This window comes from Janthinobacterium sp. FW305-129 (assembly GCF_020858115.1).
Classification (GTDB): Bacteria; Pseudomonadota; Gammaproteobacteria; order Burkholderiales; family Burkholderiaceae_D; genus Janthinobacterium.
In genome coordinates this window covers 393,704-580,015 of record NZ_JACYMM010000003.1, presented here as the reverse complement: position 1 = coordinate 580,015, position 186,312 = coordinate 393,704, and the positions used below count along the sequence as shown (strand labels likewise).

The following is a 186,312-nucleotide window of genomic DNA, read 5'->3' as shown; positions in this document are numbered from 1 at the left end:
CAGGACCGTGAAACAACTTTGCGCCGATGATAGTGCTGCAACCAGTGTGAAAGTAGGTTATCGTCAGGCTTGTTATTCGCAGTAGAGAAAAACCCGATCAGCAATGGTCGGGTTTTTTTTCGTCTGGCGGTTTGTGATGGTGACCCCAAACGAAGGCTGGGGTCAGACCCTCAACACCGCCAACGCCAAGGTCATCGCCAGCGTGCGAGGCGGGGGGATGCGCTCCAGTGGGGCACATCCCGATCACGAAGTGACTGACCCCGGCTGTCCATTCGTCGGCTGTGCATGCAACAGACGAAAAAAAGGCAGCGCTATGCGCTGCCTTTATCATTTATCAAACCCATTAAAAGTGATAAGCGACTTTGACGTTCATGTAATTGACGCCGCTATTTGGTTTCTTGTAGCCGCCATTCGAGAAATGCTGGATCTTCGCAGCAACTTCCCATTTGTTATTGAAGATATAGCCGACGCCGATATGGTCGCCGAACTGGAAGTGGGTCGACAGGCGGTTATCGTCGTTATCGTACAGCTTGGACAGCATGTGTACGCCAATGCCGCCTTCTGCATAGAAGCCCAGCTTGTTCGTGTTTTCAAAGCGGAAGACGGGAGTAAAGCCCAGGTCCCACAGTTTTTGATGCTGACCAGGGACATTGCGATAGCTCTTGCCATCCCAGCCGCCGATGCTGGCATCCCAGTAACCGCTCAGCTGCGTGCCATTCGATACAAACCAGGCCTTGTCCCAGTTCGAGGTGACGCCGGCGCGTACCATTTGTACCTTCACGCCCTTGGCATATTCGCCGTAGACGGAGTCGATCAGTTTGTCGTCGGCGGCAAAGCCGGCATTGGCTGCCATCAGCGCGGCAACGGCGGCGATGGATTTGAGGAGATTCTTCTTGAAGAACATAGAGGCTTTCATCGTAAAATTGGCCGATAGGCTATTGTCTTGTCTGCGCAGGCAGCTTTTTTGCATGCCGCTCTCGCCACTTGTTGATTTCAGGGGTTCAATTGACATTCTCTACAAAAATCGCATTTCTCGGTATCGGTCTGATGGGGGATCCGATGGTCCGCTGCCTGCTACGCGCTGGATATTCTGTCACAATTTGGAATCGCACGCACAGCAAGGCCGAAGTCCTGCGTGCGGCAGGGGCGCAGGCGGCCGTTTCCGTGGCTGAGGCGGTCAATGGCGCAGATGTGGTCATCTCGATGCTGGAAGCCGGCCCCGTCGTAGCAACGGTGCTGCAGGAAGCGTTGCCGGCCTTGCGCGCAGGAGCGTTGTGGGTCGATATGAGTTCCACCAAGCAATCGGAAGCCCGGCAATTTCATGCCACTTTGCACGCCGCCGGCCATGGCTTCATCGATGCGCCCGTGTCGGGTGGCGTCGGCGGGGCACAGGCGGGTACGCTGGCGATCATGGCTGGCGCCAGCGCCGGCGATTACGCGCGCGTGGAAACTATCCTGGCGGCCATGGGGCGACCGACCCTGGTGGGGCCACCCGGCAGTGGCCAGGTTGCCAAGCTGTGCAATCAGCTGATCGTCGGCGCGACCCTGAATATCGTGGCGGAAGCCCTGCTGTTGGCCCAGGCGGCCGGCGCCGATGCGGCTGCCGTGCGCACGGCTATCCGTGGCGGTTTTGCCGAGAGTAAGATTCTGGAGGTGCATGGCCAGCGCATGCTGGAACGTAACTTTATTGCCGGTGGACAGGTAAAAAGCCAGATCAAGGATATGCACAATATCCTCGCGGCGGCCGAGGCGGCCCACGTCACCTTGCCGGTGACGCAACTGGTGACGCAGCGCTATGAAACCCTGGCTACCACGCACCCGACGGCAGACCATGCGGCGGCCTTGCTGGCCCTGGAAGCGTTGAATCCGGGCCAGCGCCTGGGCACCGGTCCGGATAAGTTGAGCTGAATCAAGTGACGGGCAGGCTCGCTTCGGCCAGCTTGACCCAGAAACTGGCGCCGATGGGCAGCAGGTTGTCGTTGAAGTCGTAGCTGCCATTGTGCAAGACGCACGGCCCCAGGCCGTGGCCGCCGTCGCGGTGCTCGCCATCGCCATTGCCGATGAAGATGTAGCAGCCGGCTTTTTCCTGCAAGAAAAACGCGAAATCTTCCGCGCCCATGGTCGGCTCGACATTCGCGTTGACCTTGTCGGCCCCCACCACGCTTTTCATCACTTCGACGGCAAACGCCGTTTCCTTCGCATGGTTGACCAGCGGCGGATAGTTGCGCTTGAAGTGGAACTCGACTTCGGCGCCAAAGGCGGCGGCGGTGTGCACGGCGATGTCGCGCATGCGCTCTTCGATCAGGTCCAGCACGGGCGTGGTAAACGTGCGCACGGTGCCGACCAGGCTGGCGTCGTCGGGAATCACATTGGTGGCGCTGCCCGCGTGGATCTGCGTGATCGACAGCACGGCCGTGTCGAGCGGGCTCTTGTTGCGGGTGATGACGGTTTGCCAGCTTTGCGCGATCTGCACGGCCACCATCACGGGATCGATACCCTTGTGGGGCTGGGCCGCATGGGCACCCTTGCCCTTGACGGTGACGTGGAATTCATTGCTCGACGCCATCATCGGGCCTTCCACCACGCTCAGGGTGCCTGTTTCGGCGCCTGGCCAGTTGTGCATGCCGTAGATGGCGTCCATGGGAAACTTGCTAAACAAGCCGTCTGCTATCATTTCGCGCGCGCCGGCGCCGCCCTCTTCGGCCGGCTGGAAGACGAGGTAGACCGTGCCATCGAAGTTGCGATGTTGCGCCAGGTAATGGGCCGCGCCCAGCAGCATCGCCGTGTGGCCGTCGTGGCCGCAGGCGTGCATCTTGCCCGGGTGGCGCGAGGCATGCTCGAAAGTATTCATTTCCTGCATGGGCAAGGCATCCATGTCGGCGCGCAAGCCGATGGCGCGTGTCGAGCTGCCATGCTGGATGATGCCGACCACGCCAGTGCGGCCCAGTCCGCGTACCACGGGAATGCCCCACTCCGTCAGTTTGGCGGCGACCACGTCCGAGGTGCGCTGTTCTTCGTAGCACAGCTCGGGGTGCGCATGCAGGTCGCGGCGGATACCTTGCAGCTCGGATTGAAACGCCAAGATCGGATCAACTAGTTTCATGGGACTCTCCTGTGGATGCTGGCACGCGGCAATGTATGGCGCGCCGGACCGCGGCTGTTTGATCAAAAACAGGCGTGGCCAATAGTGCATTGTAGCCCTTGTTTGCCGGGTAAATCCAGCGCACGGACCAGCTTGCCATGGCGCCAACAGCAAGCGCGCGGAATGGTTTACAGTATCGCCTTCCCCCAACGTTTTTGGATTGCCCCATGACCACCACCCAAGTGCGCGCCGCCTGCCCGCTCGACTGTCCCGATACCTGCGCCCTCCTGGTCACGGTGACCGATGGCGTGGCCACCGCCGTCAAGGGTGATCCCGACCACCCGACCACGGCTGGCGTGCTGTGCACGAAGGTGTCGCGCTTCACGGAGCGCACCTACCATGCGGACCGCTTGCTGACGCCGCTGCGCCGCGTGGGCAAGAAGGGGGAAGGCAAGTTCGAGCCCATCAGCTGGGACGAAGCGCTGACGACCATCGCGGCGCGCTTGAAGCCGATCGCTGCGCGCGATCCGCAGGCGATCTTGCCGTACAGCTACTGTGGCACCATGGGCCTGGTGCAGGGCGAGTCGATGTCCTCGCGTTTCTTCAACCAGCTCGGCGCTTCCCTGCTGGACCGCACCATCTGCGCGTCAGCCGGCGCCACGGGCTACCGCTACACGGTGGGCGCCAGCATCGGCACGGACCTGGAGCAGTTCCAGAACGCGAAATTGATCATCATCTGGGGCGGCAACCCGATCGCCTCGAACCTGCACTTCTGGATGCGCGCGCAGGAAGCCAAGCGCCATGGCGCTACCCTGATCGCCATCGACCCCTATCGTTCGCTGACGGCCGAAAAATGCCACCAGCATATCGCCTTGCTGCCGGGCACCGACGCCGCCCTGGCGCTGGGCTTGATGCATGTCTTGATTGTGGAAGATTTGCTCGATCATGATTACATCGAGCGCTACACTATTGGTTACGAGGCCTTGAAACAGCGGGCCCTGGAATGGCCGCCCGAGCGGGTGGCCGAGGTGTGCGGCATCACGATCACGGAAGTGGTGGAACTGGCGCGCCTGTACGGCCAGGCCTGCCGCTCCGGCGAAGGCGCCGCCATCCGTACCAACTACGGCGTGCAGCGCGTGCATGGCGGCGGCATGGCCGTGCGCAACATCGCCTGCCTGCCGGCGCTGACGGGCGCCTGGCGCCATCCTGCCGGCGGCATGCAGCTGTCGAGCTCGGGTTCCTTCCCCGTCAACCGCAAGGCCCTGCAGCGTCCCGACTTATTGAAAGGCACGCCGCGCACCATCAACATGAGCACCATCGGCGACGACTTGCTGAAAACCAGCTCGCCCGAGTTCGGCCCGCAAGTGGAAGCCGTGATCGTCTACAACTCGAATCCGCTGGCGGTGGCACCCGATTCCGCGAAAGTGGCGCAGGGTTTCGCCCGCGAAGACCTGTTTACGGTCGTGCTCGAACATTTCCAGACCGATACCGTCGATTACGCCGACATCGTGTTGCCCGCCACCACGCAACTGGAACACGTCGATGCGCATTCCACCTACGGCCATCTGTACATGATGGCGAACAATGCGGCCGTGGCGCCGCTGGGCGAAGCGAAGGCGAATACGGAAATCTTCCGCCTGCTGGCCCGATACATGGGCTTTGATGATCCATGCTTCCAGGAAAGCGACGATGCGCTGGCGGCCAAGGCGTTCGACAACACGGATGCGCGCGCCGTGCATTTCGACTGGGAATCGCTGAAACGCACGGGCTGGCAAAAGCTGGCCATGCCCGAGGCGCCATTTGCCGCGGGCGGTTTCCCCACGCCATCGGGCAAATGCGAGTTGTATTCGGAAGCCATGGCGCAGGCGGGACTCGATCCCTTGCCGACCTACATTGCGCCGCACGAATCGCCAGCCAGCAATCCCGCACTGGCGGCGCGTTTCCCGCTGGCCATGATTTCGCCGCCGGCGCGCAACTTCCTCAATTCCACCTTTGTGAACGTGAAAAGCCTGCGCGCGGCCGAAGGCGAGCCGCACCTCGATATCCACCCGGATGACAGCGCCGCGCGCGGCATCGCGGCCGGCGACATGGTGCGCATCTTCAATGACCGCGGCAGTTTTGTGGCCAAGGCCAGGGTCACGGACAAGGCGAGACGGGGCCTGGTGGTGGGCCTGTCCGTGTGGTGGAAAAAGCTCGCCAGCGATGGCAAGAACGCCAATGAAGTGACCAGCCAGCGCCTGACGGACATGGGCCGCGCCCCAACCTTCTACGACACGCTGGTCGAAGTGGAAAAGGTGGCCTGACATGGCGCGCTGGCCGGCCCGGCTGCTTGTCGGCATGCTGTGCCTGCCGCTGGGCGGCTGCACGCAGCTGCGCTACTACACGCAGGCGGCGCAGGGGCAATATGCGCTGTGGTCCGGCGCGCGTCCCATCGGCGACTGGCTCGATGACCCGGCCACGGAGCCGCGCCTGAAAGTGCGCCTGGCCAAGGCGCAGCAAATCCGCCGCTTTGCCGTCAGCGAACTGGACTTGCCCGACAATGGCAGCTACAAGAACTATGCGTCCCTGCGGCGCCCGTTCGTGCTGTGGAACGTGGTGGCCACGCCGGAACTGTCGCTGCAGCCGCTGCAATGGTGTTTCCCCATCGCCGGCTGCGTCAGTTACCGCGGCTATTACAGCAAGGAAGAGGCGCTCGCGTATGCCGACGAGTTGCGCGCCCAGCATTACGACGTGCAGGTGGGCGGCGTGCCCGCGTATTCCACGCTGGGCTGGTTCGACGACCCGCTGCTGTCGACTTTTATCAATTACAACGATGCGGAACTGGCGCGCCTGATCTTCCATGAACTGGCGCACCAGGTGGTGTACGTGCCCGGCGATTCGGCCTTCAACGAATCGTTTGCCGGCGCCGTGGAAGAGGCGGGCGTGCAGCGCTGGCTGGCGCGCGAGGGCAATGACGCCATGCGCGCGTCGTACGCCCAGTATGCGGCGCGGCGCCAGGATTTCCTGGCCTTGCTGCTGACATATCGGGAGAAACTGGACGCCGTGTATGCAAGCGACGCCAGCGATGCGGACAAGCGCGCGCGCAAGGCGCAGGTGTTTGCGGCATTGCAAGAAGGGTATCAGGTGCTGAAGAAAAACTGGGGTGGTTTTGCCGGTTACGACCGCTGGTTCGAGCAGCCCTTGAGCAATGCGCACCTGGCTTCCGTGTCTACCTACAATGAATTTTTGCCTGCCTTCAAAAAATTGCTTGAAGAAAAAAAGAACTTTCGTGCTTTTTATGCTGCAGTGCACACAATGTCCCAGATCAAGAAGCCTGAGCGCAGGCAGGCGCTGGAACAATTGTCCAGCCCGTGACCCGTAAAGTTTGTCCCGCACGGCAGGGCAAGCGATCCTGCAACAGTGTATTTGTCATGCTGCATTGCAGCATAAAATACCCCTAGAGTTGCCGCTCGAATACTGTTGAAAGCGCTTGCATGGAAGCGCGGCGCCCGATAGCATCGCATTAGTAGCATAGAGCAATTGCTCGTCAGAATGCTCAAACCGACTGCCGGACGACAGAATCCGCAGCAATGATCCGCGCCGGCAAGGTGCGCCGGCTCCCCCACGATGATTCGAGACAAGAGGCACAGGATGGAAAAAATTTGGCTGAAGTCGTACCCTCCCGGCGTCCCCGCCGACATCGATCCTGATCAATATCGTTCGCTGGTGCATGTGCTGGAAGAGGCATTTCAAAAATATGCGGACCGCAAGGCCTATGTCTGCATGGACAAATTTCTCACCTACGCCGAACTCGATACCTATTCGCGCCAGTTGGGCGCCTGGCTGCAAAGCCGCGGCTTGAAGAAGGGGGCCAGAGTGGCCCTGATGATGCCGAACGTGCTGCAGTATCCGGTGGCCATTGCCGCCGTGCTGCGCGCCGGCTATACGGTGGTCAACGTCAATCCGCTGTACACGCCGCGCGAACTCGAGCATCAGCTCAACGATTCGGGCAGCGAAGCCATCATCGTGCTGGAAAACTTTGCCCATACGCTCGAGCAAGTGCTGAGCAGGACGGCCGTCAAGCACATCGTCGTCGCCAGCATGGGCGAGATGCTGGGCGGTTTGAAGGGCATGCTCGTCAATTTTGTCGTGCGTAACGTCAAGAAGATGGTGCCCGCGTATTCCCTGCCGAACGCCATGCGTTTCAAGCAGGCGCTGGCGCTGGGCAGCCGCATGAAACTCACGCCAGTCGAGCTGAGCATCAACGACCCCGCTTTCTTGCAATACACGGGCGGCACCACGGGCGTGTCGAAAGGCGCGACCTTGAGCCACCGCAATGTGATTGCCAATGTGCTGCAAAGCGAAGCGTGGTCGGGCGCGGCGCTCGACCAGAACAGCAAGGAACAGATGATCATCGTCTGCGCCTTGCCGCTGTACCATATCTTTGCCCTGACGGCGTGCGCCATGTGGGGCACGCGCGTGGGCGCCCTGAATATCCTGATCCCGAATCCGCGCGATATCCCGGGCCTGATCAAGGAACTGGGCAAATACAAGTTCAATTTGTTGCCGGCGGTCAATACGCTGTATAACGCGCTGGTCAATCATCCCGACTTCGCCAGGCTCGATTTCTCGGGCTTGAAGATCGCCAATGGCGGCGGCATGGCGGTGCAGCAAGCTGTCAACGACAAGTGGCTGCAGGTGACGGGTGTGTCCATCATCGAAGGTTATGGCTTGTCGGAAACGTCGCCCGTCGCCACCTGCAACCGCGCAGACAGCACGGCGTTCTCCGGCACCATCGGCTTGCCGATTCCGTCGACCGAGATCGCCATCCTCGACGATGACGGCAAGGAAGTAGCGCTGGGCCAGACGGGCGAGATCGCCATCCGTGGCCCGCAAGTGATGAGCGGCTACTGGAACCGTCCCGATGAAACGGCCAAGGTCATGACGCCGGACGGCTACTTCAAATCGGGCGACGTGGGCATCATGGACGAGCGCGGCTACGTGAAGATCGTGGACCGCAAGAAAGACATGATCCTCGTCTCCGGCTTCAATGTGTATCCGAACGAAGTCGAAGCCGTCATCGCGGCCCATCCGGGCGTGCTCGAGTGCGCCTGCGTGGGCGTGCCCGATGAACATTCGGGCGAGGCCGTGAAAGTGTTTGTCGTGCGCAAGGATCCGAACCTGACCCAGGAAGTGCTGGCCGCGTATTGCAAGGAGCAGTTCACGGGCTACAAGCGGCCGAAATACATCGAATTCCGCGATGAACTGCCGAAGACCAACGTCGGCAAGATTTTGCGTCGCGCCTTGCGCGACGAGAAAAAGATAGCAGCATAAACAATGTGGATGCGCCAGGGGGCGCATCCCTTTTACAGATAAAGATGAGGCGAGATGGACAAGATTTGGTTGAAGTCGTACCCGGACGGCGTTCCCGCAGAGATTGATTGCACGCAATACCGTTCCGTAACGCATTTGTTGGAAGAGTCGTTCCAGAATTATGCGGACCGCAATGCCTTCGTGTGCATGGATAAATTCCTCACCTACCGCGAACTGGACAAGTTGTCGCAGCAGATGGGCGCCTGGCTGCAAAGCAAGGGCCTGCAACGGGGCGCGCGCGTGGCGATCATGCTGCCCAACGTGCTGCAATATCCGGTGGCCATGGCGGCGATCCTGCGCGCCGGCTACACGGTGGTCAACGTCAATCCCCTGTACACGCCGCGCGAATTGCAGCACCAGCTGATCGATTCGGGCAGCGAAGCCATCATCGTGCTGGAAAACTTTGCCACCACGGTCGAACAGGTGCTGCCGCATACCCAGGTCAAGCACGTGATCGTGGCCACCATGGGCGACTTGCTGGGCGGCTTGAAGGGCACGATCGTCAACTTCGTCGTGCGCAAGATCAAGAAAATGGTGCCGGCGTTTTCCTTGCCGAACGCCATCAGCTTCAACAAGATGCTGGCCGAAGGCGCGCGCCTGACCTTGACGCCGGTAGAGCAGGGCCATGACGATATCGTCTTCCTGCAATACACGGGCGGCACGACGGGCGTATCGAAAGGCGCCATGTTGTTGCACCGCAATGTGATCGCCAACGTGCTGCAGAACGAGGCGTGGATGGCGCCCGTGATGACCAAGGAAATGCGCGCCACGTCGATGGGCTTCATGTGCGCCTTGCCCCTGTATCACATCTATTCGCTGACGGTCAGCGCCCTGATGGGTATGCGTCTGGGCGGCATGTGCGTGCTGATTCCGAATCCGCGCGACATCCCCGGCTTCGTCAAGGAATTGAGCAAGCACAAGATCGTTGTCTTCCCTGCCGTCAATACCTTGTACAACGCGCTGCTGAATAATGCCGATTTCGCCAAGCTCGATTTTTCCAGCTACAAAGTGTGCAATGGCGGCGGCATGGCCCTGCAGCGCAACGTGGCCGAACGCTGGCTGAAACTGACGGGCTGCCCGCTGATCGAAGGTTATGGCATGTCGGAAACATCACCCGTGGTGACGGGCAACCGCGTCGATATCACGGAATTCACGGGCACCATCGGCTTGCCTTTCCCGTCGACGGAAGTGGCTATTTTGAATGATGATGGCGTGGAAGTGGCGCTGGGCGAGCCGGGTGAAATCGCCGTGCGCGGCCCGCAAGTGATGGCGGGATATTGGCAGCGTCCGGACGAGACGGCCAAGTCGATGACGGCCGACGGCTACTTCAAGACGGGCGACGTGGGTGTCATGGACGAGCGCGGCTATGTGAAGATTGTCGACCGCAAGAAAGATATGATCATCGTCTCCGGCTTCAATGTGTATCCGAACGAGGTGGAAGACGTGGTCGCTTCCTGCCCGGGCGTGCTCGAATGTGCCTGCATCGGCGTGCCGGATGCCAATTCGGGCGAAGCCGTGAAAGTGTTTGTCGTGCGCAAGGACCCGAACCTGACGGTGGAACAGATCCGCGAGCATTGCAAGCATGAATTGACGGCGTACAAGAAGCCGAAATACATCGAGTTCCGCGATGAATTGCCAAAAACCAACGTCGGCAAGATCTTGCGCCGTCAATTGCGCGACGAAAAGAAAGCAGCTTAATGCGCCGATAAGGCTGTGTCTGCCGCCACGGCTTGCCGTGGTTGGGCGGGCAAGCCGAAGCAGGGGCGCAGCCAGTTCACTTTGCTGATCAGCAGCGACGTTCCCAGCCAGCAAGTCGCCACCGTGCCTGCCAGTATCAGCAGTGGTTCCAGCACGGGGCCCAGCTTTAACGGCACCAGCCAGTAGGCCAGCAGCACGATGGCGCTCTGGTGCAGTATGTACCAGGGAAAGACGGCCTGGCGCGCCCATGGCAGCCAGGCAAACGGTTTATTCAGCAAGGTGTGCGACCAGCCCAGGATGGCGCAGATGGCCAGCCACATGTACAGGTTGCGCATGGGCCAGGAGCCGGCTGAGGCCCAGGTCAGCAGGTTTTCCGAATACACGAGATCAAAGCCCAGATACACGGCAAACGCGCAGGGCGCCAGCAGCAGCGCATGCCAGCGCAAGCGCGCCAGTTCCTGCCACACTCCCTTGTCATTGCCCAGCCACCAGCCATACAGATACATGGTGAAATAGATGGCGTGCGCGTACCAGTCTTTCACCAGCGCATGGGTTTCCGGATAGCGCAGTTTCAGGAAAGCCGTTGCCGCCAGCGCGGGCAGGGCGGGCAGGATCAACAGGCGCCAGCCGCGCAGCCCCGTCAACAGCGGCCTGGCCTTGGCCAGCAGCGGCTGCAGCGCCACCAGCACGATGGTGTACAGCAGCAGATACACCAGATACCACAGATGGTTCCAGGTAAAACTGGTTTTCCAGCCCGTAAATGCGCCGGCCGGCCAGGCGTAGCCGCCAAAGTAGTGCAGCAGAAATGCTCCATAGCCAGGCTCGACCAGGCCGTTGCTGACGCCCTCGCAATACGGCTGCACGGGAATCACCACCAGCACGCCAAACAGCAGGGGCAGCAACAGGCGCTTGATCCGGCGCCACAGGAAGGCGCCGCGCGAGGCGTGCGCCATCATGGCGCACGACACGCCGGAAATGAGGAACACGATTTCCATGCGCCACCGGTTGATAAAGACCATGGGAAAGTTCAATGTTTCCGTCAAGTAGCTGCTCTTCATGTGGAAGGCGGCACCGTCCAGGTACAGCATGGCCGTGTGGTAGACGATCAGCAGGCTGAAGACAAGAAAGCGCAAGGCATCGATATCGTAACGGCGAGAATCAGTGGTCATGGTCGCGGGTCCGCTGGTGAAGGAAGAGCCCAGCATAGGCAGGCCACACGGGGCGATCCAGCGAAAAGTGATCAATTGCGGGCTGTTTGTGACGAGCGGTGACACTGGGACGGCTTTGGGACCTTACAATCATGCAACTAATTTGCCATCCGACACCATGCGCCTGTCTTCCACCGATTTGTTGCAACGATATCAACGCTGGCGCCAGTTCGCCGAGCCAGCTTTCTGGATCGTCCTGTATCTGCTGCAAACGTCGCTCAACTGCTGGATCAGCTGGACGGATCGCCAACGCGCCGGGCTCGCTACACCGTTCTGGGAAGTGGCCGTGTGGGAGTGGAGCAGCAACCTGGTGTTGCTGGCGCTGGTGCCGGTGGTGATCCTGGCTAACCAGCTTCGGCCCTTGCACCTGATTTTCCAGCGCCAAAACCTGCGCTGGCACCTGATCGCGTCGCTGGTCTACAGCCTCGTGCATGTGCTGGCCATGGTGGCCTTGCGCAAACTGGCGTACTGGAGCGCCGGCAGCGATTACGATTTCGGTAACTGGTGGCGCGAATTGCCTTATGAATATGTTAAGGATGTGCGCACTTACTTCTCCATTTTATTGTTCACGGGCTTTTACCAGTTGCTGCTGATGCGCTGGCAAGGCGAGGCGACCCTGCTGGGCGAACCCGACGAGGGACTGGCCGTGGAGCCGGTGCAGCAGCCGGAACGCTTCCTGGTGCGCAAGCTGGGCAAGGATTTTCTGTTGCCCGCCGCCGATATCGAGTGGATACAGGCCTGGGGCAATTATGTGAATTTGCACGTGCGCGGCCATGATTATCCGTTGCGCTCGACCATGGCGGCCATCGAGCGCCGCCTGGATAGCAAGCGCTTCCTGCGTGTGCACCGCAGCTATATCGTCAATCTTGATTTCGTACAAGCCATCGTGCCGCTGGAATCGGGCGATGCCCGCGCGGTACTTTCCACTGGGGGCGAAGTGCCCGTCAGCCGGCGCTACCGCGAGGCCTTGAAAAGCATAGGCTAGACGCGCTGCACGCCAGCCTTGCCATCCTGGACGGTGAAACTGGCCAGTGTCGCGATGGTCGACGCGCTGTCGCGCACATTTTCCAGACCCTGGAACAGGGTCGTCGTTTTCTCCGGCGTGATTTCCATCAACATATAGCCGCGCTTGTCGCTGCGCCCGTAGCGGATGTGCGGATTCATCGCCACGTACTGCTCCGTGCGCGCCTGCGGGCGGGAACTCGAGGTGATTGAGGTGCCGCAAAACTCCGTGGCCAGCACGGGATTATCCTTGCCGGTGGGGCGCATGGCGTTGCGGCTCAGTTCCGTGGCATAAAAGGTGTGCACGTCGCCCGACAGCACCAGCGGGTTGCTGGCCTTGCTGCTGCGCAAGGCGTCAAGCAGGTGCTGGCGCGCCATCGGGTAACCGTCCCAGCCATCGGTCCAGACGCGCTCGTCGCCGGGGCGCAGGATGGGCACCTGGCTCGATTGCGCCATCAGGGTTTGCTGGGCCAGGATATTCCAGCGCGCGGGAGAATCATCGAGACCGGTTTGCAGCCAGCGCTGCTGTTCCTCGCCCAGCATGGTGCGGCCGGGCTTGAGCAAGTCGGGGCAGCTGCGCGTGGTGACGGAATTCGAGCCGCCGCGGCCGGGCCTGGCGCAGGCGTGGTAGGCGCGGTATTGCCGGTCGTCCAGCACGTGGAAGCGCGCCAGGCGGCCCCAGTCGTAGCGCTGGTAGATGCGCATGTCGACAAAGCCCCGCCGTCCCAAGGGCAGCAGCCGTAGCGGCATGTGCTCATAAAACGCCTGGTAGGCGGCCGCGCGGCGCTGCAAGAAGGTGGGCGTGAGCAACTCGTCGCGGTCGTTGCCGTAATCGTTGGCCACTTCATGGTCATCCCAGGTGACGATCCACGGCGCGGCCAGGTGCGCGCCCTGCAAGTCGCGGTCGCTCTTGTACTGCGCATAGCGGGCGCGGTACTCGTCCAGGGTAAAGCTTTCATGCGTGCGCATGGCCCGGTTCGGGTGCTGCAGCTGGTACGGCCCCCACTCATAGATGTAGTCGCCGAGAAAGGCTACCAGGTCGGGCGCGGCCGCGGCGATGTGCCGGTGCGCCGCATACGCGCCGAATTCCCAGTGCTGGCATGAGGCGACAGCCAGTTTCAGCGAAGAAGGCATGGAGCCGGGCTCGGGCGCCGTGCGCGTACGGCCCACGGGGCTGACGGCGTCGCCCAGCATGAAGCGGTACCAGTACCAGCGTCCGGGCGCCAGGCCGCCCGCGTCGACATGCACGCTGTGCGCGAGGGCGGGCGTGGCCGTCGCTTGCCCTTTGGCGGCGATGCGCCGGAAAGCTTCGTCTTCGGCCACTTCCCAGCGCACGTTCAGGGCGATGGCGGGCGTGGCGGCAGCCTGCAGCGGGTCGTAGCAGATGCGCGTCCACAGCACGACGGCGTCGGGCAGGGGCGAGCCGGAAGCGACGCCGAGCGCAAACGGGTAGCCCGCGCCGTTCAGGCGCGTGGCGGCGCTGGCGCTGGAACCGGACAGCACGCTGCCGGCGGCGGCCAGCGCACCGATGCGGGCGGCGCTGTGCAGGAAGATGCGGCGCTGGCTATCCATGCCGTCTGAAACGTGGGATTAATACGACAATCAGGACGCCAATAAGGTCTCGATCGGCGGCACCTTGCGCGGCTTGCGGTCAGAGTCCGTCGCCACATAGATCAGGGTTGCTTCCGTGACTTTCACGATGCACGCCTGCAGGCGGTTGCGCTCGGCATACACTTCCACGTTGACGGTGATCGAGGTATTGCCCACCTTGACGATGTCGGCGTAGAACGAGAGCAGATCGCCGACGAAGACGGGGTTTTTGAAGACGAAGGAGTTGACGGCGATGGTGGCGACACGGCCGTTGGCGCGCCGCGTGGCCGGCAGGGAACCGGCGATATCGACTTGCGCCATGATCCAGCCGCCGAAGACGTCGCCGTACACATTGGCGTCGGACGGCGCGGGCATCATGCGCAATTCCGGCATTTTTCCGGCGGGCAGGCCGGAGGCGAGGCAGTTGTCGGGGCGGGCGGGGGAGGTGCTCATCTTTTATTCTCATGAAAGGCTACAATTGCTGCGATTGAACCATAAAAAGCCGACCTTCGCCATGCGCCGTTCCCAGACTCCCCCTCCGCCCCGCTCGCCAGCTTCCGCCAGCCACAGCGATTTCGCCACCATCAAGACCTTGCTGCCATACCTGTGGGTCTACAAATGGCGAGTGCTGCTGGCGCTGCTTTGCCTGGTGGGCGCCAAGCTGGCCAACGTGGGCGTGCCGCTGATCCTGAAAAAACTCGTCGACGCCATGACGATCACGGCGGCGCATCCGCAGGCGCTGCTGGTGCTGCCCGTCGGCTTGCTCGTGGCTTACGGCTTGCTGCGCCTGTCGACCACCTTGTTTACGGAATTGCGCGAATTTCTGTTCGCCCGGGTCACGCAGCGCGCCGTGCGCACCATCGCCCTGCAAGTGTTCCGCCACCTGCATGCCTTGTCCCTGCGTTTTCATTTGAACCGCCAGACGGGCGGCATGACGCGCGATATCGAACGGGGCACGCGCAGTGTCGGTTCGCTCATTTCCTACACCCTGTTCAACATCTTGCCGACCCTGGTGGAAATCACCCTCGTGCTCGGCTATCTGGTCTTGCATTACGACATCTGGTTCACCGTGATCACGGCGGTGGCGCTGGTGTCGTACATCGCGTTCACCGTGCTGGTGACGAACTGGCGCACGCATTTCCGCCGCACCATGAACGACCTCGATTCGAAGGCAAATACCAAGGCCATCGATTCGCTGATTAACTATGAAACCGTGAAATATTTCGGCAACGAGGATTACGAGGCGAAGCGCTACGACGAGGGCTTGCAGCGCTACGAATCGGCGGCCGTGAAATCGCAAACTTCCTTGTCCTTGCTCAATACGGGCCAGTCGCTGATCATCGCCACGGCCGTGACATTAATTCTCTGGCGCGCCACCGTGGGCGTGATCGCCGGCACGATGACTCTGGGCGACCTGGTGCTGGTGAACGCCTTCATGATCCAGCTGTATATTCCCCTCAATTTCCTGGGCGTTATTTATCGCGAAATCAAGCAAAGCCTGGCCGACATGGAACGCCTGTTTTCCTTGCTGAACGAAAACCGCGAAATCGCCGATACGCCGGACGCCAAACCGCTCGTCACGCGCGGCGCGGCCGTGCGTTTCGCGCATGTGGATTTCAGCTATGAAGCGAAGCGGCAAATCCTGTTTGACGTGGATTTCCAGATACCGGCCGGCACCACGACGGCCGTGGTGGGCCACAGCGGCTCGGGCAAGTCGACCTTGTCGCGTTTACTGTTCCGCTTCTATGAAGTCGATGGCGGCGGCATCACCATCGATGGCCAGGACTTGCGCGCCGTAACGCAGGATTCGTTGCGCGCGGCCATCGGCATCGTGCCGCAGGATACGGTGCTGTTCAACGACGCCATCGAATACAACATCGCCTATGGCAAGCCAGGCGCCAGCAAGGACGCCATCGTGGCGGCGGCGAAAGCGGCATCGATCCATGATTTTATTGAAAGCTTGCCAGATGGCTACAACTCCATGGTGGGCGAGCGGGGTTTAAAACTGTCGGGCGGCGAAAAGCAGCGCGTGGCCATCGCCCGCACCTTGCTGAAAGACCCGGCCATCCTGATCTTCGATGAAGCCACTTCGGCGCTCGACTCCAAGGCCGAACAGGCGATCCAGGCGCAGCTGAAGGACATCGCCAAAAACCGCACCACCCTGGTGATCGCGCACCGTCTGTCGACGGTGGCCGACGCCCAGCAAATCCTCGTGCTCGACCATGGCCGCATCGTCGAACGGGGCACGCATCCGCAATTGCTGGCGGCGGATGGCCTGTACGCGCAGATGTGGCAACGCCAGCAGGCGAACCAGGATGAAGAGCGCGGCGAACAGGACGAGTTGGCGGGGCTGGCGCCGGCAAAATAAATCGGGAATGGGAAATCAGTAGGAAAAATGCTACAGCCGCGCCCCTTCAGGCGCGCGTATAGCGCCTATTTGACGGCAATCGCAGAAAACGGCTGGTCCGGCGCTGAAAATGAAATAAAATTAATTCCATTGGTGGCGTCTGCACCACAGTTGTTTCGTTCGGAGTCCATCCGGTTTGTCCGCCCAGGAGAATTTATGAAATTGACCAAAATCATCGCCACGCTGCTCAGCGTCGGTGTCATCAGCAGCATGTCGCCAGTCCAGGCCCAGGAATTGACCGGCACCTTGGCCAAGATCAAGAAAGCCGGTTCCGTCACCCTCGGCGTGCGCGACGGCTCCGTGCCCTTCTCCTATCTCGATGACAAGCAGCAATACCAGGGTTATTCGATCGACCTGTGCATGAAAGTCGTCACGGCCCTGCAAAAGCACCTGGGCCTGAGCGAACTGAAAGTGGTGATGAGCCCCGTCACGTCGGCCAACCGCATTCCGCTAATGGCCAACGGCACTATCGACCTCGAATGCGGCTCGACGACGAACAACCTGGAGCGCCAGCAGCAGGTGGCATTCGCCCCGACCATGTTCGTCATCGGCAATCGCATCCTGGCGAAAAAATCCTCGAACATCAAGACCCTGGAAGACTTGCGCGGCAAGACCCTGGTCGCCACGGCGGGCACGTCGACCATCAAGCAGATGACGATTTTGAACAAGGAAAAGAACCTGGGCATGAACATTGCCGTCGGCAAGGATCATCCCGAGTCGTTCCTGATGCTGGAAACGGGCCGCGCGGTGGCCGAAGCCAACGACGACATTTTGCTGGCCTCGCAAGTGGCCAACTCGAAGAACCCGAACGACTACGAAATCACCAAGGAAGCGCTGTCGGTCGAGCCGTACGGCATCATGCTGCGCAAGGGCGACCCGGCCTTCAAGAAAGTGGTCGACGACGCGCTGATCCGCCTGTACAAGAGCGACGACATCAACCGCATTTATGCGAAATGGTTTACCTCGCCGATTCCACCGAAAAACATCAACCTGAAATTCCCCATGCCGCCGCAACTGAAGGCCGTGTTCATGAATCCGACCGACTCGGGCGACCCGGCAGCATATGCGGCCGTGCCCGAAGCGCAGAAGACTTCGGACAAACGGAAAAAGTAAAGATTGCGTAACAAACCGGGAGGCGCAAGCCTCCCGATTTATTTGCGGGATGGTCGGCCGGCTGGCCGCCGTCCTTGGGCTGCACGGGAAGGATGATCATGAATTACAACTGGAATTGGCGCATTTTCTGGGAGATTTCTCCCGATGGCGTGGGCACGTATATGGACACGCTGTGGTCCGGCTTGATCTGGACCCTGGCCACGGCCGGTACGGCCTGGATCATGGCGCTGATATTGGGTCTGGTGATCGGCACCGTGCGCACCTTGCCGAACAAATGGCTGGTGGGCGTGGCCAATGCGTATGTGGAATTGTTTCGCAATGTGCCGCTGCTGGTGCAGATGTTCCTCTGGTATTTCGTCATGCCGGAACTGCTGCCGCCTGATCTGGGCGCCTGGGTCAAGTCGCTGCCGAATGCGCCGTTCGTCACGGCCGTGCTGTGCCTGGGATTCTTTACCTCCTCGCGCGTGGCCGTGCAGGTGACGACGGGCATCGAGGCGCTGCCGCGCGGGCAGAAACTGGCCGGCACGGCGCTGGGCCTGACCCTGCCGCAAACCTACCGCTTCATTCTGCTGCCGATGGCCGCGCGCGTCATCATGCCGCCGCTGACCAGCGAGTTTTTAAACATCATCAAGAACAGTTCCGTGGCGTTGACCATTGGCCTGATCGAACTGACGGCCAGCGCGCGCGCCATCCAGGAGTTTTCCTTCCAGGTGTTCGAGGCGTTTTCGGCCGCCACCATCATCTACGTCGTCGTCAACCTGCTGGTGGTGGTGCTGATGCACCTGATCGAAAAAAAGGTCGCCATCCCGGGCTTCATCGTGGCCGGCGCCAAGACGGGAGGACACTGATATGTTCGGCAATTTCGACTTCGACGTCATCTCCCGCTCGTGGGTCTACCTGTTCCAGACCGGCATGGTGTTTACCCTGAAACTGACGGCGCTGGCCATGGTCGGCGGCATCGTGCTGGGCACCGTGCTGGCGCTGATGCGTTTGTCCGGCAGCCGCCTCATCTCGGGCGTGGCGTCGAGCTACGTCAACCTGATACGCTCGATCCCGCTGGTGCTGGTGATCTTCTGGTTCTACTTCCTGGTGCCGTATATCGCCGCCTGGGTCATCGGCGCGAACGAACCCGTGAAAGTGGGTGCGTTTTCTTCCGCGCTGATCACCTTCATCATGTTCGAGGCGGCCTACTATTGCGAGATCATGCGCAGCGGCATACAGTCGATTCCCCGCGGCCAGGTGTGGGCGGGCCAGGCGCTGGGCATGAATTACTCGCAGACCATGGCCTTCATCGTGCTGCCGCAAGCCTTCCGCAACATGATTCCCGTGCTGCTGACGCAAACCATCGTGCTGTTCCAGGACGTGTCGCTCGTGTACGTGCTGTCGATCCCCGATTTCGTTGGCGCCGCCTCGAAAATCGCCCAGCGCGACGGCCGCCTGGTGGAGATGTACGTGTTTGTCGCCGTCGTGTATTTCGTGCTGTGCTATGCCTTGTCATTCCTGGTAAAACGCCTGCAGAAACGCGTCGCCATCATTCGCTAACCGTAAAAGAAAGAACAAGATGATTGAACTCAATAACGTCAGCAAATGGTATGGCCAGTTCCAGGTACTGACCGACTGCAGCACCAATGTCGACAAGGGCGACGTGATGGTCATTTGCGGCCCGTCCGGCTCCGGCAAGTCGACCTTGATCAAGACCGTCAACGGCCTCGAGCCGATCCAGCAGGGACAGATTTTCGTCGACGGCATCGCCGTCAACCACCCGAAGACGAACCTGTCCAAATTGCGCGCGCGCATCGGCATGGTGTTCCAGAATTTCGAGCTGTTCCCGCATTTGTCCATCCGCGAAAACCTGACCATCGGCCAGGTCAAGGTGCTGGGGCGCAGCGCCGACGAAGCCAATGCCAAGGGCTTGAAATACCTGGACCGCGTGGGCCTGCTGTCGCAGCAGGATAAATTCCCGGGCCAGTTGTCGGGCGGCCAGCAGCAGCGCGTGGCGATTGCCCGCGCGCTGTCGATGGACCCGATCGCCATGCTGTTCGACGAGCCGACGTCGGCGCTCGACCCGGAAATGATCAACGAAGTGCTCGACGTGATGGTGGGCCTGGCGCAGGAAGGCATGACGATGATGGTCGTCACGCACGAAATGGGTTTTGCCCGGCGCGTGGCCAACCGCATCGTTTTCATGGACCAGGGCAAAATCATCGAGGATTGCAGCAAGGATGATTTCTTCAACACGACGCGCTCGGATCGCGCGCGTGATTTCTTGGCGAAAATCATTCACTGATCCCAGGTTTTCTTGATAAAAACGGCCGGTTTCCACCGGCCGTTTTTGCGTTGACAGCACGCTTGCGTCCGGTTTGCGTCCGGTTTGCCTCCGGCAGTCTGGCCGCAAAGGCAGCCCCGCGGCTGGTAAAATGGCGCTATCCGCAATGACCGCCTGAGAGCAGCCGCCATGTCCACACCCGATCACACCCCAGATTCCATCACCATCACCCGTCCAGACGACTGGCATTTGCACCTGCGCGATGGCGCCGTCATGGCCAGCGTGCTGCCGCACAGCGCGCGCCAGTTCGGTCGCGCCATCGTCATGCCGAACCTGAAGCCGCCCGTTACCACCACGGCCGATGCCAGCGCCTACCGCGAGCGCATCCTGGCCGCCGTGCCGGAGGGCGTGAACTTCGATCCGCTGATGGTGCTGTACCTGACGAACAACACCTCGCCCGAGGAAATCCGCCGCGCGCAGGACAGCGGCATCGTGCAGGCCGTCAAATTGTATCCGGCGGGCGCGACGACGAATTCCGACCTGGGCGTGACGGATTTGAAGAATTGCTACAAGGTGCTCGAAGTGATGCAGGAAGTGGGCATGCCCTTCCTCGTGCACGGCGAAGTGACGGATCCGGAAATCGACATTTTCGACCGCGAAGCCGTCTTCATCGAACGCGTGATGCGTCCGCTGCGCAGCGCCTTCCCGGCCCTGTCCGTCGTGTTCGAGCATATCACCACCAAGGATGCGGCGCAGTACGTGGCTGAAGCGGAAGGCCCGATCGCCGCCACCATCACGGCGCACCATCTGCTGTACAACCGCAACGAGATTTTCAAGGGCGGCATCCGCCCCCATTACTACTGCCTGCCCATCCTCAAGCGCGAAGAGCACCGCCTGGCGCTGATGACGGCAGCCGCCAGCGGCGACGAGCGCTTCTTCCTCGGCACCGATTCGGCGCCGCACGCGCAAGGCGCCAAGGAAATGGCCTGCGGTTGCGCCGGCTGCTATACGGCCCTGCACGCGATGGAAATGTATGCCGAAGCGTTCGAACGGGCCGGCGCGCTCGATAAACTGGAGGCGTTCGCCAGCTTCCACGGCCCGGCCTTCTACGGCGTGCCGCGCAACACGGATACCATCACCTTGCGTCGCGAAAGCTGGACCTTGCCGGCTTCGCTGCCGCTGGGCGACAGCCACGTGATTCCGCTCAACGCGGGCGAACAGATCAACTGGAAAATGGTCTAAGCGTTCATGCTGCCATCGATAGACTGGACCCGCCCCTGGTTTGCCACGGTGCTGCCGGCGCGACGGCAGCTGGACCTGCAGCGCGACACGGTGATCGCGGCGCTGAACGGACGTGCGCGGGCGCTGGACTTGCGCAATCCGTCCGGCTTGCCGCTGGCCTTCGTGCCGCAAGCGGACCTGCCCGAAGGCATGGCCTACGAAGAGTTCATCGGCGCCACGGGCGGCGTGCCCACGCGCGACAATCTGCACGATTTTTTCAACGCACTCGTGTGGCTCACTTTCCCGCGCATCAAGCGGCAGTTGAATGCGCTGCAGGCCGCGCAGATCGCCCTGTCCGGCGTCGGTAAATCGCGTGGTCCCGCGCGCGACGGCGCGACCATTTTCGATGAAAACTCCGCCTTGCTGGTGCTGCGCGACAGCGATGCGGGGCGCGCGCTGGAAGCGGCCTTGCGCGGGCACGACTGGCGCAGCGCGTTCATCGCGCAGCGTGATAAATTTGGCGCAGGCGGCGACGCCGAAGTCTGGCTGTTCGGCCACGCACTGATGGAAAAACTGGTAGCGCCGCGCAAGGCCATCACGGCGCATACGCGCGTGATCCTTGCCGGCGACGCTTACTTTGCGCTCGACGACGCGGCACGGCGCGCCTGGCTCGACGAGCGGGTGGCGCAGGATCTGGCGCAGCAAGGCCTCACCACGGCGGACTTCACGCCGTTGCCGGTGCTCGGTTTGCCCGGCTGGTGCGAAGGCCAGGACGACGATTTTTACAATGACGCGGCGGTGTTCCGCCCGAAGCGCAAGGCAGCAGGCACAGAAAGAGAGTAGAGCATGGAGCATACCGTCCGCTGGGGCATCCTCGGCACCGGCAAGATCGCCCGCGCGATGGCCAATGGCTTGCGCGACGCGCCTGGAGCGCAGCTGGCGGCCGTCACCTCGCGCAGCGCCGCCGGCGCGCAAGCGTTCGGCGCCGAATTCGGCATCGAGCGTTGTCACGGCTCCTACCAGGCGCTGGCTGACGATCCTGGCGTGGACGTGATCTACATCGCCACGCCGCACACCCTGCATGCGGAAAATGCCCTGATGTGCCTGGCCGCCGGCAAGCACGTCGTGTGCGAAAAGCCGTTCACCATGAACGCGCGCGAGGCGCTGGCCGTGGTTGACCTGGCGCGCGAGAAAAAGCTGTTTTTGATGGAAGCGATGTGGAGCCGTTTCCTGCCCGCCGTGCAGGAAGCCAAACGCATCATCGCCAGCGGCGAAATCGGCGTGCTGCGGCAAGTGCAGGCCGATATCGGCTTTGTCGCCAATTTCCCGCCCGAGCACCGCATGTTCAATCCGGAACTCGGCGGCGGCGCGCTGCTCGACGTGGGTATCTATCCGCTGTCGATGGCGGCCTTCTTCCTCGGCCCGGTATCGCAGGTGCAGGCGCTTGCCGAGATGGGCGCCACCGGCGTCGATGAACAGGTGGTGTTCTCGCTGCTGCACGCGGGTGGCGGCACCTCGTCCTGCGCCTGCAGTCTGCGCGCGCAGACGCCGACGGAAATGACCATTTCCGGCAGCCTGGGGCGCATCCGCCTGCCCAACCGTTTTTACAAGCCCGACCAGCTGATCGTCGAAACGATGGATGGCGAACGCCGCGTCGTCGCCGCGCCGCACCTGGGCAATGGCTATGCGCACGAGGCCATCGAAGCGATGCGCTGCATCCGCGCCGGCCTGCTGGAAAGCCCCGTCATGCCACACGCCGACAGCGTGGCGCTGATGCGCAACCTCGATACCATGCGCGGCCAGATCGGCCTCGTTTACCAAGCCGACCAGGCGTGAACAGGAATCCCATGACATTGCACGCATCGCGTCCCAGCCTGAAGACTGTCCTCATCGCCAGCGGCGTCGTCCTGACCCTGGCGATGGGCGTGCGCCACGGCCTGGGCTTCTGGATGCAGCCGATCTCGCAAGCGAACGGCTGGACGCGCGAAACGTATTCGCTGGCGCTGGCCATGCAAAACCTGATGTGGGGCGTCTTCGGCCCGTTCGCCGGCATGGCGGCCGACCGTTTCGGCACCATGCGCGTCGTCATCGTCGGCGCCATCAGCTACATGGCGGGCCTCGTGTGGATGGCGCTGATGACGCAGCCCACCCTGTTCATCGTCGGTTCCGGCATCTTCATCGGCCTGGCGCTGGCCTGCACGGCCTTTGGCGCCATCAGCGGCATCATCGGCCGCAGCGCGCCGCCCGAGCAGCGCTCGTGGGCCTTCGGCATCTCGTCTGCGGCGGGCTCGTTCGGCCAGTTTCTGATGATGCCGGTGGAGCAGCAGCTGATTTCCGCCGTGGGCTGGCAAAACGCCTTTTATGTGCTGGCCGCGCTGGTGCTGCTGGCGATGATCCCGATGGCCTTTTATTTGCGCGAGCCACCCGTCTCGCACGCCAGCGGCCCGCAGCAAAGCGTTGGCGCGGCCTTCAGTGAAGCCATCGCCAGCCGCTCGTTCTGGCTGCTGCTGGCAGGGTATTTTGTCTGCGGTTTCCAGCTGGTGTTCATCGGCGTGCACTTGCCCGCCTACCTGAAGGATCAGGGCCTGATGAATCCGAACATCGCCGTCACGGCGCTGGCCCTGATCGGCCTGTTCAACATCGTCGGCTCCTACTATGCGGGTAAACTCGGTGGCAAGATAGCCAAGCGCTACCTGCTGTCGGCCATCTACGTGACGCGCGCCGTGGTCATCACCGTGTTCCTGCTGGCGCCATTGTCGGCGTGGTCGGTGTACCTGTTCGCCGCCGGCATGGGCGTGCTGTGGCTGTCGACCGTGCCGCTGACGAACGGCATCATCGCTGGCATCTTTGGCGTCAAGCATTTGTCGATGCTGGCCGGGATGGTGTTCTTCTCGCACCAGGTGGGCAGTTTCCTTGGCGCGTGGCTGGGCGGCTATCTGTACGAACACCAGGGCAGTTATCACATCGTGTGGATGATCACCATCGGGCTGGGGCTGCTGGCCGCGCTGATCAACCTGCCCATCGACGAGCGCGCCGTCAAGCGCGTGGCGGTAGCCGCGTAATGGCCAGCTGGCGCACATGGTTATGGCGCCTGGCTGGCGCCGCGCTGCTGGCCATCGTCTACCTGGCCTATCTGCGTCCCGACTTCATGCTGGACCTGGCGAACCGCTTCTGGATGTGCATGTAGGGCGCTCCTAGACTTTCAGGAATTCCTCTTTCCCGCCCAGCCAGCGCGCCAGGTGCGCTTCCACGGTGGCTGCGGCAGCCGCCGTGGTGGCGTGCAGTAAATCGTGCGCCACGTCGCGCGCCTGGTCTACCAGCCATTGATCCGTTTCCAGGTCGGCGAAACGCAGCATGGCCTGGCCGGACTGGCGCGCGCCGAGAAATTCGCCGGGGCCGCGGATTTCCAGGTCGCGGCGGGCAATTTCAAAACCGTCCGTCGTCTCGCGCATGGTCATCAAACGCTGGCGCGCCACGCCGCCCAGCGGGCCCTGGTACAGCAGCAGGCAGACGCTGGCCGCCGATCCCCGTCCCACGCGGCCGCGCAACTGGTGCAGTTGCGACAAGCCGAAGCGCTCGGCATGCTCGATCACCATCAGCGAGGCGTTCGGCACGTCGACGCCCACCTCGATGACGGTGGTGGCCACCAGCACGTGGATATGCCCGGCGATGAAGGCGTCCATTACCTCCTGCTTTTCCGCCGGCTTCAGGCGGCCGTGCACGAGGCCCACCTGCAGCGCGGGCAGGGCCTCGGCCAGCATCATGTAGGTGTCGGTGGCTGTCTGCAGCTGCAGCGCTTCCGATTCCTCGATCAGCGGGCAGACCCAGTACACCTGCCGGCCTTCCAGCGCGGCCGCGTACACGCGGGCGATGACTTCGTCGCGGCGGTTCTGGTCGATGGCGCGCGTGACGATGGGGCTGCGTCCGGGCGGCAGCTCGTCGATCACCGACACTTCCAGGTCGGCGTAATACGTCATGGCCAGGGTGCGCGGAATCGGCGTGGCCGACATCATCAGCTGGTGCGGCACGGCCGCGCTGTCGCCCTTGTTGCGCAGGGTCAGGCGCTGGCCCACGCCGAAGCGGTGCTGCTCGTCGACGATCACCAGGCCCAGTTTGGCAAACAGCACATTGTCCTGGATCAGCGCATGCGTGCCGATCACCAGCTGCGCTTCACCCGATTCGATCAGGGCCAGCGCCGCCGTCTTTTCTTTTTTCTTCAGGCTGCCCGTCAGCCAGGCCACCTTCACGCCCAGCGGCTCCATCCAGGCGGCGATCTTGCGGAAGTGCTGCTCGGCCAGTATCTCCGTGGGCGCCATCAGCGCGGCCTGGTAGCCGCTGTCGATGGCCTGCGTGGCCGACAGGGCGGCGACGACCGTCTTGCCGCTGCCAACGTCGCCTTGCAGCAGGCGCTGCATCGGGTAGGGCTGGCGCAGGTCGGCGCGGATTTCCTCGAGCACGCGCGCCTGCGCGCCCGTCAGCTTGAAGGGCAGGGCGGCGCCGAAGGCATCCGACAGCGTGCCGACGACGGGCAGCGAGGCGGCGCCTTTCGAGCGGCGCGCGCGCTGGGCGCGTTTGAGCGACAGCTGCTGCGCCAGCAGTTCATCGAACTTCATGCGTACCCAGGCCGGATGCGAACGGTCCATCAGCGCGCTTTCATCGATGTCCTGCGGCGGATAGTGCAGCAGGTGCACGGCGGCGCGGAAAGGCGACAGCTGCATGTCGTGCAGCAGCTGGCCCGGCAAGGTGTCCTGCCAGTCGATGCGGCGCATGGCGTCGGCGATTTCGCGCCGCAGGACGTGCTGCGACAGGCCTTCGCCGGACGGGTACACGGGCGTCAGGGCCGTGGGCAGCGGCGCGCCCTCGTTGACCACTTTATACGTCGGGTGCACCATCTCGGCGCCGAAAAAACCGTGTTTGAGTTCGGCGCGCGCGCGCACCCGCGTGCCTTCGGCCAGCTGCTTGACCTGGCTGCCGTAGAAATTCATGAAGCGCAGCAGCAAATTGCCCGTTTCATCGGCGATCGTCACCAGCAACTGCTTGCGCGGCTTGAAGTTGACTTCGCACTTGGTGACGACCCCTTCCACCTGCCACGACTCGCCGCCGCGCAGGCAGGCGTCGCGGATGGTGTAGACCTTGGTCTCATCCTCGTAGCGCATCGGCAGGTGCAGCACCAGGTCCATATCCGTGCGCAAGCCCAGCTTGGCCAGCCGGCTTTCCGTGCTGACCACCTTTTTGACGGCTTTCGGCTTCGCGGCAGGCTTGGCTGTGGGAGGAAGATCGGGCTTGGGATCGGACATATGCAAGGTTTTGGTGCCGCTAGCGTAAAATAGAGGGTTGTCCGGCACACCCTGTGCGTACCGCAGTTGTAAATTGTTGCGGCGGATTATTGTAATGCCTGTATAGGCGCACAGTATAGTGCCAGATGTTCCATTGCGCACTCCTAATCATTTTTGACGTACTTTTGAAGCAAAACGCATGTATTCGCTTTCCGATTTCGATTTTAATTTGCCGCAAGAAAACATTGCGCAAACTCCATTGGCCGAGCGCAGCGCCTCGCGCCTGTTGCACCTGGACGGCGACGCCCTGGTTGACCGCAGCTTTGCCGATATCGTCGGGCTGTTGCAGGCGGGCGACCTGCTGGTAATGAACGATACGCGCGTGTTGAAGGCGCGCTTCTTCGGCGTCAAGGAAAGCGGCGGCAAGATCGAGGCGCTCGTCGAGCGCGTGCTCGACGACCGCACCGTGCTGGCCCAGGTGCGCGCGTCGAAGTCGCCGCCGCCCGGCTGCCGCATCCGCCTGGCCGACGCCTTCGACGTGACGGTCGGCCAGCGCGCCGGCGAATTCTTTACCTTGCACTTCGAGGCCGACGTGTTCGAGCTGATCGAGGCGCATGGCCGCCTGCCGCTGCCGCCCTACATCGAGCACGATGCGGACGCATTCGACGAAACGCGCTATCAGACAGTGTTCAACAAGGTGCCCGGCGCTGTCGCCGCGCCGACGGCGGGCCTGCATTTCGACCAGGCCCTGCTCGACCAATTGAAGGCCAAGGGCGTCAACTTTGCCTATGTCACCCTGCACGTGGGCGCCGGCACTTTCCAGCCCGTGCGCACGGAAGTGCTGGCCGAGCACAAGATGCATACCGAGTGGTACACCATGCCGCAGGAAACCGTCGACGCCGTGCGCGCCGCGCAGCAGGCCGGGCGCGACGTGGTGGCCGTCGGCACGACCAGCCTGCGCGCGCTGGAATCGGCTTCGCAAAGCGGCCAGCTGGTGGCGGGCAGCGCCGATACGGCCCTGTTCATCACGCCCGGCTATGCGTTTAAAACGGTGACGCGGCTGATCACCAACTTCCATTTGCCGAAGTCGACCCTGCTGATGCTGGTGTCGGCCTTTGCCGGCTATGAACCGATCCGCCATGCCTACGCGCATGCGATCGCGCAGAACTACCGTTTCTTCAGCTATGGCGATGCGATGCTGCTCACCACGCAATCGCGCGCTCCGCTGAACCTTGATACTCCCGTGAAAGACTGACCATGCTGGAATTTACACTACTCAAGACCGACACGAGCGGCCTGACCAAGGCACGCCGCGGCACCTTGAAACTCAACCATGGCGTCGTGCAGACGCCGATCTTCATGCCAGTGGGCACTTACGGCTCCGTGAAAGCCATGTCGCCGCTGGAACTGAACGAGATCGACGCGCAGATCATCCTGGGCAACACGTTTCACCTGTGGTTGCGTCCAGGCAACACCGTCATGGAGAAATTCGGCGGCTTGCACGGCTTCATGGGCTGGAGCAAGCCTATTTTGACGGATTCGGGCGGTTTCCAGGTGTTTTCGCTGGGCGCCATGCGCAAGATCACGGAAGAGGGCGTGCATTTCAATTCGCCCATCAACGGCGATAAGCTGTTCCTGTCGCCGGAAGTGTCGATGCAGGTGCAGCGCGTCCTGAATTCCGACATCGTCATGCAGTTCGACGAATGCACGCCGTACGAAATTCAGGGCCGTCCGGCCACCATCGAGGAAGCGGCCAAGTCCATGCGCATGTCCTTGCGCTGGGCGCAGCGCTCGAAGGACGAGTTCCACCGCGGCGAAAACCCGAATGCGTTGTTCGGCATCGTGCAGGGCGGCATGTTCGAAATGCTGCGCGACGAGTCGCTGGCCAAGCTCGAAGAGATCGATTTCCCCGGCATCGCCATCGGCGGCCTGTCCGTGGGCGAGCCGAAGGAAGACATGATGCGCATGCTGGCCCACGTGGGTCCGCGCTTGCCGGCCAACAAGCCCCATTACCTGATGGGCGTCGGTACGCCGGAAGACCTGGTGGCGGGCGTGTCGAACGGCATCGACATGTTCGACTGCGTCATGCCGACGCGTAACGCCCGCAATGGCTGGCTGTTCACCCGTTTTGGCGACATCAAGATCAAGAACGCCAAATACAAGGAAGACCAGGCGCCGCTCGACGAGACCTGCAGCTGCTACGCCTGCCGCAATTTTTCGCGCGCCTACCTGCACCATCTGCACCGCTCCAAGGAAATCCTCGGCGCGCGTTTAAATACCATCCACAACCTGCATTACTACCTGGACCTGATGCGCCAGATGCGCGAGGCGCTGGACGAAGACCGTTTCCACGCGTTTACCCTGCAATTCCACGCGGAACGCGCACGCGGAACTTAAGAAAACCTTAGCTTGCGCTCTGGCAACAGCATGGCCGGAAGTTTTGTGTATTGGTGCTTGGACGGGGGCGATAAAGCATTGCATAATGCTTTTTTAGCCCCATTTAAAGTTGCCATGGCTGCAATTCGGGTTATGACGTATAGCCAATGCTAGAATACAGCGCTATTTTTTCAAACTGATTAGAACTGGAGTCACCGTGTTTTTCATTTCCAACGCTTATGCGCAAGCCCCAACCGAAGCCCTGGGCCTCGGCGGCAACCTGACCAGCTTCCTGCCGCTGGTATTGATGTTCGTGGTCATGTATTTCCTGATGATCCGCCCACAGCAAAAACGCGCCAAAGAACAACGGGCGATGATGGACGCGCTGGCCAAGGGTGACGAAGTCGTCACCGCCGGCGGCATGCTGGGCCGTGTTGTCAAGGTAGTGGACGCTTACGTCACCATCGAAGTGGCGGCCGGCACCGAAATCACGGTGCAAAAGAGCTCCATTACCACCTTGCTGCCTAAAGGCACCCTGAAGGCACTGTAATTCCTCGCTGTCATTGCTTCGGCAATGATGACCGGGGCGGCTATCGGCCGCCCCTCGCGACGCCTCCGACGCTCAACACTGAACGCTGAATCACTATGAATCGCTATCCTGCCTGGAAATACATCATCATCGTCGTCGCCTTATTGCTGGGCGCACTCTATACGGCGCCCAATTATTTCGGTGAGTCACCGGCGCTGCAAGTAACCAGCGGCAAGTCGACCGTCAAGGTGACGGGCGAGCTGATGACGCAAGTCGAGCAAATATTGACGAAAGAAAACGTCAAGTCGGAAGGTGTCACCATGGATGGCGCTGGCAACCTCGCCTCCGTGCGCGTGCGTTTCGCCGATCCCGATACCCAGTTCAAGGCGAAACTGGTGCTGGAAAAGGACCTGAATCCCGATGCCAGCGACCCTGCGTATATCGTGACGGTCAATCTGCAAGCCAATACCCCGATGTGGATGCAAAAATTGCATGCCTTGCCCATGTTCCTGGGCCTGGACTTGCGCGGCGGCGTGCACTTCCTGATGCAGGTCGATGCGAAAGCAGTACTGAACAAGAAAGTCCAGGGCGTCCAGTCCGCCGCGCGTAGCGTGTTGCGCGACAAGAATATCCGCCACGCCGGCATCGAGCGCGTGGGCGACAGTGTGCAAATCAACTTCCGCGACGCGGAAACGCGCCTGAAGGCAAAAAATGTGCTGTCCGACCAGATGTCGGAACTGGCGTTCGCCGATGCGGGTGAAGGCAGCGATTTGAAATTGAACATCACCCTGAAGCCGGCGGCCCTGAAGGCTACCATCGACGAAGGCGTGAAACAGAATATCTCCACCCTCTCCAAGCGCGTCAACGAGCTGGGCGTGGCCGAGCCGCTGATCCAGCAGCAAGGTCCCGACCGCATCGTGGTGCAATTGCCTGGCGTACAGGACGTGGCCCGCGCGAAAGCCATCATCGGCCGCACGGCGACCCTGGAAGTGCGTCTGGTCGATGAAAGCATCGTGCCTGGCACCGAACTGTCGAGCGCCATTCCGTTCAACTCGGAATTGTTCACCGTCGGCAAGGGCGTCCCTGTCGTACTGGCGAAAGACGTAATCCTGACGGGCGACTATATCTCCAGCGCCACGGCCAGCTTCGACCAGAACCAGCAAGCGGCCGTGTCGATCGATCTGAACGGCGACGGCGGACGCAAGATGCGCGAAGCGACGCGCGAACGCGTGGGCAAGCGGATGGCCATCGTGCTGTTTGAAAAGGGCAAGCCGGAAGTGCTGTCGGTCGCGACCATCCAGCAGGAACTCGGTTCGCGCTTCCAGATCACCGGCATGGGCGGCGCGGAAAACGCGAATGAACTGGCGCTGCTGCTGCGCTCGGGCGCCCTGTCCGCACCGATGACCGTCATCGAAGAACGCACGATCGGACCGCAACTGGGCGCGGAAAACATCGCCAAGGGCTTCCACTCGACCTTGTACGGTTTCATCGCCATCGCCATCTTCATGATCGCCTACTACATGCTGTTCGGCGCCTTCAGCGTGCTGGCCCTGGCCACCAACCTGTTGTTGCTGGTCGGCTTGTTGTCGATGATCCAGGTGACCTTGACCTTGCCAGGTATCGCCGCTATCGCGCTGGCGCTGGGCATGGCGATTGACGCCAACGTGTTGATCAATGAACGTATCCGTGAAGAGCTGCGCGCCGGCAATACGCCGCAAGCGGCGATCGCCGCCGGCTTCGACCGCGCCTGGGCCACGATTCTGGACTCGAACGTGACCACCCTGATCGTCGGCCTGGCACTGCTGGCCTTCGGCAGCGGTCCCGTGCGCGGCTTCGCTGTCGTGCATTGCCTGGGTATCCTGACCTCGATGTTCTCCTCCGTGTTCGTGTCGCGCGGCGTGGTCAACCTCTGGTATGGCCGCAAGAAAAAGCTGACGACCTTGTCGATCGGCACGGTGTGGGTGCCGGGCACCAGCAAATAAGCGACGGCCCAGCCTTACCCAATAGCGTCAACAGCGATCGCGTCCGGTGGCCCAGCCGCCGGATGCACAGAATAGAACTCAGAGGATTTCATGGAATTTTTCCGGATCAAAAAAGATATTCCCTTCATGCGCCATGCGTTGATTTTCAACGTGATTTCGGCCGTGACCTTCCTTGCCGCCGTCTTCTTCCTGTTCCACAAGGGCTTGCACCTGTCCGTGGAATTCAAGGGCGGCACCGTGATGGAGGTGAAGTACCCGAAAGCGGCCAACCTTGAAGGCATACGCGGCACCTTGATCGGCCTGGGTTATGAAGAGCCGGGCGTGACCAGCTTCGATACGGCGCGCGACGTCATGATCCGCCTGCCGGTGGAAAATGGCGTCAGCGCCGCGAACACCTCGCAGCGCGTGTTTGAAGCCCTGTGCAAGGCCGAGCAAGGCACGACCAAGGGCGTCGACACCGTCACCGAAAAGGGCGAGCACGTCATCAAGAGCGCCTGCATGGACACCGCCGGCAATGAAGCGGTGGTACTGCAGAAGGTTGAATTCGTCGGTCCGCAAGTGGGCGAGGAACTGAAGCAGAACGGCTTGAACGCGCTGGTGGTGGTAATTCTCGGCGTGATGGCTTACCTGGCCGTACGCTTCGAATGGAAATACGCTGTCTCGGCCATTATCGCCAACTTGCACGACGTGGTGATCATCCTGGGCTTCTTCGCCTTCTTCGAGTGGGAATTCTCGCTGACGGTACTGGCGGCGATCCTGGCGGTGCTCGGTTATTCCGTCAACGAATCGGTGGTGATCTTTGACCGTATCCGCGAAAACTTCCGCAAGCAGCGCAAGGCTTCCGTGCATGAAGTGATCGACAACGCGATCACCAGCACCATTTCGCGTACCATCATCACCCACGGCTCGACCCAGATGATGGTGCTGTCGATGCTGGTCTTCGGCGGCCAGACCCTGCACCACTTTGCACTGGCGCTGACCATCGGTATCTGCTTCGGTATTTACTCGTCCGTGTTCGTCGCGGCCTCGATCGCCATGTGGCTGGGCGTCAAGCGCGAAGACTTGATCAAGCCGATCAAGGAAAAAGACGAAACCGACGGCGCCGTGGTGTAAGCGCAGGTTTTTTGCAGGTCGAATGAAGAACGATCACCGTTTGCGGTGGTCGTTTTTTTTATGGTGGATGACGATGAAGCGTTTGATAGTGATGGGCATCATGGCAGGCATCGGCACCTTGGCCAGTGCCGCGCAATTGAGCCGTGTGGACAGCGGCGCCATCGCCCTGCGCGGCCCGATTGCCGGCGGCGACGTGGACACGCTGCGGCAGCTGGCCACGCCGGGTACGACGCTGTTGCGCGTGAATAGCGATGCTGGCGAACCGCAGGCGGCCATGCAGCTGGGACGCCTGGTGCGCCAGCTACGGCTCGATATCGCCATCGACACGGTGTGTGCGGGCAGCTGCGCCCTGTATGTCTTCCCGGCCGCGCGGCACAAAAGCATCCCCGGCGGCGCCGTGCTGGCGCTGCAGGAATCGGCGTTCCTGCGCGCGCAGGCGAGCCCGGCACAGATGCGCCGCATCCTGGCCGAGGCTGGCGTGGCGGCCGAGGACCTGGAACGCGACACGGCGGCGCTGGCGGCTCAGTTGACGGAGACTGCGGCGCAGGAAGCGTCGTTTGCCGCGGAACTGGGCATTGCTTCCGCCTTTTACCGCGCTTTCCCGCAAGTGGCGGCGCAGGCCGAGAGCGTGCGCCAGCGCTTTCCTGACCAGGAGGCCGTCGTCTACTGGTGGCCGGCCGCAACCCGCCTGGCGCACTGCTACGGTATCGCCGGCGTGGAAGAGGGGCCGCGCGCATCGCGCCTGGCGCCCGACGGTTATCTGTACGTGCCGGCCCTGTCGGCCCTCGTCATGGGCGACCAGGCTTTGCGGGCCTGCCCATGAGCCGCAGCGGCCGCTTGTTCCTGCTGATGGACGCCATGCGCGCCAAGCGCGTGCCCGTCACGGCGGCCCAGCTGGCGCAGCAGCTGGGTGTCTCCGAGCGCACGATTTACCGCGATATCCAGACCCTGGCCGAACTGGGCGCGCCCCTGCAGGGCGAGGCGGGCATCGGCTACGTGCTGCGCCGCGGCGCCTTCCTGCCGCCGCTGATGTTCGGGGCCGATGAACTGGAAGCGCTGGTGCTGGGCGCGCGCTGGGTGCGCCGCCAGGGCGATGCGGGCCTGGCGCAGGCGGCCAGCAATGCCCTGGCCAAGATCGCGGCCGCCTCGCCGCGCGATTTGCGCGACAGCATGGCCGAGACCAGCCTGTGGGTGCCGCTGGGCCGTCCCGCCGACGGCACGCAGCCGGCCGACCCGGCCGACCGGTATGTGCAGCCCGTGCGCGAGGCGATCCGCTACGAACAGAAGCTCACGCTCGCCTATCAGGATGAGCATGGCAGCGCCACCTCGCGCACGGTGTGGCCGTTTGCCCTGGCCTTTTTTGAGGGCAAGCGTCTGCTGGCCGCCTGGTGCGAGCTGCGCGGCGATTACCGGCATTTCCGCATCGACCGCATCGCCAGCGTGCAGCAGCATGAGGGGCGCTATCCCACGCGCCGCCATGTGCTGCTCGATGCCTGGCGCAAGGTGCATGATATCGACCCCGAATCCTGATTTCGCTCCTGACAAAAATTGTCAGTGACGGCAACTACGATGGTGGCTTCTTCACTCACCGGAGCCATCCATCATGCGCCTGTACCACCACCCTATGTCCTCGAATGCCCGCCGTGCCCTGATGACGGCGATCCACCTCGGTCTGCCGCTGGAACTGGCCGAAGTCGACCTGATGAATGCGGACGACCGCCGCCGCCTGCTCGAACTGAACCCGAACGGCAAGGTGCCCGTGCTGGCCGATGGCGCTTTCCTGCTGTGGGAATCGTGCGCCATCATGCAATACCTGGCCGAGCAGGTGCCGGGCCAGACGATTTATCCGCAGGCGCCGCAGGCGCGCGCCGACGTCAACCGCTGGCTGTTCTGGGCCGCGCAGCACTTCGCGCCCGCCATCAGCGTGCTGGCCTGGGAACGCGCCTGGAAGGGCATGACAGGCAATGGTCCGGCGGATCCGCTGGAAGAGGCGCGTGGCGAGCGCGACCTGCATGAATGCGCGGTGGTGCTGGACGCGCATCTGGCGCGCCGCGACTGGCTTTGCGGCGATGCCTTGACCCTGGCCGATTTCGCCGTGGCCGCGCCGCTGATGTACAGCGAGGCCGTGCGGCTGCCGCTGGCGCAGTACCAGCATATCCAGGCGTGGTTTGCCCGCGTGCGGCAACTGCGCGCCTGGCAGGAAACGGACGTGGAACTGTTGCCGGGATAATCTGCGCGCTAAGTGTGCCAGCGCACGGAGCCGGCGCGGCGCACCGCATAAGATAGAGCTGTCTCTTTCAGGACATCCCTAGCTTTGGACTTTACCCGCTTTCGAGCGGGTTTTTTTTGTCTGGCGTATAAAAAATGGCTTGATAATCTGACAATCGCCGCACAAATGGGCACATTCCACTTCCAGCAGGTACGCCATGTTCATGCCACGCCATCCGAAACCGCTGTTGAGTACCAGGGCGGTCGCCACGCAGGTCGCCCAGCAAAAGCAGGGAACGCAGGCCATGGACAAGCATGTGCTGATCGTCGAAACGGTCAAGCCGGCGGCACCGCCGCCAGCGGCCAAGAAGCCTGCAGGCTAGTGCACGAGCACCTTCAGCAGCGACTGCACTTCATCATCCGATTCTTCCATGATGCTTGACAAGGTCGCATCGTCGCCGATCAGGCAATCGATGCTGCGCGCGGCGCGGGCGGCCCGCACGGCGATGGCGGCCGGGCTTTCGTTGAGCGGGGACGAGACGGGCGCCAGGTCATTCGCCAGCAGCAGGGTGTCGCCCAGCGATTCGGGCGGAATGGCGCGCAAGCCTTCCCACAGCGCATCGATGGCGCCCATTACCGCTTCCGGCACCTTCAGTTTGGTCAGGACGCCATGGCCGATGGCTTGTTCGCCATGTTCGACCCAGTCCTGCGGTTCGCCGTCGAGGATGCCGGGGAATTCGGCCGCGCGCGACAGCAGATAAAAGCCGCCCACTTCATGCATGATGCCGGCAAACAGGGCCGTATCGGGATCCACCTTGGTGACGCGGCGGGCCAGTACCTGCGACAGGGCCGCCACGTGGGCCGTATGCTCCCACAGCTGGTTGGCCTTCGCCTGCAGCGCGGGATCGGTGATGGTGCTGCCCAGCTGGCGCACGATCAGCGATGCCACCACCGATTGCAGGGTGCGCACGCCGAGCCGCTGCACGGCATTGCGCACGCTGGTGATTTCATTGCCGGAACGGTTGAACGCCGCCGAATTGGCGATGGCCACCGTGCGCGCCGCCAGCAGCGGGTCTGCCTGCACCAGCTTGGCGGCGGCCTCGATATGGCAGTCGGGATCGGACAGCGCCTCTTGCAGCTTGAGCGAAGCGTCCACATTGGCAGGAAAGGTCAGCTCGCCACGAGCGGCTTGTGCGGCGATGCTTTTAAAGGCGTCGAGTCTGTTCATTGAAAAAATTATACTCGCAATATTTCCGTACGGAACTTTTTAACCGTGATCTTTTCGCAAACAAGCGAGTAAAAGGCAAGTAAAGCCCCGTAAACGGAAAAAGGCATGCCTATATTGTTGACATGCCTTTTTTTAACGACAGCGATCGTCACAGCGCTGGACAGGACGACTGCGCAGCAGGTCCTGTTCAGCGCTACTACAGAACTTCGCTGAAGATCGCGTCGCAGCCTTCCACCAGCTCGTCGCTGTCTTCCAGTTCATCCGTCAAGCCCAGGTCGAACAGTTCCTCGACGGCGTTCATGAAGCTGTTGTGCTTGGTGGCGCCGATCAGGCGGTAGATTTCGCCGTCTTCGTTGCGCACGCCGATGATCAGTTTTTCCTGGCGTACCAGTTCCGGCGTGCTGGCGTTGAGCAGCAGGTTGCCGATGATGTGTTTATCGAAATGAGCAGGCTTTTTGCCTTCGAGCAGTGAGGTTTTCAACTTGGTTTCCTTTGTCTTGTTTGAATGTCTGTGCTTGGTGAATGGTCAGCCGTGGCCGTTGGCGATGGCGTGTTTCAAGCCCGCCAGGGTGCTTTCGAGACGCATGAAATCGTCTTCGGTATAGCCGTCGAACAGGCGCTGGCCCTGTTGTGTCAGCTTTGGGAACACGTCATGGAACACCTGTTCCCCTTCGCAGCTCAGGCGCACGTAATAGGAACGCTTGTCGCGTGGACAACGTTCGCGTATCACCAGCCCCTTTTGTTCCAGCCGGTCCACCACGCCCGTCAACGTACCCTTGGTAATCAGGGTTTTCTGGCCCAGTTCCTTGTAGGACATGCCGCAAGTGTTGCCGAGCGTGGCAATGATGTCGAATTGCGCATGCGTCAAGCCGTACTGGCGCACGAAGTCGCTAGAAAACCGCTCGAAGCCTTGCATGCATTCGGCCAGCAGCCGGATACTTTTTAAATATCGTTCACCCATGGGTGTGATTATATCCTTCCGCCCCGCTTTTTTCCGCCGCGTCCCGGCGGGTTGTCGCGGCAGGGGCTGGATGGGGCGGAAGTCCGGTATCATGTGAGCAACTCAGCCCTTGCCCCGATCCCGCCCCCGCCGATGTCCTTCGCTAATCTTTCCCGTATCGGCCTCGACAAACCGCTGCGTTTGCTGCTGGTGCATGCCGGCGATGCCGAGTCGATCACCTGGGCTGGCCTGGTGCAGCCGCTGCGCCTGTGCGCGCGGGCGCTGGGGCCCGATGCCCTGCAATTGGACGTGCGCACGCCGGAACAGGTGGCCGCGCAGGGCGGCAACTGGCATATTGCGCTGCTGGTGGCCGATGAAACGCAGGCGCCGCTGCGCGCCGAGCTGTGCCGGGCCGTGATCGAGCGCTGCCGTTCGGCGCCGTTCTGGGGCGGCGTGGGCGCGGCCGTGCTGTGGCTGGCCGACGCGGGCGTCATGGATGGCGTGCGCATCGCCTTGCCATGGGCCCTGTATGCCGATGCGGAAGCGAAGGCGGAACGGGCCATCCTGACGCCGCACCTGTTCGACATCGACGGCCCCCACATCACCTGCTGCGGCGGCGCGGCCAGCATCGACTTTTCGCTGACCCTGATCGAGACCATCTTTGGCGCCGACGTGCAGGCGCTCGTCAAGGAAGCGCTGTGCGTGGACAAGGTGCGCGGCAAGGAAGAGCGCCAGCGCGTGGCCCTGCAGGCGCGCTTCGGCGTGCTGCAGCCGAAACTGTCCGAAGCGGTGACCTTGATGGAAGCCAATATCGAGGAACCGCTGTCGACCGACGACATCGCCAGCCTGGTGGGCCTGTCGCGGCGCCAGCTGGAGCGGCTGTTCAAGCAATACCTGGGCAGCCTGCCGTCGCGCTACTACCTGGAGCTGCGCCTGCAGCGCTCACGGCAATTGTTGCTTGATACACATTATTCCATCGTGCAAGTGGGCCTGATGTGCGGCTTTTCCTCCGGCTCGCACTTTTCCACGGCGTTTGGCGCCTTGTTTGGCAATACGCCGCGCGAAGAGCGGCAAAGAAAGCTGATGCCGCCGGCCTGACGTCTGGCGCATTGAGCTGTGATGAATTGTGAAAATCCTTGTCGCAGATTCAAAAGAGTTTTAGCATCCCGCTTTTTATAATGCAGTACACACGTAGCTGTCGTAGCTGCGGAGTACCTAACATATTGATGGGGAAATGCTATGAATGCCAAGCTTGATTCGACCGTAACGGCTCGTCCAGTCACCCGGGAAACCTTTGACCAGGTCCTCGTTCCTACCTACGCCCCTGCAGCCATGGTGCCCGTGCGCGGTTCCGGACTGGACCTGTGGGACCAGTCGGGCAAGCATTACCTCGATTTCACCTCCGGCATCGCCGTCAACAGCCTGGGCCACTGCTATCCGGCCCTGGTCGACGTGCTGACCAAGCAAATCAATAATTTGTGGCATTTGGGCAACGGCTACACCAACGAGCCCGTGCTGCGCCTGGCGCTGGCCCTGACGGAAGCGACCTTCGCCGACCGCGCCTTCTTCTGCAACTCGGGCGCGGAAGCCAACGAAGCGGCCCTGAAACTGGCACGCAAGTACGCGCACACCAAGTTCGGCGCGCACAAGTCGCGCATCATCTCGTGCTTCAGCTCCTTCCACGGCCGCACCCTGTTTACCGTCTCCGTCGGCGGCCAGGCCAAGTACACGGAAGGCTTCGAGCCGCTGCCGCCGTCGATCGACCATATCGCCTACAACGACATCGAAGCGGCGCGCGCCGCCATCGGCGATGACGTGTGCGCCGTGATCGTCGAGCCGGTACAGGGCGAAGGCGGCGTGGTGCCGGGTAATCCGGAATTCCTCAAGGAGCTGCGCGCCCTGTGCGACAAGACGGGCGCGCTGCTGATTTTCGACGAAGTCCAGAGCGGCATGGGCCGCACTGGCGCGTTGTTTGCCTACATGGGCTATGGCGTCACGCCGGACATCCTGACGGCCGCCAAGGCGCTGGGCAACGGCTACCCGATCGGCGCCATGCTGACCACCAACGAACTGGCGCAAACCCTGGCCGTCGGCACCCATGGCACCACCTACGGCGGCAACCCGCTGGCCGCCACCGTGGCCCTGACCGTGCTGGAGACGATCAACACGCCGGCATTCCTGGCGCGCGTCAAGGAAGCCAGCGTCAACACCATCGCCATGCTGCAAGGCTTGATCACGGATTACCCGCAAGTGTTCTCCGTGGTGCGCGGCAGCGGTTTGCTGCTGGGCCTGGTCGTCAGCGATGCCTGGAAGGGCCGCGCGAAAGACATCCAGAAAGCGGCCGAAGCGCAAGGCTTGATGGTGCTGATCGCCGGCATGGACGTGGTGCGCCTGGCGCCGGCCCTGATCGTCTCGGACGAACAGATTGCCGAAGCGGGCCGTCTGCTGCGCGCCGCCATCGACGGCATGCTGAAAGCCTGAGGCTAGCCTCGCTCCCTGTTTGATCACCGGCCCGCCGCTTTGCTGCGGGCCGGCTTGGTTCTACCCCCAGCATCGTCAGCATTGAAGGAGTACCCATGTATGTTGTCCGTCCGGTAGAAATTGCGGATATTGCAGCCCTCGAAGCGCTGGCCGCGGTAACCATGCCGGGTGTCCATACCCTGCCGAAGACGCGCGAGAAAATCGCCGCCTCCGTCGAGCGCTCCATCGCCTCGTTTGCCGCCCATGTCGACATCCCCAGCGAAGAGTCGTATCTCTTCGTGCTTGAATCCCTGTTCGACAAGAGCATTGCCGGTACGGCCGCCATCTTCGCCTCGGCTGGCTCGAACGGCACCTATTTTTCCTTTCGCAACGACGTCATTCAGCAAGTCTCGCGCGACCTGAACATCAGCCACAGCGTGCATGCGCTGACCCTGTGCTCGGAGTTGACGGCGTACTCGCAGCTGTCTGGCTTCTTTGTGCGCAACATGGAGCAGGCGGGCCTGGAAGCGGCCCTGCTGTCGCGCGCGCGGCTGCTGTTCGCCGTGCTTGCGCCGCACCGTTTCGGCGATCGCTTCTTCGTGCCGCTGGCCGGCATCACGGACGCCAACGGCCAGTCGCCGTTCTGGGACGCGTTGGGCCGCAAGTTCTTCCAGATGGATTTCCTCGATGCCGAAAAAGTCATCGGCGGCGCCCGCAACCGCACCTTGATCGTCGAACTGATGCCGCACTATCCCGTGTACGTGCCCCTGCTGCCTGGCGACGCGCAGGCGGCCATGGGCCAGATCCACCCGAGCGGCGAACTAGCGTTCAATTTGCTGACGGAAGAAGGCTTTGAAGCGGACGATTACATCGACATCTTCGATGGCGGCCCGATCCTGCAGGCGCACAAGCATGCGCTGCGCTCGTTTACGGGCTCGCTCACGCGCCGCGTGGTCGCAGGCGTCACGCCCAGCCGCACGGGCCTGAAAGTGCATTACGCGATCGCTTCGGGCGCGGAGCGCAACTTCCGCGCCGTCACCTTCACCTGCGATGCGCTCGAAGCGCAGGACACCGTTGGCTTGCCGGCCGAGCTGCTGGAAGCGCTGGCCGTGGCCGAAGGCGACAGCGTCATTTGCGTGCGCATCTAACCGAGAGAACATTATGCTAGTAGTACGCGCCATCAACGCCAATGACCTCGATGCCCTGTACGGCCTGGCCAGCCAGGTCGGCACCGGCATGACCACCCTCAAGCCGGACATGAAAATGCTGGGCGACCGCTTGGCGATTGCCTGCGCCTCGTTCGCCGAAACCATCGCGCCCGACAAGCGCGACTACATGTTCGTCATGGAGGATACCGACACGGGCCGCCTGGCCGGCGTGTGCGCCATCAAGGGCGCCGTGGGCCTGGAAGAGCCGTTCTATAACTACCGCATCGGCACCCTGGTCCATTCCAGCCGCGAACTCGACGTGTTTACGCGCATGGAAACCTTGTACCTGTCGAACGACCTGACGGGCAGCACGGAACTGTGCTCGCTGTTTTTGCACCCCGATTACCGCAGCGGCAACAACGGCAAGCTGCTGTCGAAAAGCCGGTTTCTGTTTATCGCCCAGTTCCCGCACCTGTTTACGGAAAAGCTGATCGCGGAGATGCGCGGCTACCAGGCGCCGGACGGCAGCTCGCCGTTCTACGAAGGCCTGGGCCGCCACTTCTTCAAGATGGATTTCCACCACGTCGACGACCTGACCAGCCTGGGCAAGAAATCGTTCATCGCCGAACTGATGCCGCGCCAGCCCATGTACGTGGCCTACCTGCCCGACGAGGCGCAGGAAGTCATCGGCAAGGTGCATCTGAGCACGGCGCCCGCGCGCCGTTTGCTGGAACAGGAAGGCTTGCACTTCGAAGGCTATGTCGACATTTTCGACGCCGGTCCCGTGCTGCAGGCGCGCGTCTCCGAACTGCGCGCCATGCGCGACAGTATGCCGGCCGTGCTCGACGCCGGGGCTGCGTCGGAAGCGTGCGGCGACGCCGCCCAGGCCGAACCTTACCTGGTGTCGAACACCGACCTGAAAGATTTCCGCATGATCGTCACCAGCGCCAATCCGCATAGCGGCAAGCTCGCGCTGGACGACGATGAACTGCATCTGCTGCGCTGCCATCACGGCGATACCGTGCGCACCTTGTCACTCAACCCGAGGAAGCATCCCCATGTCTAATGTGAATACCACGCAATCGAACTTCATCAACGGCGCCTGGCTGCCGGGCACGGGCCGCGAACTCGTCACCATCGACCCGTCGAACGGCAAGCAGACCTGGGCCAGCCTGGAAGCGACCGAGAAAGAAGTCGGACAAGCCTGCCAGGCCGCCCGCGCGGCCTTTGAAGCGTGGGCCGATACCCCCGTCGACGAGCGCATTGCCATCTGCGTGCGCTTTCGCGAGCTGCTCAAGGAGCATGCCGAGGCGCTGGCGCTCTTGATTTCGGAAGAAGTGGGCAAGCCCTTGTGGGAGTCGCGCACGGAAGTGGCCACCATGGCCAACAAGATCGATATTTCGGTACAGTCGTACCACGCGCGCACGGGCATCACGCAAAGCAAGATCGCCGATGGCGATGCCGTGCTGCGCCACCGTCCGCATGGCGTGTTCGGCGTCTTCGGCCCGTATAACTTCCCGGGCCACCTGCCGAACGGCCATATCGTGCCGGCCCTGATCGCCGGTAACACCATCGTCTTCAAGCCCAGCGAATACGCGCCGCGCACGGCCATCAAAACCGTGCAGCTGTGGCAGCAGGCGGGCTTGCCGAATGGCGTCGTCAACCTCGTCAACGGCGGGCGCGATACGGGCGTGGCGCTGGGCGCCAATGCGCACCTCGACGGCGTGCTGTTTACGGGTTCCTGCCAGACCGGCATCAGCCTGCACCGCCAGTTCGGCGGCCAGCCGGGCAAGATGCTGGCGCTGGAAATGGGCGGCAACAACGCCCTCGTCGTATGGGACGTGAAGGATGTGGACGCCGCCGTGCACCACGCGATCTTCTCGGCCTTTGTCTCGGCCGGGCAGCGCTGCACCTGCGCGCGCCGCCTGGTGGTACAGGACAACGCCTTTGGTGCCGCTTTTGTGGCGCGCCTGGTGGAAGTGGCGGCGAAACTGGGCATCGGCGCCTCTGACGCACAGCCGCAGCCGTTCATGGGGCCAGTGGTGTCCAGTGCCGTAGCCGCGCGCCTGGTGCAGGCGCAGGCGGACATGGTCGCCAAGGGCGGCACCACCCTGCTGCAGATGCGCCAGTTGAATCCCGAGGCGGGCTTTGTCACGGCCGGCATCGTCGACGTCACCGCTGCCGCCGGCATCCCCGACGAAGAATGGTTCGGCCCCCTGCTGCAAGTGATACGCGTGGCCGATTTCGATGCGGCCCTGAAGGTCGCCAACGCCACCGAATTCGGCCTGGCCGCGGCGCTGCTGTCCGACGATCCTGCCCTGTGGCAAACTTTTCAAACGCGCGCGCGCGCCGGCATCATCAACTGGAATCGTCCGACCACGGGCGCGGCCAGCACGGCGCCGTTTGGCGGCATCGGCAAGTCGGGCAACCACCGTCCTAGCGCGTATTACGCAGCCGACTATTGCGCCTACCCGGTCGCGTCGATCGAGAACAGCGTATTGGAACTGCCGGCCAAGCTGTCGCCCGGCCTGAATTTTTAAGGAAACCCCATGCACAGCACGCGCGAATACAATTTTGACGGCCTGGTCGGGCCATCGCATAACTATGCCGGACTGTCGTTCGGCAACGTGGCCTCGTTCAGCAATGTGAAAAGCGCTTCGAATCCGAAGCAGGCCGCCTTGCAGGGCCTGGCCAAGATGCGCGCCCTGGCCGCGCGCGGCTTTGCGCAAGCCTTGCTGCCGCCGCAGGACCGGCCGAATTTCCGCCTGCTGCGCTCCATCGGTTTCACGGGCACGGACGCCGAGGTGCTGGCGCGCGCCTACCAGGAATCGCCCGTCATCCTGGCCTGCGCCTATTCCGCCTCGCCCATGTGGACAGCGAATGCCGCCACGGTCAGCCCGTCGGCGGACACGCAAGATGGCCGCGTGCATTTCACGGCCGCCAACCTGAATAACAAGCTGCACCGCGCCTTCGAGCACGCGCAGTCGGCGCGCAGCCTACGCGCCATTTTCAGCGACGACAAGCACTTCGCCGTGCACGACGCGCTGCCGTCGACGCCCGCCTTTGGCGACGAGGGCGCGGCCAACCACACGCGTTTGGGCGCGAACCACGGCGCGCCGTCCGTTGAATTGTTCGTGTATGGCCGGGTGGAGTTCGATCCTTCCGCTCCGTCGCCGAAGCGCTATCCGGCGCGCCAGACGCTGGAAGCGTCGCAAGCCGTGGCGCGCCTGCATGGCCTGGAAGCGAAGCGCACCGTGTACGTGCAGCAGAATCCGGAAGTGATCGACCAGGGCGTGTTCCATAACGACGTCATCGCCGTCGGCAATGGCAATGTGCTGTTCTATCACGAACAGGCGTTTGCCGATGAAGGGGAAAGTCTGTCGCAGCTGCGCCGCGCCGTCGCCGCCACCGGGACGGAACTGCAAGCCTTGCGCGTGGACACGGGCCAGGTGCCGATCCAGGATGCGGTGACCAGCTATCTGTTCAACAGCCAGTTGCTGACGAAAGAGGGCGGCAAGATGGCGCTGGTGATACCGCAGGAATGCCAGGAAAACCGCGCCGTGTCGCGCTACCTGGAAGGCCTGGTGGCCAGCGGTGGACCCATTGATGAACTGATCCATTTCGACCTGCGCCAGAGCATGCGCAACGGCGGCGGGCCCGCTTGCCTGCGTTTGCGCGTGGCCCTGACGGAAACCGAGGCGCGCGCCATGCACCAGGGCGTGATCATGACGGAAACGCTGTACCATCGGCTGGTGCAGTGGGTGGAAAAACACTACCGCGACCATCTGGAGCCGGGTGACCTGGCCGACCCGCAGCTGGCGCTGGAAGTGCATGCGGCGCTTGAAGAATTGACGATCATCCTCAACTTACCGGGATTGTACGACTTGTAGGCGATAGAAAACACACAGAAAAAATCCGAGACAGACTATCCGTAGCACAGAATTGGACGGGCGACCCCCGTCTCTTGACACCGCTGCCGCCCAGCCACAAGCCCGAACGACAGCGTTGGACATTCACATTACCGTAATGGAGATGCAAGATGAATCACACGCCACAAGATTTGCGTACACAAACGCTGGAGCTGATTAACGCGGCTGGCAATGCAGGCAAGGCGGCGGCGCCTGTCGTGCAGCTGGTGCAGGCATGGCTCGACTCGCTCGACGCCGAAGACCTGGCCGACATCGCGCCCGATAGCCTGGCGCCCGTGCTGGTTGACGGCTTCACGCAAGCGGCCAAGCGCACCGGCAGCGGCTGCCAAATCGCCACCCTGCGTTATGCGGATGGCCGTGGCGGCATGGCGAGCGCCTTGCTGATCCTGAACGAAGACATGCCTTACCTGGTCGATTCCATCGTCATGGCCATGCGCCGCCAGCACCTGGCCGTGCGCGGCGTGATGAATACCGTGCTGCCCGTGCGCCGCGCTCTTGATGGCAGCGTGGAAGCGGTGCGCCAGCCGGGCGACCCGCTCGAATCGTATGTGCTGGTGCTGCTCGACGAAGAGCTGGCGCCGGAAGCCCTGGCCGCGCTGGTCGCCGCCCTGGAGACGGTCGCGCGTGACGCTGCCGTCGTGCGCCGCGATGCCGCCGCCATGAGCGAGCGCCTGGCCACCGTCGCCACGGCTGCAGCGCAGCATGGCGAAGAGGGCGCGGAAGTGGCCGCCTTCCTGGAATGGGCCCGCAGCGGCGGCTTTGAAGTATTCGGCTACGCCTATTACCGCGTCAAGCCGGGCGTGCGTGAACTCGAACGCGACATCCCGAGCCGCGTCGGCGTGCTGCAGGATACGGCGCACCCCGTGTACGGCACCTGCCTGGCGAATATTCCCGGCGACTTCGACACCCTGGCCAAGCGCGACTCGGCGCTGTCCATCGTCAAGGCCGACGTGGCGGGTACTTTGCACCGCGACCAGCAGCTGGACTTCATCGGCGTGCGCGACATGGATGCGCAAGGCGCGATCCTGGGCGAGCATTGCTTCGTCGGCCTGTTCACCCGCGCCGGCAATTCAACCCCGTTGGCGGCGCTGCCGTTTGCGCGCGGCCGCGTGGCCAAGGTATTGAGCCTGGCCGGCGTGCGCCAGCAAGGCTTCCGCGCCGAGAAATTCCGCGAAATCCTCGAATCCCTGCCGCGCACCGAAGCGCTGGAAGCGGACCTGGACTGGCTGGCGCAAGTATGCGGTTCCGTCGTTTCGCTGTACAAGCAGCCGCGCACCAAGGTCTTCGCGCGCCGCGACGTGTACGCGCGCCACCTGAACGTGCTGGTCTACCTGCCGCGCGAGCGCTACAGCGCCAGCGTCGCATCGAGCCTGGCAAAAGCCCTGCAAGCCAGTTCCGGCGCCACGCATGTGAGCACGCAAACCCTGGTGGCCGATGGCCCCCTGGCGCGCGTCTACCTGATCGCCCACGCCGCGCGCTACCCGCTGGATCTGGAAACGGATATCGAACAGCCGCTGCTGGGCGTGCTCGATGGCTGGCATAACGGCTTTGCCGCCGTGGCCGACGCCGTGCCCGACGTGGCCCTGCGCGCCAGCCTGCGCAAACTCTGCGCTACTTTGCCGCTCGACTACGTGGCCGCCACCGCGCCGGCCGTCGCCTTCCGCGACCTCGACACCATCCTGCGCAATACCGATCCGGCGCACGTGGCCGTGCGCATCGAGACGGGCGCCGTTACCACCATTCGCCTGTACTCGGCCAACAAGGTGCCGCCGCTGTCGACCATTTTGCCGGCCCTGCACAATGCGGGCGTGGCCATCGACCGCGAACAGGCATACTCGGTTTCGCTGCTTGATACCACGCGCTATTTCGTCACCAGCCTGACGGTCGATGCCGCCAGCGCGGCGAAACTGGCGCAGCCATCGGTCGTCGCCGTGGCGCAGGAATTGTTTGCCGCCCTGTTCAACGACACGGCCGAAGATGGCCGCCTGAATGGCCTCGTCATCGAAGGCGGCTTGTCGACGCGCGAAGTGCAGCTGGTGCGCGCCTACACCAGCTACTGGCGCCAGACGGGCAGCCGCTTCTCGGTGCGCTACATCGCCGAAAGCCTGCGCAAGCAGCCGGCCCAGGTCAAAGCCCTGGTCGAAGCCTTCCTGCAGCGCTTTGATCCTTCGCTGTCCGACGCGCAGCATGCAGCCGCCCTGGAGGCAATCGCCGCCATCAAGGCCGGCCTGCCATCCGTGAACCACGCCGATACCGAGGAAATCCTCGGCGCGCTGGCCGACCTGATGGCCGCCACCCTGCGCACCAGCTACTTCCAGAACAATCAACAAGGCGACAAGATCATCTTCAAGTTCGACACCAGCAGCCTGGCGCTGGTGCCGGAACCGCGTCCTTACCGCGAGATTTTTGTCTTCTCGCGCCGCTTCGAAGGCGTGCACCTGCGCGGCGGCCCCGTCGCCCGTGGCGGCTTGCGCTGGTCCGACCGCATGGAAGACTACCGCACCGAAGTGCTGGGCCTCGTCAAGGCCCAGATGGTCAAAAATGCCGTCATCGTGCCGGCCGGCGCGAAGGGTGGTTTTGTCTGCAAGATGATGCCGAAGGACGCCGTGCGTGAAACCATCGCGGCCGAAGGCGAAGCCGTCTACCGCCTGTTCATTTCCAGCCTGCTGGAAGTGACGGACAACCGCTCGCTTGGCAATATCGTCCCGCCGGTCGACACCGTCTGCTTCGACGACGCCGACCCGTACCTGGTGGTGGCCGCCGACAAGGGCACGGCCACGTTCTCGGACATCGCCAACGGCATCGCCGTGCAGCGCGGTTTCTGGCTCGGCGACGCCTTCGCCTCGGGCGGCTCGAACGGCTACGACCACAAGAAGCTGGGCATCACGGCCAAGGGCGCATTCGAAGCCGTGAAGCGCCACTTCTATGAGATGGACCACGACCTCAATACCACCCCGGTCACCATGGTCGGCGTGGGCGACATGTCGGGCGACGTGTTCGGCAATGGCGTATTGCTGTCGCGCCAGCTGAAACTGGTGGCCGCATTCGACCACCGCCACATCTTCCTCGACCCGACACCGGACGTCGCCGTCTCGTTCGACGAACGCGCGCGCCTGTTCGCCTTGCCGCGCTCCTCGTGGGACGATTACAACAAGGAGCTGATTTCGGCAGGCGGCGGCGTGTATCCGCGTTCCGCGCGCACGATTGAGCTGTCGCCGCAGATCCGCGCCGCGCTCGATATCGCAGAAACCTCGCTGGCGCCGGAAGAACTGATGCACCGTATCCTGAAGTCGCCCGTGGACCTGTTCTACAACGGCGGCATCGGCACCTACATCAAGGCATCGACCGAGACGCACGCACAGGTGAAGGACCGCGCGAATGACCATATCCGCGTCAGCGGCAATGAGCTGCGCGTGAAGGTCGTGGCCGAAGGGGGGAATTTGGGTGCGACGCAGGCCGGCCGTATCGAGTTCGCGCTGGCGGGCGGACGCATCTTCACCGATGCGATCGACAATTCGGCCGGCGTGGATTGCTCGGACCATGAAGTGAACGTGAAAATCTGGCTGGACGTGGAAGTCAATGCGGGCAAGCTGACGGAAGCCGAACGCAACCGCGAGCTGTATGCGATGACGGACGACGTCGAACGCCTGGTCTTGCGCGACAACACGCAGCAGACGCATTTGCTGGTGCGCGAGTTGCAGGCGCAAGGCGAAAGCACCGTGCAGGATGGCTATGCCGCCCTGATCGCCAGCCTGGAAGAAGAGGGCGCCCTGTCGCGCGAACTGGAGCAACTGCCGTCGGTGGCCGAACTGGCACGTCGCAAGGCAGACGGCCGTGGCCTGACCACGCCGGAACTGGCGGTGGTGATCGCCAACGTGAAGAACCGCTTCAAGCGCATCCTGTCCGCCTTGCCTTTGACGGACGAAACGTGGGCCGAGCCGGTGCTCAAACCCTACTTCCCATCCTTGCTGGTGGCAACCCGTTCGGCGCTCGACCATCCGCTGGCCAATGCCATCCTGGCGACCGTGCTGGCCAATGAAGTGATCAACCGCTGCGGCCCGCTGATGATCCGCAACCTGGCGGCCGAACATGGCGTGGACGAGTCGGCAGTGATTCTGGCCTGGGGCCAGGCCTGGGTGGCGCTGAACCTGGCGCCCGTGTTCGACGCGCTCGACGCGGATGCCCTGACGGTGCCGCGCGACGTGTCGATCAGGGTCGATGCGCAAACGCGCGTGCTGCAGCAGACGATGATCGCCGGCGTGCTGTCCGTGCCGGCCGAGCAACTGCGCGGCGCCGGCCTGGCCGAGCTGACTGGCCTGTTTGGTGCGGAATCGAAGCGCGAGCTGCTCAAAGCCGTCGGCATCAAGTCGGAAGCGGCGCTGGTGCCGGGCTTGACGCCCGCCTTCGTGCAGGCGTGGGATGCGGTCGATGCGCTGGAAGTCGTTGCCGGCTTCCTGTTCCCGGCCCTGTCCGTGCCGCGCCCTGCCTCGATGGACCTGGCCGCCTTCCTGCAAGTGGGCCTGGCCCTGCGCAGCCAGGCGGGCATCGACACGCTGGAGCGTGGCCTGAAGCTGGCCGCGCAAGGCAAGTCGCAGGAACAGTTGCGCAACTATGCGCAGCAAGCCCTGCGCCGCACGCAACAGCGTCTGCTGACGCAGGTGCTGGCGCGCGCCGAGCAAGGCAATGCGGGCCAGGCCGTCGATGCGGTGACGGGCGCGCTGGGCCTGTCGGCCTATGTGGCGGCGACGGAACTGGAGCAAGCCATGCTGGACGTGTGGACGCTCTCCGAGGCGGTGAATAAAGTGGCAGTGGAAGCGGCGGTGTAATGACGCAAGAAGTACGACAAGTTGGACAGGGTGCTGGCGGCTTGCCGCCAGCCGTGCAGGCGCTGGCGCAGGCCGATTTCAGCGGTGTGGCGCAGCTGTTCGCCAACGCCGGTTTCACGGTGGCCTTGCCGGCACCCGGCATGCTGCAAGTCGTCAAGCCGCAAGCCGATAAGGGCCGCCCCAGCGTGGCCGTTTCTGTCGGCGTGCATGGCGACGAGACGGGGCCGATCGAAGTGCTCGCGCATTTGCTCGACGCCTTGTCGCGCGATGCGTCGGCACTGGCCGTCGACTTGCTCGTCTGCGTGGGCAATGTCGATGCGATCCGTGCCGGCAAGCGTTTTATTGACGCCGACCTGAATCGCATGTTCCGCCCCGTGCGGGGCAGCCTGGCGCAAGCGGCGGAAAGCGCGCGCGCCGATGAAATGATCGCCGCGACCAAAGCGTTCTTTGACGCGGCGGGCTCCGTGCGCTGGCACCTGGATTTGCACACGGCCATCCGGCCTTCCGTGTACCCCACGTTTGCCATCGTGCCGGACCTGGTGGCCGATGACGCCAAGGCGCAGCTGATAGCCTGGCTGGGCCAGGCGGCCATCGGCGCCATCATCATGAATCCGCAGTCGGCCGGCACGTATAGTTATTATTCGGCCGAACATTGCGGCGCGGCCGCCAGCACGGTGGAACTGGGCCGCGTGGGCACCCTGGGGCAGAACGATTTATCGCTGTTCGACGACGTGTCGCGGGCGCTGGATGGCTTGCTGCGCGGCCTGCCTGCGCAGCCCGTCAAGGCGCAACCGCACGTGTTCAAGGTGGCGCAGGAAATCATCAAGCACAGCGATGAATTCCGCATGGCTTTTGATCGCAGCACGCAGAATTTTACGTCGCTGCCGCAACATGCCGTGATCGCCAGCGATGGCGAGCACGTCTACACGGTGCGGCACGCGGAAGAGCTGGTGGTGTTCCCGAACCCGGACGTGCGGGTGGGCTTGCGCGCCGGTTTGATGGTGGTGCGCGTGGCTTGATCGTCCAGTCCTCACACAGCATTTGGCGCCAGCCGGGGAAACCCGCCTGGCGTTTTTTTCATGAAAAAATGCCGCACGGAAATAATTATCCATTAAGCAATTGATTGGTTTAAAATATTTACCCTTTGCAATTTTTTGGACCGATCATGTTGAAACGCCTGCTGACAGCCTTGCTGTGCCTGACCCTCTCCGGCTTCACGGCCGCCGCCCCTGCCGAGGAGAAGGCCGTCGCACCGGAAATGACGGCCGAGCAGTTCCTCGCCCAGTTGCACCTGCAGCGCGGCAAGATCACCTTGCCGGGCGGCATCGCCACCCTGGATTTGCCCGCCAACTTCCGTTATCTGTCGCCGACGGACGCCGAGCGCGTGCTGGTCGATGCCTGGGGCAATCCACCGGGCATGGAATCGCTGGGCATGATCGTGCCCGCCAAGACCAGCGTGCTCGAGCGCGATAGCTGGGGCGTCATCGTCACGTATGAAAAGGAAGGGCATATCAAGGATGACGATGCGGACAGCATCAAATACGACGAATTGCTCAAGGATATGCAGGCGTCCGTGCTGGAAAACAATGCGGAGCGCAAGAAGCAGGGTTATCCGGGCATCCATTTGATGGGCTGGGCGGAAAAACCCAGCTATGCCAAGGATACGCACAAGCTGTACTGGGCCAAGGACTTGATGGTCGATGGCGGCGAGCACTCGCTGAACTACAACGTGCGCGTGCTGGGCCGCGAAGGCGTGCTGAACCTGAACGCGATCGCCAGCATGCAGCAGATCGAAGCGATCAAGAAGGAAATGCAGCAAGTGACGGCGTTCACGGAATTTACCGACGGTAACCGCTACACGGACTTCGACAGCAAGACGGACAAGGTGGCTGAATATGGCCTGGCGGCGCTGGTGGCCGGCGGCGTGGCCAGCAAGCTGGGCCTGTTCGGCAAGCTGCTGGCGCTGCTGCTGGCCTTCAAGAAAGTGCTGATCCTGGCCGTGGTCGGCGCTGGCGCGGCCATCGTCAAGTTTTTCGGCGGCAAGCGCAAGGACAAGCCGCAGCCGCAGACAGCACCGCAGCCGGAAACGGCTGAACAGCCCGGCCATGCACCCGATGGCAAGGTAAATCTGGAAAAGTAGGATGAACTGAGCCGCTCGGTGCGCCGGCGCACATGCGCGCCCTGTCCGAAAACAGCGCCTCGGGTACACTGACTCATCGTTCACTATCAGGAGTCAGTCATGTCCGTGTCCATGTATCAGGCAACCATCCCCGTCTTCATCCGCGGCTTGCGGGTCGTCTCGGCCCTGCTGGAAAAAGCGCAAGCGCATGTCGAGGAAGACGGCATCGTGCCCGAGATTTTGCTGGGCGCGCAGCTGGCGCCCGACATGCTGGACCTGACGGCGCAGGTGCAGCGCGCCAGCGATACGTCGAAGATGTCGGTCGAGCGCCTGAGCGGCGTGCCGGCGCCGAAGTTCGAGGATAATGAAGCGTCGTTCGAGCAGTTACAGGAACGCATCGCCAACACCATCGCATATATCGACAGCGTCAATGCGGGCCAGATGGCGGGCAGCGCGCAGAAGGAAGTCGTGCTGAACTGGACGGACGAGGGGACAAAATTCTCGGGCGACGATTACCTGCTCAGCTTTGCCTTGCCGAATTTCTATTTCCACGTCTCCATGGTCCACGCCATCCTGCGCAACAATGGCGTGGCCGTGGGCAAGCTCGATTATCTTGGCCCGTACGACTGAGACTGATTATTGCTGCGGTTGCTGCTGAACCTGGTTTTGCACCGCATTGCCCAGCATGCCGCCGCCGATCACGCCGGCCACCGTCGCCAGCGCCTTGCCGCGGCCGCCACCGACCTGATTGCCGATCAAGCCGCCGATAACGGCGCCCGTTCCGATGCCCACGTAGTTGGGCTGGGCGGGCGCAGGCACCGGTTGCTGCTGGCGGACCGGTTCGCGGTAGGCCGTGTCGCGGTAGCCATCGTTGTTGTCACGGTAGGCAGGACGGGCCTGCGCCACCTGCGTGTGGTGCACGACGCGCTTGTGCACGACGGGTGCCGGGGCTGGTGCCGGAGCAGCTTGCGCCACCACGGGGGCGGCCACGGGCGCTGCCAGCGCAGCGGCGTTGGTCGGCGTCATGGCGGCCACATCGGCAGGTACGGCCGGCACATTTGCCCGCGAATTGGGCAGGATGCCGGCGATGGACGCCGCGCCCACCAAGCACAGGACCGTCACGGAAATGGCGGCGCCGGCCATCAAGGGGTGGATGCGGCTGGCGGTAGTCGTCGTGTTCATGCGTTCTCCTGGGGTGGTATTGCTGGTGTTGTTGATGTGTCCAGATTAGCGGCCCTGCCTGCCCAAGGCTAGCCCTTGCGCTGTATCAAACGTAAGCAGGTGTAAGCCGCACTTTCCAAAGCACAGTAGAATCGGTGCTTCCCCTATTCCGGAGTCCGCCATGAGCCAGTTATTCACGCCGTATGCACTGGGGCCGCTGCCGGTGGCCAACCGCATCGCCATCGCGCCCATGTGCCAGTATTCGGCCGACAACGGCAACGCCACCGACTGGCACATGATCCACTTGGGCCATTTGGCTCTGTCCGGCGCGGGATTGCTGATGACGGAAGCGACGGCCGTCTCGCCCGAGGGGCGCATCTCGGCCGACGACCTGGGCCTGTGGTCGGACGCGAATCAAGCTGCGCTGGCCAAGGTGGTGCAGGCGATCCGCCGCCATGCGCCGATTCCGCTGGTGGTGCAGCTGGGCCATGCGGGACGCAAGGCGTCGAGCCGCGCGCCCTGGCAGGGCGGCGCCTGCGTGCATCTGGCCGAGGGCGGCTGGCAAACGGTGGCTCCGTCCGCCATCGCCCACGCGCCTGGCGAAACCGTGCCGCTCGCCCTCGACGAGATGGGTTTGCTGCAGATCAAGGGGGCGTTTGTCGCCGCCGCCCAGCGCGTGCATGCGCTCGGTATCGAAGGCATCGAATTGCACGCGGCGCATGGCTATCTGCTGCACCAGTTCCTGTCGCCCCTGTCCAACCAGCGCAGCGATGCGTATGGCGGCAGCCTGGACAACCGCATGCGCTTTCCGCTGGAAGTCTATGCAGCCGTGCGCGCCGCGGTGCCCGCCAGCATGGCCGTGGGCGTGCGTATTTCCGCCACCGACTGGGTCGAGGGCGGATGGGACATCGAACAAAGCGTGCGTTTCGCGCAGGAACTCAAGCAGCTGGGCGCCGACTTCATCCACGTCTCCAGCGGCGGCATTTCGCCGCAGCAGCAGATTCCCGTGGGACCCGGTTACCAGGTGGCGTTTGCCGAACGCATCAAGCGCGACAGCGGCTTGCCCACCATCAGCGTGGGCCTGATCACGGAAGCGCAGCAGGCCGAAGACATCATCGCCAACGGCCAGTCCGACATGGTGGCGCTGGCGCGCGCCATCCTGTTCGACCCGCGCTGGCCCTGGCATGCGGCGGCCCAGCTGGGCGCGCACGTGTCGGCGCCGCCGCAGTACTGGCGCTCGCAGCCGCGCGAATACAAGAACCTGTTCGGCGACACGACCCTGGGCCAGCGCTAACAGGTCTGCTCTGCTACACTGACGCTTCTTTCCCATTTCTCCAGGACGCTTCGACATGCGCCATTGATACTGCCGTGCTGTGCACGGCCTCGCCCATCCCGCCACAGCGCCTTGCGCCGCGCGGGTTCGCCAGCCTTGCTCAAGGAGTATCCATGCCCGCATTACTGCAACTCGACCGTCTTTCCTTTGCGCTGCCCGATGGCCGCGCCCTGTTTTCCGATTTGCAATTTTCCTTTGCTTCGCAACGTATCGGCCTCGTCGGCGATAACGGCGTGGGCAAGAGTGTGCTCGCGCGCCTGCTGGCAGGCCGGGCGCAGCCGTCTTCTGGCGCCGTGCGCTGCGACGGCAGCGTGCATTACGTGGCGCAGGAGCTCGATCCGGACCGCTATCCCAGCGTGGCGGCGCTTGCCGGCATGGACGACTTGCTGGCCGCGCTGGCGCGCATCGCTGAAGGCAGCGTCGACGAGGCCGACTACGCCCTGGTGGGCGAACGCTGGGATGCCCACGCCCGTCTGCGCCAGGCGCTCGATGCGCTCGATTTGCGTCATGTCGATGCCGGCACGCCAACGGCCAGCCTGAGCGGCGGCGAACGCCAGCGCATCGCCCTGCAGGGCGCCTGGCTGTCGCAGGCGGACTGGCTGGTGCTCGATGAACCGAGCAACCACCTTGATGCGCATCAACGCGCCCGCCTGGTGGCGCAGATGGCGCGCTGGCCTGGCGGCTTGTTGCTGATCAGCCATGACCGCGGCTTGCTGCAGCACGTCGATGCAATCGTCGAGCTGTCGCCGCAGGGCTTGTGCAGCTATGGCGGCAATTACGCGCTGTATGCGCAGCAGCGCGCGCTGGAGCAGGCCGGTTTTGCTGCCGCCCTGCAGGCGGAAAAGGCTGGTGCCAGACGCGAGCAGCGCGAAGCGCAGCAGCAGGCCGAGCGCCAGCAGCGCCGTGTCGGACGCGGCGAGAGGGAAGGGCGCGAAGGCAATCAAAGCAAGCTGCTGCTCGACGCGAAAAAGGAGAAAAGCCAGGATAGCCAGGGCAAGCTGCGCGTGCGCGCGCAAGAGGCGCAGCAGGCGCGCCAGCAACGGGTGATGGACGCCAGCGCCCGCTGCGCGCCCGAGAACGAACGGCTGCTGCTGGCGCCCGAGAGCCTGGTGCCGAATGGCAAATTGCTGCTGGAATGGCGCGACGTGGTCTTGCCGCACGGCCAGGCGCACGCCATCAGCCTGGTATTGAACGGCCCGCGCCGCCTGGCCGTGACGGGTGACAATGGCAGCGGAAAGTCGACCCTGCTGCGCGTGATCGCCGGACAGCTGGCGCCCGCCAGCGGCGAGTTGCGCTGCCATGCGCAGGTGGCCTGGCTGGACCAGCATGCGGGACTGCAAGACGGCGAGCGCAGCGCCGTGCAACGCTTGCAGGCACGCAACAGCATCATGCCGGAAGGCGAGCTGCGCACGCGGCTGGCGCTGCTGGGCATTGCCGGCGCGCGCGCCACCATGCCCAGCCGTTTGCTCAGCGGCGGCGAGCGCATGAAGGTGGCGCTGGCGGCCGAACTGTATGCGCAGGCGCCGCCGCAACTGCTGCTGCTCGACGAACCCGACAATCATCTGGACCTGGCCAGCCTGCAGGCGCTGGAGCAGATGCTGCTGCAATACCAGGGGGCGTTACTTGTGGTTTCGCACGACCAGGCATTTTTGCAGGCGATAAACCTTGACCCCGAGGGCTTGACATTGCATAAGTGATAATTTAATGAAAAAAGTCACGCTCGATGCCTGTAGAGCATGCTTCATGAACTGATGCTGAATTTTGTTTGATTGTCGGTATAATCCACTGAATAACCGGGCCTATTTGTGAACTAAAACTGCTGGTTCACCAATATGATGACGTTTAATCTGGCACTGTTGTCGGTCACTACCGCGCTGCCAGGGCGTCCTCCTCCGTGCCCTGCCGTGCATGAATTTTGGTTTCGCTTATATTGTTTTCTTGGAGAAATAGCATGTCGTTTTACGAAAAACTCAAAGCCCTCAACATTGAACTGCCAGTCGTTGCCGCACCAGCTGCCGCCTACGTGATGCATGCCCGCACGGGCAACACCGTCTTCCTGTCCGGCCACCTGGCCAAGAAGGATGGCAAGGTCTGGGTCGGCCAACTGGGCAAGGACGTCACCACGGAAGAAGGCAAGATCGCTGCGCGCGGTATCGCCATCGAACTGATCGCCACCCTGCAAGACGCCTGCGGCGGCGACTTGAGCAAAGTCAAGCGCATCGTCAAGGTCATGAGCCTGGTCAATTCCACCTCCGACTTCACGGAACAGCACCTGGTGACCAATGGCGCCTCGGAACTGTTCGTCGAAGTCTTCGGCGACAGCGGCAAGCACGCCCGCTCCGCCTTCGGCGTGGCGCAAATCCCGCTGGGCGCTTGCGTCGAAATCGAGCTGATCGCTGAACTGGCCTGACGCAGTAGCCTGACCACATGAGCATGCCGGCGATAACCGCCGGCTCGCCTTTTCCTCCTTTCCAGCAAGAGCGGAACCGCCATTGGGGTGGAGGGATCGGTGTATTCAAGAAAAAAACGGAGACACGTAATGAAAACGAGTGAACAAGGCTTGCACCGCGGCCTGGGCGAGCGGCAAATCCGCCTGATGGCGCTGGGTGCGGCGATTGGCGTGGGCCTGTTTCTGGGTTCCGGCAACGCCATCAAGATGGCCGGTCCCGGCATCATGCTGTCGTACATCATCGGTGGCGCGGTCATCTTCATGATCATGCGCGCACTGGGCGAAATGGCCGTGCACAACCCGGTTGCCGGCTCCTTCAGCCGCTATGCCCAGGATTACCTGGGCCCCTTGCAAGGCTATCTGACGGGCTGGAACTACTGGTTCCTGTGGCTGGTCACGTGTGTGGCGGAAATTACCGCCGTCGCCATCTACATGGGCATCTGGTTCCCCGACGTGCCGCGCTGGATCTGGGCCCTGGCGGCCTTGGGTTCCATGGGCGCCATCAACCTGCTGGCCGTGAAAGCGTATGGCGAGTTCGAATTCTGGTTTGCTCTGATCAAGGTCGTCACCATCATCCTGATGATCGTCGGCGGCACGGGCATGATCATCTTCGGTTTGGGTAACGGCGGCGTGGCCGTCGGCATCTCGAATCTGTGGACGCATGGCGGTTTCTTCCCGAACGGCGCGCAGGGCGTGCTGATGTCGCTGCAGATGGTGATGTTTGCCTATCTGGGCGTGGAAATGATCGGCCTGACGGCCGGCGAAGCGGCGAACCCGAAGAAATCGATTCCTGACGCCATCAATTCCGTGTTCTGGCGCATCCTGATTTTCTATGTCGGCGCATTGTTCGTCATCCTGTCGATCTACCCATGGAATGAAATCGGCACCACCGGCAGCCCGTTCGTCATGACGTTCGAACGCCTGGGCATCAAGACGGCCGCCGGCATCATCAACTTCGTCGTGCTGACGGCGGCCTTGTCGTCGTGCAATGGCGGCATCTTCAGCACGGGCCGCATGCTGTACAACCTGGCGCTGCAAGGCCAGGCGCCGAAGGCGTTTGCGGAAACGACGGCCAGCGGCGTGCCGCGCCGCGCCATCCTCGTGTCCGTCTTCGCGCTGCTGCTGGGCGTGCTGCTGAATTACCTGGTGCCGGAAAAAGTGTTTATCTGGGTCACCTCGATCTCCACCTTCGGCGCCGTCTGGACCTGGGGCGTGATCCTGGTCACGCAGATCCAGTTCCGCAAGACCTTGAGCCCGCTGGAAATCAAGAACCTGGCCTTCCGCATGCCGTTCGCGCCGTATGGTTCCTGGATTTCGCTGGCGTTCCTGGCGCTGGTGATCGGCCTGATGGCGTATTTCCCCGATACGCGCATCGCCCTGATGGTGGGACCAGCCTGGCTGATCCTGTTGACGGTGCTGTATTACGCGCTGGGCCTGGCGCCGAAAGACCGGCGCGACGACGTGCCGCAAGGCTACGAAGCGGGTTGGCCAGCGGCCGATGCGCCGCACGTCAAGAAGTAAACCAGCGTAGTTGAGCTGAATCAAAAGCGCGCCCCTGCCACTGCAGCGGCGCGCTTTTTCTTTCATAGAAGCAACTTCTTCTGCGCCAGCACTGTTGCGGCTTTGCTGGCGCACGCCTGGCGTTGTTTCCTTGCATCAAAGTTCTGTTTAGCTGAGCCGGTGAAAGCCCTATAATCGCTTAGTTTTGAAAATGGACGCGATCTTTCCGGTTTTTTGCCAGGTAGGGCCGGAGCGCCGTTTTTATGTGTTTTTACCCGTCATGTTCCGAACAACACCTGACAAAACCGTAGCGAGCGGAAGTGAGTTGTGGCTAAGAAGCGCAGCTGTGCGAATGCACAGTGAGCATCGCAGGCCGCGAATCGCGACGCGCAGTAGGTTTTGGCAGGTGTTCAAGTGCATGCCTCATAAAGGAATGCTAGTGAGCCAAACCCTGGTCCAGAAACTTTGCCGCACCAAGCCGATCGATACCACGGTCGAATATGGTGAAGGCCTCAGCAGCAGCGGCTTGAGCCGGTCCATCGGCCTGTTTTCCCTCACCATGATCGGCGTCGGCGCCACCATCGGCACGGGCATTTTCTTTACCATGGTCGAAGCCGTCCCCAAGGCGGGCCCCTCGGTCGTCCTGTCTTTCCTGATCGCCGCCATCACGGCCGGCCTGACGGCCTTGTGTTATGCGGAATTGTCGTTCCGCATCCCCGCCTCCGGCTCCTCGTATTCATTTGCCTACGCCACCGTGGGCGAGTTTCTTGCCTTCATCATGGCTGCCTGTCTGCTGCTCGAATATGGGTTGGCGGGCAGTGCCGTGGCCATCGGCTGGTCGTCCTACCTGAATAATTTCCTGGAAAATGCCTTCGGCTGGCATATCCCCGAGATGCTGCGCACGCCGATGATCGTTTCCGGCCCGCATGGCATGGAGTTCCACGCCGGCCACATCAATCTGCCGCCCATCTTTTTGATCTGCATGTGCGGCTTCCTGCTGCTGCGCGGCGCCAAGGAATCGGCCCTGATGAACGCCATCATGGTCATCATCAAGCTGGCGATCCTCGTGTTTTTCATCGTCATCGCGTTTTCCGGCTTCAATGCCGACAATTTCTTCCCCTTCTTCAATACCGACAATAGCAAGGGCTTTGCCGGCATGACGGGCGTCACGGCGGCGGCCGGCACCGTGTTCTTCTCCTTCATCGGCCTCGATACGGTGGCGACGGCAGGCGATGAAGTGAAAAATCCCACGCGCAATGTGCCGCGCGGCATCCTTGGCGCCTTGCTCATCGTCACCGTGTTTTACCTGCTGGTGGCCGTGGCCGCCCTCGGCGCGCAACAGGCGAAGCTGTTCGAAGGCCAGGAAGCGGGCCTGGCGGTGATCCTGCAAAACGTCACGGGCAAGACCTGGCCCGCATTGGTGCTGTCGGCCGGCGCCGTCATTTCCGTCTTCAGCGTGACCCTGGTGACGATCTACGGCCAGACGCGCATCCTGTTTGCCGTCAGCCGCGACGGCCTGATCCCGAAATCGTTCCAGAAGATCCACCCGCGCACCCTGGTGCCGGTCAGCAATACCATCATCGTCTGCCTGGTGGTGGCCGTGGTGGCCGGTTCCGTCGATGCGACCTATTTGTGGGATATGGTCAGCATCGGCACCCTGACGGCCTTCATGGTGGTCTCGATCGCCGTGCCCGTGCTGCGCCACAAGCAGGGCGCCAACCGCATCGAAGGCTTCAGCGTGCCGTTCGGGCCGTACGTGATTCCTGGCCTGAGCGTACTGGCTTGCCTGTACATCATGCGCGATTTGCCGCATACGACGTTTGTCGTGTTCAGCGTGTGGATGGCGGTCACGGTGGCCATCTATTTCCTGTACAGCATGCGGCATTCGCACCTGGGCAAGAAGACCCGCTAATGCAGCCTGTTCCATCCAAAACCGCCGCGCTTGCCGGCGGTTTTTTTTATTTCTAACCGGAATTTACATGATGAAAATAACTGATCTGGCCGCTTGCGGCTTGCTGGCAAGCAGTCTTCTGGGCATCGCGGCGCAGGCCGCTCCTGCAGCCGAGCCGGCATTGCGCGATTACCGCGCCGTCGCCCTGTCGGCCAATGGGCAGCGCATCGCCGCAATCGAGTCGAGCAGGGCGGAACAGCCACAGCCGCAGCGTCCGCATGCGGCCATCGTCGTGCGCGACGCCGCCAACGGCACCATCGTGCAGCAATTCGACCCGTGCGCCGTGTGTTCCTACGACAAGCCCAGCTGGTCGCCCGATGGCCGGCAACTGGCCTTTGTCGGCTACGACGCCAAGGCGGGCACGGCGCATCTGTACCTGGCCACAATGACACAGGCGCAGGCGCGCGTGTTGACCAGTATCAAAGGCGTGGCCAGCACGGCACGCTGGTCGCCTGACGGCCAGCAGCTGGCGCTGCTGGCCACGGTGGGCGCGCGCAAGCTGGCGGGTGCTGTCGAAGCGGGTGCGCGCCAGGTGGGCGAAGTGGGCAGCGAAGACGATGCCCAGCGCATCGCCGTCGTGCCGGTCAGCGGCGGCGAGCTGCGCTTGCTGTCACCCGCCGACACCTATGTGTATGAATATAATTGGACGCCCGATGGGCGCGGTTTTGTCGCCACCAGCGCGCAAGGCAATGGCGACAGCAACTGGTGGGTTGCCAAGCTCAGCCATATTGACGGCGACACGGGCGCCCTGCGCGTGATCGCGGCGCCGGCCATGCAGCTGAACTTGCCGTCGGTCTCGCCGGACGGCAAGACGGTAGCCTTCATCGGCGGCCTGATGAGCGATTTCGGCTCCATCGGCGGCGATATTTATACCGTCCCGCTGGCCGGCGGCACGCCGCGCAATCTCACGCCCGATTACCGCGGCACCTTCAATGGCGTCGTCTGGCGCGGCGCCGGCTTGCTGGCGACGGCCCTGATCGACTCGCAGCTGGCGCTGGTGCCCGTCGATGCGCAAACGGGTCCGGCCCAGCCCGTGCTGCTCGGAGAACTGAGCAGCAGCGGCAGCGATGGCCGTCTGTCGTTCAGCGCCGATGGCTTGCAAGCGGCGGCGGCACAGGAAGACTTTACGCACGCCAGCTACCTGGTGGCGGGACCGGTAGGCCAGCTGAAAAAGATTACGCGCGACAATGACGGCTTTGCGCCGCAACTGACGGTGCAGAACGTGGGCTGGAACAACGAGCAATACAAGGTGCAAGGCTGGCTGCTGGGGCCGTTGAAGGCGGACGCAGGCAAGCGCTACCCGATGATCGTCAACGTGCATGGCGGGCCCGGCGCCGCCGCCTCGCCCCGTTACGTCGCGGCGAGCACGCTGATCCACGAATTGACGCAAAAGGGCTATTTCGTCTTCCTGCCCAATCCGCGCGGCAGTTTTGGCCAGGGCCAGGCATTTACGCGCGCCAACATGGCGGACTTTGGCGGCGGCGACTGGCGCGACATCCTGGCCGGTATTGATGCCGCGCAAAAAGTGGCGCCCATCGATGGCCAGCGCCTGGGCTTGATCGGCCATTCGTATGGCGGCTTCATGACCATGTGGGGCGTCACGCACAGCGACCGCTTCAAGGCGGCCGTGGCCGGCGCTGGCGTGTCGAACTGGATCAGTTATTATGGCCAGAACGGCATCAACCAGTGGATGATCCCGTTCTTCGGCGCCTCCGCGTATGACACGCCGGACGTCTACCGCCGTGCCTCGCCCATCGAATCGATCAAGGCAGCGAAGACGCCGACCCTGATCTATGTGGGCGAGCGCGACGTGGAAACGCCGGCCGCCCAGTCGCTGGAATTCTGGCATGGCTTGCGCGCCATGGGCGTGCCGTCCAGCCTGTTCATCTACGACGGCGAAGGCCATTCCTTCCGCAAGCCCGAGCACCAGCGCGACTTGCAGAAGCGCACCGTCGGCTGGTTCGAACAATATTTGAAGTAAGTTGCGCAGGCTTAGCGCGGGGCCACAATATGCACGATCGCCGCGCTATGCACCACGATCTTGTCCGCATCCGCCTGCAATAATCGGATGCGGCGCTGCACCAGCGGCCAGCCCGACCAGGCCACGTCGCTGGCGGGCGGTGCTGCAGAGGCCGCCAGCGGGGCGCTGATGGCGGCCTTGTCGTCGAGCTGCTCCAGCGCGCGCGACAGGGTCAGGCACACTTGCGTGTGGCTGTGGCCGAGCAGGGCGTTGACGGGCGCGACGGGCAACTGGCTGGCATGGCGCCCCAGGATCGAGCGCAGCGCCGCCACGTGGGCCACCAGCAAGTAATTTTGCACGATGAACAGGTTGATGTCTTCCACGGCCCGCTGCTTGCTGGCCGGTTCGTCGAGCATGCGCACCAGCGCCGAGCTGAGCGCGGCCAGGCTGTCCATCAGGCGCTTGCGCTCGATGCGGTAGGCAAAGTCGTCGAAACATTTTCCCTGCAGTAACTCGAAGCTGGCTTGCATATACGACAGGTTGACGTTGAGCACCTGGCGCACGAGGCGCGGCAGGCTCTGGTATTCCCAATTGGCCAGCACGAAGCTGAACACGGTGGCCACCGCCGCGCCGATCAGGGTATCGATCAAACGCTCGCTGACGAGGTTCGGGTTGCTGGGCGCCACCAGATGCATTTGCAACAGAATCATCAGGCTGACGGCGATGGCCGTGTAGCGGTAGCGCAAGTAAATAAAGGTGGGCGTGGCGACGATGGAGAGAAATAAAATCCCCATCAGCACGATATTGCTGTGCACGAAGCGGATCACGATGGCCGTGACCACGCAGCCGATGATGGTGCCAATGATGCGGTCGGCGCGGCGCTGGCGCGTCATGCTGAACGTGGGGCGCAGGATGATGACGATGGTCAAGACGATCCAGTAGCTGTGGGCAGCATACGGCAGCCAGTGGCCGATCAGCAACCCCACGGAGATGGCCATCGACACGCGCAGGGCGAAGCGGAACACGGGCGAATCCAGGCGCAGATTCGCCAGCAGAGTCTTCAGCTCGTATTTCTGCTGCGACAAGAACGGCGCCATGTCGGCGCCGCTCCAGAATGGCACATCGGCATAGACTTTTTGCGTGGCCAGGTGCAGCTCGGCGATCATTTTCAGAATGGCGCGGATCTTGTTGCGCTGCGCGCGCAGGGTCGCCAGCGCTTCTTGCGCATTGTTTCCTTGTGCGTGCAGGCGTGCGATCTCCGCCTCGATGGCGGCCCATTCCTTGTCATAGCTGATCTGCGCATACGAGGCGCGCTTGCGCGTGACGGCATACGCCACGGACTCGATATCGCGCGCCGCCTTGTAGGCCAGGTCATGCAGGGATTTGAGCACGTCCGAGTCGGCCAGGTGCTGGCGCAGCAGCGCGTAATCCGTGTGCGTGGACAGGATCAGTTCATATAAATCGAGCATGCACACATGCACTTGCACCACGATAGCATCCTTGCTGTTTTTGTGGCTGCGCAAGATCAAATCACGCGACGCTTGCTGGCGGTCGGCCAGGATGCTTTGATGGCGCACCAGCTTGTTGAACTGCTCCGTCAAATTGAAACGCGTGTCGTAGAAATCGGCCTTGATGTCGATGTAGGCGGCCAGTTCGAACAGGGCTTCTGCCAGCACTTGCTGTTTGATGCGGTGGCGCAAGACCCAGGCGATGGCCATGGCGTAGGCCAGATAGATCAAGCCCCCCAGCATGAACAGGCCTGCATGGTGGAACGATTGCTGCCACGTCATCTGGTGTTCCATCGACATGGTCATGATGAACAGGGCGGCCAGCTGCAAAGGCATGGATTTCTTGCCGTACACCACCATCATGCTGGCAAGAAAACTGACGAGGACCAGCACCGTCATCAACAGCCATTGCACGGGCCCGCACAGGCTGATCAACAAGGTGACGGCGCTGCACAGCAGCACCGAAGCCAGCATTTCGTTGAACTTGTGGCGCAGGGGGCTGGGCATGTCCATCAGGGTCGTGCACAGGGCGCCGATGCATACCGTCATGGCGGTGGCGCTGTCGCTGATTTCCTGGACCAGCAAGGCGAGGCCGACCAGGCCGATGGCCACGCGCAAGCCCAGGTAAAAATAATGGCTGTAAATAAAGGTGCGCAGGTTCAGTGCGTAGTGCATGGGATTACCTTGTGGGTAGGGCACAGAAAGAGGCGCCGCACCGGGGTCTCCGATGCGGCGCCAGGATGTTGCAGTCGCTACAGCCTTGATTTACATCAGGGCAATGACAGGATATCTCCGCCACTCGGGCTCGGCAAAGCGCTGGCAGTGCTCAAAAATGAAGTCGAGCACGGCTTCCTGGTTGCTCAGCAGGGCCGGGTTGGCTGCTTTCCAATCGGCAAATTTGGCCGCCAGCGCCGGCTCGTCGCGCAGCAGTTCCGACGCCATGTCTTCGAAGACGTAATTGGAAAACGCTTCTTTCTTCTCCAGCACGCTGTTGAAGAAGCCCCAGCGGAAGAAGCTGTCGTGCGCCTGCGGTTCCAGCGTTTCCACGGCGTAGCGCGCGTTATCCTGGTCCAGGCTGATCACATAATCGCCCGCCTGCACGGTGAACTGGCCCGTGCGCGCTTCCACTTCCACCGTATCGTGGAACATGTGGCCTTCGTAGGCCGTGGCCCGCGTGCCGACGTTGGCAATGTGGTAGTAACGCGCCGTTAGCGTCTGTTCAGCGGTGATGCGGTGCATTTCGACGCCGTTCCAGCGCAGGCGCTCGATCACTTCGCGCCAGGCTTGCGGCACGACATAGGCTTTCGGTGCGGCCACGGTGACGTCCGCATCGAAGCGGTTGTAGTAAGCGATGTCGCGTTCCCACGGCTGCGAGCGGTCGTAGGACAGGCGCTGGTAGTCGCCCAGCACGCTAGCCGTGTATTTGGCCGCGTAGCCCTTGAAGGGGAAGGTCGACGGTTGTTCCTCGTTCATGCTCCAGTGGATCGGCCACTCGGCTTGCGTGCGTCCCGCTGCCTTGGCTTGCGCGCGCAGTTGCTTGATCTGTTCGCCGTGTTTGACCGTGAACGCCATCGTGATGTCGAGCAGGGCGCGCATGGACGCGTAGCGGTCGGCAAACGGTTTCAGCATGTGCGTTTCCGGCATGAAACCGATGACGTGATGCAAGGCCGCAAAACCGGTCGAGAAACGGGGCACTTCGAGGAATTCGGCGATGCCGTGGTCCGGGCTGTCCTTGACGGGGTTCACGTACGGGCACGTGGGCCAGCCGGCCTGTTCCATGTGTGCAAAGATGTGCGGCAGCATGGTGTCTTGCAGGAAGGGACCGAGGCCATTGCCCAGCTTATCCGTCTGCGTGTGAATCAGGGTCATCGTGTACGGGTAGTCGGCGCCGTTCGACGTGTGCGTGTCGACCATCACGTCCGGATCCCAGCTGGCCAGCAGGCGGTTGAACACTTGCGCGTTCAGGCTGTCGCACTTGATGAAATCGCGGTTCAAGTCCAGGTGGCGGCTGTTGCCGCGGAAACCGAATTGCTCCGGGCCATCCTGGTTCACGCGCGAGGTATTTGCGCGGTTCAGGCTGCCATCGACGTTGTAGATCGGAATGAACAGCAGCACGGTGCTGCCCAGCGCCTCCAGGCGCTCCGGCTGCGTGCAGAGGTCGCGCACGATGGCCATGCAGGCGTCGATGCCTTCCGGTTCGCCCGGGTGGATGCCGTTATTGTTGAAGAACACGGTGCGGCCCGCGCGCTTGATTTGCTCGCGGTCAAACACGCCGTCCGCGCTGACGACGCCAGCGTGGATGGGCACGCCAGAATCGGACAGGCCGATCTGTTCGAAGTGCAGCACCTGCGGATAGCGTGCGGCGAGATCTTGATAGAAGGTGATGCATTCCAGCCAGGTCGTAGTCTGGTTGTGGTTACCGAGTTCGTAGGTCGTGCGCAAGTCTGGTGGCATAGCGGTCTGAGTCTGGGAGGGGGAAGGCGCGCTGGGTAAGTACGCCCGCTAGGGGCCAATTGTAGCACCGGCGCTCTTGCCTTGATGCGCAACAGGAGGCGATCGCCGGACTTGTGTTATGAATACGTTTCAGGCGCAAGGATGGAGGCGGCATGGGCAAGACGGCGATGGCAGCGATGGCGGCGCTGGTGTGGGGGATATGCCTGGCGGCACAGGCGGCGCCGTTGCGCTTGCCGGCGGGCAAGGAGCCCGTGGCGCAGGGCGGCTCCGTGACGGCCGCCGCACAGGGGGTGCTGATACGCTACCGGGGCTGGCTGCTGGCCGTTGATGGAGCGGCGTCCGAGCAGATGCCTGACGTCTTGCTGACGTCGGCGGAGGCGGGCCAGGCGCCGCAGTTGCGGGTCGGCACGCTGCAGCGTGCCTTGCCAGTATGGGCGGCCTTCGAGTTGATCAAGGGCAGCACGCGCCTGCGCATCACGGCACTGCCGGGGCCGGATGAGATGCCCGCGCTGCTGCTGGACTTTGGCGAGGCCGATTACCGCATCGTGATTCCCGCCGCCCACATCGAACGGCAAGCCTATCCGTTGCTGGCGCAGCGCTTTCCCGGCGCCGACCTGGCCTTGCTGCTGCAGGATGGCAGGAGGGTGATGTTGCCGCTGGGAAGTGGCCGCGCGCCAGTGTTTGGCGAGGAGCAAGCCGTGCCTTACCGCTTTGCCAAGGTAAAACGCTAGGCAAAAAAAAGCCACTCCCGCAGGAGTGGCTCAGGCTAAAGCGCCCGTTGCCGGGTTATTGCTTTTTGTTATTCAGCGCCCATTTCTTTCAGCAGGTTATCTGCGTGGTCGATGTGTTTCATGTTCCACAGCATGTAGCGCAGGTCGACCTGGATCGAACGGGTGTTGGCCTTGTTGTAGTCCCAGTCGGAAATGATCGAGTCCAAGGTGCCGTCGAAGGCCAGGCCGATGAATTCACCTTTCGAATTCAGGGCTGCCGAACCGGAGTTGCCGCCGGTGATGTCCAGGGTCGCCAGGTAGTCGACCGGCACGGTTTTCAGCTTCGGATCGACAAATTTGCCGAAGTCCTTGGCTTTGATCGCGGCCAGTTGTTTCGCTGGTGCATTGAACTCACCTTCGCCCGTGGCTTTGGCAACGACGCCATTGACGGTGGTGAAGGCGGTCCAGGTGGTGCCGTCGGCGCCATGGTCACGGCCGGCAACTTTGCCGAACGTTACGCGCAGGGTGCTGTTGGCGTCAGGATAGACGGCTTGGCCCTTGCTCTTCATGAAGGCGATCTTGGCTTTCATGTAGTTGGCGTAGGCTTGCTGGATCTTGCCTGCCAGTTCTTCGTCTTCCGCTTCGTTTTTCAGCGAATCCGGATACATGGCGACGGCTGCCTGGATGAAGCTGTCCTTGCTGGCCTGGAATTCGGCAGGCGTGCGTTTCAGCCAGGCTGCGCGTTCTTCCTTGTCGGCCAGCTTGCTGCCGGCATACAGTTTGTCCAGGGCGGCGGACAAGTCGGCCTGCGACATGCCATCCTTGATGCCGATGGCGGCGTCGAAGCTGGCGCGGCGCTGTGCTGCCGGTTGCGCGGCGTACTTGGTCAGGCTGTTCAGTACCAGCGCCTTGTCGACTTTTTCATCGTAGGTGCGCTCGACCGACGTGACGCTCGAGGTCAGGCGCGGCAAATCGCGCGTCTGGTAGCCGGACTTGCGTTCCGTATCGGCCTTGGTGCCTTCGTTGGACAGGCGGTACAGGCTGCGTGCCGTGTTCAGCAGGCGCGGCTGTGCGTAGCTGAGGAAGAAATCGCGCTTGGTGTCGGCATCGCGCTCGGCGATCAGCTTTTCCACTTGCTCGATGTCGCCGGCAAATTCCGCCTTGCGGGCAGGATTGGCGTTGACCCAGGTTTTCAGGGCTTCGTGTTCCGTCGTCTTGCGCGCCAGGAAGTCGCTGCCGGCGTAGGAATCGAGCATGCCTTGGCGGTTCTTGTAGTAATTGTTCACGCCGGCAACTTGACCTGCGTATTTCAGGGCCACATCCTTGTTGTCCTTGGTTTCGCGCGCGATGATGGCCAGGGTTTCGCCCGACGCTTTCACGAAGGCCGGATAGTTCCAGTCAAACGTAAACGCCACTTCCGATGGCAGGCGGTGACGGTTGGTGCGGCCAGGATAGCCCAGCGCCATGACGAAATCGCCTTCTTTCAAGCCATCCTTGGCCAGTTTCAGCACGTGTTTTGGCTGGTAAGGCACGTTGTCCTTGCTGAAATCGGCAGCTTTGCCGTCTTTGCTGACATAGGCGCGGTAGAAACCGTAGTCGCCCGTGTGGCGCGGCCACATCCAGTTGTCCGTGTCGCCGCCGAATTTGCCCACGCCGGCCGGAGGCGCGTGCACCAGGCGCACGTCGCGGATTTCCAGTTGCTTGATCAGGTAGAACTCCAGGCCGCCGTAGTAGCTCGACACGGTGCAGCGGAAGCCCGCTTCTTTTTCGCATTCGGCGACCAGTTTCTTCTGGTTTTTCTCGATCGCATCGATGCGCGCCTTGCCTTGCAGCTTGGCCACGTCGGCGCTGATGATCTTGTCGCTGACATTGGTCACGGCCGAGGTGACGAAGATGCGGCTGCCTGGGGCGGCCGGCAGTTCTTCAGCGAACGTCTTGGCCAGGAAACCGTTGGCCAGCAAATCGCGCTCTTTGGTCGAATTGACCGCCACGCTGTTGTAGACGCAATGGTGGTTGGTGGCAACCAGGCCTTGCGGCGAAACGAACGAGGCCGAGCAACCGCCCAGGCTGACGATGGCGCCCATGGGGAACTCGGTCAGCTTGGTCAGGGTAGCCGGATCGAGTTTCAGTCCGGCGGCTTTCAGTTCCTTGGCTACTTGTGGCAGCTGTTGGGGCATCCACATGCCTTCATCGGCGTGTGCGAAGTTGCTCAGGATGGCGAGCGCGATTAGAGATTTTTTCATTCGAGTTCTGTTCTTTTACATTGTAGGGAAGTCGGAATCAGCGGAGTACCCGCTGATTGTGCAGCGGGCGACATAGAGTATCCGTATCGAACCGGCACTAGTCAATCACATTTTCCGGGGAGCATGTTTGTAGTCGATTGCTTAAATGGCACTATTCTCGGCGCTGCAGGGGCAGAAACTGGCTGCCAGGACGCATTTTTCCGTGCTGCGGCTGTGGTATTGTCCATACATGTCCTGGCGGCAATAAAAAAAGGCCGGACGCTTGCGCGGCCCGGCCTCCTCGTGATGGACCGTGTGTTGCTGGTCTAGCGTATTTTGCCGCGGCGCAAAAGATTGACGATGCCGAGCAGGATCACGGCGCCCAGGAACGAAACGAGCAGCGAAGACAGGCTGAAATTGTCGCTATTGATGGTGCCCGTGCCGAACAGCGGCGCCAGCAGCCAGCCGCCCAGGAAGGCGCCGACGATGCCGACGACGATATTGAGGAAGATGCCCTGTTGCGCATCGGTTTTCATGACCATGCTGGCCAGCCAGCCGATGACGCCGCCAATAACGATCCAGATTATGAAATTCATGTAGTCCTCCGCACGTTGGGTGAGTGGTTGTGCCAGAGCGGTGCGGCTTGCACGTCATGGCAAATTGATACTGATGCCGCACGATAGAAAAGTCCAGCGGATTCGCATGGCGCATGCAAAAGCCCGCCTGGCTGCGGGCAGCGAGGCGGGCTTGTCATGCGGCAAGGTCGTGTTTAGTCGGCCTTGATCGCTTCCACCTGGATGGCCAGCTTGACTTCCGGCGAGAACGCCGGTATGCCGTAGTTCAGGCCAAAGTCGCTGCGCTTGAATTCCGCGCTGGCATCGGCGCCGCACACTTCACGCTTGTAGCGCGGGTGCATGATGCACTTGAACTTGCTCACGTTCAATTTGACGGGCTTAGTCACGCCCAGCAGGGTCAGTTCGCCATCGACTTCCACCAATTGATCGCCGTTGAACTTGAACGATGTGCTCTTGTAGGTGATTGCCGGGAATTTCTCGACGTTGAACATGTCCGCTTTTTTCGCGTGCGTGTTCATGGCGTCCAGGCCGAAATCGATCGAATCGGCATCGATCACCAGGTCCAGGCTGCCCGTCTTGGCGGCACGGTCCAGGGTGACGGTACCCTTGGTCTTGTTGAACTTGCCGCGCCACACGGACATGCCCATGTGATCGGCTTCGAAGCTGGGGAAGGTGTGCGTCGGGTCGAGGTTGTAGGTGTCGGTAGCGGCCATGGCCGAACCCGCGCCGGCGGCTGCCAGCACGGCGATCATCAAATGCTTGAATGTCATGAATATCCTAAGGTTGAACAAGGGGTGTGGCGATTACTGAGCAGAAACATGAAACTTAATCGTGACCTCGTCGGCAACCATGCTCGTGTCTTTCCACTCGCCTTCGCCGATGTTGTAGGTCAGGCGCTTGATCGGCAGGGCGCCGTCAAACGCGTATTTGCCGCCATCGGCCTTCACCGTCAGGGGGAAAGTCACGTCCGTGGTCTTGCCTTTGATGCTCAGCTTGCCGCTGACCGTCAGCTTGCCCGCGCCGGCGGCCTTGATGCTGCTCGAGACAAAGGTGGCTTTCGGGAATTGGGCCGAGTTGAACCATTCTTTCTTGGCCACTTCCTTGTTGTATTCCGGATCGCCGATATCGATGCTGGCCGTTTCGATTTCCACCGACGCCTTCGAAGCGTCCGGCGTGGCCGGGTTGTAATCGATGGCGATATTGAATTTCTTGAATTTCGCTTCCACGGGCACGTTCATCTGCTTGAACACGGCCGACACGCTGGTCTTGGCGGGATCGACTTTCAGCAGGGTGGCGGCGGTGGCGGCCACGGACAGGCCCAGCAGGGAAGCGAGGACGATGCGTTGGGTGGTTTTCATCTTGTTTTTTCCTGTGTTTCAGTGAGCAAGGGGAGGACGTTATGGCAGCATGCGTTTCAGCACGCCGTCACGGTCGATGAACTGGTGTTTCAGCGCCGCCAGCACATGGGCGGCCACGGCGGCGGCCATCGTCATGTTCAGAACATAATGAATTTCTTTTAAGAGCGGCTTAAGTTCCGGGTTCGGCGCCATGATCACGGGCAACTGGAACAGGCCCAGGTAGACCACCGGCACGCCGGCGGCCAGGGTGTACAGGTAGCCGGAGATGGGCACGGCGAAGATCAGGATGTACAGCAGCACGTGCATGGCGTCGGCCGCCTTCTTTTGCCAGGCAACCATGCTGGCCGGATGCGGCGGCGGTACGTTGGCCTTGCGCCACAGCAAACGGATGGCGGCGATGGCCAGCACGGTCACGCCCAGCCATTTATGCCAGGAGAAATATTTGAGTTTGGTGGGCGTCAGGCCGGGAATGTCCGTCATGACCAGGCCCATGACAAAGGCGCTGATGATCAGCAGGGCGGTCAGCCAGTGCAGGATGATGGCGGTGGTGGTGTAGCGTTGCATCGGCGGCTTTCTTGAATGTAGTACGTGTTAGGACTAATTCGGCCTAATATACCAAAGAAAAGCAAATTGCGCTGCGTGCTGCAGATTCTACAAGAAAGCGTGCGGGAAAAACCGCGGGGCGGGCAGCATTTGTGTGCTGGCCGCCCCGCGGGAGTGGATCTGCTTGATCCAGGTACAGATTGTGGCTTAGATTGCCTTGGCCAATTGCGCCGCGATACCGATGTAGTTGCCCGGCGTCATGGTCAGCAGCACGTCCTTGGCATCCTGCGGAATGGCCAGGCCGTTGACGAAGGTTTGCAGCGCTTCTTTCGAGATGCCCTTGCCGCGCGTCAATTCTTTCAGTTGCTCGTACGGGTTTTCGATGCCATAGCGGCGCATCACGGTTTGTACGGGTTCGGCCAGTACTTCCCAGGTGGCGTCCAGGTCTTGCGCCAGGCGCGCGTGGTTCACTTCCAGCTTGTTCAGGCCGCGCAGGCAGCTGTCATAGGCCAGCAAGGTGTAACCGAGGCCCACGCCGATGTTGCGCAGCACGGTCGAATCCGTCAAATCGCGCTGCATGCGCGAGACGGGCAGTTTTTCCGACAAATGTTTCAGTACGGCATTGGCCAGGCCCAGGTTGCCTTCCGAGTTCTCGAAGTCGATCGGGTTGACCTTGTGCGGCATGGTCGACGAGCCGATTTCGCCCGCTTTCAGTTTTTGCTTGAAGTAGCCCAGCGAGACATACGTCCAGATGTCGCGGTTCAGGTCCAGCAGGATCGTGTTGGCGCGCGCGAAGGCGTCGAACAGCTCGGCCATGTAGTCGTGCGGTTCGATCTGGATGGTGTACGGGTTGAAGACCAGGCCCAGGCGCTGCTCGATGACGGCCTGCGAGAATGCGGGCCAGTCGAAGCCGGGGTAGGCCGACAGGTGGGCGTTGTAGTTGCCGACGGCGCCATTCATCTTGCCGAGGATTTCCACTTGTTCGATGCGTTTCACGGCGCGCTGCAGGCGGGCCACGACGTTGGCGAATTCTTTGCCCAGGGTGGTCGGGCTGGCCGTCTGGCCGTGCGTGCGCGACAGCATCGGCACGTCGGCATTGTCGTGCGCGATCTGCGTCAGCCTGGTCACCAAGCCTTGCAGGGCCGGCAGCATCACGCCGTCGCGGGCCGCTTTCAGCATCATGCCGTGCGAAGTGTTGTTGATGTCTTCCGAGGTGCAGGCGAAATGGATGAATTCCGACGCCGCCACCAGTTCCGGCACGTCCGCCACTTGTTCCTTCAGCCAGTACTCGACCGCCTTGACGTCATGGTTGGTGACCGCTTCGATGGCCTTGATGCGGGCCGCGTCGGCTTCCGAGAAATCGGCCGCCATCTTGTCGAGCAGGGCGCTCGCTTCTGCCGAGAACGGCTTGATTTCGGCGAAACCGGCTTGCGACAGCGCTTGCAGCCAGGAGATTTCCACTTTCACGCGGTGGTGCATGAAACCGGCTTCGGACAGGATCGGGCGCAGCAGATCGGTCTTGCTGGCGTAGCGGCCATCGAGCGGAGACAGGGCCGACAGCGTGGAATACGGAGTAGTAGAAGTCATGAGAGCGGACGCAAGTTAAAGAAACGGTTGGCGTGTGGCGCGCGGGGAGGGCAGGGCTATTGCAATACAGCAACACTGACGGCGCCACAGTAAAGGGCGATTTTACCACCGCTGGCCGCTGGCCAGCCGTCCGTCGGGCTCCGGCGCACCGCAATCCGGCCGAATCCGGCCCCGATGCGGCATGCCTGCCACACTGCGGGGAGCGCCGGGCGCGCGCTGCCAAAAGGCGGCGGCCGCCGATGCTATACTGCTTGCTGCTCCTTTACCTTAAAGTACCTATGAAACTGATCGGTTCCCTCGCCAGCCCGTATGTCCGCAAAGCCCGTATCGTGCTGGCGGAAAAAAAGCTCGACTATGTCTTCGAGCTGGAAAACGTGTGGGTGCCGGAAACCCGCATCGCCCAGGCCAATCCCCTGGGCAAGGTGCCCTGCCTGGTGATGGAGGATGGCAGCACGCTCATCGATTCGAAAGTCATCGTCGAATACCTCGACACGCTCACGCCCGTCTGCAAGCTGCTGCCGGCCGGCGGCAATGGCCGCGAACGGGCCGACATCAAGAACTGGGAAGCGCTGGCCGACGGCATCCTCGACGCGGGCGTGCTGGTGCGCCTGGAGCGCACGCAGCGTCCGCCCGAGCAGCAAAGCGCTGCCTGGATCGCGCGCCAGCTCGACAAAATCACGCTGGGCCTGGCGGCGCTCGAGGCGCGCCTGGGCGAGAGCGCCTATTGCGCCGGCAAGAATTACACGCTGGCCGACGTGGCCGTGGGGTGTACCCTGGGCTGGCTCAGCTTCCGCTTCCCGGAAATCGACTGGCGCGCCGATCACCCGGCGCTGGCGCGCCTGTTCGACAAACTGTCCGAGCGGCAATCGTTCAAGGACACCGTGCCGCAGTAAAGGCCCGGACGAAAAAAAACCGGCTGTTGCCGGTTTTTTTGCGCCTGACGAAGGAAATTACTCCTCAATCGCCATCTGGCTTTGCAGGTAGTTCTGGATGCCGACCTTGGCGATTAGGTCGATCTGCGTTTCCAGCCAGTCGATATGCTCTTCCGTGTCTTCCAGGATCATCAGGAACAGATCGCGCGAGACGTAGTCGCCCGCTTTTTCGCTGATGGCGATGCCTTCCTTGACGGTGGCGTGCGCGGCGCGTTCCAGCTTCAAGTCGCATTCCAGCATTTCCGGCGTGTTCTCGCCGATCAGCAGCTTGTGCAGCGCTTGCAGGTTGGGCAGGCCGTCGAGCATCAGGATGCGGTCGATCAGCTTGTCGGCGTGTTTCATTTCGCCGATCGATTCTTCGTATTCCTTCTTGCCCAGCTTTTCCAGGCCCCAGTGCTTGTACATGCGCGCATGCAGGAAGTACTGGTTGATGGCCGACAGTTCGTTGGTGAGCTGTGCGTTGAGCATGCGGATGACTTCTTTATCGCCCTTCATGGGAATTCCTTTGTTCTGTGTCGCGTTCGATGATGAAACCGCAGGCTGCTGGCGTTCACTGCCGGGTGGCGCAGGGCTGCCTGGTGGCGCGCAGGTTGCCGGTTTCGCTATGCCCGCATGATAGCGCAAAATAGGGGCGGTTTCGGGCGCTAAACGGCATTTTTCCGTCTTTTTAACGTAAATATCGTGCGAATAAAACCCATTCTCAAATGGATTGCCCTATTTTTCCGTTTTTTATTTGTTAAGGAAAATGAAGGCCATTCTCATTCGCGTTCATGCGGTCTTTCATGCAGGTTCAGCGGACTTGGGGTGTCGCGTGGAAACGGCGCAAAATGTTTGCGCCATTCTTGCTTTTACGTATTCTTTGCCGCTGATGGCGATGCGATAATCACCGGGAAATTCACTACAAAGGATAGCAAGATGATGCTGCATATACCCGGCGTGCTGACGCCGGAACAGGTGACGCAGTTTCGCCAGCGCCTGGCGCAGACGGACTGGGTCGACGGGCGCGCCAGCGTCGGCGCGCAAGGGGCGCAAGTCAAGCGCAACCGCCAGCTGGCCGAAGGTTCGCCGCTGGCGCTGGAGCTGGGCGAAATCGTCAGCCGCGCGCTGATGGCCAACCCGCTGTTCTTTGCCGCCGTGCTGCCGCTGCGCATCCTGCCGCCCTTCTTCAACAGCTATGCGGGCGGCGAGCACTATGGCCTGCACATCGACGGCGCCATCCGCACGCCGAAGAACGGCATGCAGTCGATGCGCGCCGACGTCTCCTCGACCGTGTTCCTCAGCGAGCCGGACGAATACGAGGGCGGCGAACTGGTGGTGGTCGACGCGTATGGCACGCATGAAGTGAAACTGCCGGCCGGCGACGTGATCGTGTATCCGTCGAGCAGCGTGCATCAGGTGCTGCCCGTCACCAGCGGCGAGCGCATCTGCTCCTTCCTGTGGACGCAAAGCATGGTGCGCGAGGACTGGAAGCGCAGCATGCTGTTTGAGCTCGATCAAAACATCCAGAGCGTGCGCGGCGAACACGGCGATTCGCCGGCCACCGTGGGCTTGACGGGGCATTATCACAATCTGCTGCGGATGTGGGCGGAGATGTAACGCGAAACGCGCATGGCGGCGTTGCTTAGGCTCGCCGTACATTCGTACTGTCTTCGCCGTCGCGCCTTGCCCTGTGCGCTTCGCGGTGCAGTCGCGCAAATGCGCGGGCAAAAAAAAGTCTGCCTGGCCCGGGGATGTAGGCTGGCAGACTGAAACAAGCAGTTGCTTGACTGGTACAGAAAACAGGGCGTAAAAAAGCAAGCAGGGCACGGTGTGCGGTGCTTGCGGGCTGGCAGCGGCGCCGTGGCCGCCGGAAGGCTAGCTCAGTTGGAAGGTCAGGGGGACGAGCACGTAGACCGGGACGGGCTTGCCGTTTTCGATCATCGGCTTGAACAGCGCGCGCTGCGCGGCCTGGCGGCCCGCTTCATCGAGGTTGCCGTAGCCGGTGGATTTGTGGATCAGGATTTGCTCCGGCAAGCCCTTTTCATTGATCAGGATGCGCAGCACCACGGTGCCGCTTTCGCCCAGGCGGCGCGACAGGTTCGGGTAGATCAGCTGCGGCGCCTTGATGTATTCGACGCTGCTGACGGTGCGCGGCGCGGACGGGGCCGGTGGCGTCGGCGACGGTGCCGCTGGCGCCGTCGGCGCGGCGGTGGCCACGGGGGCCGCTTCGGCGCGCGTCGGCTGCGGCGGCGTGATCGTCGGCTCGCTCGGCGCCACGGCGATCAGCGGCAGCGGCGGGATGACGGCGCGCGGCACGGGGGCGCTCAATTCCACGGTTTTCGGTACGGACGGCGCCGGCGGTTTCGGTGGCGCGGGCGGGGCGATGATGCTGATGGTGGTGATGGTCGGCATGGCCGCCGTGACGACGCGGCTCAGCAGGCCGCTCTGGATGGCGTAAAAGCCGGCGATGTGCAGGACGACGATGGCCATCAGCGGCGCGAATTTGTTGCGCTTCTTGTCGAAGTCGGCAAATTGCGGCACGGCCTGCACCGTTACGGGCGGGGGCATCATCGTCATGGCGTTATCGCTTTCTTTAGTTTGTCAGTACAGCTCGCATCAATACGGTTTCTTGCAGCACTGCCGTGGCGTTCAGGTGATCGTTCAGCACTTCCCGCGCGCAGGTGTGGCATTTGCCGCAGCAGGTGGCCACGCCCAGGTCGCGGCGCAGTTCGGCCATGCTGGACAGGCCAAGATCGACGGCTTGACGGATTTCACGATCAGATATGTTGTTGCAGACACATACAATCATTGATACACCTTCTGGCTGGAGGATGAACAGACACTAGTGCTGGAAAGCATTGTTGCTAGTGTTTTAATGAGAATCATTATCATTACGTTTCATTGTCGCGCAAAGCGGGGGACAATGCAAGCGATTTTGATCAAGTGTGTGGCAGTTGGCGGCCTGGCGCCGCAGCTTGACCGGCCGTGTTCCCGCATGACGCAGCCCTTGATGGGGGCGGCTCTCCGGGCTAAATAAAAACTATTCGCATTCATGTTTATAATGCTGGTATTGTCTCGGACGGCCGCCGTCTGGACACATTGAAAGGCCGCTTGTCGGTAATGCGCAACAGTTGCGTTTTACCTCACAAACCTGGGACCAGTGCAAGGCGCCGCGCGCCGTGGCCTGTATCAGGTGTTCTTAATTTGAACGGAATTTGCTCATGACTCTAGTTCCACCCCTGATGACGCTCGATGCGCTGGCAGTCGGCCAGAGCGGCACGGTGTTGCATATCACGCCCCACGCGGCCGGACAGACGGAGGACGGCGTCGACCTGGCCCGCCGCCTGATGGAGCTGGGCTTCGTTCCTGGTGAACATATCCGCATGCTCAAGCGCGGCATGCCCGGCGGCGATCCGCTGGCCATCAAGGTCGGCAATGCCACGTTCGCACTGCGCCGCTTCGAAGCGGCGCTGATCACGATTCAACCGCTGCTTCAACCGGAATAACCATGGGTGCTGTCGAAACTATTGTCGATGCGGGTGTGCACAAGCCGCCGCATCAGCCACAAATTGCCTTGCTGGGCAATCCGAACTGCGGCAAGACCGCCCTGTTCAACCGGTTGACGGGCGCGCGCCAGAAAGTGGCGAACTACGCCGGCGTGACCATCGAGCGCAAGGAAGGCCATTTCACTTCGCCCGCCGGCAAACCCGTGCGCGTGCTCGACCTGCCGGGCGCTTACAGCCTGTCGGCCACCACGCCCGATGAAGCCATCACGCGCGACGTGGTGGGCGGCCTGCGCCGCGGCGACCCGCGTCCGGACGCCATCATCTGCGTCGTCGACGCCACCAATTTGCGCCTGAATCTGCGCCTGGTGCTGGAAGTCCAGCGCCTGGGCCTGCCCATGCTGCTGGCGCTGAACATGACGGACGTGGCGCGCAAGCGCGGCATGCTGATCGACACGGGCAAGCTGTCGCAGGAACTGGGCATGCCCGTGGTGGAAACCGTGGCGGTGCAGCACGACGGCGAAAAAGCCTTGCTGAACGCCATCGACGCCATGCTGCCGCTGCCGGCCGTGGAAGCGAAACCGCTGGCGGCCATCGATGCCGTCAGCGTCGAAGAAACGCAGCGCGAAGTGCGCCGCATCCTCGCTGCCGTCAGCAACGACACGGGCGACAGCGGCAACCTGACGGAAAAGATCGATGACGTGGTGCTGCACCCCGTCTTCGGCCCCATCATCCTGGCCGTGCTGATGTTCCTGATCTTCCAGGCCGTGTTTGCCTGGGCCGCCACGCCGATGGAAATGATCACCGATGGCGTGGGCCACCTGGGCGCCCTGCTGACGGCGAACATGCCCGACGGCCACCTGAAAAGCCTGCTGGTCGAAGGCATCATCGGCGGCGTCGGCAGCGTGCTGGTATTCCTGCCGCAAATTCTGATCCTGTTCTTCTTCATCCTGAGCCTGGAAGACTGCGGCTACCTGCCGCGCGCGGCCTTTTTGCTGGACCGCCTGATGGGCGGCGTGGGACTGTCCGGCCGCGCCTTCATCCCGCTGCTGTCGAGCTTTGCCTGCGCCATTCCCGGCGTGATGGCGGCGCGCACCATCCAGAACCCGCGCGACCGCCTCGTCACCATCATGATTGCGCCGCTGATGACGTGTTCGGCGCGCCTGCCCGTGTACGCGCTGATCATCGCCGCCTTCATTCCCGAGCGCCAGGTATGGGGCTACCTGAGCCTGCAAGGCCTGGTGCTGTTCGTACTGTACTTCGCCGGCATCATCTCGGCCATGGCCGTGGCCTGGGTCATGAAGCGCAGCATGGGCGTGCGCGGCAACCAGCCGCTGCTGCTGGAATTGCCTGCCTACCACTGGCCGCATTTGCGCAACCTGGCCGTCAGCCTGTGGGAGCGCGCGAAGATCTTCCTGACGCGCGTCGGCACCATCATCCTGAGCCTGATGATCATCCTGTGGTTCCTCAGCACCTTCCCCGGCGCGCCGGACAACGCGATTCACCCGCCCATCTACTACAGCCTGGCCGGCATCCTGGGCCGCGGCCTGGAAGTGATCTTCGCGCCTATCGGTTTCAACTGGCAGATCTGCATCGCGCTGGTGCCGGGCATGGCGGCGCGCGAAGTGGCCGTGGGCGCCCTGGGCACCGTGTATGCGCTGTCGCAAACGGGCGACGCGCTGGCGTCCACGCTGGAACCGCTGATCGCCCATTCGTGGTCGCTGGCCACTGCGTTGTCGCTGCTGGCCTGGTACGTGTTCGCGCCGCAGTGCCTGTCGACCCTCTCGGTGGTGAAACGCGAGACGGGCGGCTGGCGCTATCCGCTGCTGATGGCCGGCTATATGTTCGCGCTGGCGTATGCCGCCTCGTTCATCACGTACCGTCTCGCCCTGATGCTGGGCGCTTAGGAGAAAACCATGTGGCAAACCCTTATCGTCGCCCTGATCGTCGCCGCCGCGCTGCTGCATTTTTCGACCAAGTACCTGCCGGCGGGCGTGCGCCGCGCCATCGTGCGCGGCCTGGTGCGCTGCGGCCTCGACGAGGCGAAGATGTCGGTGCTGTTCAAGGTGGCGCCCGGTTGCGGCAGCGGCTGCGGTTCCTGCGGCTCTTGCGACAGCCCGCCGCCGCCGTCCGCCACGCCGCCGGCCGACGGCAGCAGCAAGCGCGTGATCCTGATGCAGGTACAGCGCCAGGATTGATGTACGTCTGGTCACGGGCGCGCCCGTGGGCTACACTGGGCTTTCCGCATGGCAAGGAGTGGCAATGGCGATACTGTTGATCTTCATGTTTCTGTTTGCCGTCGCCACCTGGCTGCTGGCCAGCCGGCGCGGCCGCCACGGGGGACTCTGGTTCGGCATCGGCCTGTTCCTCGGGCCGTTTGCCTTGCTGGCGGTGGCGGCCCTGCCGCCCGTGCCAGCAGTTCAGCGGCCCTGAACGTAAAAAAACCCGCTGCTGCGGGTTTTTTTTCGCCGGTACTGCGCCTACGCCTTGCCGGCCAGCTTGTCGACGACCGGCACCAGCGCGGCCGGGCGGCAGCCGAAGGCGGCCAGGCGGCCTTGCGCCTTGGGCGCCAGATCCAGGTCGTAGGGCAAACGGCCCGCCACCAGCCACAGTTTATCGTGCGGCAGGGCCTCGACCAGGCGGCGCTGGCCGTCGACGAACATGGCGTTATACGTTTGCAGCACGATCTGTTGCGCGCCTTGCGCAAAATCAATGGCGGCAGCCACTTCCTCGTCCAGCGCCTCGGCCGACAAGGCGTACTCGCGCACGTCCAGGCCCGCTTCGAGCAGCGCCGGCAGCATCGAGCTGCGTGCTTCCTTGTTGCGGCCCAGCGCCACTTCGTCGATTTCGCTGCGCGAGCGCACTTCCACCGTCAGCAGGGTCACGGGCAGGCTGGCGTCGAGCGGGCGGTAGTCGCCCTGCACGCGCAGCGCCGCCTTTTGCAGCAGCTGCGACAGGGCCATGGCGGCCGGCTGCATCAGCGCCGGCGGGGCGACGGGACGTTCGCGCCAGTCGCGCACGGCGCGGTTGCGCTTGAGTTCCGCCACGCGGGCAAGCGCCGCGTCGATGCGGGAGAGCGCGATGTCGCCGCGCTCCACGGCGGCGAGGACGGCGTCGATGGCCGCCGTCTGCTGCGCTTCGCGGTGCGAGATGAGGACGATGTCGGCGCCCGCCTGCAAGGTGGCGATGGCGCCCTGGGCGATGCCGATGCCGTCGGCGATGGCCGCCATTTCCAGGCAATCCGTGATGACCACGCCTTTGTATTGCATTTCACCGCGCAGCAGGTCCGTCAGCACGCCTTTCGATAGCGTCGCCGGCACGCTGGTGTCGGCCTCGAAGGCGGGAAAGACCACGTGCGCCGTCATGATGGCGTCCACGCCGCCGGCAATCGCCGCGCGGAAGGGCGCCAGTTCCACGGCGCGCAGGCGTTCCTTGTCGTGCGGGACCAGGGCCATGGCGTAATGCGTGTCGATGGCCGTGTCGCCGTGGCCGGGGAAGTGCTTGGCGGTGACGGCCATGCCGCTGGCGCGCTGGCCGCGCATGGCCGCCATGCCGTAGTCGATGACGGTGGCGGCATCCTCGCCATACGCGCGCACGCCGATGACGGGGTTGTTGCGGTTGTTGTTCACATCCAGCACGGGCGCGAGCAGCATATTGATGCCGATCTGGCGCATTTCATCGCCGCTGATCTGGTTCATGCGTTCGCAGTCGTCGATGGAGCCGGCCGCCTGGAAGGCCATCGCCGCGGGAATCGGCGTGACGCCCTGCTCGATGCGCATCACCATGCCGCCTTCCTGGTCGATCGAGATCAAGAGCGGGATGTCGGACACTTCCGCGTTGATCTCCTGCAGTTCGCGGCACAGGGCCGACACTTGCGCGGGCGTATGCACGTTGCGGCGGAACAGGATCACGCCGCCCACCTTCTTGTTGCGTATCAAGGTCTTGATATGCTCGTCCGCCTGCAGGGCGTCGAAGCCCACCATGAACAACTGTCCTATTTTCTCGCGCAAACCCTGCTCCATGCTGCAACTCCTCCGGTATTGATTGTGACGACGGCATACGTATTCTGGCACCGTGGTGGCGCGTCGAGGCGGTCACCGGAAAAGCTGCCTTGGTTTTGTACTTGTTTTGGTATTGTATTGGATTTGGGTTTTTGCGCAAGTGGTTATTAAGTGGTATTGCTCCGCTTGCGCAAACACTGTCTCAATCGAGGCGCTGGAACGAGGCCGATTGCGCCTTGGGCCAGTACAGGCCGAATACGGGCGGCAGCTGCGGCAGCTGGCTCGGGTCGAGCAGCTGGCCCGCTTCCAGGAAGGGCAGCAGGGCCGAGGCCAGTTTGACCTGGTTCGGCGAGATGCGCCGCACCAGGTGGTGCGGGCGCAGCTCCTGCGGATGCGCCAGGCCGGCGGCGGCGATCAGTTCGGCCAGCGCCTTCATGGTGTTCTGGTGGAAGTGCGCCACGCGGGCGATCTTGTCGGATACCACCAGCGCGCGCTGGCGCTGCGGGTCTTGCGTGGCCACGCCCGTGGGGCAGCGGTCCGTGTGGCAGCTTTGCGACTGGATGCAGCCCAGCGCAAACATGAAGCCGCGCGCCGAATTGCACCAGTCGGCGCCCAGCGCCAGCAGGCGGGCGATGTCGAAGGCCGTGATGATCTTGCCCGAGCAGCCAATCTTGATCCTGTCTCGCAGGTTGGCGCCCACCAGGGTGTTATGCACGAGCACCAGCGCTTCCTGCAGCGGCGTGCCCACGTGGTCCGTAAATTCCAGGGGCGCCGCGCCCGTGCCGCCTTCGCTGCCGTCGACGACGATGAAGTCGGGCGTGATGCCCGTTTCGAGCATGGCTTTCACGATGGCGAAGAATTCCCACGGGTGGCCGATGGCCAGCTTGAAGCCCGTCGGCTTGCCGCCGGAGAGCGTGCGCAGGCGGTCGATGAAGTGCAGCATTTCCAGTGGCGTGGAAAAGGCGCTGTGCGCCGCCGGCGAGACGCAATCCTCGCCCACCATCACGCCGCGCGTGGTGGCGATCTCGATCGTCACTTTCGGGCCGGGCAGCACGCCGCCGTGGCCCGGCTTGGCGCCCTGCGACATTTTCAGCTCGATCATTTTCACTTGCTCCGAGCTGGCGTTGGCGATGAAGCGCTCTTCCGAAAACGTGCCGTCCTGGTTGCGGCAGCCGAAGTAGCCGGAGCCGATTTCCCATACCAGGTCGCCGCCGTTTTCGCGGTGGTAGGGGCTGATGCTGCCTTCGCCCGTATCGTGCATGAAGCCGCCGCTGCGCGCGCCGCCGTTCAGGGCCAGGATGGCGTTGGCGGACAGGGCGCCAAAGCTCATCGCCGAGATATTGAAGACGCTGGCCGAATACGGTTTATGGCGCGGGCAGTCCGGGTGGTTGCCGATCTCGATGCGGAAGTCGTGTCCCGTGACCTTGGCGGGGGCGATGGAATGGTTGATCCATTCGTAGCCGGCCTGGTACACGTCGAGCTGGGTGCCGAACGGGCGCTTGTCCGTCTGCTCCTTGGCGCGCTGGTAGACGATGCTGCGCTGGCTGCGCGAAAACGGCGTCGCCTCGCTGTCGCTTTCCAGAAAATACTGGCGGATTTCGGGGCGGATGCTCTCAAAAAAGAAGCGGAAATGGGCGAGGATGGGGTAATTGCGGCGCAGGGCGCGCTTCGTTTGCAGCAGGTCGCTGATGCCGACCAGGGTCAGGGCACCGGCCAGCACGGGCAGCCAGTAGTGATCGTAGTAAAACAGGGACAGGACAAAGATGGCTGCCGTCGCAATGAAGGTCAGGTAGCGAAATGGTACTAGGTGCATGGGCACTCCGGGGAAGTCAGACTGATAACTGATGAGTCTACCTTCGATTCACGGAACGTGCTGGTGGGAAAGAACGCGGCGCCCGGAAGCGCCGCGTGAGGCGCTTAGCGCTGTGCGGCGCGGATGCGCTCGACCCGCTCGGCGCTGGCCGGATGGCTCGACAGATACGGCGTGCCTTCGTCCAGCTTGCCCAAGGCGACAAACACCTGCGCCAGGTGTTCCAGCGCGATGCCGTTCTGGCGCAGCATGGCGATCGCGTAGTCGTCCGCATCGCGTTCGACATCGCGCGAATACTTCAAGTCCAGCAGCAACGGCGGCAGGGTTGCCACCACCGTCGACACGTCGCCGAACAGCAGCGCCGCGCCGGCGCCCACGGCCGAGGTCTGGATGATGCGCCGCGTCAGGTGGCGCTGCTGCAAATGTCCCAGCTCATGCGCCAGCACGCCCATGATGGCCTGGTCGTCCGGCAGCAGTTCGATCATTTCGTCGGTCAGCACGATGTCGCCGGACGGCAGGGCAAACGCATTCGGGCCGATCTTGCTCTTGCGAAACACGATGCGGTGCTCGGGCGTGCTGTCGCCGGGCGTGGCCAGGCGCGCGAACTGGGCGCGCAAGGCTTGCTGGCGCGCGCCATCGAGCTGGCTGGGCGCGAATACATGGCGGTCCAGCATGTCGAGCACGCCCTGGCCCAGCTGCCGTTCGACCGACTGCGGCAGGGTGTACGCGATGCCCTTGGCCGCCAGCGGCAGCAGGTATTGATAGCTGAGCCAGAGGGCCAGCACCGTGGCCACCGTCGCCAGCAGGGCGCCGCGCCAGCTTTGCTGCAGCCGCACCACCCAGCCGTCGCGGTGGCCCGTGGCGTGCAGCATGTCGTTGAAGGCCGCCTGGTCGGCGATTTCCAGGTAGGCGCCGTCTGGAAAGCTGACCTTGCGCACGGCGTGGCGGCTGCGTTCGGACACGTGCAGCTCGCCCAGCGGGCAGCTGCGCTCGATGTCGCCCGCCAGCACGGCCACGCCATCGCGCACGCTGAGCATGACGTGGTACAGGCGCGAGCTCTGGCCGTCGAAATAGCGGGCGGCCAGCGCGGCGTGGTCTTCTTGCGTGTCGGCGTTCATTGCTTACAGCGACAGGTCGAAGTCCAGCAGGTCGACCATGCCTTCGCCCGTGGCCGATACTTGCTGGCCCGTGGCGGCGACGAACTCGTCCAGGCTGCCATGCACCAGCATCGAGGTCGCCTCCAGGCGGTATTTCAGCCAGCGCACCTGGGCGAATGGCGTAAACAGGCCCAGGGTGAAGACCACGCCCAGCAGGTTAGTCAGCATGACGAAGGTGGTGCGGCCCCACGTCAGCTGCGACTGGAACTGGTGCTGCTGCAAGCGCGTATTGTTCCAGATCAGGTTCTGGATCATGGTCAGGAACAGCGGCAGCACGGTAAACGCCCACAGGTACAGGGCGCCGATGGCAAACAGCACGCTTTCGAGCTTGGCCCTGTCACTCATATCGGTGGAAAACGAGGCGAACATGCTGCCGAAGACGACGAAAACCAGCACCAGCAGCCCGCCCAGCAGCAGCGCGAAGAACAGCAGATAGGTCTTGTAGAAGCTGCCGACCGTGGCGTCAAAGCTGAAATGGGTGGCGCCGAAACGGCTTTGCGTGTGCTGGAAGCGCTTCAGGCGCTGGTGCAGGAAAGGCGTCATCAGGCCGCCCGTGAAGGTATTCAGGATGGGCAGCCACAGGAAGTACTTGTAGGCATCCTTGGCGCTGCCGCTGAAACCGAAGCGGATACCACGGTAGCTGGTGTTGTACAGCTTGAATTGCAGGCTTTTCCATATCAGCCAGGGCAGAATGGCGGCCAGCAGCACGAACATCAGCAAGCCGACGATGGGCGAGACCTGGAAGGCGATGTTGTAGCCGGCGATCAGCACCACGGCGGCGATGCGGCCTTTCAGGATGGCCACGGCATTGCCATGGTATTCGAAGCTGCTGCCGGCCAGGTGGGTGCTGGAATAGAAATAGCGGTTGCGGCGCACCTTGGCCCAGGCCGAGTAAATGCCCAGGGTGACGATGCTCAGCAGCAGGTTAACGATCCAGATACGGAAGTATTCGCTGCCGGTGGCGCTGAAGGTGATGGCTTCTTGTCTGGGAGTAGTGTTGTTTGCGTCGAAATCCACAGGGGTTTCCTTACTTATTGGAAACAAAACAAGATAAGGGATTATTGAAAAGTTATCAATTGAAAATACTGTTTTTCGCAATTTTTTCGTCGATTCGCTTGCGCTGCCCCGATCCGGCCGTCCCGGCTATACTGGAACTCAACCATCGCTACCGGGAAAACCATGATCGTCGTCCACCATCTGAACAATTCGCGCTCGCAGCGCGTGCTCTGGCTGCTCGAGGAACTGGGCCTGGAATATGAGGTCAAGCGCTACCAGCGCGACCCGAAAACCATGCTGGCGCCCGCTTCCTTGAAAGCCGTCCATCCGCTGGGCAAGTCGCCCGTGATCACGGATGGCGCCAATACCATCGCCGAGTCGGGCGCCATCATCGATTACCTGGTCGAGCGCTACGGCAATGGCCGGTTGATACCGGCGGCCGGCACGCCGGACAAGCTGCGCTGGACCTACTGGCTGCATTTCGCGGAAGGCTCGGCCATGCCGCCGCTGCTGATGAAGCTGGTGTTCGACAAGGTCGAGTCGTCGCCGATGCCGTTTTTCGTCAAACCGGTCGCGCGCGGCATCGCCAGCAAGGTCAAGAGCAGCTTCATCCTGCCCAATATCACCAGCCAGCTGGCCTACATGGAAGCGGAACTGGAGAAAAGCAAATGGTTTGCCGGCAATGAATTCACGGCGGCCGATATCCAGATGAGCTTTCCGCTGGAAGCGGCGGCCATGCGCGGCGGACTCGACGAGAGCCTGCCGAAGCTGACGGCGTTCCTGCAGCGCATCCACGCGCGGCCCGCGTATCAACGTGCCCTGGAGCGTGGCGGCCCCTACGATTTCGCCAAATGAGAACGCCTAACCAAACCTACTGCGCGTCGCGACTTGCGGCCTGCGATGCTCACCGTACTTGAGTACGGTTGCGCTTCTTAGCCACAATTCACTTCCGCTCGCTACGGTTTTGTTAGGCGTTGTTACGCCGCGTAAAACCTGCCAAGCGGAATTCGCGGGGAATAGTGCTCGCTCCATACGGTAAAATGCCCGATTCAACCAGTATTTACTTACCGCATGGCCAGACTCCTCGCTATCGACGGCTTGAATATCGTACGCCGCGTCTACGAAGCCAGTCCTGAACCCGATTCCGACCTGAAGGCGGAGATCGCGCTGCGCCATGCGCTGTCGTCGTTCCGCACCCTCATCAACGACCACGAGCCGACGCACATCCTGCCCGCCTTCGACTTTGGCGGCCCCACCTGGCGCCACGCGCTGTATGCCGGTTACCGCGAGGGGCGCCAGCCCATGCCGCAGGTGCTGCGCGACGCCTTGCCCGGCTTTTACGCCACCCTGGCCAGCTTCGGCATGCACGTGGTCAGCATCCCCGAGGTCGAGGCCGACGACGTGATCGGCACGGCCGTCATGCGCTGGCTGCACGAGGGGCGCGGCGCGGCCGTCATCGCCACCACCGACAAGGATTTGCATGGCCTGATCGCCCACGGCGCGCTCGTGTGGGACCATTTCAAGGGCATCTGGCACGACCGCGCCTGGGTCGAGAAAAAGTTCGGCGTGCCGCCGGAACTGCTGCCCGACCTGCTGGCGCTGATGGGCGACGTCACCGACAGCATCCCCGGCGTGTCGAAGATCGGCCTGAAGACGGGCGCGAAACTGTTGCGCGCTTACGGCAATATCGACGCCGTGATGGCCGGCGCGGGCATTTTGCCCGGCACGCTGGGCGAAAGCCTGCGAAAAGAGCGGGAAATACTGTATCTTTCAAGAAAGTTAGTAGAACTCAAGACCGACGTGACCCTGGGTGTGACCTGGAACAAGCTCGTCTGGGAAAAATAGAGCTCTTCTGGCCAGAACACGGAATAAATCAAGCAAGGGAAGTAATCATGATGTTAAAGACAGTCCTGATCGATAGCAGCGCCGTGGCGCGCGGCCTGCTGAACACGGTCCTGACCGATGGCGGCTACGACGTCTGCGGGCAGACGCATACCAGCGCGCTGGGGCTGGCGCTGCTGGTCAAGCACCACCCGCATTTCGTCTGCATCGCGCGCGAACAGGTGGAAGACGGGACGAATGTGGTGCAAACCATCCGCGCCCAGTACCCGAAGACGCTCATTTTCATGGTCTCGGGCGGCATCGACGCCGCCTCGCTGCAGGCGGCCCATGCCATGGGCGTGTCGGGCTTCATCGTGAAACCCTTCATGGCCGACACGGTCCTGAAAACCGTGCGCAACACGGTGATCGCCATGGTGCGCAAGCAGCAGCAGGCCTTGGCCGCCGCTGCGCAAGGCAATACCTAGACGCCAGCCAGGCCCGTCGCGCTGGCGATGATGCCGCCACCGAGGCACACGTCGCCGTCGTACAGCACGGCCGACTGGCCCGGCGTGACGGCCCATTGCGCCTGGTCAAACGCCAGGCTGAACAGTTCATTTCCATTCGGCAACAACTGGCAAGCCACGTCGGCCTGGCGGTAGCGCGTCTTGGCGCTCAAGGCGCCCGCCTGCGGCGCCGTGCCGGCCACCCAGCTGGCCTGGTCGGCCGTCAACGATGGCGACAGCAGCCACGGGTGGTCGTGGCCCTGCACCACCCACAGGGTGTTGTTGGCGATATCCTTGCGCGCCACATACCAGGCGTCGCTGCTGCCGTCCGCATTCTGGTACGACTTCACGCCGCCGATGCCGATACCCTTGCGCTGGCCCAGCGTGTAAAAACTCAGTCCCACGTGTTCGCCCACGGTCTTGCCGTCCGCCGTTTTCATCGGGCCCGGCTTGTACGACAGGTAGCGGTTCAAGAATTCGCGGAACGGGCGTTCGCCAATGAAGCAGATACCCGTGGAATCCTTCTTCTGCGCGTTCGGCAGGGCCAGTTTTTCGGCGATCTGGCGCACTTGCGTCTTCGGGATTTCACCGAGCGGAAACAAGGTCTTGGACAGCTGCGCCTGGTTCAAACGGTGCAGGAAATAGCTTTGGTCCTTGCTGGCGTCGACGGCCTTGAGCAGTTCATAGCGGCCCGCATCGGTCGGCGCCTGGCGCACGCGCGCATAGTGGCCGGTGGCGATCAGGTCGGCGCCCAGGGTCATGGCGTGGTCAAGGAAGGCCTTGAACTTGATTTCGGCGTTGCACAGCACGTCCGGGTTCGGCGTGCGGCCGGCCTGGTATTCGCGCAAGAAATCGGCGAACACGCGGTCCTTGTATTCGGAAGCGAAATTGACGGCTTCGATATCGACGCCGATGACGTCGGCCACGCTGGCCGCGTCGATCCAGTCCTGGCGCGTGGAGCAGTATTCCGAATCGTCGTCATCTTCCCAGTTTTTCATGAACAGGCCGATGACTTCATAGCCTTGTTCCTTCAGCATCCATGCCGCGACCGAGGAATCGACCCCGCCCGACATGCCGATAACGACTTTCTTCTTGCTCATCTTGCCTTCCAGTTACTTTTTAGATAATGTTGCTATGCGCTATTGAAAACGGACGCATGCGTGTGCAGCAGGGCCAGCGGCGCGCGCCGGCCGGCCAGGTATTCGTCCACGCACTGCAGCACCAGGGGGCTGCGGTGGCGTTCCTGGCATGCCGCCAGCTCGTCGCGCGTCATCCACAGGGTGCGGATGATGCCTTCGTCCAGCGGGCGGTCATGCTCGGCGCCGGCCGTGCCGCAAAAGGTGAAGCGCAGATAGGTCACGTCCTCGCCCGTGCGCAGTGACTGGTAGCGCGACATGTACATGCCGACCAGTGCCGTGGGGATGAAATCGTAGGCCGCTTCTTCCAGCGTTTCGCGGATCACCGCCTGTTCCAGCGACTCGAACGGGTCGAGGTGACCGGCCGGTTGATTGATCTTGATGCCTTCGCTGGTCTCTTCTTCAATCAGTAAAAACAGGCCGTCGCGCTCGACGATGGCGGCAACGGTGACAGAGGGTTTCCAGATTCTCGGCATGATTCCATCCTTGAAAGAGCCGACATTTTATCTTGTTCTGCGCGCGCGGTTTGAACCCGGCCTTCTGTTGCGCGGACATATTGATAAATGACAACGTTTTAGCAAATAGCGGTGGGAGGTACTTACGTCTTTCCCCGGGAGCGCACTAGCATGGGGGCTTAGTCGGCAAGATGGCAGGAAACGCCCGCTAATATAGGCTTTCCCTGTGGTCAAAACAAGCGCGCACGCAGGCTCGACTGTGGTGAGATTGACACACCTTTCCCACAATATGGTCGCTGCGCCGCATGGTGAAACGAATCGTGGGATGTTGATGAAATTAGTGTCGTACGACTAAAAGTTGCTGGTTCACAAACGTTTAACGCGCTGCTTTCCGTGTTAGATTCTAGTCAGTTTATCAATTAGCGGAGGCATCATGAGGATAGGCATACCGGCCGAAACACGGCCTGGTGAAACGCGGGTGGCAGCAACGCCCGAGACAGTCAAGAAGCTGGCAGCCAAGCATCAAGTCGTCGTGCAGTCGGGAGCGGGCCTGCAAGCGTCGATTCCCGATGAAGCCTATGCCGCCGCCGGCGCGCAGATCGGCACCGCCCAGGAAGCATACGGTTGCGCCATCGTGCTCAAGGTGCGCGCACCGGACGCCGCTGAGCGGGCCCTGATGGCCAGCGGCACGGTGCTGATCGGCATGTTGAACCCGTTTGACGCGGACAATATCGCCGCCATGGCCACGGCCGGGCTGTCCGCCTTCGCGCTGGAAGCCGTGCCGCGCATCACGCGCGCGCAATCGATGGACGTGCTGTCATCGCAGGCGAACATCGCCGGCTACAAGGCCGTGCTGGTGGCCGCAAATACCTATCAGCGCTTCATGCCCATGCTGATGACGGCGGCCGGCACCGTCAAGGCGGCCCGCGTGCTGATCATGGGCGTGGGCGTGGCCGGTTTGCAGGCGATCGCCACGGCCAAGCGCCTGGGCGCCGTCATCGAAGCGTCCGACGTGCGCCCGCCCGTCAAGGAACAAGTGGAGTCCCTGGGCGCCAAGTTCCTCGACGTGCCCTTCCTCACCGATGAAGAAAAGGAAATCGCCAAGGGTTCGGGCGGCTATGCGCGCGCCATGCCGGCCGACTGGATGCGGCGCCAGGCCGAACTGGTGCACGAACGGGCGAAACTGGCCGACATCATCATCACCACGGCCCTGATTCCCGGCCGCGCCGCGCCCGTGCTGATTTCAGAAGAAACGGTGAAAGCCATGAAACCGGGCTCCGTCATCGTCGACCTGGCCGTCGAGCAGGGCGGCAACTGCCCCCTGTCCGAGCTGGGCAAGACGGTGCTCAAACACGGCGTGTACATCGTCGGCGAGCCGAATCTGGCGACCCTGGTGGCGGCCGACGCCTCGGCCCTGTATGCGCGCAACGTGCTGGACTTTTTAAAGCTCATCATCGACAAGGACGACCAATTGCTGATCGACCGCGAGGATGAAATCATCAAGGCCAGCCTGGTGTGTGCAAGCAGTGAAATCTTACGTAAATAACGCGGCGCCGGAGAGAACAACATCATGGAAATCAGTCACACCATCATTAACCTGATCATCTTCGTGCTGGCCATTTATGTCGGCTATCACGTCGTCTGGACCGTCACGCCGGCGCTGCATACGCCGCTGATGGCCGTTACCAATGCCATTTCCGCCATCATCATCGTCGGCGCCATGCTGGCGGCCGGCCTGACGCAAGGCCCGCTGGCGCAGGCGGCCGGCACCCTGGCCGTGGCCCTGGCCGCCGTCAACGTGTTTGGCGGCTTCCTCGTCACGCAGCGCATGCTCGAGATGTTCCGTAAAAAAGAACCGAAAGCCAAGCAAGGAGCAAAAGAATGAGTCACGCCATGAGCTTCGTCACCATGAACCTGGTGACGATGATGTACCTGATCGCCTCGGTGTGCTTCATCCAGGCCCTGAAAGGCCTGTCGTCGCCCTCCACGGCGCGCCGCGGCAATGCTTTCGGCATGAGCGGCATGGCGATTGCCGCCGTCACTACCGTGGCGCTGATCCTGAAACTCAAGGAACAGCAGACGGGCGGCATGGGCTTGACCCTGGTCATTATCGGCATCGTCACTGGCGGCGCCATCGGCGCCTACCTGGCAAAAACCGTGGAAATGACGAAGATGCCGGAACTGGTGGCGGCCATGCACTCGCTGATCGGCCTGGCGGCCGTCTGCATCGCCGTGGCGGCCGTGTCGGAACCGTGGGCCTTCAATATCGCCAAACACGGCGAGGCGCTGCCCATCGGCAACCGTTTCGAGCTGTTCATCGGCACCTTTGTCGGCGCCATCACGTTTTCCGGCTCGGTGATCGCCTTCGGCAAGCTGTCGGGCAAATACAAGTTCCGCCTGTTCCAGGGCGCGCCCGTCAGCTTCAAGGGCCAGCACATGCTCAACCTGGTGCTGGCGCTGGTGATGGTCGGCCTGGGCCTGGCGTTCTGCTTCGCCGACGGGGTGGAACCGGCCTGGACGCCGTTCATCATCATGACCGTCATCGCCTTTGCGCTGGGCGTGCTGATCATCATCCCGATCGGCGGCGCCGACATGCCGGTGGTGGTGTCGATGCTCAACAGTTACTCGGGCTGGGCTGCGGCCGGCATCGGTTTTTCGCTGAATAACTCGATGCTGATCATCGCGGGGTCATTGGTCGGTTCTTCCGGCGCGATCCTGTCGTACATCATGTGCAAGGCCATGAACCGCTCGTTCTTCAACGTCATCCTGGGCGGCTTCGGCGGCGATGCGCCGGCGGCAGGCAGCGCCGGCGCGCAGGAGCAGCGCCCCGTCAAGTCGGGCTCGGCCGACGATGCCGCCTTCATCATGGGCAATGCGGAAACCGTCATCATCGTGCCCGGCTACGGCCTGGCCGTGGCGCGCGCGCAGCACTCGCTGAAAGAACTGGTGGAAAAGCTCACGCACAAGGGCGTCACCGTCAAATATGCGATCCACCCCGTGGCGGGGCGCATGCCGGGCCACATGAACGTGCTGCTGGCCGAAGCCGAGGTGCCATACGACCAGGTGTTCGAGATGGAAGACATCAACGGCGAATTCGGCCAGACGGACGTGGTGCTGGTGCTGGGCGCGAACGACGTGGTCAACCCGGCGGCGAAAGACCCGAAATCGCCGATCGCCGGCATGCCGATCCTGGAAGCCTATAAGGCCAAGAGCATCATCGTCAACAAGCGCTCGATGGCGTCCGGCTATGCGGGCCTGGACAACGACCTGTTCTACCAGCCGAACACGATGATGGTGTTTGGCGACGCCAAGAAGGTGATCGAGGATATGCTCAAGGCCGTCGAGTAAGGCAAGGCCTTGCGCAACGGAAGATGGCCCGCCTTGCGCGGGCCGTTTTTATTGGGCGGCCGCTGCCGCGACGACTTTATTGCGTCCCTGGTGCTTGGCCGCGTACAGGGCCTTGTCCGCTTCCGACATGGCCGCGTCCAGGCTGGCGCCGGCCGTCAGGGAGGCCACGCCGATGCTGATGGTCACCTGCAGCGCGCCGCCGTCGGGCAGCACGGTGACCGCCGCCGCCACGGCCGCGCGGATGCGTTCGGCCACCTGGTGTGCCTGCTGCAAGGTCGCGTCGGGGAAGAGCAGGCCGAATTCCTCGCCGCCGAGGCGCGCCGCCACGTCGGTGATGCGTCCCGTGTCGCGCAGCGCCTGCGCCACCGTGCGCAGCACGGCGTCGCCCACGGCATGGCCATAGCGGTCGTTGATCTTCTTGAAGTGGTCGAGGTCGGCCACGCCCACGGTCAGGGCGGCGCCGCTGCGCGCCGCGCGCGCCATCGCCTGCTCGGCTTGCGCTTCATAGGCGCGCCGGTTGGGCAGCGACGTCAGCGCATCGTGCAGCGCCTGCTGTTCCAGCTGCGCCAGCAGGCTGGCGTTCTTGGCCGCCAGTTCGCGCCGTTCGCGCACGTCGAGCAAGAAGGCGCCGAAATAGCGCATGCCGTCGACCACGCCCAGGTCCAGCGCCTTCATTTCGATGGGGATCATCTGTGCGTTGCGGTGGCGGATGGCGAATTCGCGGATTTTCCCCAGGACGCTGGACTGGCGCGAGCTGCGGATGTAGTTGATGACGAGGTTGTCGTGCTGCGAGGCGACGGTGTCGGGCAACAGGCCGTTCAGGGTCTGGCCCAGCAATTCTCCGCCGGCATAGCCCGACAGTGCCTGCATGGCGCCATTGATATAGCGGATGCGGCACTGCTCGTCGATGATGATGACGGCGTCGAGGGCGTCTTCCAGCAGGCGGGAAAAAAGTACTTCGGGAAGAGCGGCAGGCGGTGCTGCGGGCAATGCATCTGTCATGGAACGGTCGCCAAAAGCCAGGTGACAGCCATTGTCGCATCCGCGGGCCGTTTACTCCATGCCGGATCGCCCGCCTGTTTCTTTTTCGCCCGTGCCCTTTCCTTATTAATAATATTTCAGCGGCGGCCGTACATCATCAGTTCCGCCAACCCCTTGCGCGCGGGCGGGAACGCATCCAGCAAGCCCAGCGACAGGCCCAGTAAGCCTTGCGTGGGGGCGCTGCCCGTGAAGATGCGCGCCATGGTGTCGGTGACGCGCACGGTCAGGCCCCGGTCGGCCTGGCGCAGGCTGGCGTAGCGTTCCAGCGCTGCGGGGCTGCAGTCCTGCGCCAGCACGCGGGCCAGCACGGCGGCGTCGCGCAAGCCCAGATTCAGGCCCTGTCCCGCCACCGGGTGCAGGGTTTGCGCCGCATTGCCGATGGCGACCGTGCGCGCCGTGCCGCCCGCCTGCGCGTTCAGGCCCAGCGGATAGGCCAGGCGCGCCGTCGCATGGGTAAAGCGTCCCAGGCGGCTGCCGAAGGCGGCGCCCAGGCGGGCCAGGAAGGCTGCGTCGTCCAGCGCCAGCAATTGTTCGGCGCGCGTGGGCGGCACGCACCACACCAGCGCGTAGCCGTCGTCCTGCGGCAGCAAGGCCAGCGGGCCTTCATCGGTGAAGCGTTCAAACGCGCGGTGGGCGATGGGGCTGCTTACGCGCACATGGGCAATGATGGCGCTTTGGCCATAATCGCGGCTGACGGCGCGCTCCTGCTGCTGGCCGAACAGGCCGCCCTCGGCCTGCACCAGCAGGCTGGCGCGCAAGCTCGACGCGGCGCCAGCCTGGTCGATCTGCACGGACACGCCGTCGGCGTCTTCCTCACTGCCCGTGACCAGGGCGGGGCGCAAGCTGGCCACACCCAGGCGCTCGCATACGTCGGCCAGCGCGCTGACGACGGCGCCGTAGCGGGCCACGTAGCCGAGCGCCTCGACGCCATGCTCGCCGCGGTCCATCAGGCTGCGCCCGAACCGGCCGCGGCGCGAGACGTGAATCTGGTGGATGGGCGTCGCCTCGACGGGCCAGGCGCCCGCTTCCTCGAGTATCTGGCGGCTGCCGTGCGACAGGGCGATGGTGCGCGGGTCGCGCCGGGCTTGCTCGATGGATTTGGCGTCGAGCAGGGCGATGCCGGCGGCGCGGCTGCCGCGCTGCACCAGCAGGGCGGCCAGCGCCATGCCGACGGGACCGGCGCCGCAGATGGCGAGATCGAAAGTGGACGGTGTATGCATGCGGCGGTGTTAATCCTGTGTCATCAGTTGTTCGATTTCAGCGACGCTCCTGGGCGCCGTGCTGAAGACTTCATGGCCTTGCGGCGTGACCAGCACATCGTCTTCGATGCGGATGCCGGTATGCCAGAATTGCTCCGGCACGCCCGCGCCGGGGCGCACGTAGATGCCCGGCTCCACCGTCAGCACCATGCCCGGTGCCAAAGCGTGCCATGGCTTGCCGGGCGCGCCCGTGTCGCGGTAGGCGCCCACGTCGTGCACGTCCATGCCCAGCCAGTGGCTGGTGCCGTGCATGTAGAAGGGCATATAGGCCTTGTCGGCGATCACGTCCTGCACGCTGCCGCTTTTTTGGCGGCCAAGCAAACCCAGGTCCAGCATGCCCTGCGCCAGCACCTGCACGGCCGCCTCGTGGATGGCGCTGTGCGGCAAGCCGGGGCGCACCACGTCCAGCGCCGCCTGCTGCGCCGCCAGCACCAGTTCATACAGCGCCTTTTGCGGGCCGCTGAAGCGGCCGTTGACGGGAAAAGTGCGCGTGATGTCGGAGGCGTAGCCGTCGAGTTCGCAGCCGGCGTCGACCAGGACCAGCTCACCGTCTTTTAATACCGCGTTGTTGGCGCTGTAATGCAGGATGCAGGCGTTGCCGCCGCCGGCCACGATGGAAGAATACGCGGGGAACTGCGCGCCGCTGCGCCGAAATTCGTACAGCAGCTCTGCTTCCAGCGCGTATTCGTGCAGGCCGGGCCGCGTGGCGCGCATGGCGCGCGCGTGCGCGGCGCTGGAAATGGCGGCCGCGCGGCGCATCAGCTGCTGTTCTTCCGGGTCTTTCAGCAGGCGCATGGCGTCGAGCATGCCATGGATGTCATGCGCCATGGCGGGCGCCGTGACGCCGCTGCGGGCCTTCTGCCGCACATTGTGCAGCCAGACCTTCACTTGTGCATCGAGGCTGCCGCCCAGCGCATAGTAGATGGCGGGGGCGTCGGCCAGCAGGCGGCTCATTTCCGCATCGAGTTCCTCGATGGGGAAGGCGCTGTCAAAACCGAAGCTGGCGCGCGCCGCTTCGGGGCCGTGGCGGAAACCGTCCCAGATTTCGCGCTCCGTATTCTTGGCGCGGCAAAACAGGATGGCGCGCGCGGGGGCCGTGGCGCTGGCGGCCACCAGGGCCACGGCGCTGTCGGGTTCCGTGAAACCGCTGAGGTAATAGAAATAGCTGTCGTGCCGGTACGGATAATCGCAATCGCTGTTGCGCGCCACTGCGGGCGCCGTGGCAAGAATGGCCACGCTGCCCGGCAGCATCTGCGCCAGCAGCGCCGCGCGCCGGGCCGCGTAGTTGGCCATCATGTTGCGCTGGCCTTGGCCGTCACGCCATTGAGCGTGTCGAGCTGCTGCGGCGTGCCCACATTCGTCCACTCGCCAGTATAGACTTCGCCGCCCACGCGCCCCTGGTCCGCGTACTGGCGCAGCAGATCGCCCAGTCTGGCATGGCTGCCGGGCGTGATGCCGTCGAACATCTCGGGACGGTACACGCCGATGTTGGCGAAAGTCCACTTGGTCTCGTCCGTATTGTTGATCGCGAACAAGGTCAGGCCGAAGTCGCCCTTGGGATGGAAGTCGGGATTGGGCACCAGGTAGGTCCAGGCGATGTCGCGCTGGTCGGCCGCATATGGCGTGCCCAGCACATCTTTGTCGGCCAGCACGTCGAGTACTTGTTTGAAATCAAAGTAGGGGCAATAGATGTCGCCGGAAATGGCGAGAAATGGTTCATTACCCAGCAAGTGGCGCGCCTGGGCGATGCCGCCCGCCGTTTCCAGCGGTGTGCTTTCTGGCGAGTACGCGATGCGCGCGCCGTACGCGCTGCCGTCGCCCAGGGTTTCTTCGATCAAATGGCCCAGGTGCGCATGGTTGATGACGATGTCCGTGATGCCGGCGCGCACCAGGTTCAGCACATGCCAGACGATCAGCGGGCGGCCGCGCACTTTCAGCAGCGGTTTGGGACAGGTATCGGTAAGCGGACGCATCCGTTCACCGCGGCCTGCGGCAAAGATCATGGCTTTCATGGGTAGTCGTTTTCAGTATCGGTAAGTCGGCTGCGCGGACAGGCCGCGCAGCAGGAAAGTGCCTAGAACGTATAGCCGACTTGCGGCGTTTTATTCTCCAGTGCATCGAGCAAGCGCACCAGCGGCTTGAGTTCCGTGTAGCGGTTGGCCGTCTTGCGCACGTAGTCGAGCACGGTTGGCAGGTCGCCCATGTACAGATCCTTGCCATCGCGGTAATTCAGGCGCGAGAACAGGCCGAGGATTTTCAGGTGGCGCTGCAGGGCCGTGAATTCGAAATCGCGGTAGAAGGCGTCGATGTCGGGGTTCACCGGCAAGCCCAGCTGCTTGGCGCGCTGCCAGTAGCGGATCACCCAGTCGAGCACCAGTTCTTCATCCCACTGGATGTACGCGTCGCGCAGCAGCGAGGCGATGTCGTAGGTGACGGGGCCGAAGACGGCGTCCTGGAAGTCGAGGATGCCGGGATTGGGGATCGAACCATCGTTGATGTGCATCAAATTGCGCGAATGGTAGTCGCGGTGCATGAATACTTGCTGTTGCGACAAGATATTCGCCGTGATGGCTTCGAAGACCTTGTCCAGCTGGGCTTGTTGCACATCCGTCAAGGTGGCGCCCAGGTGCTTGCCGATGAACCATTCCGGGAACAGATTCATTTCGCGCAGGATGAAGGCGCGGTCGAATTCGGGCAGCACGTCGGGGGCGCTGGCCAGCTGGATTTTCATCAACGATTCCAGCGCTTCGGCGTACAGCACGCTGGCATTGTCGTGGTTCAGGGCATCCAGATAGGTGGTCGTGCCCAGGTCGGAGAGCAGCAGGAAGCCATTCTCCAGGTCTTGCGCGATGATCTCGGGCACGGACACGCCGGCGCCTTTCAGCAAGCCGGCCACCTTGACAAAGGCGGGCGCGTTTTCGCGCTCGGGCGGCGCATCCATGGCGATCAGTGTACTTCCTGGCAATGTTGTATTGCCTGGCAGCACATCGAGACGATAGTAGCGGCGGAAGCTGGCATCGCTGGAAGCGGGGCGGGTGGAATCGGGCGAAACGAGGTTCAGCGGGGCCAACCAGGCTTTCAACAGGGTCAGGCGAGCGTCGGCGGAGGCCGGCGCGGCAGGGGAATTGGGGGAGAATGACATTAAGCGGCCTGTGGAATCGGGTTGATGGTGCAGATTCCCATATAATAAGGGATTCAAATCAAAAAATCGCCTGTCAATGGTGCTTGCCCCTTCCAATTCATGAGCTGGTTTTCGGCCTCCCCCCCTTCGCAGCGCTGGGCTTTCGCCATCAGCGCGCTCGTCGCCGCCACGACGGTGCCTGTCCACGCCCAGAAAGCGCCGCGCCCGGTTCATGTGGAAGATCCCGACGCGCCTACCGTCATGACGGCGAACAGCATGAGCGGGCGGCCGGAAAGGGAGCTCAATCTCGATAAAAATGTCGTGATCGAGCGCGGAAAAACCACAAAAATGACGGCCGATACAGCTTGTTACAAACAAGTTGAAGATCAGTTCGATGCCGAAGGCCATATCAAGATGTGGCGTTTCGGCGATTACTACACGGGTGACGTCCTGAAGCTGAACATGGAGACCGGCAAGGGTTTCCTGCTCAATCCCACGTACCGCTTCGAATTGGGCGGCGGCCAGGGCAAGGCCGAGCGCATCGACTTCATCAACCCTGACGAAGCCAACGTCATCGATGGCACGTACAGTACCTGCGAAGGGCCGAATCCGGACTGGTACCTGAAATCGAGCACCTTGAACCTCGATGCGGGCCGCGACGTGGGCACCGGCAGCAAGACCATCATCTATTTCAAGGACGTGCCGATCCTGGGTACGCCGGGCATCTCGTTTTCGCTGTCGGGGGCACGCCGCTCGGGCTGGCTGGCGCCTACGCCGGGCTTTGCCTCGAAGAATGGTTTCGAGCTGCTGATGCCGTATTACCTGAACATCGCGCCGAACCGCGACCTGACCCTGTACCCGCGCTACATTCAGCGGCGCGGCATCCAGCTCGGTGCGACGGGCCGCTACATGGGCGAAACGGATGCCGGTTTGTACGGCGGTGAAACATCGTTTGAGTTCTTGCCTAACGACAAGCAAACCAAGACCAACCGCTACATGATCAAGTCCAAGCACGAGCAGGCACTGGCCAAGGGCTGGACTTACAGCTGGGATCTGCGCGAGGCGTCCGACAATAATTATCCGAACGATTTTTCGAAAACCGTCGCCACCGCCACCGAGCGCCAGTTGCTGCGCGAATTGCGCACCGATTACCGCACCGAGGACTGGAGCCTGACGGCGCGCGTGCAGAATTACCAGGTGCTGCAGGATCCCGACGCGGTCAACAATCCCAGCCTGACTGTCACGCGTCCGTATGACCGCTTGCCAGCGGTGAACTTCCACGCTGGCAAATACGATGTCTGGGGCGGCTTCGACTGGACCTTCGACGCGGAAGCGACGCGCTTCTCGCACCCGACCCTGGTGCAGGGTTCGCGCCTGGTGGCCGTGCCGCAAGTGAGTTTTCCCATCATGCGCCCTGGCTATTTCGTCACGCCCAAGCTGATGCTCAATGCCAGCGCGTATCAGCTCGATAATGACGCCAGGACCAAGGCGCTGTTCCCGTCGACCTCGTTTACGCGCGCCGTGCCGACCTTCTCGGTCGACAGCGGCCTGGTGTTTGAACGCGACACGAATCTGTTTGGTGCCAAGGGCGGTACGCAGACCCTGGAGCCGCGCCTGTTCTATGTCTACACGCCGTACCGCGACCAGTCGCAGTTTCCGAATTTCGATACGGCCGACGGCACGTTCAACCTGACGCAGATCTTCACGGAAAACCGTTTTGTCGGCAGCGACCGCATCGCCGATGCCAACCAGGTCACGGCGGCTGTCGTCTCGCGCTTCCTGCAGTCGGATGGCACCGAACGCATGCGCCTGACCTTCGGCCAGCGTTTCTATTTTGCCGACCAGCGCGTGCAGCTCAATTCGACCACGCCCGTGAACCAGTCGCGCTCGGATATCCTGCTGGCCGCGACGGGCCGCGTGTCCGAGACTTGGACCGTCGACAGCCTGGTGCAGTACAATCCCAGCGATCGCCGTTTGATGAGCTACAACTACAGCTTGCAATATCAGCCCGGTGCCAAGAAAGTATTGAATTTCAGCAATCGTTTCCAGCGTGGCAGTTTGCGCAATGCGGAAGTGTCGACGCAATGGCCGTTGACGGACCGCCTGTATGGCGTGGGCCGCATCAGTTACTCCTTGCTGGACCGACGCATGCTGGAAAGCCTGGTTGGCCTGGAATACAAGGGCGATTGCTGGGTCTTCCGCATGGGAGCACAGCGTTTCGTGACGACGGCCAATACTGTTTCGACGCCGATCTTCTTCCAGCTGGAATTGACGGGCTTGTCGAATGGCCTGGGTCTGGGCGCGAATGGCCTGGAAACTTTTACAAAAACCATCCCTGGTTACCAGACATTGAGCCAGCCACTCCGTTAAGATAGGCACCGTTGCCGCCGCCGGTGTTCCCGGCGCTGGCACAAACCGGTTTTTTTATTCACCTGAACTCATGAGCGCTCTACACATTATGCGTAATGCCAGTATGCACCAACTCAAAATTGCAACGGTTTTGTTGTGCGCCATTTCCGGCGCCACGACCAGTAGTGTCTGGGCGCAACAGGCTGCGCCAGCTCCTGCGGCCCAGCCCGCTGCCGCGGCCGCCGCGCCGGTCAAGGGGTTCACGCCACCGGCCTCGAGCAGTGGCCAGACCATCGACTCCATCGCTGTGGTCGTCAATGACGATGTGATTACGCGCAATGAAGTGGCGGCCCGCATCAAGAGCGTGGAGCAGCGCATGAAGGCGCAGAACGTGCCCTTGCCCGATCCTGCCGACCTGCGTCGTCAATTGCTGGAACGCATGATTGTTGAGCGCGCACAAATGCAGTTGGCCAAGGAAATGGGCGTCCGCGTGGATGACCTGACCCTGGATCGCGCGATCGGCCGTATTGCTGAACAGCAAAAAATGACGGTGCAAGAGTTGCGCAATCAGATGGAAAAAGAAGGCACGCCGTTTGCGACCTTCCGCGAAGAAATCCGCGACGAAATCATCATGCAGCGCCTGCGCGAGCATGAAGTCGACGCCAAGATCCAGATTTCCGATTCCGAAGTGGATAACTTCCTGGAAGCGGAAAAAGCGGCCGCCAGCGAACAGGTGGAACTGAACCTGGCGCAGATTCTCGTGCGCATCCCGGAAAATTCCAGCCCTGAACAGATCGCCGCGCGCCGCGCGCGCGCCGAAGAAGTCAGCCGCCAGCTGCGCACGGGCGCCGATTTCGCCAAGATGGCCGCCACCTATTCCGACGCCAGCGATGCGCTGAGCGGCGGCGATATCGGCTGGCGCCATAGCGACCGCGTGCCGCCCCTGTTCACGGAACAGTTGCTGAAATTGAAGCCGGGCCAGATCACGCCTATCATCAAGAGCAATACGGGTTTCCATATCCTGAAGCTGGTGGACCGCCGCAGCGCGGCCGAGGCGCAAGCCGTCGCTGCCGTGCAGCAGACGCATGCCCGCCACATCCTGCTGAAAATAACGCCGACCCTGTCGGCGGCCGAAGCCAAGCGCAAGTTGCTGGAACTGAAAGAGCGTCTCGATAACAAGGCCGCCAAGTTCGAAGACCTGGCCCGCTTGTTCTCGAACGACGGTTCGGCGGCCAAGGGCGGCGACCTGGGCTGGCTGTATCCAGGCGACACCGTGCCGGAATTCGAAACGGCGATGAATGCGCTGAAACCGGGCGAAGTGAGCCAGCCGATCGAATCGAGCTTTGGCTTCCACCTGATCGAAGTGCTGGAACGCAAGAGCGACGACGTTTCGAAAGAGAAACAGCGCGCCGCCGCACGCAATGCCTTGCGCGAACGCAAGCTGGAAGAAGCGACGGAAAACTGGGCGCGCGAAGTGCGCGACCGTGCCTACGTCGAATTCCGCGCGGACGACCAGTAATGCTGCTGATTCATTGCGCATGAGTAACTTGCCCCTTGCACGCCGCCCGGCCATCGCCATCACGTGCGGCGAACCGGCCGGTGTCGGCCCGGAAATCTCCATACGCGCGGCCTGGGCCATGCGCAATGAAGTCAACTGCATCCTGCTGGGCGACGCCGCCTTCCTGGCGCTGACGGCCAGCCTGATCGACCCGGACATCCGCCTGGCGGCACTGTCGCTGCAAGCCGTGCGCAACAGCGGCCTGCCCCAGTTCGGCCCCGGCCGCCTGGCCGTGATCGATATTCCCACCGTCAATAATGTCATCCCTGGCGTGCTGGACAAGGAAAACGGCCGTTCCGTGCTGGCCACCCTGGACGCGGCCGTGGAAGGCATAGCCGCCGGCTGGTTTGGCGCCATGGTCACGGCGCCCTTGCAAAAGAGCACGATCAACGACGCGGGCGTGGCTTTTTCCGGCCATACGGAATACCTGGCAGAAAAAACCGGCACGCCGCAAGTGGTCATGATGCTGGCCGGCGAACCGGGTCATGGCGAACCGACCCTGCGCGTGGCGCTGGCCACCACGCATCTGCCCTTGAAGGACGTGTCCGCTGCCATCACCATGGACAGCCTGGCCGTCACGCTCGATATCATTCAGCTTGATCTGCAACAGAAATTCGGCATCGCCGCGCCGCGCATCCTCGTTACCGGCCTGAACCCGCACGCGGGCGAAGGGGGGTATCTGGGACGCGAGGAAATCGATGTCATCGCGCCGGCCATTGCCGCGGCGCAAGCGCGCGGCATCGACGCGCGCGGACCGTACCCGGCCGACACCCTGTTCCAGCATAAATATCTGGCCGATGCCGATTGCGTGCTGGCCATGTACCACGACCAGGGCTTGCCCGTGCTGAAATACGCGACCTTCGGGCGCGGCATCAATGTCACCTTGGGCTTGCCGCTGATACGCACCTCGGTCGACCACGGCACGGCGCTGGACCTGGCTGCGCAGGGCCTCGGCCTGGCCGATTGCCACAGCATGGAGCAGGCGCTGCAAACGGCGCTCGGCATGCTGCGCGCCAGTACCCGCGCCTGATATCCACCGGTCTTACCCCGCTACACCGCCTCTAGAATAGAAAAACAGAATATGAAACACGTTGCCCGCAAACGCTTTGGCCAGAACTTCCTGCATGACCGCTTCGTCCTCGACGACATCACGGCCGCCATCGCGCCGCAGGCGGACGATGCAATGGTCGAGATCGGCCCCGGCCTGGGCGCCATGACGGAGCAGCTGCTGCGCCATTTGAAACAGATGCATGTGGTCGAGCTGGACCGCGACCTGATCGTGCGCCTGGAAAAGACCTTCAATCCGGCCAAGCTGACGATCCACTCGGGCGACGCGCTGAAGTTTGATTTCGCGCAAATTCCCGTGCCGGCCGGCCAGAAGCTGCGCATCGTGGGCAACTTGCCGTATAACATTTCCAGCCCGCTGCTGTTCCACCTGGCGGACTTCGCCCCGCTGGTGCAGGATCAGCATTTCATGTTGCAAAAGGAAGTCGTCGAACGCATGGTGGCCGAACCGGGCAGCAAGGCGTATGGCCGTTTGTCCGTGATGCTGCAATGGCGCTATGACATGTCGCTGCTGTTCATCGTGCCGCCGACGGCCTTCGACCCGCCGCCGAAAGTGGAATCGGCCATCGTGCGCATGATTCCCGTGGCCGAGCGCCTCGCTTGCGACCAGGCGACCCTGGAAGCGGTGGTCATGAAGGCTTTCTCGCAGCGCCGCAAGGTAATCCGCAACTGCCTGGCCGGGATGTTTACGGAAGAGCAGATCAAGGCGGCCGGCATCGACCCGACCCTGCGTCCGGAAACCGTGGGGCTGGAGCAGTATGTGGCGCTGGCAAATCTGTTGAAGGCGCCCGCCTAAGCCCCAGGTTTAACTTAAAACCACTGGTCGACCTGCTGCAGATCCTGCCGCAGGGCCGAAAAACAGTCGTCCACATGGTGGTTGCGGCTGATTTCATTGCGCCGCATCAAGGCGATCTTGCGCTTGCACGTGGGCTGGCGCAGCGGTGCCACGTGCAAGTCCTCGTCATTGAGGAAGGTCGTGTACAGGCTGGGCATGATGCCCACGGCGATGCCGGCGCGCACCACGCCATACAGCGACTCGCTGTGTATCATCTGGTACAGGTTTGAGGGGCTCAGGCCATGCTGGCGCAGCGCGCTCGAGGCGAACTCCCAGATGCTGCCCTTGGTAAACACGACGATTTCCTGGCCCGCCAATTGCTCCCAGCGCACTTCCTTGAGCGGCGCCAGCGCATGGCGTCCCGCCGTCACCAGCACCAGCTCGTCTTCGAACAGGCCCACGCTTTCCAGCGAGACGGAACCGGGCACCTCGATGCCCACGCAAAAGTCCAGCTGGCCCGAATGCAGCGCGTGCAGCAAGCCGTCGTTGGGCATGTCCGACAGGACGATTTCCACTTCATCGCCATGTTGCTCGCAGTAGCGCGCCACCACGACGGCCGTCATCGCCATGGCCGAGGGGATGGCGCCGATGCGGATGCGATGCCGGCCGCTGCCGATGGCGCGCTGGATATCGGCAAAGGTATTGCTGGCCGTATTCAATAAATGCGTGGCGTATTCGAGCGCCAGCTTGCCTTCGCGCGTCAATTCCAGCTGGTGGGTTGTGCGGTTAAACAACTTTTTTCCCAGTTGATTTTCCAGCAGCTTGATCGATGCGCTGAGGGCCGGCTGGGTCACGCACAATTCCTGTGCAGCCTTGCTGAAGCTGTTTACCCGGGCTAGGGTAGCAAACGCTTGCAAATGTCGTAAGGAAATTTTCTTGCTCAGTTCATGCATGGGCGTTGCTTATTAGAAAAAGTAATGGATTTATAAAAATAAACAAATTTTCTTATCCCGCAATTTACCATATTCTGGACTGGTCTTTACTTGTCTTGAAAGCAACAATCTTCAGGGGAAGCGCCTGGAATGCGGCGCCGGCCCTGGCGGCGGTGCATCAGGCAAGGGACGCAGCAATAAAATAATTCCAAAAAAACTCAGGGTTTCTTCTTTTTAGGGTGGCGGCGATGAACAAATGGATGACGGGAACGATGGTAGTGGGGGGCTTGCTGGCGGCGCAGGGCGCGGCGCAGGCGCAAAGCAGCGTGCAAGTGTATGGCTTGCTGTCGGCCGGTATCGGCTATGTGTCGGACGAGGGTAACGGCAGCCGCACGCATGCGCTGAGCGGCACGAACCAGAATCCCCGCATCGGTTTCCGCGGCCAGGAAGACCTGGGCGACGGCACCAAGGCCATCTTCGTGCTGGAAAACGGTTTTAATGTGATGACGGGCACGGCATCGCAAAGCGGCCGCCTGTTTGGCCGCCAGTCGTATGTGGGCCTGTCCAGCAACGACAAGGGTACGCTCACCCTGGGCCGCCAGTACGAAGCCGTCAAGGACTTGCTGGGCCCGGTGGTCATCGCCAGTAACGGCGTGCACATCGGCGACAACGACAATGGCTACAACAACCTGCGCGTGCAAAATGCCGTCAAGTACGTCAGCCCGAACATCAGCAACCTGTCGTTCACGGGCTTGTATGGTTTCAGCGAGAACCCGGAAGACTCGAACCGCAACCGCGTCTACAGCATGGGCGCCGGCTACAAGGTCGATGCCTTCAGCTGGGCCGTCGCCTACACCAAGATGGACCGTCCGAACAGCCCCGATGCGCCGAATGGCGCCATCGGCAATGACTATGCCAGTTCCCTGTTGATTTTCAACAAGAGCGCCGTCAAGGGCGCGGGCGTGGACAGCCAGGCCATCGCCGGCACGGGAGGCTTTTATAATGTGGGCAAGACCAAGTTTGGCGCGCTGTACACCAATGTGCGCTACCACTACCTGGATCAAAGCAATCTGACCCTGCAAAACGTGGACTTGAACGTGAATCACAAGCTGACGGAAGCGCTGAACCTGGGCGCGTCGTATTTCTTTACCACCGGAAAATATGACGTGATCAACAAGACGCCGAAATGGCATCAGGTCAACTTCCAGGCCGATTACTTCCTGTCCAAGCGCACCGACGTCGCCGTCACCTGGAGCTACCAGAAAGCGGCCGGCGATGCGACGTTCGCCCGCGTGTTCGGCTTCGGCGCCTCGGGCGGCAAGACGCAAAGCGTCCTGATCGTCGGCATGCGACATTATTTCTGATTCTGATTCATCTTTACAGGCGCTGTCCCGCAGCGCCGCCCCCTGAAAGGAAGCATCTTGAAAAAGCACCTCATGTTGGCGTTGAGCCTAGGCTTGCTGGCTAACGCCGCCCACGCGGAAAAACGCGAGCTGGTCATTTCGGCCTACCCGATTGCCCAGCCCTTGTTCATGAAGTATGTGTACGAGCCGTTCAAGGCCAAATGCGGGTGCGATATCAAGGTGGAAACGGGGAATAACGCGGACCGCATCGCCAAGCTGGTGGTGCACGCCAAGAACCCGGTGATCGACCTGGTGCTGCTGTCCGATTCCGGCATGCTGGAAGCGGCACAGAAGGGCGTGATCCAGCCCATGGATTACTCCAAATTGAGCAATTACAAGGCCCTGTACGACGTGGCGAAAAACCCCGTCGGCGGCAACTTCGCCGTCGGCTACACGCTGTACTCGGTCGGCCTGGTGTACCGCAGCGACAAGATCGCCCCGCTGACGTCCTGGAAGGACCTGTGGCGCCCCGAACTGAAGGGCCGCGTGGCCTTCCCCGACGTGAGCACCACGCAGGGCCCCTTGATGCTGCGCATGGCCGATGCGGCCTGGGGCGGCAAGACGGACGACTACGCCACGGGTTTTGCCAAGATCGTCGGCATGAAGGGCAACGTCGTCACGTTCTCGAAAAACAGCGCGCAGCTGGCCGCATTGTTCGCGCAGGATGAAATCTGGGCCGCGCCCGTGGCGCGTTTTACCTGGTCGCAAATGCTCAAGACGGGCCTGCCCCTGAAATGGAGCATCCCGGCCGAAGGCCAGGCGGCCGGCATGAACGTGATGGGCATCGTTGCCGGTTCGAAGAATGCGGACCTGGCCTATCAGCTGATGGATTTCTGGCTGTCCAAGGAAGTGCAGACGCAGCTGGCGACCAACCTGGTCGACTCGCCCGTCAACAAGGACGTGCGCCTGTCCGTGGCGGCCGCGCAATTCAACACCTATGGCGCCGACCAGATCAGCTCGCTGAAATTCGTCAAACCGGAAACCATCATCAAGCAGCGCAGCAACTGGATGACGCAGTGGAACAAGGCCATGAGCAAATAGTGGTGACGAGGAGAAAACACCATGTTTGCTGATCCAAAAAAGCGCCTGGGACTGCTGCTGGTCCTGCCGGCGCTGATCTTTATCGTCGTCTGCTTCCTGCTGCCCGTGCTGGCCTTGCTGGTCGACGCCTTCCGCGTCGGCGACGGCATGCAGTGGGGTGTCGACCGCTTCATTGAATTCTTTTCGCAGGAATTCAACCGCACCATCTTCTGGCGCACCCTGCGCATCGCCGCGCTGGTGACGCTCGCTTCCGTCATCCTCGGCTACCCGGCCGCGCAAGCCGTGGCGCGCGTGTCGCCGAAGTGGCGCGGGCTGGTGGTCGGCATGATGATCCTGCCGCTGATGGTTTCGCCGATTGCGCGTACCTACGCCTGGATCGTCTTGCTGGGCCGTAACGGCGCCGTCAACGCGGCGCTCGTCAACATGGGTTTCACGGAAGAGCCGCTGCGTTTGCTGTTCAGCGAATTTGCCGTGTTTGTCGGCCTGCTGCAACTGCTGCTGCCCTTGATGCTGATGTCGCTGGCGGGCGCGCTGGAAAACCTGCCGCGCGACGTGGAACCGGCCGCGGCGACTTTGGGCGCGAATCCCTGGCAAGTGTTCTGCAAGGTCACCCTGCCGCTGACGCAGGAAGGCCTGGTGGTCGGCGGCACCCTGGTGTTTACGGGCTGCGTGACGGCCTACGTGACGCCGGCCCTGCTGGGCGGCACCAAGGTGCTGATGCTGGAAACGCTGCTGTACCAGAAGGTCAGCGTGGAAAGCGATTTCGGCGCGGCCAACGTCATCGCCGTCATCCTCGTCTGCATGACTTTGCTGGTGAATGCCGGCCTTAAACGTATTTCCTCGAGCCGGAGTTCCGTATGAAAGAAAGTGTCTTCTCGCGTGCCGTCCTGTGGCTCGTGTTCCTGTTCCTGCTGGGGCCTTTCGCCATCGTCGTGCTGGCCGGTTTTAGCGGCGGCGAAACGCTGGCGTTCCCGCCCGAGTCGTATTCGCTGCGCTGGATCCTCGAAGTGTGGTCTGCGCCCGAGTTCCGCCGCGCCTTCCAGACCAGCCTGGAAATCGGCCTGATTGCCACCGTCATCGCGCTGTTGCTGGGCATTCCCGTCGCGTATGCGTTTTCGCGCATGCCGCCGCCCGGCATCGGCGCCATCCGGCAAATCCTGACGTCGCCGCTGATCATTCCCGCCATCCTCGTGGGCCTGGGCTTGCTGCACCACCTGGTCCTGACGATCAATGCGCCCGTCTACGTGGGCCTGCTGATCGGCCATATCGCGCTGCTGATTCCGTACTCGGTGCGCGTCGTGTACGCCAGCCTGGTGAACCTGCGCGTGGATATCGAGGATGCCGCCATCACGCTGGGCGCGTCGCGCCTGCGCGCCTTCTTCATGATCGTGCTGCCGAATATCCGCAACGCCGTGATCGCCGCCTTCTTCCTCGCCTTCGTCACCTCGTTCAACCAGGTACCCGTCTCGCTGTTCCTGACGGGCCCCGGCATCAGCACCTTGCCGATCGAGATGCTGGGGCATATGGAAAACAGCTTCGATCCGTCGATCGCTGCCCTGTCGACCTTGCTGGTCTTGTTCACCATGGCCTTCGTGATGGTGACCGAGAAGGTGCTGGGCATTTCTAAATACATGTAAGAGGCAATACACGATGAGTTATCTGGAACTGCACAAGCTGAACCTCGGCTACGCCAAGAACACGACGTCCGTGAAAGACCTGGACCTGCACGTCGAGCAGGGTGAACTGATTTCCTTGCTGGGCCCCAGCGGCTGCGGCAAGACCACCACCATGCGCGCCATCGCCGGCCTGATGCCGCTGCAGTCGGGCCGCATCGTGCTCGACGGCCGCGAAATCGGCAAGCTGGCGCCGAACAAGCGCAATATCGGCATGGTGTTCCAGTCGTATGCCTTGTTCCCGCACTTGAATGTATACGACAACATCGCTTTCGGCTTGCGCCTGCGCAAGGTCGCGCCAGCTTTGTTGAAAACCAAGGTCGAAGCCGTGATCGCCGCCGTCGGCCTGACCGGTTTTGAAACGCGCTTGCCGGCACAGATGTCCGGTGGCCAGCAGCAGCGCGTGGCGCTGGCGCGCGCCATCGTCGTCGAGCCGGCCCTGCTGCTGCTCGACGAGCCGCTGTCGAACCTGGACGCCAAGCTGCGCGTGCAGATGCGCGCCGAGCTGCGCCGCATCCAGCGCGAACTGGGCATCACCATGCTGTACGTGACGCATGACCAGGAAGAAGCGCTGGCCCTGTCCGACCGCATCGTCGTCATGAACGGCGGGCGCATCGAGCAGCTGGCCGCGCCGGAAGCCGTCTTCAATACCCCGTCGACGCGCTTCGTTGCCAACTTCATGGGCTTCGAGAACCTGTTCGACTACCGCGACGGCGCGCTGCACCACGCGGGTGCCAGCCTGCCATACACGTCCCCTGTCGCGGCCGGCACCACGGTGCTGGGCTGGCGTCCGGACAAGGTGCGCGTCTGCGGCGCCGACGACGCGGCAGGCCAGTACCCTGGCACCGTGCTGGCGCGCGGCTTCCTGGGCGACACCGTCGAATACCTGCTGCAAACCCCGCTGGGCCAGGTCAAGGGCATTTGCGCGGCCGGCGGCGCCGCCTGGCGCGAAGGCACTGCCGTGTCGTTCGTGCTGCCGTCCGACAGCGCCCTGTGCCTGGCCGCCTAACCTCGACTGGAAACCACCATGACCCAAGCCTTGAAAAAGATCTGGCTCGACACCGATCCCGGTTTCGACGACTGGCTGACGATGTTGCTGCTGGGCAGCAATCCCGACATCGAGTGGCTGGGCGTGAGCGTGGTGGCGGGCAATGCGCCCGTCGACATCACCTACGACAATGCCTTGCGCATCAAGGCCCATGACGGTTTGACGGTGCCCATCTACCGCGGCTGCGAAGAACCGCTGGCCGGCGTCATCGAAACGGCGCAGCGCATCCTCGGCGACAGCGGCATGCCGACGACGGGCGACATCCTGCCGCCTGGCGCCGCCAGTGACGCTGCCGGCCACGCCGTCGACGCGCTGATCGCCGCCGTGCGCGCCAACCCGGGCCAGATCACCATCATGGCGATCGCGCCGATGACGAACCTGGCGACCGCCTTGACGCGCGCCCCCGATATCGCGGAAAAAATCGTCGAAATCATCCTGATGGGCGGCTCCACCGACCAGGGCAACCATACGGCGGCGGCCGAATTCAATATCTACGCGGACCCGGAAGCGGCCGCCCAAGTCTTCCAGGCCGGCATCCCGCTGCGCATGTTCGGCCTGAACCTGTGCCGCCAGCTCCTGGTGACGAATGCGGAAGTGGCACGCCTGCGCGCCATCGCCACGCCGCGCGCCCTGCGTCTGGCCGGCTACCTGGAAGCGTACGTGCGCATCCGCAGCAGCGACGGCTCCGTGCCCATGCCCATGTACGACCCGGTGGTGGCCCTGTACCTGGAAGCGCCGCAGCTGTTCCAGTTCCAGAGCGCCCACGTGGCCATCGAATTGACGGGCGAACTGACGCGCGGCATGACGGTGTGCGAATTCCGCGTGCCGCGCCGCGCCGCCATCAACACGCAGGTGGCGATGCTGGCCGATGGCCCGGCCGCCATCGAGCGCCTGATGCGCCGCCTGGCCGCCATTCTCGTCTGACCTTTTATCCACTAACGAAGCGAGCTTCATGAGTAACCCTGCCGACACCCTGCCTGCCCTGAGCATCGAACAGTTTTTACGCGCCATGCCCAAGGTGGAACTGCATTGCCACCTGTTCGGCACGGTGCGCCAGGCTACTTTCCGCGCGCTGGCCGCCAAGACGGGCAATGTCGTCACTCCCGAGGAAATCGACGCGTTTTACACGCGCGGCGACAAGCCCGTCGGCGTGCTGCGCGTGCTGCGCGCGCTCGACGCGCACCTGATCGTCTCGCCGACGGACCTGTATTGCCTCGCCTATGAATACCTGGAAGACGTGCATGGCCACGGCGTGCGCTATGCGGAGTTCTTCTGGAACCCCACCGGCACCGTGCGCGTCTCGGGCATCCGTTACGAATCGGCGCAGGACGCCATCGTGGCCGCCATCCGCGACGCGCAGCGCGACTTCGGCGTGATCGGCCGCCTGATCCCCAGCATCGACCGCGAAGCCGCTCCTGCCGAAGCCGTGCAGATGGTGGAATGGATGAAGGCCTACCGCGCGCCGGAAGTGATCGGCATCGGCATCGACTACCGCGAAAACGACCGCCCGCCCGAGCTCTTCATCGAGGCCTACCGCGCCGCGCGCGCCGCCGGCTTCAAATGCACGGCCCATGCGGGCGAGTTCGGCATGCCGTGGATGAACGTGGCGACGGCCATCGAACAACTGCAGGTGGACCGGGTCGACCACGGCTACACGATTGTTGATAATCCTCAACTGGCGCAGCGCTGCGTGGAGCGCGGCCTGGTGTTTACCGTGGTGCCGACCAATTCGTACTATCTGCGCACTCTGGCGCCCGAGCGCTGGGCGCTCGACCACCCGATCCGCGCCATGGCCAAGCTGGGCCTGAAGCTGCATCCGAACACGGACGACCCGACCCTGCACCACGTGACGCCGACGGGCGCCTGGATGATGATGCGCGAATTCGGCTTCGGCCTCGATGACATGCGCGGCTTCATGTTGAATGGCCTGGACGCGGCCTGGATCGACGAATCCACGCGGCGCGACTGGCGCGCGGAATTTGCGCGCGAATTCGACGCGCTGCGCGCAAGAGTCGCCGAGTAAATCAGGCCGACGCCGGTGGAGGGGCCAGCAGCGACGGAAACGCCCGCTGCGGGCAGCTTTGGCGCTCGCACACCTTGCAGCCCGTGCCGATGGGCGTGGCGCTGCTGGGATCGTGCAAATCGAGTCCCTTCGAATAGATCAGCCGGTGCGCCTGCGAGATGTCGCAGCCCAGCGCCACGGCGAAGGTCTTGCCCGGTGCGCGGAAGCCCGGCGACGCCGTGCTGACCTGGCGCGCGATCCATAAATATGTGCAGCCGTCGGGCATGCTGGCCACTTGCGTCAGTACCTGGCCCGGATGGCTGAAGGCGTCGTAGACGATCCACAACGGACACGTGCCGCCCACTCTTGAAAAGTGAAAATCCGTGGCCGACTGGCGCTTCGAGACATTGCCTGCGCGGTCGACGCGCACGAAGAAAAACGGCAGTCCCGCCGCCTCGGGGCGCTGCATGGTGCTCAAACGGTGGCACACGGCTTCAAAACCCACGCCGAACTGGTGCGCCAGGCGCTCGATATCGTAGGCACGCGTTTCCGCCGCCTGTAAAAAACGCTGGTAGGGCATCAAGAGGGCGCCGGCGAAATAATTGGAAAAGGCCAGGCGCGCCCCCGTCTGCGCGGCCGCGCCCGAGAGTCCCGCCGCCAGCACCAGGGCGTCGATCAAGTCGCTGTGCTCGAGCAGGCTGATTTGCGCCGCCATCTGGAAGGCGCGCTGGCCACCTGTCAGGGTGTCGGGCAAAAACAGGATATGTTGTTGCGCATCGTAGCGGTGCTTGCGCACCATGCCCGCGTCGCCATCGGACAAGCGCACCTGGATGCCGTGGCGCTCCAGCAAGCGCCCTTGCAGCGCGTCGAGCGTGCGCAGGGACGGATCGAGTTCGCCTGCCACCAGCTCGGCCGCCCGGTCCAGCTCATCGATGTAGTTTTGCCGCCGGTTCAGGTATTCGCGCACTTCCTCGTCCGTGGACGGCGCAGCCGAGCTGGCGCCGCGGCTGCCGTCGTCGAGGCGCGCGGCCAGCGTATCGGCCCGCTCCGCCATCACGCGGTAGCGCCGCTGCAGGAGCAGGATCGAGCGCGCCAGTTCCGGCATGTTTTCCACCAGCATTTTCAATTCCGCCATCGAGGTGGGCGGCGCGTCGGGCAATTCGCCGAACACGTCGCGCACGTCGGCCACCAGGCTGGCGCTGTCGTGTTCGGAAAAGATTTGCGGATCGACCCCGAGAACACTGCCGATGCGCAATAAAATCGGCACCGTCAGCGGGCGCTGGTTGCGCTCCATCTGGTTCAGGTAGCTGGGCGAGATGCCCAGGGCCTTGGCCAGCGCCACCTGCGTCATGCGCCGTTCCTCGCGCAGGCGCTGCAGGCGCACGCCCATGAAAACCTTTGCCATCGCGTTTCCTCTTCCCCGTTTGTGGAATCTGCAAATTTACAATCTTTGCAGATTAACAGATTCAGCTTTGCATTATCTCGCATTTTCACGCCTTGTTCGCAGCGCGGATTGTGCGAATAATGCAAACAGACCTATACCCCAACGAGGAGACACCGAGTGACCACGCAAACCACAATTCCGACCGTTCCACTGTTGATCAATGGCGAATGGGTTGAATCCCAAACCACCGTCTGGCGCGATGTCGTCAACCCCGCCACGCAGGAAGTACTGGCCAAGGTGCCGTTCGCCACGCCGGAGGAAGTGAACGCGGCCATCGCCTCGGCCCAGCGCGCCTTCAAAACCTGGCGCAAGACGCCGATCGGCGCCCGTGCTCGCATCTTCCTGAAATTGCAGCAGTTGATCCGCGAAAACATGGCCGACCTGGCCGCCACTCTGACGATGGAACAGGGCAAGACCCTGCTGGACGCGGAAGGCGACGTGTTCCGCGGCCTGGAAGTGGTGGAACATGCCGCCAATATCGGCACCCTGCAAATGGGCGAATACGCGCAGAACGTGGCCGGCGGCGTCGACACTTACAGCGTGATGCAGCCGCTGGGCGTGTGCGCCGGTATTACCCCGTTCAACTTCCCCGCCATGATTCCGCTGTGGATGTTCCCGATGGCGATTGCCTGTGGCAATACTTTCGTGCTGAAACCATCGGAGCAAGACCCGCTCGTGACGGAAAAACTCGTGCGCCTGGCCTTGCAGGCGGGCATCCCGGCCGGCGTGCTGAACGTCATTCATGGCGGCGAAGACGTCGTCAACGCCCTGTGCGACCACCCGGACATCAAGGCGATCTCGTTTGTCGGCTCCAGCAAGGTGGGCACGCATGTGTACCAGCGCGCCAGCCTGAACGGCAAGCGCGCGCAATGCATGATGGGCGCCAAGAACCACGCCGTCGTCTTGCCTGATGCAAATAAAGAACAGACCCTGAACCAGTTGCTGGGCGCGGGTTTCGGCGCGGCCGGCCAGCGCTGCATGGCTGCCTCCGTCGCCGTGCTGGTGGGCGCAGCGCGCGAGTGGCTGCCGGAATTGTCCGCCAAGGCGCAAACCCTGACGGTGGGCGCGGGCAAGGACAATCCTGACCTGGGCCCCGTGATTTCCTGCGCGGCAAAAGAGCGCGTGCATAGCCTCGTCGCCAAAGGCATCGAGCAGGGGGCCGTGCTGACCCTCGATGGCCGCGACGTGAAGGTCGATGGCTATCCAAACGGCAACTTCGTCGGCCCGACGATCTTGTCCGGCGTCAAACCCGGCATGGTCGTATATGACCAGGAAATCTTTGGCCCCGTCCTGATCGTCGTCGAAGTCGACACGCTCGATGAAGCGATTGCCCTGGTGAATGCGAATCCGAACGGCAACGGCACGGCCCTGTTCACGCAGAGCGGCGCGGCCGCGCGCTATTTCCAGGAAGAAATCGACGTGGGCCAGGTCGGCATCAACGTGCCGATTCCCGTGCCTGTTCCCCTGTTCAGCTTTACGGGTTCGCGCGGCTCCAAGCTGGGCGACCTGGGTCCGTTCGGCAAGCAAGTCGTGCTGTTCTACACGCAGACGCAGACGATCACCCAGCGCTGGTTTACGGATGCGGCGTCGGTGGGCAAGGTCAACACCACCATCAGCCTCAAGTAAGGAGCTGCCATGGACTTTGAATTGAGCGACGAACAGCGCGAGTTCCAGCAGGCGGCGCGCGCGTTTGCCGAAGGCGAACTGGCGCCGCACGCGGCCCATTGGGACGCGGAATCGATCTTTCCCGTGGAAACCATCGCCAAGGCGGGCGAGATGGGCTTTTGCGGCCTGTACACGCCGCAGCGCTGGGGCGGCCTGGGCCTGTCGCGCCAGGACGCGGCCATCGTCTTCGAGGAGCTGGCCGGCGGCTGCACTTCGACCACGGCCTACATCACGATCCACAACATGGCCACCTGGATGCTGTCGCGCTGGGGGCAGGAAGCCCTGTGCGACGAATGGGTGCCAGCGCTGGCCGCCGGCCAGAAACTGGCCAGCTATTGCCTGACGGAACCGCAGTCCGGTTCGGACGCGGCATCGTTGCGCACGAAAGCCGTCAAGGATGGCGACTTTTATGTGCTCGACGGTACGAAAGCGTTTATCTCGGGCGCGGGCCAGACGGACATGCTGATCGTCATGGCGAGAACCGGCGGCGAGGGCGCGGCCGGTATTTCCGCCTTTGCCGTGCCGGCGAACTTGCCAGGCATCGTGTACGGCAAGAAAGAAGAAAAGATGGGCTGGAACAGCCAGCCCACGCGCATTATCAGCTTCGACCAGGTAAAAGTGCCTGTCGGTAACTTGCTGGGAGCGGAAGGCGAAGGCTTTGCCATCGCCATGAAGGGCATCGATGGCGGGCGCATCAATATCGCCGTGTGCTCGGTGGGCACGGCGCAGGCGGCCCTCACGCGCGCGCAAACGTATATGAAGGAGCGCACGCAGTTCGGCCGCGAGCTGGCCCAGTTCCAGGCCCTGCAATTCAAGCTGGCCGACATGCTGACGGAACTGGTGGCGGCACGCCAGATGGTGCGCCTGGCGGCCTGGAAACTCGACCAGGAAAGCCCGGATGCGACGGCGTATTGCGCCATGGCAAAACGTTTCGCCACGGATGTGGGTTTTAATGTCGCCAACGATGCGCTGCAATTGCATGGCGGCTACGGCTACATCCGCGAGTACCCGCTCGAGCGCCACGTGCGCGACACGCGGGTACACCAGATCCTGGAAGGGACGAATGAAATCATGCGCCTGATCGTCGCGCGAGCGATTCTGAAAGATGGCGCCACGGAGACCTTACGATGACTAAAGTGTATACCAATCTGCTGCTGGAGCGCCGTGGCCATACGGCCCTGGTGACCCTCGACAACCCGCCCGCCCATACCTGGACCCTGGCCAGCCTGAACGCGCTGAAAGAGCTGGTGGCCGACCTGAATGCGGACGCCGACGTGTACGCGCTGGTGATCACGGGCGGCGGCGCCAAGTTCTTTTCGGCCGGCGCCGACCTGAACGTGTTTGCCGACGGCAACAAGGACACGGCGTTCGCCATGGCCGCCGCCTTTGGCGAGGCCTTCGAGGCGCTGTCCGCGTTTCGCGGCGTCAGCATCGCCGCCATCAATGGCTACGCCATGGGCGGCGGGCTCGAATGCGCGCTCGCTTGCGACATCCGCATTGCCGAGGAACACGCGCAGATGGCCTTGCCGGAAGCCTCCGTCGGCTTGCTGCCGTGCGCGGGCGGCACGCAGCATTTGCCGTGGCTGGTGGGCGAAGGCTGGGCCAAACGCATGATTTTGTGCGGCGAGCGGGTCGACGCGGCCAAGGCCCTGGCCATCGGCCTCGTCGAGGAGGTCGTGCCAACCGGCAAGGCTGCCGCCACGGCGCTGGCCCTGGCCGCCAAGGTGGCGCGCCAAAGCCCCAGCAGCGTGACGGCGTGCAAGACCCTGATCCAGGGCGCTCGCAGCCATCCGCTCGTCGATTCCCTGCCCGATGAACGCACCCTGTTCCTGGGCTTGTTCGATACGCAAGACCAGAAAGAGGGCGTGCAGGCGTTCCTGGAAAAACGTCCGGCGGAGTGGAAGAATGGCTGAGACCGTTAATATTGTTGAAACTGTGAAAATCGAGGAACGCGACTGTCCCGGCGGCATGAAGCTGGGCGTCATCACCCTCGACGCGCCAAAGTCCTTGCATGCGCTGACCCTGGACATGATACGCGCCATCGATGGCGCCCTCGTGCGCTGGGCCAGTGACTCTGCCATCGCCTGCGTGGTGCTGCAATCGTCGACGGACAAGGCCTTTTGCGCGGGCGGCGACGTGCGCAGCCTGCGCACGGCCATCGTCGAGCAGCCCGGTGTCGTGCCGAACCCGCAAGCGCTGGCCTTCTTTGCCGAGGAATACCGGCTCGACCACCGCATCCATACGTATGCGAAACCGCTGCTGGTATGGGGCGGCGGCATCGTCATGGGCGGCGGTCTGGGCCTGATGGCCGGTGCCAGCCACCGTGTCGTGACGGAAAGTACACGCATCGCCATGCCGGAAATCACCATCGGCCTGTTCCCAGACGTGGGCGGCAGCTGGTTCCTGGGCCGCATGCCGGGCCGCAGCGGCCTGTTCCTGGGCTTGACGGGTGCACCGATGAACGCGGCCGACGCGCTGTTTACGGGCCTGGGCGACTATTTCCTGCGCCAGGAAGAGCGCGCCATGGTGCTCGACGCGCTGGCGCTGGCGCAATGGCAAGCTGGTCCGCAGGCGAACCACCAGCAGCTGAACCGCCTGCTGCGCGGCTTCTCGGCTCCCGCATCCATGTTGCCCGTCTCCGAAGTGCGCGCCAACTTCGACGCCATCGCCGCGCTGACGCAAGCGCCCACTTTGCCCGAAGTGGTGGCCGCCATCGCCGCGTATGACGGCGACTCGGCCTGGCTGCAAAAGGCGGCCCACTCGCTGGACAAGGGCGCGCCCACTTCGGCCGCCCTGGTGTGGGGCATGCGCGAACGCACGCGGCATCTGAGCCTGGCGCAAGTGTTCCAGCTGGAACTCATTGTCGCCGTGCAATGTTGCGCCCATGCAGACTTCAGCGAAGGCGTGCGCGCCTTGCTGATCGACAAGGACAACACGCCGCAATGGCAGCCGGCCAGCCTGGCCGAGGTCAGCGCAGCGTATCTGGATGAATATTTCAATGCGCCGTGGAGCACGCATCCTTTGGCGGATCTGCATTAAAAGAACAACAGGAGATTTTTACCATGCAACATATCGCTTTTATCGGCTTGGGCAACATGGGCGCGCCGATGGCCCGCAACCTGGTGGCCGCCGGCTTCCACGTGTCCGTGTTCGACCTGGCGCCGGCGGCCGTGGCGTCGCTGGTCGAGGCAGGCGCCACGGCGGCCGCATCCGCCAGCGCGGCCGTGCAGACGGCGGACGCGGTCATCACCATGCTGCCAGCCAACAAGCACGTGCAGGAACTGTACCTGGCGGCCGGCGGCGTGCTGGACTCGGCCAAGCCGGGCGCCCTGTTCATCGATTGCAGCACCATCGCCGCCGACGTGGCGCGCCAGGTGGCGCAGGCGGCCAGCGAGCGCGGCTTTGCCATGATCGATGCGCCCGTCTCGGGCGGCACGGCGGGCGCGGCGGCCGGCACCCTGACCTTCATCGTCGGCGGCAGCGAAGCGGCCTTGCAGCAGGCGCGGCCCCTGCTGGAAAAGATGGGCAAGAATATCTTCCATGCGGGCGAGGCGGGCGCGGGCCAGGTGGCGAAGATTTGCAACAACATGCTGCTGGGCATTCTGATGGCGGGCACGGCCGAGGCGCTGAACCTGGGCGTGGCGCATGGCCTCGATCCGAAAGTGTTGTCCGACATCATGGCCAAGAGCTCGGGCCGCAACTGGACCCTGGAAGTGTATAACCCGTGGCCCGGTGTCATGGATGGCACGCCCGCGTCGCGCAATTACACAGGCGGCTTCGGCACGGCGCTGATGCTGAAGGATCTGGGCCTGGCGCAGCAGTCTGCCTTGTCGGCGAATGCGCCCACGCCCCTGGGCGGGCTGGTGCGGCAGCTGTACCAGATGCATGCGCAAGCCGGCTATGCGCAGCAGGATTTCTCCAGCATCGTGCAGATGCTGCAGCCGGGCTTGAATAAACCCGTTTGAGGAATTCTGGGCAAAAAAAAGCCCGCTGGTAAAAGCGGGCTAAATCCAATTCTTGGAAGAGTTGGAGGAGACAGATGCATTATGCTGCATCGCCACATATAACTCCAATTTATCTTTGGAATATCAACTATAGATTTCCATGATATCTCTTCCCGGTAGCCGCGCAGCGGCTACCGTTGCCGCAACTTAGGCCGGATTGCAGACGATCTTCACCGTCGTCACATTCGCTTCGCCCATGGTGCCTTTTTCTGTACCTGGCACCAGGTCGCACTTCAGCCCCTTAGGCTGGGTTTCGGAGACGCTGATGCCATAGGTCTCGCCATAGGCGACGGAGCCGTTCATGGTAAAGGTCGTGGCGTCCTTGGCCACCGTTGTTGTCGTACTGCCGTTAATCAGCACCAGGCCCTCAACGGTCAGGCCGGAAATCGTGCCGCCCACGGTATATCGGTTTTGCGAGCAAGTAACAGCGGCGCTGATATTGATGTAATGACCAGCCGACCCGGAACCACCGCTGATGCCGCAAGTCATGTGGGCCGGTTGTTGCTTGAAGGTGATGTTGTACTCGGTGCCGTAGTCGATGCGCTTTTTAAAGGTAAACGAGGTCTTGCCGGCTTCAATCGAGAGGTCCTCGCCGCCATTGGCCAGGATCAGTCCTTCATTGTTCAAGCCGGAGATCGTGCCGCTGACATCGTACGAGGCCTTGCCGCCGCAAGCGGCCAGTCCCAGGGTCAGCAGCAGTGCGGCCAGTGGGCGCAAGCAGGATAACTTCATGTAATTCTCCAAAAAATAGGTGACGGATCGCAAGGATTACTGCGGCGTGCAGTCAAGTGTGGCCGCGGTCGTGGCGGCAGAACCCATCGTGCCGACCGTATCGCTGGCGTCGGCACTCTTTGAACCCTGGAAGCGGCACGTCAGGCCAGTTGGCTGAGTCAGTATGGAAATACCATATGCGGCGCCGTCATTAACGCTGAATTCGTAGGTGGTGGCGCCAGTCAGTGGGCTGATGCCGTTGGGGCCCATTACCAGGCGCAAGCCGTCGGCGCTCAAGCCCGTGATGGCGCCTTTCAGCGGGTAGGAGTTGGTCTTGCAGCTTACGACTGCCGTGCTCACGGAATAGCTCGATGCCTTGCCGACGCCATTGGCAATGGTGCAAACGGCGCCCTTGGGCTGTTCCGCGATGGTGATGTCGTAGCGGTCATCGGTCTTGAGCAGCTTGGTGAAAACAAACTGGCCCTGACCCGCGGGGATTGCCAAGCGTTCCCCGTCATTCACGAGAATCAGGCCGTTCTTGGCCAGGTCGCTCACTGTGCCTTGCAGATACAGGTTGCCGCCGCTGCCGCCGCAGGCTGCCAGTGTGACGGCGCAAGCCGCCGCCAGCATCGAGCGCAGGTACAAATTTTTCATACATTCTCCAAAACGAATTAGGTTGGGTAGCGCAACGCGGACGCTGGCGCCGCATTGGAATGGCGCCTATTTTAGTCTATCTGGCAAGCTGGATGACCTTGCCTTGTATCACCCTGTAACAATTTTTCGCCCGGAAGCGTTGGCCCGGCCCCATTTCACGGGGGCGCAGCCATGCCGGCGGCGGCGATCGGTGCGACAATAGCTACACCCTGCGCACCGTGACGCAGCATCCCATTGTGAGTCCCATGTCCCTTGCCCCTGTAAAAACCGCCGTGCCGCCCAAGGCCATCCTGTTCGACCTCGACGATACCTTGTGGCCCATCGCGCCCGTGATTGCCGCCGCCGAAATCCTGTTGCACGACTGGCTGGCCGCGCATGCGCCCAAGGTGGCGCAGCAGTTCTCCAGCGAGATGCTGCGCCAGCACCGCCTGGCCATGCTCAACGAGCAACCGCATTTCCATGGCAACCTGATCGAGTTGCGCCGCGCCGGCCTGCTGGCCGCCTTCGAGGCCGCCGGCGAGGATGCCGCCCTGGTCGACGGGGCCATCCTGCAATTCCTGGCCGCGCGCAACCGCGTCCAGCCATATGAGGACGTCTTGCCTGGCCTGGCCTGGATGCGCCAGCGCATGCTGGTCGGCTCGATCTCGAATGGCAACGCGGACCTTGAAATTATCGGTTTGGCGCAGCATTTTAAAGTCTCTATCGCCGCCAGCGATTTCGGCGTGGCCAAGCCCGACGCCAGCATCTTCCTGGCCGGCTGCGCCGCGCTGGGCGTGGCGCCGCATGAAGCCGTGTACGTGGGCGACGACCTGTATTTCGATGTGACGGGAGCGCAAGGGGCGGGCATGCGTGCCGTCTGGATGAACCGCAAGGGCAGCGACGCCCATCTGGCCGCCGGCGTGCAGCCCGACGCCATCTGCGCCAACTTTGATGAATTGCTGCTGTGGCTGCAGGGGCAACTGGAAGATTGATCGCCGCTGGCCGGGCGAACGTGCATAATAGGCGCTGTTGCCGCACGTTCGGCCGCTTTCGTTGCCGCTTGCTTAACAATATGCTTATCTAAAGAATATTTGCTTACCTAAAACACCATGCAACTCGATACACGTGCCCAAACACTGCTGAAAGCCCTGGTCGAGCGATATATCGCCGACGGCCTGCCGGTCGGTTCGCGCGCCTTGTCGAAAATTTCCGGCCTCGACCTGTCGCCGGCCACGATCCGCAACATCATGGCCGACCTGGAAGAGCTTGGTTATGTCTCCAGTCCGCACACCTCGGCCGGACGCATCCCGACGCCGCGCGGCTACCGCATCTTTGTCGATACCTTGCTGACCGTCCGGCACCTGGACGAGCACGTGGTGGAATCGCGCATGCGCCTGCAGACGCCGCAACCGCAAAAGACCATCGCCAACGCGGCGCAGATGCTGTCGTCGCTGTCGCAGTTTGCCGGTGTCGTGCTCAGCCCGCGCCGCGAATCCGTATTCCAGCAAATCGAATTCCTGCGCCTGTCGGAAAAACGCATCCTGCTCGTCATCGTCGCCCCGGGCGGCGACGTGCAGAACCGGTTGTTGCTGACGGAAGCCGACTATACGCCCGCGCAACTGGTGCAATCGGCCAATTACATCAACCAGAATTATGGCGGCCTGTCCTTCGACGCCGTGCGCGTGCGCCTGCAGGGCGAATTGCGCCAGTTGCGCGACGATATGGGCAGCCTGATGCAGGCGGCAGTGGAGGCGGGCAGCGAAGCGATGGCCGACCATAGCGACGACATGGTCATTTCCGGCGAGCGCAACTTGCTCAGCGTGAGCGATCTGTCATCGAATATGCATTCGCTGCGCCAGATGTTCGACATGTTCGAGCAAAAAACGGGCTTGATGCAGTTGCTCGACGTGTCGAGCAAGGCGACGGGCGTGCAGATTTTCATCGGCGGCGAATCGAACCTGGTGCCGATGGATGAAATGAGCGTGGTGACGGCGCCGTATGAAGTCAACGGCAAGATCGTGGGGACGCTGGGAGTGATCGGACCGACCCGCATGGCTTACGAGCGGGTCATTCCGATTGTCGACATCACCGCTAAATTACTGTCGAGCGCACTCAGCCAGCATTGATGCAGCTAAGCCGCCCCGTGGGAGCGGCCGGCGGAGAATGTGTCAGACGTCAGGCGGTTTTGTGCGGGCAAGCCGTCTTGGTGCAGTTGCCGTAGATCGCCAAGGCGTGTTCGGCGATCTTGAAGCCGCGCTCTTCGGCCACTTTTTGCTGGCGGATTTCGATTTCTTCGTCGAAGAATTCTTCGACCCGGCCGCAGTCCAGGCATACCAGGTGGTCGTGGTGGGAGCCTTCGTTGAGTTCGAAAATCGCCTTGCCGGTTTCAAAATGGTTGCGGTTGAGCAAGCCTGCCTGTTCGAATTGCGTGAGGACGCGGTAGACAGTTGCCAAGCCGACATCCATATTGTCGGCCAGCAGAATCTTGTAGACGTCTTCCGCGGTCAGGTGGCGTACCGGGCTACTCTGGAAGATATCGAGTATCTTCAGCCGTGGCAGGGTGGCTTTCAGGCCGCTTGCCTTGAGATCACTAGGATTGTTACTCATGTTTGTTGCTCGTATGTGGGTCAGGTGCTTTATCATATAGCGTTTTGTCGGGGAGTGCCAAAATATGCATTTTTTGGCGGGCCGGTCACTCCTGGCGTTTTGTTCATCCAATTGAGGTCATTTATGCGCGTAACACCGGCTGTATTGCCATCTCTCTGGCACCGTATTTCATTTCGAGCACCAGTCGTGGCAGGCATGGTCTGTGTCGCGCTGATGGCGTCTGGCTGCGCCAGCCGTGGCATCCTGGGCGAAAAGCCAGCCATCACCCAGAAAGAGGGCAAGGAAGTCGTTCCTGAAAAAGGCGCGCAGACGACCACCATTACGCCGCTGCAGAAATTCATGTGGTTTTTCTCGCCGTATCGTCCTGACATTCAGCAAGGCAACTTTGTCTCCGAAGAGATGCTGGCCCAGTTGAAAGTGGGCATGACGCGCGACCAGGTGCGCTTCGTCCTCGGCACCTCGCTGTTGACCGATATCTTCCATGCCGACCGCTGGGATTATCCATTCCGCCTGGCCCGGGGCAGTGGCGAAACCACCAGCAGCCGCGTGGTCGTGTACTTCGGCAAGGATGGCAAGGTTGAACGTTTCGAAGGCGGCAACTTGCCGACCGAGAAAGAATACATCGACCGCATCGCCGGCCCGTCGCCATTCGCCAAGGTTGCCAAGGCCGACGTGCCTGCCGCCGCCGTGCCATCGCCCGTGGCGCCGAGCGCCGTGCCCGTGCCGGCCGATGCCGCCCCTGCCATTCCTGTGAGCAAGCCTGACGTTGCACCGGCGCCCGCCGCCGAGCCAGCACCTGCGCCTGCCGCCGAACCCACCAAATAAGTTGCTGTAAGAGAATAAAATGACTGAACTGAAAATTGCCATCGCTGGCGCCAGCGGCCGCATGGGCCATATCCTGATCGAAGCGGTCAGCAATGCGCCCGACGCCGTGCTGGCTGGCGCCCTCGACCGCGCCGGCTCGCCGTCCGTCGGCCAGGATGCCGCCGCCTTCCTCGGCAAGCCTGCCGGCGTGCTGATTGCATCCGACCTGGCCACCGGCCTGGCCAATGCCGATTACCTGATCGACTTCACGCGCCCCGAAGGCACTTTGCAGCACCTGGCCTACTGCGCCGAGCACGGCATCAAGATGATCATCGGCACCACCGGTTTCGATGACGCGGGCAAGGCCGCCATTGCCGCCGCCGCCGAAAAGACGGCCATTATGTTCGCGCCGAACATGAGCGTGGGCGTGAATGTCACCATGAAACTGCTGGAACTGGCCGCAAAAAGCCTGTCCGAAGGCTACGATATCGAAATCATCGAAGCGCATCACCGCTTCAAGGTCGACGCGCCGTCGGGCACGGCCTTGCAAATGGGGGAAGTGGTGGCCGGCGCCCTGGGCCGCGACCTGAAGGAATGCGCCGTGTACGGCCGCGAAGGCGTGACGGGCGAACGCGACCCGTCGACCATCGGCTTTGCCACCATCCGCGGCGGCGATATCGTCGGCGACCATACGGTGCTGTTTGCCGGCATCGGCGAGCGCATCGAGATCAGCCACAAGTCGAGCAGCCGCGTCACTTACGCCCACGGCGCCCTGCGCGCCGCGCGTTTCCTGGCAGACAAGCCGACGGGCCTGTTCGACATGCAGGACGTGCTGTCGCTGAAGAACTGAGGAAGACCATGGCCACTGCCATCCTGAATGGAAAAGATATCACCGACGCAGCGAGCTTTCACGCGCAATGCGCGCAAGCCTTCGGTTTCCCCGAGTTCTACGGCAACAGCATGGATGCCTGGGTCGATTGCCTCAGCTACTTGCGCGACGATGAAAACATGACGCAGTTCCGCCTGAAGCCGAACGAAGTGCTGGAAATCGTGGTGCAGGATGCTGACGCGATGAAGGCGCAAGTGCCTGATTTACTGGAAGAAATCACGTTCTGTATCGCCGGCATCAATGAGCGCTATGACGATTATGGCGAAAAGCCGGCGTTGAAATTGACGCTGAAGTAATCCTGAAGAAATAAAGAACGCCGGACAGTTTTGCAACTGGCCGGCGTTTTTGTTTAGACGACCTTGCGTTCGCGCAAACCGTCGATCTGGCTGCCATCGAGGCCCAGCCACTGCTGCAGCACCTCGTTCGTATGCTGCCCCAGCAAGGGCGGCGGCAAGCGGTATTGCACCGGCGAGCCGGACAGGCGCACGGGATTGGCCACCAGCGCAACAGTCCCCGCCGTCGGATGCGGCATTTCCACTTTCAAGCCACGCGCCACCACTTGCGGGTCGGCAAAGACCTGGTCGATGCGGTTGACGGGGCCGCACGGCACGGCTTGCGCCTCGAAAGCGCTGATCCATTCGGCCGTCGTGCGCATGACCGTGGTCTGGCGCATCAAGGGAATCAAGATCGCCCGGTGCGCCACGCGCTGCGGATTGGTGGCGAAACGTTCGTCCTGCGCCCATTCCGGGTGGCCGGCGACGGCGCAGAAGCGGGAGAATTGCCCGTCATTGCCGATCGCCAGAATCATGTCGCCATCGGCCGTGGGAAAGTCTTGATACGGAACAATGTTCGGATGCGCATTGCCCATGCGCTGGGGCACTTTGCCGCCGCACAGGAAGTTGGCGGCCTGGTTGCCCAGGGCCGCCACTTGCACGTCGAGCAAGGCCAGGTCGATATGCTGGCCCAGGCCCGAGCGCTCGCGTTCTGCCAGCGCCGCCTGTACGGCGATGGTGGCGTACAAGCCCGTCAGGATGTCCGTTTGCGCCACGCCCACTTTTTGCGGCCCGGCGCCCGGCTGGCCATCGGGCACGCCCGTAATGCTCATCAATCCGCCCATGCCCTGAATCAAAAAGTCATAGCCGGCGCGCGCCGCGTACGGCCCATCCTGGCCGAAACCCGTGATGGAGCAGTACACGAGGCGCGGGTTGAGCGCCAGCAAGCTGGCAGAGTCCAGGCCATATTGCTTCAAGCCATCGAGCTTGAAATTTTCCAGCAGCACGTCCGATTCGGCCGCCAGCTGGCGCACCAGGGCCTGGCCTTCGGGCGCGGCCAGGTCGATGCACAGCGAGCGCTTGTTGCGGTTGGCGCACTGGAAATAGGCGGCTTCGGCCGTGTCGCGGCCATCCTCGTCCTTCAGATACGGCGGACCCCAGGAGCGCGTGTCGTCGCCGCGACCCGGCTGCTCGACCTTGACCACGTCGGCGCCGAGGTCGGCCAGCATTTGTCCGGCCCACGGGCCGGCCAGCACGCGCGACAGGTCCAGCACGCGCAAGCCGCTCAACGGCGCGGGCCGCAGGGTGGAAGCCAAGGCGTCCATTAGTTGAAGGCGGCGATGCCGGTGATGGCGCGGCCGATGATCAGCGCGTGCACATCGTGCGTGCCTTCGTAGGTGTTGACCACTTCCAGGTTGACCAGGTGGCGGATGACGCCGAACTCGTCGGAAATGCCGTTGCCGCCCATCATGTCGCGCGCCACGCGGGCGATGTCCAGCGCCTTGCCGCAGCTGTTGCGTTTCATGATCGAGGTGATCTCCACGGCGGGCGAGCCCTCATCCTTCATGCGGCCCAGGCGCAAACAGCCTTGCAAGCCCATGGTGATTTCCGTCAACATATCCGCCAGTTTCTTTTGCACCAGCTGGTTCGCGGCCAACGGACGGCCAAATTGCTGGCGGTCCATCGTGTACTGGCGCGCCTTCAGGTAGCAGTCCTCGGCCGCGCCCAGCGCGCCCCAGGCGATGCCGTAGCGGGCGCTGTTCAGGCACGTGAACGGGCCTTTCAGGCCGCGCACGTCGGGGAAGGCGTTTTCTTCCGGGCAAAATACTTCATCCATGACGATTTCACCGGTGATGCTGGTGCGCAAGCCGACCTTGCCGTGGATCTCGGGCGCCGACAGGCCTTTCCAGCCTTTTTCCAGCACGAAACCGCGGATCGCGCCTTCATCGTCCTTGGCCCAGACGACGAACACGTCGGCGATGGGGCTGTTGGTGATCCACATCTTGGCGCCGGAGATACTGTAGCCGCCCGGCACCTTGCGTGCGCGCGTGACCATGCTGCCAGGGTCGGAGCCGTGGTTCGGTTCCGTCAGGCCGAAGCAGCCGATGAATTCGCCCGTCGCCAGTTTCGGCAGGTATTTCTGTTTGGTTTCTTCGTTGCCGAAGGCATTGATCGGCACCATCACCAGCGACGATTGCACGCTCATCATCGAGCGGTAGCCCGAATCGACGCGCTCGACTTCGCGCGCGGCCAGTCCGTAGCAAACATAGTTCAGGCCGGCGCCGCCGTATTCTTCGGGAATGGTGGTGCCCAGCAAGCCCAGTTCACCCATTTCGCGGAAGATGGCCGCATCCGTGCGGCCATGGCGGAACGATTCGAGGACCCTGGGCACCAGGCTGCCCTGGCAATAGTCGCGCGCCGCTTCCAGCACGGCGCGTTCGTCGCCCGTCAGTTGTTCTTCCAGCAGCAGGGGGGAATTCCAGTCGAATACGGTTTTGCTCATCACAGGCCTCGCAGGTGAGCGCCGGTGATCGGCGCAAGATTGAATATGGCTCATGGTAGGTTCTTGCCTAGCCTTGCGCAAACGATTTATTCGCACCCAGACATGCGTGTGACGCATATCTTGCGGCATACTGGCGTTTCTTTTCCTTCCTTTGAGATGCCATGTCGCGAAAAATTCCCATGCTGCAAGCGCTAAATTGCTTCGAGGCGGCGGCGCGGCACCAAAGCTACACGCATGCGGCGCGCGAACTGTCGCTGACGCAAAGCGCCGTCTCGCGCCAGATTTCATCGTTGGAGAGCTTTCTTGGCGTGCAACTATTCCAGCGCACGCGCCATGGCGTGCTGCTGACCAGCGCCGGCGCCGCGTATGCACGCCAGATCGCGGCCCGCCTCGATGGACTGGAGCGCGACACGCTCGACACCATGGCGCGCCAGGGCGGCGGCGGGGCGCTGCAGCTGGCCTCGGTGCCCACGTTTGCCACGCGCTGGCTGATGCCGCGCCTATCGACACTGGCAGGCTTGCATCCCGACATCGTCGTGCATATCGATGCCTATACGAAGCCGTTCATGTTTGCCGATACGGAATACGACGGCGCCCTGTACGCGGGCACACCCGAGCAGCTGGCGCGCTGGCCCGGCACGCGCGCCACCTTGCTCATGCATGAAGAAATCGTGCCCGTCGCCAGCCCCCGTGTGCTGGCGGCGCGCAGCGTCTGGCAGCCGCAGGATATGCTGGCATTGACGTTGTTGCAGCAAAGTACGCGCCCGGGCGCCTGGCGCCAGTGGTTTGACGCCATGCAGGTCGAAGGAGAAGGGGCGCGCTACGGCGCCCGCTATGAACTGTTTTCCATGCTGGCCATGGCGGCCGTGCAGGGACAGGGAGTGGTCTTGCTGCCCCGTATGCTGGTCGAGGCGGAACTGGCGCGTGGCGAGCTGCGCATTGTGTGCGAGCGCCCACTGCGCGGCCAGCGCGCATATTACCTGATTACGCCCGAGGCGGCGCATGAAAAGCTGGCCTTGCAGCAGTTCCGGCTGTGGCTGCAGGGCGAAGCCGCCGCTTAATGCAACTTAACGGACCTTGGCCGTATCGAAGTGGGGATTGTCGATCAGGCCGATCTGGTTGCCGAACGGATCGAGCAATTCCACCGTGCGGATGCCGTCGCCCACGTCCGTGATCGGATGGTGCAAGGTAGCGCCCAGCGCGACGATGCGTTCGACTTCCTGCTCGATGCCGTCCACGCCCCAGTACGTCACGCTGCCCTGCGTGCCCGGCTCGCCGCCCGGCAGCAAGCCCAGCTCGAAGCCGCCGATGGCAAAGCCGACATAGAACGGCTGGTCGAAATACGGCGTGGCATTGAATACCTGGCTATACCAGGCCTTGGCCTGGTCCAGGTCGGGGACGGGATAGGTGACGGTGCGCAAGCCCTTGATCATGTTCTGCTCCTGGTGAATGAAGAATAACGCCATCATGCCACCGGTACGCGCCGCGCGATTGGAAAAATGGAAGGTGCTCACGCGCGCCGGCCCGTCAGCCACGCTTCGGGTGAACTGCGGGCGAAATCCTGGAAGTCGTGGATCAGATGCGACTGGTCGAAATAGCCGTATTGCAAGGCCACCTGCGCCCAGTCCGGCTGCTGCGGCAGGTTTTTCAAGCCAGCGCTGGCGGCCCGGAAACGGCAGATGCGGGCAAACAGCTTCGGGCTGATGCCGACTTGTCGCCGGAATTGCAGCGCCAGGTGCTGGCGCGACACGCCCAGCTGCTGCGCCAGGCCATCCACGCGCAGCATGCCGTGCGCGCCTTCGATGGCGGCAATGGCATGTTCGGCGACGCCGGCCGGGCGCAGCGGCGGTCCCTGGCGCAGGCGCAGCAGCAGGTAATCTTGCAAAATGGAAACTCTTTGCGCGTTGGACAAGGGGTCGCTCCACAGCGCGTCACCGAGGCGCGCCGCCAGGTCGCGGCCCCACAGCTGCCGCAGATCAGCACGTCCATCATTGAGTTCGCACAGGGGCAACTGGAAGAAGCGCGCCGCCGCGCCCGGCTTGAAGCGGGCCGCCACCGTCTGCACGAGGCCCCGGCTGACGACGGCAATCGGCGCCGTCATCATGCCGACGGCAAAGTTGGCGTCCTGCTGATCCTGGCACAGGATGTCGATGCAATTGTCCGGCAAGACCTGGTGCGTGAGGGGCGTGGCGCCCGTCTGCACGCGGCACATCCAGACGCAGTCCAGCCACGGCCGCAGGGCGGGGATGGGGGCGACTTCCTGGTAGATGATCATGGCCGGCTTTGATGCAAAGAACAAGATTGTGTATATATCACACAGCATAATTGTGCGCTCGCAAAAATATGCCGGCCCGGGCCGCCTGGGCGCCGCGCTATCGGGCCGCGACAACCAGTATAATGCTCGGTTCATATCCACTATTGGCCGGGCCACGCTGGTCGCACATCCATTATGCAAGATAAATATAGTCCCGCCGACGTCGAACAAGCCGCCCAATCGCACTGGAAGGCGATCGACGCCTATAAAGCCGTCGAACACGACCCGCGTTTCCCAAAAGGCAAGTATTTTGCTTGCTCGATGCTGCCTTACCCTTCGGGCAAGCTGCACATGGGTCACGTGCGCAACTATACGATCAATGACGTGATGTACCGCTACCTGCGCATGAATGGCTACAACGTGCTCATGCCGATGGGCTGGGATGCGTTCGGCATGCCGGCGGAAAATGCGGCCATGGCCAACAACGTGCCGCCCGCGCAATGGACGTATTCGAACATCGCCCATATGAAGCAGCAGATGGAATCGATGGGCCTGGCCATCGACTGGTCGCGCGAAATGACCGCCTGCAAGCCCGAATATTACAAATGGAACCAGTGGATGTTCCTCAAGATGCTGGAAAAAGGCATCATCTACAAAAAGACCGGTACCGTGAACTGGGACCCGATCGACCAGACCGTGCTGGCCAACGAACAAGTCGTCGACGGCAAGGGCTGGCGTTCCGGCGCGCTGATCGAAAAACGCGAAATCCCCATGTACTACGCGCGCATCACGGATTACGCGGAAGAGTTGCTGGCGTATGTGGACGACAAGCTGCCGGGCTGGCCAGAGCGCGTGCGCATCATGCAGACCAACTGGATCGGCAAGTCGACGGGCGTGCGTTTCGCCTTCCCGCATGAGATCAAGGACGCGAACGGCGCCCTGATCGGCGACGGCAAGCTGTATGTATTTACCACCCGTCCGGACACCGTCATGGGCGTGACCTTCTGCGCCGTTGCCGCCGAACACCCGCTGGCCATCCACGCCGCGCAAGGCAATCCTGCGCTGGCCGCCTTCAATGCCGAATGCAAGCTCGGCTCCGTCATCGAGGCGGACATGGCGACGATGGAGAAGAAGGGCATGCCGACCGGCCTGTTCGTCACGCATCCGCTGACGGGCGCGCAAGTGGAAGTCTGGGTCGGCAACTACGTGCTGATCACCTACGGCGACGGCGCCGTGATGGGCGTGCCGGCGCACGATGAACGCGATTTCGGCTTTGCCAAGAAATACAATCTGCCGATCAAGCAAGTGATCGAAGTCAAGGGCCAGGAATTTTCGACGGACGCCTGGCAGGAATCGTATGGCAGCAAGGACGGCGTCTGCGTCGCCTCCGGCAAATACGACGGCCTGCATTTCGCTTCCGCCGTCGATGCGGTAGCCGCCGATCTGGCGGAACTGGGCCTGGGCGAGAAGAAAACCACGTTCCGCCTGCGCGACTGGGGCATCTCGCGCCAGCGCTACTGGGGCACGCCGATCCCGATGATCCACTGCGCCGACTGCGGCGTGGTGCCGGTGCCGGAAAAAGACTTGCCGGTAGTGCTGCCGGAAGACTGCGTGCCGGACGGCACGGGCAATCCGCTGAACAAATACGAAGCCTTCTTGCAGTGCGACTGCCCGCAGTGCGGCAAGCCGGCGCGCCGCGAGACGGACACCATGGATACCTTCGTCGATTCGTCGTGGTACTACATGCGCTATACCTCGCCAGGCTCGAACGACGCCATGGTCGACGCGCGCAACGATTACTGGATGCCGATGGACCAGTACATCGGCGGCATCGAACACGCCGTCATGCACTTGCTGTACGCGCGCTTCTGGACCAAGATCATGCGCGACTTCGGCCTGGTCAAGTTCGACGAGCCTTTTGTGAACCTGCTGACGCAGGGCATGGTGCTGAATGAAACGTACTTCCGCAAGGACGCTGCGGGCAAGACCACCTGGTTCAACCCGGATGACGTGCGCCTGTCGCTCGACGACAAGGGCCGTCCGCAAAGCGCCATCCTGGTGGCCGACGGCCAGCCTGTGGAAATCGGCGGTACGGAAAAAATGTCGAAGTCGAAGAACAACGGTATCGACCCGCAAGCGCAGATCGAGCAGTACGGCGCCGATACGGCCCGCCTGTTCACCATGTTCGCCTCGCCGCCGGAACAGACCCTGGAATGGTCGGGCAGCGGCGTCGAAGGCGCGAACCGCTTCCTGCGCCGCGTGTGGAACTTCGGCTACGCCCAGTCGGCCACGATCCAGGCCGCACTGGCTGGCGCTGCCGCACCGGCCACGGGCGACGCGCAGAAAAACCTGCGCCGCGAATTGCACAAGCTGCTGCAGCAAGCCGATTACGACTTGAAACGCATCCAGTACAACACCGTGGTGTCGGCCTGCATGAAGATGCTCAACACGCTGGAGTCGGCCAAGCTGGACGACAGCGCGCAGTCGAAGGCGTTGATCGCCGAAGGCTTCTCGATCTTCCTGCGCCTGTTGAACCCTGTCGCGCCGCACATCACCCACGTGCTGTGGCAGGAACTGGGTTACGCTGGCGTGCACGGCGACCTGCTCAACGTCGCCTGGCCGCAAGTCGACCCGGCCGCATTGGAGCAGTCCGAGATCGAGATGATGATCCAGGTGAACGGCAAGCTGCGCGGCTCGATCACGGTGTCCAAGGATGCGGACAAGGCCAGCATCGAAGCGGCCGCGCTGGCGTGCGAAAGTGTGCAGAAGTATGTCGAGACCACGCCGAAGAAGATCATCGTCGTGCCAGGCAAGTTAATCAGCATCGTGGTGTAATCATGACGACTTCCTCTTCCGTATCGCTGTTGGGCCGCCGCGCCATGCTGGCGTTGGGTCTGACGGTTCTGCTGTCGGCTTGCGGCTTTCACTTGCGCGGTTCGAACGGCAGTTTCATGCTGCCGTTCGCGACGATGTATATCGGCTTGCCCGAGACGTCGCCGCTGGCGATCGGCTTGAAGCGCTATATCCGCGCCATCGGCAGCACGGAGGTGGTGAACACCAAGGATGGCGCCGACGCCGTGCTTGAAGTGCTCAGCGACCCGGAGAGGAACCGTACCAAGACCATTTTGTCGCTGAACAAAAATGGCCGCGTGCAGGAATACCAGCTCGGCTATTCGATCAACTTCCGCGTCGTCGACAAGGCCGGCAACCAGTTGCTGGCGCCGACCACCATCAATCTGGTGCGTCCGATCACCTTCGACGAGTCGCAGGTGCTGGCCAAGGAGACTGAGGAAGCAGCGCTGTACCGCGACATGCGCAACGACCTGGTGCAGCAGATCATGCGCCGCCTGGCCGCCATCAAGCCGGTGCTGCCGGCCATGTCGGTGGCGCCCGTGGCGCCGGTCGCGCCGGCAGCCCCGCAGCAGTAACGGGGACGCCATGCAATTGCGGATAGACGCGCTCGATGGGCATGTGGCCAAGCCGCTGGCGCAGCTGTATGTGATCACCAGCGATGAACACCTGCTGGCGCTGGAAGCGGCCGACAAGATCCGCCGCGCGGCGCGCGCGCAGGGTTATTCCGAGCGCGACGTGCTGACGGTGGAGCGCAGCTTCAAGTGGGGCGAATTGCTGGCGGCGAACCAGGAGCTGTCGCTGTTCGGTGACAGGAAAATGATCGAGCTGCGCATCCCCACCGGCAAGCCGGGCAAGGATGGCGGCGCGGCGCTGCAAAGCTATGCGAAAAATCTCAGTCCCGACAACCTGACCCTGATCACCTTGCCCAAGCTGGACTGGGCCACGCAGAAGGCGGCATGGGTCGCCAGCCTGCAGCAGGCTGCCGTGTATATCGAGATTCCGAATGTGGAGCGGGCGCAGTTGCCGGCGTGGATATCCCAGCGCCTGGCCGCGCAAGGGCAAAGCGCCGAGCGTGCCAGCATCGACTTCATCGCCGAACGGGTGGAGGGCAATTTGCTGGCGGCGCACCAGGAAATCCAGAAACTGGGCTTGCTGCACGCGGCGGGCAAGCTGACGTACGAACAAGTGCAGGACGCGGTGCTGAACGTGGCCCGCTACGATGTCTTCAAGCTGTCCGAAGCCATGCTGGCCGGCGACCCGGCGCGCCTGGTGCGCATGCTCGAAGGCTTGAAAGGCGAGGGCGAGGCGCTGCCGCTGGTCTTGTGGGCCGTCTCCGAGGAAATCCGCACGCTGTTAAAATTGAAGGCCGGCATGGCGCAAGGGCGTCCATTGGGCGCGTTGCTGAAGGAATACCGCATCTGGGGTCCGCGCGAGCGGATGATGGAACCGGCCCTGCGGCGCATTTCGCTGCCCGTGCTGGAAGCGGCGCTGCAGCAGGCGGCGCAGGTGGACAAGATGATCAAGGGCTTGCGGGCCAAGGGTTACGCGGGCGATGCCTGGGATGCCATGCTGCAGCTGGGCCTGAAGATCGCCCGAGGCTAGTTTTTTACTATATGGATACGAGCATGGACATCACAGAATATATGCAGGACGTGGGCACGCGCGCGCGCGCCGCTTCGCGCGCCATGGCGCGCGCCGACAGCGCCACGCGCAACCGCGCCTTGAGCCTGATCGCCGCCGCCATCGTGCGCGATGCCCATCTGCTGCGCGCGGCCAACCAGCGCGACCTCGATGCGGCGGCCGCCGCCGGCCTGGCGCCGGCCATGCTCGACCGCCTGACCCTGTCCGATGCCGCCATTGCCACCATGGTCGAAGGCTTGACGCAGATCGTGTCGCTGGCCGATCCGATCGGCGAAATCTCGAACATGAAGTTCCGCCCGACGGGCATTCAGGTGGGGCAGATGCGCGTGCCGCTGGGCGTCATCGGCATCATCTATGAAGCCCGTCCGAACGTGACGGTGGACGCGGCCGGCCTGTGCATCAAGAGCGGCAACGCGACGATCTTGCGCGGCGGCTCGGAAGCGATTCATTGCAACCGCGCGCTGGCCAAGCTGGTGGCGGAGGGCTTGCTGGGAGCAGGTCTTCCGGCCGATGCCGTGCAAGTGATCGACACCACCGACCGCGCCGCCGTCGGCGCCCTCATCACCATGCCGCAATACGTGGACGTCATCGTGCCGCGCGGCGGCAAGGGCCTGATCGCACGCCTGATGGCCGAGGCCACCGTGCCGATGATCAAGCACCTCGATGGCATCTGCCACGTCTACATCGATGCCAAGGCCGATATCCGGAAGGCGATCGATATCGGCTTCAACGCGAAGTGCCACCGCTACGGCACCTGCAACACCATGGAAACCTTGCTGGTGTCGCGCGCCATTGCCGCTACCGTGCTGCCGCAGCTGGCCGAACTGTACCTGACCAAACAGGTGGAACTGCGCGCCGATCCGGAAAGCCATGCGATCCTGGCCGCCGCCGCTTATCCGCATCTGGTAGCTGCCACCGAGGAAGACTGGTCCACCGAATACCTGGCGGCGATCCTGTCGGTGAAAGTGGTCGACGGCATTGACGAAGCGATGGATCACATCAACCGGTACTCATCGAAGCACACGGAATCCATCATCACGGAAGACTACAGCGATGCGCTGCGCTTCCTGCGCGAAGTCGATTCCGCCTCGGTGATGGTGAACGCGTCGACGCGTTTCGCCGACGGCTTCGAATACGGCCTGGGGGCCGAGATTGGCATCTCGAACGACAAGCTGCACGCGCGTGGTCCGGTGGGACTGGAAGGCCTGACCTCGCTCAAGTACGTGGTCTTTGGCCACGGCGAAGTACGCAAGTAGGCATCGTAGGTAGTACGTCTTCGCGGGCGGCCCACAAGGCGGCCCGCGCTCTCATTTCTGTAGCTCTCTGACACTGGGAATCCCATGCTCTTTCTCTGGACCAAAGCCTTCCACATCATCTTCGTCATGTCCTGGTTTGCCGGCCTGTTTTATTTGCCGCGCATCTTCGTGAACCTGGCGATGGAGACGGAAACGGTGGCCACCGAACGCCTGCTGCTGATGGCGCGCAAGCTGTACCGCTTCATGTCCCTGCTGGCGCTGCCGGCGATGGTACTGGGATTGGCATTGATGTGGATGCTGTACGGTGGAGGCGAGGGCCGCATGAAGATGCCGGGCTGGATGCACGCCAAGCTGACGTTCGTGGTGCTGCTGCTCGGCTATCACCACGCCTGCGGTTCCATCCTGCGCAAGTTTGAAAAAGGTCTCAACAAGCGCAGCCACACCTGGTTCCGCTGGTTTAATGAAGTGCCGGTGCTGATGCTGCTGGCCGTCGTCGTGCTGGTCGTGGTCAAGCCTTTCTAAGGGAGTCGTGATGAGTGCAAACCAGAACAAAGTCGTGCAATATTTCTTTGCTCCCCACTCGCCATGGACCTACCTGGGGCATGCGCGCCTGATGGCCATCGCCGCTAAGACGGGCGCACAGATCGACGTGCGCCCCTTCGACCTGGGCAAGGTCTTCAGCGTCTCGGGCGGCCTGCCGCTGGCCAAGCGCGCGCCGCAGCGTCAGGCGTATCGCCTGGCCGAGCTGGCGCGCTGGTCGGCCTTTTTGCAAGTGCCCTTGAATCTGCAGCCGAAGTTCTTCCCCGTCTCGCCGGAAGCGGCGGCCAAGCTGATCATCGCCACGCGCCTGGCGCACGGCGTGGAAGCGTCGCTGAATCTGGCGCACGCCATCATGCGCGGCCTGTGGGCCGAAGAGCGCAACATCGGCGACGAGGAAACCCTGGTGCAGATCGCCCTCGACGCGGGTTTCGAAGGCCGCCAGTTGCTGAAAACGTCGGAGACGGCCAGCGTGCAGGCCGAATACGATGCCAACACCGAGGCAGCTACCGCCGCCAGCGTCTTCGGCTCGCCGTGGTACATCGTCGATGGCGAAGGGTTTTGGGGCCAGGACAGGCTCGATTTTGTCGAGCGGGCGCTGGAGAAGTAGTTTTTAGAGAGTAGTTAGTAACCCCAAGAGCAGAACTGGGGGCTTACCCTGAGGGTACGACCCCGGCCTTTTTTTGGGTTTTCATTGAACGTGTTTTTCAACGGATAAAAGGTATCCTAATTATGGCTTCATATTTTTGCCCATGCCCGCGCGGCATGGAAGCGGCGTTGGCCGAGGAACTGGGCGAGATCGCCCAGGATAGTGCGACCATGAAGGTCCACAACCAGGTGCCGGGCGGCGTGCATTGCTCGGGCGACCTGCTGGACTCCTACCGCATCAACCTGCATTCGCGCATCGCTTCGCGCGTGCTGATGCGCATGGCCCATTCCGGCTACAAGACGGAAAACGACATTTATGACCTGACCCTGGCGCAAGCCTGGGAAGACTGGTTCGGCGTGCACCACACCATTCGCGTCGACGTCACGGCCGTGAAATCGCCGCTGCGCAGCCTGGAATTCACGACACTGAAAATCAAGGACGCGATCTGCGACCGCTTCCGCGACCAGTTCAACGAGCGTCCATCGGTCAACACCAAGACGCCGGACATGCGCATCGTCGGCTTCCTCGACGCGCACACGTTCACCGTCTACCTCGATACCTCGGGCGAAGCGCTGTTCAAGCGCGGCTGGCGTGAAGAGACGGGCGACGCGCCGTTGCGCGAAAACCTGGCCGCCGGCTTGCTGCGCGTGTCGGGCTGGAAGCCTGGCATGGTGCTGTTCGATCCCATGTGTGGTTCCGGCACCATCCTGGCCGAAGCGGCGCAGATGCTGCAGGGCATTCCGCCGGGCGCGTCGCGCCAGTTCGCGTTCGAAAACTTCCACGACTTCGATCCCGCGCCGTGGAATGCCATGAAAAACGCCATCAAGGTCAATCCGCTGCCGGCCGAACCGACCATTTTCGGCAGCGACATTTCGGGTGACATGGTCGCCATGACGCGCCATAACCTGCGCTGCGCGGGCGTGCGCTTCGACGTGCCGCTGAAACAGATCGAGGCGCAGGAAGTCAAGCCGCCAAGCGACGTGCCGGGCATCATGCTGACCAACCCGCCGTACGGCGAGCGTATCGGCGTGCGCGGCGACAGCACCATCCCGGAAGATGAATTGTCGACGTCGTTCTATTCGGCCATGGGCACGACCCTGAAGCAGCGCTTCGCTGGCTGGACCGTGTTCCTGTTCACGGCCGACCTGGGCTTGCCCAAGCTGCTGCGTCTGAAGGAAGCGCGCAAGACGCCATTCTTCAACGGCGCGCTGGAATGCCGTCTGTTCCGCTTCGATATGGTGGCGGGATACAACCGCCGTGAAGAAGCGAAACCTAAACCACAGCAGTAAGCGTTCACTGCAAGACCCCCGCAGTAACCCCGCGCGCGGACCAATACAGGTCCGCGCGCCACTTTGGATCCGCCATGTTTCCCACCCCTCCGGCCGATGTGCCGCCCGATCCGGTCACGCCCGTTCCGCCTCCCGCGCCCAGTCACATGGCGCCTTTGAGCCGCGGTGCGCTGGCGATGATGCTGGCCGGCCTGTCGATGCTCGGCCCCCTGTCGATCGACACCTATCTGCCTGCCTTTGGCGCGATCCAGGGTTCGCTGCAGGCGTCGCCGCTGGAAGTGCAGCAGTCGCTGACGTTCTACATGCTGGCCTTTGCCGGCATGGTGCTGTGGCATGGCGCGATCTCGGACACCTTCGGCCGGCGCAACGTCATTCTCGTGTCCCTGCTGATGTTTGCTATCGGCTCGCTCGGCTGCGCCTCGGCGCACACGGTGCACTACCTGTGGTTCTTCCGCATCATGCAGGGCGTTTCGGCCGGCGCCGGCGTGGTGATCAGCCGTGCCATCATCCGCGACCTGTATGCCGATGCGGCGGCGGCGCGGCTGCTGTCGCTGGTGACGATGATCTTTTCCATCGCTCCGGCGGTGGCGCCGATCCTGGGCGGCTGGATCGTCATCTGGTTCGACTGGCGCTCGATCTTCCTGTTCCTCGCCTTTTACACGGTGGTGCTGCTGGCGTTCTGCTACTGGCGCCTGCCCGAAACCCTGCCGATGGAAAAGCGCCAGCCCTTCAATCCCCACTTCCTGGCGTCGAGCTATGGCCAGATCCTGCGCTCGCCCCTGTTCCACATCAAGGCCGGCATCGTCGCCCTCAATTTCGCGGGCCTGTTCCTGTTCATCACGGCCGCGCCGGAAATGCTGCCCAAGCAACTGGGCCTGGGGCCATCGCAATTCGGCTGGCTGTTCATCCCGTGCGTGAGCGGCATCTTCATGGGCGCCGCGGCGGCCAACCGCATCGCCGGCAAGGTCACTTTCGCGCGCCAGATCGGCATCGGTTTTGCCTTCCTGCTGTGCGCCGCCTGCGTCAATGTCGTGTATCACCTGTTCTTGCCGCCGTCGCTGCCCTGGTCGGTACTGCCCCTGTTTTTCTATACCTTCGGCATGTCCCTGGTGGGGCCGGGCGCGACCCTGCTGGCGCTCGATCTGTTCCCGCATATCCGCGGTACCGTCGCTTCCTGCCAGTCGTTTGCCAGTACCTTGCTGGGCGCCGTGGTGGCTGGCGTGATTTCGCCGCTGCTGTCCGGTTCCGTGCTGTGGCTGGCCTCCGGGCAGCTGGCGTTTACGGGGCTGGCACTGGCTCTGTGGCTGCTATCGCGGCGCTTCCGCCACCGTTTGTTGGGTTCCTTCAAGGCATAAGTTTCCATGGCAGAACGCTGGATTTATTTCAACTTAATTTTCTATATTGCAAGTAATATCCGGCGCTTATGATAAGATGACTTTTTTTCCCGGCATCCTCTCAGGCGATATTTTTTTGGTTACAGGAGTGGAGGATTCCTCTGAACGTGGCCGCGCTTCGCTGCTAAGCGCTCATCCTTTTCGAACCGGCAATGCCTGATACGATGCATCAATCTGATCAAGATATTCGCAATCGCCTGCTGATTGCCCGCCTGCCGGCCATGCCGCAGATTCTCATCAAGCTGATCGCCCACCTGCAGGCCGACGATGCCGGCATGCCGGAGCTGGCCGCCCTGATCGCCAAGGATGCCGGCATGGCCAGCAAGATCCTCGGCGTGGCCAACAGCTCGGCCTACCATCGCCAGGGCAAGGTCGCCAGTCTGGAACAGTCGCTCGTGTCGCTGGGCACGGACATGATCAAGACGCTGGTCATCAGCGAATCCGTTTTCCAGACTTTTAACAGCTTCCCCCATTCCGGCAGCACGGATTTGCGCGCCTTCTGGAAAAGCTCGCTGTCGGCCGCCGTCATGGCGCGCGCGCTGGCCAAGGCCATGGCCTATCCGCACGTCGAGGAAGCGTATCTGGCGGGCTTGCTGCACAACGTGGGCCGCCTGGCCTTGCTGGCCACGGCGCCAAAGGAATATGCGTTCAATTTTACGGCGCGCGACGATGCCGCCCTGTGCGCGGTGGAGCTGCGCACCTTGCAGATTACGCATGCCGAAGCGGGCGCCTGGCTGATCGAGCGCTGGCATCTCGATTCCTTCCTGGCCGACAGCGTGCTGTATCACCATGAACCGCTGGCGCGCCTGGAAGCGAGCCATCCCTTGATCCGCATCGTGCGCCTGGCGCACCTGCTGTGCTGCCATGCCGACGATGCGGAGTCGATTACGCAGGCGGCAAGCCTGTGCGCGCTGGACGCCGAGGTACTGGAAGAGCTGGCCGGCAGCGTGGCGCGCCAGGTGGCGCAGGCCGCGCAGCACCTGGGCATCGACCTGGCCGGCGCGGACGATGTCGCCACGCCGCCCGCGTATGCGCCGCCAGCCGTCGATCCGGTGCAGCAGCGTCTGTCCGACGAAGTACGCAACATGGTGCTGGTGTCCGAGGTGGGCCAGACCTTTGCCCGGCAAGAGGGCGAGAGCAGCCTGCTCGAAGCCATCACGCGCTCGGCGCGCATCCTGTTCGATTTCGATACGGCCGTCATCCTGCTGCAAAACCCCACCGGTCATGCACTGGTGGGCGTGGCGGCGGGCGAACATCAGCAGCGCCTGGCCGGCTTTTCGATCCCGCTGGCCAAGGGCGGTCCGCTGGCCGCCTCCGCACTGGAGTGCCAGCTGGCGTTCCTGAAACGCGACATGCCCGCGCTGGGCATCGTCGAGGAGCAGCTGTTCCGCATTCTCGGTACCGACAGCCTGGTCTGCGTGCCTTTGGTGTCGGGCCAGCGCAGCCTGGGCGTCTTGATTGGCGGCGTGGCGGCCTGGCAGATTCCCGCCTGCCAGAAGCGCGAGGGGTTCCTGCGCGCGTATGCCAACCAGGCCGCCATGGCGCTGGAAGCGGCCATCAGCGCGCGCGGCCTGGCACGGCGCCAGCTCGATCACGTGACCGAGGAATACCGCGCCGCGTCGCGCCGCGTCGTGCATGAAGTGAATAACCCGCTGTCCATCATCAAGAACTATCTGAGCGTACTCGATCACAAGCTGGAGAAACAGGAGCCGGTCAGCAGCGAGATGGCTATCCTGAACGAGGAAATCGACCGCGTCGGCCAGCTGATCGGCGGCCTGGCTGATCTGCAGCCGGCGGCCGCCAGCGGCGTCACCGATTGCGCGCGCGTCGTCGACGATGTGCTGCGCCTGTTCCGCGCCACCGACTTCCTGCCGCCGAAGATCGAGGTGGTCACGCGCATGCAGGACGCGCCATGCGAGGTGGAGGCCGATGCCGGCATGCTCAAGCAAATCCTGCTCAATCTGCTGAAAAACGCCGTCGAAGCCTTGCCCGATGGCGGGCGCATCGAAGTGGCGAACCGTGGCCACGTCAACCGCGACCGTCGCCTGTATCTGGAACTGTGCGTCAGCGACAATGGCGCCGGCCTGGCGCCGGAAGTGCTGGCCAATCTGTTTTCCCCTGTGCGCAGCAGCAAGGACGGGGCGCATCACGGCCTGGGCTTGTCCATTGTGCATGAGCTGGTCGCGCGCCTGCATGGCGTGATCGGCTGCCGCAGCAGCAAGTCGGGCACCTCGTTTGAAATCCTGCTGCCCATTCCCTTGCCGACGAGCGCTGCAGCCGCGCTGCCCGCGCCCGGTAATACCGCCTTGTCTTCGTAACGTCCATGAACTCCTCCGCCATTCCATTTGACCTGGAAAACAGCCCGCGCATCCTGCTGGTCGACGACGAACCCCGTCTGCTCGCTTCCCTCCACGAATTGCTGAAGGACCGGGGCTACCAGCTGTACACGGCCACCTGCGGCAGCGAGGCGCTGGCGCAGTTGTCGAAGCTGCGTTTCGACCTGATCCTGCTCGATTTGCGCCTGCCCGACATGAGCGGCCATGAAATCATGGACCACATCAACCGGCGCGGCATCGAGGGCGACGTGATCGTCATGAGCGGCGACGTTGGCATCGAGGCGGCCATCGGTGCCCTGAAACGCGGCGCCTATGACTATTTGCGCAAGCCGTACAGCCGCGAGGAGCTGCTCAAGACGGTGGAGAACGCGCTGCAAAAGCGCAAGCTGGCGCTGGAGAACGAGCGCATCGCGCTGCAGCTGGAAAACTCGGAAAAGATGTACCGCTACCTGGTCGACAGCTCGCCCGACATCATCTATACCCTGAACCACGAAGGCCGCATCACCTTCATCAACGACAGGGTGCACCAGTTGCTGGGCTTTAGCCGCGAAGAGCTGATCGGCAGCCATTATTCCATCCTCGTGCACGATGAAGACCAGGAGCGGGCGCGCTATGCCTTCAATGAACGCCGCCTCGACGAGCGCGCTTCGCGCAATGTGGAATTGCGCCTGAAGTGCCATAGTGGCAGCGGCAGCGACCGTACCTTCAACAACACGCTGATGACGGTTCCGCTCAATTCGATCGGCATGCACAACCTCGATCACGAGGCCCGCAAGCAGGAATACTTCGGTACCTACGGCGTGGCGCGCGACATCACCGACCGCAAGCGCGCCGAAGAAGTCATTTCCTACCAGGCCTACCACGATATCCTGACGGACCTGCCGAACCGCATGCTGTTCAAGGATCGCCTGGGCCTGGCCGTGATCCAGGCGCGCCGCAAGCTGACGGAACTGGCCGTGATGTTCATCGACCTGGACCGCTTCAAGCTGGTCAACGATACCCTGGGCCACGTGAAGGGCGACGAGTTGCTGCAGCAGGTGGCGCTGCGCCTGAAGGATTGCCTGCGCCGCGGCGACACGCTGGCGCGCCAGGGCGGCGATGAATTCACCATCGTGCTGCCGGAACTGCGCGACCGCCAGGATGCGCGCCTGATCGCCGACAAATTCCTCGAATGCCTGCACCAGCCCTTCGACCTCGATGGCAACCAGGTGCATATCTCGGCCTCCATTGGCATCGCCATCTATCCGGGCGACGGCGAGACCATCGACGAGCTGCTGCGCCACGCCGATATCGCCATGTACCAGGTCAAGGCGCTGGGCAAGAACGGCCACAGTTTTTATCACGAGTCCATGCTCGACGTATCGCACCAGAAGATCGCCCTCGAACAGAGCCTGCGCAAGGCGCTGGAGCTGAACCAGCTGGAGATGTATTACCAGCCGCAGGTGGACGTGATGACGGGCCGCATCGTTGGCGCCGAAGGGTTGATGCGCTGGAACCACCCGCAGCGGGGCTTGCTGACGGCCGGCGAATTCTTGCCGTTCGCCGAGGAAAACGGTTTGATGCTGCCGATCTCGGACTGGATGCTGGGCGCCCTGTGCCGCGACCTGGTGCAGTGGAACGCGGCTGGTGGCGAGGCCGTGCGCCTGTCGCTCAATCTGTCGCCGCAATACCTAGACCGGGGCGACTTTTTCGAGAAGATGCGCGGCGCGCTGACGCGCTATGGCATCGCGCCGGAAAAGATCGAAGTGGAGATCACGGAAAACATCTGCATCCGCAACCCGCAATATGCGATCGAGCAGTTGAACAAGCTGTGCCAGCTGGGCGTGTCGGTCGCCATCGACGATTTCGGCACCGGCTATTCGTCGCTGTCGTACCTGCACCGCTTCCCCATCCACACCATCAAGATCGACCAGTCGTTTGTGAAGGAAATTCACGACGAGCAGGGACACTATCCCGTCATCCTGGCCATCATTTCGATTGCGCGTGGACTGGGCTTGCACCTGATTGCCGAAGGCGTGGAAACGGAAGGCCAGGCGCGTTACCTGCAGGACAAGGGCTGCACCACGATGCAGGGCTATCTGTACCACCGGCCCATTTCGCTGGGCAGCTTCATCGGTGTGCTGCAGGAGCAGAATCGCCTGATCGCCGATGCGGCTCCCGCAGCGTCCCGGACGCTGGCCATCGAGGCCTGACCCATGCCGCTCGCCGCTCCCCGTTCTACGGCTGCGCATTCCACGGCCGCTCATTACACGGCTGATTTCCTGCGCCTGAAGGGCCTGGCCGAGAAGGGCAATGCGAATGCCCAGCACAGTCTCGGCTTCATGCATTTCAATGGCCAGGGTATCGAGCAAAGCTATGCGCTGGCGCTGCACTGGTATGGCCTGGCCGCCGCGCAGGGGCTCGAACACGCGCAGTACAACCTAGGCGTGATGTGCCAGAAGGGGCAGGGCGTGGCGCAGGATTTTGCGCAGGCCGCGCACTGGTATCAGAAGGCGGCCGAACAGGGTTACGCGGCGGCGCAGTACAACCTGGGTTGGCTGTATGCCAAGGGCCAGGGTCTTGCGCAAGATAGTGCGCAAGCCATGCTGTGGTTCAGCCGCGCGGCGGAACAGGGCGACGCGGGTGCGCAAAATAATCTGGGCATGATGTATGACAATGGCAAGGGCGTGCCGCAGGATTTCGTGCAAGCCATCAATTGGTACCGCAAGGCGGCGGAACAGGGCTATGCGCGCGCGCAGTTCAACCTGGGCTTGCGCTACGACAATGGCCAAGGCGTGCGGCAGGATCGCCAGCAGGCGACCGCCTGGATGCGCAAGGCGGCCGAGCAGGGCTATGCGCCGGCCCAGTTCAACCTGGCGCTGCGCTATGAAAATGGCGACGTGCTGCCGCAGGACAGCCGGCAGGCGATCGCCTGGTACCGGCGCGCGGCCGAGCAGGGCCACGCCAGTTCGCAGTTCAACCTGGGCCTGATCTACGACAATGGCCAGGGCGTGCCCTGCGATAAACAGGCGGCGCTTGCGTGGTATGTGAAGGCGGCTGGCCAGGGGCACGCGGCGGCCCAGCACAATCTGGGCCTGCACCATGAGCATGGCGCGCAGGACTATACCCGGGCGCAGGTGTTTTACCGCCAGGCGGCAGGGCAGGGCTTCCCCGCCGCGCAGTATCAGCTGGGACTGTTGTACGAGCATGGGCAGGGCATGCCTGCCGATGCGCAGGAAGCCATCTTCTGGTACCGCAAGGCGGCCGACCAGGGGCATGTGCGGGCCCAGTTCGACCTGGGCCTGCGCTACGAACATGGCCAGGGCGTGCCGCAGGATCTGTCGCTGGCGCTGGAGTGGTACCGCCGCGCCGCCGAGCAGGATTACGCACCGGCGCAATACATGCAGGGAGTGTTGCATGACCGCGACGATGGCCCGGCGCCCGATAGCCAGCAGGCTTGCGCCTGCTATTGCCGCGCCGCCGCGCAGGGCCACAGCCTGGCGCAGTTCGCGCTGGGCCTGCGGCATGACAATGGCCAGGATGTGCCGCAGGATTATGCCGCCGCCTGGGACTGGTATGCGCTGGCTGCGCGCCAGGGCCATGCGCGGGCACAAATGAATCTGGGCTTGATGGCGGCCAGCGGCCAGGGTGGCCCGCTCGATTTGCAGCAGGCGTATATCTGGCTGTCGATGGCGCTGGCGGCCGGCGTGGCCGGTGCGGAAAAATCCTTGCGCCAGACGGCGGCGCGCATGCGCGAGACGGATCTGGCGCGGGTGCGCGAACAGTTGGCGGCGATAGCAGACTAAGCTATGCCGCCGGCATTAACGTGCGCGAATACAACAGCAAGTGCTGTATAGTCCCCTTCCTCCGCCATCTGCGGCCCCCCTTGTTTCCCCTCAGACGCCAAAAAATGCTGCAGTATTCGCGGTTTTGATGTGCTAAGGTGCCAGAAGAAGGTGGTCTGACTATTCTTTAGAAAAGGAAAAACCATGCGCCTGAACCCTTTCCCTGGCCGTCCCGCCGCCATCCTGTGCGCGCTGGCGCTGCTGTCGTCCGGCGCAGGCGCCGCCAATCCCCTGGATGCTCTCAGCAACCAGGATGCCAGCAATGGCTTGAAGGCGGCGCTGGAAGCCGGTTCGGCCGCCGCCGTTGCCAAGTTGGGCATCGAAAATGGTTTCCTGAACAACGACAAGGTCAAAATCAAGCTGCCCGGCATCCTGGAGCAAGCCAAACCCTTGCTGAAAATGACGGGCCGTGGCCAGCAGCTGGATGATCTGGTGGTGTCGATGAACCGTGCCGCCGAGTCGGCTGTGCCCATGGCCAAGCCCTTGTTGCTCGACGCGGTCAAATCGATGAGCGTGACCGATGCAAAGAATATCCTGTCCGGTGGCGACACGTCGGTGACGGACTTTTTCCGCCAGAAGACCTCTGCCCCCCTGGCCGTCAAATTCTTGCCCATCGTAAAATCCGTGACCGACCGTTCCGGCCTGGCCAGCAAATACAACAGCACCATGAGCCAGATCGGCAAGACGGGACTCGTGCCGCAGCAGCAGTCGACGGTGGAAGGCTACGTCACGGACCGTGCGCTCGTTGGCCTGTACCTGATGATCGGCGAGGAAGAAAAAGCCATCCGTAGTAATCCGTTGGCCTACGGCAGCAAGATTATCGGCAAAGTGTTTGGCAGTTTGAAGTGATTGTTCCGGCGTGCCACCGTGCCGCAGGCGGTGTTTGCGCCGCGTAGATAGGTGTGGCGCAAGGGAAACAAGTTAAGCATTTGCTACAAGAAAACAATGTTAAAATTCTGCGACATACATTCCTGAGGCATGATTAAGCAACGATTTGATGCACGGGTGTGCCCAGTTTTAGTGGCGAACTGATGCGTGGCATTGCAACATGCCCGTCGGTTGGCCTTTTTTCGTTTCATTCACGTTTCCCCAAGCTCATTGATTTTCTGAATACATTCTCAGGAATTCCAGGTGCAGGATATTTTAGGTAGCCGGATTTGTTAAGCGTACTCAGAAAATCAATCAAATATACCTGGTGTGGCTGTCTGGTGCTTGGCGCGCCGTCGGCGATGGCCGCGACTCCGAATCATGGTGGTCAATCCGGGTATATCAACATGCCCAGTGCCGTGGTGGAAACGGACGGCACCTTCAGCGTCGGCTACAGCTACGACAGCCCGTATGGCCAGTTATGGGCCACGGCGAATATTCTGCCTTTCCTGCAAATGACGGGGCGCTATGTGTCGATCACGGGCATTCCCGGTTTTACCAATGTGCCCGGAGAATATGGCAGTGGCTATGGCCGCTACAAGGATAAGGTCGTCGACGGTAAATTGCGCCTGTGGACGGAAACGGAGTGGATGCCGTCTGTCGCCGTCGGCATGACGGACTTGTTCGGTACCGAGTTGTTCAAGGGCCAATATGTGGTTGCCACCAAGACTTTTGGCGCCAGCAAGAATATCGAAGCGAGCCTGGGCTATGCCCATAAACGCCCGGACGGCGTGTTTGCCGGCGCGCGCTGGACCCCAACGGCATTGCCGCGCTGGTCGGTGGTGGCCGAATACGATACCACCAATTACTTGCGCGACTTCCGCGCCAGCGAAACGGATGCGGGCAAGCGCCGCAAAGGCGCGTCCGTGGGCCTGGAGTACCGCTGGGGCTGGCTTGCCGTGCAAGCGGCACGCAGCCGCGACCAGTTCAGCCTGAATGCCTTTATCAGCATTCCGTTTGGCGAGCGCGAGTTTGTCCCCAAGGTGTATGAGCCAGCGTATTTCGTGGACGACAAGAATCCGCCACCGCTGCCGAGCAAGGAAGAATGGCACCGCGACCCCGTGTATGGCGCCGACCTGGTTAATGCCCTGGTAAAGCAGGACTACAAGAATATCCGTGTCGAGCAAGAGGGCAATGTTCTCAGCCTGAGCCTGACGAACAGCCGTATTTCGAACATGGGCCGCGCCGTTGGCCGTGCCGCGCGCACTGCTGTCGCCTTCACGCCGAAGGGCGTGACGACCCTGCGCATCACGTATACCAAGCTGGACCAGCCAGTCGCCACTTACGAATTCTTTGATTTGCCCAAACTGAATGACTATTTGGCAGGCAAGATCGACCGCAAGGCCTTCCTCGACGTCGTGCTGCTGCGCTATCCGGAGAAAAGCGATGTCATCCGGGACGACCAGCAAGGCTGGCTGCAGGAATTCCTCGACAAGCCGGCGCCTGTCGTGGCCGCTGCACCGGCACCTGCCATGGCACCTGCTGGCGTTGTGCCGACTGCGCCTGCCGTGTCCGCGCCGGTTGCCAGCAAGGCTGCCGATGTCATCAAGGACGACGGCAAGCTGGCCGTCGGCGTTGGCGTCGATGGCGACGTGGTGCAAATCAAATCGCTGGACCGGGAGGCGAACCGCTTCAAGGTCGCTCCCAAGGTAGGCTTCTTCTTCAACGACCCGAGCGGCGCCTTCCGCTATTCGATTTCGGCCGTGGCCAATTACGACCGCCGCCTGGGCGACGGCCTGTACCTGAATAGCGCCGCCAGCCTGCAGTTGCTGGAAACGGTATCGGGCGTCAAGCAGCCATCGAACAGTAACTTGCCGCACGTGCGTACCGATATCGCGGAATACTTGCGCGGCGGACGTTTCTCGCTGAGCCGCGTCTTGCTGAATAAATACAACAATCCCGCCGAGCGCGTATATACCCGCATGTCGGCCGGCCTGTATGAAGACATGTTCCGTGGTGTGGGCGGCCAGGTGCTGTACCTGCCGAAGGATAGCCGCTGGGCGGCCGACGTGGCCGTCGATGCCTTGCAGCAGCGTGGTTACAAAGGCTTGCTCGATTCGCGCGACTACAAGACGGTAACGGCGATCGGCTCGCTGCACTATCGCTTGCCGCACGACATTACCGTCACGGCACGCGCTGGCCGCTTCCTTGCCAAAGATACGGGCGTGCGCATGGAATTCAAGCGCCGCTTCCAGTCCGGTATCGAAGTCGGCGCCTGGTACACGCATACCAACGGCAACGATATCACCAGCCCCGGTACGCCATCGAAGCCATACCAGGACCGTGGCATCTTCATGTCCGTACCGCTGAACAGCATGTTGCCGATGGACACGCAATCGACGGCCGGTTTCGCCATCGCCCCATGGACACGCGACGTGGGACAGATGGTGGCTTCGCCGGGCGACCTGTACGACATGTTCGAGCGTCCGCGCGCCGACATGCACAGTTACGATGGCCTGGGTAACTTTGCCGAGCGCCCGGACGAACAGCACCTGCCTGCCGTCAATCCGCCGGACCGGCCTTTTGTCAGCCCATGGCCCGCCATGCGCGCGCGCCTGGAGCAATCCGCATCTGCTACGCCGAGCGCCCCTGAATGGCTCAAGGCGACGGCGGTGGTCGGCGGCGTGGTGGTGGCCTCCGCGCTGGCCGACAAACCGGTCGACCGTTTCGTGAAGAAACATGAAGATTCCAAGGTCTACCGCAACTGGGACAAGCTGGGCAAGGCCATGCCGTATGCGGCAGTGGGCGCCGCCGCCGCCGCTTTCGCCCTGGGCGATGAGCGCATGCAAAATACGGGACTCATTTCCCTGCAATCGGTTGCTGCGGCAACGGGCGTGGCGGTGGCTGGCAAATATGCGTTTGGCCGCGCCCGTCCGGAGGAAGACCGCGGAGCGTGGAGCCGCGTCGGCAGCGGTACGTCCCGCTCGAACTCCGCGTTCCCTTCCGCGCATGCCGCCATCGGCTTTGCCGCCGTGACGCCGTTTGCCAAGGAATACGATGCGCCATGGCTGTACAGCGTGGCCGCCGTCGGTTCCGCCGGCCGCGTATTTGGCCGCAAGCACTGGGTGTCCGATACGGTCGCCGGTGGCATCGTCGGTTACGCCATGGGTAGCTGGCTGTGGCACGCGCAGCGCGACCAGAGCAAATCGGGGTTGTCGATCAATCCCGGACCGAAAGAAATCAGCGTGACCTGGCAGGGCAAGTATTAAGCGCGCATGGCGCTCCCTTTACTCATACAACATCATTTATCCAGACAAAGACCAGCATGAAAAAGCAACTTCGTACTCCCCCGCCTTTCGTGAAACACGTGATTTTCTCGGCTTGCCTGCTGGGAATGAGTTCCGCTTTTGCACAGGATACTGATGCAATTGATATGCACAAAATGCAATCGATGGAAACCAGCAATGGCCTGCCGGCCATTCGCAGCGCCCGTAGCGAGCAGCGGCAGGTGCAGAATCCGCCCGCCAGCCGTCCGGCCAAACGCGCCGTTGCTGAAGTCGGTGCATTTGAGCTCTATGCGGAAGGCGTTACTGGACAAAAATTGAACATGTTCGGCAAGGACTTGTTCAGCGATGTACCATCTACCTTCGCGCCCTTCGATGGCGCGCAAGTGAACCAGGACTATGTCATCGGCACGGGTGACGAGTTGCAGGTACGCGGCTGGGGCATGGTCGATATCGACGTCAGCGCCACGGTCGACCGCAGCGGTGCAATCTTCATTCCCCGCGTCGGCTCCATCAAGGTCAGCGGCGTGCAGTACAAGGACTTGCAGGGCTATCTGAAGAAAGCCATTGGCAAGATCTACACCAATTTCGACCTGACGGCGAGTATCGCGCAAACGCGTGCCGTGCAAGTGTACGTGGTTGGCCATGCGGTGCGCCCTGGCACCTATACCTTGAATTCCATGAGCACCCTGCTCAACGCCCTGTTTACCTCGGGTGGGCCGGACGCCACCGGCAGCATGCGCAACATCCAATTGAAGCGTGGCGCACAAACCGTCAGCACCTTCGACTTGTACGACATGCTGGCCAAAGGCGACAAGAGCCGCGATGTGAGCCTGCGCGACGGCGATGTCATCTATATTCCGGAAGTCGGTCCCCTCGTGGCCTTGACGGGGAATGTAAAACAGCCCGCTATTTTTGAATTGAAAGGCAATGCCAGCCTGGCCGATGTATTGAGCTGGGCCGGCGGCTTTGATTCGGCAGCGGAAACCAAGCAGGTTATCGTTGAAAAGAACGTCGACAATCAATACAAGACGGTGGTGGAATTGATCGCCGACAAAGCTGTCACCAGCGGCCAGTTGGCGAATATCCAGGTAAAACCAACCGACGTGCTGCGTGTGTTTGCACCGGGCGCGGTGCCGGTGCAAGCGCAAATCCAGAATGAATACGTGCGCGTGGCCGGCGAAGCCAAACAGAGCGGCATCTTTCTCCTGAAGAAAGGCGAGACCTTACGCGAGTTGGTCGCTCGTGTAGGGGGGGCGAATGAAAACGGCTATTTGTATGCGACACAGCTGAACCGGGAATCAGTACGCCGCGCCCAGCAAGCCAAGTTGAATGAAGTGGCTGACCGTTTCGAGCGCGACCTGGAATCGAATGCTACCCAGCGTATGGCCGCCTCTGGCGACAAGGAAAATGCGGCAAAAACCGCTGCCGAGGTGGAGCAGCAGCGCCGCATCGTGCAGAAATTGCGCACCATCAAGGCCGAAGGCCGTATTGTGCTCGATTTGCCTGGCGTCGAAACGCAAATCAAGAACTTGCCCGACTTGCCCTTGCAGGATGGCGATACCATTCTGATCCCGCGCCGCCCGGGTACGGTGGATGTGCTGGGCTCGGTATTCCAGCAAAACGCTTTTGTTTACCGCCCACAGCGCACGGTGAACGATTATGTCCAGCAAGCCGGTGGTCTGACCACCACCGCGGATAAATCCGAGATGTATGTGATACGCGCGGACGGTACGGCCAAGAGTGGGCAAAGTACGGGCTGGTTTAGCGGTATTGGCGGCACGGCTTTGAATCCAGGTGATGCCGTGGTGGTGCCTGAGAAAATTGAACGCAGTACGTTCATGCAGAGTTTGAAGGAATGGACATCGATCTTTTATCAGTTTGGCCTGGGAGCGGCTGGCTTGAAAGTGTTGAAAGATTAAGCTGAAGAGCTGTTGATTATTGCGTTCCCCTTGTAGTGAAGGTAATGGCTAATATGACAGTTGCTTGCCCATTGCCTTCGCTTGACGGGCTATAACTGATCTCAGCGCATATTCATATTGTCAGATAATTGGTGTTAATTCAGTCTTCATTATTTAGTGAAAAAAATGAATCAAAAAAATCGTATTCATAGTCACGCGATTATCGAGCCAGGTGCTTCAATCGGTGATGAAACAAATGTATGGGCGTTTGCTCATATATTGCCAGGTGCAAAAATTGGCAACCAATGCAATATCTGCGATAATGTTTTTATCGAAAATGATGTCTTGGTTGGCGACCGCGTGACGATTAAATGTGGCGTCCAGCTGTGGGACGGTATCACGCTCGGTGATGACGTGTTTGTGGGGCCGAATGCAACATTCGCGAACGATAAATTTCCAAGAAGTAAACAATATCCAGAAGAGTTCAGCCGCACCATCATACGTAACGGCGCCTCCATCGGTGCCGGCGCAGTGATACTGCCTGGTGTTATTATTGCCGAGAACGCCATGGTGGGGGCCGGTGCCGTGGTAACCCGCAACGTTCCACCCCATGCCATCGTGGTGGGCAACCCCGCCCGCGTCATTGGGTATACCAACTCGACAGACATGGCACCGAAAACAGTGGCTGCCAGTCTCCCAACCGTGTCAGCCTTTACGAAAGACGGCGCGCTATGTCGTGTCGCTGGTGTGCGCCTGTATAAATTCCCTCTGATTAAAGATATTCGCGGCTCTCTGTCGGTCGGCGAGTTTCAGAAACAGATTCCATTCGATACCGAGCGCTATTTCCTGGTGTTTGATGTGCCCAGCAAAGAGTTGCGTGGTGAACACGCTCATCATGCCTGCCATCAATTTTTAATCTGCGTACATGGATCGTGTTCCGTTGTCGCCGATGATGGAAAAGTACGTCAGGAGTTCGTGCTCGATTCACCTGATCTAGGTATTTATCTGCCACCGAAAACCTGGGGTGTGCAATACAAGTACTCTGCAGATGCAGTACTGCTGGTATTTGCTTCACATTCTTACGATGCGAATGACTACATTCGTGATTACTCTGAATTTCTCAGTATCGTATCAGAATGATCTGAATAGAATGATGTATGCCTGACCTGGGTAATTGGTACGGAAATGGGAAAATAAATGATTGAGAAAACGTTAGTGAATGAGTCCGGTCAGTTGCCACGTGGCGGGGCTGCTATGAAAGCCGATACGAATGTAAATCTGCTGGATTTGCTGATTATTATTGTAAAAAATAAAAAGAAAATCTTGTTTTTTACCATAATTGTTATGGTGATAACTGCAGGTGTTACGCTATTGATACCGAATAAATTTACGGCGCGTGCCCAGGTATTGCCACCGCAATCCCAGTCGAGCGCCAATGCTTTGCTAGGGCAGCTTGGTAGTCTAGGGAGCCTGACTGGCGGTTCGCTGAAAAACCCGAACGATACCTATCTGGGTATTTTGAATAGCCGCACGATGGCCGACAGCCTGATTGAGCGGTTTAAACTGCAGCAAGTGTATGGAGTCAAGTTTGCTAGTGATGCCCGCCTGTACCTGCAAAGCGCAAGCAAAATCATGAGCAGCAAGGAAAACCTGATCTCCATCGAGTTTACCCATACTGATCCCAAGCTGGCCGCTGCGGTGACGAATGCATATATCGAAGAAATGCAAAAAATGACGTCGACACTGGCCATCACCGAGGCATCCAGGCGTCGTTTGTTCTTTGAGAAACAGCTGGAGAAGACCAAAGCTGACCTGGTTCAAGCAGAGACCGCATTACGCGCGATGCAAGAAAAAACCGGTGTGATCAAACTCAATGAGCAGGCAGAAGGTGCGATCAAGGCTGCAGCCACGATCAAAGCCATGATCGCTGCGAAGGAAATTGAAATCGGTACCTTGCGTACTTTTGTTACCGATAAAAGTGCTGAATTTATTCGCGCGCAGCAGGAACTTGCCGGGTTGCGTACGCAATTGAGCAAGATCGAAAGCGGGGTCAATGCTGGTCAGGGCGACAGCTCGCTGGCAGTGCGAGCGGTGCCGGAACTGGGCCAGGAATATACAAGAATTGTACGCGAGGTAAAGTATCAGGAGGCCCTGTTCGAAATGTTTGCCAAGCAGTTTGAATTTGCAAAAGTGGATGAAGCCAAGGAGGGCTCATTGATTCAAGTCCTGGACGCTGCGATTGTTCCTGAAAAAAAATCCAAGCCATCGCGCGCCGTGCTGGTGTTGATGGCGGGCGTCGCTGCCGCCATATTGGCTACCCTGTGGGCATTTCTGAACGAAGTTCGCTTGTACATGAAAGCTGATCCGGCTAACGCTGCACGCTATCAGTCGCTGAGAGAGTACGCGAAGTGGCGATAGTTCTTGCCGAGCTTGCCTAGCTGCATACCTGCATGATGGTTATTTTAAAAAATATAGAAATTCAATCGCCTTAACCCCGGTGCTGGTTGCGATACAGACAGGACAATTATGATTCCATTTTTAGATCTCAAATCCATTCAATTACAACAGGCCGAAGAGCTTAAGGCCGCTTTTTCCCGTGTTCTGGAATCCGGTTGGTATATCCTGGGTGAAGAAGTAAAGCAGTTTGAAAAGGAATATGCGGCTTATTGCGAGGCCGCGGAGTGCGTCGGCGTGGCGAACGGCCTGGATGCGCTGATCCTTGCATTAAGGGCGCTGGATGTCGGCCCTGGTGATGAAGTGCTGGTGCCATCGAATACCTATATTGCGACCTGGCTCGCTGTTAGTCATGTCGGTGCAACGCCAGTCCCCGTTGAGCCGGTGACCGGAACAGCCAATATGGATCCTCAACTGCTGAAGGCGGCGCTGACAGAGCGTACCAAGGCCATCATGCCAGTGCATCTATATGGACAGCCTGCGGAAATGGGGCCGATCATCAGCTTTGCTCGAGCCCACAATCTGAAAGTGATCGAAGATGGCGCGCAATCGCATGGTGCACGATATGCTGGCAAGCGCCTGGGTTCACATGGTGACGCCGTGACCTGGAGTTTCTATCCAGGAAAAAACCTCGGTGCATTGGGCGATGGAGGTGCGGTCACCACCAATAGCAAAGAACTGGCGGAACGCATCCGCGTGCTGCGCAATTATGGCTCCAAGGTCAAGTACCACAATGAAATGATTGGCTACAACTCGCGCCTTGATGAACTGCAGGCCGCTCTGTTGCGTGTCAAGTTGCCTGTTCTCGATGCCGGCAATGCCCACCGCGCTGCGATCGCCGCCCGCTATATGGCTGGCTTGCGTGAACTGCCGGGCCTGACGCTGCCAGAAGTGGCCAATAACTGTACTTCGGTATGGCATTTGTTCGTCGTGCGCCACGCGCAGCGCGACAAATTGGCCCAGCACCTGTCGGCCCACGGTATCGGTACCGTGATTCACTATCCGATTGCACCGCATCTGCAGCCTGCTTATGCCCACCTCGGCTACACGGCTGGCGCCTTCCCGATTGCGGAAGCGATGCATGCCGAAGTACTGAGTTTGCCGCTGGGCCCGACCATGTCGTTTGACGAGGTCGACCAGGTGGTGGAAGCCATTCGTAACTTCGTATTGCACCAGGCTGCTGAATGAGCTTGGTAAAAACCAGCCTGTTGAATGGTATTGCCGTGTGCGTGCGCATGGGGACTGGTTTGGTCTTGAATAAGATTTTTGCTATTTATTTGGGACCTGGAGGTTTTGCCGCAATTGGGCAACTCCAAAATTTTATCGCCATGGTGACGGCGTTTGCTGCAGGCGCCATTAATACAGGGGTGACCAAGTACGCCGCAGAGTACCATGACGCGCCGGAGAAGAAACTACGCTTGTTTCGTACGGCCGGGACACTGACCCTGATAGGGAGCATCCTGGGCGGCATCTTGTTAGTGATTTTTAACAAGCAGCTCAGTCAATGGCTGTTTGGTGGAAAAGATTACACGGAAGCCATGCTTTGGCTCGCCTTGTGTTTGTTGTTGATCAGCTTGAATGGTCTGTTACTGGCAGTGCTGGCCGGACAAAAAGAGGTGCGCAGGTATGTGGTGGCCAATATCGCCAGCTCGCTGGTTGGCCTGCTGGTGTCCGGTGGACTGGCCTGGTACATGGGCCTGCGTGGTGCCCTGATAGCATTAAGTTTGGGGCAGGCATTATCCCTGGTGACGACTCTGTTGGCCTGCGGAAAGTTGTCCTGGTTGCGTCCGTCAGTGTTTTTCGGGCGCATGGATGGCGAAACGGTCAGGCTGCTGAGCAAGTTTATCGTGATGGCCGTTGTGACAGCAGCTGTAACGCCGCTGGCGCAGATGCTGATCAGATCTCATTTGATCAACAGTTTCGATGTCGCCCATGCCGGATACTGGGATGCTACCAATAAGATCAGCGTGATCTATCTGGCCCTGGTCACCACTACCCTGTCGCTCTATTACCTGCCGCGTATTTCAGAAGTCAAGGACGATAATGTTCTTCGCAAAGAAATCGGCGATGCATTCAAGCTGATTGTGCCGGTCGTCTCCGTGATCGCGCTGACAATTTATTTGTTGCGCGACATCCTGATCAGGATTTTATTCTCGCCGGATTTTCAGGAAGTATCTACATTGATGGGCTGGCAACTGGTTGGCGATGTGATCAAGACTGCCAGCTGGCTGCTGGGCTATGTTCTTGTCGGCAAAGCCATGATGAAAATGGTGGTGGCGACAGAAATCATCTTTGCCGCCACGCTGTATTTCTTGACACTATTTTCGACGCATGAATACGGTTTCAAGGGAGCGGCTATCGCCTATGCCATCAACTATGTTTTTCATTTCATTACCATGTATTGCATCGTTATTGAATGGCGCCTGAAGAGGAAGTCGGCATGAAAGGCAAGAAAACCCTATATTTTCGTTTAAAACGGCGCCTGTACCATGAATTGATCGCCTTGATTCAGTGGCCGCGCATCAAGTTTTACCGCGTGATCAGCACTGCAGTGGTTATCGATCATGGCGCCACGATTTTGCAGCCAGTTCTGTTTTCAGGAAAAGGCACGATTACGCTGGGCAAGTGCACATTGGGTTCGTTTCCCTCGCCGCTGTTCTTCTCCGGTTACATGCATATCGAGGCAAGAGAAGATGGCTCGCACGTAGTGATCGACGACGGTGTGTACATCAATAATTCAGCATGCATCATCGCCGAGCGCAGTTTGATTCATATCGGGCAAGACACCTTGCTGGGCCCTGAGGTCTGTATTTTTGATTCCGATTTTCATGGTTTGAAGCCGGAAACCCGGCACACCGGCCAGCATACCGCCAAACCGGTAGTCATCGGACAGAATGTTTTTCTTGGTGCAAGAGTGACGGTGCTTAAAGGTGTACAGATTGGGCGCAACAGCATCGTCGGCGCTTCGACGTTGATCAACAAGAATATTCCGGAGATGACGATTGCGACCGGCTGTACCTCGTATTCTGAAAGAAGATTGGAAAAGTAATAATATGCATGACGTAGCGGGAAAAGAGATAATCCAAGACATGGAAACGTGTCCCCTGGTGTCCATTATTGTCTTGACTTTCAATAGTGAAGCAACCCTGCTGGAGACATTGAATAGCTTGTTAAAACAAGAGTATTCACCAATAGAGATTATTATCTGCGATGATGGATCGAAAGATCATACCGTCGAGGTGGCGACACAATGGATAGCTGAAAATGAACAGCATTTTCAGCGCGTGGTCATACTGGCCGCGGCAGCGAATCAGGGAATATGCAGCAATGTCCACAAGGGCTATGCTGAAGCAAAAGGAGTATGGATCAAGCCGATCGCTGGCGATGATTTTATTTTCCCCGGTGCAATTGCCCGCTATGTCGAGTTCGCGCAGAAAACTAATTGCGCCGTGGTCGTCTCGGCGGTCCTGCCGTTTGTTGATTCATCGAAGATAGATGTCTCCAAGGATAAGGTCATCCCTGGGCAGCAAGACATCGAGATCATTGCAGGCTCTTCAAGCGGGCTGCAGCAAGCCTTGTATGTGAGAAACCTGATCCCTGCCCCCGGGATATTGCTCAGACGCGCCGATTATAACGAGGTAGGTGGCATTGATCGGCGATTTTTTCACCTCGATGACTGGCCATTGTGGCTCAATTTGCTCGCCAAAAACAAGAACTTTGCTTATCTTGCCGAGCCCCTGGTGGCATACCGGATCAGCGAGAGCACAATCTCTGCTGCAAGAAATGCAACCGGCATGAACCAGCAGTTTTTGGAAGATCACGTTACTTTATATAAAAATTATCAGATCGCCAATCTGAACGGGCTGCAACGCTGGGATAGAATGCTGGAAATTTTTCGTTTCAAATTGGCCAAAGGCGCATTAAGGCCGTACCCCAGAATATACCAGATGACCGGCTTGCTGCGATTGAGCAGTCCATTGTATGTCGCGTTGAAACTCGGCATTTCAAAAAATTCGCGTGAAAAACTGGATTCCCAGTTTGTCGCACGATAATGTAATTCGAGCCAGGCGACTTCCCGGATTGACGATATAAAAATGAAGCCCATATTCCTGTTTTTTGCCCTGATCCTGCACGACCTGTCCACGTATCTGCGTGCTGCCGGCCGTCGCGCTCATTTACGCGCGCAAGGCGTACGGATTTCAAGAAGTACGATACTCGCTGTCGATCCCGGTTGCGTTTTCCGGATGGGGGCAGGTACATCGGTTGGTACAGGAACGTTGTTAATCGTTGCGAAGGACAGCATCACTGGTTCCCCAGCGGCCGTGTTGAAGGTCGGAAAAAACACGGCAATCAATGAGTATTGCAATATTCGTGCATCGGGCTGTCACATCGAGATCGGTGATAACTGCCTGTTCGGCCAGTTTGCTACCGTTATCGGCAGCAACCATGGCATTACGTCCTCATCGCTGATCCGTGAACAGGCATGGGATACCGAAAAATGTGGCGTGAGCATCGGTGATGATGTTTGGATCGGCTCGCATGCTGTGATACTGCCAGGTATCAACATCCACCAGGGGGCTATTATTGCTGCTGGCGCCGTCGTGGTTTCAGATGTGCCGGCCTATGAAATATGGGGCGGCATTCCGGCGAAAAAAATCAGCGTGCGGCCGCTAACCACAAGAAAGTTGCCTTCAGAAAATATGCTAGATAGCAAAAATAAATGAAAATATTATTTATCAACACCCTCTATTCCCCGCATATTGGAGGAGGTGCAGAAGTTATTTTGAAGTCGCTGGTCGAAGGAGTTGCAGAGCGCGGTCATGAGGTCTGTGTCCTGACTACCTGTGCCGATGAGGGCATCCATACCGAGATAGTGGACGGCATCAAGGTAATACGGGTCGGTATCAAGAATATTTACTGGAATTACAAGGCTGATAAAAAGCCGACCCTGCATCGCCTGTTCTGGCATCTGCGCGATATCTATAACGCAGGCATGGCGGCAATGGTCGACAAGATCATGCGCGAATTCCAGCCAGATGTCGTCAATACGCACAATGTAGTCGGTTTTTCAGCGGCAATCTGGCCTGTCATCAGGAAGCACGGCGTACCGATTATTCAGGTATTGCATGATCAATACGCGCTGTGTCCCAATTCAAACATGTTCAAGGCCGGCCAGCCTTGCGAGACACAATGTACTAAGTGCAAGATTTTCAGAATACCTCACAAGACGCTGTCGAACAATGTCGATTGCATCGTCGGCGTCAGCGATTTTGTACTAAAGCATCATTTACGCAATGGCCTGTTTACGCAAGCCAAGATCAAGACCGCCATCATCAATGCAAAGTCGTTCAAGTCCGTCTCCTTGCCTAAGCCCTTTGCTGGTCGGAAGAATGTTCGCTTTGGTTATATCGGCGGGCTGGTGCCGGCGAAAGGCGTGGAACTTTTATTGCGGACGTTTTCGCATCTGGCCGGGTTGACCGACATCAGCCTGGTGATTGCCGGATCGGGGCCATCGGACTATGTTCGCGAACTGGAACAATACAAAACTGACAATCTCCGCTTTTTGGGCTACAGCTCGCCGGAAGTTTTTTTCAGTAATATCGATGTGCTGGTAGTGCCATCGCTGTGGAATGACACGCTGCCGACCGTGGTATTCGAGTCGCTGGTCAATGGCGTACCTGTTATTGGCAGCTCGCGCGGCGGTATCCCTGAAATGATTGAGGATGGCAAGAATGGCTTCCTGTTTGACCCCGACCGGCCGGAGGAACTGGCTGGTTTGATCAGGAAGATTTCGGCCCAGCCGGCGTTACTCGATGCAATGCAACTGGCGGCATTGCAGTCTGCGCCACGATTTATGGATGTAAAAGCATGGATTGATCAATATATCAACCTGTTTTTCGAAATGCAAAGCAAGAATGATTGATTTTCATGAATTCACTGAAATTTGATGAGTCCGTAAAAAAATATTGAATGGCATAATAAAATGGTCAAGCGTTTTTTAGATTTGCAATATCCAGGCGTGTTTATCCTGGTATTGATGTGCCAATTAACCGATGTTGGTTTTTACGGCATCAAGGCCGGCGAAATGATCGTCCTGCTGGCATTTCCTTTTGTTTTGCTGAATCTTGGCGCCATAAAAAACTCGAAAATCATGGTATTCATCTACCTGTTCATTTTCCTGTTTGTCTGCACATTGATAAAAAATCCAATAGTGGATTTTTACCCTCCGGCAGCAGTAGATAATTTCTTCAAAGAATCCTATGTGATTTCCTTGATTCGCTTTATTGAGCTGTTGCTATGCGCCGTTGCTTTTGTCTATGTTTATATTCTGTGCAGCAAGCTGAAGAATGCGCATGATATTTTGAATGTTTTTTTGAGGCAAAATGCCGCATTCGGCTTGTTTTTCATTGCCGCGCTGGCACTGGCTTATGCAGGTGCTGATCTTGGCCTCACTTATGGAAAAAGCCATCGTCTGAAAGGTTTTTTTGTGGAAGGTGGGCCGCTTGGTGTTTTCTATGCCTCGTTGCTATGCCTGGATCTGGTCGCGAATCGCAAAGTCACCATCTCGTCGATTATTTTTCTCATCGTCATCCTGGCTGCGCAATCCAAGGCAGCAATTTTTCTGCTGGTGATATATTTCTTTATCTATGCTTTATTCAGCGAGCAAAGCATGAAGAAAAAGTTGGTTCCGATCCTGTTTTCATTACTGATCGCCGCGGTCGGCTATGTATTTTACGGTGATCTGGTCATGGGATATATCATGGATTCAATGAATATCCAGCAATCTCTGATCGGACGGGAAGACGATCCAAATATCGTGATGGGACGTATCAGCGGTGCTTTTATTGGCTATAATATCATTCTTGATAATCCAATTTTTGGCGTCGGACTGGGAAATTATTCATTAGTGCGAAATAATCCGGATTATCTGGGGTTGTTTCCGGTAGTCGATCAGTGGGATCTTACAGGGTTGGGCATGTATACAATTCAGGTGGAAAATGGCCTGCTCGGAATTTTGGCATTTGCCTTCTCCTTCAGGTATTTTTACAAAAAACTGATTTACTCTATTCCCAAGTCGATTTCTATTATTCCGATAATTTGCATATTTTTTGGAACTCAATTTTATTTCCTTTATATCTGGGTTATTCTTGGTTTTGCCATGGGAATTTCAAGATTTGGTGCCGAAGAAAAAGATACGGCGATTGGCTGATTTGTGTTCTTCAATGGGTTTGATAATAAAGGTAAGATATCTTGAGATTTTTTTATGATGCACGCTGGATTGGCGAACATGGTATCGGGCGTGTGGCGCGGGTATTGGACGAGGCATTGCAACTACCCCACCTCGATATCAAAGGCTCGCCTTCGTCCCCACTGGACACACTGTTTTTATGGTTCGCTTCGCTGAAGAACATCCCCGTCGGTGAAGGTTTGTTCACTCCTGGCTATAACGCGCCATTATTCATATCGCGTCCGTTCGTATTCACGATTCATGATCTGAACCATATCGACCGTCCAGAAAATTCCAGCTTCCTGAAAACGGTATATTATTCGCTGATCATGCGGCGTGCCTGCCGCAAGGCTGCCGCCGTACTGACCGTTTCCGAATTTTCTCGGCAACGCATCATTGATTGGGCCGGCATTGCGCCGTCCAAGGTCATCAATATCGATAATGGCGTCGATCCTGCTTACAATGTTCATGCCCTGGCGTATCAGCCGGGCTTTCGTTATTTGTTGAGTGTCAGTAATCGCAAACCGCACAAGAACGAACCACGTATCGTCAAGGCTTTTGCGGCTGCCGCCATCGATGTGGATGTTCGCCTGTTATTTACAGGCAAGCCGACCGACGAGTTGTTGCAACTGGCCCGCTCGCTGGGTGTCGAGTCACGCTTGGTATTTGTGGGCAGGGTGGCGGAAGAGGATCTGCCAGGGTTGTATCGTGGTGCAATGGGCCTTGTGTTTCCTTCTCTGTACGAAGGATTCGGCTTGCCTGTTATTGAGGCAATGTCGTGTGGCACACCGGTGCTGACTGCCAATACGACATCGCTGCCTGAAGTTGCTGGCGATGCTGCCTTGCTGGTCAATCCGGATTCCATCGAAGAGATTGGGAAAGGTATCGAGGCACTTTGCAACGATCAAACCTTGCGTAAGGAACTGAGCGCAAAGGGACTGCTGCAAGCCGCCAGGTTTTCCTGGCCGGCGACCGTCGAAAAAGTCAGGTGGGCCTTGGCGAGTGTCTCTAGGTAGAAATATCGATGAGTGCCAGCCATGGTGCGTCGGTGTTTCTTGCGTATGCCTCCGAACTGGCTGGAGAAGTACGGTATTCAAATTTTCCCTGATGGGATGTGGTATTGCAGGTAGGATGTTTTTATGTTGGCGTATGATCGCCGGTACCATCCTGCCTGACCTTGTTGAAAGATGAAATAAAATGAAGGTGGCTCTGGTTCATTATTGGTTGTTAACCATGCGTGGTGGCGAGCGCGTCTTGCAGGCGCTGGCCGAAATGTATCCGGACGCCGATATTTATGCGCATGTAATTGATCGGGAAATGGCACAGAAAGAATTCCCTGGTCACAAATTATATGAGACGTTCATTTCTCGTCTGCCGTTTGCCAAGCGTCTGTATCAGAATTATCTGCCATTGATGCCGATGGCTTTGGAACAGATCGATTTCAGTGGCTATGATTTGGTTATATCGAGCGAAAGTGGCCCGGCCAAAGGCATCGTGGTGCCGCCAGGCGTGGTACATATCTGCTATTGCCACTCTCCCATGCGTTATGCATGGGATATGTACCACGAGTATCGAAGAAATGCGGGCTTGTTAAAACGCTTGTTGATGCCGATATTGATGCACCGTATCCGCATGTGGGATGCGCTCAGTTCGATGCGAGTGGATAATTTTATTGCGAATTCAGGTTTTGTTGCAGAGCGTATTCGTAAGTACTATCGTCGTGAAACCGAGGTCATTCATCCACCGGTTTCCAGTGATGATTTTTATATCGCTTCCCAAGTATCGGACTACTATCTGCTTCTGGGGCAACTGGTGCCGTATAAGCGCGCTGATTTGGCGGTTGAGGCATTCAATCAGAGCGGCAGGAAATTGATTATCGTTGGCGAAGGCGAAGAATTGAATCGACTGAAGAAACTGGCGGGTTCAAATGTGACCTTCCTTGGCCGTCAATCATTTGCCAATATCAAAAAGCTGTATGCGGAGTGTCAAGCCTTGATTTTTCCAGGCGTGGAAGACTTTGGTATCGTACCCCTGGAAGCGATGGCATCTGGCCGTCCGGTGATTGCGCTGGGCAAAGGCGGTGCGATGGAAACGGTAGTAGCTGGAAAAACCGGCGTGTTCTTTTTTGAAAGTACCGTTGCGTCCCTGAATGATGCTGTTCAATATTATGAACAACACCGCGCGCAATTTGATTCTCAGACGATACGTGCGCATGCAGAAACATTTTCTGTGAAGATCTTTAAGGAAAATATGCGTGTCTTCATTGAAAAAGCACAAAAAAAGCATCGATTTCAGGAGTAATTGTGTAAGTTGAATCGTATTTCCCGCCTCCTTGACGCATCAGGATGATCTATGCTGGCAGCGATGTGTTCAGGAAAATGCGAGGTGATCTCTCGCGAGACGACCATCCAGCCTGCCGTGAATGTGCTTCAATGGCAAGCATGCTGGCCAGAGACATCAGTTTGCTAATGGGTAAGCGATCCATCAACCTCAACCTTTCCCGCTGATCTGACTGGCGGCATGATGATGGTGTTGCGGTCGACGCATTACGAGCCTGTTCAGGTTGCTTAGGTGGAGCGCTACCATTTATCTACCTATTAATTGCAATGAAAGGACAACCGCATATACGGAACCTGATTTGGTGCGAGTTGACCGCTATTGACGGCTGAAGGAGGTTGGTGATCACCCGAGAGAGTGGAAATGTCAGATGAAAACAGTCTTTTGTAATGGACATTTTCACGACCTGAGAGCTAATGTCTATTCTTAGAATTACATGGCCGGAACAGTCATACAGGCGATAGTCTGCCCCATTTCGCCAATGACTTAAGTACACCCTGAAACATCACTTTGTCGGGCACTTCTCCTTCTTGGCCTTTGATTCTTCATGAGGTCGATTTCTCAAATCGTGGCTATTTGAAATCGCTTTAAATTGTAGCCCGTTTCAGTCCTGGCATAGCTTCAAGGCTTCCTGCCATTGGGGCAAGCCGCAAAAAGTATCCATCAGGCGTTGTGAGGACAGCACAGAATTGGTGGGACGTTTCGCCGGCATCGGATAGTTTTTGGCCTCTATCGCATTTAAACGTGGTTTCCTATGCACGGATGCATGGGCCATGATCGCTTCGGTAAAACCAAACCAGCTGGTCCATCCTTGCGCCGTCAAATGATACAGACCGGAGTGTGCCTGCCACCATGCTTGCTGGTCGCTTGCCGTTAGGCTTTGCGCCACGATATGGGCGGTGGTATCGGCGATGGTACGACTCCACGTCGGTGCGCCGAACTGATCGGAAACGATACTCAGTTCTTCGCGTTCCTGTGCCAGGCGCAGCATGGTCAACAGAAAGTTCTTGCCATGGGTGCTATAGACCCAGCTGGTGCGCAAGATCAGGTGCGGGATGCCGGTGGCCTGGATCGCCTGTTCGCCGGCCAACTTGCTGCTGCCGTAGACATTGATCGGGCAGGTCTGATCGTTTTCGACGTAGGGACCATCTTTCGAGCCATCAAACACGTAGTCGGTGCTGTAATGGATCATCGCGGCGCCCAGCTTTTTTGCTTCTTCCGCCATCACGCCAGGCGCTTCGCCGTTGATGCGTAGTGCCAGTTCAGGTTCGCTCTCGGCCTTGTCCACGGCGGTGTACGCGGCTGGATTGACGATCAGCGTTGGTTTGACTCGGCGGATCACGTCGCGTACCTGGTCCAGGTCGGCCAGGTCCATCTGGCTGCGGTCCAGCGCGATGATTTCTCCCAGACCTTGCAGACTGCGTTCCAGTTCGTAGCCGATCTGGCCGGTTTTTCCTGTAATTAAGATACGGCTCATATTTGTTTCCATGAACGGGGAAGCGGCAGTGTTGCAGTGCTCAGGTGAAAACGTCGGCATTGGCCAGCAATGTGCCGACTTTGTCTTTGTCCGACAGTAGCGGTGCGCCGTCCAGCGGCCAGTCGATGCCGATCGCAGGGTCATTCCACAGGATGCTGCGCTCGAATTCCGGCGCCCAGTAGTCTGTGGTCTTGTACAGGGACTCTGCGCCGTCGCTGGTGACCATGAAGCCGTGGGCGAAACCTTCGGGTATCCATAGCTGGCGTTTGTTGGCGGCCGACAGCACGACGCCGGCCCACTTTCCGAAAGTTGGTGAACTTTTGCGCAGGTCAACGACGACGTCGAACACTGCACCGGCGGTGACGCGTACCAACTTGCCTTGTGGTTGCTGGATCTGATAATGCAGGCCGCGCAAGACGCCCTTGGCTGACTTGGAGTGGTTGTCCTGCACGAAGTCGCGCGTGACGCCAGTCAGTTCGGTAAAGCGCTTCTGGTTAAAACTCTCATAGAAAAAGCCGCGGTCGTCACCGAACACCGTCGGTTCGAGTATCAGCACGTCAGGAATTGCTGTGGTCTGGATGTGCATGGTATTTCGGCATCACTTGAACTAGGTAGATAGTACGGCACACCTCAGAATATCTGGTCGTTGAGCAGCTGCAACAGATACTGACCATAGGCGTTCTTCTTCAACGGCAGGGCCAGTTGCTCCAGCTTGGCGGCATCGATATAACCTTTGCGATAGGCGATTTCCTCCGGACAGGCCACTTTCAAACCCTGGCGGTTTTCGATGGTGGCGATGAACTGGCCCGCTTCCAGCAAGGATTCATGCGTGCCGGTATCGAGCCAGGCCATGCCGCGCCCCATTATTTGAACATTCAACTGTCCGCTCTCCAGGTAAGTGCGGTTGACATCCGTGATTTCCAGCTCGCCCCGTGGTGACGGAGCGATGCCGGCGGCAATATCGCACACCTGGCTGTCGTAGAAATACAGGCCGGTAACGGCGAAGTTCGATTTTGGCTTGAGCGGTTTTTCTTCGATGCTGACCGCGCGCCGTTGGGCGTCGAATTCAACCACGCCATAGCGTTCCGGATCGGTGACATGATAGGCGAATACGGTGGCGCCGCTTGTGCGTGCCGATGCTTGCCGCAATTGCGATTCGAAGTCGTTGCCGTAAAAAATGTTGTCGCCCAAAATCAGCGCCGATGGTGCATCGCCGACAAACTCTTTGCCAATAATGAACGCCTGCGCCAAACCATCCGGGCTGGGCTGTACGGCATAGCTCAGGCTGATGCCCCACTGGCTGCCGTCGCCCAGCAACTCCTGGAAACGCGGTGTATCTTGTGGTGTGGAAATGATCAGGATGTCGCGTATGCCGGCCAGCATCAAGGTGGTCAGCGGATAGTAAATCATCGGCTTGTCATACACGGGCAGCAGCTGCTTCGATACGGCCATGGTGACGGGATACAGGCGCGTGCCCGAACCACCGGCCAGGATGATGCCTTTGCGTTCAATGGCGGTACCCATTATTGCTGCTCCTGGGCTGTATCGCGTGCCGCATAGTTTTTTTCTACCCATTTCAGGTAGTCTCCCGACTGCACGTCGCGTACCCAGGCCTGGTTGTCCAGGTACCACTGCACCGTCTTGCGTATGCCGGTGGCGAAGGTTTCGGCCGGCTTCCAGCCCAGTTCGCGCTCGATCTTGCGTGCATCGATGGCATAGCGGCGGTCATGGCCAGGGCGGTCCTGCACATAGGTGATTTGTTCGCGGTAGCTGCCGGCAGCTTTCGGATCGAGCGTGTCGAGGATATCGCACAGGGTGTGCACGACTTCCAGGTTGGCCATTTCATTCCAGCCGCCCACGTTGTAGACCTCGCCCAGACGTCCCGCCTCGAGCACGCGGCGGATTGCCGAGCAATGGTCACCCACGTACAGCCAGTCGCGCACCTGCATGCCATCGCCATAGATAGGCAAGGCTTTGCCGGCACGGGCATTGCTGATGATGAGCGGAATCAGTTTTTCCGGGAAATGGAACGAGCCATAGTTGTTCGAGCAGTTTGTGGTGAGCACCGGCATGCCGTAAGTATGGAAGTAGGCGCGCACCAAGTGGTCAGACGCCGCTTTCGATGCCGAGTACGGGCTGTTTGGCGCATACGGCGTCGTTTCCGTGAATGGCGGGTCATTCGGTCCCAGGGTGCCATAGACTTCGTCGGTCGAGACGTGCAGGAAGCGGAAGCCGTCCCTGGCTTCGCCCGTCAGGCCGGACCAGTAGGCGCGTGCCGCTTCGAGCAGGCTGAAGGTGCCGTTGACGTTGGTCGAAATGAATTCGCCGGGGCTATGGATCGAGCGATCGACATGGCTTTCCGCGGCAAAATGCACGATGGCGCGTGGCTGGTATTCTGCCAGCAGGCGGGAGATATGGGCGGTATCGCAAATGTCGCCGCGTACAAAGATATGCCGCAGGTCTTGCTCCAGGCTGGCCAGGTTGCTGAGATTGCCAGCGTAGGTCAGTTTGTCAAAATTGATTACGGGCTCATCGCTGAGCGCCAGCCAGTCGCGTACAAAATTGGAACCGATGAAGCCGGCGCCGCCAGTCACTAAAATCATGCTGTTATCCTTGTTTACTTGAACATCTTCACGATGCTTCGCTCTTCCTGTTGTTTTGATAACAATGGGAGAAAAAATTTCCGAAATGAAATTATTGAAATTCTATTTGATCATGTTTTTAATACGCGCCATCTTTCTTGAAAATGACCTTTACCGTTTTCAGCAGGATGACAATGTCATTGAATAAAGACCAGTTCTTGACATACCAGGCATCCAGATAAACGCGCGTATCATAGCTGACGTCGTTCCTGCCGCTGACTTGCCATAGGCCCGTGACCCCGGGTTTGGCTTCAAGATAATAGTCGATCTGGTTGCCATAGCGTTCCAGTTCGGCATCGACAACGGGGCGCGGACCGACCAGGCTCATTTCGCCTTTCAGCACGTTCCATAGCTGCGGCAGTTCATCGAGGCTGGTCCGGCGCAGGAAGTGGCCGATCGATGTGATGCGAGGGTCGTTCTTCAGTTTGAAATCACGGTCCCATTCGGCACGGGCTTCAGGATCACGCTCCAGTAGCTCCTTGAGCAAGACGTCGGCATTCACGGCCATGGTGCGGAACTTGTAGCAGAGAAAATGCTTGCCATTCTGCCCCACGCGTTTGTGGCCGTAAAAGATGGGACGGCCCGATGCCAAGACCTTGGCCGCAATCCACAGCAGGATGGGCGCGCCGACGATCAGCACGCAAATCGAGGCCGCCAGATCAAAGCAGCGCTTAATCAGTTGCAAACCTGGTCGCGCCAGGTTGTTGCGCATGGTCAGCAGCAAGACTTCATGTGTAAAGAAATGGTTGACCTCCATACCGTACAGGGGCAGGCCGCGTACGGCTGGTACTACTTGCATATTGGCAACGCAACGGCTGACCTGCTGGATCATGCTTTGATAGGCATCGATGCCGCCTTGCTCCAGGGCGACAACCGTATGCGGGTCGCCCAGCAGCTTGAGTGTTTGTTCCGGGTTCTCACCCAGTTGAATGCAGGGCACAGCTTGCTTGCTGCGATTGACATAATGATGCTCCAGACGGTCTTGGCCTTCCGGGATCAGGAACGCAATCAGGCGATAGCCCATCAATGCTTCCTCATCGAAGGCGCGTGCTGTTTGCAAGGCATTGTCACCCCATCCGATGATGACCATGGGGCGTATCCAGCCGCCCGCTTTCATCAGCAGGTATTTGACCAGGCCGCGCAGCAGCAACACACAGCATGGCACCAGCAGCCAGGTAGCCAAGAGTGCCTCGCGCGAGGAGTCGCGCTTGTCGAGAAAGACCAGGGCCGCGTCGATCAAGCCCATGACCATGGCGATCTTCAGCAGCTCCTTGATTTCATTCGAGTACGGACGGCGTTTGGCATGATGGCCCTTCAGCTTGAAGATCGCCACAGTGACCAGGCATAGCAGGCTGTAGCTGAGCAGGCGTGAGCTATCCAGGCCGAAGCTGTTCAAGTCGCTGGTATCGAGGTTCCATTTTCCAGCGAGCCAGAATGCCATGAACATGGCAAGTGCATCGGCAAAGGTGAGGAAATATTTTTCTGCCCTGTTGCTGCAATACCATTTCACTTCTTGTACAAAGATGCCTTCGATTGGTTTCATGATGACTTGCTAAACCTTATAAACTTCTGTGTGAACTCTTGCGGTGCCGCATGCATGGCGATTGTGTGCCGACTTGCTCAAGCGCGGCCGTAGCGGTCTTCAAAGCGGACGATATCGTCCTCCCCAAGGTAGCTGCCCGATTGAATTTCAATCAATTCCAGCGGTAGCTTGCCAGGGTTGGCCAGAGAATGGACGACGCCGAGGGGGATATAGGTGGACTGGTTTTCGGTCAGCAAATATTCCTTGTCGCCATTGGTGATCTGGGCTGTGCCGGATACCACGATCCAATGCTCGGCGCGGTGGTGATGCATTTGCAATGACAACTTGGCGCCAGGTTTGACAGTAATCCGCTTGACCTGGAAGCGGTCGCCCTTGCCTATGGAATCATAGGAGCCCCACGGACGGAAGACTTCACGGTGCATGGTGGCCTCGGGACGCTCCCTGGCAATCAGCTGTGCGACCATGGTTTTCGTCTGTTGTGCCTGATCCGCATCCATGACCAGCACGGCGTCGGCGGTTTCCACGATAACGGTATTGCGCATGCCGATGGCGGTGACCAGGCGGCTACTGCTGTGTACCAGGCAATCGTTGCAATCCTGGACCAGCACGTCGCCTTGGGTGCTATTCTGACTGGCATCCTTTTCCGTCACGTCGAGTACGGCTTTCCAGGAACCGATATCATTCCAACCGGCATCAAGGGCGATGGTAGCCGCATGGCTGGTGCGCTCCATGACGGCGTAGTCGACGGCGATATCGGGGCTGGCCGCGTAGGCATCCTGGTCCAGGCGGATGAAGTCGAGGTCGCTTTTCGCAGCGCTGATGGCAGCGCGACACGCGGCCAGGACAGAGGGTTGGAAGCGTTCCAGCTCCGCCAGGTAGCGGCTGGCGCGGAACAGGAACATGCCGCTGTTCCAGAAGTAATCACCGCTGGCGATATATTGTTCTGCAAGCGCCAAGGCCGGCTTTTCCACGAATTCAAGTACGCGCTGAACTTGCCCGGTTGCAGTGCCTTCGGTGCGAATATAGCCGTATCCTGTTTCTGGAGACGTTGGTGTGATACCGAAAGTCAACAAATTACCTGCCTCTGCAGCAGTACGCGCCAGCGCGATTGCTCGATGGAAAGCCGGGGTATCCAGAATGACGTGGTCCGATGGCAACACCAACAATAGCGGATCTTCGCCATGCTCCATCGCCTGCAGGGCGGCTGAGGCGATCGCCGGTGCTGTATTGCGGCGCATGGGCTCAAGTAACATGCGACTATGTTCCAGGCCGATTTCACGCACCTGCTCCGCGACAATGAAGCGTGAAGATTCGTTGCATACCAGTAATGCTGGCGACATATTGTCGATGCCGGCCAGACGCTGCAGCGTTTGTTGCAGCATGCTGCCCTGAGTCGACAAGCGCAGAAACTGCTTTGGGAATGCTTCGCGCGAAAGCGGCCATAAACGTGTGCCGGAGCCACCACAAAGAATTACCGGTAGGAGGGGAATAGTCATTTATGCTTCAATGTAAATAATATTGGATAGAGCTGAATGATTGGTCATTCGGCATCCACTAAAACTTGCCCGGATTGCTGCGCTCTTCAACAGGAGGCGGACATACATGCTGCCAAAAAATCAATGTTGCAAGCAGGGGCAGTATTTTAATGAATTACAGGAATCTTTGTATTTTCTCCCGACTCTATGGAATCTGAGAGGCAGGTATTCTAGCGCGTCCTGTATTGTAGTTTGCTCCCCCAGTATTCCCCCTTAGCACACAACGTTTTCAAGCAAAAAAGCAACAAACACGCAGATGGCACTGAGACTGAGAATGAGCACGGCGCCTGCGGCGCAATCCTTGACGGTCTTGATACAGGGATGGAGGGCCGGGTGGATATGATCAATCAAATTTTCGAGGGCGGTGTTGAAGAGCTCCGCCGCTAGGACCATGCCACAGTTGAGCAACAATAAAGCCCACCAGATCATGGCCGGTCGGTTCCAGGCCAGTACGATCAATACCATGAGGGCAGCAAGGCATTGCAGCCGGAAGCTCGATTCCATGCGGAAGGCGGAACTCAAGCCTTGCAGGGCAAACCCCATGCGTTTATGGAAAGGCTGGTTTTTCATTAACTATGCATGATTGGTCAGGGCGACTCATTTTCCTGACGACCGATGCTCTTTCTGAAAACAGATGCGTATCGCCCGCACATGGAGAGGACCAGGTATCAGGAATAGGAAAGACTGGCGTTAACAGCGCGCGCATCATTGAAGAAAAATAAAAAGCCCGTTTTCAAGAAAATGAAAAAGGGCTTTTATCGAGGAAGTGGCGCTTTGTATGACAAGGCTTGCTTCTCGTGGGACCAGGCCAGCGTTGTGCGGCTTGACGTCAGCCCGCTGGCTTGGCCTTGTATGTCTCAGCCAAAGGCATCAACAGATTACTTGGCGTGGCTTGGGGTCGTGTGCGCGGTGGTCGAGTCCGAGCTTGCTGCACCGGCCACAACGGCAACTGCTGCGCCGATGGCGATCAGGGCGCTCGTGCTCAGGCCGGCAACAGTGCCAGCAGCGGCGGCGCCAGTAGCGCCAGCTGCTGGTGCAGCTGCTGCTGGTGCAGGAGCTGGTGCCGATTGAGCCATGGCTTGTGCGGAAGCGAAGCACAGGATTGCCGAAGCGATCAGAATTTTCTTCATGGGATATCCTTTTAGGTTGAACAGCGGGAATGCTAAACTGTCACTCGATTGTAGCAACATTTCTTCGGCTAGTCTGCGCCACACCGTTCAGGGCGACAATAATTTCTCTTATTTTAGCCGTATTCGAGGTCATTCACTGCACCAAACTTCCCGCGATGTTGTTCAGCATCAACAAAAACGTTGGCGTGCCGATGTGAATTTAATATTTTCTATTCATTTCGGCAAGGATTGCTGATGAATTCAAAAGCGCCGCACAAGTTTGCCAAGTCCTTCCCATCCCGCGTAAAATGCAGGCTTCGCGGGTGTAGCTCAATGGTAGAGCAGAAGCTTCCCAAGCTTACGACGAGGGTTCGATTCCCTTCACCCGCTCCACTTTTCGCTGGCGCCTGGTTTTGTGCGGCGCGGCCACTATTTTCTTCATTCCCATGTCCTCTGATACCCCAGCAAACGGCCCGGCGCGGCCGATGATGTACGATCCGACCGAACACCGCATCCGCAGCTTCGTGACCCGCGCGGGACGGCTGTCTGTCGCGCAGGCGCGCGCGCTTGAGACCTTGGGGCCGCAGTTCCTGCTGCCTTTCGCCAAGGACTCCATGGATTTCGAGCAGGTATTCGGGCGCAAGGCGCCGGTCATCCTGGAAATCGGTTTTGGCATGGGCGCGACGACGGCACATATCGCCAAAGCCATGCCGGAGAAGGATTTTATCGGCGTCGAAGTGCATACGCCCGGTGTGGGCAGCTTGTTGAAGCTGATCGGTGAAGAGTCGCTGACGAATCTGCGCCTGCTGCAGCACGATGCCGTGGAAGTGCTGACGCACATGATCCCAGCCAATTCCCTGGCCGGTATCCACGTTTTCTTCCCCGATCCGTGGCACAAGGCGCGCCACAACAAGCGCCGCCTGATCCAGTCGCCATTCGTCAAGCAATTGACCGATCGGCTCGCGCCGGGTGGCTATCTGCATTGCGCCACAGACTGGGAAGATTATGCGGTGCAAATGCTGGATGTGCTGGGTGCCGAGCCGCAGCTGCGCAATAGCGCCGATGCTTATGCACCGCAGCCGGCGTATCGTCCGCTGACCAAGTTTGAAAACCGCGGCCTGAAGCTGGGCCATGGCGTGTGGGATCTGGTGTTCATCAAGAAGTAAATTTCTTTGGCGGTTTGCCCACCTGTGCCGTTTGCACGAGAACAAGCCTGCCGCGGTGACGCCGCAGGCTTTTTTCATGCGCACGCTAGCGTGCGCTGGCTAGGCAGGGCGCGGGAATTACGGTAGTCTTATCTTTTTTGCATTGAGTAATATTATGTCCAAGAAAATACTCGTGACCGGCGCATCCGGTTTCATCGGTTCGCATACCTGTGTCGAATTGCTGGCTGCAGGCTTTGAGGTCATCGCGGTGGATAATCTGTGTAATAGCGCGCGCGAAGCGATGGCGCGCGTGGAGCGCATCTCCGGTAAAAGCGTGCCCTTCTATGAAGCGGACGTGCGCGACCGCATGGCCATGGCGGCCGTCTTGCGCGAGCACGCCATCGATGCCGTGATCCATTTCGCCGGCTTGAAAGCCGTGGGTGAATCGGTGGCCCAGCCGCTGATGTACATGGACAACAATGTATCGGGCACCGTGGCGCTGCTGGAAGTGCTGGCGGCGGCGAACGTGAAGCGTTTTGTCTTCAGCTCGTCGGCCACCGTGTATGGCGATCCGGAAGCCTTGCCGATCCTGGAAACGTCGCGCCTGTCCGTGACTAATCCGTACGGCCGCTCGAAGCTGATGGTCGAGCAGATCCTGGCCGATCTCGTGCATGCCGACGCGCAATGGCAAGTCGGTGTGTTGCGCTACTTCAACCCGGTGGGCGCGCATGCCAGTGGCCTGATCGGTGAAGATCCTGCCGGTATCCCGAATAACCTGATGCCCTTCATCGCCCAGGTGGCAGTGGGCCGCCGCGAGCGCCTGGCCGTGTTCGGCAACGACTACGCTACGCCCGATGGCACGGGCGTGCGCGACTACATCCACGTGGTCGACCTGGCGCTGGGCCATGTGGCGGCGTTGAACCGCCTGTTTTCCACCGAGGGCGGCTTTACCGTCAACCTGGGCACGGGACACGGCTATAGCGTGCTCGACACCGTGCGCGCCTTCGAGGCCGCCAGCGGCCGCAAGGTTCCCTATGACATCGTGCCGCGCCGCCCGGGCGACATCGCCAGCTGCTATGCCTCGGCCGACAAAGCGAAGGAATTGCTGGGCTGGCAAGCGCAGAAAAATATCGACGACATGTGCCGCGACCACTGGCGCTGGCAGCATCAGAACCCGCAAGGCTACGCAGTGTAGAAAATCCGGTAGATGTAAAAAAATCCCGCTCACACAAAAGTGTGGCGGGATTTTTTTAGAGCGCCAGCAACCCAATGGCGCCTGAAAAATGCCCAGGGCTAGGCGCAAAGCCGAAGACAGTACGCAAGTACGGCGAGGCGAAGCGACAACGCCCCAGGCTTTTTCTCAGGCAGCCATTATGGGTACAGGCCGCGCACTTCGCGCGCTTGCAGGACGCGCGTGCACGCCAGGATGAAGGTGGCGGTACGCATCGACACTTTCTTCTCTTGCGACACTTGCCAGACCGCGTCGAACGCTTCGCGCATGATGCGGGTCAGGCGGCTGTTGATCTCTTCTTCCGTCCAGAAGAAGCTCGAGAAGTTTTGCGCCCATTCGAAGTAGCTGACGGTCACGCCGCCGGCGTTGGCCAGCACGTCTGGCACGATCAGCACGCCGCGGTCGGTCAGGATGTCGTCCGCTGCCGGCAGGGTCGGGCCGTTGGCGCCTTCCAGGATGATCTTGGCGCGGATGACTTGTGCGCGTTCGGCCGTGATCTGCTGTTCCAGCGCGGCCGGGATCAGGATGTCGCAATCGATGCCCCAGAAATCTTCGCGCGGCACGAATGCCTCGGCGCCCGGGAAGCCTTCGACGCTGCCCACTTCGGCCACGTGTGCCAGCAGCTGCGGGATGTTCAAGCCGCCGGCGTGCACGACGGTGGTCTTGTGGTCTTGCACCGCCACGACTTTCGAGCCGGCTTCAGCGAACATGCGTGCAGCGACGCCGCCCACGTTGCCGAAACCTTGCACGATGACTTTCGCGCCTTCGAGCGACATGCCGACCTTGGCGGCTGCATCGCAACCGACGACGAACACGCCGCGGCCCGTCGCATCGCGGCGGCCCAGGCTGCCGCCCAGCGAAATTGGCTTGCCCGTTACCACGCCGGTCGACATATTGCCGCCGATCATGGCATAGCTGTCCATCATCCACGCCATGACTTGCTCATTCGTGTTGACGTCCGGCGCCGGGATATCCTTGTTCGGTCCGATGATCATGCTGATCTCGCTCGTGTAGCGGCGCGTCAGGCGTTGCAGTTCGTTGCGCGACAGGGTCTTCGGATCGACACGGATACCGCCCTTGGCGCCGCCGTATGGCACGTTGACTGCTGCATTCTTGACCGTCATCCAGGCCGACAGCGCCATCACTTCCGACAGGGTCACGTCCTGGTGGAAGCGCACGCCGCCTTTACCGGGGCCGCGCGACAGATTGTGCTGCACGCGGTAGCCTTCGTAGTGGGCAATGGTGCCGTCATCGCGCTCGATCGGCACGTCGACCGTCAGGATGCGCTTTGGACGCTTCAGCGTTTCCACCCAGCGTGACAGGTTGCCCAGGTACGGCGTAACGCGGTCGATCTGCTCGAGGTAGACGCCCCATGGGCCAAGGTCTTCAGGATTGAGGTAGGAAGGAAGTGCGTGCTTGCTGGTCATGCTTGATAAGCTCCTGACAATACGAATACGTTAGAGGCACAGCCGAGATGCAGCTGCGCGCAGCGGAACCGCATCGTAGGCGATAGCCTCATGCCCCGGCCAATGCTTTGTGCGCATCCGGTTATGCATTTATTGCATAGATTGGAGGTCAGGATGGAATTGTGGTGAAGGCTGCACGCCGGCGTTTTTTTCCGCCGCGCGCGGCGCTTTCCTGCGCCTGCACCAGGTATTGCCACAGGCTTTCGACGATCTGCTTGCCGGGGCGCAGGCCCGACGGGCGCTCGCGGTACAGGCGGATTTCCAGCTCGATTTCCCAGCCTGGCGCGCCGCCGTCGGCGCGCGCCAGGTGCTTGTACTTGACGTCGCGCATGACTGCCGATTCGGGCAGGAAGGCGATGCCGCGCCCCTCCAGCGCCATCATTTTGAGGCCTTCGGCCATGTCCGTTTCGTAGCAGGTTTCCAGGAACAGGGGCGCCTTGGCGTCGGCCACCAGCAATTCCACCATGCGCCCCAGGTAGGCGTTGCTGGTGTAGGAGAGGAAGGGCAGCGGCTCCTTGGCGCTGCCGGGCAGGACGAAGTCCGGCACCTTGTCCTGGCCGCAGCGCGCATACGCGCGCACGGTTTCGCGGCCCATCACCAGCATGTCGTAGCGGCCCGGATCGAGCTGCACCGGCTGGCGTGGATGGTGATAGCACAGCAGCAGGTCGCAGCCGCCGTCGACCAGCTGCAGCACCGCGTCGTGCACGTTCAGCGCCATCAGGCGGCTGTTGATCGGTGCAAAACCGTCTTCCAGTGCCGTCAGCCATTTCGGCATGAAGGTCAGCGACAGGGTATGCGGCACGGCGAAATCGACGCTCGTTTGCGTGGCCGCCCGCTTGCCGCGCAACAGGGCGCGCACGCCATTGATTTGTCCCAGCATTTCCAGCGCCTGCTCGTAGAACACGGCGCCGGCCGGCGTCAATCGCGTGGGATACGAGGTGCGGTCGACCAGGTCGATGCCGAGCCAGTTTTCCAGCGACTGGATGCGCCGCGAAAAGGCTGGCTGGGTGACGTGGCGCAGGGCCGCGGAACGGCTGAAATTATGCGTTTCAGCGAGCGAGATGAAGTCTTCCAGCCATTTGGTTTCCATCGCGGCGGCGTTCCTTTATCAAGGGCAGGGGCAAGATGACGTGGTCAGGGCGTATCGGGCGATGCCGCCGGCTGGTACAGGGCGGCCGGCAGGCCGAAGAAGGACGGCGGACCCAGGGTCGTGCCGTCGAGCGAGCCGCCCGCGTTCAGGGCCTTGTTGATGGCCGACAGCAAAGAGCTGCGGTCGGCGAGATTTTTTATCAGGGCGCGCGGGCCGTTGTGGAAAGTATGCTGGGCGATGTCCGCGGCGACGACAAAGATCGGTTCGCGGCGCAGGGGGAACTCCACCCACTCGCCATCCTCGTCCTGAGCGCAGAAGGTGCCGGGCAAGGTCATGTTTTCGGCACCGGGAAGGTGCGAGGCCAGCACCAGGCCGAAGGCTTCCGGCACCACGTCGGCCAGGCGGCGCACCGTCAGGTCGTCGCCGACCAGGGTACGGATTTGCGCTTCCACCGCGTCATCGGCGTCGGGCTGGGCGCCGAGGATTTTCACGGCCTGGTAAATCAGGTCCGGCGAGAGTGCTTCCATTAAATCATCTCCAGGATCATGGCGACGATTTCGTCGCCGTACGAGGCCAGTTTTTTCTCGCCCACGCCGCTCACGCCGCGCATCTGTTCCAGCGAGGTGGGCTTGGCCTTGGCGATTTCACGCAGGGTGGCGTCGACGAAAATCACGTAGGCGGGCACGTTGTGCGTGCGCGCCGTCTCCACGCGCCACCAGCGCAGCTTGTCGAAGATCGCCTGCTCGCTGGTAGACAAGTCCGTCTCGACATAGCCTTTTGCCACGCTGGTGCAGCGCTTGCTGGTTTTCACCGGTTTCTGGTACTGGCGTAGTTGCACTTTCTGGCCGCCCTTGAGCACGGGGCGCGAGGCGTCCGTCAGTTTCAGCGAGCTGTATTGTTCATGGTCGACCGAGACGAGACCGAGCGCGATGGCCTGGCGCAGAATCGATTTCCATTCCGCTTCGCCCAGGTCCGAGCCGATGCCGAACACGGACAGTGCATCGTGGTGCCAGGTCTTGATGCGCTCCGATTCCACGCCGCGCAGCACGTCGATCACGTGGCCGCCGGCGAAGCGCTGGTCGACGCGGTAGATGGCCGACAGCAGTTTTTGCACGGGCACCGTGCCGTCGAACGACACGGGCGGCACCAGGCAGGTGTCGCAGTTGCCGCACGGCGAAGCCGGTTCGCCGAAGTATTCGAGCAGGCGCATGCGGCGGCAGCTGAGCGTTTCGCACAGGCCCAGCATGGCGTCGAGTTTCACGCCCAGCACGCGCTTGAAGGTGTCGTCCGCTTCGGATTCATCGATCATGCGCCGCTGCAGCACCACGTCCTGCAAGCCGTACGCCATCCAGGCGTTGGCGGCCATGCCGTCGCGGCCCGCGCGCCCCGTTTCCTGGTAATAGCCCTCGATGCTTTTCGGCAGATCGAGGTGGGCGACGAAGCGCACGTCGGGCTTGTCGATACCCATGCCGAAGGCGATGGTGGCGACCATGACGATGTTTTCCTCGCGCAGGAAGCGTGCCTGGTTGGCGCTGCGCTTGGCGTACTCCATGCCGGCGTGATAGGGCAGGGCGCGGATGCCGCTCTGGTTCAGAAATTCCGCCGTCTCTTCAACTTTTTTGCGCGACAGGCAGTAGACGATGCCGCAATCGCCCGCGTGTTCCGTGTTGATGAAGTCGAGCAGCTGCTTGCGGCCATTCGCCTTTTCCACGATCTGGTAGCGGATGTTCGGACGGTCGAAGGACGAGACGAACTGACGCGCGTCTTCCAGCTGCAGGCGCAGGGCGATTTCGGCGCGTGTCTGCGGGTCGGCCGTGGCCGTGAGCGCGATGCGCGGCACGTCCGGGAACTGCTCGTGCAGCACCGACAGCTTGATGTACTCGGGACGGAAGTCATGCCCCCACTGGGCCACGCAATGCGCCTCGTCGATGGCGAACAGGGAGATCTTCGAGGCCTGGAACAGGTCCAGGCAGCGCTGCGTCATCAGGCGCTCGGGCGCCACGTAGACGACGTCGATGCCGCCCGTGCGCACCAGGCGCTCGATGCGGCTCGCCTCTTCGTAGGTTTGCGTGGAATTGAGGAAGGCGGCGCGCACGCCGACTTCCTCCAGCGCGTCCACCTGGTCCTGCATCAGGGCGATCAGCGGCGAGACGACGACGCCTACGCCCTCGCGCAGCAGTGCGGGAATCTGGTAGCACAGCGACTTGCCGCCGCCGGTGGGCATCAGCACCAGCGCGTCGCCGCCATGGCTGACGTGGTCGACGATGTCGGCCTGCTGGCCGCGGAAGGCCGGATAGCCGAAAACGGTCTGCAGCAGGTGCAGCGCGCGCTGGTTAAGATCTTGATTCATAGTGCCTTATTCTGCCCAAACAACCCAGCCGTAGTGGGCGCTGGCCAACACCAGCAAGCCGAACACGATGCGGTACCAGGCAAAAAACGTGAAGTCGTGCGAACTGATGTAGCGCAGCAGCCAGCGCACGCACAGGAAGGCGGAGATGAAGGCGGCTACGGTGCCCAGGCCGAACAGGGGCACGTCGGTGGCCGACAGGATGTCGCGCGCTTTATACAGCGAGTAGAAGGTGGCCGCCAGCAGGGTCGGGATGGCCAGGAAGAACGAGAATTCGGTGGCTGTCTTGCGCGACAGGCCCAGCAGCATGCCGCCGATGATGGTCGAGCCGGAGCGGCTGGTGCCGGGAATTAGCGCGAACGCTTGCGCGCAACCCACCTTCAGGGCGTCGAACGGCGTCATTTCATCGACCGAGTTGACGCGCACGGTGACGGGATTGGTGCGCGCGCGGCGCTCCACCAGCAAAATCACGATGCCGCCGATGATGAAGGCCATGGCGACCGGTACTGGCTTGAACAGCGCATGCTTGATCATCTTGCCAATCGCCAGGCCGATGATGGCCAGCGGCAGGAAGGCGATGGCCACGTTCAGCACGAACTTGCGCGATTTGACCTCGGTGCTGAAGGTGGTCAGCACGCTGCCGATGCGCTGGCGGTACTCCCAGCATACGGCCAGGATGGCGCCGGCCTGGATGGCGATCTCGAAGACATCCATGACTTCTTTCGAAACATCCTTGGTAAAGTCGAGCAGGCTGCCGGCCAAGATCAAATGACCCGTGGAGGAAATCGGCAAGAATTCGGTAAAGCCTTCGACCAGCCCCATGATGATGGCTTTTAACGCAAGAATGAGATCCATAGATGTATAAACGGGTATAAGTGACAGGATGGGGTGACCGCGTGGCGCCAGCAATGTGCGCGGGGTCGAAGCTTACCATGCCGGAGGCCCGTCGAGCCGATTTGGGCGCTTGCGGGCAGCGGTTTTTTGCCGCTGCCCGCAAGGCAAGGGGAGAGTTCAGGAAGCCTGTTTTGCCGGCGCGGCCAGGCGCGCGCTGGCCGCCACCAGCAGCAGGGCGGCGCCCAGCATGGCGAAGGCGATATTCAGGCTGGTGGCGTGCGCCACGAAGCCGATCACGGCCGGACCGGCCAGGATGCCCGCATAGCCGATGGTGGTGATGGCCGCCACCGCCAGGCTGGCCGGCATGGCGCTCTGGTTGCCCGCCGCCGTAAACAGGATGGGCACGATGTTTGCAGCGCCCAGGCCGATCAGCACGAAGCCGGCCATGGCCAGGCTGGCATGCGGCGCCAGCACGGCCAGGAAAAAGCCGCTGGCCGCGCACAAGCCGCCGAAAGTAAGCACTCGCTTTCCGCCAAAGCGGCTGACCACCTTGTCACCCGTGAAGCGGCCCAAGGTCATGGCGATGGCGAAGGCGGCGTAGCCGAGGCCGCCCTTGGCTTCTTCCACGCCGCGCGTGGTGGTAAGGAACAGGGCGCTCCAGTCGAGAATCGCGCCTTCGGCCAGGAAGACGATAAAGCACAGCAAGCCGATGAAAATGACGGCGCCGTGCGGCATCACGAACAGCGGCGTCTTTTCGCCCGAAGCGGACGCCGTCGGCAGCAGATGGCCTTGCGCAGCGCCCAGCACGCCGCACAGCAGCAGCATCACCACCGCGCACGACCAGGCCGGCGTCAGGCCCAGCCACAGCAGCAGGGCCATGCAGGCCGCGCCGGCAAAGCCGCCCACGCTGAACAGCGCGTGAAAACCCGACATCATGGCGCCGCCGTTGGCTTTTTCGATGATCACGGCCTGAATATTGATGGCAACGTCAAACGTGCCCATGGCCGCGCCGAACACCAGCAGCACCAGGCCCAGTTGCAGCGGCGTGGCGGCCAGCGCCAGGCCGGGCAGGATGGCGGTCAGCAGCAAGCCGGCGCTGCAGATGACCTTGCGGCAGCCGAAGCGTGCCGTGAGCATGCCCGTAAACGGCATCGCGCACAGCGAGCCGGCGCCCAGGCACAGCAGCAGGATGCCCAGGGTCGCTTCATCGAGGCCCAGGCGCGACTTGGCGTAGGGAACCAGCGGGGCCCAGGCGGCCATGCCGAGGCCTGCGGCGAAGAAGACCAGGCGCGTAGCGCGTTGTTGCAGGGTGCCGGTAAGGTGCATGGGGAAGCTTTTCAAGAATCGGGGTGGATAAAATCAGGCGCGGGCGCGCAGCACTTGCACACCTAGCCGTTCAAAGGCGGCGATGTGGGCAGCGTCGGCATCGGCTTCCAGCACCAGATGCTGCAGCAATCCAGTCGCCAGCACGCCGAACGGTGCGGCAGTGCCCAGCTTGTCGCTGGTGACGGCCACGACGACGGCCTTGCTGGCGCCGGCGATGCTGCGCTTGAACTCGGCCTCGTCGTAATTGAACGCCGTCACGCCCGCGTCCGCATCGGCGCCGCAGGCACCGAGGAAGCACAGGTCGGGATGCATGCGCTCGACCGTGCGCAGCGCCTGCGGACCCAGGCTGGCGCCGGCGCGGCGGTCGACCCTGCCGCCGGCCATGATCAGCTCGATTTCGGGACGTTCCATCAGGGCCATGGCAATGGATGGGGCGTTGGTGATGACGGTGAGCGCCAACTCCGGCAAGGCGCAGGCGATGGCCAGATTGGTCGAGCCCGCATCAAGAAACAGTACCTGACCCGTGCGAACGAGCGACACGGCGGCCTGCGCCAGGCGCGCCTTGCGTTCCGGCGCTTCCTGTTTGCGTTGCGTCAAGGTACCGCCGTCGGGCGCCAGCGGCAGGGCACCGCCATACACGCGCTGGCACAGGCCGGCCGCCGCCATCTCGCGCAAATCGCGCCGTATCGTGTCTTCGGAAACATCGAGCTGGCGCGCCAGGTCCAGCGCCAGGACCCTGCCGTCGGCTTGCAATTGTTGCTGGATCAGTGCGTGGCGTTGTTTGAGAAGCAGGGTGGCGGACATAGGTTTTAATTAAAACGTGCAGGAATGTGCATGAATATACGCAAACGTGCAAACGTGGTCAACAGTTATCTGTCAGCCGCAGCCTTATGCGTGGCCATGGATGGTCATCAGGAATACTGATTCTGGGGCGGTGCGCGCCGCCAAGCCGCTCAGGGGGCCGTCAGCCGTTCCAGCTCCGCCAGCCAGTGCACCGCATGTTCGCGGCTGCTGCCGCACATATCCTCGGATGGCTGCAAGCCGCCGCAAAACGCGGGCCGCTCCGGCTGGCCAAAGATATTGCAGCGGTTGTCGTCGGCCAGCTGGATGCAGCGCACGCCCGCAGGCTTGCCATCAGGCATGCCGGGAATCGGGCTGGTGATGGACGGTGCGGTGCAGCAGGCGCCGCAGGATGGACGGCATGCCAGGGTGGCAGATGATGACATGGGATTTCAGACGAGCGGGTGAGGAGCCGACAGTATAGCAAGCCGGCCCCCGTGTCTCGCCAGGGCGGTGTTTAACGCACGATGCTGACGCGCTTGCCCGACAGGGTGCGGCGGGCCGGGTCGCCATGCACGGTGATGCGGCCGGAACCGCTGGCGCGGGCGTTGACTTCATTCTGGACGGTGACGTCGATGTCGCCGGAACCGTTGCTCGCCAGATAGGCAACATCGCTGCGCAGGGCGGCCAGGTTGATGTCGCCCGAGCCATTCACGTTGGCGTCGAGGCGCTGCACGGCGCCGCTGGCGCTGATGCTGCCCGAGCCGTTGACGGCCACGTTGATGCGTTCGCCCCGCACGCTGCCCAGCTGGATGTTGCCCGAACCGTTCTGCACCGCGTCCGTGTTGCCGCTGCTGAGGGCCGCCGCGTTGATGCTGCCCGAGCCATTGTTGGCCACGTCGAGGCGTCCCACCGTGCCCGACAGTTCGCTCTTCATCGAACCGCGCTGCTCCAGGCTGAAATCCTCGCCATTGAAGCCGCTGGCCACCAGGCGGCCCGAGCCGGAAATGTTGATTTTCCTCAATTGCGGCGTCGTATAGATGACGTGGATACCATTGCTGCTGCGAATGTTCGTATCGCTCCAGATGCGCAGGGTATTGCCGCTCACTTCGCTATGGATGCGCGGCTGCAGGTTGCTGTCCGCCTCGATCACCAGCGATGTTGCCGGCCCCACGCGCACGTCGATTTTCAGATCGATGCGCTTCATGCTGTCGATGTCGAGCGTGTCGATGTTGCTGACCTGGCGCGCGTCGCGACTCACTTGTTCGTTGCCCTGGATGGTATTGCCACCCGAGTCGGCATAGCGCACTTCGCCATCGTTGGGGTTGATGACGATGGCGCAACCGCCGAGGGCAAGGGCGCAGCACAGGGCCAGCAGGGTACGCATGGTGTTTCCTTTATGATTGTTTTAGTTCGGAACAAGAAAAAAGCCGGCTGCCGCCCCGCGGCTGCCGTGCTGTCGATGGCAAGGTAGCAAATCCGACACGCTAGCTGAGGGGAAATGCGATGAACTGCGCAAAACGGGGGCTGAAACGCATTCTGCTTCACCCGGCGCGACAGGTCCGGCGGCAGTGGAGGTGTCGCCAACGCCGGCACGGAGCGTACAATACCCGTGTTCGGCGTGCCGGGCGGTGCCCCGCGCTTGACCTTGCCGATAGACAGGGCTACTATTAATGACTCAAAAGTAAGTTACTTGGAAAGATACATGCAAGCCCCGATTGATACCAAGCCCCGCTGGGAGCGGCGCAAGGATGCCCGCCCGCAGGAATTGCTCGCCGCCGCCCTCGACCTGTTTGTCGAACGGGGTTTCGCATCGACGCGCCTGGAGGATGTGGCCAAACGGGCCGGCGTGTCGAAAGGCACCCTGTACCTGTACTTTGAGAATAAACAAGAGCTGTTCAAGGCCGTGGTGCGCGACAATATCGTGCAATCGATCGGCGAGGCGGAAGACAGCATGGCCGCCTCGGACAGCACCAGCGCCGACTTGCTGCGCAGCATGATGATGCAATGGTGGGAAGAATTCGGCGCCACCAAGCTGGCCGGTTTGACCAAGCTGATGCTGGCCGAAGCGAACAATTTCCCGGAACTGGCGCAGTTTTACAACGAAGAGGTGGTCGCGCGCGGCAATGCGCTGATCGCCACCCTGCTGGAACGGGGCATGCAGCGCGGCGAATTCCGCCAGGTCGATCCCGTGCTGGTCAGCACCATCCTCAGCGCGCCCGTCACCATGCTGATGATGTGGACACACTCTTTCCTGCCATGCGAGGTCAAGAATATCGATCCGCTTGCCTATATGGATGCCTTTATCGACATGAGCTTGCGCAGCCTGCAGGTGGAGGCACCCGGGAAAAGCTGATCCGCTGGACCTGCTTCCACCGTTCAGTTGCCCCTTTTCCAAGGTTCGCCCCCCCAAATCTGCAGATCGTCGCAAATTTCCTCCATTCCCCGCCTTTATGGTTAACATGTGCTTTCAGCCAGTTCAACGATAAAATGGCGGATTATTACTTCACTTACCGAGTCCAAAGATGAATATCGAACAAGCCCGCTTCAATATGATCGAACAGCAGATCCGTCCATGGGACGTACTGGATATCGACGTGCTGGAGCTGTTGAACGTGGTTAAGCGTGAGGATTTCGTACCTGCGGCCTATAAAAATCTGGCCTTCGTCGATACGGAAATTCCACTGGGCGGCGGCGAATGCATGTTCACGCCAAAGCTGGAAGCGCGCATTTTGCAAGATGTAGCCGTCAAGAAGCATGAAAATGTGCTGGAAATCGGTACCGGCAGCGGTTACATGGCCGCCTTGCTGGCGCACAAGGCGCGTCATGTGACGAGCGTGGAAATCGTTCCCCAATTGAAAACCCTGGCCGAGCAGAACCTGGCCGCCAACGGCGTGACCAACGTGACCGTGGAACTGGGTGACGGCGCCCAGGGCTGGAGCAAGGGCGCACCGTACGACGTGATCGTCGTGTCCGGTGCCCTGGCCGTGTTGCCGGAAGCGCTGTTGCAACAAGTCAAAGTCGGCGGCCGCATCCTGGCCATCATCGGCGAAGCGCCGATCATGTCGGCGCACCTGATCACGCGCAGCTCGGACAAGGCCTACGACACGCGCAAGCTGTTTGAAACGAATGTCACGCCGCTGCAAGCCGTGGCACCGTCGCATTTCCAGTTCTGAGGCGACCGATTCGATGGAGCATTTGAGTGCACCGCAGCTGGCCGCCTGGCTGGCTGACCCTTCCCGCCCCCGTCCTGTTTTGCTGGACGTGCGGGAACAGTGGGAGTTCGACCTGTGCCACCTCGACGGTGCCACCTTGATGCAGATGAACTCGATTCCTGCGCGCATCGATGACCTCGATGAAGATGCCGAGATCGTCTGCATCTGCCATCACGGCATGCGCAGCATGCAAGTGGCGGCCTTCCTGGAGCGCAATGGTTTTGGCAAGATCAGTAATTTGACGGGCGGCGTGCATGCCTGGGCGCTGCAAGTCGACAGCGCGATGCCTAAATACTAAGTTATGTTGCAGTAGATGCACCCAGGCATGTTTTTCTGCATGCCTGCGGAGGCCTGTACCCCGCTCACCCGGCGGGCGCAAGGCAAGCGGTAGCAGATTTTTGATTCCATCAACTTTTGACGACTCCAACGGAGAAATGCAATGCGGAAACCCCTAATCGCCGTGCTGATGACCAGCGCCTTTGTCTCGATGACATGCTCGCTGCAAGCGCAGGCGGCCGATCTCATCCAGGTGTACCAGCAGGCGCTGGCCAATGACGCGCAGTACGCCAGCGCGCGCGCGGCCCTGTCGGCCGGGATGGAGCGGGTTCCGCAAGGGCTGGCAGGCTTGCTGCCGCAAATCTCCGCGTCGGGCAGCAATACGCGTGGCAATCAGGAACAGATTATCCAGAACAATGGCGGCAACAAGATCACCTCGCCGTCCGTCAACGTGCGCACGAACAGCTACAACCTGACCCTGGCGCAGCCGCTGTTCCGCTGGGATCGCTGGGAAACCTATCAGCAAAGCAAGCTGGCGCAGGCGATTGCGGAAGCGCAATTTGCGCAAGTTCAGCAAGACCTGATCACGCGCGTGGCGCAGGCGTATTTCGACGTGCTCAGTGCGCAGGACAATCTGGGCGCCACGCAGGCGCAAAAGGTCGCCACGACGGAGCAGCTGGCATCGGCCAAGCGCAATTTTGAAGTCGGCACGCAAACGATTACCGACACGCACGAAGCGCAAGCGGCCTACGACCTGGTGGTGGCGCAGGAATTTGCCGCCATCAATGACCTGGCCAACAAGCGCAGCGCGCTGCAAACCATTATCGGCGAAGCGCCGACCACCCTGGCGCCGATGCGCGCGGGCGTCGTCATCAGCGCGCCGGAACCGGCTGCCGTCGAGCCGTGGGTGTCGTCCGCCGAAGAGCAGAACTACGGCGTCGTCACGGCCCAGTTCAACGTGGAATCGGCCAAGCGCGACATCGGCCGCAACCGCGCCGGCCACTACCCGACCCTGGACCTGATCGCCAACACGGGCCATAGCTACACGTCCGGTGGCGGCAATGGCAACGGGAATAACAATAATGCCATTGGCGTGCAGTGGAGCATCCCGATCTTCAGCGGCTTTGCCGTCACCAGCAAGGTGCGCGAATCGATCGCGCTGGAAAACAAGGCCCGCAACGACCTGGAAACGGCACGCCGCACGGCATCGCAAGGCGCGCGCCAGGCATTCCTGGGCGTTAACAGCGGCCTGGCCCAGGTCAAGGCGCTGGAAGCGGCGGAAGTGTCGAGCAAATCGGCGCTGGAGTCGAACCAGCTCGGTTACCAGGTGGGCGTGCGCATCAATATCGACGTGCTGAATGCACAGAA

Annotated in this window: 165 protein-coding genes and 1 tRNA gene (1 of these 166 running past the window's edge); 108 read left to right on the top strand and 58 right to left on the bottom strand. The window is 61.3% G+C overall.

The window, feature by feature from the left end; translation table 11 throughout:
* Nucleotides 1–343: 343 nt before the first annotated feature.
* Entirely contained in the window at nt 344–916 is a 573-nt protein-coding gene (locus IGS61_RS08960; protein ID WP_230539252.1) for an acyloxyacyl hydrolase, read from the bottom strand.
* A gap of 89 nt (nt 917–1,005) precedes the next feature.
* Here IGS61_RS08960 and IGS61_RS08955 point away from each other — a divergent pair, with 89 nt between their 5' ends.
* Nucleotides 1,006–1,908 (top strand): NAD(P)-dependent oxidoreductase, encoded by a 903-nt coding sequence (locus IGS61_RS08955; protein ID WP_268993797.1) that lies wholly within the window; start codon nt 1,006–1,008, stop codon nt 1,906–1,908.
* Nucleotide 1,909: 1 nt separating this feature from the next.
* On the opposite strand, the gene IGS61_RS08950 is transcribed toward IGS61_RS08955, so the two are convergent.
* Nucleotides 1,910–3,103 carry a M20 aminoacylase family protein gene (locus IGS61_RS08950; protein WP_230539250.1) on the bottom strand — a complete coding sequence of 398 codons (1,194 nt, stop codon included), beginning with the start codon at nt 3,101–3,103 and terminating at the stop codon, nt 1,910–1,912.
* A 206-nt stretch (nt 3,104–3,309) separates the two neighbouring features.
* Between IGS61_RS08950 and IGS61_RS08945 the strand changes: the two genes are divergently transcribed.
* The 4 genes from IGS61_RS08945 (at nt 3,310) to IGS61_RS08930 (ending at nt 10,132) form a co-directional block, all read left to right on the top strand.
* Nucleotides 3,310–5,385, top strand: a complete 2,076-nt coding sequence (locus IGS61_RS08945) for a molybdopterin-containing oxidoreductase family protein (protein ID WP_230539249.1) — start codon at nt 3,310–3,312, stop codon at nt 5,383–5,385.
* Nucleotide 5,386: 1 nt separating this feature from the next.
* Nucleotides 5,387–6,436: an aminopeptidase gene (locus tag IGS61_RS08940; protein ID WP_230539248.1), complete on the top strand. Its 1,050-nt coding sequence runs from the start codon at nt 5,387–5,389 to the stop codon at nt 6,434–6,436.
* Nucleotides 6,437–6,712: 276 nt separating this feature from the next.
* Nucleotides 6,713–8,395 (top strand): long-chain fatty acid--CoA ligase, encoded by a 1,683-nt coding sequence (locus IGS61_RS08935; protein ID WP_230539247.1) that lies wholly within the window; start codon nt 6,713–6,715, stop codon nt 8,393–8,395.
* Nucleotides 8,396–8,449: 54 nt separating this feature from the next.
* Nucleotides 8,450–10,132, top strand: coding sequence for a long-chain-fatty-acid--CoA ligase (locus tag IGS61_RS08930; protein ID WP_230539246.1), 1,683 nt, complete (start codon nt 8,450–8,452; stop codon nt 10,130–10,132).
* Here the strand turns inward: IGS61_RS08930 and IGS61_RS08925 are convergent.
* On the bottom strand, nt 10,129–11,301 hold the full coding sequence (locus IGS61_RS08925; protein ID WP_230539245.1) for an acyltransferase family protein: 1,173 nt from the start codon (nt 11,299–11,301) through the stop codon (nt 10,129–10,131). The genes IGS61_RS08930 and IGS61_RS08925 overlap by 4 nt on opposite strands.
* A 142-nt stretch (nt 11,302–11,443) precedes the next feature.
* Between IGS61_RS08925 and IGS61_RS08920 the strand changes: the two genes are divergently transcribed.
* Nucleotides 11,444–12,325 (top strand): LytR/AlgR family response regulator transcription factor, encoded by an 882-nt coding sequence (locus IGS61_RS08920; protein WP_230539244.1) that lies wholly within the window; start codon nt 11,444–11,446, stop codon nt 12,323–12,325.
* Here IGS61_RS08920 and IGS61_RS08915 read toward each other — a convergent pair.
* Together IGS61_RS08915 and IGS61_RS08910 are read right to left on the bottom strand one after the other, a co-directional pair.
* Nucleotides 12,322–13,914, bottom strand: coding sequence for an alkaline phosphatase D family protein (locus IGS61_RS08915; RefSeq protein WP_230539243.1), 1,593 nt, complete (start codon nt 13,912–13,914; stop codon nt 12,322–12,324). The genes IGS61_RS08920 and IGS61_RS08915 overlap by 4 nt on opposite strands.
* A 30-nt stretch (nt 13,915–13,944) precedes the next feature.
* Nucleotides 13,945–14,385, bottom strand: a complete 441-nt coding sequence (locus IGS61_RS08910; RefSeq protein WP_086138644.1) for an acyl-CoA thioesterase — start codon at nt 14,383–14,385, stop codon at nt 13,945–13,947.
* A 61-nt stretch (nt 14,386–14,446) separates the two neighbouring features.
* Here IGS61_RS08910 and IGS61_RS08905 point away from each other — a divergent pair, with 61 nt between their 5' ends.
* The 10 genes from IGS61_RS08905 (at nt 14,447) to IGS61_RS27840 (ending at nt 24,126) form a co-directional block, all read left to right on the top strand.
* Entirely contained in the window at nt 14,447–16,300 is a 1,854-nt protein-coding gene (locus IGS61_RS08905; protein WP_230539242.1) for an ABCB family ABC transporter ATP-binding protein/permease, read from the top strand.
* A 195-nt stretch (nt 16,301–16,495) separates the two neighbouring features.
* Nucleotides 16,496–17,452 (top strand): amino acid ABC transporter substrate-binding protein, encoded by a 957-nt coding sequence (locus IGS61_RS08900; protein WP_230539241.1) that lies wholly within the window; start codon nt 16,496–16,498, stop codon nt 17,450–17,452.
* A gap of 98 nt (nt 17,453–17,550) precedes the next feature.
* A complete protein-coding gene (locus IGS61_RS08895; RefSeq protein WP_034779060.1) occupies nt 17,551–18,300 on the top strand; it encodes an amino acid ABC transporter permease in 750 nt (249 codons plus the stop codon).
* A 1-nt stretch (nt 18,301) separates the two neighbouring features.
* Nucleotides 18,302–18,994: an amino acid ABC transporter permease gene (locus IGS61_RS08890; protein ID WP_230539240.1), complete on the top strand. Its 693-nt coding sequence runs from the start codon at nt 18,302–18,304 to the stop codon at nt 18,992–18,994.
* Nucleotides 18,995–19,013: 19 nt separating this feature from the next.
* Nucleotides 19,014–19,739 carry an amino acid ABC transporter ATP-binding protein gene (locus IGS61_RS08885; RefSeq protein ID WP_230539239.1) on the top strand — a complete coding sequence of 242 codons (726 nt, stop codon included), beginning with the start codon at nt 19,014–19,016 and terminating at the stop codon, nt 19,737–19,739.
* A 168-nt stretch (nt 19,740–19,907) separates the two neighbouring features.
* Nucleotides 19,908–20,960, top strand: coding sequence for a dihydroorotase (gene pyrC / locus IGS61_RS08880; protein WP_230539238.1), 1,053 nt, complete (start codon nt 19,908–19,910; stop codon nt 20,958–20,960).
* Nucleotides 20,961–20,966: 6 nt separating this feature from the next.
* On the top strand, nt 20,967–21,782 hold the full coding sequence (locus IGS61_RS08875; RefSeq protein WP_230539237.1) for a DUF3025 domain-containing protein: 816 nt from the start codon (nt 20,967–20,969) through the stop codon (nt 21,780–21,782).
* A 3-nt stretch (nt 21,783–21,785) separates the two neighbouring features.
* Nucleotides 21,786–22,775, top strand: coding sequence for a Gfo/Idh/MocA family protein (locus IGS61_RS08870; RefSeq protein WP_230539236.1), 990 nt, complete (start codon nt 21,786–21,788; stop codon nt 22,773–22,775).
* An 11-nt stretch (nt 22,776–22,786) separates the two neighbouring features.
* Nucleotides 22,787–24,001 (top strand): MFS transporter, encoded by a 1,215-nt coding sequence (locus IGS61_RS08865; RefSeq protein WP_230539235.1) that lies wholly within the window; start codon nt 22,787–22,789, stop codon nt 23,999–24,001.
* Nucleotides 24,001–24,126 carry a hypothetical protein gene (locus tag IGS61_RS27840; protein WP_268993796.1) on the top strand — a complete coding sequence of 42 codons (126 nt, stop codon included), beginning with the start codon at nt 24,001–24,003 and terminating at the stop codon, nt 24,124–24,126. Before IGS61_RS08865 ends, IGS61_RS27840 begins: the two co-directional genes overlap by 1 nt.
* Nucleotides 24,127–24,133: 7 nt before the next feature.
* Here IGS61_RS27840 and recG read toward each other — a convergent pair whose 3' ends face one another.
* Nucleotides 24,134–26,236, bottom strand: coding sequence for an ATP-dependent DNA helicase RecG (gene recG / locus IGS61_RS08860; RefSeq protein ID WP_230539234.1), 2,103 nt, complete (start codon nt 26,234–26,236; stop codon nt 24,134–24,136).
* Between the two features lie 178 nt (nt 26,237–26,414).
* Between recG and queA the strand changes: the two genes are divergently transcribed.
* The 9 genes from queA (at nt 26,415) to IGS61_RS08815 (ending at nt 34,806) form a co-directional block, all read left to right on the top strand.
* A complete protein-coding gene (queA, locus tag IGS61_RS08855) occupies nt 26,415–27,470 on the top strand; it encodes a tRNA preQ1(34) S-adenosylmethionine ribosyltransferase-isomerase QueA (RefSeq protein WP_230539233.1) in 1,056 nt (351 codons plus the stop codon).
* A 2-nt stretch (nt 27,471–27,472) separates the two neighbouring features.
* The gene (gene tgt, locus IGS61_RS08850; RefSeq protein WP_176385836.1) at nt 27,473–28,612 is read left to right on the top strand and encodes a tRNA guanosine(34) transglycosylase Tgt; all 1,140 of its coding nucleotides are present in this window, start codon (nt 27,473–27,475) and stop codon (nt 28,610–28,612) included.
* A 196-nt stretch (nt 28,613–28,808) separates the two neighbouring features.
* Nucleotides 28,809–29,141, top strand: coding sequence for a preprotein translocase subunit YajC (gene yajC, locus IGS61_RS08845; protein WP_035822846.1), 333 nt, complete (start codon nt 28,809–28,811; stop codon nt 29,139–29,141).
* A gap of 95 nt (nt 29,142–29,236) precedes the next feature.
* Complete coding sequence (gene secD, locus IGS61_RS08840; protein WP_070290808.1) at nt 29,237–31,102, top strand: protein translocase subunit SecD; 1,866 nt, start codon at nt 29,237–29,239, stop codon at nt 31,100–31,102.
* A 90-nt stretch (nt 31,103–31,192) separates the two neighbouring features.
* The gene (gene secF, locus IGS61_RS08835) at nt 31,193–32,215 is read left to right on the top strand and encodes a protein translocase subunit SecF (protein ID WP_230539232.1); all 1,023 of its coding nucleotides are present in this window, start codon (nt 31,193–31,195) and stop codon (nt 32,213–32,215) included.
* 73 nt (nt 32,216–32,288) lie between these two features.
* On the top strand, nt 32,289–33,038 hold the full coding sequence (locus tag IGS61_RS08830; protein WP_230539231.1) for a hypothetical protein: 750 nt from the start codon (nt 32,289–32,291) through the stop codon (nt 33,036–33,038).
* On the top strand, nt 33,035–33,745 hold the full coding sequence (locus tag IGS61_RS08825; RefSeq protein ID WP_230539230.1) for a helix-turn-helix transcriptional regulator: 711 nt from the start codon (nt 33,035–33,037) through the stop codon (nt 33,743–33,745). Before IGS61_RS08830 ends, IGS61_RS08825 begins: the two co-directional genes overlap by 4 nt.
* 73 nt (nt 33,746–33,818) lie before the next feature.
* Nucleotides 33,819–34,445, top strand: a complete 627-nt coding sequence (locus IGS61_RS08820) for a glutathione S-transferase family protein (RefSeq protein WP_268993795.1) — start codon at nt 33,819–33,821, stop codon at nt 34,443–34,445.
* A gap of 196 nt (nt 34,446–34,641) precedes the next feature.
* Nucleotides 34,642–34,806 (top strand): hypothetical protein, encoded by a 165-nt coding sequence (locus IGS61_RS08815; RefSeq protein WP_230539228.1) that lies wholly within the window; start codon nt 34,642–34,644, stop codon nt 34,804–34,806.
* Here the strand turns inward: IGS61_RS08815 and IGS61_RS08810 are convergent.
* From IGS61_RS08810 to IGS61_RS08800, 3 genes are all read right to left on the bottom strand, one after another.
* The gene (locus IGS61_RS08810) at nt 34,803–35,651 is read right to left on the bottom strand and encodes an HDOD domain-containing protein (protein WP_230539227.1); all 849 of its coding nucleotides are present in this window, start codon (nt 35,649–35,651) and stop codon (nt 34,803–34,805) included. The genes IGS61_RS08815 and IGS61_RS08810 overlap by 4 nt on opposite strands.
* Nucleotides 35,652–35,847: 196 nt before the next feature.
* Entirely contained in the window at nt 35,848–36,132 is a 285-nt protein-coding gene (locus IGS61_RS08805; RefSeq protein WP_230539226.1) for a hypothetical protein, read from the bottom strand.
* 45 nt (nt 36,133–36,177) lie between these two features.
* The gene (locus tag IGS61_RS08800) at nt 36,178–36,612 is read right to left on the bottom strand and encodes a MarR family winged helix-turn-helix transcriptional regulator (RefSeq protein ID WP_230539225.1); all 435 of its coding nucleotides are present in this window, start codon (nt 36,610–36,612) and stop codon (nt 36,178–36,180) included.
* A gap of 132 nt (nt 36,613–36,744) precedes the next feature.
* Here IGS61_RS08800 and IGS61_RS08795 point away from each other — a divergent pair, with 132 nt between their 5' ends.
* From IGS61_RS08795 to IGS61_RS08750, 10 genes are all read left to right on the top strand, one after another.
* Nucleotides 36,745–37,689 (top strand): GlxA family transcriptional regulator, encoded by a 945-nt coding sequence (locus IGS61_RS08795; RefSeq protein ID WP_230539224.1) that lies wholly within the window; start codon nt 36,745–36,747, stop codon nt 37,687–37,689.
* 141 nt (nt 37,690–37,830) lie between these two features.
* Nucleotides 37,831–39,072: an acetylornithine/succinylornithine family transaminase gene (gene astC / locus IGS61_RS08790; RefSeq protein WP_230539223.1), complete on the top strand. Its 1,242-nt coding sequence runs from the start codon at nt 37,831–37,833 to the stop codon at nt 39,070–39,072.
* A gap of 95 nt (nt 39,073–39,167) precedes the next feature.
* On the top strand, nt 39,168–40,199 hold the full coding sequence (locus IGS61_RS08785; RefSeq protein WP_230539222.1) for an arginine N-succinyltransferase: 1,032 nt from the start codon (nt 39,168–39,170) through the stop codon (nt 40,197–40,199).
* A 13-nt stretch (nt 40,200–40,212) separates the two neighbouring features.
* Nucleotides 40,213–41,265, top strand: a complete 1,053-nt coding sequence (astA, locus tag IGS61_RS08780; protein ID WP_230539221.1) for an arginine N-succinyltransferase — start codon at nt 40,213–40,215, stop codon at nt 41,263–41,265.
* Nucleotides 41,258–42,739, top strand: a complete 1,482-nt coding sequence (astD, locus tag IGS61_RS08775; RefSeq protein ID WP_230539220.1) for a succinylglutamate-semialdehyde dehydrogenase — start codon at nt 41,258–41,260, stop codon at nt 42,737–42,739. The genes astA and astD overlap by 8 nt, the downstream gene beginning before the upstream one ends.
* 9 nt (nt 42,740–42,748) lie before the next feature.
* Nucleotides 42,749–44,089, top strand: coding sequence for an N-succinylarginine dihydrolase (astB, locus tag IGS61_RS08770; protein WP_230539219.1), 1,341 nt, complete (start codon nt 42,749–42,751; stop codon nt 44,087–44,089).
* A gap of 149 nt (nt 44,090–44,238) precedes the next feature.
* Complete coding sequence (locus IGS61_RS08765) at nt 44,239–48,954, top strand: NAD-glutamate dehydrogenase domain-containing protein (protein WP_230539218.1); 4,716 nt, start codon at nt 44,239–44,241, stop codon at nt 48,952–48,954.
* Nucleotides 48,954–49,973, top strand: a complete 1,020-nt coding sequence (locus IGS61_RS08760; RefSeq protein WP_230539217.1) for a succinylglutamate desuccinylase — start codon at nt 48,954–48,956, stop codon at nt 49,971–49,973. Before IGS61_RS08765 ends, IGS61_RS08760 begins: the two co-directional genes overlap by 1 nt.
* Before the next feature lie 146 nt (nt 49,974–50,119).
* Nucleotides 50,120–51,094, top strand: coding sequence for a DUF2167 domain-containing protein (locus tag IGS61_RS08755; RefSeq protein WP_230539216.1), 975 nt, complete (start codon nt 50,120–50,122; stop codon nt 51,092–51,094).
* A 99-nt stretch (nt 51,095–51,193) separates the two neighbouring features.
* Entirely contained in the window at nt 51,194–51,703 is a 510-nt protein-coding gene (locus tag IGS61_RS08750; protein WP_046684523.1) for a DUF1993 domain-containing protein, read from the top strand.
* A 6-nt stretch (nt 51,704–51,709) separates the two neighbouring features.
* On the opposite strand, the gene IGS61_RS08745 is transcribed toward IGS61_RS08750, so the two are convergent.
* The gene (locus tag IGS61_RS08745; RefSeq protein WP_230539215.1) at nt 51,710–52,255 is read right to left on the bottom strand and encodes a glycine zipper 2TM domain-containing protein; all 546 of its coding nucleotides are present in this window, start codon (nt 52,253–52,255) and stop codon (nt 51,710–51,712) included.
* A gap of 160 nt (nt 52,256–52,415) precedes the next feature.
* Here IGS61_RS08745 and IGS61_RS08740 point away from each other — a divergent pair, with 160 nt between their 5' ends.
* The 6 genes from IGS61_RS08740 to IGS61_RS08715 all read left to right on the top strand — a co-directional run bounded on the left by IGS61_RS08740 (nt 52,416) and on the right by IGS61_RS08715 (nt 61,448).
* Nucleotides 52,416–53,528, top strand: a complete 1,113-nt coding sequence (locus IGS61_RS08740; protein WP_230539214.1) for an NADH:flavin oxidoreductase/NADH oxidase — start codon at nt 52,416–52,418, stop codon at nt 53,526–53,528.
* A gap of 152 nt (nt 53,529–53,680) precedes the next feature.
* A complete protein-coding gene (locus IGS61_RS08735) occupies nt 53,681–55,264 on the top strand; it encodes an ATP-binding cassette domain-containing protein (RefSeq protein ID WP_230539213.1) in 1,584 nt (527 codons plus the stop codon).
* Nucleotides 55,265–55,518: 254 nt separating this feature from the next.
* Nucleotides 55,519–55,977, top strand: coding sequence for a RidA family protein (locus tag IGS61_RS08730; protein WP_230539212.1), 459 nt, complete (start codon nt 55,519–55,521; stop codon nt 55,975–55,977).
* A gap of 129 nt (nt 55,978–56,106) precedes the next feature.
* Nucleotides 56,107–57,537 carry an amino acid permease gene (locus IGS61_RS08725; RefSeq protein ID WP_230539211.1) on the top strand — a complete coding sequence of 477 codons (1,431 nt, stop codon included), beginning with the start codon at nt 56,107–56,109 and terminating at the stop codon, nt 57,535–57,537.
* Nucleotides 57,538–57,955: 418 nt separating this feature from the next.
* A complete protein-coding gene (locus tag IGS61_RS08720) occupies nt 57,956–59,428 on the top strand; it encodes an amino acid permease (RefSeq protein ID WP_230539210.1) in 1,473 nt (490 codons plus the stop codon).
* Between the two features lie 67 nt (nt 59,429–59,495).
* Nucleotides 59,496–61,448, top strand: a complete 1,953-nt coding sequence (locus IGS61_RS08715) for a S9 family peptidase (RefSeq protein ID WP_230539209.1) — start codon at nt 59,496–59,498, stop codon at nt 61,446–61,448.
* A gap of 11 nt (nt 61,449–61,459) precedes the next feature.
* Here IGS61_RS08715 and IGS61_RS08710 read toward each other — a convergent pair whose 3' ends face one another.
* Both IGS61_RS08710 and IGS61_RS08705 read right to left on the bottom strand, forming a co-directional pair.
* Nucleotides 61,460–63,610, bottom strand: coding sequence for an FUSC family protein (locus IGS61_RS08710; protein ID WP_230539208.1), 2,151 nt, complete (start codon nt 63,608–63,610; stop codon nt 61,460–61,462).
* A 90-nt stretch (nt 63,611–63,700) separates the two neighbouring features.
* Complete coding sequence (locus IGS61_RS08705) at nt 63,701–65,389, bottom strand: M14 family zinc carboxypeptidase (RefSeq protein WP_230539207.1); 1,689 nt, start codon at nt 65,387–65,389, stop codon at nt 63,701–63,703.
* A 152-nt stretch (nt 65,390–65,541) separates the two neighbouring features.
* Between IGS61_RS08705 and IGS61_RS08700 the strand changes: the two genes are divergently transcribed.
* On the top strand, nt 65,542–66,120 hold the full coding sequence (locus tag IGS61_RS08700) for a hypothetical protein (protein WP_230539206.1): 579 nt from the start codon (nt 65,542–65,544) through the stop codon (nt 66,118–66,120).
* 68 nt (nt 66,121–66,188) lie between these two features.
* Here IGS61_RS08700 and IGS61_RS08695 read toward each other — a convergent pair whose 3' ends face one another.
* The 6 genes from IGS61_RS08695 to purB form a co-directional block, all read right to left on the bottom strand.
* Nucleotides 66,189–68,342: a S46 family peptidase gene (locus tag IGS61_RS08695; protein ID WP_230539205.1), complete on the bottom strand. Its 2,154-nt coding sequence runs from the start codon at nt 68,340–68,342 to the stop codon at nt 66,189–66,191.
* Nucleotides 68,343–68,647: 305 nt separating this feature from the next.
* On the bottom strand, nt 68,648–68,917 hold the full coding sequence (locus tag IGS61_RS08690) for a GlsB/YeaQ/YmgE family stress response membrane protein (protein WP_071075198.1): 270 nt from the start codon (nt 68,915–68,917) through the stop codon (nt 68,648–68,650).
* 173 nt (nt 68,918–69,090) lie between these two features.
* The gene (locus IGS61_RS08685) at nt 69,091–69,666 is read right to left on the bottom strand and encodes a YceI family protein (protein WP_230539204.1); all 576 of its coding nucleotides are present in this window, start codon (nt 69,664–69,666) and stop codon (nt 69,091–69,093) included.
* A gap of 33 nt (nt 69,667–69,699) precedes the next feature.
* Nucleotides 69,700–70,254 (bottom strand): YceI family protein, encoded by a 555-nt coding sequence (locus IGS61_RS08680; protein WP_230539203.1) that lies wholly within the window; start codon nt 70,252–70,254, stop codon nt 69,700–69,702.
* A gap of 39 nt (nt 70,255–70,293) precedes the next feature.
* Nucleotides 70,294–70,818 (bottom strand): cytochrome b, encoded by a 525-nt coding sequence (locus IGS61_RS08675; RefSeq protein ID WP_070311507.1) that lies wholly within the window; start codon nt 70,816–70,818, stop codon nt 70,294–70,296.
* Nucleotides 70,819–71,004: 186 nt separating this feature from the next.
* Nucleotides 71,005–72,384 (bottom strand): adenylosuccinate lyase, encoded by a 1,380-nt coding sequence (gene purB / locus IGS61_RS08670; RefSeq protein WP_141170977.1) that lies wholly within the window; start codon nt 72,382–72,384, stop codon nt 71,005–71,007.
* A gap of 278 nt (nt 72,385–72,662) precedes the next feature.
* On the opposite strand from purB, the gene IGS61_RS08665 reads away from it, so the two are divergent.
* The gene (locus tag IGS61_RS08665) at nt 72,663–73,277 is read left to right on the top strand and encodes a glutathione S-transferase N-terminal domain-containing protein (RefSeq protein ID WP_152254807.1); all 615 of its coding nucleotides are present in this window, start codon (nt 72,663–72,665) and stop codon (nt 73,275–73,277) included.
* Between the two features lie 57 nt (nt 73,278–73,334).
* Here IGS61_RS08665 and bfr read toward each other — a convergent pair whose 3' ends face one another.
* Nucleotides 73,335–73,811 carry a bacterioferritin gene (gene bfr / locus IGS61_RS08660; RefSeq protein ID WP_034745609.1) on the bottom strand — a complete coding sequence of 159 codons (477 nt, stop codon included), beginning with the start codon at nt 73,809–73,811 and terminating at the stop codon, nt 73,335–73,337.
* 420 nt (nt 73,812–74,231) lie between these two features.
* Between bfr and IGS61_RS08655 the strand changes: the two genes are divergently transcribed.
* Entirely contained in the window at nt 74,232–74,912 is a 681-nt protein-coding gene (locus IGS61_RS08655; RefSeq protein WP_071321708.1) for a Fe2+-dependent dioxygenase, read from the top strand.
* Between the two features lie 258 nt (nt 74,913–75,170).
* On the opposite strand, the gene IGS61_RS08650 is transcribed toward IGS61_RS08655, so the two are convergent.
* Both IGS61_RS08650 and IGS61_RS08645 read right to left on the bottom strand, forming a co-directional pair.
* Nucleotides 75,171–75,872, bottom strand: a complete 702-nt coding sequence (locus IGS61_RS08650; RefSeq protein WP_230539202.1) for an energy transducer TonB — start codon at nt 75,870–75,872, stop codon at nt 75,171–75,173.
* Nucleotides 75,873–75,888: 16 nt separating this feature from the next.
* Complete coding sequence (locus IGS61_RS08645) at nt 75,889–76,104, bottom strand: (2Fe-2S)-binding protein (protein WP_086144695.1); 216 nt, start codon at nt 76,102–76,104, stop codon at nt 75,889–75,891.
* Nucleotides 76,105–76,516: 412 nt separating this feature from the next.
* On the opposite strand from IGS61_RS08645, the gene IGS61_RS08640 reads away from it, so the two are divergent.
* The 4 genes from IGS61_RS08640 to IGS61_RS08625 all read left to right on the top strand — a co-directional run bounded on the left by IGS61_RS08640 (nt 76,517) and on the right by IGS61_RS08625 (nt 79,231).
* Nucleotides 76,517–76,801 (top strand): FeoA family protein, encoded by a 285-nt coding sequence (locus IGS61_RS08640; RefSeq protein ID WP_230539201.1) that lies wholly within the window; start codon nt 76,517–76,519, stop codon nt 76,799–76,801.
* A gap of 2 nt (nt 76,802–76,803) precedes the next feature.
* Entirely contained in the window at nt 76,804–78,705 is a 1,902-nt protein-coding gene (gene feoB / locus IGS61_RS08635; RefSeq protein WP_230539200.1) for a ferrous iron transporter B, read from the top strand.
* Nucleotides 78,706–78,714: 9 nt separating this feature from the next.
* Nucleotides 78,715–78,996: a hypothetical protein gene (locus IGS61_RS08630; RefSeq protein WP_230539199.1), complete on the top strand. Its 282-nt coding sequence runs from the start codon at nt 78,715–78,717 to the stop codon at nt 78,994–78,996.
* A gap of 64 nt (nt 78,997–79,060) precedes the next feature.
* Nucleotides 79,061–79,231: a hypothetical protein gene (locus IGS61_RS08625; RefSeq protein WP_230539198.1), complete on the top strand. Its 171-nt coding sequence runs from the start codon at nt 79,061–79,063 to the stop codon at nt 79,229–79,231.
* Between the two features lie 47 nt (nt 79,232–79,278).
* On the opposite strand, the gene nagZ is transcribed toward IGS61_RS08625, so the two are convergent.
* The 4 genes from nagZ to IGS61_RS08605 all read right to left on the bottom strand — a co-directional run bounded on the left by nagZ (nt 79,279) and on the right by IGS61_RS08605 (nt 84,783).
* On the bottom strand, nt 79,279–80,820 hold the full coding sequence (gene nagZ, locus IGS61_RS08620) for a beta-N-acetylhexosaminidase (RefSeq protein WP_230539197.1): 1,542 nt from the start codon (nt 80,818–80,820) through the stop codon (nt 79,279–79,281).
* 181 nt (nt 80,821–81,001) lie between these two features.
* Nucleotides 81,002–82,612: an FMN-binding glutamate synthase family protein gene (locus IGS61_RS08615; protein WP_230539196.1), complete on the bottom strand. Its 1,611-nt coding sequence runs from the start codon at nt 82,610–82,612 to the stop codon at nt 81,002–81,004.
* A 104-nt stretch (nt 82,613–82,716) separates the two neighbouring features.
* Nucleotides 82,717–83,727 carry a M48 family metallopeptidase gene (locus tag IGS61_RS08610; RefSeq protein ID WP_230539195.1) on the bottom strand — a complete coding sequence of 337 codons (1,011 nt, stop codon included), beginning with the start codon at nt 83,725–83,727 and terminating at the stop codon, nt 82,717–82,719.
* Between the two features lie 3 nt (nt 83,728–83,730).
* On the bottom strand, nt 83,731–84,783 hold the full coding sequence (locus tag IGS61_RS08605; protein ID WP_230539194.1) for a YjgN family protein: 1,053 nt from the start codon (nt 84,781–84,783) through the stop codon (nt 83,731–83,733).
* A gap of 162 nt (nt 84,784–84,945) precedes the next feature.
* Here IGS61_RS08605 and IGS61_RS08600 point away from each other — a divergent pair, with 162 nt between their 5' ends.
* The 3 genes from IGS61_RS08600 (at nt 84,946) to IGS61_RS08590 (ending at nt 87,068) form a co-directional block, all read left to right on the top strand.
* Nucleotides 84,946–85,617 carry a glutathione S-transferase gene (locus IGS61_RS08600; protein ID WP_230539193.1) on the top strand — a complete coding sequence of 224 codons (672 nt, stop codon included), beginning with the start codon at nt 84,946–84,948 and terminating at the stop codon, nt 85,615–85,617.
* A 216-nt stretch (nt 85,618–85,833) separates the two neighbouring features.
* Nucleotides 85,834–86,607, top strand: coding sequence for a 5'-3' exonuclease (locus tag IGS61_RS08595; protein ID WP_230539192.1), 774 nt, complete (start codon nt 85,834–85,836; stop codon nt 86,605–86,607).
* 50 nt (nt 86,608–86,657) lie between these two features.
* Nucleotides 86,658–87,068, top strand: a complete 411-nt coding sequence (locus tag IGS61_RS08590; protein ID WP_230539274.1) for a response regulator — start codon at nt 86,658–86,660, stop codon at nt 87,066–87,068.
* Here IGS61_RS08590 and mnmA read toward each other — a convergent pair.
* Nucleotides 87,065–88,186 carry a tRNA 2-thiouridine(34) synthase MnmA gene (gene mnmA / locus IGS61_RS08585; RefSeq protein WP_230539191.1) on the bottom strand — a complete coding sequence of 374 codons (1,122 nt, stop codon included), beginning with the start codon at nt 88,184–88,186 and terminating at the stop codon, nt 87,065–87,067. The two genes, IGS61_RS08590 and mnmA, sit on opposite strands and share 4 nt — an antisense overlap.
* 32 nt (nt 88,187–88,218) lie before the next feature.
* The gene (locus IGS61_RS08580; protein ID WP_034745637.1) at nt 88,219–88,698 is read right to left on the bottom strand and encodes an NUDIX hydrolase; all 480 of its coding nucleotides are present in this window, start codon (nt 88,696–88,698) and stop codon (nt 88,219–88,221) included.
* Between the two features lie 412 nt (nt 88,699–89,110).
* Between IGS61_RS08580 and IGS61_RS08575 the strand changes: the two genes are divergently transcribed.
* From IGS61_RS08575 to IGS61_RS08565, 3 genes are read left to right on the top strand one after another with little or no spacing between them, the layout of a single operon-like run.
* The gene (locus IGS61_RS08575; RefSeq protein WP_230539190.1) at nt 89,111–90,223 is read left to right on the top strand and encodes a Re/Si-specific NAD(P)(+) transhydrogenase subunit alpha; all 1,113 of its coding nucleotides are present in this window, start codon (nt 89,111–89,113) and stop codon (nt 90,221–90,223) included.
* A gap of 24 nt (nt 90,224–90,247) precedes the next feature.
* Nucleotides 90,248–90,562, top strand: a complete 315-nt coding sequence (locus IGS61_RS08570) for an NAD(P) transhydrogenase subunit alpha (RefSeq protein ID WP_034778841.1) — start codon at nt 90,248–90,250, stop codon at nt 90,560–90,562.
* An 8-nt stretch (nt 90,563–90,570) separates the two neighbouring features.
* Nucleotides 90,571–92,025 carry an NAD(P)(+) transhydrogenase (Re/Si-specific) subunit beta gene (locus IGS61_RS08565; RefSeq protein WP_230539273.1) on the top strand — a complete coding sequence of 485 codons (1,455 nt, stop codon included), beginning with the start codon at nt 90,571–90,573 and terminating at the stop codon, nt 92,023–92,025.
* A gap of 48 nt (nt 92,026–92,073) precedes the next feature.
* Here IGS61_RS08565 and IGS61_RS08560 read toward each other — a convergent pair whose 3' ends face one another.
* From IGS61_RS08560 to IGS61_RS08540, 5 genes are all read right to left on the bottom strand, one after another.
* Nucleotides 92,074–93,027 (bottom strand): GGDEF domain-containing protein, encoded by a 954-nt coding sequence (locus IGS61_RS08560; RefSeq protein ID WP_230539189.1) that lies wholly within the window; start codon nt 93,025–93,027, stop codon nt 92,074–92,076.
* A gap of 116 nt (nt 93,028–93,143) precedes the next feature.
* A complete protein-coding gene (locus IGS61_RS08555; RefSeq protein ID WP_230539188.1) occupies nt 93,144–94,286 on the bottom strand; it encodes a UbiH/UbiF/VisC/COQ6 family ubiquinone biosynthesis hydroxylase in 1,143 nt (380 codons plus the stop codon).
* A 9-nt stretch (nt 94,287–94,295) separates the two neighbouring features.
* On the bottom strand, nt 94,296–95,618 hold the full coding sequence (locus IGS61_RS08550; protein WP_230539272.1) for an aminopeptidase P N-terminal domain-containing protein: 1,323 nt from the start codon (nt 95,616–95,618) through the stop codon (nt 94,296–94,298).
* Nucleotides 95,618–96,337, bottom strand: coding sequence for an N-acetylmuramate alpha-1-phosphate uridylyltransferase MurU (gene murU, locus IGS61_RS08545; protein WP_230539187.1), 720 nt, complete (start codon nt 96,335–96,337; stop codon nt 95,618–95,620). The genes IGS61_RS08550 and murU overlap by 1 nt, the downstream gene beginning before the upstream one ends.
* Before the next feature lie 62 nt (nt 96,338–96,399).
* Entirely contained in the window at nt 96,400–97,467 is a 1,068-nt protein-coding gene (locus tag IGS61_RS08540) for an aminoglycoside phosphotransferase family protein (RefSeq protein ID WP_230539186.1), read from the bottom strand.
* 99 nt (nt 97,468–97,566) lie between these two features.
* On the opposite strand from IGS61_RS08540, the gene IGS61_RS08535 reads away from it, so the two are divergent.
* The 4 genes from IGS61_RS08535 to rsmA all read left to right on the top strand — a co-directional run bounded on the left by IGS61_RS08535 (nt 97,567) and on the right by rsmA (nt 103,214).
* Nucleotides 97,567–99,816 (top strand): LPS-assembly protein LptD, encoded by a 2,250-nt coding sequence (locus IGS61_RS08535; protein WP_230539185.1) that lies wholly within the window; start codon nt 97,567–97,569, stop codon nt 99,814–99,816.
* Nucleotides 99,817–99,919: 103 nt separating this feature from the next.
* Nucleotides 99,920–101,314 (top strand): peptidylprolyl isomerase, encoded by a 1,395-nt coding sequence (locus tag IGS61_RS08530; protein WP_230539184.1) that lies wholly within the window; start codon nt 99,920–99,922, stop codon nt 101,312–101,314.
* Nucleotides 101,315–101,333: 19 nt separating this feature from the next.
* Entirely contained in the window at nt 101,334–102,383 is a 1,050-nt protein-coding gene (pdxA, locus tag IGS61_RS08525) for a 4-hydroxythreonine-4-phosphate dehydrogenase PdxA (RefSeq protein WP_230539183.1), read from the top strand.
* 51 nt (nt 102,384–102,434) lie between these two features.
* A complete protein-coding gene (gene rsmA, locus IGS61_RS08520; RefSeq protein WP_076573213.1) occupies nt 102,435–103,214 on the top strand; it encodes a 16S rRNA (adenine(1518)-N(6)/adenine(1519)-N(6))-dimethyltransferase RsmA in 780 nt (259 codons plus the stop codon).
* Between the two features lie 14 nt (nt 103,215–103,228).
* On the opposite strand, the gene IGS61_RS08515 is transcribed toward rsmA, so the two are convergent.
* Nucleotides 103,229–104,146, bottom strand: a complete 918-nt coding sequence (locus IGS61_RS08515; RefSeq protein WP_230539182.1) for a LysR family transcriptional regulator — start codon at nt 104,144–104,146, stop codon at nt 103,229–103,231.
* A gap of 227 nt (nt 104,147–104,373) precedes the next feature.
* On the opposite strand from IGS61_RS08515, the gene IGS61_RS08510 reads away from it, so the two are divergent.
* The 7 genes from IGS61_RS08510 to IGS61_RS08480 are packed head-to-tail and all read left to right on the top strand — an operon-like array spanning nt 104,374 to nt 111,313.
* Nucleotides 104,374–105,489 (top strand): porin, encoded by a 1,116-nt coding sequence (locus IGS61_RS08510; RefSeq protein ID WP_230539181.1) that lies wholly within the window; start codon nt 104,374–104,376, stop codon nt 105,487–105,489.
* 57 nt (nt 105,490–105,546) lie between these two features.
* A complete protein-coding gene (locus tag IGS61_RS08505; protein ID WP_230539180.1) occupies nt 105,547–106,569 on the top strand; it encodes an ABC transporter substrate-binding protein in 1,023 nt (340 codons plus the stop codon).
* Nucleotides 106,570–106,590: 21 nt separating this feature from the next.
* Nucleotides 106,591–107,430, top strand: coding sequence for an ABC transporter permease (locus IGS61_RS08500; RefSeq protein ID WP_230539179.1), 840 nt, complete (start codon nt 106,591–106,593; stop codon nt 107,428–107,430).
* Entirely contained in the window at nt 107,427–108,206 is a 780-nt protein-coding gene (locus tag IGS61_RS08495) for an ABC transporter permease (protein ID WP_230539178.1), read from the top strand. Before IGS61_RS08500 ends, IGS61_RS08495 begins: the two co-directional genes overlap by 4 nt.
* A 13-nt stretch (nt 108,207–108,219) precedes the next feature.
* Nucleotides 108,220–109,251 (top strand): ABC transporter ATP-binding protein, encoded by a 1,032-nt coding sequence (locus IGS61_RS08490; RefSeq protein WP_230539177.1) that lies wholly within the window; start codon nt 108,220–108,222, stop codon nt 109,249–109,251.
* An 18-nt stretch (nt 109,252–109,269) separates the two neighbouring features.
* Nucleotides 109,270–110,214 (top strand): nucleoside hydrolase, encoded by a 945-nt coding sequence (locus IGS61_RS08485; protein WP_230539176.1) that lies wholly within the window; start codon nt 109,270–109,272, stop codon nt 110,212–110,214.
* Nucleotides 110,215–110,242: 28 nt separating this feature from the next.
* A complete protein-coding gene (locus IGS61_RS08480; protein WP_230539175.1) occupies nt 110,243–111,313 on the top strand; it encodes an adenosine deaminase family protein in 1,071 nt (356 codons plus the stop codon).
* 1 nt (nt 111,314) lies between these two features.
* Here the strand turns inward: IGS61_RS08480 and IGS61_RS08475 are convergent, their stop codons facing one another.
* The gene (locus IGS61_RS08475; protein ID WP_230539174.1) at nt 111,315–112,697 is read right to left on the bottom strand and encodes a short-chain fatty acyl-CoA regulator family protein; all 1,383 of its coding nucleotides are present in this window, start codon (nt 112,695–112,697) and stop codon (nt 111,315–111,317) included.
* Nucleotides 112,698–112,853: 156 nt separating this feature from the next.
* On the opposite strand from IGS61_RS08475, the gene IGS61_RS08470 reads away from it, so the two are divergent.
* Genes IGS61_RS08470 through mmsB form a run of 5 tightly spaced genes read left to right on the top strand, consistent with a single transcriptional unit; the run spans nt 112,854 to nt 118,366 of the window.
* Nucleotides 112,854–114,362 carry a CoA-acylating methylmalonate-semialdehyde dehydrogenase gene (locus IGS61_RS08470; RefSeq protein ID WP_230539173.1) on the top strand — a complete coding sequence of 503 codons (1,509 nt, stop codon included), beginning with the start codon at nt 112,854–112,856 and terminating at the stop codon, nt 114,360–114,362.
* A gap of 9 nt (nt 114,363–114,371) precedes the next feature.
* Nucleotides 114,372–115,532 (top strand): acyl-CoA dehydrogenase family protein, encoded by a 1,161-nt coding sequence (locus IGS61_RS08465; RefSeq protein ID WP_077408783.1) that lies wholly within the window; start codon nt 114,372–114,374, stop codon nt 115,530–115,532.
* A complete protein-coding gene (locus IGS61_RS08460; protein WP_230539172.1) occupies nt 115,529–116,314 on the top strand; it encodes an enoyl-CoA hydratase in 786 nt (261 codons plus the stop codon). Before IGS61_RS08465 ends, IGS61_RS08460 begins: the two co-directional genes overlap by 4 nt.
* Complete coding sequence (locus tag IGS61_RS08455) at nt 116,307–117,440, top strand: enoyl-CoA hydratase/isomerase family protein (protein ID WP_230539171.1); 1,134 nt, start codon at nt 116,307–116,309, stop codon at nt 117,438–117,440. The genes IGS61_RS08460 and IGS61_RS08455 overlap by 8 nt, the downstream gene beginning before the upstream one ends.
* 23 nt (nt 117,441–117,463) lie before the next feature.
* A complete protein-coding gene (gene mmsB, locus IGS61_RS08450; RefSeq protein ID WP_230539170.1) occupies nt 117,464–118,366 on the top strand; it encodes a 3-hydroxyisobutyrate dehydrogenase in 903 nt (300 codons plus the stop codon).
* 186 nt (nt 118,367–118,552) lie between these two features.
* Here the strand turns inward: mmsB and IGS61_RS08445 are convergent, their stop codons facing one another.
* Together IGS61_RS08445 and IGS61_RS08440 are read right to left on the bottom strand one after the other, a co-directional pair.
* Nucleotides 118,553–119,137 (bottom strand): hypothetical protein, encoded by a 585-nt coding sequence (locus tag IGS61_RS08445; protein WP_230539169.1) that lies wholly within the window; start codon nt 119,135–119,137, stop codon nt 118,553–118,555.
* 36 nt (nt 119,138–119,173) lie between these two features.
* Nucleotides 119,174–119,770 carry a hypothetical protein gene (locus tag IGS61_RS08440; protein ID WP_230539168.1) on the bottom strand — a complete coding sequence of 199 codons (597 nt, stop codon included), beginning with the start codon at nt 119,768–119,770 and terminating at the stop codon, nt 119,174–119,176.
* Nucleotides 119,771–120,015: 245 nt separating this feature from the next.
* Between IGS61_RS08440 and IGS61_RS08435 the strand changes: the two genes are divergently transcribed.
* Together IGS61_RS08435 and hrcA are read left to right on the top strand one after the other, a co-directional pair.
* Complete coding sequence (locus IGS61_RS08435; protein WP_230539167.1) at nt 120,016–120,741, top strand: HAD family hydrolase; 726 nt, start codon at nt 120,016–120,018, stop codon at nt 120,739–120,741.
* A gap of 117 nt (nt 120,742–120,858) precedes the next feature.
* Complete coding sequence (gene hrcA / locus IGS61_RS08430) at nt 120,859–121,875, top strand: heat-inducible transcriptional repressor HrcA (RefSeq protein ID WP_230539166.1); 1,017 nt, start codon at nt 120,859–120,861, stop codon at nt 121,873–121,875.
* 49 nt (nt 121,876–121,924) lie between these two features.
* Here hrcA and fur read toward each other — a convergent pair whose 3' ends face one another.
* The gene (gene fur, locus IGS61_RS08425) at nt 121,925–122,356 is read right to left on the bottom strand and encodes a ferric iron uptake transcriptional regulator (RefSeq protein WP_034745717.1); all 432 of its coding nucleotides are present in this window, start codon (nt 122,354–122,356) and stop codon (nt 121,925–121,927) included.
* A 195-nt stretch (nt 122,357–122,551) separates the two neighbouring features.
* Between fur and IGS61_RS08420 the strand changes: the two genes are divergently transcribed.
* From IGS61_RS08420 to IGS61_RS08410, 3 genes are read left to right on the top strand one after another with little or no spacing between them, the layout of a single operon-like run.
* Entirely contained in the window at nt 122,552–123,181 is a 630-nt protein-coding gene (locus tag IGS61_RS08420; RefSeq protein ID WP_329958046.1) for an outer membrane protein assembly factor BamE, read from the top strand.
* A 19-nt stretch (nt 123,182–123,200) separates the two neighbouring features.
* Nucleotides 123,201–124,010, top strand: coding sequence for a 4-hydroxy-tetrahydrodipicolinate reductase (gene dapB / locus IGS61_RS08415; protein ID WP_099374061.1), 810 nt, complete (start codon nt 123,201–123,203; stop codon nt 124,008–124,010).
* Nucleotides 124,011–124,018: 8 nt separating this feature from the next.
* Nucleotides 124,019–124,345 carry a barstar family protein gene (locus IGS61_RS08410; RefSeq protein WP_086144655.1) on the top strand — a complete coding sequence of 109 codons (327 nt, stop codon included), beginning with the start codon at nt 124,019–124,021 and terminating at the stop codon, nt 124,343–124,345.
* 53 nt (nt 124,346–124,398) lie between these two features.
* Here IGS61_RS08410 and IGS61_RS08405 read toward each other — a convergent pair whose 3' ends face one another.
* Nucleotides 124,399–125,646: a CaiB/BaiF CoA transferase family protein gene (locus IGS61_RS08405; RefSeq protein ID WP_230539164.1), complete on the bottom strand. Its 1,248-nt coding sequence runs from the start codon at nt 125,644–125,646 to the stop codon at nt 124,399–124,401.
* Nucleotides 125,646–126,824, bottom strand: coding sequence for an acyl-CoA dehydrogenase (locus tag IGS61_RS08400; protein ID WP_230539163.1), 1,179 nt, complete (start codon nt 126,822–126,824; stop codon nt 125,646–125,648). Before IGS61_RS08400 ends, IGS61_RS08405 begins: the two co-directional genes overlap by 1 nt.
* A gap of 161 nt (nt 126,825–126,985) precedes the next feature.
* Here IGS61_RS08400 and IGS61_RS08395 point away from each other — a divergent pair, with 161 nt between their 5' ends.
* Entirely contained in the window at nt 126,986–127,885 is a 900-nt protein-coding gene (locus IGS61_RS08395) for a LysR substrate-binding domain-containing protein (RefSeq protein ID WP_230539162.1), read from the top strand.
* Between the two features lie 6 nt (nt 127,886–127,891).
* On the opposite strand, the gene IGS61_RS08390 is transcribed toward IGS61_RS08395, so the two are convergent.
* Both IGS61_RS08390 and IGS61_RS08385 read right to left on the bottom strand, forming a co-directional pair.
* Nucleotides 127,892–128,293, bottom strand: coding sequence for a VOC family protein (locus tag IGS61_RS08390; protein WP_230539161.1), 402 nt, complete (start codon nt 128,291–128,293; stop codon nt 127,892–127,894).
* A gap of 41 nt (nt 128,294–128,334) precedes the next feature.
* Nucleotides 128,335–129,099 carry a DUF6597 domain-containing transcriptional factor gene (locus IGS61_RS08385; protein WP_230539160.1) on the bottom strand — a complete coding sequence of 255 codons (765 nt, stop codon included), beginning with the start codon at nt 129,097–129,099 and terminating at the stop codon, nt 128,335–128,337.
* A 174-nt stretch (nt 129,100–129,273) separates the two neighbouring features.
* Between IGS61_RS08385 and leuS the strand changes: the two genes are divergently transcribed.
* The 25 genes from leuS (at nt 129,274) to IGS61_RS08260 (ending at nt 162,892) form a co-directional block, all read left to right on the top strand.
* Nucleotides 129,274–131,913 carry a leucine--tRNA ligase gene (gene leuS / locus IGS61_RS08380; RefSeq protein WP_230539159.1) on the top strand — a complete coding sequence of 880 codons (2,640 nt, stop codon included), beginning with the start codon at nt 129,274–129,276 and terminating at the stop codon, nt 131,911–131,913.
* A gap of 2 nt (nt 131,914–131,915) precedes the next feature.
* On the top strand, nt 131,916–132,506 hold the full coding sequence (locus IGS61_RS08375) for an LPS-assembly lipoprotein LptE (RefSeq protein ID WP_230539158.1): 591 nt from the start codon (nt 131,916–131,918) through the stop codon (nt 132,504–132,506).
* Nucleotides 132,507–132,516: 10 nt separating this feature from the next.
* Nucleotides 132,517–133,533: a DNA polymerase III subunit delta gene (gene holA, locus IGS61_RS08370; RefSeq protein ID WP_230539157.1), complete on the top strand. Its 1,017-nt coding sequence runs from the start codon at nt 132,517–132,519 to the stop codon at nt 133,531–133,533.
* A gap of 23 nt (nt 133,534–133,556) precedes the next feature.
* Nucleotides 133,557–134,828: a glutamate-5-semialdehyde dehydrogenase gene (locus tag IGS61_RS08365; RefSeq protein ID WP_230539156.1), complete on the top strand. Its 1,272-nt coding sequence runs from the start codon at nt 133,557–133,559 to the stop codon at nt 134,826–134,828.
* A gap of 84 nt (nt 134,829–134,912) precedes the next feature.
* On the top strand, nt 134,913–135,350 hold the full coding sequence (locus tag IGS61_RS08360) for a CopD family protein (protein WP_076565768.1): 438 nt from the start codon (nt 134,913–134,915) through the stop codon (nt 135,348–135,350).
* A gap of 10 nt (nt 135,351–135,360) precedes the next feature.
* Complete coding sequence (locus tag IGS61_RS08355) at nt 135,361–135,975, top strand: 2-hydroxychromene-2-carboxylate isomerase (protein WP_230539155.1); 615 nt, start codon at nt 135,361–135,363, stop codon at nt 135,973–135,975.
* A gap of 122 nt (nt 135,976–136,097) precedes the next feature.
* Nucleotides 136,098–137,303: a THUMP domain-containing class I SAM-dependent RNA methyltransferase gene (locus IGS61_RS08350; protein WP_442908040.1), complete on the top strand. Its 1,206-nt coding sequence runs from the start codon at nt 136,098–136,100 to the stop codon at nt 137,301–137,303.
* A gap of 74 nt (nt 137,304–137,377) precedes the next feature.
* Nucleotides 137,378–138,658 carry a multidrug effflux MFS transporter gene (locus IGS61_RS08345; RefSeq protein WP_230539154.1) on the top strand — a complete coding sequence of 427 codons (1,281 nt, stop codon included), beginning with the start codon at nt 137,378–137,380 and terminating at the stop codon, nt 138,656–138,658.
* Nucleotides 138,659–138,861: 203 nt separating this feature from the next.
* Nucleotides 138,862–141,015 (top strand): HDOD domain-containing protein, encoded by a 2,154-nt coding sequence (locus tag IGS61_RS08340; protein ID WP_230539153.1) that lies wholly within the window; start codon nt 138,862–138,864, stop codon nt 141,013–141,015.
* 5 nt (nt 141,016–141,020) lie between these two features.
* Nucleotides 141,021–143,225 (top strand): EAL domain-containing response regulator, encoded by a 2,205-nt coding sequence (locus IGS61_RS08335; RefSeq protein WP_230539152.1) that lies wholly within the window; start codon nt 141,021–141,023, stop codon nt 143,223–143,225.
* Nucleotides 143,226–143,228: 3 nt separating this feature from the next.
* Nucleotides 143,229–144,818, top strand: a complete 1,590-nt coding sequence (locus IGS61_RS08330) for an SEL1-like repeat protein (RefSeq protein ID WP_230539151.1) — start codon at nt 143,229–143,231, stop codon at nt 144,816–144,818.
* Nucleotides 144,819–145,001: 183 nt separating this feature from the next.
* Nucleotides 145,002–145,706, top strand: a complete 705-nt coding sequence (locus IGS61_RS08325) for a DUF4197 domain-containing protein (RefSeq protein WP_230539150.1) — start codon at nt 145,002–145,004, stop codon at nt 145,704–145,706.
* Nucleotides 145,707–146,131: 425 nt separating this feature from the next.
* Complete coding sequence (locus IGS61_RS08320; protein ID WP_230539149.1) at nt 146,132–148,993, top strand: YjbH domain-containing protein; 2,862 nt, start codon at nt 146,132–146,134, stop codon at nt 148,991–148,993.
* A gap of 56 nt (nt 148,994–149,049) precedes the next feature.
* Nucleotides 149,050–150,930, top strand: coding sequence for an SLBB domain-containing protein (locus IGS61_RS08315; protein WP_230539148.1), 1,881 nt, complete (start codon nt 149,050–149,052; stop codon nt 150,928–150,930).
* Between the two features lie 165 nt (nt 150,931–151,095).
* Complete coding sequence (locus IGS61_RS08310) at nt 151,096–152,049, top strand: WxcM-like domain-containing protein (protein WP_230539147.1); 954 nt, start codon at nt 151,096–151,098, stop codon at nt 152,047–152,049.
* 57 nt (nt 152,050–152,106) lie between these two features.
* Nucleotides 152,107–153,327 (top strand): GumC family protein, encoded by a 1,221-nt coding sequence (locus tag IGS61_RS08305; protein WP_230539146.1) that lies wholly within the window; start codon nt 152,107–152,109, stop codon nt 153,325–153,327.
* Nucleotides 153,328–153,435: 108 nt separating this feature from the next.
* On the top strand, nt 153,436–154,551 hold the full coding sequence (locus IGS61_RS08300) for a DegT/DnrJ/EryC1/StrS family aminotransferase (protein ID WP_230539145.1): 1,116 nt from the start codon (nt 153,436–153,438) through the stop codon (nt 154,549–154,551).
* Nucleotides 154,548–155,807: an O-antigen translocase gene (locus tag IGS61_RS08295; RefSeq protein WP_230539144.1), complete on the top strand. Its 1,260-nt coding sequence runs from the start codon at nt 154,548–154,550 to the stop codon at nt 155,805–155,807. The genes IGS61_RS08300 and IGS61_RS08295 overlap by 4 nt, the downstream gene beginning before the upstream one ends.
* On the top strand, nt 155,804–156,412 hold the full coding sequence (locus tag IGS61_RS08290) for an acyltransferase (protein ID WP_230539143.1): 609 nt from the start codon (nt 155,804–155,806) through the stop codon (nt 156,410–156,412). Before IGS61_RS08295 ends, IGS61_RS08290 begins: the two co-directional genes overlap by 4 nt.
* 4 nt (nt 156,413–156,416) lie before the next feature.
* Nucleotides 156,417–157,415: a glycosyltransferase family 2 protein gene (locus IGS61_RS08285; RefSeq protein WP_230539142.1), complete on the top strand. Its 999-nt coding sequence runs from the start codon at nt 156,417–156,419 to the stop codon at nt 157,413–157,415.
* Between the two features lie 42 nt (nt 157,416–157,457).
* A complete protein-coding gene (locus tag IGS61_RS27935; RefSeq protein ID WP_329958045.1) occupies nt 157,458–158,087 on the top strand; it encodes an acyltransferase in 630 nt (209 codons plus the stop codon).
* Nucleotides 158,084–159,286, top strand: a complete 1,203-nt coding sequence (locus IGS61_RS08275; protein WP_230539141.1) for a glycosyltransferase family 4 protein — start codon at nt 158,084–158,086, stop codon at nt 159,284–159,286. Before IGS61_RS27935 ends, IGS61_RS08275 begins: the two co-directional genes overlap by 4 nt.
* 60 nt (nt 159,287–159,346) lie before the next feature.
* Complete coding sequence (locus IGS61_RS08270) at nt 159,347–160,573, top strand: O-antigen ligase family protein (RefSeq protein WP_230539140.1); 1,227 nt, start codon at nt 159,347–159,349, stop codon at nt 160,571–160,573.
* Between the two features lie 41 nt (nt 160,574–160,614).
* Complete coding sequence (locus IGS61_RS08265; protein ID WP_230539139.1) at nt 160,615–161,607, top strand: glycosyltransferase family 4 protein; 993 nt, start codon at nt 160,615–160,617, stop codon at nt 161,605–161,607.
* Between the two features lie 181 nt (nt 161,608–161,788).
* Complete coding sequence (locus IGS61_RS08260) at nt 161,789–162,892, top strand: glycosyltransferase (protein WP_230539138.1); 1,104 nt, start codon at nt 161,789–161,791, stop codon at nt 162,890–162,892.
* 640 nt (nt 162,893–163,532) lie between these two features.
* Here IGS61_RS08260 and rfbD read toward each other — a convergent pair.
* The 8 genes from rfbD to IGS61_RS08220 form a co-directional block, all read right to left on the bottom strand.
* Complete coding sequence (gene rfbD / locus IGS61_RS08255; RefSeq protein WP_230539137.1) at nt 163,533–164,405, bottom strand: dTDP-4-dehydrorhamnose reductase; 873 nt, start codon at nt 164,403–164,405, stop codon at nt 163,533–163,535.
* A 40-nt stretch (nt 164,406–164,445) separates the two neighbouring features.
* Nucleotides 164,446–164,991 carry a dTDP-4-dehydrorhamnose 3,5-epimerase gene (gene rfbC, locus IGS61_RS08250; protein ID WP_230539136.1) on the bottom strand — a complete coding sequence of 182 codons (546 nt, stop codon included), beginning with the start codon at nt 164,989–164,991 and terminating at the stop codon, nt 164,446–164,448.
* A 44-nt stretch (nt 164,992–165,035) separates the two neighbouring features.
* The gene (gene rfbA, locus IGS61_RS08245; protein ID WP_230539135.1) at nt 165,036–165,929 is read right to left on the bottom strand and encodes a glucose-1-phosphate thymidylyltransferase RfbA; all 894 of its coding nucleotides are present in this window, start codon (nt 165,927–165,929) and stop codon (nt 165,036–165,038) included.
* Nucleotides 165,929–167,008 (bottom strand): dTDP-glucose 4,6-dehydratase, encoded by a 1,080-nt coding sequence (gene rfbB, locus IGS61_RS08240; RefSeq protein ID WP_230539134.1) that lies wholly within the window; start codon nt 167,006–167,008, stop codon nt 165,929–165,931. Before rfbB ends, rfbA begins: the two co-directional genes overlap by 1 nt.
* 118 nt (nt 167,009–167,126) lie before the next feature.
* Nucleotides 167,127–168,590, bottom strand: coding sequence for an undecaprenyl-phosphate galactose phosphotransferase WbaP (gene wbaP / locus IGS61_RS08235; protein WP_230539133.1), 1,464 nt, complete (start codon nt 168,588–168,590; stop codon nt 167,127–167,129).
* Between the two features lie 77 nt (nt 168,591–168,667).
* On the bottom strand, nt 168,668–170,086 hold the full coding sequence (locus IGS61_RS08230) for a mannose-1-phosphate guanylyltransferase/mannose-6-phosphate isomerase (protein WP_230539132.1): 1,419 nt from the start codon (nt 170,084–170,086) through the stop codon (nt 168,668–168,670).
* Nucleotides 170,087–170,338: 252 nt separating this feature from the next.
* Nucleotides 170,339–170,695, bottom strand: a complete 357-nt coding sequence (locus IGS61_RS08225) for a diacylglycerol kinase (protein WP_230539131.1) — start codon at nt 170,693–170,695, stop codon at nt 170,339–170,341.
* 308 nt (nt 170,696–171,003) lie between these two features.
* Nucleotides 171,004–171,255 (bottom strand): hypothetical protein, encoded by a 252-nt coding sequence (locus IGS61_RS08220; RefSeq protein WP_230539130.1) that lies wholly within the window; start codon nt 171,253–171,255, stop codon nt 171,004–171,006.
* A gap of 298 nt (nt 171,256–171,553) precedes the next feature.
* On the opposite strand from IGS61_RS08220, the gene IGS61_RS08215 reads away from it, so the two are divergent.
* The 3 genes from IGS61_RS08215 (at nt 171,554) to galE (ending at nt 173,574) form a co-directional block, all read left to right on the top strand.
* Nucleotides 171,554–171,627 (top strand) — tRNA-Gly (locus tag IGS61_RS08215).
* 92 nt (nt 171,628–171,719) lie between these two features.
* Complete coding sequence (gene trmB, locus IGS61_RS08210) at nt 171,720–172,400, top strand: tRNA (guanosine(46)-N7)-methyltransferase TrmB (RefSeq protein ID WP_230539270.1); 681 nt, start codon at nt 171,720–171,722, stop codon at nt 172,398–172,400.
* A gap of 154 nt (nt 172,401–172,554) precedes the next feature.
* On the top strand, nt 172,555–173,574 hold the full coding sequence (gene galE / locus IGS61_RS08205; protein ID WP_230539129.1) for a UDP-glucose 4-epimerase GalE: 1,020 nt from the start codon (nt 172,555–172,557) through the stop codon (nt 173,572–173,574).
* A gap of 176 nt (nt 173,575–173,750) precedes the next feature.
* Here the strand turns inward: galE and IGS61_RS08200 are convergent, their stop codons facing one another.
* From IGS61_RS08200 to IGS61_RS08160, 9 genes are all read right to left on the bottom strand, one after another.
* Nucleotides 173,751–175,037 carry a Glu/Leu/Phe/Val family dehydrogenase gene (locus IGS61_RS08200; RefSeq protein WP_034785857.1) on the bottom strand — a complete coding sequence of 429 codons (1,287 nt, stop codon included), beginning with the start codon at nt 175,035–175,037 and terminating at the stop codon, nt 173,751–173,753.
* 148 nt (nt 175,038–175,185) lie between these two features.
* Nucleotides 175,186–176,166 carry a LysR family transcriptional regulator gene (locus IGS61_RS08195; RefSeq protein ID WP_230539128.1) on the bottom strand — a complete coding sequence of 327 codons (981 nt, stop codon included), beginning with the start codon at nt 176,164–176,166 and terminating at the stop codon, nt 175,186–175,188.
* Between the two features lie 44 nt (nt 176,167–176,210).
* Nucleotides 176,211–176,693, bottom strand: a complete 483-nt coding sequence (locus IGS61_RS08190; protein ID WP_230539127.1) for a hypothetical protein — start codon at nt 176,691–176,693, stop codon at nt 176,211–176,213.
* The gene (gene recQ / locus IGS61_RS08185) at nt 176,693–178,516 is read right to left on the bottom strand and encodes a DNA helicase RecQ (protein WP_230539126.1); all 1,824 of its coding nucleotides are present in this window, start codon (nt 178,514–178,516) and stop codon (nt 176,693–176,695) included. The genes IGS61_RS08190 and recQ overlap by 1 nt, the downstream gene beginning before the upstream one ends.
* A 6-nt stretch (nt 178,517–178,522) precedes the next feature.
* The gene (locus IGS61_RS08180) at nt 178,523–179,368 is read right to left on the bottom strand and encodes an undecaprenyl-diphosphate phosphatase (RefSeq protein ID WP_230539125.1); all 846 of its coding nucleotides are present in this window, start codon (nt 179,366–179,368) and stop codon (nt 178,523–178,525) included.
* Nucleotides 179,369–179,524: 156 nt separating this feature from the next.
* The gene (locus IGS61_RS08175; RefSeq protein WP_230539124.1) at nt 179,525–180,673 is read right to left on the bottom strand and encodes an MFS transporter; all 1,149 of its coding nucleotides are present in this window, start codon (nt 180,671–180,673) and stop codon (nt 179,525–179,527) included.
* A 33-nt stretch (nt 180,674–180,706) separates the two neighbouring features.
* Nucleotides 180,707–181,477 carry a DeoR/GlpR family DNA-binding transcription regulator gene (locus IGS61_RS08170; RefSeq protein WP_230539123.1) on the bottom strand — a complete coding sequence of 257 codons (771 nt, stop codon included), beginning with the start codon at nt 181,475–181,477 and terminating at the stop codon, nt 180,707–180,709.
* A 149-nt stretch (nt 181,478–181,626) separates the two neighbouring features.
* Nucleotides 181,627–181,899, bottom strand: a complete 273-nt coding sequence (locus IGS61_RS08165; protein WP_230539122.1) for a YkgJ family cysteine cluster protein — start codon at nt 181,897–181,899, stop codon at nt 181,627–181,629.
* Between the two features lie 71 nt (nt 181,900–181,970).
* Nucleotides 181,971–182,840 carry a head GIN domain-containing protein gene (locus IGS61_RS08160; protein ID WP_230539121.1) on the bottom strand — a complete coding sequence of 290 codons (870 nt, stop codon included), beginning with the start codon at nt 182,838–182,840 and terminating at the stop codon, nt 181,971–181,973.
* Nucleotides 182,841–183,158: 318 nt separating this feature from the next.
* On the opposite strand from IGS61_RS08160, the gene IGS61_RS08155 reads away from it, so the two are divergent.
* The 4 genes from IGS61_RS08155 to IGS61_RS08140 all read left to right on the top strand — a co-directional run.
* On the top strand, nt 183,159–183,809 hold the full coding sequence (locus tag IGS61_RS08155; protein WP_230539120.1) for a TetR/AcrR family transcriptional regulator: 651 nt from the start codon (nt 183,159–183,161) through the stop codon (nt 183,807–183,809).
* Nucleotides 183,810–183,978: 169 nt separating this feature from the next.
* A complete protein-coding gene (locus tag IGS61_RS08150; RefSeq protein WP_215403331.1) occupies nt 183,979–184,629 on the top strand; it encodes a protein-L-isoaspartate O-methyltransferase family protein in 651 nt (216 codons plus the stop codon).
* 13 nt (nt 184,630–184,642) lie between these two features.
* On the top strand, nt 184,643–184,966 hold the full coding sequence (locus tag IGS61_RS08145; protein WP_219132534.1) for a rhodanese-like domain-containing protein: 324 nt from the start codon (nt 184,643–184,645) through the stop codon (nt 184,964–184,966).
* 141 nt (nt 184,967–185,107) lie between these two features.
* Nucleotides 185,108–186,312 carry the 5' portion of a TolC family outer membrane protein gene (locus IGS61_RS08140; protein WP_230539119.1) on the top strand. It continues 136 nt past the right edge of the window, so the window shows 1,205 of its 1,341 coding nt (coding positions 1–1,205); its start codon is at nt 185,108–185,110; its stop codon lies beyond the right edge, outside the window.

Coding starts and splice junctions, on each gene's coding strand:
- IGS61_RS08335 (WP_230539152.1), top strand. CDS start 141,021: ATGAACTCCTCCGCCATTCCATTTGACCTGGAAAACAGCCCGCGCATC.
- queA (WP_230539233.1), top strand. CDS start 26,415: ATGTATTCGCTTTCCGATTTCGATTTTAATTTGCCGCAAGAAAACATT.
- IGS61_RS08575 (WP_230539190.1), top strand. CDS start 89,111: ATGAGGATAGGCATACCGGCCGAAACACGGCCTGGTGAAACGCGGGTG.
- IGS61_RS08180 (WP_230539125.1), bottom strand. CDS start 179,368: ATGGATCTCATTCTTGCGTTAAAAGCCATCATCATGGGGCTGGTCGAA.
- recQ (WP_230539126.1), bottom strand. CDS start 178,516: ATGAATCAAGATCTTAACCAGCGCGCGCTGCACCTGCTGCAGACCGTT.
- IGS61_RS08580 (WP_034745637.1), bottom strand. CDS start 88,698: ATGCCGAGAATCTGGAAACCCTCTGTCACCGTTGCCGCCATCGTCGAG.
- IGS61_RS08760 (WP_230539217.1), top strand. CDS start 48,954: ATGACGCAAGAAGTACGACAAGTTGGACAGGGTGCTGGCGGCTTGCCG.
- IGS61_RS08410 (WP_086144655.1), top strand. CDS start 124,019: ATGGCCACTGCCATCCTGAATGGAAAAGATATCACCGACGCAGCGAGC.
- IGS61_RS08305 (WP_230539146.1), top strand. CDS start 152,107: ATGATTGAGAAAACGTTAGTGAATGAGTCCGGTCAGTTGCCACGTGGC.
- pdxA (WP_230539183.1), top strand. CDS start 101,334: ATGAGTAACTTGCCCCTTGCACGCCGCCCGGCCATCGCCATCACGTGC.
- IGS61_RS08290 (WP_230539143.1), top strand. CDS start 155,804: ATGAAAGGCAAGAAAACCCTATATTTTCGTTTAAAACGGCGCCTGTAC.
- IGS61_RS08695 (WP_230539205.1), bottom strand. CDS start 68,342: ATGAAAAAATCTCTAATCGCGCTCGCCATCCTGAGCAACTTCGCACAC.
- IGS61_RS08325 (WP_230539150.1), top strand. CDS start 145,002: ATGCGCCTGAACCCTTTCCCTGGCCGTCCCGCCGCCATCCTGTGCGCG.
- IGS61_RS08565 (WP_230539273.1), top strand. CDS start 90,571: ATGAGCTTCGTCACCATGAACCTGGTGACGATGATGTACCTGATCGCC.
- IGS61_RS08755 (WP_230539216.1), top strand. CDS start 50,120: ATGTTGAAACGCCTGCTGACAGCCTTGCTGTGCCTGACCCTCTCCGGC.
- IGS61_RS08960 (WP_230539252.1), bottom strand. CDS start 916: ATGAAAGCCTCTATGTTCTTCAAGAAGAATCTCCTCAAATCCATCGCC.
- galE (WP_230539129.1), top strand. CDS start 172,555: ATGTCCAAGAAAATACTCGTGACCGGCGCATCCGGTTTCATCGGTTCG.
- IGS61_RS08935 (WP_230539247.1), top strand. CDS start 6,713: ATGGAAAAAATTTGGCTGAAGTCGTACCCTCCCGGCGTCCCCGCCGAC.
- IGS61_RS08400 (WP_230539163.1), bottom strand. CDS start 126,824: ATGAGCAAAACCGTATTCGACTGGAATTCCCCCCTGCTGCTGGAAGAA.
- IGS61_RS08385 (WP_230539160.1), bottom strand. CDS start 129,099: ATGATCATCTACCAGGAAGTCGCCCCCATCCCCGCCCTGCGGCCGTGG.
- IGS61_RS08440 (WP_230539168.1), bottom strand. CDS start 119,770: ATGAAAAATTTGTACCTGCGCTCGATGCTGGCGGCGGCTTGCGCCGTC.
- IGS61_RS08150 (WP_215403331.1), top strand. CDS start 183,979: ATGAATATCGAACAAGCCCGCTTCAATATGATCGAACAGCAGATCCGT.
- leuS (WP_230539159.1), top strand. CDS start 129,274: ATGCAAGATAAATATAGTCCCGCCGACGTCGAACAAGCCGCCCAATCG.
- IGS61_RS08275 (WP_230539141.1), top strand. CDS start 158,084: ATGAAAATATTATTTATCAACACCCTCTATTCCCCGCATATTGGAGGA.
- IGS61_RS08200 (WP_034785857.1), bottom strand. CDS start 175,037: ATGACCAGCAAGCACGCACTTCCTTCCTACCTCAATCCTGAAGACCTT.
- IGS61_RS08300 (WP_230539145.1), top strand. CDS start 153,436: ATGATTCCATTTTTAGATCTCAAATCCATTCAATTACAACAGGCCGAA.
- IGS61_RS08330 (WP_230539151.1), top strand. CDS start 143,229: ATGCCGCTCGCCGCTCCCCGTTCTACGGCTGCGCATTCCACGGCCGCT.
- dapB (WP_099374061.1), top strand. CDS start 123,201: ATGACTGAACTGAAAATTGCCATCGCTGGCGCCAGCGGCCGCATGGGC.
- mnmA (WP_230539191.1), bottom strand. CDS start 88,186: ATGAGCAAGAAGAAAGTCGTTATCGGCATGTCGGGCGGGGTCGATTCC.
- IGS61_RS08535 (WP_230539185.1), top strand. CDS start 97,567: ATGAGCTGGTTTTCGGCCTCCCCCCCTTCGCAGCGCTGGGCTTTCGCC.
- mmsB (WP_230539170.1), top strand. CDS start 117,464: ATGCAACATATCGCTTTTATCGGCTTGGGCAACATGGGCGCGCCGATG.
- IGS61_RS08925 (WP_230539245.1), bottom strand. CDS start 11,301: ATGACCACTGATTCTCGCCGTTACGATATCGATGCCTTGCGCTTTCTT.
- IGS61_RS08270 (WP_230539140.1), top strand. CDS start 159,347: ATGGTCAAGCGTTTTTTAGATTTGCAATATCCAGGCGTGTTTATCCTG.
- murU (WP_230539187.1), bottom strand. CDS start 96,337: ATGAAAGCCATGATCTTTGCCGCAGGCCGCGGTGAACGGATGCGTCCG.
- IGS61_RS08160 (WP_230539121.1), bottom strand. CDS start 182,840: ATGCGTACCCTGCTGGCCCTGTGCTGCGCCCTTGCCCTCGGCGGTTGC.
- IGS61_RS08785 (WP_230539222.1), top strand. CDS start 39,168: ATGTATGTTGTCCGTCCGGTAGAAATTGCGGATATTGCAGCCCTCGAA.
- IGS61_RS08945 (WP_230539249.1), top strand. CDS start 3,310: ATGACCACCACCCAAGTGCGCGCCGCCTGCCCGCTCGACTGTCCCGAT.
- IGS61_RS08350 (WP_442908040.1), top strand. CDS start 136,098: ATGGCTTCATATTTTTGCCCATGCCCGCGCGGCATGGAAGCGGCGTTG.
- IGS61_RS08930 (WP_230539246.1), top strand. CDS start 8,450: ATGGACAAGATTTGGTTGAAGTCGTACCCGGACGGCGTTCCCGCAGAG.
- IGS61_RS08365 (WP_230539156.1), top strand. CDS start 133,557: ATGGACATCACAGAATATATGCAGGACGTGGGCACGCGCGCGCGCGCC.
- secF (WP_230539232.1), top strand. CDS start 31,193: ATGGAATTTTTCCGGATCAAAAAAGATATTCCCTTCATGCGCCATGCG.
- IGS61_RS08690 (WP_071075198.1), bottom strand. CDS start 68,917: ATGAATTTCATAATCTGGATCGTTATTGGCGGCGTCATCGGCTGGCTG.
- IGS61_RS08170 (WP_230539123.1), bottom strand. CDS start 181,477: ATGTCCGCCACCCTGCTTCTCAAACAACGCCACGCACTGATCCAGCAA.
- IGS61_RS08465 (WP_077408783.1), top strand. CDS start 114,372: ATGGACTTTGAATTGAGCGACGAACAGCGCGAGTTCCAGCAGGCGGCG.
- IGS61_RS08360 (WP_076565768.1), top strand. CDS start 134,913: ATGCTCTTTCTCTGGACCAAAGCCTTCCACATCATCTTCGTCATGTCC.
- IGS61_RS08765 (WP_230539218.1), top strand. CDS start 44,239: ATGAATCACACGCCACAAGATTTGCGTACACAAACGCTGGAGCTGATT.
- IGS61_RS08725 (WP_230539211.1), top strand. CDS start 56,107: ATGAAAACGAGTGAACAAGGCTTGCACCGCGGCCTGGGCGAGCGGCAA.
- IGS61_RS08395 (WP_230539162.1), top strand. CDS start 126,986: ATGTCGCGAAAAATTCCCATGCTGCAAGCGCTAAATTGCTTCGAGGCG.
- IGS61_RS08615 (WP_230539196.1), bottom strand. CDS start 82,612: ATGCACCTAGTACCATTTCGCTACCTGACCTTCATTGCGACGGCAGCC.
- IGS61_RS27840 (WP_268993796.1), top strand. CDS start 24,001: ATGGCCAGCTGGCGCACATGGTTATGGCGCCTGGCTGGCGCCGCGCTG.
- astC (WP_230539223.1), top strand. CDS start 37,831: ATGAATGCCAAGCTTGATTCGACCGTAACGGCTCGTCCAGTCACCCGG.
- IGS61_RS08570 (WP_034778841.1), top strand. CDS start 90,248: ATGGAAATCAGTCACACCATCATTAACCTGATCATCTTCGTGCTGGCC.
- IGS61_RS08560 (WP_230539189.1), bottom strand. CDS start 93,027: ATGACAGATGCATTGCCCGCAGCACCGCCTGCCGCTCTTCCCGAAGTA.
- IGS61_RS08685 (WP_230539204.1), bottom strand. CDS start 69,666: ATGACATTCAAGCATTTGATGATCGCCGTGCTGGCAGCCGCCGGCGCG.
- IGS61_RS08940 (WP_230539248.1), top strand. CDS start 5,387: ATGGCGCGCTGGCCGGCCCGGCTGCTTGTCGGCATGCTGTGCCTGCCG.
- IGS61_RS08485 (WP_230539176.1), top strand. CDS start 109,270: ATGACCCAAGCCTTGAAAAAGATCTGGCTCGACACCGATCCCGGTTTC.
- rfbA (WP_230539135.1), bottom strand. CDS start 165,929: ATGGGTACCGCCATTGAACGCAAAGGCATCATCCTGGCCGGTGGTTCG.
- fur (WP_034745717.1), bottom strand. CDS start 122,356: ATGAGTAACAATCCTAGTGATCTCAAGGCAAGCGGCCTGAAAGCCACC.
- IGS61_RS08740 (WP_230539214.1), top strand. CDS start 52,416: ATGAGCCAGTTATTCACGCCGTATGCACTGGGGCCGCTGCCGGTGGCC.
- IGS61_RS08625 (WP_230539198.1), top strand. CDS start 79,061: ATGGCGATACTGTTGATCTTCATGTTTCTGTTTGCCGTCGCCACCTGG.
- IGS61_RS08905 (WP_230539242.1), top strand. CDS start 14,447: ATGCGCCGTTCCCAGACTCCCCCTCCGCCCCGCTCGCCAGCTTCCGCC.
- IGS61_RS08795 (WP_230539224.1), top strand. CDS start 36,745: ATGTCCTTCGCTAATCTTTCCCGTATCGGCCTCGACAAACCGCTGCGT.
- IGS61_RS08675 (WP_070311507.1), bottom strand. CDS start 70,818: ATGCAACGCTACACCACCACCGCCATCATCCTGCACTGGCTGACCGCC.
- IGS61_RS08420 (WP_329958046.1), top strand. CDS start 122,552: ATGGTCTGTGTCGCGCTGATGGCGTCTGGCTGCGCCAGCCGTGGCATC.
- IGS61_RS08870 (WP_230539236.1), top strand. CDS start 21,786: ATGGAGCATACCGTCCGCTGGGGCATCCTCGGCACCGGCAAGATCGCC.
- IGS61_RS08460 (WP_230539172.1), top strand. CDS start 115,529: ATGACTAAAGTGTATACCAATCTGCTGCTGGAGCGCCGTGGCCATACG.
- IGS61_RS08155 (WP_230539120.1), top strand. CDS start 183,159: ATGCAAGCCCCGATTGATACCAAGCCCCGCTGGGAGCGGCGCAAGGAT.
- feoB (WP_230539200.1), top strand. CDS start 76,804: ATGGGTGCTGTCGAAACTATTGTCGATGCGGGTGTGCACAAGCCGCCG.
- IGS61_RS08820 (WP_268993795.1), top strand. CDS start 33,819: ATGCGCCTGTACCACCACCCTATGTCCTCGAATGCCCGCCGTGCCCTG.
- IGS61_RS08630 (WP_230539199.1), top strand. CDS start 78,715: ATGTGGCAAACCCTTATCGTCGCCCTGATCGTCGCCGCCGCGCTGCTG.
- IGS61_RS08500 (WP_230539179.1), top strand. CDS start 106,591: ATGTTTGCTGATCCAAAAAAGCGCCTGGGACTGCTGCTGGTCCTGCCG.
- IGS61_RS08915 (WP_230539243.1), bottom strand. CDS start 13,914: ATGGATAGCCAGCGCCGCATCTTCCTGCACAGCGCCGCCCGCATCGGT.
- bfr (WP_034745609.1), bottom strand. CDS start 73,811: ATGAAGGGCGATAAAGAAGTCATCCGCATGCTCAACGCACAGCTCACC.
- IGS61_RS08480 (WP_230539175.1), top strand. CDS start 110,243: ATGAGTAACCCTGCCGACACCCTGCCTGCCCTGAGCATCGAACAGTTT.
- IGS61_RS08475 (WP_230539174.1), bottom strand. CDS start 112,697: ATGGCAAAGGTTTTCATGGGCGTGCGCCTGCAGCGCCTGCGCGAGGAA.
- IGS61_RS08315 (WP_230539148.1), top strand. CDS start 149,050: ATGAAAAAGCAACTTCGTACTCCCCCGCCTTTCGTGAAACACGTGATT.
- IGS61_RS08490 (WP_230539177.1), top strand. CDS start 108,220: ATGAGTTATCTGGAACTGCACAAGCTGAACCTCGGCTACGCCAAGAAC.
- IGS61_RS08230 (WP_230539132.1), bottom strand. CDS start 170,086: ATGACTATTCCCCTCCTACCGGTAATTCTTTGTGGTGGCTCCGGCACA.
- IGS61_RS08355 (WP_230539155.1), top strand. CDS start 135,361: ATGAGTGCAAACCAGAACAAAGTCGTGCAATATTTCTTTGCTCCCCAC.
- IGS61_RS08700 (WP_230539206.1), top strand. CDS start 65,542: ATGGGCAAGACGGCGATGGCAGCGATGGCGGCGCTGGTGTGGGGGATA.
- IGS61_RS08145 (WP_219132534.1), top strand. CDS start 184,643: ATGGAGCATTTGAGTGCACCGCAGCTGGCCGCCTGGCTGGCTGACCCT.
- IGS61_RS08175 (WP_230539124.1), bottom strand. CDS start 180,673: ATGCACCTTACCGGCACCCTGCAACAACGCGCTACGCGCCTGGTCTTC.
- IGS61_RS08510 (WP_230539181.1), top strand. CDS start 104,374: ATGAACAAATGGATGACGGGAACGATGGTAGTGGGGGGCTTGCTGGCG.
- IGS61_RS08295 (WP_230539144.1), top strand. CDS start 154,548: ATGAGCTTGGTAAAAACCAGCCTGTTGAATGGTATTGCCGTGTGCGTG.
- IGS61_RS08875 (WP_230539237.1), top strand. CDS start 20,967: ATGCTGCCATCGATAGACTGGACCCGCCCCTGGTTTGCCACGGTGCTG.
- IGS61_RS08750 (WP_046684523.1), top strand. CDS start 51,194: ATGTCCGTGTCCATGTATCAGGCAACCATCCCCGTCTTCATCCGCGGC.
- IGS61_RS08730 (WP_230539212.1), top strand. CDS start 55,519: ATGTCGTTTTACGAAAAACTCAAAGCCCTCAACATTGAACTGCCAGTC.
- IGS61_RS08680 (WP_230539203.1), bottom strand. CDS start 70,254: ATGAAAACCACCCAACGCATCGTCCTCGCTTCCCTGCTGGGCCTGTCC.
- IGS61_RS08650 (WP_230539202.1), bottom strand. CDS start 75,872: ATGACGATGATGCCCCCGCCCGTAACGGTGCAGGCCGTGCCGCAATTT.
- IGS61_RS08890 (WP_230539240.1), top strand. CDS start 18,302: ATGTTCGGCAATTTCGACTTCGACGTCATCTCCCGCTCGTGGGTCTAC.
- wbaP (WP_230539133.1), bottom strand. CDS start 168,590: ATGAAACCAATCGAAGGCATCTTTGTACAAGAAGTGAAATGGTATTGC.
- IGS61_RS08610 (WP_230539195.1), bottom strand. CDS start 83,727: ATGAACGCCGACACGCAAGAAGACCACGCCGCGCTGGCCGCCCGCTAT.
- IGS61_RS08735 (WP_230539213.1), top strand. CDS start 53,681: ATGCCCGCATTACTGCAACTCGACCGTCTTTCCTTTGCGCTGCCCGAT.
- tgt (WP_176385836.1), top strand. CDS start 27,473: ATGCTGGAATTTACACTACTCAAGACCGACACGAGCGGCCTGACCAAG.
- IGS61_RS08655 (WP_071321708.1), top strand. CDS start 74,232: ATGATGCTGCATATACCCGGCGTGCTGACGCCGGAACAGGTGACGCAG.
- IGS61_RS08645 (WP_086144695.1), bottom strand. CDS start 76,104: ATGATTGTATGTGTCTGCAACAACATATCTGATCGTGAAATCCGTCAA.
- IGS61_RS08705 (WP_230539207.1), bottom strand. CDS start 65,389: ATGCCACCAGACTTGCGCACGACCTACGAACTCGGTAACCACAACCAG.
- IGS61_RS08435 (WP_230539167.1), top strand. CDS start 120,016: ATGTCCCTTGCCCCTGTAAAAACCGCCGTGCCGCCCAAGGCCATCCTG.
- trmB (WP_230539270.1), top strand. CDS start 171,720: ATGATGTACGATCCGACCGAACACCGCATCCGCAGCTTCGTGACCCGC.
- IGS61_RS08405 (WP_230539164.1), bottom strand. CDS start 125,646: ATGGACGCCTTGGCTTCCACCCTGCGGCCCGCGCCGTTGAGCGGCTTG.
- IGS61_RS08810 (WP_230539227.1), bottom strand. CDS start 35,651: ATGAACAGACTCGACGCCTTTAAAAGCATCGCCGCACAAGCCGCTCGT.
- recG (WP_230539234.1), bottom strand. CDS start 26,236: ATGTCCGATCCCAAGCCCGATCTTCCTCCCACAGCCAAGCCTGCCGCG.
- IGS61_RS08455 (WP_230539171.1), top strand. CDS start 116,307: ATGGCTGAGACCGTTAATATTGTTGAAACTGTGAAAATCGAGGAACGC.
- IGS61_RS08515 (WP_230539182.1), bottom strand. CDS start 104,146: ATGCATGAACTGAGCAAGAAAATTTCCTTACGACATTTGCAAGCGTTT.
- IGS61_RS08865 (WP_230539235.1), top strand. CDS start 22,787: ATGACATTGCACGCATCGCGTCCCAGCCTGAAGACTGTCCTCATCGCC.
- hrcA (WP_230539166.1), top strand. CDS start 120,859: ATGCAACTCGATACACGTGCCCAAACACTGCTGAAAGCCCTGGTCGAG.
- IGS61_RS08540 (WP_230539186.1), bottom strand. CDS start 97,467: ATGTCATTCTCCCCCAATTCCCCTGCCGCGCCGGCCTCCGCCGACGCT.
- astB (WP_230539219.1), top strand. CDS start 42,749: ATGCACAGCACGCGCGAATACAATTTTGACGGCCTGGTCGGGCCATCG.
- IGS61_RS08900 (WP_230539241.1), top strand. CDS start 16,496: ATGAAATTGACCAAAATCATCGCCACGCTGCTCAGCGTCGGTGTCATC.
- purB (WP_141170977.1), bottom strand. CDS start 72,384: ATGACTTCTACTACTCCGTATTCCACGCTGTCGGCCCTGTCTCCGCTC.
- IGS61_RS08950 (WP_230539250.1), bottom strand. CDS start 3,103: ATGAAACTAGTTGATCCGATCTTGGCGTTTCAATCCGAGCTGCAAGGT.
- rfbD (WP_230539137.1), bottom strand. CDS start 164,405: ATGAGCCGTATCTTAATTACAGGAAAAACCGGCCAGATCGGCTACGAA.
- IGS61_RS08260 (WP_230539138.1), top strand. CDS start 161,789: ATGAAGGTGGCTCTGGTTCATTATTGGTTGTTAACCATGCGTGGTGGC.
- IGS61_RS08815 (WP_230539228.1), top strand. CDS start 34,642: ATGTTCATGCCACGCCATCCGAAACCGCTGTTGAGTACCAGGGCGGTC.
- rfbB (WP_230539134.1), bottom strand. CDS start 167,008: ATGATTTTAGTGACTGGCGGCGCCGGCTTCATCGGTTCCAATTTTGTA.
- secD (WP_070290808.1), top strand. CDS start 29,237: ATGAATCGCTATCCTGCCTGGAAATACATCATCATCGTCGTCGCCTTA.
- IGS61_RS08885 (WP_230539239.1), top strand. CDS start 19,014: ATGATTGAACTCAATAACGTCAGCAAATGGTATGGCCAGTTCCAGGTA.
- IGS61_RS08195 (WP_230539128.1), bottom strand. CDS start 176,166: ATGGAAACCAAATGGCTGGAAGACTTCATCTCGCTCGCTGAAACGCAT.
- IGS61_RS08530 (WP_230539184.1), top strand. CDS start 99,920: ATGCACCAACTCAAAATTGCAACGGTTTTGTTGTGCGCCATTTCCGGC.
- IGS61_RS08495 (WP_230539178.1), top strand. CDS start 107,427: ATGAAAGAAAGTGTCTTCTCGCGTGCCGTCCTGTGGCTCGTGTTCCTG.
- IGS61_RS08390 (WP_230539161.1), bottom strand. CDS start 128,293: ATGATGGCGTTATTCTTCATTCACCAGGAGCAGAACATGATCAAGGGC.
- IGS61_RS08910 (WP_086138644.1), bottom strand. CDS start 14,385: ATGAGCACCTCCCCCGCCCGCCCCGACAACTGCCTCGCCTCCGGCCTG.
- pyrC (WP_230539238.1), top strand. CDS start 19,908: ATGTCCACACCCGATCACACCCCAGATTCCATCACCATCACCCGTCCA.
- IGS61_RS08345 (WP_230539154.1), top strand. CDS start 137,378: ATGTTTCCCACCCCTCCGGCCGATGTGCCGCCCGATCCGGTCACGCCC.
- IGS61_RS08225 (WP_230539131.1), bottom strand. CDS start 170,695: ATGAAAAACCAGCCTTTCCATAAACGCATGGGGTTTGCCCTGCAAGGC.
- IGS61_RS08165 (WP_230539122.1), bottom strand. CDS start 181,899: ATGTCATCATCTGCCACCCTGGCATGCCGTCCATCCTGCGGCGCCTGC.
- IGS61_RS08665 (WP_152254807.1), top strand. CDS start 72,663: ATGAAACTGATCGGTTCCCTCGCCAGCCCGTATGTCCGCAAAGCCCGT.
- nagZ (WP_230539197.1), bottom strand. CDS start 80,820: ATGGAGCAGGGTTTGCGCGAGAAAATAGGACAGTTGTTCATGGTGGGC.
- IGS61_RS08190 (WP_230539127.1), bottom strand. CDS start 176,693: ATGGAAGCACTCTCGCCGGACCTGATTTACCAGGCCGTGAAAATCCTC.
- holA (WP_230539157.1), top strand. CDS start 132,517: ATGCAATTGCGGATAGACGCGCTCGATGGGCATGTGGCCAAGCCGCTG.
- IGS61_RS08710 (WP_230539208.1), bottom strand. CDS start 63,610: ATGCACTACGCACTGAACCTGCGCACCTTTATTTACAGCCATTATTTT.
- IGS61_RS08640 (WP_230539201.1), top strand. CDS start 76,517: ATGACTCTAGTTCCACCCCTGATGACGCTCGATGCGCTGGCAGTCGGC.
- IGS61_RS08895 (WP_034779060.1), top strand. CDS start 17,551: ATGAATTACAACTGGAATTGGCGCATTTTCTGGGAGATTTCTCCCGAT.
- IGS61_RS08715 (WP_230539209.1), top strand. CDS start 59,496: ATGATGAAAATAACTGATCTGGCCGCTTGCGGCTTGCTGGCAAGCAGT.
- IGS61_RS27935 (WP_329958045.1), top strand. CDS start 157,458: ATGAAGCCCATATTCCTGTTTTTTGCCCTGATCCTGCACGACCTGTCC.
- rsmA (WP_076573213.1), top strand. CDS start 102,435: ATGAAACACGTTGCCCGCAAACGCTTTGGCCAGAACTTCCTGCATGAC.
- IGS61_RS08550 (WP_230539272.1), bottom strand. CDS start 95,618: ATGGCCAACTACGCGGCCCGGCGCGCGGCGCTGCTGGCGCAGATGCTG.
- IGS61_RS08825 (WP_230539230.1), top strand. CDS start 33,035: ATGAGCCGCAGCGGCCGCTTGTTCCTGCTGATGGACGCCATGCGCGCC.
- IGS61_RS08800 (WP_230539225.1), bottom strand. CDS start 36,612: ATGGGTGAACGATATTTAAAAAGTATCCGGCTGCTGGCCGAATGCATG.
- astD (WP_230539220.1), top strand. CDS start 41,258: ATGTCTAATGTGAATACCACGCAATCGAACTTCATCAACGGCGCCTGG.
- IGS61_RS08445 (WP_230539169.1), bottom strand. CDS start 119,137: ATGAAGTTATCCTGCTTGCGCCCACTGGCCGCACTGCTGCTGACCCTG.
- IGS61_RS08310 (WP_230539147.1), top strand. CDS start 151,096: ATGAATCAAAAAAATCGTATTCATAGTCACGCGATTATCGAGCCAGGT.
- IGS61_RS08590 (WP_230539274.1), top strand. CDS start 86,658: ATGTTAAAGACAGTCCTGATCGATAGCAGCGCCGTGGCGCGCGGCCTG.
- rfbC (WP_230539136.1), bottom strand. CDS start 164,991: ATGCACATCCAGACCACAGCAATTCCTGACGTGCTGATACTCGAACCG.
- IGS61_RS08220 (WP_230539130.1), bottom strand. CDS start 171,255: ATGAAGAAAATTCTGATCGCTTCGGCAATCCTGTGCTTCGCTTCCGCA.
- IGS61_RS08595 (WP_230539192.1), top strand. CDS start 85,834: ATGGCCAGACTCCTCGCTATCGACGGCTTGAATATCGTACGCCGCGTC.
- IGS61_RS08340 (WP_230539153.1), top strand. CDS start 138,862: ATGCATCAATCTGATCAAGATATTCGCAATCGCCTGCTGATTGCCCGC.
- IGS61_RS08745 (WP_230539215.1), bottom strand. CDS start 52,255: ATGAACACGACGACTACCGCCAGCCGCATCCACCCCTTGATGGCCGGC.
- IGS61_RS08600 (WP_230539193.1), top strand. CDS start 84,946: ATGATCGTCGTCCACCATCTGAACAATTCGCGCTCGCAGCGCGTGCTC.
- astA (WP_230539221.1), top strand. CDS start 40,213: ATGCTAGTAGTACGCGCCATCAACGCCAATGACCTCGATGCCCTGTAC.
- IGS61_RS08320 (WP_230539149.1), top strand. CDS start 146,132: ATGCCCAGTGCCGTGGTGGAAACGGACGGCACCTTCAGCGTCGGCTAC.
- IGS61_RS08830 (WP_230539231.1), top strand. CDS start 32,289: ATGAAGCGTTTGATAGTGATGGGCATCATGGCAGGCATCGGCACCTTG.
- IGS61_RS08555 (WP_230539188.1), bottom strand. CDS start 94,286: ATGCATACACCGTCCACTTTCGATCTCGCCATCTGCGGCGCCGGTCCC.
- IGS61_RS08285 (WP_230539142.1), top strand. CDS start 156,417: ATGCATGACGTAGCGGGAAAAGAGATAATCCAAGACATGGAAACGTGT.
- IGS61_RS08375 (WP_230539158.1), top strand. CDS start 131,916: ATGACGACTTCCTCTTCCGTATCGCTGTTGGGCCGCCGCGCCATGCTG.